Annotated in this window: 218 protein-coding genes, 1 pseudogene and 2 riboswitches (2 of these 221 running past the window's edge); of the genes and pseudogenes, 40 read left to right on the top strand and 179 right to left on the bottom strand. The window is 29.6% G+C overall.

Annotation, left to right across the window (positions count from 1 at the left end; translation table 11 throughout):
* The 12 genes from FVE74_RS04695 to FVE74_RS04630 all read right to left on the bottom strand — a co-directional run.
* Window positions 1-487, bottom strand: the 5' portion of a protein-coding gene (locus tag FVE74_RS04695; RefSeq protein WP_147003450.1) for a chromate transporter. The gene continues 53 nt to the left of window position 1, outside the view; only the first 487 of its 540 coding nucleotides appear in the window; it begins with the start codon at window positions 485-487; the stop codon falls past the left edge of the window.
* Window positions 488-625: 138 nt separating this feature from the next.
* The gene (locus tag FVE74_RS04690; RefSeq protein ID WP_147003449.1) at window positions 626-1978 is read right to left on the bottom strand and encodes a M18 family aminopeptidase; all 1353 of its coding nucleotides are present in this window, start codon (window positions 1976-1978) and stop codon (window positions 626-628) included.
* Between the two features lie 212 nt (window positions 1979-2190).
* Window positions 2191-3075, bottom strand: a complete 885-nt coding sequence (gene dapA / locus FVE74_RS04685; RefSeq protein WP_147003448.1) for a 4-hydroxy-tetrahydrodipicolinate synthase — start codon at window positions 3073-3075, stop codon at window positions 2191-2193.
* Between the two features lie 102 nt (window positions 3076-3177).
* Window positions 3178-4029: a diaminopimelate epimerase gene (gene dapF / locus FVE74_RS04680; protein ID WP_147003447.1), complete on the bottom strand. Its 852-nt coding sequence runs from the start codon at window positions 4027-4029 to the stop codon at window positions 3178-3180.
* Between the two features lie 12 nt (window positions 4030-4041).
* Complete coding sequence (locus FVE74_RS04675; protein ID WP_147003446.1) at window positions 4042-4854, bottom strand: SDR family NAD(P)-dependent oxidoreductase; 813 nt, start codon at window positions 4852-4854, stop codon at window positions 4042-4044.
* Window positions 4855-5017: 163 nt separating this feature from the next.
* Window positions 5018-6235 (bottom strand): aspartate kinase, encoded by a 1218-nt coding sequence (locus tag FVE74_RS04670; RefSeq protein ID WP_147003445.1) that lies wholly within the window; start codon window positions 6233-6235, stop codon window positions 5018-5020.
* A 76-nt stretch (window positions 6236-6311) separates the two neighbouring features.
* Window positions 6312-7622 (bottom strand): diaminopimelate decarboxylase, encoded by a 1311-nt coding sequence (lysA, locus tag FVE74_RS04665; protein ID WP_147003444.1) that lies wholly within the window; start codon window positions 7620-7622, stop codon window positions 6312-6314.
* A gap of 120 nt (window positions 7623-7742) precedes the next feature.
* A riboswitch (Lysine riboswitch) is annotated at window positions 7743-7916 on the bottom strand.
* A gap of 156 nt (window positions 7917-8072) precedes the next feature.
* Window positions 8073-9224 (bottom strand): N-6 DNA methylase, encoded by a 1152-nt coding sequence (locus tag FVE74_RS04660; protein ID WP_147003443.1) that lies wholly within the window; start codon window positions 9222-9224, stop codon window positions 8073-8075.
* Window positions 9214-9654, bottom strand: coding sequence for a restriction endonuclease subunit S (locus FVE74_RS04655; protein WP_269473162.1), 441 nt, complete (start codon window positions 9652-9654; stop codon window positions 9214-9216). Before FVE74_RS04655 ends, FVE74_RS04660 begins: the two co-directional genes overlap by 11 nt.
* A 41-nt stretch (window positions 9655-9695) precedes the next feature.
* Window positions 9696-10940 carry an RNA-guided endonuclease InsQ/TnpB family protein gene (locus FVE74_RS04650; RefSeq protein ID WP_147003441.1) on the bottom strand — a complete coding sequence of 415 codons (1245 nt, stop codon included), beginning with the start codon at window positions 10938-10940 and terminating at the stop codon, window positions 9696-9698.
* A 577-nt stretch (window positions 10941-11517) separates the two neighbouring features.
* On the bottom strand, window positions 11518-11709 hold the full coding sequence (locus FVE74_RS04635; protein WP_232054077.1) for a hypothetical protein: 192 nt from the start codon (window positions 11707-11709) through the stop codon (window positions 11518-11520).
* Window positions 11710-12132: 423 nt separating this feature from the next.
* Entirely contained in the window at window positions 12133-13773 is a 1641-nt protein-coding gene (locus tag FVE74_RS04630) for a S16 family serine protease (protein WP_147003440.1), read from the bottom strand.
* 332 nt (window positions 13774-14105) lie between these two features.
* Between FVE74_RS04630 and FVE74_RS04625 the strand changes: the two genes are divergently transcribed.
* The gene (locus FVE74_RS04625; RefSeq protein ID WP_147003439.1) at window positions 14106-15515 is read left to right on the top strand and encodes an MATE family efflux transporter; all 1410 of its coding nucleotides are present in this window, start codon (window positions 14106-14108) and stop codon (window positions 15513-15515) included.
* A gap of 47 nt (window positions 15516-15562) precedes the next feature.
* Here FVE74_RS04625 and FVE74_RS04620 read toward each other — a convergent pair whose 3' ends face one another.
* The 4 genes from FVE74_RS04620 to FVE74_RS04605 form a co-directional block, all read right to left on the bottom strand.
* A complete protein-coding gene (locus FVE74_RS04620; protein ID WP_147003438.1) occupies window positions 15563-16081 on the bottom strand; it encodes a PTS sugar transporter subunit IIA in 519 nt (172 codons plus the stop codon).
* A 191-nt stretch (window positions 16082-16272) separates the two neighbouring features.
* Window positions 16273-17487, bottom strand: a complete 1215-nt coding sequence (locus FVE74_RS04615; RefSeq protein ID WP_147003437.1) for a saccharopine dehydrogenase family protein — start codon at window positions 17485-17487, stop codon at window positions 16273-16275.
* Window positions 17488-17876: 389 nt separating this feature from the next.
* Window positions 17877-18545, bottom strand: coding sequence for a DUF421 domain-containing protein (locus FVE74_RS04610; RefSeq protein WP_232054076.1), 669 nt, complete (start codon window positions 18543-18545; stop codon window positions 17877-17879).
* 11 nt (window positions 18546-18556) lie between these two features.
* The gene (locus tag FVE74_RS04605; protein WP_018449839.1) at window positions 18557-19000 is read right to left on the bottom strand and encodes a DUF3290 family protein; all 444 of its coding nucleotides are present in this window, start codon (window positions 18998-19000) and stop codon (window positions 18557-18559) included.
* 423 nt (window positions 19001-19423) lie between these two features.
* On the opposite strand from FVE74_RS04605, the gene FVE74_RS04600 reads away from it, so the two are divergent.
* Together FVE74_RS04600 and FVE74_RS04595 are read left to right on the top strand one after the other, a co-directional pair.
* Window positions 19424-20764 carry a TrkH family potassium uptake protein gene (locus FVE74_RS04600; RefSeq protein WP_172617436.1) on the top strand — a complete coding sequence of 447 codons (1341 nt, stop codon included), beginning with the start codon at window positions 19424-19426 and terminating at the stop codon, window positions 20762-20764.
* Window positions 20765-20779: 15 nt separating this feature from the next.
* The gene (locus tag FVE74_RS04595; protein WP_147003435.1) at window positions 20780-21451 is read left to right on the top strand and encodes a potassium channel family protein; all 672 of its coding nucleotides are present in this window, start codon (window positions 20780-20782) and stop codon (window positions 21449-21451) included.
* Between the two features lie 343 nt (window positions 21452-21794).
* Here FVE74_RS04595 and FVE74_RS04590 read toward each other — a convergent pair whose 3' ends face one another.
* From FVE74_RS04590 to asnS, 5 genes are all read right to left on the bottom strand, one after another.
* A complete protein-coding gene (locus FVE74_RS04590; protein ID WP_147003434.1) occupies window positions 21795-22388 on the bottom strand; it encodes a tetratricopeptide repeat protein in 594 nt (197 codons plus the stop codon).
* 21 nt (window positions 22389-22409) lie between these two features.
* Window positions 22410-24788, bottom strand: coding sequence for a type I DNA topoisomerase (gene topA, locus FVE74_RS04585; protein WP_147003433.1), 2379 nt, complete (start codon window positions 24786-24788; stop codon window positions 22410-22412).
* Between the two features lie 232 nt (window positions 24789-25020).
* On the bottom strand, window positions 25021-26112 hold the full coding sequence (dprA, locus tag FVE74_RS04580) for a DNA-processing protein DprA (protein WP_147003432.1): 1092 nt from the start codon (window positions 26110-26112) through the stop codon (window positions 25021-25023).
* A gap of 18 nt (window positions 26113-26130) precedes the next feature.
* The gene (locus FVE74_RS04575; RefSeq protein ID WP_147003431.1) at window positions 26131-26811 is read right to left on the bottom strand and encodes a tetratricopeptide repeat protein; all 681 of its coding nucleotides are present in this window, start codon (window positions 26809-26811) and stop codon (window positions 26131-26133) included.
* An 18-nt stretch (window positions 26812-26829) separates the two neighbouring features.
* Window positions 26830-28218 (bottom strand): asparagine--tRNA ligase, encoded by a 1389-nt coding sequence (gene asnS / locus FVE74_RS04570; RefSeq protein ID WP_147003430.1) that lies wholly within the window; start codon window positions 28216-28218, stop codon window positions 26830-26832.
* 378 nt (window positions 28219-28596) lie between these two features.
* Between asnS and FVE74_RS04565 the strand changes: the two genes are divergently transcribed.
* The 7 genes from FVE74_RS04565 (at window position 28597) to FVE74_RS04540 (ending at window position 34813) form a co-directional block, all read left to right on the top strand.
* Complete coding sequence (locus FVE74_RS04565) at window positions 28597-30249, top strand: OPT/YSL family transporter (RefSeq protein ID WP_147003429.1); 1653 nt, start codon at window positions 28597-28599, stop codon at window positions 30247-30249.
* 75 nt (window positions 30250-30324) lie between these two features.
* Entirely contained in the window at window positions 30325-31125 is an 801-nt protein-coding gene (locus FVE74_RS04560) for a type III pantothenate kinase (protein WP_147003428.1), read from the top strand.
* A gap of 34 nt (window positions 31126-31159) precedes the next feature.
* Window positions 31160-32029 (top strand): esterase/lipase family protein, encoded by an 870-nt coding sequence (locus FVE74_RS04555; RefSeq protein WP_420028884.1) that lies wholly within the window; start codon window positions 31160-31162, stop codon window positions 32027-32029.
* Entirely contained in the window at window positions 32029-32862 is an 834-nt protein-coding gene (locus FVE74_RS04550) for a phospholipase D-like domain-containing protein (protein WP_147003426.1), read from the top strand. Before FVE74_RS04555 ends, FVE74_RS04550 begins: the two co-directional genes overlap by 1 nt.
* 37 nt (window positions 32863-32899) lie before the next feature.
* Window positions 32900-33028, top strand: coding sequence for a hypothetical protein (locus FVE74_RS12120; protein WP_269473158.1), 129 nt, complete (start codon window positions 32900-32902; stop codon window positions 33026-33028).
* Between the two features lie 20 nt (window positions 33029-33048).
* On the top strand, window positions 33049-33393 hold the full coding sequence (locus FVE74_RS04545) for a hypothetical protein (RefSeq protein ID WP_147003425.1): 345 nt from the start codon (window positions 33049-33051) through the stop codon (window positions 33391-33393).
* Window positions 33394-33616: 223 nt separating this feature from the next.
* Window positions 33617-34813 carry a tetratricopeptide repeat protein gene (locus tag FVE74_RS04540; RefSeq protein ID WP_147003424.1) on the top strand — a complete coding sequence of 399 codons (1197 nt, stop codon included), beginning with the start codon at window positions 33617-33619 and terminating at the stop codon, window positions 34811-34813.
* A gap of 152 nt (window positions 34814-34965) precedes the next feature.
* Here the strand turns inward: FVE74_RS04540 and FVE74_RS04535 are convergent, their stop codons facing one another.
* From FVE74_RS04535 to FVE74_RS04510, 6 genes are all read right to left on the bottom strand, one after another.
* Window positions 34966-35697, bottom strand: coding sequence for an OmpA family protein (locus FVE74_RS04535; RefSeq protein WP_147003423.1), 732 nt, complete (start codon window positions 35695-35697; stop codon window positions 34966-34968).
* 24 nt (window positions 35698-35721) lie between these two features.
* Window positions 35722-36423, bottom strand: coding sequence for a hypothetical protein (locus FVE74_RS04530; protein ID WP_147003422.1), 702 nt, complete (start codon window positions 36421-36423; stop codon window positions 35722-35724).
* A 42-nt stretch (window positions 36424-36465) separates the two neighbouring features.
* Entirely contained in the window at window positions 36466-36738 is a 273-nt protein-coding gene (locus FVE74_RS04525) for a type II toxin-antitoxin system YafQ family toxin (protein ID WP_197735163.1), read from the bottom strand.
* Window positions 36731-37006, bottom strand: coding sequence for a type II toxin-antitoxin system RelB/DinJ family antitoxin (locus FVE74_RS04520; protein ID WP_147003420.1), 276 nt, complete (start codon window positions 37004-37006; stop codon window positions 36731-36733). Before FVE74_RS04520 ends, FVE74_RS04525 begins: the two co-directional genes overlap by 8 nt.
* A gap of 106 nt (window positions 37007-37112) precedes the next feature.
* Complete coding sequence (gene pepF / locus FVE74_RS04515) at window positions 37113-38942, bottom strand: oligoendopeptidase F (protein ID WP_147003419.1); 1830 nt, start codon at window positions 38940-38942, stop codon at window positions 37113-37115.
* 209 nt (window positions 38943-39151) lie between these two features.
* The gene (locus FVE74_RS04510; RefSeq protein ID WP_147003418.1) at window positions 39152-40852 is read right to left on the bottom strand and encodes an AAA family ATPase; all 1701 of its coding nucleotides are present in this window, start codon (window positions 40850-40852) and stop codon (window positions 39152-39154) included.
* A 167-nt stretch (window positions 40853-41019) separates the two neighbouring features.
* Here FVE74_RS04510 and argH point away from each other — a divergent pair, with 167 nt between their 5' ends.
* Both argH and FVE74_RS04500 read left to right on the top strand, forming a co-directional pair.
* On the top strand, window positions 41020-42399 hold the full coding sequence (argH, locus tag FVE74_RS04505) for an argininosuccinate lyase (RefSeq protein WP_147003417.1): 1380 nt from the start codon (window positions 41020-41022) through the stop codon (window positions 42397-42399).
* 34 nt (window positions 42400-42433) lie between these two features.
* Window positions 42434-42907, top strand: coding sequence for a GNAT family N-acetyltransferase (locus FVE74_RS04500; protein WP_147003416.1), 474 nt, complete (start codon window positions 42434-42436; stop codon window positions 42905-42907).
* Window positions 42908-43045: 138 nt separating this feature from the next.
* Here FVE74_RS04500 and carB read toward each other — a convergent pair whose 3' ends face one another.
* Window positions 43046-46231, bottom strand: coding sequence for a carbamoyl-phosphate synthase large subunit (gene carB / locus FVE74_RS04495; RefSeq protein ID WP_147003415.1), 3186 nt, complete (start codon window positions 46229-46231; stop codon window positions 43046-43048).
* 76 nt (window positions 46232-46307) lie between these two features.
* Window positions 46308-47390: a glutamine-hydrolyzing carbamoyl-phosphate synthase small subunit gene (carA, locus tag FVE74_RS04490; protein WP_147003414.1), complete on the bottom strand. Its 1083-nt coding sequence runs from the start codon at window positions 47388-47390 to the stop codon at window positions 46308-46310.
* A gap of 335 nt (window positions 47391-47725) precedes the next feature.
* Between carA and FVE74_RS04485 the strand changes: the two genes are divergently transcribed.
* Window positions 47726-48115, top strand: a complete 390-nt coding sequence (locus FVE74_RS04485) for a carbonic anhydrase (protein ID WP_232054075.1) — start codon at window positions 47726-47728, stop codon at window positions 48113-48115.
* A 64-nt stretch (window positions 48116-48179) separates the two neighbouring features.
* Here FVE74_RS04485 and FVE74_RS04480 read toward each other — a convergent pair whose 3' ends face one another.
* The 24 genes from FVE74_RS04480 to FVE74_RS04370 all read right to left on the bottom strand — a co-directional run bounded on the left by FVE74_RS04480 (window position 48180) and on the right by FVE74_RS04370 (window position 78343).
* Window positions 48180-48884, bottom strand: a complete 705-nt coding sequence (locus FVE74_RS04480; protein WP_147003413.1) for a M48 family metallopeptidase — start codon at window positions 48882-48884, stop codon at window positions 48180-48182.
* A gap of 33 nt (window positions 48885-48917) precedes the next feature.
* Window positions 48918-50687, bottom strand: a complete 1770-nt coding sequence (locus FVE74_RS04475) for an NUDIX domain-containing protein (RefSeq protein ID WP_147003412.1) — start codon at window positions 50685-50687, stop codon at window positions 48918-48920.
* A gap of 60 nt (window positions 50688-50747) precedes the next feature.
* Complete coding sequence (rsmB, locus tag FVE74_RS04470; protein ID WP_147003411.1) at window positions 50748-52079, bottom strand: 16S rRNA (cytosine(967)-C(5))-methyltransferase RsmB; 1332 nt, start codon at window positions 52077-52079, stop codon at window positions 50748-50750.
* Window positions 52080-52112: 33 nt separating this feature from the next.
* A complete protein-coding gene (locus FVE74_RS04465) occupies window positions 52113-53573 on the bottom strand; it encodes a glycoside hydrolase family 32 protein (protein WP_147003410.1) in 1461 nt (486 codons plus the stop codon).
* A gap of 373 nt (window positions 53574-53946) precedes the next feature.
* Window positions 53947-54927, bottom strand: coding sequence for a Gfo/Idh/MocA family protein (locus tag FVE74_RS04460; RefSeq protein ID WP_147003409.1), 981 nt, complete (start codon window positions 54925-54927; stop codon window positions 53947-53949).
* Between the two features lie 338 nt (window positions 54928-55265).
* Window positions 55266-57836 (bottom strand): ATP-dependent chaperone ClpB, encoded by a 2571-nt coding sequence (clpB, locus tag FVE74_RS04455; protein ID WP_147003408.1) that lies wholly within the window; start codon window positions 57834-57836, stop codon window positions 55266-55268.
* A gap of 311 nt (window positions 57837-58147) precedes the next feature.
* A complete protein-coding gene (locus FVE74_RS04450) occupies window positions 58148-64468 on the bottom strand; it encodes an autotransporter-associated N-terminal domain-containing protein (RefSeq protein WP_232054105.1) in 6321 nt (2106 codons plus the stop codon).
* A 564-nt stretch (window positions 64469-65032) separates the two neighbouring features.
* Window positions 65033-65551: a saccharopine dehydrogenase family protein gene (locus FVE74_RS11885; protein ID WP_232054074.1), complete on the bottom strand. Its 519-nt coding sequence runs from the start codon at window positions 65549-65551 to the stop codon at window positions 65033-65035.
* A complete protein-coding gene (locus tag FVE74_RS11880; RefSeq protein WP_232054073.1) occupies window positions 65533-66153 on the bottom strand; it encodes a saccharopine dehydrogenase family protein in 621 nt (206 codons plus the stop codon). The genes FVE74_RS11885 and FVE74_RS11880 overlap by 19 nt, the downstream gene beginning before the upstream one ends.
* Before the next feature lie 494 nt (window positions 66154-66647).
* Window positions 66648-67229 (bottom strand): GNAT family N-acetyltransferase, encoded by a 582-nt coding sequence (locus FVE74_RS04440; RefSeq protein ID WP_147003406.1) that lies wholly within the window; start codon window positions 67227-67229, stop codon window positions 66648-66650.
* Window positions 67230-67406 carry a hypothetical protein gene (locus tag FVE74_RS11490; protein ID WP_172617435.1) on the bottom strand — a complete coding sequence of 59 codons (177 nt, stop codon included), beginning with the start codon at window positions 67404-67406 and terminating at the stop codon, window positions 67230-67232.
* 269 nt (window positions 67407-67675) lie between these two features.
* Window positions 67676-68314 carry a DUF421 domain-containing protein gene (locus FVE74_RS04435; protein ID WP_232054071.1) on the bottom strand — a complete coding sequence of 213 codons (639 nt, stop codon included), beginning with the start codon at window positions 68312-68314 and terminating at the stop codon, window positions 67676-67678.
* Between the two features lie 36 nt (window positions 68315-68350).
* The gene (locus tag FVE74_RS04430) at window positions 68351-68794 is read right to left on the bottom strand and encodes a DUF3290 family protein (protein WP_147003405.1); all 444 of its coding nucleotides are present in this window, start codon (window positions 68792-68794) and stop codon (window positions 68351-68353) included.
* Between the two features lie 227 nt (window positions 68795-69021).
* On the bottom strand, window positions 69022-69780 hold the full coding sequence (gene trpA / locus FVE74_RS04425; RefSeq protein ID WP_147003404.1) for a tryptophan synthase subunit alpha: 759 nt from the start codon (window positions 69778-69780) through the stop codon (window positions 69022-69024).
* Window positions 69773-71020, bottom strand: a complete 1248-nt coding sequence (trpB, locus tag FVE74_RS04420) for a tryptophan synthase subunit beta (protein WP_147003403.1) — start codon at window positions 71018-71020, stop codon at window positions 69773-69775. The genes trpA and trpB overlap by 8 nt, the downstream gene beginning before the upstream one ends.
* A gap of 34 nt (window positions 71021-71054) precedes the next feature.
* The gene (locus FVE74_RS04415) at window positions 71055-71768 is read right to left on the bottom strand and encodes a phosphoribosylanthranilate isomerase (RefSeq protein ID WP_232054070.1); all 714 of its coding nucleotides are present in this window, start codon (window positions 71766-71768) and stop codon (window positions 71055-71057) included.
* Window positions 71769-72043: 275 nt separating this feature from the next.
* Window positions 72044-72769, bottom strand: a complete 726-nt coding sequence (locus FVE74_RS04410) for an indole-3-glycerol phosphate synthase TrpC (RefSeq protein WP_147003401.1) — start codon at window positions 72767-72769, stop codon at window positions 72044-72046.
* 396 nt (window positions 72770-73165) lie between these two features.
* Window positions 73166-73369, bottom strand: coding sequence for a DUF3791 domain-containing protein (locus tag FVE74_RS04400; protein WP_015769083.1), 204 nt, complete (start codon window positions 73367-73369; stop codon window positions 73166-73168).
* Window positions 73362-73622, bottom strand: a complete 261-nt coding sequence (locus tag FVE74_RS04395) for a hypothetical protein (protein ID WP_015769084.1) — start codon at window positions 73620-73622, stop codon at window positions 73362-73364. Before FVE74_RS04395 ends, FVE74_RS04400 begins: the two co-directional genes overlap by 8 nt.
* The gene (locus FVE74_RS04390) at window positions 73619-74098 is read right to left on the bottom strand and encodes a DUF3990 domain-containing protein (RefSeq protein ID WP_094080638.1); all 480 of its coding nucleotides are present in this window, start codon (window positions 74096-74098) and stop codon (window positions 73619-73621) included. Before FVE74_RS04390 ends, FVE74_RS04395 begins: the two co-directional genes overlap by 4 nt.
* A gap of 133 nt (window positions 74099-74231) precedes the next feature.
* Entirely contained in the window at window positions 74232-74630 is a 399-nt protein-coding gene (locus tag FVE74_RS04385; protein WP_147003400.1) for a DUF5301 domain-containing protein, read from the bottom strand.
* Window positions 74602-76239 carry an anthranilate phosphoribosyltransferase gene (gene trpD, locus FVE74_RS04380; protein WP_147003399.1) on the bottom strand — a complete coding sequence of 546 codons (1638 nt, stop codon included), beginning with the start codon at window positions 76237-76239 and terminating at the stop codon, window positions 74602-74604. Before trpD ends, FVE74_RS04385 begins: the two co-directional genes overlap by 29 nt.
* Window positions 76240-77592, bottom strand: a complete 1353-nt coding sequence (locus tag FVE74_RS04375; RefSeq protein WP_147003398.1) for an anthranilate synthase component I family protein — start codon at window positions 77590-77592, stop codon at window positions 76240-76242.
* Window positions 77593-78040: 448 nt separating this feature from the next.
* A complete protein-coding gene (locus FVE74_RS04370; protein ID WP_147004560.1) occupies window positions 78041-78343 on the bottom strand; it encodes a PTS sugar transporter subunit IIB in 303 nt (100 codons plus the stop codon).
* Window positions 78344-78635: 292 nt separating this feature from the next.
* Here FVE74_RS04370 and FVE74_RS04365 point away from each other — a divergent pair, with 292 nt between their 5' ends.
* The 3 genes from FVE74_RS04365 (at window position 78636) to FVE74_RS04355 (ending at window position 81960) form a co-directional block, all read left to right on the top strand.
* Window positions 78636-78974 (top strand): PTS lactose/cellobiose transporter subunit IIA, encoded by a 339-nt coding sequence (locus FVE74_RS04365; RefSeq protein ID WP_147003397.1) that lies wholly within the window; start codon window positions 78636-78638, stop codon window positions 78972-78974.
* A gap of 151 nt (window positions 78975-79125) precedes the next feature.
* A complete protein-coding gene (locus FVE74_RS04360; RefSeq protein WP_147003396.1) occupies window positions 79126-80478 on the top strand; it encodes a hemolysin family protein in 1353 nt (450 codons plus the stop codon).
* A gap of 99 nt (window positions 80479-80577) precedes the next feature.
* Window positions 80578-81960 (top strand): NCS2 family permease, encoded by a 1383-nt coding sequence (locus tag FVE74_RS04355; RefSeq protein WP_147003395.1) that lies wholly within the window; start codon window positions 80578-80580, stop codon window positions 81958-81960.
* Window positions 81961-82068: 108 nt separating this feature from the next.
* Here FVE74_RS04355 and FVE74_RS04350 read toward each other — a convergent pair whose 3' ends face one another.
* From FVE74_RS04350 to FVE74_RS04335, 4 genes are all read right to left on the bottom strand, one after another.
* Window positions 82069-84114 (bottom strand): transglycosylase domain-containing protein, encoded by a 2046-nt coding sequence (locus tag FVE74_RS04350; protein WP_147003394.1) that lies wholly within the window; start codon window positions 84112-84114, stop codon window positions 82069-82071.
* A gap of 99 nt (window positions 84115-84213) precedes the next feature.
* On the bottom strand, window positions 84214-85326 hold the full coding sequence (rlmN, locus tag FVE74_RS04345; RefSeq protein ID WP_147003393.1) for a 23S rRNA (adenine(2503)-C(2))-methyltransferase RlmN: 1113 nt from the start codon (window positions 85324-85326) through the stop codon (window positions 84214-84216).
* A 176-nt stretch (window positions 85327-85502) separates the two neighbouring features.
* Window positions 85503-85895, bottom strand: a complete 393-nt coding sequence (locus tag FVE74_RS04340; protein WP_147003392.1) for a type II toxin-antitoxin system HicB family antitoxin — start codon at window positions 85893-85895, stop codon at window positions 85503-85505.
* A 29-nt stretch (window positions 85896-85924) separates the two neighbouring features.
* Entirely contained in the window at window positions 85925-86116 is a 192-nt protein-coding gene (locus tag FVE74_RS04335; protein WP_147003391.1) for a type II toxin-antitoxin system HicA family toxin, read from the bottom strand.
* Between the two features lie 256 nt (window positions 86117-86372).
* Between FVE74_RS04335 and ligA the strand changes: the two genes are divergently transcribed.
* Complete coding sequence (ligA, locus tag FVE74_RS04330; protein WP_147003390.1) at window positions 86373-88481, top strand: NAD-dependent DNA ligase LigA; 2109 nt, start codon at window positions 86373-86375, stop codon at window positions 88479-88481.
* A 610-nt stretch (window positions 88482-89091) separates the two neighbouring features.
* On the opposite strand, the gene cas2 is transcribed toward ligA, so the two are convergent.
* From cas2 to FVE74_RS04115, 44 genes and pseudogenes are all read right to left on the bottom strand, one after another.
* Window positions 89092-89415, bottom strand: coding sequence for a CRISPR-associated endonuclease Cas2 (gene cas2 / locus FVE74_RS04325; protein WP_147003389.1), 324 nt, complete (start codon window positions 89413-89415; stop codon window positions 89092-89094).
* A gap of 7 nt (window positions 89416-89422) precedes the next feature.
* Window positions 89423-89968: a CRISPR-associated endonuclease Cas1 gene (gene cas1 / locus FVE74_RS04320; RefSeq protein WP_232054069.1), complete on the bottom strand. Its 546-nt coding sequence runs from the start codon at window positions 89966-89968 to the stop codon at window positions 89423-89425.
* Window positions 89969-89994: 26 nt separating this feature from the next.
* Complete coding sequence (locus FVE74_RS11875; protein WP_232054067.1) at window positions 89995-90168, bottom strand: CRISPR-associated endonuclease Cas1; 174 nt, start codon at window positions 90166-90168, stop codon at window positions 89995-89997.
* Window positions 90169-90256: 88 nt separating this feature from the next.
* Entirely contained in the window at window positions 90257-91690 is a 1434-nt protein-coding gene (gene csm6 / locus FVE74_RS04315; protein WP_232054066.1) for a type III-A CRISPR-associated CARF protein Csm6, read from the bottom strand.
* The gene (gene cas6, locus FVE74_RS04310; protein WP_232054065.1) at window positions 91683-92447 is read right to left on the bottom strand and encodes a CRISPR system precrRNA processing endoribonuclease RAMP protein Cas6; all 765 of its coding nucleotides are present in this window, start codon (window positions 92445-92447) and stop codon (window positions 91683-91685) included. The genes csm6 and cas6 overlap by 8 nt, the downstream gene beginning before the upstream one ends.
* Complete coding sequence (locus FVE74_RS04305) at window positions 92407-93669, bottom strand: RAMP superfamily CRISPR-associated protein (RefSeq protein ID WP_147003388.1); 1263 nt, start codon at window positions 93667-93669, stop codon at window positions 92407-92409. The genes cas6 and FVE74_RS04305 overlap by 41 nt, the downstream gene beginning before the upstream one ends.
* A complete protein-coding gene (csm4, locus tag FVE74_RS04300; protein WP_147003387.1) occupies window positions 93653-94666 on the bottom strand; it encodes a type III-A CRISPR-associated RAMP protein Csm4 in 1014 nt (337 codons plus the stop codon). The genes FVE74_RS04305 and csm4 overlap by 17 nt, the downstream gene beginning before the upstream one ends.
* A gap of 9 nt (window positions 94667-94675) precedes the next feature.
* Entirely contained in the window at window positions 94676-95413 is a 738-nt protein-coding gene (csm3, locus tag FVE74_RS04295) for a type III-A CRISPR-associated RAMP protein Csm3 (RefSeq protein ID WP_147003386.1), read from the bottom strand.
* A gap of 33 nt (window positions 95414-95446) precedes the next feature.
* The gene (gene csm2 / locus FVE74_RS04290) at window positions 95447-95791 is read right to left on the bottom strand and encodes a type III-A CRISPR-associated protein Csm2 (RefSeq protein WP_147003385.1); all 345 of its coding nucleotides are present in this window, start codon (window positions 95789-95791) and stop codon (window positions 95447-95449) included.
* Window positions 95792-95862: 71 nt separating this feature from the next.
* On the bottom strand, window positions 95863-98514 hold the full coding sequence (cas10, locus tag FVE74_RS04285) for a type III-A CRISPR-associated protein Cas10/Csm1 (protein ID WP_147003384.1): 2652 nt from the start codon (window positions 98512-98514) through the stop codon (window positions 95863-95865).
* 170 nt (window positions 98515-98684) lie between these two features.
* Window positions 98685-99155: a hypothetical protein gene (locus tag FVE74_RS04280; RefSeq protein ID WP_147003383.1), complete on the bottom strand. Its 471-nt coding sequence runs from the start codon at window positions 99153-99155 to the stop codon at window positions 98685-98687.
* Between the two features lie 401 nt (window positions 99156-99556).
* Window positions 99557-101077: a glutamate--tRNA ligase gene (gene gltX, locus FVE74_RS04275; RefSeq protein WP_147003382.1), complete on the bottom strand. Its 1521-nt coding sequence runs from the start codon at window positions 101075-101077 to the stop codon at window positions 99557-99559.
* A gap of 1052 nt (window positions 101078-102129) precedes the next feature.
* A complete protein-coding gene (locus FVE74_RS04270; RefSeq protein ID WP_147003381.1) occupies window positions 102130-102510 on the bottom strand; it encodes a hypothetical protein in 381 nt (126 codons plus the stop codon).
* A 98-nt stretch (window positions 102511-102608) separates the two neighbouring features.
* Window positions 102609-103103, bottom strand: coding sequence for a hypothetical protein (locus FVE74_RS04265; protein ID WP_147003380.1), 495 nt, complete (start codon window positions 103101-103103; stop codon window positions 102609-102611).
* A gap of 157 nt (window positions 103104-103260) precedes the next feature.
* Window positions 103261-103698, bottom strand: coding sequence for a hypothetical protein (locus FVE74_RS04260; protein ID WP_232054059.1), 438 nt, complete (start codon window positions 103696-103698; stop codon window positions 103261-103263).
* 107 nt (window positions 103699-103805) lie between these two features.
* On the bottom strand, window positions 103806-104198 hold the full coding sequence (locus tag FVE74_RS04255) for a hypothetical protein (protein WP_147003379.1): 393 nt from the start codon (window positions 104196-104198) through the stop codon (window positions 103806-103808).
* A gap of 321 nt (window positions 104199-104519) precedes the next feature.
* Entirely contained in the window at window positions 104520-104843 is a 324-nt protein-coding gene (locus FVE74_RS04250) for a type II toxin-antitoxin system RelE family toxin (RefSeq protein WP_147003378.1), read from the bottom strand.
* Complete coding sequence (locus FVE74_RS04245) at window positions 104843-105070, bottom strand: DUF6290 family protein (RefSeq protein ID WP_147003377.1); 228 nt, start codon at window positions 105068-105070, stop codon at window positions 104843-104845. The genes FVE74_RS04250 and FVE74_RS04245 overlap by 1 nt, the downstream gene beginning before the upstream one ends.
* A gap of 372 nt (window positions 105071-105442) precedes the next feature.
* Window positions 105443-106162: a helicase gene (locus FVE74_RS04240; protein ID WP_147003376.1), complete on the bottom strand. Its 720-nt coding sequence runs from the start codon at window positions 106160-106162 to the stop codon at window positions 105443-105445.
* A 105-nt stretch (window positions 106163-106267) separates the two neighbouring features.
* Entirely contained in the window at window positions 106268-107245 is a 978-nt protein-coding gene (locus tag FVE74_RS04235; protein ID WP_147003375.1) for a hypothetical protein, read from the bottom strand.
* A gap of 26 nt (window positions 107246-107271) precedes the next feature.
* Entirely contained in the window at window positions 107272-108924 is a 1653-nt protein-coding gene (locus tag FVE74_RS04230) for an AAA family ATPase (protein ID WP_147003374.1), read from the bottom strand.
* Window positions 108925-109011: 87 nt separating this feature from the next.
* Window positions 109012-109215 carry a hypothetical protein gene (locus FVE74_RS04225; RefSeq protein ID WP_147003373.1) on the bottom strand — a complete coding sequence of 68 codons (204 nt, stop codon included), beginning with the start codon at window positions 109213-109215 and terminating at the stop codon, window positions 109012-109014.
* A gap of 68 nt (window positions 109216-109283) precedes the next feature.
* Window positions 109284-109499, bottom strand: coding sequence for a hypothetical protein (locus tag FVE74_RS04220; protein ID WP_147003372.1), 216 nt, complete (start codon window positions 109497-109499; stop codon window positions 109284-109286).
* Window positions 109500-109939: 440 nt separating this feature from the next.
* Complete coding sequence (locus FVE74_RS04210; RefSeq protein ID WP_147003370.1) at window positions 109940-110419, bottom strand: hypothetical protein; 480 nt, start codon at window positions 110417-110419, stop codon at window positions 109940-109942.
* A gap of 243 nt (window positions 110420-110662) precedes the next feature.
* On the bottom strand, window positions 110663-110818 hold the full coding sequence (locus FVE74_RS04205) for an IS3 family transposase (RefSeq protein ID WP_147003369.1): 156 nt from the start codon (window positions 110816-110818) through the stop codon (window positions 110663-110665).
* 102 nt (window positions 110819-110920) lie between these two features.
* Entirely contained in the window at window positions 110921-111805 is an 885-nt protein-coding gene (locus tag FVE74_RS04200) for an Imm49 family immunity protein (RefSeq protein ID WP_147003368.1), read from the bottom strand.
* A 223-nt stretch (window positions 111806-112028) separates the two neighbouring features.
* Window positions 112029-112658: a hypothetical protein gene (locus tag FVE74_RS04195; RefSeq protein WP_147003367.1), complete on the bottom strand. Its 630-nt coding sequence runs from the start codon at window positions 112656-112658 to the stop codon at window positions 112029-112031.
* A gap of 203 nt (window positions 112659-112861) precedes the next feature.
* Window positions 112862-114526: an AAA family ATPase gene (locus FVE74_RS04190; protein ID WP_147003366.1), complete on the bottom strand. Its 1665-nt coding sequence runs from the start codon at window positions 114524-114526 to the stop codon at window positions 112862-112864.
* Window positions 114527-114939: 413 nt separating this feature from the next.
* Window positions 114940-115191, bottom strand: a complete 252-nt coding sequence (locus tag FVE74_RS04185) for a hypothetical protein (protein ID WP_147003365.1) — start codon at window positions 115189-115191, stop codon at window positions 114940-114942.
* Between the two features lie 206 nt (window positions 115192-115397).
* A complete protein-coding gene (locus FVE74_RS04180; RefSeq protein ID WP_147003364.1) occupies window positions 115398-116018 on the bottom strand; it encodes a hypothetical protein in 621 nt (206 codons plus the stop codon).
* A 1-nt stretch (window position 116019) separates the two neighbouring features.
* On the bottom strand, window positions 116020-116160 hold the full coding sequence (locus FVE74_RS11485) for a hypothetical protein (protein ID WP_172617434.1): 141 nt from the start codon (window positions 116158-116160) through the stop codon (window positions 116020-116022).
* A 120-nt stretch (window positions 116161-116280) separates the two neighbouring features.
* The gene (locus FVE74_RS04175; RefSeq protein ID WP_147003363.1) at window positions 116281-116871 is read right to left on the bottom strand and encodes a hypothetical protein; all 591 of its coding nucleotides are present in this window, start codon (window positions 116869-116871) and stop codon (window positions 116281-116283) included.
* Between the two features lie 77 nt (window positions 116872-116948).
* A pseudogene (locus FVE74_RS12280) lies at window positions 116949-117182 on the bottom strand (IS3 family transposase); the annotation flags it as partial.
* A gap of 185 nt (window positions 117183-117367) precedes the next feature.
* Window positions 117368-118027, bottom strand: coding sequence for an NAD(P)H-dependent oxidoreductase (locus tag FVE74_RS04165; RefSeq protein ID WP_147003362.1), 660 nt, complete (start codon window positions 118025-118027; stop codon window positions 117368-117370).
* Window positions 118028-118087: 60 nt separating this feature from the next.
* Window positions 118088-119011 (bottom strand): deoxyribonuclease IV, encoded by a 924-nt coding sequence (locus FVE74_RS04160; RefSeq protein ID WP_147003361.1) that lies wholly within the window; start codon window positions 119009-119011, stop codon window positions 118088-118090.
* A 23-nt stretch (window positions 119012-119034) separates the two neighbouring features.
* The gene (locus FVE74_RS04155) at window positions 119035-119355 is read right to left on the bottom strand and encodes a TfoX/Sxy family protein (protein WP_147003360.1); all 321 of its coding nucleotides are present in this window, start codon (window positions 119353-119355) and stop codon (window positions 119035-119037) included.
* Between the two features lie 133 nt (window positions 119356-119488).
* The gene (locus tag FVE74_RS04150; protein ID WP_232054057.1) at window positions 119489-120121 is read right to left on the bottom strand and encodes a hypothetical protein; all 633 of its coding nucleotides are present in this window, start codon (window positions 120119-120121) and stop codon (window positions 119489-119491) included.
* A 13-nt stretch (window positions 120122-120134) separates the two neighbouring features.
* Window positions 120135-120905 (bottom strand): TrmH family RNA methyltransferase, encoded by a 771-nt coding sequence (locus tag FVE74_RS04145; RefSeq protein ID WP_010124710.1) that lies wholly within the window; start codon window positions 120903-120905, stop codon window positions 120135-120137.
* 248 nt (window positions 120906-121153) lie between these two features.
* Window positions 121154-123094: a DKNYY domain-containing protein gene (locus FVE74_RS04140; protein WP_147003358.1), complete on the bottom strand. Its 1941-nt coding sequence runs from the start codon at window positions 123092-123094 to the stop codon at window positions 121154-121156.
* Between the two features lie 278 nt (window positions 123095-123372).
* On the bottom strand, window positions 123373-125568 hold the full coding sequence (locus tag FVE74_RS04135) for a DKNYY domain-containing protein (protein ID WP_147003357.1): 2196 nt from the start codon (window positions 125566-125568) through the stop codon (window positions 123373-123375).
* Between the two features lie 32 nt (window positions 125569-125600).
* Window positions 125601-125942 carry a histidine triad nucleotide-binding protein gene (locus tag FVE74_RS04130; RefSeq protein WP_010124403.1) on the bottom strand — a complete coding sequence of 114 codons (342 nt, stop codon included), beginning with the start codon at window positions 125940-125942 and terminating at the stop codon, window positions 125601-125603.
* Window positions 125943-126050: 108 nt separating this feature from the next.
* Window positions 126051-126479 (bottom strand): ribose 5-phosphate isomerase B, encoded by a 429-nt coding sequence (gene rpiB, locus FVE74_RS04125; RefSeq protein ID WP_147003356.1) that lies wholly within the window; start codon window positions 126477-126479, stop codon window positions 126051-126053.
* 149 nt (window positions 126480-126628) lie between these two features.
* Window positions 126629-127036, bottom strand: coding sequence for an acyl-CoA thioesterase (locus FVE74_RS04120; protein ID WP_147003355.1), 408 nt, complete (start codon window positions 127034-127036; stop codon window positions 126629-126631).
* Between the two features lie 60 nt (window positions 127037-127096).
* Window positions 127097-127339 (bottom strand): KH domain-containing protein, encoded by a 243-nt coding sequence (locus FVE74_RS04115; RefSeq protein ID WP_010124409.1) that lies wholly within the window; start codon window positions 127337-127339, stop codon window positions 127097-127099.
* A 244-nt stretch (window positions 127340-127583) separates the two neighbouring features.
* Here FVE74_RS04115 and FVE74_RS04110 point away from each other — a divergent pair, with 244 nt between their 5' ends.
* Together FVE74_RS04110 and FVE74_RS04105 are read left to right on the top strand one after the other, a co-directional pair.
* Entirely contained in the window at window positions 127584-128507 is a 924-nt protein-coding gene (locus FVE74_RS04110; protein ID WP_172617432.1) for a tRNA 2-thiocytidine biosynthesis TtcA family protein, read from the top strand.
* Between the two features lie 21 nt (window positions 128508-128528).
* Window positions 128529-128789: a DUF4911 domain-containing protein gene (locus tag FVE74_RS04105; RefSeq protein ID WP_010124411.1), complete on the top strand. Its 261-nt coding sequence runs from the start codon at window positions 128529-128531 to the stop codon at window positions 128787-128789.
* A gap of 61 nt (window positions 128790-128850) precedes the next feature.
* Here the strand turns inward: FVE74_RS04105 and FVE74_RS04100 are convergent, their stop codons facing one another.
* From FVE74_RS04100 to FVE74_RS04060, 9 genes are all read right to left on the bottom strand, one after another.
* Window positions 128851-129054, bottom strand: a complete 204-nt coding sequence (locus FVE74_RS04100) for a twin-arginine translocase TatA/TatE family subunit (RefSeq protein ID WP_010124412.1) — start codon at window positions 129052-129054, stop codon at window positions 128851-128853.
* A gap of 2 nt (window positions 129055-129056) precedes the next feature.
* Window positions 129057-129887, bottom strand: coding sequence for a twin-arginine translocase subunit TatC (locus FVE74_RS04095; protein WP_147003354.1), 831 nt, complete (start codon window positions 129885-129887; stop codon window positions 129057-129059).
* A 240-nt stretch (window positions 129888-130127) separates the two neighbouring features.
* Entirely contained in the window at window positions 130128-131000 is an 873-nt protein-coding gene (gene efeO / locus FVE74_RS04090) for an iron uptake system protein EfeO (RefSeq protein ID WP_232054056.1), read from the bottom strand.
* A 180-nt stretch (window positions 131001-131180) separates the two neighbouring features.
* Window positions 131181-132029: a 16S rRNA (adenine(1518)-N(6)/adenine(1519)-N(6))-dimethyltransferase RsmA gene (rsmA, locus tag FVE74_RS04085; RefSeq protein WP_147003352.1), complete on the bottom strand. Its 849-nt coding sequence runs from the start codon at window positions 132027-132029 to the stop codon at window positions 131181-131183.
* Between the two features lie 9 nt (window positions 132030-132038).
* Window positions 132039-132593, bottom strand: a complete 555-nt coding sequence (gene hpt, locus FVE74_RS04080) for a hypoxanthine phosphoribosyltransferase (protein WP_060918672.1) — start codon at window positions 132591-132593, stop codon at window positions 132039-132041.
* Window positions 132594-133354: 761 nt separating this feature from the next.
* Entirely contained in the window at window positions 133355-133699 is a 345-nt protein-coding gene (gene rplT, locus FVE74_RS04075) for a 50S ribosomal protein L20 (RefSeq protein ID WP_015769536.1), read from the bottom strand.
* A gap of 209 nt (window positions 133700-133908) precedes the next feature.
* Entirely contained in the window at window positions 133909-134115 is a 207-nt protein-coding gene (gene rpmI / locus FVE74_RS04070; RefSeq protein WP_018498699.1) for a 50S ribosomal protein L35, read from the bottom strand.
* A 44-nt stretch (window positions 134116-134159) separates the two neighbouring features.
* Window positions 134160-134693, bottom strand: a complete 534-nt coding sequence (infC, locus tag FVE74_RS04065; protein WP_082719429.1) for a translation initiation factor IF-3 — start codon at window positions 134691-134693, stop codon at window positions 134160-134162.
* Between the two features lie 299 nt (window positions 134694-134992).
* Window positions 134993-135847 carry a Fic family protein gene (locus FVE74_RS04060; RefSeq protein WP_147003351.1) on the bottom strand — a complete coding sequence of 285 codons (855 nt, stop codon included), beginning with the start codon at window positions 135845-135847 and terminating at the stop codon, window positions 134993-134995.
* Window positions 135848-136148: 301 nt separating this feature from the next.
* Between FVE74_RS04060 and FVE74_RS04055 the strand changes: the two genes are divergently transcribed.
* The 13 genes from FVE74_RS04055 to FVE74_RS03995 all read left to right on the top strand — a co-directional run bounded on the left by FVE74_RS04055 (window position 136149) and on the right by FVE74_RS03995 (window position 152846).
* Window positions 136149-138851 (top strand): PEP/pyruvate-binding domain-containing protein, encoded by a 2703-nt coding sequence (locus tag FVE74_RS04055; RefSeq protein WP_147003350.1) that lies wholly within the window; start codon window positions 136149-136151, stop codon window positions 138849-138851.
* A gap of 46 nt (window positions 138852-138897) precedes the next feature.
* Window positions 138898-140064: a DUF3419 family protein gene (locus tag FVE74_RS04050; protein ID WP_147003349.1), complete on the top strand. Its 1167-nt coding sequence runs from the start codon at window positions 138898-138900 to the stop codon at window positions 140062-140064.
* The gene (locus FVE74_RS04045) at window positions 140051-141382 is read left to right on the top strand and encodes a diacylglycerol/polyprenol kinase family protein (protein WP_147003348.1); all 1332 of its coding nucleotides are present in this window, start codon (window positions 140051-140053) and stop codon (window positions 141380-141382) included. Before FVE74_RS04050 ends, FVE74_RS04045 begins: the two co-directional genes overlap by 14 nt.
* A 25-nt stretch (window positions 141383-141407) precedes the next feature.
* Window positions 141408-142442: a GNAT family N-acetyltransferase gene (locus FVE74_RS04040; protein ID WP_147003347.1), complete on the top strand. Its 1035-nt coding sequence runs from the start codon at window positions 141408-141410 to the stop codon at window positions 142440-142442.
* An 18-nt stretch (window positions 142443-142460) separates the two neighbouring features.
* Window positions 142461-143996, top strand: a complete 1536-nt coding sequence (locus FVE74_RS04035) for an AMP-binding protein (protein WP_147003346.1) — start codon at window positions 142461-142463, stop codon at window positions 143994-143996.
* A 26-nt stretch (window positions 143997-144022) separates the two neighbouring features.
* Window positions 144023-144406 (top strand): hypothetical protein, encoded by a 384-nt coding sequence (locus FVE74_RS04030; RefSeq protein ID WP_147003345.1) that lies wholly within the window; start codon window positions 144023-144025, stop codon window positions 144404-144406.
* 37 nt (window positions 144407-144443) lie between these two features.
* Window positions 144444-145508: a UbiA family prenyltransferase gene (locus tag FVE74_RS04025; RefSeq protein WP_147003344.1), complete on the top strand. Its 1065-nt coding sequence runs from the start codon at window positions 144444-144446 to the stop codon at window positions 145506-145508.
* Window positions 145509-145731: 223 nt separating this feature from the next.
* On the top strand, window positions 145732-146640 hold the full coding sequence (gene murQ, locus FVE74_RS04020; RefSeq protein WP_147003343.1) for an N-acetylmuramic acid 6-phosphate etherase: 909 nt from the start codon (window positions 145732-145734) through the stop codon (window positions 146638-146640).
* Window positions 146641-146706: 66 nt separating this feature from the next.
* The gene (locus FVE74_RS04015; RefSeq protein ID WP_147003342.1) at window positions 146707-148404 is read left to right on the top strand and encodes a PTS lactose/cellobiose transporter subunit IIA; all 1698 of its coding nucleotides are present in this window, start codon (window positions 146707-146709) and stop codon (window positions 148402-148404) included.
* Window positions 148405-148422: 18 nt separating this feature from the next.
* A complete protein-coding gene (locus FVE74_RS04010) occupies window positions 148423-148731 on the top strand; it encodes a PTS sugar transporter subunit IIB (protein ID WP_147003341.1) in 309 nt (102 codons plus the stop codon).
* 98 nt (window positions 148732-148829) lie between these two features.
* Complete coding sequence (locus tag FVE74_RS04005; RefSeq protein WP_147003340.1) at window positions 148830-150173, top strand: PTS sugar transporter subunit IIC; 1344 nt, start codon at window positions 148830-148832, stop codon at window positions 150171-150173.
* Window positions 150174-150297: 124 nt separating this feature from the next.
* On the top strand, window positions 150298-151404 hold the full coding sequence (locus FVE74_RS04000; RefSeq protein WP_147003339.1) for a DUF871 domain-containing protein: 1107 nt from the start codon (window positions 150298-150300) through the stop codon (window positions 151402-151404).
* A 26-nt stretch (window positions 151405-151430) separates the two neighbouring features.
* The gene (locus FVE74_RS03995) at window positions 151431-152846 is read left to right on the top strand and encodes a PTS transporter subunit EIIC (protein WP_147003338.1); all 1416 of its coding nucleotides are present in this window, start codon (window positions 151431-151433) and stop codon (window positions 152844-152846) included.
* A 122-nt stretch (window positions 152847-152968) separates the two neighbouring features.
* Here the strand turns inward: FVE74_RS03995 and recR are convergent, their stop codons facing one another.
* From recR to FVE74_RS03950, 9 genes are all read right to left on the bottom strand, one after another.
* Window positions 152969-153565 (bottom strand): recombination mediator RecR, encoded by a 597-nt coding sequence (gene recR, locus FVE74_RS03990; RefSeq protein WP_147003337.1) that lies wholly within the window; start codon window positions 153563-153565, stop codon window positions 152969-152971.
* Window positions 153566-153677: 112 nt separating this feature from the next.
* Entirely contained in the window at window positions 153678-155096 is a 1419-nt protein-coding gene (gene pykF, locus FVE74_RS03985) for a pyruvate kinase PykF (RefSeq protein WP_420028886.1), read from the bottom strand.
* A 139-nt stretch (window positions 155097-155235) separates the two neighbouring features.
* Window positions 155236-156198 (bottom strand): 6-phosphofructokinase, encoded by a 963-nt coding sequence (pfkA, locus tag FVE74_RS03980; RefSeq protein ID WP_147003335.1) that lies wholly within the window; start codon window positions 156196-156198, stop codon window positions 155236-155238.
* Window positions 156199-156408: 210 nt separating this feature from the next.
* Window positions 156409-157638, bottom strand: coding sequence for a DUF4272 domain-containing protein (locus tag FVE74_RS03975; protein ID WP_147003334.1), 1230 nt, complete (start codon window positions 157636-157638; stop codon window positions 156409-156411).
* A gap of 23 nt (window positions 157639-157661) precedes the next feature.
* Window positions 157662-158087 (bottom strand): hypothetical protein, encoded by a 426-nt coding sequence (locus FVE74_RS03970; RefSeq protein ID WP_147003333.1) that lies wholly within the window; start codon window positions 158085-158087, stop codon window positions 157662-157664.
* 34 nt (window positions 158088-158121) lie between these two features.
* Window positions 158122-159636 (bottom strand): magnesium transporter, encoded by a 1515-nt coding sequence (gene mgtE / locus FVE74_RS03965; RefSeq protein ID WP_147003332.1) that lies wholly within the window; start codon window positions 159634-159636, stop codon window positions 158122-158124.
* 51 nt (window positions 159637-159687) lie between these two features.
* Window positions 159688-160188 (bottom strand): NUDIX hydrolase, encoded by a 501-nt coding sequence (locus FVE74_RS03960; protein WP_147003331.1) that lies wholly within the window; start codon window positions 160186-160188, stop codon window positions 159688-159690.
* A gap of 73 nt (window positions 160189-160261) precedes the next feature.
* Window positions 160262-160723, bottom strand: coding sequence for a hypothetical protein (locus FVE74_RS03955; protein WP_147003330.1), 462 nt, complete (start codon window positions 160721-160723; stop codon window positions 160262-160264).
* Window positions 160724-160752: 29 nt separating this feature from the next.
* Window positions 160753-161529, bottom strand: a complete 777-nt coding sequence (locus FVE74_RS03950; protein WP_147003329.1) for a histidinol-phosphatase — start codon at window positions 161527-161529, stop codon at window positions 160753-160755.
* 155 nt (window positions 161530-161684) lie between these two features.
* Here FVE74_RS03950 and FVE74_RS03945 point away from each other — a divergent pair, with 155 nt between their 5' ends.
* Window positions 161685-163304, top strand: a complete 1620-nt coding sequence (locus tag FVE74_RS03945; RefSeq protein ID WP_147003328.1) for an ABC-F family ATP-binding cassette domain-containing protein — start codon at window positions 161685-161687, stop codon at window positions 163302-163304.
* Between the two features lie 433 nt (window positions 163305-163737).
* Here the strand turns inward: FVE74_RS03945 and FVE74_RS03940 are convergent, their stop codons facing one another.
* The 37 genes from FVE74_RS03940 to FVE74_RS03760 all read right to left on the bottom strand — a co-directional run bounded on the left by FVE74_RS03940 (window position 163738) and on the right by FVE74_RS03760 (window position 196344).
* Window positions 163738-164214, bottom strand: coding sequence for an SH3 domain-containing protein (locus tag FVE74_RS03940; protein ID WP_147003327.1), 477 nt, complete (start codon window positions 164212-164214; stop codon window positions 163738-163740).
* A gap of 156 nt (window positions 164215-164370) precedes the next feature.
* A complete protein-coding gene (cdd, locus tag FVE74_RS03935; protein WP_147003326.1) occupies window positions 164371-164772 on the bottom strand; it encodes a cytidine deaminase in 402 nt (133 codons plus the stop codon).
* 18 nt (window positions 164773-164790) lie between these two features.
* Window positions 164791-165885, bottom strand: coding sequence for a DNA polymerase IV (gene dinB, locus FVE74_RS03930; protein WP_147003325.1), 1095 nt, complete (start codon window positions 165883-165885; stop codon window positions 164791-164793).
* Window positions 165886-166071: 186 nt separating this feature from the next.
* Window positions 166072-166353 (bottom strand): HU family DNA-binding protein, encoded by a 282-nt coding sequence (locus FVE74_RS03925; RefSeq protein WP_147003324.1) that lies wholly within the window; start codon window positions 166351-166353, stop codon window positions 166072-166074.
* 102 nt (window positions 166354-166455) lie between these two features.
* Entirely contained in the window at window positions 166456-169131 is a 2676-nt protein-coding gene (locus tag FVE74_RS03920; RefSeq protein WP_147003323.1) for a cation-translocating P-type ATPase, read from the bottom strand.
* 167 nt (window positions 169132-169298) lie between these two features.
* Window positions 169299-169835, bottom strand: a complete 537-nt coding sequence (locus FVE74_RS03915; protein ID WP_147003322.1) for an OmpA family protein — start codon at window positions 169833-169835, stop codon at window positions 169299-169301.
* The gene (locus FVE74_RS03910; RefSeq protein WP_147003321.1) at window positions 169799-170005 is read right to left on the bottom strand and encodes a hypothetical protein; all 207 of its coding nucleotides are present in this window, start codon (window positions 170003-170005) and stop codon (window positions 169799-169801) included. Before FVE74_RS03910 ends, FVE74_RS03915 begins: the two co-directional genes overlap by 37 nt.
* Before the next feature lie 79 nt (window positions 170006-170084).
* Window positions 170085-170579: a hypothetical protein gene (locus FVE74_RS03905; protein ID WP_147003320.1), complete on the bottom strand. Its 495-nt coding sequence runs from the start codon at window positions 170577-170579 to the stop codon at window positions 170085-170087.
* Between the two features lie 58 nt (window positions 170580-170637).
* Window positions 170638-171021: a hypothetical protein gene (locus FVE74_RS03900; RefSeq protein ID WP_147003319.1), complete on the bottom strand. Its 384-nt coding sequence runs from the start codon at window positions 171019-171021 to the stop codon at window positions 170638-170640.
* Between the two features lie 22 nt (window positions 171022-171043).
* Window positions 171044-171430 (bottom strand): adhesion protein FadA, encoded by a 387-nt coding sequence (locus FVE74_RS03895; protein WP_147003318.1) that lies wholly within the window; start codon window positions 171428-171430, stop codon window positions 171044-171046.
* Between the two features lie 358 nt (window positions 171431-171788).
* A complete protein-coding gene (locus tag FVE74_RS03890) occupies window positions 171789-172244 on the bottom strand; it encodes a PTS sugar transporter subunit IIA (RefSeq protein ID WP_147004554.1) in 456 nt (151 codons plus the stop codon).
* A gap of 63 nt (window positions 172245-172307) precedes the next feature.
* The gene (miaA, locus tag FVE74_RS03885; RefSeq protein ID WP_232054055.1) at window positions 172308-173201 is read right to left on the bottom strand and encodes a tRNA (adenosine(37)-N6)-dimethylallyltransferase MiaA; all 894 of its coding nucleotides are present in this window, start codon (window positions 173199-173201) and stop codon (window positions 172308-172310) included.
* A 96-nt stretch (window positions 173202-173297) separates the two neighbouring features.
* On the bottom strand, window positions 173298-174581 hold the full coding sequence (obgE, locus tag FVE74_RS03880) for a GTPase ObgE (RefSeq protein ID WP_147003316.1): 1284 nt from the start codon (window positions 174579-174581) through the stop codon (window positions 173298-173300).
* An 84-nt stretch (window positions 174582-174665) separates the two neighbouring features.
* On the bottom strand, window positions 174666-175340 hold the full coding sequence (locus FVE74_RS03875) for a thermonuclease family protein (protein ID WP_147003315.1): 675 nt from the start codon (window positions 175338-175340) through the stop codon (window positions 174666-174668).
* 18 nt (window positions 175341-175358) lie between these two features.
* The gene (locus FVE74_RS03870; protein ID WP_147003314.1) at window positions 175359-176492 is read right to left on the bottom strand and encodes a trans-sulfuration enzyme family protein; all 1134 of its coding nucleotides are present in this window, start codon (window positions 176490-176492) and stop codon (window positions 175359-175361) included.
* Window positions 176493-176541: 49 nt separating this feature from the next.
* Window positions 176542-177111, bottom strand: a complete 570-nt coding sequence (locus FVE74_RS03865) for a GNAT family N-acetyltransferase (protein ID WP_147003313.1) — start codon at window positions 177109-177111, stop codon at window positions 176542-176544.
* Window positions 177112-177139: 28 nt separating this feature from the next.
* Window positions 177140-177811 (bottom strand): uracil-DNA glycosylase, encoded by a 672-nt coding sequence (locus FVE74_RS03860; protein WP_147003312.1) that lies wholly within the window; start codon window positions 177809-177811, stop codon window positions 177140-177142.
* A 174-nt stretch (window positions 177812-177985) separates the two neighbouring features.
* A complete protein-coding gene (locus FVE74_RS03855) occupies window positions 177986-178819 on the bottom strand; it encodes an energy-coupling factor transporter transmembrane component T family protein (protein ID WP_147003311.1) in 834 nt (277 codons plus the stop codon).
* Entirely contained in the window at window positions 178820-180577 is a 1758-nt protein-coding gene (locus FVE74_RS03850) for an ABC transporter ATP-binding protein (RefSeq protein ID WP_147003310.1), read from the bottom strand.
* Window positions 180578-180650: 73 nt separating this feature from the next.
* Window positions 180651-181193 carry an ECF-type riboflavin transporter substrate-binding protein gene (locus FVE74_RS03845; RefSeq protein ID WP_147003309.1) on the bottom strand — a complete coding sequence of 181 codons (543 nt, stop codon included), beginning with the start codon at window positions 181191-181193 and terminating at the stop codon, window positions 180651-180653.
* 109 nt (window positions 181194-181302) lie between these two features.
* Window positions 181303-181788: a deoxycytidylate deaminase gene (locus tag FVE74_RS03840; RefSeq protein WP_147003308.1), complete on the bottom strand. Its 486-nt coding sequence runs from the start codon at window positions 181786-181788 to the stop codon at window positions 181303-181305.
* Between the two features lie 30 nt (window positions 181789-181818).
* Window positions 181819-183159, bottom strand: coding sequence for an exodeoxyribonuclease VII large subunit (gene xseA / locus FVE74_RS03835; RefSeq protein WP_147003307.1), 1341 nt, complete (start codon window positions 183157-183159; stop codon window positions 181819-181821).
* A gap of 497 nt (window positions 183160-183656) precedes the next feature.
* Window positions 183657-184442 carry an ABC transporter ATP-binding protein gene (locus tag FVE74_RS03830; RefSeq protein ID WP_018449678.1) on the bottom strand — a complete coding sequence of 262 codons (786 nt, stop codon included), beginning with the start codon at window positions 184440-184442 and terminating at the stop codon, window positions 183657-183659.
* On the bottom strand, window positions 184442-185584 hold the full coding sequence (locus FVE74_RS03825; RefSeq protein ID WP_147003306.1) for an ABC transporter permease: 1143 nt from the start codon (window positions 185582-185584) through the stop codon (window positions 184442-184444). Before FVE74_RS03825 ends, FVE74_RS03830 begins: the two co-directional genes overlap by 1 nt.
* Window positions 185585-185703: 119 nt before the next feature.
* Window positions 185704-186675: an ABC transporter substrate-binding protein gene (locus tag FVE74_RS03820; protein WP_147003305.1), complete on the bottom strand. Its 972-nt coding sequence runs from the start codon at window positions 186673-186675 to the stop codon at window positions 185704-185706.
* A gap of 66 nt (window positions 186676-186741) precedes the next feature.
* Window positions 186742-187710: an ABC transporter substrate-binding protein gene (locus tag FVE74_RS03815; RefSeq protein ID WP_147003304.1), complete on the bottom strand. Its 969-nt coding sequence runs from the start codon at window positions 187708-187710 to the stop codon at window positions 186742-186744.
* A gap of 357 nt (window positions 187711-188067) precedes the next feature.
* Window positions 188068-188766 (bottom strand): ABC transporter ATP-binding protein, encoded by a 699-nt coding sequence (locus FVE74_RS03810; protein WP_147003303.1) that lies wholly within the window; start codon window positions 188764-188766, stop codon window positions 188068-188070.
* Complete coding sequence (locus tag FVE74_RS03805; protein ID WP_147003302.1) at window positions 188759-189922, bottom strand: ABC transporter permease; 1164 nt, start codon at window positions 189920-189922, stop codon at window positions 188759-188761. Before FVE74_RS03805 ends, FVE74_RS03810 begins: the two co-directional genes overlap by 8 nt.
* A 50-nt stretch (window positions 189923-189972) precedes the next feature.
* Window positions 189973-191424 carry a S1C family serine protease gene (locus FVE74_RS03800; RefSeq protein ID WP_147003301.1) on the bottom strand — a complete coding sequence of 484 codons (1452 nt, stop codon included), beginning with the start codon at window positions 191422-191424 and terminating at the stop codon, window positions 189973-189975.
* Window positions 191425-191447: 23 nt separating this feature from the next.
* Window positions 191448-191924: a BCCT family transporter gene (locus FVE74_RS03795; protein ID WP_232054053.1), complete on the bottom strand. Its 477-nt coding sequence runs from the start codon at window positions 191922-191924 to the stop codon at window positions 191448-191450.
* 75 nt (window positions 191925-191999) lie between these two features.
* Entirely contained in the window at window positions 192000-192269 is a 270-nt protein-coding gene (locus FVE74_RS03790; protein ID WP_147003299.1) for a septum formation initiator family protein, read from the bottom strand.
* 17 nt (window positions 192270-192286) lie between these two features.
* Complete coding sequence (gene nrdR, locus FVE74_RS03785; protein WP_147003298.1) at window positions 192287-192760, bottom strand: transcriptional regulator NrdR; 474 nt, start codon at window positions 192758-192760, stop codon at window positions 192287-192289.
* 118 nt (window positions 192761-192878) lie between these two features.
* The gene (locus FVE74_RS03780; RefSeq protein ID WP_147003297.1) at window positions 192879-193349 is read right to left on the bottom strand and encodes a PTS sugar transporter subunit IIA; all 471 of its coding nucleotides are present in this window, start codon (window positions 193347-193349) and stop codon (window positions 192879-192881) included.
* Window positions 193339-194034, bottom strand: a complete 696-nt coding sequence (recO, locus tag FVE74_RS03775; protein WP_147003296.1) for a DNA repair protein RecO — start codon at window positions 194032-194034, stop codon at window positions 193339-193341. Before recO ends, FVE74_RS03780 begins: the two co-directional genes overlap by 11 nt.
* A 142-nt stretch (window positions 194035-194176) precedes the next feature.
* Window positions 194177-194716, bottom strand: a complete 540-nt coding sequence (locus FVE74_RS03770; protein WP_147003295.1) for a hypothetical protein — start codon at window positions 194714-194716, stop codon at window positions 194177-194179.
* A 76-nt stretch (window positions 194717-194792) separates the two neighbouring features.
* Window positions 194793-195698 (bottom strand): rod shape-determining protein MreC, encoded by a 906-nt coding sequence (gene mreC / locus FVE74_RS03765; protein ID WP_147003294.1) that lies wholly within the window; start codon window positions 195696-195698, stop codon window positions 194793-194795.
* 307 nt (window positions 195699-196005) lie between these two features.
* Window positions 196006-196344 (bottom strand): hypothetical protein, encoded by a 339-nt coding sequence (locus tag FVE74_RS03760; protein ID WP_147003293.1) that lies wholly within the window; start codon window positions 196342-196344, stop codon window positions 196006-196008.
* 249 nt (window positions 196345-196593) lie between these two features.
* Here FVE74_RS03760 and FVE74_RS03755 point away from each other — a divergent pair, with 249 nt between their 5' ends.
* From FVE74_RS03755 to FVE74_RS03735, 5 genes are all read left to right on the top strand, one after another.
* Window positions 196594-197145: a C40 family peptidase gene (locus FVE74_RS03755; RefSeq protein ID WP_232054045.1), complete on the top strand. Its 552-nt coding sequence runs from the start codon at window positions 196594-196596 to the stop codon at window positions 197143-197145.
* A gap of 225 nt (window positions 197146-197370) precedes the next feature.
* Window positions 197371-198267 carry a helix-turn-helix transcriptional regulator gene (locus tag FVE74_RS03750; RefSeq protein ID WP_147003292.1) on the top strand — a complete coding sequence of 299 codons (897 nt, stop codon included), beginning with the start codon at window positions 197371-197373 and terminating at the stop codon, window positions 198265-198267.
* A 45-nt stretch (window positions 198268-198312) separates the two neighbouring features.
* On the top strand, window positions 198313-198789 hold the full coding sequence (locus FVE74_RS03745; RefSeq protein ID WP_147003291.1) for a hypothetical protein: 477 nt from the start codon (window positions 198313-198315) through the stop codon (window positions 198787-198789).
* 408 nt (window positions 198790-199197) lie between these two features.
* The gene (locus FVE74_RS03740) at window positions 199198-199671 is read left to right on the top strand and encodes a GyrI-like domain-containing protein (protein WP_147003290.1); all 474 of its coding nucleotides are present in this window, start codon (window positions 199198-199200) and stop codon (window positions 199669-199671) included.
* Window positions 199672-199690: 19 nt separating this feature from the next.
* Window positions 199691-200323 carry a GyrI-like domain-containing protein gene (locus tag FVE74_RS03735; protein ID WP_147003289.1) on the top strand — a complete coding sequence of 211 codons (633 nt, stop codon included), beginning with the start codon at window positions 199691-199693 and terminating at the stop codon, window positions 200321-200323.
* A 336-nt stretch (window positions 200324-200659) separates the two neighbouring features.
* Here the strand turns inward: FVE74_RS03735 and metK are convergent, their stop codons facing one another.
* From metK to FVE74_RS03645, 17 genes are all read right to left on the bottom strand, one after another.
* Entirely contained in the window at window positions 200660-201814 is a 1155-nt protein-coding gene (metK, locus tag FVE74_RS03725) for a methionine adenosyltransferase (RefSeq protein WP_147003288.1), read from the bottom strand.
* 217 nt (window positions 201815-202031) lie between these two features.
* Window positions 202032-202130: riboswitch (SAM riboswitch) on the bottom strand.
* 180 nt (window positions 202131-202310) lie between these two features.
* The gene (locus tag FVE74_RS03720; RefSeq protein ID WP_147003287.1) at window positions 202311-203519 is read right to left on the bottom strand and encodes a tetratricopeptide repeat protein; all 1209 of its coding nucleotides are present in this window, start codon (window positions 203517-203519) and stop codon (window positions 202311-202313) included.
* Between the two features lie 62 nt (window positions 203520-203581).
* Complete coding sequence (locus FVE74_RS03715) at window positions 203582-205237, bottom strand: phospholipase D family protein (protein WP_147003286.1); 1656 nt, start codon at window positions 205235-205237, stop codon at window positions 203582-203584.
* 41 nt (window positions 205238-205278) lie between these two features.
* Complete coding sequence (locus FVE74_RS03710; RefSeq protein ID WP_147003285.1) at window positions 205279-206646, bottom strand: MATE family efflux transporter; 1368 nt, start codon at window positions 206644-206646, stop codon at window positions 205279-205281.
* A gap of 32 nt (window positions 206647-206678) precedes the next feature.
* Entirely contained in the window at window positions 206679-207560 is an 882-nt protein-coding gene (locus FVE74_RS03705) for an endonuclease/exonuclease/phosphatase family protein (RefSeq protein ID WP_147003284.1), read from the bottom strand.
* A gap of 220 nt (window positions 207561-207780) precedes the next feature.
* Entirely contained in the window at window positions 207781-208353 is a 573-nt protein-coding gene (gene efp / locus FVE74_RS03700; RefSeq protein WP_147003283.1) for an elongation factor P, read from the bottom strand.
* Between the two features lie 86 nt (window positions 208354-208439).
* Window positions 208440-209204, bottom strand: a complete 765-nt coding sequence (locus FVE74_RS03695; RefSeq protein ID WP_147003282.1) for an SIMPL domain-containing protein — start codon at window positions 209202-209204, stop codon at window positions 208440-208442.
* Window positions 209205-209552: 348 nt separating this feature from the next.
* Window positions 209553-210182 (bottom strand): orotate phosphoribosyltransferase, encoded by a 630-nt coding sequence (gene pyrE / locus FVE74_RS03690; protein ID WP_147003281.1) that lies wholly within the window; start codon window positions 210180-210182, stop codon window positions 209553-209555.
* A 43-nt stretch (window positions 210183-210225) separates the two neighbouring features.
* Window positions 210226-211500 carry a dihydroorotase gene (locus FVE74_RS03685; protein ID WP_147003280.1) on the bottom strand — a complete coding sequence of 425 codons (1275 nt, stop codon included), beginning with the start codon at window positions 211498-211500 and terminating at the stop codon, window positions 210226-210228.
* 99 nt (window positions 211501-211599) lie between these two features.
* On the bottom strand, window positions 211600-212034 hold the full coding sequence (locus FVE74_RS03680) for a hypothetical protein (protein WP_147003279.1): 435 nt from the start codon (window positions 212032-212034) through the stop codon (window positions 211600-211602).
* Between the two features lie 295 nt (window positions 212035-212329).
* Window positions 212330-213070: an orotidine-5'-phosphate decarboxylase gene (pyrF, locus tag FVE74_RS03675; protein WP_147003278.1), complete on the bottom strand. Its 741-nt coding sequence runs from the start codon at window positions 213068-213070 to the stop codon at window positions 212330-212332.
* Window positions 213071-213073: 3 nt separating this feature from the next.
* A complete protein-coding gene (locus tag FVE74_RS03670) occupies window positions 213074-213475 on the bottom strand; it encodes a hypothetical protein (RefSeq protein WP_147003277.1) in 402 nt (133 codons plus the stop codon).
* Between the two features lie 28 nt (window positions 213476-213503).
* Window positions 213504-213995, bottom strand: a complete 492-nt coding sequence (pyrI, locus tag FVE74_RS03665; RefSeq protein ID WP_147003276.1) for an aspartate carbamoyltransferase regulatory subunit — start codon at window positions 213993-213995, stop codon at window positions 213504-213506.
* 48 nt (window positions 213996-214043) lie between these two features.
* Window positions 214044-214973, bottom strand: coding sequence for an aspartate carbamoyltransferase (gene pyrB / locus FVE74_RS03660; RefSeq protein ID WP_147003275.1), 930 nt, complete (start codon window positions 214971-214973; stop codon window positions 214044-214046).
* 196 nt (window positions 214974-215169) lie between these two features.
* Entirely contained in the window at window positions 215170-217341 is a 2172-nt protein-coding gene (locus FVE74_RS03655; protein ID WP_147003274.1) for a heavy metal translocating P-type ATPase, read from the bottom strand.
* A 463-nt stretch (window positions 217342-217804) separates the two neighbouring features.
* Window positions 217805-219238, bottom strand: coding sequence for a 23S rRNA (uracil(1939)-C(5))-methyltransferase RlmD (gene rlmD / locus FVE74_RS03650; protein WP_147003273.1), 1434 nt, complete (start codon window positions 219236-219238; stop codon window positions 217805-217807).
* Window positions 219239-219356: 118 nt separating this feature from the next.
* Window positions 219357-220505: a pyridoxal phosphate-dependent aminotransferase gene (locus FVE74_RS03645; RefSeq protein WP_147003272.1), complete on the bottom strand. Its 1149-nt coding sequence runs from the start codon at window positions 220503-220505 to the stop codon at window positions 219357-219359.
* Window positions 220506-220778: 273 nt separating this feature from the next.
* Here FVE74_RS03645 and FVE74_RS03640 point away from each other — a divergent pair, with 273 nt between their 5' ends.
* A complete protein-coding gene (locus FVE74_RS03640; protein ID WP_147003271.1) occupies window positions 220779-221531 on the top strand; it encodes a lipopolysaccharide biosynthesis protein in 753 nt (250 codons plus the stop codon).
* Window positions 221532-221682: 151 nt separating this feature from the next.
* Here the strand turns inward: FVE74_RS03640 and FVE74_RS03635 are convergent, their stop codons facing one another.
* A complete protein-coding gene (locus FVE74_RS03635) occupies window positions 221683-222540 on the bottom strand; it encodes a histidinol-phosphatase (RefSeq protein WP_147003270.1) in 858 nt (285 codons plus the stop codon).
* Window positions 222541-222643: 103 nt separating this feature from the next.
* On the bottom strand, window positions 222644-222841 hold the full coding sequence (locus FVE74_RS03630; protein WP_018450345.1) for a cold-shock protein: 198 nt from the start codon (window positions 222839-222841) through the stop codon (window positions 222644-222646).
* A 361-nt stretch (window positions 222842-223202) separates the two neighbouring features.
* Between FVE74_RS03630 and FVE74_RS03625 the strand changes: the two genes are divergently transcribed.
* The gene (locus tag FVE74_RS03625) at window positions 223203-223760 is read left to right on the top strand and encodes a hypothetical protein (RefSeq protein WP_147003269.1); all 558 of its coding nucleotides are present in this window, start codon (window positions 223203-223205) and stop codon (window positions 223758-223760) included.
* A 238-nt stretch (window positions 223761-223998) separates the two neighbouring features.
* Here the strand turns inward: FVE74_RS03625 and FVE74_RS03620 are convergent, their stop codons facing one another.
* The 4 genes from FVE74_RS03620 to FVE74_RS03605 all read right to left on the bottom strand — a co-directional run.
* On the bottom strand, window positions 223999-224877 hold the full coding sequence (locus FVE74_RS03620) for a hypothetical protein (protein ID WP_147003268.1): 879 nt from the start codon (window positions 224875-224877) through the stop codon (window positions 223999-224001).
* Between the two features lie 251 nt (window positions 224878-225128).
* On the bottom strand, window positions 225129-227297 hold the full coding sequence (locus tag FVE74_RS03615) for a transcriptional regulator (protein WP_147003267.1): 2169 nt from the start codon (window positions 227295-227297) through the stop codon (window positions 225129-225131).
* Between the two features lie 161 nt (window positions 227298-227458).
* A complete protein-coding gene (locus FVE74_RS03610; RefSeq protein ID WP_147003266.1) occupies window positions 227459-228043 on the bottom strand; it encodes a hypothetical protein in 585 nt (194 codons plus the stop codon).
* 11 nt (window positions 228044-228054) lie between these two features.
* A protein-coding gene (locus FVE74_RS03605) for a PAAR-like protein (protein ID WP_147003265.1) crosses the window boundary here: on the bottom strand, window positions 228055-230686 show its 3' portion. The gene runs 1304 nt beyond the window's last position; only the last 2632 of its 3936 coding nucleotides appear in the window; its start codon lies beyond the right edge, outside the window — the gene reads right to left on this strand; it ends in the stop codon at window positions 228055-228057.

The raw sequence follows: 230686 nt of genomic DNA, 5'->3' as shown, positions 1-230686 counted from the left end.
CAATCATCGCAATAGGCGGAAATTTCAAGAATGCAACCATTGCCGCTACTAAAAGCACAATCCACAATGTCTTACGATTAATTTTAGCTGACTTTCCAATTGTATAAACACTTGCCGCAATTAATGCAACTACCATTGGTCTTATAGCTTTAAAAGCCTTTATCACATAAACATTATCCTGTATATTGCTAAACAATGAAGCTATAAGAAGAATTACTATAAATGACGGCAATGTCGAGGCTATAACTGTAACTGCCACGCCTAACATCTTTTTTATTTTATATCCCACAAAAACTGATATATTTACTGCCAACGCTCCTGGTGAAGATTGTGCAAGAGCCAAAAGCTTTATAAATTCCTCTTCTTCAATCCACTTCTTCTTAGCCACAATCTCAGCTTGAATAAGCGGCACCATAGCATATCCGCCACCAAGAGTGAAGGCGCCAATTTTAAAGAAAATCCAGAATAATTCCAAATAAACTTTCATTTTACCTACTACCTTTCTAAATCATTTATTTTTTATTTTATCACAAATATCATAATATTACAAATTTAGATATTTTTAAATAACCGAATACAAAAAAAGACAGCCAGATTCTGACTATCTCCTTAAAAATGACATATCCTACTCTTTTGAAAAAAATTCCTTTGCCAATTCCTTTAAATAAAACACATCAAAAATTCCACATAATTCCCGTACCGAATGCATTGCAAGCATCGGAACTCCCAGATCCACTCCATCTATATCCAGATGTGTCGATGAAATCGGACCAATCGTACTTCCACCAAGTTCATTTGATTCATTTACAAATGGCTGAATTTGTATTTCAGTGCCTTCAATAAGCTGTTTAATTACTGCAATCGAATATCCGTCAGAAGTATATTTTTGCTTTGCACTTATTTTTATAGAAATCCCTTCGTTTATTTTCCCACGATTTGTAGGATCTGTTTTGCCTAAATGTGCAGGATGTGCCGCATGTGCCGCATCAGCTGATAAAATATATGAACTTTCCAGCATTTGCAAAAAATCCCCTCGGCTAAGCCCAAGAGCTAGCGAAATTCTTTCCAGCGTATTTAACAAATAATTAGAATCTGCCCCTTGCTTTGTAGCACTTCCTATTTCTTCATTATCAAATGCCACAAAAATATTAATTCTATCCTGATTTTCTTCAGCTTCCAAAAGTCCAATCAGCCCTGTATAAACAGAAGCAAGATTATCAATTTTTGGTGATGACATAAATTCTTCATTTGCCCCCAAAAGACATCCTTTTTCAGTCGCATACAAATACAAGTCAAAATCAATTATATCTTCCTTTTTTATTCCAGTTTTCTCTAAAATAACTCTTTCAAGATAACCTTCCCTTTCAAAATTTTTGTTAATAAGTGAAATTACAGGCAAAACATCATTCTGCTTATCAATTTTTACACCATTATTTACTTCCCTGTTTTGATGAATTGCCAGATTTGGTATTGTCAAAAGTGGCTCATCTATCTTAATTTTCACAGTTCTTGGAAAAAATGAATTTTCCCCCTTCACAATAACACGTCCAGCAATAGAAAGCGGTCTATCAAACCAAGTGCTTAAAATAGGTCCTCCATAAACTTCCGTATTCAATCTCACTACATTTTCTGTGACTATTTCAGGACTAGGCTTTATTCTAAAACAAGGAGAATCTGTATGTGCCCCAAATATTTTAAATCCATTTTTCACATCAAAATCCTCTCCAACCGTAAAGGCAATTATAGTGGAACTAGATTTTTTTAAAAAATACTTTCCACCCTTTTTAATTTCCCATTTTTCACGTGGCATAATTCTTTCAAACCCATTTTCATCCAAAATATCCGAACAGTTTTTCACAACGTGATAAGTACTTGGACTTTCATCGATAAATTCGATAACTTCCCTTGCAAAACTTTTCACTTCCATCTCAATAAAATTTTTCTGTATCTCTTCCAGCTCTCTCGTTGTGTGTATCATCTCTATTCATTCCTCTCGATTTCTAATTTCAATTATTTAAAACATTTCCCTATTAACAATATTGTACCCCATAATTTTTAATATTCAAAAAAATTTTTAATATTTTTTCAAATTTTTTGCAAAATTCATTGATTTTAAAATTTATCAAATAAAAAAACTGGATTTTACTCCAGCTCTCTTTACAATTCAAAAATTTTTTTAATAAAAAATAATTAGAAAATTCCTTTTTCTTTAAATACTTTAGTTAATTTTCCATAAGTATCCGCTTCAGCTGCAACCAATGGCAATCTCACCACATCATTATCCATTTTTCCAAGTATTTTCATAGCCGCCTTTACAGTCACAGGATTCCCTTCCACAAACATATTTCTGCTTACATCATATAATTTCGTATGCAATTCAAATGCCTTATTGAAATTTTTATTTAAGAATGAACTAATCAGATCGCTCATCTCTTGCGGCATTATATTGGCAACTACTGAAACTACTCCTTTTGCTCCAATCGAAAGCATTGGCAAGATTAAATGATCTTCTCCCGACAAGATTTCAATTTTATCTCCACATAAATCTTGAATTTTTATCATTTGTTCCAGACTTCCTGTTGCTTCCTTTACAGCCACAATTTCAGGCAGTTCAGCCAATCTTGCAATTGTTTCTGCTTCAATGTTTGTTCCAGTTCTTCCTGGCACATTATAAAGCATTACAGGAAATTTTGCCTCTTTTGCAATTGTTTTATAATGTTCGTAAAGCCCTCTTTGGCTAGGCTTGTTATAATATGGACAAGTGCTTAATGCCGCATCTGCTCCAAGTTCTTTTGCATACTTTGTCAATTCTACTGCTCTCGCTGTATTATTTGAACCTGCTCCAGCAACAACTTGTATTCTTCCCTTCACTTCTTCCACAACTATTTTTATCACTTTTTCATGTTCTGCAAATGTCAATGTTGGAGCTTCTCCAGTCGTTCCACAAGGCACAATTCCAGCTGTCCCATTTTCAATGTGATAATTTACCAATTCTCTTAATTTATCTTCATCTAATTCCGTCCCATTATTTTTAAACGGTGTTATTAAAGCCACATAAGATCCTTCAAATTTCATTTTTTTCCTTCTTTCTTTAATTTTACTTTAATTTATAATTTTTATTTGAAACTCATATTTTAGTAATAAATTTTATCATTTAAACTAGAAATAATAAAAAAATTATCTTTGAAACTTATATAATCCTTCAGCAATTTTTTCACTAGGTCCAGTCATAAAAGCATCATTTTCTCCGCCTTCGTATTCAATAACAAGCTGTCCGCCAGGCACTTTTACATTTACCTTGTCATCTACAAAGCCAAAAGTTTTGGCAAGCACTGCTGAAGCTGTTGCACCTGTTCCGCAAGCCAATGTTCTTCCTGCTCCACGTTCCCAAGTAATTACTTCCATTCGCTTTCTGTCATACACTTTCACAAAATTTACATTAACTTTTTTAGGAAATAAATCAGTATAGTTTTCAATTTTTTTCCCAATTTCATCAATATCATAATCACTAAAGTCATTTACAAATATTACAGAATGATCAGTTCCCATAAAGATATACGAAATTTCAATTTCTTTTCCATCAATGTTTATTTTTTCTCGCAAAAACTGCTCTTTTTCTGTATTTATCAATTCTTTTATGTTAAAAATAGGTTTTCCCATATTTACTCTTGCCGAAAAATCATCCTTTTCCTCATCATAATTCACCCTTATTGTCAAATCTCCAGGAACTGTCTTCACAACAAATTCATTTCCATCGACTAAATGATTATTTACAAGATAATGTGAAAAACATCTTATTCCATTTCCACACATAGGCGCCTGACTTCCATCTGCATTAAAGAAAAACATAAACGGCATACTTGCCACATATTTTAAAATAATCAGTCCATCTGCACCAATTCCAAAATGTCTATTGCAAACTTGGCTTGCAAACTCTCCATATTCAGGTATCCCCTTCTCAATCAGTTCTTTTTCGCTAACAATAACAAAATCATTCCCTGCACCCTGATATTTCTCAAATTTTAACATTTCAAACCTCCATTAATTTTTATTTTTCCTTTCCTGCAACTTTCCAGCCGTTTTTACAACAAATTTTCTCGATAGGAATCTAGTTCCAAAAACCGCAATCCTATTGAAGATTCCAGGAATTATAACCGCTTTTCCCTTCTGAAAATCTTTATATCCAATTTCAGCCACTTTCTTCGCAGTCATAACTTTCAATCTCTCAAACAACGAACTTTCCTCCAAATTGCTGCTCTTCTCAAAGCCAGTATCTGTCGGCCCAGGACAAAGTGCCGATATTCTAATATTTTTCCCACGAACATCATTTTTCACTTCTTCCCTAACTGCTTCCGTAAACGACTGCACAAAGGCTTTACTCGCATAATACGTACTCATTAAAGGCCCTGGCATAAAAGCTGCAATTGAAGACACATTTAATATCCCGCCATTTCCATCCTTTAGCATATCATTTAAAAACAATCTTGTCAATTCTACAACTGCCTTTATATTCAAGTTTATCATTGCATCATTTCTTTTCATCGTTTCTTCATCAAATTCAGAAAATTTCCCATAGATCCCAACTCCAGCATTATTCACGAGTACATTTATTTTCAATTTTTTAGATTTCACTTGATTATAAAGCCTTTCAGCCGCATTTTCCAACGACAGATCATTTTCAATTACAGTTATCTTGATATTTTTAGAAATTTCCTCAAAAATCTCTTTTTTTAAAATTTCCAACTTATCTTTATTTCGTGCCACAACAACCAGATCATGCCCGTTTTTTGCATAAATTTTAGCAAGTTCATAGCCAATTCCGCTGCTTGCTCCTGTTATTAAAACCGTTTCCATAAAAATTCCCTTTTTTATATTAAACCCAATCCTGTAAAAAGATATTTCAGTAGACCTGCTCGGTATCTAAATTTTTTTCACAAGAGTTCAAGAATCCTAGCTTCAGAATATTTATCTTACCAAATTCTAAATACACTTAGTTTCTGAACAAGTCCAATAATTTTTATATATCAAATTCTCTAGCAAATAATTCTGCAACTTTTTTACCCATAACTTCATCCACAACCAATGAAATACTAATTTCTGAAGTCGAAATTTGGTGAAAACTTATATCATTTTCAGATAAAATTTTAAACATTTTTGCAGCTACACCAACGTTACTAATTAATCCAATTCCTACAATTGAAACTTTTGTAACATATTGGTTTATTATAAATGATGTTTTCGGAAATTCAGCTTCTATTTCTTTTCCAATTTTTTCAAGTGCTGCTATATCAGTTTTTGGACAAGTAAAGGCAAAACTTCCGTGATGGCTAGTTACATCATTTTGACTTATCATATCAATATTTATTCCATTTGCTTCAGCTTTTTCAAAAATCTCATATACATTTTGTGCATTTGTAGGAATTTCTTCCACGTTTACCATTAATACATTTTCATTTATCGACACTCCAGTTATTACTCTTTCTTCCATTTCTTTAATCTCCTTTATTTTTTGAATTGAAGTTATAATCGTTCCATTTTTTTCACCAAGTGATTTCCCAACATAGATTTCTACTCCATATTTTCCACCAAGTTCAACGGCTCTAGGCTCCATTACTCCAGCCCCTAAATAAGCCAATTCCATCATTTCATCATAAGAAATATATGGCAATTTTTTCGCATCGCTATACACTCTCGGATCAATTGAATAAATTCCGTCAACATCCGTATAAATCTCACATTTTCCTCCCAAAGCTGCCGCAAGCGCAACTGCAGAAGTATCAGAACCTCCACGCCCCAAAGTAGTTACATCTCCATCTTTATTAACTCCTTGGAACCCAGCTACAACAACGATTTTCCCTTCATTCAAGTGGCCTTTTATAACATCACCATTTATATCATCTATTTTATTTTTCATATAATGCCCACTCGTTTTTATCCCCGCTTGAGCCCCTGTTAATGAAATCGCTTCATATCCCAATGTTTTCAACGCAATACTTAAAAGCGAAATTGTTTGTTGCTCTCCAGTCGACATTAATCTATCCATTTCCCTAGAATCTGGATTTTCAGTAATTTCATGAGCCAATTTAATCAACGCATCAGTTGTTTTCCCCATAGCCGAAACTACTACAACTACATCATTTCCTGAATCCTTTACGCTACCTAAATATTTAGCAATATTCATAATTTTTTCAGTTGTGGCAACCGAAGTTCCACCATATTTATGTACAATAATCACAATAAATGCACCTCTATCCTTTCAATCTGTATTTTCTTTTTATCATTACAAATTTTCATTGCAAAAAGAAACAAAATTATAATTCAAAAATTTCATCATTTCTCAATAAATCTTCATAAGATTCTCTTCTAACAGCAACTTTTGCTTTACCATCTTTTACAAATACAACTCCTGGCGTAACCATTCTATTGTAGTGGCTTGACATTGTATAACAATAAGCTCCTGTCGTACCAACTGCAACTATATCCCCAACTTTAGTCGATTTTGGCAATTTACCATTTTGAATAATAATATCTCCTGATTCACACAATTTCCCAGCTAATGTAACATCTCTTGTGTCAGTATCTTCCATTTTATTAACAACTCCAGCCTCATATTCAGCTTGATAAAGTGCTGTTCTTATATTATCTGACATTCCTCCATCAATAAATACATAAGTTTTTCCACCAACAGTTTCTTTAATCCCACCAACTTCATACAAAGTAGTTCCCGCATTTCCGACAATACTTCTTCCTGGCTCAATACAAAGTTCTTTAAATCCAATTTGATATTTAATTTCCATTGCTTCAGTATAAGTTATAATTTCGCTAAGCACTTCTTCTATTGGTTTAGGATCATCTCCATTTTTGTAATAAACTCCAAATCCTCCACCCATATTTACTGTGTGAACTACAATTCCTAATTCTTTTTTCAATCTATCCAAATATTTGAAAATTTCATCTAACGCAAAAATAAAGAATGCAGATTGGAATATTTGCGAACCAATATGTGTATGGAACCCTTTAAATTCAATATATGGACTATCATTCAATCTTTTTACAATATCAATCAAATTTTCTTGGAAAAGTGAAATCCCAAATTTTGATGTAAGTCCTGAAGTTTTTATATAGTGATGCGTATGTGCCTCAATTCCTGGATCAATTCTCACTAAAACCGCTTGTTTCTTACCTTTTTCCTTACAAACTTTTTCAATCTTAGCAATTTCATCTTCATTATCTACAACAATCGTATCAATCCCATATTCAACAGCCATTTCAATCTCATTCACCAATTTATTATTCCCATGCAAATGCACTCTTTTCATCGGAAATCCTGCTTTATGTGCTGTATACAATTCTCCACCAGACACAACATCTAAATCCAATCCTTTAGATTCAACCAATTTAATCATCCCAGTTGTTAAAAATGCTTTCCCTGCATAAGCTATTCTCGTTTTAAATCTTGTAGACTGAAAAGCCTCTTTCATTTTATCAATAGTCGTTTCAATCAATTCCTGATCCATTACATAAAGTGGCGTTTTAAACTCTTTTGCCAACTCTATCGTATCAACTCCTCCTATTGATAAATTCCCTTTTTCATTAATTTTTGCCGTTCCAAATAATTTCATATTTTCACAAATTTTCCTTTCCTAAAAATTTCTTCTGTAAATTTTTTCTACAAATAAAAAATGCTGACAACGAACATCAGCATATAAAATTATATAATCTAAAATCAAAATCACATTTATATATCTGACAGCTCACCATTACACATTATAATGACAGTCCTATAGATATTCTCCATAGACCCAGTAGCAAAGTTCGTCACTCTTTGTACTTCGGCGATTTCCCCTTTCAAGTTATTTCATCGAATTGACCTTCTCCATAAATCTACTCTTAAAAACCGCACCTCTATCTTGTTTTACATTATACTAAATTTTTCTTGATTTGTAAACACCTTTAAAAAATTTTTTATATTATTTTAGATCTTTTTGTTGAACTCCACTTGATAATACATCTATTTTAAGTTTATCCGTAAAACACCTCCCAGAATTTTAATATACAATTTTATGTTTTTATTATTTTTTTAACAAATATTCTTCTATTAAACTGTCACACTCTTTCCTTTTTCTCTCCATTTTATTGCAAAGTTCCTTTTTATTATATTCCAATTCTTTTAAATCTACCTTTTCTTTTGTTTTATAAACATAACTTAAAATAGATAACCTACATTTTTCAAGTAATATCTTTTCATTCGGTACAACTTTTGAGATTCCATTAATTTCTTTCCTTTCTTTAAATATTTCTAGTAATCTCTCATAATTTTCTGGTTTTATTTTATTATTTCTTTCAAAAAAAGTTTCCGTTCTAATAAACAAAATATTATCTTCTTTTGATTCTCTTTTTTTATTTAATATAACCGTTTCCAAAGAAGGTATCCAGTCGCCACAAGGTATAGCTATTATCGTTTCTATCCAATTATTTCTAACCGCTTCTTCTCTTACTTCTAAAGGTAAATAACTAAAAGAGTTTCTATTCACTATTATCTTATCATTTTCATTAAATAATTTTAAAATCATCTCCCTTGTTTGAAGTCCTACAGATCTTAAACTCATTACTATTTTATTATTATTATTAGAATTAGTCATTGAAAAAAGTATTTTTGAAATTTCTATTTTTTCATTTTCGTGAATTACCACATCCCCAAAGTAATTAAATAAAAAAAACTCAACATTATATAAAATTTTATTATTTTTTTCATTAAATATTTCTAATAAAAAATCACCTGTTTCTTCCCGTATAATAGGTAAATTTATCACTTTACTTATAAAATTTTGTGTAATTTTTACATATTTCCCTCTTAAAATATCAAGCTTTAAATCTAATTCCATATTCCTCAAACTATTTAAAATCTCTTCAGATTCTTTAGTTTGAAATATAAAATTATAAGATCCGTTAAATAATTCTATCTTATCGGATAATATTTTCATATTTTCTGAATAACTTTTTTCCAAATCATACTCAAATCCATTTTGTTTTAAATATTCTAAAAATAAATAATTATCATCTCTTAAATTTTCTATCTCTTCAAAAACCACTTTACTTATACAAACTACATATGAAAAAAGACAAGCTTTAAGAATTTCTATTACATTATCACTCTCTCTAAAACGTCCTCTTCGAAAACGTCCTATTTTTTCAAAAAAAATATCAAACAAATCACTCTTCATTTATTTTCACCCCATTTTTAGAAATTATACTTTCTTCAATATATTGTTTTTTAGTTTTTAAATATTGCAACATCATATCTTCTTCTTCTTCAAAACTTTTTATTATTTCAACCATCCTATCTTGTTCTTCCCTTTCTGGCAATTCAATATCTAATTCAACAAGATAGCTTTTATTTATGGCTCTAACAATACTTATTCTTCTAAACTTTTTTTCAAAATATAATAAAAGCAATTCTGTTTTTAATAACCAGCAAAGGTATTCTGGATTTATTTTTTCATTTGTTCTCAAAATAAAATAAAGAGTTGATGGCAACACATTTTCATAATCTTTTTCTACATACACAACTTCTATCTTACTTCCTTTTGCTTGAAATAATACATCCCCTTTTTTACTGAACCTCCCACGACTAAAGTCGCAGGGTTCTAAAATCTTTAAAAATATTCAAAAATTTTCTAAGAAGTTTGATAGCTTTACACTACCCTTATTCTTTTAGGTGTGTTCAGCTCACCCCTATTGTATAGGATACTTAAATCCACAACTTTACTTTTCCTTAATATATTTAATGCTCCATTACAATCTGCATTTATGAGTTTACCTGCACCTGTTTGATATAATCCTCTTTTTATCCTTTTTCCACGGAATATATATTCTTTTTGATTTTCTTTATCATATATTGGGATTTCATCTCCATCAAAGAAACTTGCTTTTGATGTATAACTTTCTTCTTGCAGTTTAAATTCTATTCCATATAGTTTACATAGATATATTAATTTATCTCTTAATTTTCCATATGGTATATTTACAAAGTTTTGATTATTTATACTTCCAATATTTGAATTCCTTTGAAAATCTTCATTATATCCTAGAACTAGTTTTCCTATATCATTATTAAGGCAATAATTTACAATTATTCTTGCTGCTTTTGAAAGATAATCATTTATACGATTATTTCTCTTTCTAGCTATTCGCTTTTGTCTTAATGTTGTCCGCTTAATCTTTTGCTTATCTTTTATACTTTGTAATTTTGCATTTATCTTGTTATAGTATTGATTTATTGATTTTAATTTTCTACCATCTATTATGAATGATGCTCCAGTATTTATAACGCAAGTACAAAGATTATTTATACCTAAATCAATTCCTAGTGCATTTTCTTTATTTAATTCCCTTTGAACTTCTTCTGCCTCATAAGTATATTGAATTTCAAAGTACCTAGAATGTTGTTTTGGTATTATTCTAATCTCTTTTATCTTCTTGTCTTTTAATACTGGTGGTAGTTTTATTGCGATTTCCTTATGTGTCTTTCTAAATGAATTTGAATAAGGAACCATCAGCATATCGTCTTTTAATCTAACAAAACCTATAACAAGAGTTGTAAATCCATCTTTAGCAAGATATTTAGGTAATTTTATTTTACCCTTATATTGATCATTTTTAGCAAGTTTTAAAAGTCCAAAAAATGATTTGAAACTTCCATCTACTTCTTTTAGAATTTGTTGAGCCATATTAGAATTTAACTTCTTATAGTTCTCACTATTTTTAAGCATTTTATAGTTTTCGTTATAACTTAAATACTTTTTATTTTGAAAATAGTGTTGTCTAACATTATATATAGCTTCATTAGTTAAGTTCTTGGCTATATGAGATAAATATTTTAAATTCCTAAACTCTTTTTTACTAAGATGTTTTACTTGTTGTTTTAATGTTAAATACATATATAATCACCTCCTTTTCATCAGAGATATTATACCATGTATTCTACATTTTATCTGTCAAAAAAGTAATATTTTTTATTTATTTTTAAATATTTTTAAAGTTTTTAAAACCCCACAACAGTGGGAAGTGTTGTTCACATAAATACGCTACCATTTATGCAGTTCTCTTATGAACTTCTTGTTATTTCTAACAAGCACAGACTATATCTTATCCATATCCTGTTTCAAAGACTTAGGCGAAACCACTTCCAATACCTATCGCTTGTATTGTACTCCCCTCACGAGGGATAGTCGTTGAACTTTCCTTTTCAGGATTAGCTGCTGATTGTCTATTATCATAATGTTTAGGATTTAACCTTGCACCATCTAGTATATTTTTTCTGCTTTCGCCACCTTCACACTTATACCATATTTGAACGAAGGTATTATGTTGTGGTTATACTAGCTTTAAGAGTTCCCAGCAGTTCAGTTTCTTTGTTGCACGGTTTTGCTCCGTGTCTACATACAAGTTTCCCTATATGCTTACTAAAATTTTCGTACAATTCATCTCACGACTAAAGTCGCGAGTGTTCTTGCTTTATTTAATAAAATATTTATCATCAATCTTATTTTCTCCACTTTTATACCTGTCTGGCACTTCTGCATTTTCAAAGCCTGTTATCTTGCCGTTAGTTATAAGAGTAGGATTTAACAGTAAATAACCTGTTTCTTTCTCCGCTGTTTTCACATTTAACGGTGCAACCACATCTACATTCTCTCCTAATTTCATTATTTCACATCCTTTTTTTCTATAATTTAATTCATATTTAAACAACCATTCAAATTGTTTTTAACTACAATAATTTGCAATTTATGTATATTTTACTGCCAAAAGTATAGAATATTTTTTATTCTTTATTAAGTTATTACATGTTTTTCCTAAAATTTATCTATATTCAATTACCGTTTTAAATTACAGAATTATTATACTATTAATTTTAACAGAAGTCAATTTTTATTATTTTTAATTGAATTTTTTACTGTTATTTGCATTAATTTTCCTAAATTTAATACACACAAAAAATTTAAAAATATTAATTTTATACTAAACCCCATTTAAATAATAATTTTAGCAATATTTATTTTAAATTAATTAAAATATAACTTTTCCTTTTTAAACAGGGAATAGTATTATTTATCAGTCTTTTTTATACTATGCAAAAATTTTTGAATAAATTTGTTCATAATTTTCCACAAGTTCTATTTCTATATCATTTAATATTGTTTTATTTATTAAATTTATACTACTTTCATTTTCTTTCGGGATAAAAAATCTTTTTATTCCAGATTTATAGGCTCCTTCTATCTTTCTAGCCACTCCTCCTACAGGGAGCACTTTTCCCAAAATTGTGATTTCTCCAGTAAAAGCCATATTATGCTTCATTTCTTTTTCATTCAATGCTGAAAGTATTGATGTTACAATAGCGATTCCAGCAGAAGGTCCATCTTTTGGAATAGAATTTTCGCTAAAATGTATATGTATGTCATTTTTTTCAAAAAAATCAGGATTTTTCAAATTAAATTCTTTACTTTTACTTCTTATGTATGTTATAGCTACATCTATTCCTTCTTTCATAATATCTGAAAGATTTCCTGTAATTTTTATCTTACCGTTTCCTGGTACAATAACTGTCTGAATTGGCATAGCTCTTCCTCCAAAAGAAGTTACTGCCATTCCCATCACTTCTCCTACACTTTCTTCATCAGCATTTATCTTTAATGATACATCAGGGATTTTATCTGCACAAATAAATGAATCGATGTTTTCTAGAGAAATTTGAGGAATTTCTTTCTTTTCCAATGCATCTTTAGCAATTTTTCCATAAATTTTCATCAAAATTGTCTTTAATTTTCTGACTCCATCTTCATTTGTATAATTTTCAATTATGTATCTCAAAATATCATCTTCAAAAACTAACTTGGAAGCAATTTTTTTATTTATACTTGGAATTATATATTTTTTTGCAATTTCAACCTTTTGCTCCAAACTATAACTTTCTAGATGAATAATTTCCATTCTGCTTTTTAATGGTTCTGAAATCTTGCTTAGATCATTAGCAGTGGCTAAAAATATAATATTTGATAAATCATACTCTATTTCTAAATATTCATCTCTAAATCGTTTATTTTGATCTGGATCTAGTATTTCAAGCAAAACTCCTTCAATATCTCCATCATAATTTTTTTTATTGATCTTATCAATTTCATCTAGTAAAATTACAGGATTATCACTTTCAAACTTTGCTAAAGTTTTTATAATTCTTCCTGGAGCAGCTGATGTATAACCTTTTGTAAGCCCTGTTAATTCAAATACTGTCGTCACACTACTCATAGAGATCTTTTCGAATTCTCTACCCAGACCTTCTGATACTGCTTCTGCTATTGAAGTTTTTCCTATCCCTGCCGAACCTGCCAAGCATATTATCATAGGTATTTTTTCCCCTGACTTTCGCATATAATATCTTAATGCTAAACTTTCTAAAATTGTTTCCTTTACTTTTTCCATTCCATAATGTTTTTTATTTAAAAACTCTCTCATTTTAGAAATATTAATTTTTTCTTCTTTTAGAGTTCTCTTCCAGTCAAGTTTACTAATAATTTCAAGACATTTTTTTGTTTTTATAAAATCTGAATCTGTAGAACCCATATTTTCATCATAGTAATCTTTATACTCTTTTATTTTTATTCTATTTACTTTACTTATGTTTAATTCTTCCATATTTTCAGTTACTAACTCAATTTTTTTTTCAAAATCTGATTCACTTTCAGATATTTTTAAAAAATCTTTTTCCATAATTCTACTCCTTCAATTTTTTATTTTATAATTTTTTACTTATTTTTATTTACCGTAAATATCTTACGTAATTATTATATCACTTTTTTAAAAAATGTCAAGTTTTATTTATTTTTATTTACCGTTATAAAAAACAGTATTTTTATATATAAAAAATCCAAGTTATAGAAACAGAAAATTCCCAAAGAAATAAATTTTTTTTATATTTGAATTCAAATTTTACTAACCAAACTAAACAAAGAAAATCATAAGAAAAAAAATATTTTAAAATTTCTCAAAAAAGTGCTATAATAATAAGATACGATAAATTTTTAAAGAAAGGAGAAAAGAAAATGAAAACAATATTCAAAACCCAATCTAATGAAGAACGCCGTGAAATGATCTTAAACGGAAAAGTTATAAATACTCTGCTTTTCCTATCCATCCCAACATTGCTGGTTGGAATTATTCAGGCACTTATTCCGCTTTCTGACAGCTTATTCCTAAATAGGCTTACAAGCGTTGAAGTGGCTAGTTCTGTGACATTTAGCCAGCCTGTACTGAATATTATGATTGCATTGTCGCAAGGGCTTGGAGTGGCTACTCTTGTTATGCTTGGAAGGCTTTATGGAAAAGGAAGAATGCTGGCTGTAAAGGAAACGATGCTGCAGATTTTTGTTTTCAGCTTTGTTATTGGACTTTTTATAATTCCAGTCTGTATATTTTCAGCCTTTATAATTTCCAAATATACAACCGCTGAAATTCGTGACAATGTCTATATTTACATTGCCCTGTATTCACTTGTAATGCCCTTCGTATTTTTGGCTGCAATTTATAATTCATCGAAAAATGCGATTGGTCGACCTGAAGTTACATTTATTAGAATTTTTTTATTGTTAATTTTAAAAATAATTTTTAATTCAATTTTTCTATATGTCTTAAAAATGGGAATTGTGGGTGCAGTAATGGCTTCGCTTTTTTCCTATATTGCAATCACAATCTGGATGTTTTACGATTTATTTTTAAAAAATGGAGATGTCAAGCTGGATTTAAGAAATTATTCAATGAAACTGCCTATAATAAAAAGACTTCTAAATATCGGCTTTCCATCAATGTTAAACTATGCCTTCCTGTATCTTGGATTTTTCCTTATAAACAAAGAAATGGAAAAATTCGGTGCAATCGCCTTAAATGCACAAGGAATTGCCTCTAACATCAATGCAATCTGCTTTATTTTGCCATCTTCAATCGGAACTACAGTTTCTTCCATGATTAGCATAAATATGGGAACTGGAAATGTGAAGAAGTCTAAAGATGTGTTTAAAATTGGCTGGAGAACAGGAGCTATACTTTCTATTTTAACAATTATCCTGATTTTACCAATTTCAATGCCTCTTGTGCTAACTTTTACAAAAGTTCCAAAAGTTATTGAAATCGCTGATAAGGCTTTGCACATTTATACATATTCGGTAATTGGATTTAGCATTTTTATGATTTCACAAGGAGTTTTTATTGCACTTGGAAGAACAAAAGTTCCTTTAGTTATGTCTATTTTAAGAATATGGTTATTAAGATATATTTTTATCCTGGTAACTCAAAAATATCTTGGACTTTACTCAATTTTCTGGGGAAATTTATTTTCAAATACACTGGCAGGATTAATCTTCTTTATTTCTGTAAAAAGTATCAACTGGACAAAAGATTTTAAAAATAAAGGAAGCAATAATTATATAAATTTACAAAAAAAATCTCTAGATAAGTAAGAATTTTCTTGCTTAAATAGAGATTTTTTATTAATCTGAGATTAAAACTATTTTACAACATTCAATACAAGTGTTTCTCCAGCTACTGCTTTTCCAGATTCAACTGGGTTTAATGAACTGTAGTCATCACTATTTGAAATTATTACTGGTGTAATAATTGATTTTGCATTTGCTTTTAAGAAGTCGTAATCATATTTAACAATTGGATCTCCTGCTTTTACTACTGCTCCTTCTTCTGCAATTCTTTCAAATCCTTTTCCTTCAAGTTTAACTGTATCCATTCCAAGGTGCACGAAAATTTCAATTCCAGCAGGTGTTACAATACTAAAAGCATGGTTAGTATCAAATATTTTTTCTATTCTTCCAGAAGCTGGTGCAACCATCACACCTGATGCAGTTGGTTCAATTGCAATTCCATCTCCTATCATTTTTTGTGCAAAAACTTCATCAGGCACTTCTGACAAAGGCATTAAATTTCCTGAAATAGGAGCTATTACTTTCCCATCAAATTCTTTTTTAACTTCTTCACCTTTGTTACCTTTTTTGAATAAATCAAATAATCCCATTTTAATTCCTCCAATTTATTTATTTATATTTTAATTATCTCATTTTAATGTTACCACATATAATCAAATTAGTCAAATTTTTCTTTTAATAATAAAGAAAAAATTTAGAAATAATTATTAAATATTACAATAATGTTTCTTCAACTATTATTTTTACAGTAATTTACCTATAACTTACTCTTTCAAAATAATTAATCAACTAATACTGGATTAAAATCTTCAACCCAAGGCAATCCAAATTTATTTAATGCATCCATAAATGGATCTGGATTCATTTCTTCTACATTAAACACTCCTGGTTTTTTCCATTCTCCAGTAAGCACCATTGCAGCCCCAATCATTGCTGGAACGCCTGTTGTATAGGAAATTGCTTGTGAACTGACTTCCTTATAACATTCTTGATGGTCGCACACATTATAAACATAGTAAGTTTTTTCAACTCCATCTTTTTTACCTCTAAAAATATTTCCAATATTTGTTTTACCTTTTGTTCTAGGCCCAAGCGAAGCTGGATCAGGTAATACTGCCGTCAAAAATTGTAATGGCACAATTTGTTTTCCTTCAAATTCTATCGGTTCAATCGAAGTCATTCCAACATTTTCAAGTACTTTCAAATGAGTTAGGTAACTTTGTCCAAAAGTCATAAAAAATCTGATTCTTTTAATTCCTTTAATATTTACAGCAAGTGATTCTAGTTCTTCATGGTGCAATAAATACATATCTTTTTCACCAATTTGCGGAAAATTATATACTCTTTTAATTTCCATAGGTTCTGTTTCCACCCATTTTCCATCTTCCCAGTAACTTCCGTTAGCAGTAACTTCCCTAATATTAATTTCAGGATTAAAATTTGTCGCAAATGGATAACCGTGATCTCCAGCATTTGCATCAAGAATATCAATATAATTTATTTCATCAAAATAATGCTTTTGTGCATATGCTGAAAACACTCCTGTAACACCTGGATCAAATCCGCTTCCCAAAATAGCCGTAATCCCAGCCTTTTCAAATTTTTCCTTATAAGCCCATTGCCATTTATACTCAAATTTAGCAGTATCCAATGGCTCATAATTCGCTGTATCCAAATAGTCAGTTTTAGTTTCAAGACAAGCATCCATAATTGTCAAATCTTGATACGGCAAAGCCACATTTATCACAATGTCAGGCTTGTATTCTTTAATCAACGCTACCAACTCAGGTACATTATTAGCATCCACCTGTGCAGTCTGGATCTCAATTCTTCCTGCATATTTGCTTTTTTCAATTCTTTCCTTAATTTCATCACATTTCGCCTTCGTACGGCTAGCTATCATAATTGAACTAAACACTTCTGAATTTTGTGCACACTTATGGCAAACTACATTCGATACTCCTCCAGCTCCAATTACTAATGCTTTTTTTCCCATTATTTCCGCCTCCTCAAATTTATTTTATTTTTTACTTTAAATATTGCCTTCAATCCTTTTTTTACTAACATACTCAAACTCATTCAAAATTAAACCGTTAAAAATCATATAAATTTAAGATTTGAGTAAAATAGTCACAACTTTTGTTTCTGATTTTAGATTAGTTTCACTATGTTTATTATAGTATAAAATATTTATTCTGTAAATTCTTTTTTTCAATTAATTTTTACTTTTACAATAATATTATATCACATCTGATAATTTTTTCAATCTGAATTTTTAAAATTAGATTAATATTTATATGTGTCTAAAATTTTAGCAATAAAATAAAAAATACTCAACTAGCAAACTATATCGCCATTTAAGTATTTTTCTCTCTTAAAATTTTTCTATTTTTTCACAATAAAAAGTTTTCCATCACCGCTATATTCAACAATGAAAAGTTCACCAAGATCAGTAACGTTATATTTCGCCAACTCTTCCTTCAACCAATTATCATCTTTTCCAATATGTTTCAAGTTATCCTCTTGTATATTCCCTTCAGAAACTAATAAATTTGAATAACCGTCTTCACCTTTTTTTATAACGATAAGTTGTCCATTTGATTCCATAAAAGCTTCTTCTATATCTGATATTTGCATAACACCTTTTGTTCTCAACTTTGTGTAAAAATCAGGAATTGAAAGTGTCGCTTGTGCAAAATTTTCTGTTAGCATTTTTCCATCTCTTATTAAGTATACAACTTGTCCATCTATCATTTTTTTTACGCTTTTATTTGTATTTTTTAGAAAATCAGTTATTGTCATTAGAAGTCCCCATATCAAAAGAACTATTAAAAATTGAATTATTGATATATTTGGACTATAAATTACACCACCGATAATTCCCCCAAGGACATAATTACCTATTTGATCTTCTGTTGATGTTGGTGCCAGTTGGCTGCGTCCATTTAAATTCATAAACAAAACTAATGCAATAAATCCAATTGTAAGTTTTATTGCAACAAGAATTATAAAATCCAAAATTACATCATCTTCCTTTCTTTTATATTTTTTCAACTTAAATGCTATTATTCTTTAATTGTTTTAACTTCATCCACATAAGGCACTGTCATTTGTTCAACCAAGATATTATTTCCTACCCAGTGAATTTGGTAAAATTTGTCTTTTATTTTATAAACAGTATCCTCTGTTATTTCAGGTGTATTTATAAAAATATCATTTTCATTAACTTTAAATTTTTCAGATAATTTTTTTATAACGCTTGCCGAATTTTTATAAACTTTTTCTTCATTATTTTTCGCTCTATAATTATCATAATGATATAATGCAAATAAGAAAATAAACATCAATCCAAGCAAACTAAGCTGTTTATCTCTAAGTGAAATGCTTCCTTTAAACCATTTCCAAAATGCAAATACAATAAATGCAATTACGAAAATAATTACAACAAGAAAAAATTTATCCGTTACAAATTTTTGGTTTTCTAAATAATTAAAATTATAAAATTCCATATTTTTAGTATTTCTCTCCTTTCTAATAATTTTTATTTAGTCATTTGTAAAAGTCTGAAAAGTACGATAAATACAGTATTTTTACATTTAATTTTCTTCTTTTCTCCACTTTTGGACAAGGGGCTTAACCATAAATACTACTGTTATTCAATTTTACTTTTACAACTGCCTAGATAATTTTTATTATTTATCTTAAATAAATCAAATGACTTTTTTAAATTTATCACAATTAATCAAACTTGTCAAACCTTTTTTAATCCTTGAGAGAGAGCAAAAATTAGAGGTAATTAAATTTACATAACCAAATATCTATGTTTATAAAATTTTTCTTAATTTCCATAATTGACAAAAAAAATTGAATGTGGTATATTTATTTTAAAGAATTAAATAATTTAAAAAGGAAAAATGAATAGAGGAAATGAAATGTTTTTTAAAAATAAATCTTTTTCACCATATATGACAATATTATTATCATTTGTAATAGTGACAGTTTTAGGCGGAATTTTATTATCTTTGCCGATTTCTGTGAATTATGGAAAAAGTGTAAAGTTGATTGATGGATTTTTTATAGCAACTTCAGCTATTTGTGTGACAGGGCTTTCTAGTATTGATATTGGCAGTGTTTACAATACTTTCGGGCAAATTATAATTTTGATTTTGATACAGCTTGGAGGACTTGGGGTTATAACGTTCACATCAGTTATAATTATTATGATTTCAAAGAAAATTGGATATTATACCAAAAAAATAGTTCAAGAAGATATAAACATTGACACAACTTTTAGAATTGAAGAATATGTGAAAAAAGTTATTTTTTCTGTAATCTTGATTGAATTTATTGGAGCTATTGTTTTATTTTTTGAATTTATAAAAAGGTTTAGTTTTTTTAAAGCAGTTTATTATTCACTTTTCCATTCTGTGTCAGCATTTTGCAATGCTGGATTTTCATTATTTTCAGACAATTTATATGGATTTAAAAACAGTTTTTTGATAAATATTACAATTCCACTTCTAATATTTCTAGGCGGAATCGGATTTTCAACAATTTTAAATTGCTACAATGTTTTTACGAAAAAGGAGAAAAGACTGACTTTGACAACTAAATTGAGCATTAAAATATCCATTTTTTTAATAATTGCTGGAACATTTGCAATGTTTATCTTGGAATATTCCAATAAAAGCACGATTGGAAACTTATCTTTTGTGCAAAAATTAGAAGCATCATTTTTTCAAAGTGTATCAACGAGAACCGCTGGATTTAACACAATTTCAATTTTAGGTCTAAAAAGGTCAACTTCACTTTTATTTATTATTTTAATGTTTATCGGCGCTTCTCCAGGCTCAACTGGTGGCGGAATAAAGACTACGACGCTTGGGCTTATAGTCTTAGGAACTTTGGCAACACTTAAAAATAAGGATGCAGTCGAATATGACAAGAGAAGTATTAGCTGGAGAATTTATAGCAAAGCAATCGCTATATTATTTATTTCACTTATTTATACGGTAATTTGTGTATTTTTATTAATTTTATTTGAAAGAAATAAAAATTTTCTGGATTTGGCATTTGAAGTATATTCAGCATTTGGAACAGTTGGACTTTCTAGAGATTTGACACCAAGTCTTTCGGATATTTCAAAATTTATACTTATTGTTACAATGTTCGTTGGAAGAGTTGGACCGCTCACAATCACTTTGGCATTGTCAAAGTCAAATTTAAAAAAAGGACATTATACTTATCCACAAGAAAATATTTTGATAGGATAATTTTGAGGAGGAAAAATGGCAGGATATTTAGTTATAGGAGCAGGAAAATTCGGGAGAAGTATTGCAAAAACACTTTATAGACACAATGAAACTGTACTTGTAATCGACAAAAATGAGGAACTTATACAGCAAATAATAGACGATGGTACCGTCGGAGAAGCAGTTTCTTTTGATGTAACAGAAGAAAATTCACTAAAGAAAATGGTAAATAGCGATGATTTTGAGGTAGCATTTATTTGTATTGAGGGCAGTTTGCAAACAAGTGCATTAGTCACGGTTATGTTAAAAGAATTAGGAATAAAAACTATTATTTGTAAAGCTATTACAAAAATTGAAGGAAAGGTTTTGGAAAAAATTGGAGCAACTAAAGTTGTATTTCCTGATGAAACAGTTGGAATAGATTTAGCTTTTGAATTTTTAAAGCCAGATGTCACAGAACATTTAAAATTTTCTGAAAAATACAGGATTTTTGAATTTAAAGTTCCGAAAAGAATTATAGGCAAAAATCTAATTGAACTGAATTTGAGAAAAAAATACGAAATGAATGTAATTGGGATAAAAAGGGAAAGCGAAGAACTTAGAATATCGCTTTTACCAGATGAAAAAATTTTAGAAAATGATATGCTTTTAGTTATTGCAAATGTCGAAAAAATGATACAATTTAATAAAGAATACTTGGAAAATTAATACTATTATTTTGAAATAGCAAATTTATAATTTAAATATATTTTATTTACTTTCTGGTAAGGAGAATCAGAATCTCTTGTTAAAAAAATTTAAAACAAACACATTATTATATTTGACCCTATTCAAAATCATATAAACTTAGGATTTGAGCAAAGCAATCATAACTTTTAAGTTAAATTTTAAATCAGTTTTGCTATATAACGGAAAATAGTCTTAAATACAAAAATTTTAAGTAAAAAAAGGATTGACAACTGTGTAACAAACAGAAGTTAATCCTCTTATTTTTTTATTATTACTAAAATATGAAATTCCTAATTTTAAATCTTTCAATGTAAAAACTATTTTACTTTTTCAAATTTTCTTCCAATACTTTCAAATTATTTTTAGCATGCTCATCTCCCAATGCCGCAGCCTTTAAGAACCATTTTTTTGATTCCTCAAAATTTCCTTCGTTTCCAAAAATTATTCCTAGCCGATTCATTGCATCAGTATCATTTTTCCAGGCTAAATGCATATACAAATCCTTAGCTTTTTCAATCTGACCCGTACTATTATAAAACATAAGCAGATTCTTTTCTGCACCTTCACAATTTTTCTCAACCGACTCCAAATAATATTTTTCTGCCTCTTCAATTTTCCCATATTGCTCATACAAAATTGCCAAATTATTCAAAGCATCATAATCATTATTTTCAATTGCAATCAAATAATACTTTTCTGCATTTTCAAAATCGTGCCGATTGGCATATAAATATCCTAAATTATTGGCATATTCATAATCTCCTGCCTCAATTGCCTTTAAAAACCACTTTTCTGCATTTTCATCTTCATAGTTATTTTGAAAAATAAGGGCAATCTCATTCATAGCCTTTGTATCTCCAGACTGAATCCTCTTTACATATTTATCAAATAACTTATCCATTCCAGTTTTTTTCATATTTTCTTCACCTTCTTGCCTTTATGACTTTTTAGTTGTTTTCTTCTTTTTTGCTGTCGCTGTCTTTTTAGTTTTTGCTTTGGAAGTTGATTTTTTAGCTGTTTTTTTAGAAACCGCCTTTTTAGTTTTTGTTTTTTCTTCCTTTTCAGTCACTCTTGTTACTTTCCCAGTTTTTATATTCTTTATTGTCTTACATTCTGGGTAACCTGTACAGGCAAGGAATTTTCCAAATCTTCCAGTTTTTATTTCATAAGGTCTTCCACAAAACTCGCAAACTCCAGCTTCTTCTATTATTTTTCTGTCAATTTCAGAAAGGCGTTTCATTTCCTCATTTATTTGCAAAACGCCATCCAGTTCAATTACAGAACCTTTTCTATATTTTTGCTTCAATTCCAGCGGCAGCGACATTCTTTTTTCATCATTTTCATAATTTTCACTTTCAAGATATTCTCCATATCTTCCAACTTTTAATACATATTTGACTCCATTTTCATCAGAATAATCAGTCGGGATTCCCTTTTTATTATTTTGAAGTTTTTCAACCGCTTCCTTTACGAAGATTTCTCCCTTTCTAATCTCTTCAGGCGATACAGGAATTCCCTTTAATGAAATTTTTTCCTTTTCATTTGTTTCACTTATCAAATATTTTCCATACAATCCAGTTTTTAAAATCATTGGATTCCCTTCAGAATCCATCACATCCGCCACAACTCTACGATTTTTTATTTCATCAATTTCCTTTTCAAACTTGACAATATCCTTTTCCAGCGAACTATAAAAATCCCTTAAAAGCTGAACCCATTCAACAGTCCCTTCTTCAACTTTGTCCAAATCCTTTTCCATATTCGCAGTAAATTTCACATTCATAATGTCTTTAAAATTCTTCACAAGTTCATCTTTAACTTCATATCCCAGATATGTCGGGAAAAAACGTTTTTCAATAATTTCCACATATTCCCTTGTTTTCAAAGTTTCGACAATCGAAGCATAGGTTGATGGACGTCCGATTCCTTCAGATTCTAATTTTTTAACAAGAGTCGCTTCTGAAAATCTTGTTGGCGGCTTTGTAATTCCTTCTTCAATGTTCAATTTTTCAATTGGATGAACGCTTCCCTCTTTTAATTCTGGAAAATCTCCAGTCTTAATTTCATCTTCATCTTTAAAAATCTTGTAATATCCATCAAAAATAACTTTGTTAATTGTTCCTCTAAAACGGTAATCTTTATTTACAGCATTAATTTGCATTTGCTCATACTGCATCGCTGCAAACTGCGAAACTAAAAATCTGTCCCAAATCAATTTATACAATTTATACTGCTCATTTGTCAAATATCCCTTTATTTCATCAGGAACTAAATTTATATCTGATGGACGAATTCCTTCATGGGCATCCTGAACATTTGACTTTGAATTTTTCACTACATATTTTCCTACATATTTTTCCCCATAATTTTGGGTAATGTAATCCTTTGCCATATTTATTGCATCAACGGAAATTCTTGTAGAATCAGTTCTCATATAAGTTATAAGCCCTTTGTTTTCACCGTCAATCTCAAGCCCTTCATAAAGCTGCTGCGCAATTCTCATAGTTTTACTTGCGCCATATCCAAGATATGAAGAAGCAAGCTGCTGCAGTGTACTTGTTTTAAACACAAGTGGCGGTCTTTGCGACTTTTTCTTAACTTCTATTTTTTCAAGTGTCAACGATTCATTTTTCAAGTCTTTCTTTAATTTTTTTATAACTTTTTCATCAAATATTTTATCCACTTTTTCATCTGCAATTTTTACCAAATTAAGATTAATATCTTTTTCAATTAATGCACTGACTTCCCAATATTTTTGCGGCACAAACGCATTTATTTCATCTTCCAGGTCACAAATCAATTTTAGTGCAACCGACTGAACCCGTCCAGCACTTGCATTACGGTTAATTATTTTCCATAGAAGCGGACTTATTTTATATCCCACTATTCTATCCAGCAATCTTCTGGCCTGCTGCGCATTAACAAGATTATTATTAATATCTCTTGGGCTATTAATTGCATTATTTACAGCCGTCTTAGTTATCTCATTAAATTCAATTCTCCTAGTTTTATCAGGCTGCTTAATGTAATTTGAAATGTGCCAGGCAATGGCTTCCCCTTCCCTGTCCTGATCCGAAGCCAGATAAACATTGCTTGCCTTTTTTGCCTTTTCCTTTAATTTTTTTAAAATCTCACCTTTCCCCTTTATAACCTTATACTGCGGCTCAAAATTATTTTCCACATCTATCCCAATTTTAGTTTTTGGCAAATCAATCACATGCCCATAAGATGCGACAACTTCATAATTTCTACCAAGTATTTTTTCAATGGTTTTCGCCTTTGACGGTGACTCAACAATAACTAACTTTCTAGCCAACTCTAATTTCTCCTTATTTCTTTATCTATTTAAATATTTATTTTAAGTCATTTTAATTAATAAATTTTTTTGTTTTCATTTATAACAGTTTTCAAGCAAGAGATCAAACAACATCTCCCTATACCCACGTTCTATACAAAATTTTACTTATTATTTTTTAATATTACTAATTAAAAAATGTTTAGACAAGCGGAAATACAAAGGTGTGGCAATTAATACTCCCCTGCTTTAATTATACTATTCTTATATACTTCGCCCCATTTGTTTCTGTAATCAATCCTCTAATTTTTAAACTCATAATTACGGAAAATAATTTATTTTTCTCAATTTTTTCCTTCACATTTTGCAATATCTGCTCAAAACTTACTTCTTCTGTAATTACTTCAAAAACAATCTGCTCTTCCTCTGTCAATTTCTGTAATTTGCTTTTTTCCTTTTTTATATCCCACAAAAACTCAATCGCAATATCATTTCCACAAGTTGTTAATTTTGCCTTATTATTTTTAATCAAGTCATTACAGCCTTCAAAAGACGGATAATTTATAAATCCTGGAATGGCAAAAATTTCACGGTTCATACTAAATCCCAATTCTGCAGTAATTAATGCGCCGCCTTTTTTAAAACTTTCAGCCACCAAAATTCCATCTGACATTCCCGCAATAATCCGATTTCTCCTTGGAAAAGTCCATCTAGTAGGCTGTGTTCCCAACGGATATTCACTTACAATAGTTCCATTTTCCGCAATCCTTTCCCACAAGCCTCGATTGTCATAGGGATATACAATATCCAGCCCAGTCCCCACTACTGATACAACTTCTATTCCCTTATCAAGCGCAGTTTTCAAGGCAACTGTGTCAATTCCCTCTGCAAGTCCGCTAATTAAGGTCACATCATAATTTACAAGTTCATTTACAATTTTTTCACAAGCTGTTTTTCCAAATTTTGTAGCTCTTCTTGTACCTACAACTGCTATATTCCGTTTATTTTCCACTGAAATCTTATCTTTATCAATTTTTATTTTATCATAATCCTTCAGTTTTTTCCCCTTTAAGTACAAAAATACTGGATAATCTTTTATTTCCTTTAGTTTCTTTGGATATTCCTTATCATTTGCACTAATTATTCTAACTCTGTTTCGCTCGTAAAGATTGAGCCTTTCTTTCATATCAATTTTCATTGATTCTTCAAGCTGATGTTTTAATTCATCGTTAAACAATTTAAAATTTTCCTCATAAAATAATTCTTCAAAATCTTGAAAAATCAACATCAATTTTTTTATATGGTTATTTTTCATCCCATATTCCTTTAATCTAAGCCATTCCACAATAATCCCCCCTATTTTTTATCTTGAACCAGCTAATATTTCATTTAATATTGTAATTTCTTTTTTTACTTCATCATCGGCATGTGTAGAATTATAATCTCTTAAATATCCCAACGCCTTTGAAAAATCCCCTTTTGATTTATAGGCAATGCCTATCCCTAATTTTGCTTCAGCCTGATTTTCATCCTGCGATAAAATTCTGGCATAATAGTCAATCGATCTGTCATTATTCCCCATAAGCCGAGATCCAATCGCAATTACGTACATCACAGGAATATCAGGATTTTCATCCTTCAATGCCAGATTTACCGCCTTTTCATAAAGTCCATCACGAAAATACAGCTGAGCCATTCTAAATGTTGCTGATGAACTTTTTTTAGCAAGTGTAGCATTTTCATAATTTGTATAGGAATTATACTTTGCCTCTGTAGATATGTCTTCTGTCTGTGTCGCCGGCATTGTCCCAGTATCTCTTTCCTTTGGCTTTACTGTTTCTTCCTTTGGCGGTTTAAATGCCTTTTTCGTAGTTTCATCAGCCTTAGTTGTTGGTGGCAGAACGCTTTCTTCATCACTGTTTACAGTTGTTGCATCTCCGCCTTCGGTTTCTGTATTTTCAGCAACATAATAATTTCCTCTTACAACTGTTGCAAAAGTGAGAAGAATTGCCACCATCATTACTATCCTTCTTGTTTTCCCCATTTTGTTCCTCCTAAACAATTAGAACTCTAAATTTTTAGTTGTTCTTGGGAACGGAATTACATCTCTAATATTTGTCATCCCTGTAATATACATAAGCATTCTGTCAAATCCAAGTCCGAATCCTGAATGTGGCACACTTCCATATTTTCTTAAGTCTAAGTACCACCAGTAGTCTTCCTCTTTCAATCCCATTTCACGAATTTTTCCTAAAAGAACATCGTAGTCATCTTCCCTTTGGCTTCCTCCAACAATTTCCCCAATTCCAGGCGCCAATAAATCAACCGCTCTTACAGTTTTACCATCTTTATTTAATTTCATATAAAACGCTTTAATATCTTTAGGATAATCAGTTACAAACACTGGTTTTTTGAAATGTTCTTCAGCTAAATATCTTTCATGCTCAGTTTGTAAATCAATTCCCCATTCAACTTCATATTCAAAATCTTTTTTCGCATTTTTCAAAATTTCAATAGCTTCAGTATAAGTAATTCTATCAAATTTATTATTTACTAATGTATCAAGTCTATTAAATAAATCCTTATCTACAAATTTATTGAAAAATTCCATTTCTTCCTTAGCATTTTCTCTCACATAATTTACAATATATTTTATCATTTCTTCAATAATATCCATATTTACATCCAAATCAGCAAATGCAATTTCAGGCTCCATCATCCAAAATTCTGCCGCATGTTTTGGAGTATTAGACTTTTCAGCCCTGAATGTAGGCCCAAAAGTATAAGTATTTTTAAATGCTGTTGCAAATGTTTCAACATTTAACTGGCCACTTACTGTAAGATTTGCTTCTTTCCCAAAGAAATCCTGCTTAAAGTCAATGCTTCCATTTTCAGTTCTTGGAACATTATTTATATCAAGCGTCGTAAGTCTAAACATTTCTCCAGCACCTTCCGCATCACTTCCAGTAATTATCGGAGTTTGCACATACACAAAGTTCTTTTCCTGAAAGAATTTATGAATTGCATAAGACAAGATTGAACGTACTCTGAATGTTGCAAAAAATGCATTAGTTCTAGGACGTAAATGTGCAATCGTTCTCAAAAACTCAAATGTATGTCTTTTATTTTGCAATGGATAATCTGAATCAGCCTTTTGGTAAACAGAAATTTTTGTTGCCTTAATTTCATAATCTTGCCCTTTCCCCAACGATTCTACCACAATTCCTGTAACTTTAACAGAAGTTGAAATTGTAAGTTTAGAAATTTCTTCAAAATTTTCCAATGCTTCATCAAACACAACTTGAATCCCAGTAAAAAAAGTTCCATCATTTAACTCAATAAATCCAAAATTCTTTTGACTTCTAATTTTTTTTACCCATCCGTTAATTTCAATTTCTTTTCCCAAATACTCTTTTGTATTTTTCTGAAGTTCTCTTAATTCTAATAACATATATTCTATTCTCCTCTTCCAAAAATTATTTTATTTTTATTCAATTTTTTGTTTATACTCATATTTTCACATTATACCACAATTTTTTATATATTTTAATAATAAATTCAAAAATTTATTGTAATTTCCAATAAATCTAATACTAAATAATATTATAAATTAATTATATTTCTAAAATTTCATTGACAAATACCCTCTAAATGAAGTAAAATTTTAATAATAAAGCTAAACCCCTTTTGAAAGAATAGAAATTGCAACTTATTTTTTTGACAGATAAGCCTTACCCCTTGTATAGCAGAATTTATAGCAAATCTATTATTTTAATTGGAAATAGTATAAATATAGCTTCATACAAAAATAAAATTAGGAGGAAACTTAATGGCAAAAACAAGAAAAATAGTATCAAAGACTGGCAAAAGTGAAACAAATGTGACTTTTCCAGCGATTTTAACAGGAATTATCGGAGCAGTTCTAGTATCTTCAAGCTCTTTTTACATCGCACTAAAATTTGGAGCATTACCGTGGCCGACTATAATGGTTACGCTCTTATCTATGATGACGTTAAATTTATTTAAAAAAGCGAATAACAAGGAAATTACAATTTCACATACTATTATGAGCGCTGGATCAATGGTAGCTGGAGGAGTTGCCTTTACAATGCCTGCCTATATTATTCTAGGTGGAAAATTAACGGATATTAATCAGTATCAGCTGCTTTTAACTATTTTGGGCGGAAGTGTTGCAGGAGCATTCTTATCGTACATTTTTCGTGCAAAATTGATTGAAGAGGAAAAATTGGAATTTCCAATTGGAGAAGCTGCCTATAATCTTGTAGATTCAGGAAAAAGTGTGAAAAACATCAGATATGTTGCTTTCGGAACATTATTTAGCTCAATTATTGCTTTTTTTCGTGACTTCAGCTTTACAAAGGGAAAAGCGCCTGTAATTCCAACAGTAATTACACTAAAAAATGGGCTTTTCAGTATTTATCTATCGCCACTTCTGGTTGGAATGGGATATGTGCTTGGATTTGTAAATACATTTGTCTGGTTTTTAGGCGGAGCAATTGTTCTTTTCATTGGAGAGCCGCTTGCAAAAATGTTTAAAATTGCTGATTTTCCTATTATGAAAAACAGTTTTGGAATGGGATTTATGATTGGGATTGGAATTGCTATAGTTTTAAAAATTATTTTTGCAAATAAAATGAAAAAGGATACAGAAAATAAAAGCATTGTAGCAAAATTACTTGTTTTATCGGTTATTTCCATAATTGTTATAACTTTTATTTATAAATTACCAATTTTTCTTTCATTAGTTTTAGTACTGATTTCAATTTTATGTACAATAATCGCTGGATATTCAACTGGAAAAACTGGAGTCAACCCAATGGAAATTTACGCTATAATCACAATTTTACTAATTTCATTTTTAAATAAAATGCTAAATGGCTTAAACATTGGCGGAATAAAATTTTATACAAATTTAAATACTTTAATATTATTTATGCTAGCCTGCATTATAACAGTTGCTTGCGGACTTGCAGGCGATATTCTGAACGACTTTAAATCAGGATACAAAATGAAAGTAAAACCGTCAGAACAGCTTTTTGGAGAACTAATCGGTGCAATCGTAAGTTCATTTGTAATAACATTTTTATTTTTCGTATTTTTCAAAGTCTACAAAGTAATCGGACCTGTTGAAAATACCGAATTAATTGCATTACAGGCTTCCATCGTAGCGACAGTAATAAATGGAATCCCGTTTTTAGGAATTTTCTTTATGGGCCTTGCAGCTGGACTAATTTTAAGCCTTTTAAATTTACCAGTCTTAACTTTTGGAATTGGAATTTATGTTCCATTTTACTTGACTTCAACAGTATTTTTAGGAGGGCTTGTAAGTTTTATAGGAAATAAGGTTTCAAAGAATTCCCATTCAAAACTGCTTTTAATATCAAATGGACTAATGAGCGGAGAAGCAATTGTGGGAGTTATTTTATCTATTATGGCCTACATTGGATTATTTATGAAGTAAAATTACTATAAATTAAATGAAATTGTTAAAAAATAAAGAAATTAAAAATAGTTTTTTATAGAAAGGAAAAAAATTATGATTTTAGGATTTGATATTGGAAATACACATATTGTACCAATTTTTTATAATGAAGTTGGAAATATTTTAGCAACATTCAGAATACCGACACATTTGGAGTTTACCGAAGATACTCTTTTTGTAATGTTAAACGAATTTGCAAAAAGCAAAAATCTGGAAATTTCAAATATAAAAAATATTATAGTTTCATCGGTTGTTCCAAACATTAATGAAAACTTTATAAGGCTTGGAAAAAAATATTTTGAAATTGATCCAACTTTTGTAACGCTTGACAATGTAGAAAATAAGATAAAAGAAATAAAAATCTTGCCAAATATGGAACGTGGGCTTGGAGCAGACAGAATTGTCGATATTTTGGCGGCAAAAAAACTTTATCCAGAAAAGGAGCTTTTAATAATTGACTTTGGAACAGCCACAACCTTTGACATGATAAAGGATTCAACTTATATGGGCGGCTGCATTATTCCAGGAATTGCACTTTCGATAAATGCCCTGTTTAGTAATACTGCCGCTTTGCCTAAAATCGAATTTACAGAGCCTGAAACTGTTCTGGGAATAAATACAGTTTCTCAAATTAATGCTGGCATCTTTTATGGAAATGTTGGCTCAATAAAAGAACTAATTCTGCAATATAAAAAGTTTTTCCCAAATGCTTATGTTATCGCAACTGGCGGGCAAGGAGAAAAAATTTCAGAATATATTAAACAAATTGATGAATATGTTCCAAAACTTGGAGAAATGGGGATTTTTGAATTTTATCGACTTAATTTTTTAAAGGAAAATAGTGACGGAATATGATGAAAAGGAATAACCGTAAAAAATGAAAGAAATAATGAAAGATATATTAATTGGTTCAACATTTAAGACAGCCGAAATTATTATAGCAAAAAATATCATAGCAAAACTTCTCTATCACGAATATAAAGTTAAAATCTATTATAAAAAGAATGATGATTCTCGGAAAAATCAGGATTTTTTGGTGCTTCTTCATGGTATTTATGGAAAAAGTTCAGATATGGAAAGCATCGCTCAAAATTTTAAGGACAATTACAGGATTATTAATATTCAGTATCCCACAACAAAAGAAACTGCTGAGGAAATTTCTGATCTTTATATAGAGCCAAATATTGAAAATATTAAAGAGCAGATTTTCTCAGAAAATTTTCATAAAAAAATAGGAAATCAATATTATGAAATAGCTGAAAACAGTAATAAAATAAACAAAAATTTTAATCAAAATATAAAAATTAATTTTGTGGCACATTCGATGGGAACTGGAATCCTTCGGTATTATTTAAAGGAAAATCCACTTGAAAATCTAGGAAAAGTCGTATTTATTTCTCCACCATCACACGGAAGTCATCTGGCAGACGTTCCTTTTGTCGATAAACTCCCGTCTATGCTTGGAAAAGTCGTTCCACAATTTAGCACAAAAAAAGACAGTTTTGTAAATCAGCTTGGCGAGCCTGATTACGACTATATGATTTTAATTGGAAATAAAACAAATAATCCGCTGTATTCGATGATAATTCGTGGAAAAGACGACGGGATGGTGCCTCTAAAAACTGCAAAAATGAAATCTGATAATTTCAAAATTATTGAAAATACGACTCACACCAGTATTCTAAAGGATAAACGAACGATGAAGGAAATTTCTGAATTTTTCAAAAGTTCAGATCTAAATAAAGAGAAGGAAAAATAATGAAAAAAACTACAACAAAACGAACAAATAATTCAACAAAAAAAACTGTAAAAACAAAAACTGAAAGAAAAAAAAGCATCCCAAAATTTGAACAATCTTTCTTAGAAGGAATTTCCTGTGATATTTATGTTGGGAAAAAGGCTGGAATTAGTGTTAGAAATGCAATACGGAAAGCTAAAAAATCAATTACGGTAATTTCTCCCTTTTTAAGCGGGGATATGATAACTGAAGATATTTTTGAGGCATTAAACAAAGATGTTCAAGTAAACATTATTTCAAAAGATAATGAAAGAATTTATCCCTTCTTAAAAAAGAATTTATATAGCCAAAATCCTATTTTAGGTTCTGAAAAATGGTTGTTTCTTTTGGGAAAATCCCTATTAATATTTTTTTATATTATTTTATCCATCGCAGCGTTAGAAATCTTTACATCCTTTATTTTCGATGTTTCCTTTACAAAAAATATACTCCCAATTTCCAAAAATAATTTTTTAGCACTTACCATCATTTTTGGAATATTAACCCTTTTTTTAAGAAAACTAACAATAAACCACGAATTTTACTACTCAAAACGAGATAATTTCAATGTACATATTCTTGAAAAAAGTTACAATCTTCATAGTAAAATCTACATAATCGACAGCAAAATTGCCTTTTTAGGCTCTTTAAACTTTACTACTACAGGCTTTCTCTTTAATCACGAAACTTGTATAAAAATAACCGATAAATCTGTAATCAGACATTTAAATAATGTTTATAAGGATTTGATAAAAACTTCCAAGCCTATTCTATTAGGAGAATTGAAAAAAAGAATAAATCAAAAATACAAATAATATTTTATTTTTTAAATGACAAGGGGATTTTACCCCCTTGTTAAGTAAATTTCCAACAAATCTAATATCTAGGGTGTATAATAGACAAAATCCAGAAATAGAAAGTGCCTTTTCAGGAAGTCTGTTTTCGCCTTCAGATAGAGATTTCATAAGAAGTGTGGTATAGGAGGAGTATTATACACTGAATTGCAAACAGGGGTAGGAGCAAAAACATTTGCTCTTGCTGAGTCTACAAAATCTTTATTTGAAAATTCTGATGAAGGCATAATGCTAATTAAAAAAGCAAAAAGTATAGCAGGGGAACCAGGAATACAGATGTATGGTTTTGCTAAAGAAATGGTAGAAAGTATAGAAACTGCTGGCTTTATAAGTAAAGGAATCTTTGAAGCGGATATGTTTTTGAAAAATAAAAGACTTGATAAAAAAATTATTCAAAATAATATAAAATTAAAAAATTTAGAAAGAATTGAAAATAAGACATTTAAAGATGCTATAGTTCAAATTGAAAAATATAAAACAAATAAAAAATAATGATGAATTAAGTAATAAAAAATTTAAAAATTTTACATTTATTTCAGATAGAGTTTAAGATATTGAAAAAAAATAAATAACGATCCTAAAAATAGTGTAAAAAAAATAGTTATAAAAGAAATAAAAACTAGTATTCCTTCAGACTGGCTAAGCTACCGTTCACAGATAGAATATTCAAAACAACCATTTTTAACAGATATAGAAATAAGAGGAGTTAAATAAAATGTTTAAAAAAATAATAATACTGATAATATTATCATTAGCAACAATAAGTTGTGAAAAACCTGAACCCCAAGAAAAAACTTATACAATAGTATTAAATAAAGAAGAATACGAAAAAAGAGTTGCTGAAATAGAAAATGAAATTAATAATAAAAACTATAAAAAAGCTGAAGAAATGCTACTGGAAATAGCCAAATATAATAAAGCGGCATATGTAAAAATAGCGACTATGTACTATGAGGCAGGAAAAACAGATGAAAGTGAAAAATGGTTTAAAATAGCATACGATGAAGGTAATAAAGAAGTAGCAGGAAATCTAGGAGAATTTTATTATGAAAAAAAAGAATATGAAGAAGCTGAACAATATTACAGAGAATACATTAAATTAGGAAATTTAGAAGGATATAGGAATTTAGGATATATGCTTGAAGAATTAGGGAAAACAGAGGAAGCAATAAAACTTTATACAGAAGGAGCTAAGGTAAAGAATACAGATTCGATATATTCTTTAGTAAGAATATATTATTTAAAAAATGATATGCAAAATATGAATTATTGGAAGAATAGATTATTAAATGATACTGAAGTTACTAATCTTAACTCTAATATGGAGAAATATTTGAATTATTTGAATGGAAATGAAAATGAAAGAAAAATAGCAGATTTGTATATAAAATCAGCACAAAATATGATAATGAAAAATTTTTCTGAAGCTGAAAAGGAACAAAAGAAAATGGTAGAATATTCTCAAGATGAATTAGTAACTTTGGCACGATTTTATGATGTATTTGGCGATAAAGCTGTTGGGAAAAAATTATTTAAAGAAGCGTATGATAAAGGATTGAAAGACGCTATTTATTACATGGGAGTTATCGAATTTGAGGAAGGGAATATTGAAAAAGCGAGGGAATATTTTAAAGAATCAGCAATAAAGGAAAATAGGGCTGAGGCACAGATAGAATATGCGGATAAATTAAAGGAGGAAGGAAATATTGAAGAAGCTGTTAAATGGTATAAAAAGGCTGCTGAACAAAAGGAAGCGGGAGCATTAATAGAGTTATGTTCTTATTATCTGGATAAACGTGATGTTGAAAAAGCTAATGAAATGGTAAGAAGACTAAAAACAACGAAGGGATTAAAAAATTATACTTTAGAGTACAAAAAATTTGCACATGAATACAAGGAAATGAAAGAATAAATAAATTTTTTAAAATCATAAATTATAAAAATAAGGATGGGAATAATGAAAATAAATAATTATATCTACACTGATTCAGAAATAATAAAAAATAATGAAGATATATTGAATACAAATGAAAATACAGGATATTAGAGAGTGTCCAGATAACACTATTCATCTTTTAACTGATTCAATAATTTTTCAATATCAATTTTCTTAACTTTCCCAGTTTTTAACAAAATTTCAACACGACAGTTATTGTATCTTCCAATTTCTGTATCATTCGTATCAATTGGATTTTCAGATCCTTTTCCGATCATTTTAGTAATTTTTATATCTTTTCTCAATCCATTTTGTTTCAGAAATTCTGCCATTTTTTCAGCTCTCAATAAAGATAATTTATTTTTATTATTCTCAGTTTTATCAGCATATCCAACAATTTCAAATTCTTCATTTTCAAAAAAGATATTTAAAATATATTCTATTTCTTTTCTAATTTCCTGTTTTTCTGTTTCAGTTACTTCTTCTTTATCAACAGGAAATCCGCTTATTACCATTTTTTCTATTTTTTCATCTTCCTCTACAAATCTAATCGTTGTCCAATTTTCACATATCGCTCCATCAGGACACAATTTTGGAAGTTTATTTGCTATCTCCAAATTTTTCTTAGCAATTTCAGAACCATTTTTTATCGCCAATCTATAATATTCTTTCGCCTTAGGAATATTACGAGAATTTTTATCTTTTGCATATAAATTCCCCAAATTATTAATCGCCTTTTTATCTCCATTTTTTATTTTTTCTTCCAATTGCTCTACTTTTTGAAAAAACTCGTTATACGGTGTATTTGAAAATAAATTAAATTCTAAAATTATTGTGAAAAGTAAAATTATTTTTTTCATTTAAATTTATCCTTTCTTAATAGATTAAAAATTCAACGGCTCTATTTTCATTATCTTTCCCCATTCATTCAATTCGAGAGGCTTTTCTTTGGAGTTTTTAAAAAAGTTGTAGATATATTTATGTTGGTCTTCTGTTAAAAATACTAATTTCCCGTCATTTCCACCTGATATTAAATAAATTTTTTCATTTATTCCTTTTTTTTCAAGTTCTTTATTTACAGCATGGGCTATTCTCATAGGAGCTTCTCCCCATCCACTTTTTTTAAAATTTTTAAAAATTTCATACTCTGTGCCATTAATTTTAATTTTAGTGCTTAAACCTTTTTCGTCATCCCATTCTTCTGAAAAACTGCCAATTTTTATTTTAACTCCAAATTTTTCAAATGAAGGTTGTAGATCATTTATCAAATCTGGTATTCCATCCCCTTCAAAAACTGTTTCCCCATCACAAAAATAAAATCTATAATCTTTTGCTACATTTGTATTTTCATCCCATAACGTAGTTAATGTTCCTTCACTTCCATATTTTCTTATAATCTCTAACATTTCTTTCTTTAAAGAAGGAGCATCTTCTTTTTTAGCATACTTAAAATATCCTAATTCATCGAGTTTATTAACAAACTCTTCAGCTGTATGTTCTGAATTTGATTTTGCCTTTATTTTGTATAATTTAACAACTATTATAATTAAAATTATAATAATTAAAACAAAAAATATTTTTTTCATAAAAAATCTACTCCTTCATAATATCAAAAACTCAGAACCATACTAAAACAGTTCTGAGTGTGAACCTAAACGAGATAATGATAAGACTAAAATATCATCATAATATTTATATATTAATAACCAATCAGGTTCAATATGGCATTCTCTAAATCCTTTGTAATTACTGATTAATGCATGATCTTTATATTTAATGTCTAATACTTTCTTTTCAGCTAAAATATCAACGATTTTAAATAATTTATTAATATTTTTTCCTTGCTTTTTGGCTAATTTCAATTCTTTCTTGAATTGTCTTGTAAATTTAATTTTATACACCAAGTGCCTCTCTCAACTCCTCTATGCTGTCATATCCCTTTACACTGTCATCTCTTGCAATTCTATCAGCTTCTCTCATTGCTTCTAAAGTCACTTCATTTGGCTCTTCTTCCAATTTCAATTCAAAAGGAATTCTATTTTCTCTAATTGCAGTTTTTAAGAACATATTTACTGCAGTTGTCATTGTCAAGCCAAATTTGTTAAATAATTCGTTCGCTTTTTCTTTTGTTTCTTTATCAACTCTAATACTTAAATTTGTATTTGCCATAACAAATACCTCCTTTTTTATTCATTATACCATTTTTAATTACATTGTCAATACAACGTTATACAAAAAAATAAATATTTTCTTTTCTATAAATTTCATTATTTTTCTACAACTTTCCAATCTCTGCTTCCAATTTATCCAACAGCAAGTCAAACTGCCTTGCCACAGCCTCGATCGTTTCAATCTTCGACAAGTCAACTCCTGCCTTTTTAAGCTGTTCCATTGGAAAGTCATTTCCTCCTGAACTCAATAACTGAATATACTTGTCAAGCGTTTCTTTTCTTTTGCTTTCATCACTTGAATTTATCATTTTTTCATATAAAATCGCTGATGAGGCAAAGCAAGTTGCGTATTGATACACGTAAAATGGCGAGTTGAAAAAGTGTGGAACTCTTGCCCAGAAAATATAGATTAAATCATCTTTTTCAATTATGTCGCCGTAATATTTGTCAAACAAGTCTTCCATAATTTTGCTCAAAACTTCCGCTGTAATCGGCTCTCCAGCTTCTGCCAGCTTGTGTGCCTGATATTCATAATCTGCTAGCAATGCCTGAAAATAGAATGTTCCAACAATATTTCCAATTTCCTGCTCCAATAGTGCAATTCTTTCTTTTGGATCATTGGTATTTTCCAGCATATAGTCAAGCAGTAGTCTTTCATTAAATGTAGAAGCCACTTCCGCTACGAAAATTGTGTAGTCTGCCATCGAGAAAGGCTGATTTTCATCTGAATAAAGAGTGTGCAAGGTATGTCCCAGTTCGTGTGCCAATGTAAATACGCTGTCTAAAGTCTTGTTATAATTCAGAAGCATATATGGGTGAACTCCGTAAACTCCTGCAGAATAAGCTCCTGTTCTTTTCCCTTTTGCCTCAAATACATCCAGCCAGCCTTCTGAAATCGCTTTTTTCATTTTTTCTACATAATCTTTTCCAAGCGGAGCAACTGAATTTAACACTATTTCCTTCGCATCATCATACTCGTATTCCTTGTCAAATTCTATTAGGTTAATTGAGCCGTCAAAATTATAATATTTTTTAAGTCCTAAAATTTTCTTTCTCAATTTTAAATATCTTTGCAACGGTTTTGTATTATTTTTCGCCGTATTGACAAGATTTAAGTAAATTTCTTCTGGAATATTGTCACTCTCCAGATGGCTTAACAAAAATGAATCATAATTGTAGGCCTTCTTTGAAGCAATTCCTTTTTGCAAAATTGAATTATAAATTGCAGCAATTGTATTTTTTTTCTTTTCATAAATTGTATAAAATGTCTGAAACATTGTTTTTCTATCTTCCTGATTTCTATTTGTAGACAAAATTTTAGAATAATTGGCAGGCGTTACATCCACTTTTTCTCCAGAACTAAGCGTAACTTGAGGCCATTCCACATCAGTAACCGTAACTTCCGAATAAATGCTTCTTGGTGCTGAAAAAAATGAGCTGTAGTACGATAGCAATTTGCTTTCCTTTTCCTCCAGAATATGCTTTTGCAATCTAAATAAATTTTTTAGCCCAAATCTATAATCATCAAATTCTTTTTTTTCAATCCATTTTTCAATATTCTCACGATTATCAACCAGTTCCGAATTTACCCAAGACAATTCAGTAGAAATCTCCGCAAACAAAAACTGAACTTTTTGCAAATGCTCTACAGCTTCCTTGTCTGATGAATTTAAATCTCTTGCAAGCTGTGGATATCTATACAATTTATATGAAATTTTATCCATCTCCTCCTGTTTTTGAAAAAATTCCAGCAATTTGCCTTCATTCCCAAATTGCCCTTTAAATTTAGCCAATTCTCCTTTCAATTCTCCAACTTTCTCAAAATCCTTTTCCCAAGCCGAATAATTTTCATAAATATCCGATAAATTCCATTTATATTCTTGCCCTATATTGTCTCTTTTAAATTCTTTCTTTTCCATCTTATTTTTTTCCATTTCATTCTTCCTTTCAAAAAATTAATACAAACATAGTATACCTTTTTTCCAAAAATTTTAAAAGATATTTCCCCAAATTTATTCTATTTTATTTTTTTATTTCTATTAGACCTGTCCGATAACCTAACTTTTACTATTTAATTAGAAATCAAGATTCCTTACTTCAGAATATTTGTTTTATCAAATTCTAACGAATAATTCTAATAAATTCATTCTCTTCTAAATTTTATCTCAAATTCTTTTCCTAAAAATGCAATCCCAATTTTCAACATTCTCTCGATCCCAGCATTTTTCAAAATAGAGCCATATTCTTTCTCATCAATTTGATTCAATGCAATTTCACATTCATTTTCAAGTTTTGCTTTAATTTTATCTTTGTCTAATTTTTTTGCCATATTTAAAGCTTTTAATTCGATAATAATTCCTTCTTTTCCTTTCAAAATATTTTTAGGCTTCAAAAGCAAATCATATCGTCCTTTTCCAGCAAAACCATTCGATACGATTTCATACTCATTTTTCAACATTAAAACTAATCCAAGCATAAGTCCGTGATAAAATTGCTCTTTATAATTTCCATTAACATCAAAAACTCCAGCATTTTCTATCAAAACTTTATTCAACTCTAATTTAAATTTATCAATATCTCCTTTTTTTAATGCATTAGTCAAAGACCAAAAATTTTCATAATTTTCAAAATATATTTCAATAAACATTTCAGAGAACATTTTTAAGATTTCTTCATTTGGAATTTTCAAATATGTTTCTTCTTTATTTTCCTCGTATTCTTCTGCCAAAGTTAAATATCCACTATGAAAAAACAAATTCCAAATATTCTTTTCAAAATTAGCTTCCAAATTTCCAAAAGTCATATTATCATTAATTCGTTTGAAAATACTTTCCTTATTTAAAAGTTTTGAAAAATCTTCAAAAATTTCATTTTTTAATTTTTGTAAATACAACTTTATAAGTCCATTTCCACTTGTATTCACCCAATAGGGCTTCAATTTTCCTCTTTTTAAAAAATTAATAATCGACCAAGGATTATAAACTTTTCTGTTGCCAAATAAATAACCATTATACCACTTTTGAACATCATCCAATTCATATTCCAGCTCAAAATCTTTAAGAGAATTCTCCACTTCATTTTCCATAACTCCAAAATATTCTGTAAATTCACTATCCAAAATTGTGTGAACTTCTAAATTATTCAATCCTGAAAAAATATTCTCTTTTGCAACTCTTAATATCCCCGTCATAACTCCCATCTCTAAGTATTCATTATCTTTTAAAACTAATCCATAAAAACTTTTAAAAAAACTGATAGCTTTGTCATAATAACCTTTTACATAAGAATCTATTATTGGCTGATCATATTCATCTATTAGCACTACAACTTTTTTCCCATAATATTCATATAAATATTTTGACAAATTGATAAGCGATGCCTCCCATTCTACTGAATCTAATCCCCTTCGCACAGAATTAAATTCTTCTATTTCAATATCATCCATTTTTTCAGTCAAAAATTTATATTCAGCATATACTCTTTTTAATATTCCCTTAATAGTTTTAAGCCCATCATCCCAATTTTCTTCACCATAATTTCTAAATGAAATAGAAATTACTGGATAATTCCCTTGTTTTTCAAAATATTCACTTTTAGAAATTTCTAAATTTTCAAATAGCTTTTTATTTTCATCTTTATTTTTAACATTAAAAAAATATTTTAACATCGAAATATTCAATGTCTTCCCAAATCTTCTTGGACGAGTAAATAATTTAACTTTAGAACCATCTTCCAAAATATTTTCTATAAATTTTGTCTTATCAAAATAATAGTAATTATTTTCAATGACATCCTTGAAATCAGATATTCCAACTGGTAATTTTACTTTCTTATTACTTCTCATATTTGATTTCCTCCCTTTTTTCTTTATACAATTATATCATATCTGTATAATAAAACAAAAATTTATATTTTTTAATTATTTAAATTTATTTTTTTATACTTTTAAATATTCTTCTTTTTTGTTATAATATTAGTAAAAATAACACTTTGGAAAGGAAAAAATAAAATATGAAAAAAATGTGGGAAGGACGGTTTCATAAGGAAACTAATAAATTATTAGAAAAATTTAATGCATCTATTACTTTTGACAAAAGAATGTATGAAGAAGATATTACTGGGAGCATTGCACATAGCAGAATGCTTGCTAAGCAAGGGATTATTGCAGAAGGTGAGCAAAAAGAAATTGAAAATGGGCTGCTTCAGATAAAAGAAGAAATTAAAAATGGAAAATTTGAATTTAAGATTGAAGATGAAGATATTCACATGTCAATTGAAAAGAGATTGACTCAAATTATTGGGGCTGTGGCTGGAAAACTGCATACTGCCAGAAGCCGTAATGACCAAGTGGCTCTTGATGTACGTATGTATGTGCGAAAAGAAGCACGAGAAATTTCAAAATTGCTTGTGAAAATGGAAAATGTACTATTAGAACTTGCTGAAAAATATAAAAATGTTATTATTCCAGGATATACGCATTTACAAAGGGCTCAGCCTATTTTGTTCTCTCATCACTTGATGGCTTATTTTCAAATGTTTAAAAGGGATATTTCACGAATTGAAGACTTTTTAGAAAGAAGTGATGAAATGCCACTTGGAGCAGGAGCTCTGGCTGGAACTACTTTTGACTTAGACAGACATTTTGTTGCAAAGGAGCTTGGATTTTCAAAGCCAACTGAAAATAGCTTAGATTCTGTAAGCGACAGAGATTTTATAATTGAACTTGCGATGATTATTTCTGTGATTTCAATGCATTTATCAAGATTTTCAGAAGAAATTATTATTTGGTGCACTTCTGAATTTTCATTTATAAATCTTGATGATGCCTTTGCAACTGGATCTTCGATTATGCCACAAAAAAAGAATCCTGACATTGCTGAACTTGTAAGAGGAAAAACAGGCAGAATTTATGGAAATCTTATGGGAATTTTAACTACAATGAAGGCACTTCCGCTAGCCTACAATAAAGATATGCAAGAAGACAAGGAAGGAATTTTTGATTCTATTGACAATATTAAATTATCAATTGAAATTTTTTACTTAATGCTTAACACTGTTACTGTAAATGACGAGAAGATTTACACTTCTATAAAATCTGGTTTTCTAAATGCAACAGATGTAGCCGATTATTTGGCAAAACACGATGTTCCATTTAGACAGGCTCATAAAATTGTTGGAGAAATTGTATCCTACTGTGAAGATAAGAAAATTGCAATTGATGATATGAAACTTGAAGAATTTTATAAATTTTCAGATGTCTTCAAAGATGACATCCTTTCTGAAATCACAATCGAAAATTGTGTAAACAAAAGAAATTCTTTCGGTGGAACTTCAATAAAAAATGTTGAAATGCAAATTGAAAATGGGAAAAAATTTCTACAAGCTCTTTAAATTTAAAAACACATAGAAGGGAAATTTTATTACAATGAAAGAAATTAGATCAGCACAAGAAAAAGATATTCCTAAAATTGAAAACCTGCTAGAACAAATTTTATTAGTTCATCACAAAGACCGTCCAGATATTTTCAAGGCAACTGGCAAAAAATATAATGCTCAGGAACTTACACAAATGTTAAATGATCCTAGCAGACCGATATTTGTAGCAACAGATGAAAATGATAATGTAATCGGCTATGTTTTCTGTATTTTTAAACAGAAAATAAATCATAGTGTATTAACTAATGTAAAAACATTATTTATAGATGACCTTTGTGTTGATAAAAGTGCACGTGGTCAAAATATCGGGAAAAAACTTTATGATTTTGCATTGAACTTTGCAAAAAAGGAAGGATGTTATAATTTAACATTGGATGCTTGGGCTGATAATACTGGGGCTGTTCGATTTTATGAAAGATTGGGAATGAAAATTCAGAAATATGTTTTTGAAGAGATTTTATAATTTTATTTATTCAATATCAAAATATCTTGAATTTATGATAAATTCATAAACAAAAAATAACAAGGGGCTAAAACCCCTTGCTAAGTAATAATTTAAAAACAAATCTAAGAAAATTAATAATTTTTATTAAAACTAAATCTATATTGAACTTACGTTAAATGAAATAGATTCCAAAACTTTTAATAAGGCATCTGTTGTATCAAGTGAAGTAAGACAGGCAATTTCCTGCTCACTTGCAGCACGTCTAATTTTAAATCCGTCATTTCTGGCGGTTTTCTTTTTAGCCGCTGTATTTATTACCATATCAACAAGTCCTTTATAAATCAGTCCTAGCACATCATGCTCATATTTTCCTTCTTCATCAATTTTTCCAACAGTTTCCACATGCAGACCTTTATCTTCAAAATATTTAGCAGTTCCTTTAGTAGCCATTATATGATATCCTAAATCAGAAAATCTCTTGGCCAATCCATAAGCCTCCTCTTTGGCAGTTCCACTAATTGTAAATAAGACGCTTCCTTGATCCTTAACTTTTATTCCAGCTGAAACAAGTCCTTTGTAAAGTGATTTTTCAAGATTTTCATCACTTCCCATAACTTCTCCAGTCGATTTCATTTCAGGCCCTAATGTTGTATCAACATCTTTTAATTTTTGGAAACTGAATACAGGAACTTTTGTATATACATTTTTACTTTCTTCAATTAATCCAGTTTCATATCCTTTGCTCTTCAATGATTCTCCAAGAATTCCCTTCATTGCAAGATTTGCCATTGGAACTCCTGTGATTTTACTCAAGAATGGAACTGTTCTCGAACTTCTAGGATTTACTTCCAGTACATAAACTTCTCCATCGCTAATTACATATTGAATATTTAAAAGACCAATAATATTAAGCCCTTTTGCAAGTCTAACTGTGTAGTCAATTAATGTACGCTTATGTGCTTCAGAAACATTTTGCGGAGGATAAACGGCAATTGAATCTCCAGAATGGACTCCTGCTCTTTCAATATGCTCCATAATCCCTGGAATTACAACTGTTTCCCCATCGCAAATCGCATCTACTTCGATTTCCTTTCCGACTAAATATCTGTCAGTCAATACTGGATGATCAGGTGATACTTTTACTGCATTTTCCATATATTGTCTAAGTTCTTCTTCACGATATACGATTTCCATTGCTCTTCCACCTAATACATAAGATGGACGGACTAAAACTGGATAACCAATTTCTGCCGCATTTTTTACAGCTGTTTCTGTATCAAACGCAGTTTTTCCTAATGGCTGAGGAATATTTAACTTATGTAATAATGCTTCAAATTTATCACGGTTTTCAGCATTATCAATTTCCTCAAGTGATGTTCCCAATATTTTTACGCCGTGTTTTGTCAATTTTTCAGCCAAATTAATTGCAGTTTGTCCACCAAATTGAACGACAACTCCTTCTGGATGTTCAAGTTCAATTATCGCCATAACATCTTCTTCTGTAAGCGGCTCAAAGTAAAGTTTATCTGAAATTGAAAAATCTGTAGAAACAGTTTCTGGATTGTTATTTATAATAATTGCCTCGTAACCAGACTCTTTTATAGCCTTTACCGCATGAACTGTCGCATAGTCAAATTCAACCCCTTGCCCAATTCTAATAGGCCCTGAACCAAGCACAACAATTTTTTTCTTATCTCCTATAACACTTTCATTTTCCTGCTCATAAGTCGAGTAGAAATAAGGCGTTTCCGACTTAAATTCAGCTGCACAGGTATCAACCATCTTAAACACAGGCTTAATATTGTATTTTTCACGAAGTTTATAAACTTCATCTTCTGTCGTATTCCAACGATGTGCAATAACTTTATCTGAAAATCCATATCTCTTAGCAAAAAGAAGTACATCTGGATTATTTACATTTGCCTTTAATTCCACTTCAATATCAATAATATTTTTCATTTTATCAAGGAAAAACATATCAATTTTTGTCATTTCATGTATCTGCTGCGGAGTAACTCCACGTCTTAACGCTTCTCCAATAAAGAACAGTCTTTCATCTCCAGCCTTATGGATTCTCTTTAAAATATATTCCAAATTAAATTCATCCCCATTTGGAAGCCCTAAATGATGAACTCCGTATTCAAGTGAACGAATAGCCTTTAACAAACTTTCCTCATAGGTTCTACCAATAGCCATTACTTCCCCAGTAGCCTTCATCTGTGTTCCCAAATGTCTATCCGCCTTTTCAAATTTATCAAATGGGAATCTTGGTATTTTACTTACAACATAATCAAGTGCAGGCTCAAAGCAGGCATAAGAATTTTTCGTAACAGGATTTATAATTTCGTCAAGCGTAAGTCCAACCGCAATTTTTGCAGCGATTTTTGCAATTGGATAACCTGTCGCCTTTGAAGCAAGTGCCGATGAACGTGATACTCTCGGATTTACTTCAATAATATAATAATTAAATGAATGCGGATCTAATGCCAATTGAACGTTACATCCACCTTCAATTTTCAATGCTCTTATTATTTTTAGTGAAACATCCCTTAACATGTGATATTCCCTATCTGTCAATGTTTGCGATGGCGCAACTACAATCGAATCTCCAGTATGGATTCCAACTGGGTCAATATTTTCCATGTTGCAGACAACAATTGCCGTATCATTGCTGTCACGCATTACTTCATATTCAATTTCCTTATACCCTGCAATTGATTTTTCCAATAAACATTGAGTTACTGGCGAATATCTAAGTCCATTTGTAACAATATCTTCTAATTCTTCATCATTATGGCAAATTCCACCACCAGTTCCACCCATCGTAAATGCAGGTCTTACAATCACTGGATACCCAATTTTTTCCACAAATCTACGTGCTTCTTCCAAATTATGAATAATATCCGATTCAGGCACAGGTTCTCCCAGCTCATTCATCAAATCTCTAAATAATTCCCTGTCTTCAGCTTGCTTTATAGATTCAAGCTTAGTTCCCAGAAGTTCCACTCCACATTCTCTTAAAACACCAGATTCATGCAATTCCACAGCCAAATTCAGCCCAACTTGCCCTCCAAGAGTCGGAAGCAACGCATCTGGACGCTCTTTTCTTATAATTTTTGATACAAATTCAACAGTCAATGGCTCAATATAAACTTTATCTGCAATTTCCTTATCTGTCATAATAGTTGCAGGATTGGAATTTACAAGGATAACCTTATATCCTTCTTCACGCAATGAAAGACAAGCCTGTGTCCCCGCATAGTCAAATTCAGCAGCCTGTCCTATAATTATTGGACCTGATCCTATTACTAAAATCGTCTCTATATCTTTTCGTTTAGGCATTTTTCTACATCTCCTTCAGTTATTTTTATTCTTTTTGTTTGTTTTTAATTAATGTTAAAAATGTTTTTCAAAACTGCTAACTTCGATTTTTTTTCATATTTTCAATAAATATGTCGAATAAATAGTTTGGATCGTGTGGCCCTGGCGAAGCTTCTGGGTGATATTGCACTGAAAATACTGGATATTTCTTATGTCTTACACCTTCACAAGTTCTGTCATTTACCGCAATATGTGTCAATTCAAGATCTGTACCCTCCAATGAATCAATATCCACTGCAAATCCGTGATTTTGTGCCGTAATGTCAACTTTTCCAGTTTGCAAGTTTAATACTGGCTGATTTGCTCCACGATGTCCGAATAATAATTTATATGTTTTTGCTCCACATGCAAGTGAAATTAGCTGATGTCCCATACAAATTCCAAAAATTGGAACTTTACCTATCAATTCCTTAAGTGCAGCAATTGTTTCTGGAACATCTGTCGGATCTCCAGGCCCGTTACTCAACATTATTCCATCAGGTTTTTGTCTTAAAATTTCTTTAGCAGTTGCATTATGAGGCATTACAACAATATCACAATCCCTTGAATTAAGTTCCCTCATAATTCCTGATTTCATTCCCAAATCAATCAATACAACTCTCATACCTCTTCCAGATGAAAGAAATGCCTTTTTTGTCGATACTTGTTCAATTTGATTAGTCGGAAGCGAATTGTTTCTCAAATTTTCCACAACTTCTTGCGGATCTTTATCTGCACTTACAATAATTCCCTTGATTGTCCCATGCTCTCTAATTTTCTTTGTCAAGCTACGTGTATCAATCCCTGAAATTCCTGGAATATCTAAGTCTTTCAAAACTTCATCCAATGTAAATTCATTTCTAAAATTAGAAGGCTTTCTACATATTTCACGAGTTATGATCCCTTTAATACTAGGATTAATAGTTTCATAATCATCCCTATTTATCCCATAATTTCCAATTAACGGATAAGTAAATGTAATAATTTGCCCATTATATGATGGATCTGAAATAGTTTCCTGATATCCGGTCATCGCAGTATTAAAAACAACTTCTCCTGCCATCTCCACATCTGCTCCAAATCCATATCCCTTATACACGCTGCCGTCTTCCAAGACAAGCTGTTTATCCAATGCGTACATAAATACTACCTCCCTAAATTTTAAATGATTTAATATTATTTGTCTTTTAATTTGTTTAATTGTCATTAATATGTCTGATTTGCGATACAGTAAAATCTTTTCAAAATAAAGTTCAAAAGTTATACTAATATCTCTAATCTCATAATTATACTATATTTTTGAAGTTTTATCAATAATGTAACAGAATTATTTTTCAATTTAAAGTAAAAATTTTGATTTTTATTCAAAAATATGCTATAATTTCAACATCTTTAGAATATTTTCAAATAATTTCAAAATTATAATAATTAAAATATATATTATTTGAAGGAATTATTTGAATCAAGGAGGAAGTTATGTTTTGTACTTTAGTTTGCTGTATGGATGGAAGATTTATCCATATCTTAAATGAATATATTAGAAGTAATTATAGATATACTTTTGTGGATACTATTACCGATGCCGGAGCTGTAAATAAAATTGTTAGTGATGAAAATTTTTTAAGAAGCATTGAAGATAAGGTTGTCTTAATTTCAGTAAATAAGCATAAATCTGATCATATTTTTGTAGCAGGGCATAGTGACTGTGCAGGATGTCAAACTAGCGATGAAACTCAAAAGAAGTATATTTGCCAAGCCGCTGAAAAGATGCACACTGATTTGCCTCACGAAGCTGTTACAGGACTCTTTGTTTATGAAAATGGAGAAATTGAAGTTCTAGTTGATTATGACATGGATTTTAAATAAGAAATAGTATAATAAAAAAAGAGGAACTTTTTCAATTAATGGACAGTTCCTTTTTATTTTTAAATTAATAATAATGTTTAGCATTTAACATTTTTTCAGCCACTTTATAATTTGGCATATACCGCTCTATATAATTATAAAAACCTTTTCCATGATTTGGATATTTCAAATGTGTCAATTCATGCAAAATGACATATTCTATTTCAAAAGGTGTCCTTTTTATAAGTTCTGTATTGAGATTTATATATTTTTTTACATAATTGCATGAACCCCATCTTGTTTTCATCGGCTTTATTGCCACCTTTTCCACATGTTCATCCAATATTTCCAGCCATTTTTCCACAAATTTCAGAAACAATTTTTTGGCATTCTCAAAATACCATTTTTCCATAACTTTTTTCTTTTCATCAATATTTTCAAAAATATTTTCATTTACAGTTAAAATCATTACATTTGATTTGGCATCATTTTTTAAACTTACACCATTAAAATTCCCTGTTCTTACAATCAAGTTATATTCTTTTCCCAAAAACTTATGAATTTCTCCATTTTTATATTCAAACCCCTTTTGCTTTTCCTTTACATCCTCAACCTTTTTCAAAACACTTTTTATCCACTCTTCTTTAGAACGAATAAAATTTTCAATATAATCACGATGCAAATTCATTGGCACAGAAATATAAACCTCCATATTAGGTTTTATCCGCAAATTTATGTTTTTTACTTTTTTCCGATGAACTTCATATCCTAAAATTTTTTCTTTATTCATTTTCTACCTAATTTATTTCCTAATTTTTTTATTCTAAATTTTTTCTTTTATCATTTTTGAACTGACAAATACCTTCCTCGCATTTTCAAGCACATCCTTTTGCAACTTATAAGTTGTCAATTTTAAAGCCTCTTCATAGGTGCACCATTGAAAAGCCTCAATTTCAGAAGTATCAATTTTAACATCCTCATCTTGAGTAATTCCCACAAAGATCGTAACTTTTTTTATAGTTTTTTCATTTGGAATATATTTTATCAAACGTTCAAAACCTGGAATAATTTTTATATTTACATTTGTTTCTTCAAAAACTTCACGAATTGCCGTTTCTTCCTTAGTTTCATTATTTTCAATATGCCCTTTTGGAAATCCCCAGTTCCCATTGTGCATTTTCACAAGCAGAATTTTCCCTGTATTTTCATTAAAAACAATCGCCCCGCAAGAATTTTCATATTCAAAATCACCCTTCAAATTGTAATGTTTCACAATATATTTTACCAGCTCTTCCTTCTCATTCTCAATTTCATCCCCAAGAACGAGTTCATACAGCCTGTTTTTCACTTCCCCGATCTCACGATTGCTAAATTTAAGATTTATCAAATCAATCCCCGTTATATCCAAATCATTAAACTGCGGAACTTCTCCCTGTTCTTTTATATTTTCAATTTTATTTCTAAAATTTTGTAAAATTTCATTATTTTCCGCACGAGTTCTTATACCCTTTGAATTTAAGTCAGCAGAAAATAAATTGAACAGCCTTTTTAAATTCCTTTCATCCATCTCAATAATCAGCTTTTTTAATGTCTTATCTGAAACATCCTGATAAATCAGCATATGATTTTTAACAATTTTTTTTACAGAATTCGTAAATTCATTTGAAGTCCTAAGTTGCCTCAATTCTTCTTCAGCAATCAATGCGCTTTCCTTTTCATGCCCATAAAAGTGGAAAACTCCCTTTGCATCAATAATTTTTACATTAATTTTCCCCAGATCATGAAAAAGTGCAGCGAATCTGGTAATAAGATCATAATCACAAAGATGAATAACTTTTATTATATGATGAAATAAATCATCTGGATTATTTGGATTATTCTGATCAAAATTATATGCATAACGAAATTCTGGAATTAGCATTTCCAGAACTTTTAGTTTTTTCATTTCGATAAACGCCTTTTTTACAAAATTCCCCATCAAAATTTTACTTAACTCATCAAAAACTCTTTCCTTTGATATTTTCAGCAAAAATTTTCTTTTTTTATAAATAGCCTCCGCAGTTTGCTTATCCAAACTAAATCCCAATTTAGAAACAAATCTAAAAGCCCGTAAAATTCTAAGCGCATCCTCTTCTATCCTCAATTTAGGCTTTCCAACAAATCTTATCACTTTCCGCCTAATATCCTGTCTCCCCCCATACAAATCAATTATCCCGGTCTTCTTGCTGTAAGCTAGTGAATTTATCGTAAAATCCCGTCTTGCCAGATCTTCTTCAATTGTTTTTACAAATTTAATTTCCTTTGGATATCTGCTATTATAAATTCCTGTTTCTTTACGAAATTTTGCTATCTCATAATTTTTCCCGTTGACTTTTATCATAAGAATCCCAAAATGCGCTCCCATTTCCTTTGGATTGTAATCTGCAAAAATTCTTTTTAATTCTGAATACTCTATATCAGTCGCAAAATCATAATCTCCTGGATCCCTATTTAGAATTTTATCTCTAATTGCTCCTCCAACAATAAATCCTTTTCCATTTTTATTTAATTGTTCCAATATGAATTTCACATCATCATCCAGATCAAATCGCATTCCAAATACGTCCTTTCAGTTATTTTTTTGACTAACCCCTGATAATTACTTGATATAACTTTAATTTTTTCTCAATTTTGCAATATAAAACCCATCCATATATTTATTTTTATACGAAATATAAGCTCCGCCAAGTTCATCTTTTATAATTTCCACATTTTCTGGAATTTCCAAATCCAAAATTTCCAAATCTTCATATTTTTCCAAAAAATATCGAATATTATTTGTATTTTCATTTTTAGAAAAAGTACAAGTGCTATAAACTATTTCTCCTCCATTTTTCAAGCATTTATATGCGCTTTCAAATATTTTTTTCTGAAGTTTTTTCAAAGTTTTTATATCATTTGAAGTTAATTCATATATTTTCTCTGGCTTTTTCCTAAGCACTCCAAGTCCGCTGCACGGCATATCCAGCAATATTTTATCAAATTTGACTTCTAAATTTTCAATTTGCATAGCATCATTTAACCTTACTTGAAAATTACCGTAACCATACTTATTTTTAAGTTCATTTAACAATTTCACCTTATGTTTATGAATATCTGTAGAAATCAATTTTTCTGGATTAAATAATTGCAAAATCGCAAGAGATTTTCCACCTGGAGCGGCACAAGCATCAAGCACAGCATCCCCATCCTTCACAGCCAAATTTTTCACAGCCAAATAAGATGAAGCATCTTGAATTACAGCTTCTCCATTTCTATAAATTTCTGTATCAAAAATATTCGCATTTGACAAATAATAGACTTCATCAACTGAAAATAAAACTTCTGTATTAATTTCCTTTAACAATTTTTCAAATTTTTCTTTAGTCATTTTATTCTTATCAAATCTAACCGACAGATAGCTTCTCTTTTTATATGATTCCATTATTTCCAAATAATTATCTGGATAATCAATTTTAAGTTTATTTACAAACCATTGAGGATACGATAAAACAATACCTTCCCTTTTATCCGTCGGAATCTCATTATCAAACTTTTCTTTACTTTTCAAAATTGTCTTTAAAGCCGCATTTACAAATCCAGCTTGATGTTCATTTATAATTTTTGCAACTTCTCCAGCCTCAAATATCACTCCTGCATTATCCGAGTCCATAAAAAATAGCTGTGCAGCAGAAACTCTCAAAAGTTGCTTTATTTTCCGTTTTTTTACATTTCGTGTCCCTTTTTCAATTAAATAATCAATATAAATCAGGTTTTTTATTACAGTATTCACAACACTTGTAATAAAAGTTTTTTCCTTTTGAGTATAATTTTTTTTAGAAAAATAATAATTTAACTGAATATTGCTATATTTTTTCTCATACAAAATATCGTCAATAATATTTATAATATCCAGTTTTATATTTCCTACTATTTTATTTCCTGTTAATTTTTTATTCTTTACCAATTTTTTCCCTTCTAGATTTTCCAATTAATTTTTTTATTTCCATTCCCATTTTTCAATTTTCGCACTTGTATCTCCATCTGCAAATACACTTATCCCATCCGCACCTTTTTCAGGGAATATTCTCGATGAAAACACTTCCTGTCCACCGTTAATAAACACTTCCACAGAAGAATTATCTACAAATACTGTAAGTTCCAGTTCTGAAATATCTCCCAAATAAACTTTTCTTAATCTCTTATCAGGCTGTTCACCCTTTGTTCTATCCAATACAAATTTTTTGTCATTGTAATCAAATTTCAAAACAGTTTCACTATTTTTGCCAGTTCTCAATTTCAATCCAAAATCAGAATTAAAATCAGCAAATTTAGCTTTTAATTCATAAGTTGTCCCAGTTCCAACCTTTACTTCTCCAGCCACTTTTTCATTAAATTCAATTTTTTCTCCACGTATACTTTCCATTTCTTTTATCGGCAATTGATAAAGTCTTCCATCAATTACTTTTAATTCTCTTGGCAATGTCAAGCAATGAATCCATTCATTTTTTACAGTTGGAAAGTCTTCTTCTTCAGGAACTCCCATCCATCCTACAATAATTCTTCTTCCTTTGTCATCCTCCATTGACTGTGGCGCATAAAAGTCATGCCCTCTGTCAATTTCCACAAAATCTGATGAAATTTCAAATTCAGGTTTTTCATAATCCAGCTTTCCAAATAAATATCCTGTCTGATATTTATTATTGTACAAATCTCCTTCAGGCTCCAGTCCTTGCGGCGAGAATACTAACAAATCCTTAATTTCTCCAGTTTTTTCATCCTTTAACTGAAAATAATCTGGACATTCCCACATAAATCCAAAATCTTTAAGTTTTCCGTGATTCGCTCCTGCAATTTCTCCTTCAAACTTCCAATCCTTTATATTTTCTGAACTGTACAAAATTACTTTTCCCTCTAAATTTTCACTTTGTACTCCAACTACTGCATAAAATTTCCCATCTTTTTTCCAAATTTTAGGATCTCTTATATGCCGAGTATATCCATCCGGCTGATTTACAATACTAGGTTCCCATCTTTCAAAATGCTCTCCATCGCTAGAAACTGCTAAACATTGGTAAGATTCTCTATTCCCTTCAGCATCCTTCACATTTCCAGTATAAAATAAATAAAGTTTTCCATCATCCGCAATTGCGCTTCCAGAATAAACTCCATCCTTAGAATACCAAGTATCAGGCCGTAAAGCTGTTTCCAGTCTTTCCCAATGCAGTAAATCTTCACTTATACTATGAGCCCAAGTTTTATTTTTATGAACTGTCCCTAGTGGATTCCATTGATAAAACATATGATATTTCCCTTTAAACTGTGAAAATCCATTTGGATCATTAATAAGTCCTACAATTCCTTGAATATGATATTTTTGTCGCCAAAAATCCTTTTCCACAATCTCTTTTTTTTCCAAAACCGATTTTTCTTCATTTTTTTTAACATCTTTGAAATCCATGTTTTCTCCACCTTTCATATTTACAATATTTATTTAATATAGATTAATCATTTTTTAATAAAACTTAAAATTTATCAGATTTGTCATAAATACCATTATTATTTAGTTTTTATAACTTTCATTTTTATAATTTTTTATAGCAAATTCATTATATTTTACCACATTTTATTGCTTTTTCCAAATTTTTTGCCCCATTTAATTCTGTAATTCTATCAAATTATTAACTTTTATGATACAAAAATTATAAAATAACCTGCTTTTAATGTACTCAAAAAAATACTTTAATTTGAAAATAAATTTAATACTATTTTATAAAAACTTTTTTAAGAAAGTAAAAAAATTGAGCACCATCACAGCACTCAATAAAATTTTTCTACATTTCCTCTTCAGGATAAGTCATTCCCCAATCTTTACGCAATTTCGTCATAATATCCATAACATCCACGGTATAATCAAGTTTCATTTTATTAATTCCAGTTCTTACAGATTCTTCCATATTTTGAAGTTCATATTGAAGTGCATTTTCTGTTATTCCTGATAGAATTTCTTGAACTTCACCTGTTTCGGTATAAACAATTTTAGCTTTGTCAGCTCTTGGATATTCTGTGATTTCAATATATGCTTTTTCACAGGCGATTACGACTCTTTTTGGCTGTTTTGAATGAAGTGTAAGAGCTATTGTTGACATTTGTTGTTCTTTATTCATCATAATTATACCTACTTGTTCGTCCACTCCTGTTGGTGCATATTTCACTTGAGAAAGCACATTATTAGGTTTTGAAGTCATGAATAGTCTTGTAATTGAAATTGCATAAACACCTATATCAAGCAACGCTCCCCCTGCAAGATTTCTATTGAAAAATCTATTTGTCATATCATATTCCTTGTAACTTCCAAAATTAACTTGTATCATTTTCACATCGCCAAGTTTTCCAGAATTTACAATTTCCAAAAGTTCACCATAAAGTGGCATATTGAAAATTGTCATTGCTTCACCTAAGATAAGATTTTTTTCTTTTGCCAATTTTACAGCTTCTTCCAATTCTTCGCTATTTAATGTAATTGATTTTTCGCATAACACATGTTTCCCATTTTTCAATGCTTCAATCATAAATTTTATGTGCGTATTATGAGGCGTAGTAATGTAGATAATATCAGTTTCATCGTCATAAAACATATCTTCTATTTTATCATAAACTTTTTCAACCCCATATTTTTTCGCAAAATCTAAAGCTTTTTCATGAGTTCTGTTAGCAACTGCATAAAGATTTTTACCCATTTTTTCAAGAGCTTGTGCCATTTCATTGGCAATTATTCCTGTTCCTAAAACTGCCCATTTTAAATCTTTTTTCATAGTTAATTCTCCTTCTTGAAAATATACTTCAAATAATTTTTATTTGTATTTTATCTTATTATTTTACAAAATTCAACTGCAATATTTTAAATTTTTTGATAAAATTTAGTAAAATGTTATATTTCATTCATATTATAGTAAAACTACTTTAAAACTAAACTCAAAAGTTATGTCTCCTTACTCAAAATCTAAATTTATATAATTTTAGTAATTTGATTTTAAATATATTCAAGTATAAATACAAAAAAGAAGTACCACTTCTGATACTTCCTTTTCTGTTTTTAGAAAATTAATTTTTAAGAATTAATTTCAAAAGACTAATCTAAAATTATTTTCTTTTATTTTTCTACTTTATAAATCAAATCTTTACCATCACTATCAACTTTAACAACACTATTTTCAGGAACTTCTCCACCTAAAATCATTTTAGACAAATTAGTTTCAATATCCTTTTGCACAAATCGTTTCAATGGTCTTGCACCGTAAGCTGGGTCGTATGCTTCGTCTACGATGAAATCCAATGCTTTGTCAGTAAATTCAACTTTGATGTATTGTTCTTTCAATCTTTCGTTAATACCTTCAAGGATAAGATTAACAATATTTTTAACACTTTCTTTTCCTAATGCTTTAAACACTATAATATCGTCAATTCTGTTTAAAAATTCAGGTTTAAATCTGTGTTTCATTTCATCTAAAACGGCTTCTTTTGTAGGTTCGCTTACCATTGGGTCATTTAAGATGATTTCACTACCGATATTTGATGTCATAATTACAATTGTGTTTTTGAAGTCAACGATTTTACCTTTACCGTCAGTAAGTCTACCGTCGTCTAATAATTGTAACAATACATTGAATACATCAGGATGTGCTTTTTCAATTTCATCAAATAGGATTACAGAATAAGGTTTTCTTCTAACAGCTTCTGTCAATTGTCCACCTTCTTCGTATCCAACATATCCTGGAGGCGCTCCTATTAATCTAGTGACGCTGAATTTATCCATATATTCCGACATATCAATTCTTACAATATTGTCTTCATCATCAAACAAGTTAAATGCTAATGTCTTAGTCAAATAAGTTTTACCAACACCAGTAGGTCCTAAGAATATGAACGAACCGATTGGTCTGTTTGGATCTTTTAATCCAGCACGAGAACGAATGATTGTATCGCTAATAGTTTTAATTGCATCATCTTGTCCAATTACTCTTTTCATCATATGTTCAGCCAAGTGTAAGATTTTTTCTCTTTCCCCTTGTAACAATTTCGCAACTGGAATTCCTGTCCATTTTCCAACAACTTCAGCAATTTCTTCACTGTCAATTTCTTGTTTCAATAATTTATTTGCAACAGAAGAATTATCTATTGCCTTTTCTTCTTCAGATTCTTTTTGTTTTTCTAATTCTGGCAATTTACCATATTGAAGTTCAGCCAATTTATTATAGTCATTTTTTCTTTGAGCCTCTTCAATTTGTAATTTAATTTTTTCAATTTCTTCATTAATTTTAGCAACTTTTCCAGCTTCTTGTTTTTCTCTTTCCCATTGTGATTTCAATTCTTTTTCTTCATCCTTTAAATCAGCAATTTCTTTTTCAAGAGTAGTCAATCTTTCTTTAGAAGCCTTGTCAGTTTCTTTACTCAACGCAACTTTTTCAATTTCCAATTGCATCAATCTTCTTGTAATTTCATCCAATTCAACTGGCATCGAATTAATTTCAGTTTTTACCTTCGCAGCAGCTTCATCAATTAAGTCAATCGCTTTATCTGGCAAAAATCTGTCATTAATATATCTGTCACTCATTGTTGCAGCAGTAACTATCGCATTGTCAGTTATTCTAATTCCATGAAAAATTTCAAATTTTTCCTTCAATCCACGAAGAATTGAAATTGTATCTTCAATTGTTGGCTCATTAACCATTACTGGTTGGAATCTTCTTTCAAGAGCCGCATCTTTTTCAATATATTTTCTATATTCATCAATTGTTGTTGCACCAATTACTTTTACTTCACCACGAGCAAGCATTGGCTTTAAAAGGTTTCCAGCATCCATTGAACCTTCAGTTTTTCCAGCTCCAACGATGTTATGAACTTCATCAATGAATAAAATTATTCTACCTTCACTATTTTCAATTTCTTCAAGAACCGCTTTTAATCTTTCTTCAAATTCCCCACGATATTTAGCACCAGCTACCAACGCTCCTAAATCTAATGAAAAGATTGTTTTATCCTTCAAGTTTTCAGGTACATCTCCTTTCAAGATTCTCTGAGCAATTCCTTCGGCGATAGCAGTTTTACCAACACCAGGTTCCCCAATTAAAATCGGATTATTTTTATTTCTTCTTGATAAAATTTGGATTGCACGACGAATTTCCTGGTCACGACCAATTATTGGGTCCAATTTACCTTTTCTCGCCAACTCAACCAAATCCTTACCAAACTTATCTAATGCTTCGTAAGTACTTTCAGGGTTGTCTGTCATAATTTTTCTTCCTCCTCTAACCTCATTTAAAACATTTTCAAATTGTTTTTTATTAACGCCATTTTCCTTCAAGAAAGAGTTGTTATCAAATGCCGCAAGAAACAAGTGTTCTGTACTAATGTAGCTGTCACCCATCTTTTTAGCATAATCTTCAGCACCAACAATTATTCGATTAACTTCAGCGTTCGGTCTTGCTTCACCAACTCCACCTTCAATTTTTGGCATACTATTCAATTTTGCTTCAAGCTTTTTAGTCAATTCGGCAGGATTAATTCCCATCTTTTGTAGAATGTTAGGAATAAGTCCATCCATTTGATTAATTAAAGCAAGAAGTAAATGCTCCGTTTTTATCTCGGAATGTTTATATCTAATCGCAAAGTTATGAGCTTCCGAGATGGCACTCATACTTTTTTGCGTAAAGTTTTGTTCCATATATATCACCTTTTTATTACTAAATTTATCTTACTCTTTATTAGCACTCTATCTCTTTGGTTGCTAACAAATATAATATACCACTATTTGATTTTTTTGTCAACACTTTTTTTTAAATTTTTTTACATTTTTTAAAAAACTTAAAAATATTATAAAAATTTGTTCCTTTTTTTAAAAGGGGGTTAATATAAAAAAAATTCGATAGCCTTGAAAATAAATTTCACAAAGCTACCGAACTTCTTTGGAACTCCTATATTTAAAGGAGTCTTTATATAATTGTGACTAACAATTTAAAACTGTTACTATTTAAATTAGTAGATTGCTCTAAATCCAATTCCACCTCGAACATTATTTCCTTTAGTGTCATATCCAGCATTTACCGTAACACCAAATCTAGTATTGTCTACTCCGATGTTAAGGTCAAACTTACCACTTCCACGTCTGTCGTCTTTTTCGCCTCTTATTCCAAACCAGTCAGCATTTGTATATCTTACTTTTGCCTCATTGTTTACATTTCCAACTTTTCCAAGTTCGTTTTCATAAGCGGCTGTAACTCCAACAGTCAAGTTTGTTCTGACTGCAAGTGGCTGAACATATTTAAATTCTAATCCTGCTTCAGGCTTAACTGAGAAGTAATCATTACCTTTAACTTGAAGTCTCATTTCTCCCGAATCTTCCTTTATGCTGTCAAATCTTCCGTATTCCATCTTCAATGCCCCGTAAGGTCTTAGATGTGTTCTTTCGCTCATTCTTATATCATAGCCTAGTTCATTTTTTAATGCAGCTCCATAAGAATTGTAATTTGATTTTGCCTGGAATATGTCATCAACGACTAAGTATCTACGTTTCATATTGTTAATTCCTGCAAACACATCTCCGCCAATTGTCCACTGCAATGCTCCGTTATAGTCCTTCTTAGGTGACATTGTCTTGAATATTCCAGCTTTTATCATTGTCTGATCTTCTTTTGAACGTCCAATGTCCTTAAACTTGAATCTGTTTGTTACAGCTCCTGCGTACCATCCGCTAGAATTACCCATCTTGATCTTTTCATCTTCATGAACATAAGCTACTCCGTAAGCATTGCTTATATAGTCAATAATTCCTGCTGTATCAGTATTGTACTCATCTCTTATTCCAAATGCCTTGATCTTGTTGTTTTGTTTAGATGGATTTCTCCAGTCATGTTTCAAGTATCTGAATTCCTTATCAAGCAAGTTTCCAGTTGCATTTATTCTCATTTGAGTATTTCCATATTGATGTCCCATCATTTCATCGAAAGCTTGTTGAAGTAATACTTCTTCATTATTTCCAATTCCGTTTAATTTTGTAAATATTGCACGTTCCCTAGTTCCTAAATTTTCAACTCCATATCTTTGTTCCAGACCATCTGCAAAATTATATGTATCCATATTGTTTACAGGTGTACTTTCTCTTCCAGCCCATTCTGTATACGGAATCTTAGCCATATACAAACTTGTAATTACTCCATTTGAATCCAATGTCGGAGTAGCCATCCATCCTATTGAACCTGAATATACATTCCACTTAATACTTGGATTGTTTAACATTGCTGTTCTGTATGGATTTATTATATTAGGATCATTTACGAGTATATATTTACTATTTGTCGATTCTGCTGCTTCAGCTCCAATAATAAGATCTGCTTCACTTGTCAAGTTTTGCAATCCATCTATTGATTTTGTATAATCAACTCCTGATGTATTTACATAAAGACCGATGCTTGATGCTGATACAGATATTGGATTTTTCTTAACTGTATTTATAATTACTGGTGTTTGTGGAACTCCATTTAATGTAATTGTAGCACTTGTTGCTCCTGAAGGCGCATCTATATTTACTCCTCCTATACCTTTTCCTGTAGAAGGTAATTTAAATTCATAGATTGTATCTTCATCCCTTGTGCTTCCATTTACCCTAATTGTTCCATAATTGGCAATTGTTCCACCTTTCAAATAAACTCCAACACCGCTTTTTCCATTTATATCTATAACAGCACCTTTATTATTTATCAATTTTGTATCTTTTCCAAGATATACTCCAACTGTTCTCATATAGTTTCCTGAACCTGTTGTAATTGATTTGTTATTAATCGCAGTTGCACCATTGTCAACATAAATACCAGTAGTATTATTTGCATTCAACACAATATTTCCATCATTTGTCGCAGTACTTCCGTTTCCACTTGCATACATTCCAATACTGTTTTTTCCATTTACATTAATTGTACCTTTATTTACAACATTTCCTGTATCGCTATTTTCATATCCTGCACCCATACCTATTGAATAAAGCTTGTTAACAACATCTGATTCTCCAACTGTAATTGTTGCATTATTTGTTGCAGTTCCGCCTTTAATACTGTAAATTGCCACACTTCCTACACCACTTGATAAATCAATATTTGCATTATTCGTTACAGTTCCAGCTGAATAAATACCATAATTTGTCTTAGCTCCGGCTCCTGAAGTTATACTTGTATTATTTATTACAGTTCCTTTCGTATCATTTGAATAAATGTAGACATTATTATCATTAAGTCCAATATTTGAAATACTTGAAATTATTTTGTTTCCACTTCCTACATTTACAAATCCAAATGAATCTTTTCCAATATTAAATGAAGTCCCATTATTTGCAATTGTCTGTCCACTTCCAACTGTATAAACTCCGACTGCTTCATCAGTTCCAGTAGTAATAGTTCCGCCTGTCAAGTTTACATCCTTGCCTTGAGAATAGATTCCAATTGCTGCATTTCCTATCTTTAGATTTCCAGAATTATTTGCACCATATCCATAAATTCCAATTGTATTATTTCCTGAATTTATTGTTCCTGTATTTTCAAGAGTGACAGCATCGTGATCTGTATAAAGTCCTACATTAGGATTCTTAATTGTTGCCGAATCTCCCAATGTTATTATTCCGCTGTTTTTAGCTGTGTAACCTGGTGTTCCTGTAGCATAAATACCTGTATTTCTATCACCTGTCATAGTGATTTTTCCTGTATTTTCCAATACTGTTCCTGGACTAAGCGTAGCATCTGGCTTATAAGATATTGCAACTGAATCGTTTCCTGATGATTCTATTGTTCCTGAATTTTTTATGGCATGTGACTTAGACCCTTCAGAATATAACCCTGTAGTATTGGAACCTATTGTAATCTTTCCTTTATTTTCAATTATTGAATCTCCAGTTCCATATATTGCCGTTGTTTTATCTCCCATTGTCATAACACCAGTTGCCTGATTATATAGTTCTCCATATTTCCCATAAATCCCTGTAGAACCTGCACCACTTAAATTAATCGTTCCTTCATTTGACAATGTAACTTTACTTGTTGAATACAATTTGCTGTCATTTTCCTGTGCCATTGCAACTTGATTAGCTTTTGTTCCAGTTATAGTCTTCGTATTTGCATTTGTTATTGACGAATTTGAAATTTCAAGCTTATTATATGCATCCGTGCTATTATCCAAGTTTACATCCTGGTTAATTGTAAGTTTACTTAAATACAGCATGAATGTCTTATAGTCGTTCCCATTTATATGAGCTCCTGTTGCACTTGAAATAGTATTTCCTGTTGTATCAGATAAATTCATCCCAACATTTTGAGCTATAAATAATCTTGAATCTTTATTCATATTTAATGTCAAATTTCCCAAAGTTGTATTTGTTCCATCTCCAAAATTAACCTTTGCCCATCCTTCAATTTCACTTTTTCCAAAATTTCCACCATTTCCTACATAGTAAAAAGCCGTTCCTCTTTCACTAGCCTTAGTTGCACCTTCAATAGTCGCTGTCATTTTTCCATCTATCGAAACTTTACCTGTACCATCTTCACCAAGATAGAATAACAATGATTTTTTACCAGTTGTCGCAGTCCCTGTTCCTTTTAATGTAATCTTACCTTTATCTGCATCATAGTTTACTGCACCTTCATCAGCTTTTACTGTATGATTTCCAACTTCCAATGTAGCATTCTCACCTGCATACAGCCCTATTGATTCAGCTTCCTTAACATTTACATCAACATCGACATTCTTCCCATTATTACTTAAAAGATTTGAATTTTTACCAACAACAATTCCGTAAGATCCTTTTTTGATTGTGTTTCCTGATGCGTCTGTATAGCTGTAAACTCCAGCTGGAGTTGTTGAAGCACCACCATTTACTGTTACTGTTCCAGTATCTTTAGCAGTTACAGTAGCCATATTTGTTCCATTATCTCCAACAATAAGTCCTGCTACTCCTTTTCCCTGTGCAGTTGTAGTTCCAGCATAATCTAATGTACCATTTCTAACTAATACTCCTATTGAGTTATCTCCTGTAATTTTAATATTACTATTTGTTCCAAATGTTCCACTAGGGGTTGTAGTTTTATTTTCTTTTACTAAAAGCACTCCCGTATTAGTTGATGCTCCTGAACCTAGCAATTCAATTTTACTATTATTATCAATAGTTCCTCCATCAGTTGCCATTCCAATTGCATTTTTTACATTTGCACTATTAGATGTTATTTCTGAACTTGAAGCACTATTTGTAATTTTAGCTTCTCCATTTGCGACCATTCCTATCGAAGAATCTCCACTTAAATAAATTTTTCCTTCATTTTTAGCTACTGGAGTTCCACTATTATCAGTACCAGTAGAACCTTTATCTACTCTCATACCTATATTCTGTTTTCCAGTTGTACTATCTACTGTTATAGTTCCTAAAGATGTATTGGTAATATCATCTGCCGCATTCAGGACAAGAACCATTCCAGTATTTGCTTTACCACCTGATACAGCTATAGTTCCATTATTTGTTACTTTTCCAGTATATGCTCTTATTGCATCTGCTCCTGAATAATCAAAATTTTCTACAACTGCAATTCCTGAAGATAGTGAATTAACTGGTTTTCCACTTGCATCAGTTCCTGCATCTCCACTTACAGTAATTTTTCCAGTATTATTCATTGTACTTGCATCAGAAACTCTTGATGACCATTTCATTCCATAGCTTTCAATTCCACCCATATATATTCCATTAGTTCCTGTACCACTATTTGATACTTCAACATTAGAAGGAGAACCTGGTGCATATATTTGTATTCCTATTGATTTTTCACCACCAAAATCAATTTTTCCACTATTTTTTAATATATATTTGCTCGTAGTATAATTATCATTATTTTCAAAAGTTAAGATTAGTCCTATTTTATAGCCGGTATATCCATTTTTTCTTTTTACAACTATACTTCCTCCACCTAATTTAGGTGCCAAATTTAATGTTACTCCATTTGGATTTGTAGCAAAAATTGTATTTAAGTCATTATTTGAGGGTTCTGAACTATCTGTTATTATATTCGCATTTTCAACTTCTCTTGTTCCTTGTACAATACTATAATTTTTAAAATTATTTGTATCTGACTGCATTTCAAATCCGATTACAAGTGGCCCAACTAAATCGATCTTATTATTATTAAGAATTTTTGCATTTGTTCCATTATCTAAAGTCGCCACTCTAGAACCTCCAACTAAAAACACTTGATTATTCCATGTTCGTACAGAAGCATTTGGATCTGTTATAGAACCTCTTATTGAATCAATTGTTAATGGTGCATTTAAAGTTAATGTTCCGCCTCCTGTTGCTGCTGCTGCATGTGAAATTCCTGTTTGGAATACAAGACCATAATCAAAATATACTTTTAATAATGGTGAATCAACATTTTGCCATGCATATCTGACTGCTGGTCCCCCAGATAAATCAGAAGATGTTACAGTTTGATTTGTTAAATGACTAAAAGAATAAGGAGTTCCTGCTCCTGTTCCTGTATACGGACCACCGTTATCACCTCTTGCATTACAGTTAGGTGTCATATAATTACAAAATGATCCTAACTTTATATTAAAAGTAGGTGGAGCTGGTAAATTAGGTACTTCTGGTATACTTATAACAGGTTTCGGAGGTGTAAATTTGATTGCTTCTGGTAATTCTGGTGTAATTGCTGTCTTTGCTGCTATTGTAATTGCTGATTTGTTGATATTTCTCGGACGTATTCCTGCATTCACTTCAAATGGAATAATCGGCTCTTTAACCGTTTTAAAACTTGCTACTCCAAATCCTTTTGATGATCCTGATGCAAAGTTTGGTTTTCTGTTTCTGTGTAATAGATTGTATTGACCACTATCTGGAGAGATTGATCTTTCGTAAAGATCGTTACTTCTTTCAAAGATTCCTTGATAAGGGTATTTTTCTTCCTTATCTCCACGTCCTTTGTATCTTCCATTCCAGTTACTATAAAATCCGTTAATTCCATATTGCCAACTGCTCCATGGAGATTTTACTACGTGATCTCCCTGTTCCATAAGCTGAATTAGTTCCAGATTTGTTTTTTTCAAAAGTTTGTCATTTTCTCTTCTAGTTTGCTGAACTTTAGTATGCATATCCTTTATTGATGTTGAAATTACCTGTTTCTGACTCTCGATGCTTTTGCTCATTTCTGCAGAAAATAAGTTGTCTCTAATACTTACGACACCTGTAATCAAAAATGTAATCAATGCCGCATTTGTATATCTAAAATCTTTACATCTTTTTGCAAATGATTTTAGATCTTTTTTAAATTTAATAAATTGCCAGTCATTTTTAATCTCCTTCTCTTTTTTGTTTTATAACTGTTTGTAAAAGTATAAAAATTTGAACTAATACAGCATTTTTAAATTTTTATCTTCATTATTTCCCTTCACTTTTACAAGGAACTTGACTTCTTACAGTTATAAATCTACTGTTATTTAATCTTTATTTCCTTTTACAATTGACTATTTGTTCGACAATCTAAAATCATCAATCTGGAAATTTTTTTCAGAAACAATAATAATCCAAAATACAAAAAAAAATGATTTCTAGGCTAAGTGATGATTATTTTATCTGTATTTAAACTGATCTATATATTTTCTCAAAAAAATAACTTCCTAATTTAATATTATAATACATTCAAAAAAAATTCAAGCATTTTTTTGAGTTTTGTTTGAAAAATAATTATTTATTAATCATTTATTAATATATATGTTTAAAATAACAAAAAAAAATACTCTCTATCTTAATCATAATAATTATAATTTAGAACGAGAGTAAAAATAGTTTATATTTATTAATTTTAATTTAATAAATTGAATATTTTATCATTTAAACAACTAATCAACTAATGCAGGATCAAAGTTTTCAATCCATGGAAGTCCAAACTTGTTTAACGCATCCATAAATGGATCTGGATTCATTTCTTCCACATTAAATACTCCTGGCTTTTTCCATTCACCTGTAAGTACCATTGCAGCTCCAATCATTGCAGGAACTCCTGTTGTATAGGAAATAGCTTGTGAGCTGACTTCTTTATAACATTCTTGATGGTCACAAACATTATAAACATAATAAGTTTTTTCAACTCCATCTTTTTTACCTCTAAAAATATTTCCGATATTAGTTTTACCTTTTGTTCTAGGCCCAAGCGAAGCTGGATCAGGCAATACTGCTGTCAAAAATTGTAGCGGTACAATTTGCTTTCCTTCAAATTCTATTGGCTCAATTGATGTCATTCCAACATTTTCAAGCACTTTTAGATGAGTCAAATAACTTTGCCCAAAAGTCATAAAAAATCTAATTCTTTTAATCCCTTTTATATTTAATGCAAGCGATTCTAATTCTTCATGGTGCAATAGTACATATCTTTTTCACCAATTTGTGGAAAATCATATACCCGTTTAATTTCCATAGGCTTTGTTTCCACCCATTTTCCATCTTCCCAGTAACTTCCATTAGCTGTAACTTCCCTAATATTAATTTCAGGATTAAAGTTTGTTGCAAACGGATAACCGTGATCTCCAGCATTTGCATCAAGAATATCAATATAATTTATTTCATCGAAGTAATGCTTTTGTGCATAAGCTGAAAATACTCCAGTAACACCTGGATCAAATCCACTTCCCAAAATAGCCGTAATTCCAGCTTTTTCAAATTTTTCCTTATAAGCCCATTGCCATTTATACTCAAATTTGGCAGTATCTAACGGCTCATAGTTCGCTGTATCCAAATAATCAGTCTTAGTTTCTAGACAAGCATCCATAATTGTCAAATCTTGATACGGCAAAGCCACATTTATCACAATGTCAGGCTTATATTCATTAATAAGCGTTACCAATTCAGGCACATTATTAGCATCTACCTGTGCAGTCTGAATTTCAATTCTTCCAGCATATTTGCTTTTTTCAATCCTTTCTTTAATTTCATCACATTTTGCCTTTGTACGACTAGCTATCATAATCGAACTAAACACTTATGACAAACTACATTTGACACTCCTCCAGCTCCGATTACTAATGCCTTTTTTCCCATTAATTTTCCTCCTCAAATTTACTTTATTTTTTATTTTAAGTATCACCTTTAGTTCTCTTCTTGCTAATATACTCAAACTCATTCAAAATTAAACTGTTAAAAACTATACAAACTTAAAGTTTAAGTAAAATAGTCATAGCTTTTGTATTCGATTTTAAATCAGTTTTACTATGTTTATTAGATATGTTCGATAACCTAAGTTTTTTTATCTATACAAGGGGTCAAGACCCCTTGCTTCAAGATGTTTATTTTATTAAATTCTAAGTTTGTATAGTTATCGAACAGGTCTATTATAGTCTGAACCTCCCACGCCTAAAGTCGCAGGGCTCTAAAATCTTTAAAAATATTTAAAAATTTTCCAAAACCTATAATATTTATTCTGTAAATTATTTTTTTCAATTTTTTTATTTTATTTAAAATTTATTTCAATTCCATTATCATAACTTTTAATCCTTCTTCAGAAGTCATACTTTCCAACATCTTAAATCCAAAATTCTGATAAAATGAAATAATTTTCACTTCATTTTGACATTCAAGCCATATATATTTTACATTTATAAGTTCTTTTATTTTTAAAAAAAGATTATATGCAAACGTAAGAAGTTCTCTACCTGATATCAAGTTTTTTACACCATCTGAATAATTTTTACCCAATTGACCTAATAGAAAACTGCTTGTCATCAGGTCACCATTTCTCAATATTGCAGCACTATTTCCTAATTTTTTCTGCTGAGTTTTAGATAAAACCTCAAAATTTTCTTTTGGAATAACCAAACTTCTATTTGCTATTGTAAAATATCCTAAAATTTCATTATTTTTAGAAAATACAATATATGTTGAAGAAATAGAAGATTTTTCAAATTTTATTGCTTTTTCTTGTAAAAAAACTTCTATATCATTTTTTATACCAGAAGTTCTTATACTCTTAAAATTTTTAAGCATTTCAATTATATCAATTTCTTCATACTCATCTAGTAATTTACGTAAATTCTTACTCTCCAATTATTTTTTCTCCCTTTTTCTAAGTTTAAATTTTTTCCCTATTTCTTCAATATTTGCTTCTTTATATTCCAAATCAGGTACTTTATTTACAGTAAAACCTTCTTCTGTCATCTTTATCAATTCTTCAGCCGCTTCCTTGCTTAATTCTAAATTTTTGAAAAAACTTGAAGTTGCCATTTTTATCACCTCAATTTAATTTTTATTGTATACATTTATATTATATCACATCTGATAATTTTTTCAATCTGAATTTTTTAAAATTAGATTAATATTTATATATACCTAGAATTTTAAGATAATCAAATAAAAAAGTTACTATATCTAAAATTATTATATAAATAAAAAAAGAAGAGATAGAATGTTATAAAATTAATAACAATTAATAAAAAATACTCATCTAGCAAATTCACTCGCCATTTGAGTATTTTTCTTTTTCAAAATTTTTTCTATTTTTTCACAATAAAAAGTTTTCCATCACTGCTATATTCAACAAGAAAAATTTCGCTAAGATCAGTAACATTATATTTTTCCAATTCCTTTATTAGCCAATTGTTATCTTTTCCAATATGCTCTAAATTATCTTCCTGTATATTTCCTTCTGAAACCAATAAATTTGAATAACCATCTTCACCTTTTTGTATGACTATCAATTGTCCATTTGATTCCATGAAAGCATCTTTTATATCTGATATTTGTGAAATTCCCTTTGTTCTCAACTTAGTATAAAAATCAGGAATAGAAAGCGTTGCCTGTGCAAAATTTTCAGTTAACATTTTTCCATCTTTTATTAAATACACAACTTGTCCATCTATAAATTTTTTTACATTTTTATTTGAATTTTTTAGAAAATCTATTGCCGTCATTAAAAGAACCCATATTAAAAGAACTATTAAAAACTGAACTATTGTTATGCTTGGATTATAAATTACTCCACCTATAATTCCTCCAAGAACATAGTTACCTATCTGGTCTTCTGTAGAAGTTGGAGCCAGCTGGCTTCGCCCATTCAAGTTCATAAATACGACCAATGCAATAAATCCAATTGTAAGTTTTATTGCTACAAGAATTATTGAATCCAAAATCACATCATCTCACTTTCCTTAATATTTTCAAAAACCTCTCTATTTTTTAATCAGTTTAATTTCATCCACGTAAGGCACTGTTATCTGTTCAACCAAAATATTATTATCCACCCAATGAATCTGATAAAACTTGTCTTTTATTTTATAAACAGTATGCTCTGTTATTTCTGGAGTATTTATAAATATTTCATTTTCTCTTACTTTAAATTTTTCAGATAATTTTTTAATAACGCTTGCTGAATTTCTATAAACTTTTTCCTGATCATTTTTAGTTCTATAATTTTCATAGTGATACAGCCCAAACAAAAATATAAACATCAGTCCAAGCATACTAAGCTGCTTATCTCTCAAAGAAATACTTCCTTTAAACCATTTCCAAAATGCAAATACCATAAATGCAATTACAAAAATAATTAAAACAAGCAAAAATTTATCAGTTATAAGTTTTTTATTTTCTAAGTAAATAAAATTATAAAATTCCATAATTTAAATGTATTCTCCTTTCTTATAAGTTATCTTTTATTTTTTTGAATTATTTACAAATTTTGATTTATTATATCATCAAACAAAATATATTTCAATTTTTTTACAAAAAAAGCAATTCATCTCCCACTTATATAAAGCTACGACTTATTGCTATCTTTTTGTTAAAATTCTTTCATTTATTTGACTAGTAAAATGAATAATTTTAATTTAATATGATAATCTTATTATTTAAACAATTCATTAATTTTCTGAATCGTATAATTTACATCATTTTTAAAAGTAAAATCAACAATACTTGTCCCTACAATTACTCCATCCGCATATTTTCTCATTGTATTGACATTGTCGTTATTTTTTATTCCAAATCCCAAAGAAACTGGTAAATCTGAAACTTTTCTTATTTCCTTGATAAATGATTCCAAACGTGGTAAATCAACCTGTTTTGAACCTGTTACTCCTAACGAACCGATTGCATAAATGAAGCCATCTCCTTGGGAAACGATTTTTTTTATTCTATTTCCAGAAGTAACGCTTACAAGCGGAATAAGAGCAATTTCATTTTCCCGTAATTTTTCTGACATTTCAAAGGCTTCCTCATAAGGCAGATCTGGGATGATTAACCCTTTAATATTGGCTTTTTTACACTTTTTAATAAATTCATCAATTCCATAGGCAAATATTAGATTGTAATAAATCAGAAAGATCAAAGGTTTTGAAATATCGTCTTTTATTTCAGTTAGCAAATCAAATACGGTATCAGTAGTAACTCCAGCTTCTGAAGCTAGAAATGATGCATGCGAAATTAATTTTCCATCAGCTAACGGATCTGAATATGGAATACCAACTTCTAGCATATCAAGGGCCGTGTTATCTAAATTTTGTAAAAATTGCTTTGTAAAATCAACACTTGGAAAACCTGCAACAATATAGCCAATATTTACTTTTTCTTTTTCCTTAAAAACATCAATAATTTTTTTACTCATTTTCAAAACCTCCATTTAACTCATAAATTCCATTTTCTCCGCCACTTTCCTTATCTTTTAATACAGAAAAAACAGTATGCATATCCTTATCTCCACGTCCAGACACGTTTACAACGATAGTTTCCCTCTTGTCTTTAGAAAGTGCAGGACATAATTTTTCAAGATATGCTAAAGCATGTGAACTTTCAATCGCTGGAATAATTCCTTCTTTTCTTGTAACGAGCATTAGTGCCTTCATCGCCTCATCATCGGTAACTGGTGCATAAGTTACCCTTTTCGTGTCAAACAGATGCGAATGTTCAGGACCTACTCCTGGATAGTCAAGTCCAGCGGAAATTGAATGAACTGGACTTATTTGCCCATATTTATTTTGCAGCACATAAGTTTTCATTCCGTGAATAATTCCAGGTTTTCCAAGCGTCAATGTGGCAGCATGCATATCTGTGTCAATTCCATAACCTCCAGCTTCCACTCCATAAAGTTTAGTTGAATTGTCATTTATAAATGCACTAAAAATCCCAATTGCATTACTTCCGCCACCAACACAGGCAATCACATGATCAGCATGTTTTCCAAGCTCATCAAGTTGTGCTTTTGTTTCATATCCGATAATTGACTGAAAATCACGTACAATTGTTGGATATGGATGAGGCCCTACAACTGAACCGATTACATAAAATACAGTTTCTATTTCAGCAACCCAAGACTGAATAGCCGCTGTTGTCGCTTCTTTTAATGTTTTCAGCCCATCTTCAATTGAAATAACTCTTGCACCTAAAAGTTCCATTCTGAACACATTCAGTTTTTGCCGTTCAATATCAACAGCTCCCATATAAACATCACATTCCAAACCTAATAGAGCGGCAGCAGTAGCAGTCGCAACTCCATGTTGTCCAGCCCCAGTTTCAGCAATCACTTTTTTCTTCCCCATTTTCTTAGCAAGCAAAACCTGCCCAAGCGCATTATTAATTTTATGAGCACCTGTATGATTCAAATCCTCTCTTTTCAAGTAAATATCGTGATTATAATATTCGCTTAAATTTTTTGCATAATAAAGCGGAGTTTCACGCCCAACATAATTTTTTAACAAATCATCAAATTCCTCAAAAAATTTCTTATCATTCTTCAATTTTTCATACTCTGCTTCCAGTTCCGCCAAAGCAAACATAGCAGTTTCTGGCACAAATTGCCCACCAAATTGCCCAAAATATGCCTTTTCATTAAAATGTTTATTTCCCATATTTCTTTCCTTTCACATTTATTTTTTTAAATTATTATTTTCCCTTTTTTACTAAATTTACAACTTCCTCAACTAATTTTTTATTTTTTTTATTATTAACCTCAACTTTACTGTTTACATCCAAAATCGCAGGCTTACATTCAAGCGCCTCACAAATATTTTCAGCCGAAAGCCCTCCAGCCAGCACAAATGAATATTCCTCCAAATCTTTCAAAATATCCCAGTCAAAAACAATCCCATTTCCCCCACGATTTTCTCCCTTCGCATCAAACAACGGATATTCAATATACTGCTTATAATCTGCAATATCTGGAAGTTCATCAGTTACTCCAAAAACCTTCCAAAGTTTAGTTTTAGGCGGAAAATTTTTACGCTTTCTAAAGCAGCTTTTCTCATAAAGTTTTTCCAATTTTTTCGTAAGCTCCACACAGTATTCCACCGATTCATCCCCATGCAGCTGCACAACATCAATTCCAGTTTCCTCCACAATTTTCACAACATTCTCAATCATCGCATTCACAAATACTCCAACAGTTTTCTTCCCGTGCCTATGCGCAATCCTAGCAATCTTAGCCGCAAGCTCCGTATCTACCTGCCTTGCACTCTTCGCAAAAATACATCCAAAATAATCAATATCCAAAGTTTTTAATTCATTAATTTCAGTAATGCTCCTAATCCCGCAAACCTTCAATTTAGTAGCATTTTCTGTAAAATCATCAGTTGCCACATTATTTTCTTTTTTCTCCAATTTTTTTCCTTCCATAAATCTATTTTTATAACTATTTTACTAATACTATTCCATTTAATACTAAACTCCATTTGAAGAAAAGAAATAATCTCCTATTTACTTTCTGACAAGGGGTCTTGACCCCTTGCTAAATGGAATTATAAAAACTCCATTGCTTTAGTGGGGAATAGTATAAGTATCAAACATTTAATAAATTTTGATTAATTTAAATTAGTTCTATTTTCAAGAAAATTAAATTCCAAAATCATAATTATTTATTTAAATTTTTGAGTTTATTAAATAAGCCCCTTCATAAGTGCCTCTCCAATCAGCAGCCCATCCACATTCAATTTTTCTGCATATTCCACATCCTCTTTTGACAAAAATCCACTTTCACTTACAATAGTCAAATTTTTCAAAACATCGCTTGGAATTTCATTTATCAGTTTTTCCGTAGTTCTAATATCAACTTCAAAAGTATTCAAATTTCGGTTATTTATCCCCAAAATTTCCAAATTTGGAATCTTTAAAGCCCTTTTTATTTCCTCTTCATCATGAGTTTCTACCAAAACATCCATTTCCAAATCCTGTGCCAGCTTATGAAGTTCCAAAAGCATCTTATCATCCAGCATTCTCACAATCAGCAAAATTGCCGAAGCCCCCAAAAACTTAGCATGAGCCACCTGAAACGGAGTATAAATAAAATCCTTCCTCAAAATCGGCATTTCTGGAAATTTTTCCCTTACAATTTTTATAAAATCATTCTCCCCTTTAAAATATTCCTTTTCTGTCAATATCGAAAAAGCTGAAACTCCTTTATCCACATAACTTTGTGCCTGTTTTAACAAATCAAAATCATCTTTTGCAATTTTTCCCTTCGATGGAGAAGCTCTCTTAATTTCCCCAATAATCTGAATTCCTTTTTGATTAAGTGCCTTTTTTAAAGATGGTTGCTTAAAAGACTTTAATTCTTCTTCAAGCTGTATATCTCTTTTAATTTTTATTTTTTCTAAAATATCCATATTTCTCCTTTCGTAGTTTAAAAACTTAATATTGTATTAACAATTTGATTTATTAAATTAGTAGAGAGTATTGTGAAAATAACGAAAATTACTATATTTACTAAAAAAATTATTATTTTTAACCTAATTTTGTATTTTTTCTTTTTTTCTTCATCTTCAATTTTATTTATTTTTTTAAACTTTATAGAGCAAAAATACATAGTTGTTATTTTAAATAATAACCAAATTAATGGAATATTGAAAAAAATATTATCAAATATACTCTCAATAACATAAAGAGGTAGTATTATATATACTAGTATTGAAAATTTGAAGAAAAATATAAATAATAGTATTATTTCTGGGATTATAAAATACCTCAAACATTTTTCTTTATATAAAGTTTTTATCATATTTTCAATTTCTTTTACTTTCTAAAATTTTATCAATATCTTCAAATGCGTTTTCTAAAGTTTCCGTATGATATTTTTCATACATATCGTATATTAATTGCGTTATATTAAGTTTATCCCATTCTTTTAAAATATCACTCGCATTTTTATTTTTTTTATCTGCATACTTTTCCAATAAATATATAAAAAAATTCATTTCTTTAGACATAGTAATCATCTCTCATATATAGTGAATTTCTAGGATTTCCAGTTACCTGCTCATTTTCCCACATATCAAAAATTACAAGAGGGCTAAAATCCCACATTTCTAATTCAAAATTTGAAAGCATTTTATATGTTTCTGAATAAAAAAACTTTCTTAACGCTTCCATTTCATTAAAACCGTATTTTTCAACAATTAATCTTATGATTTGAGTATCATATTTTTCCAATATATCTGAAAAAATTGTTTTCATATTCATAATTCCACCTCCAAAAATTTTAAATATTTAAGAGCCTTTTCTGTTTTAAAAGTATACTGGTCTTTAAGATTTTGAGGTAAAAGTCTTTTTAAAGCCTCGTTTTCATCGTAGATTCCATTTAAATAGAGATTGATAACAGGCATTGTATTATCGTTTGCAACAGGTCCTATTATAATATCCCAATTTTCATTATTTATTATATTATTGCTTCTATTTTGAGTAACAAATTTAAGCCATTCTCTATTGGCTGATTCAAAATATAAAACTTTCAAATTCTTTAATTGCTCCTTGCTTATTTCATACACGGAAACGGTTGCAATTCCTTGTTGTCTCCGTTTTTGAGTCAGCTTTGCCCATTTTTTAGCCTGTTTAAAATCCGAAGTTAGATAAAAACCATATCCAAAATCTAAGAGCCTAGTATTTGTGATAATTCTAGGATTTTTTACTTTGACATTACTTCCATGATACAATTTCATTTAATCACCCTTTTTTCTTATTTTTTATAATTTTAGGAAAACTAAATAATTTTTATTAGAAAAATTTTAAATTTAAATCCTTTTTATAACATAAATTTCAAAATTATATTTTTTTCAGTTATATTTTACAATATTATTTCACTATTTCCAACAATTTATTATATTGACTTTTGTTTATTAGATAAATAGCATTATACGGAACTTCTACATAATATTTTTTATCATTCTCATAAATATAAACCTTTAGTTCTTCTATTTTTAACCAATAATATTTTTCTAGATTTGGAAAATCATTTACAGATTCTGTTCTACTTCTCAATTGTTGCAATATTTTTACAATGTCATCTATTTTATTAGGAGAATTTATATCTTTAATTTTTCTCTCTTTGCTAAAAACTTCTATTCTAGCAATTTTTTCGGGATTAAAATTGATTTTTCTTGTACTGGTATTATAAAGAAAAAATCCTAAAATAGCCAATATTAAAGTTATTAAAATCAAAAACTTACTTTGTATAATTTTTATAAAACTCATAAACCTTCCCACTTTCAATTGCTTCTAAAACCATATCCTTTGCTTTTGCAGGGTGATCTACCACATCCGCAGTATAAAGTCCAAACATCGCATTTAACACAACTATATCAAATTTTGCAGATTTTTCTTCACCTTTTAATATTCTCTTTAAAATTTCAGCATTTTCTTCTGCTGTTCCACCTTCGATTTCAGAATGAAAAGCTCTTTTAAATCCGAAACTTTCAGGAGAAATTGTATATTCAAGAATTTGATCTCCTTTTACTTCGATAATTTTTGTATCATCGCAAATCGTAATTTCATCAAGTCCATCATTTCCACGAACAACCAACGCATGTTCTCTTCCTAATAATTGTAATGTTTCAGCATATAATCTGTGAACAGGTTCATGGTAAAGTCCGACTAACTGATATTTCAACTTTGTATTTGGATGAAGAAGCGGTCCTAAAATGTTAAAGACAGTTCTTATTCCAAGACGGCTTCTAACTTCTCGTACTTCTCCAACTAATTTATGAAAAAATGGAGCATGGAAAAAGGCAAGATTTTTTTTGTGCAGCTTTTCAATTTGGGTTGCCAGTGATTTTTCAAGTGGTACTCCTAATTTATCAAGTACATCGCTACTTCCACTTTTGCTGGAAATTGCACGGTTTCCATGTTTTGCGACAGTTACTCCCATTGCTCCCAGAATAAATGCGACAGCTGTTGAAATATTTATTGTTTTGAATCCATCGCCACCAGTTCCGCAGACATCAATCATTGGAGTTTTATCTTCAAAAGTTGTGCTGTATTCTAAAATATTATTTACAAAAGCAGTTAATGATTCTGGATAAAGGCTTTTTTCTGAAATTAGCACAAGCAATGCTCCAAGCTGTACAATATCATAACTTTTATCATCAATAATTTTACAGATTTCTCTAAAATCAGTATCTGTCAATGCAATATTTTCCTGTAATTTTTTCAAATATTTATCCATGTTTTCAAAGTTTCCTTTCTTTTTACTATTTTCAAAATTTTTATTGTTTTGCAAATTTTCTGAAACTTCAATATTTAAAAAGTTTCGTATCATATTTTTTCCATATTCTGTAAAAAATGATTCTGGATGAAACTGTATTCCAAAAATATTTTTACTTTTGTGTTCCACAGCCATCGCAATCCCATCTTCAGACCTTGCCGTAACTTCAAGCTCTTCTGGAATATTGTCAACATAAAGCGAATGATACCTCATGACTTTAAATTTTTTTGGCAAGTTTTTAAATAACACAGAATTTTCCGATAAAACTGTAATTTTTGAAGTCTTACCATGCAACGGATTTTCAAGCCTTCTTATTTCTCCACCAAAATTCATCCCAATTGCCTGATGCCCAAGGCAAATCCCCAAAATTGGAATATTCCCCAGTTCATCAATATTATTTAAAATTTCAAGGCAAATTCTGCTATCTTTCGGATGTTTTGGACCTGGAGAAAAGATTATTTTATCAGGATTCATTTTTTTTATATCATCAATTGTAATTGCATCATTTCTCACAGTAATTACTTCATCGTCAGTCATTTCCTTCAAATATTGCTCAACATTAAAAACAAACGAGTCGTAATTGTCAATCATTAAAATCATTTATTTCACATCCTTCCCTTTTTCATTTTTCTTTTCCTTATTTTTAACCTTTTCAATTTCTTTTTCTTCTTTACAAAATTTCTTAAAAATATTCAGTACAGATGCTCTTTTATGGCAAATTTCATCATATTCCTTTTCCTTTACCGAATCAAACACAATTCCAGCCCCAGCCTGAATAAATACATTCCTAACCTTGTCAACCTCATTCAAGTCATAATTCTTATTTTCAAAAAATGCAGTTCTAATAATAATCGCAAGCTGAACATCCCCATTAAATCTCAAAAATCCGATTCCTCCCGCATAAACATTTCTCTTAAATACTTCTAATTCTGAAATAATCTGCATAGCACGAATCTTGGGCGATCCAGAAAGTGTTCCCGCTGGAAGAGCTTGAGCAATAACTTCAAATATCGACACATCTTTTCGCTTTTTCCCATAAACATCAGTCACAATGTGCATTACATGCTCATAATTCTTAATATGCATAAGATTTTTCACAACAACTGAGCCACTTTCAGCAAATTTTCCAATATCATTTCGAGCCAAATCAACAAGCATCCTATGTTCAGCACATTCCTTTTCATCATTTAACAAATCATTTGCTAAAAATACATCTTCATTGGCATCTTTCCCCCTTGGGCGAGTTCCAGCAATAGGAGCAATATAAATATTATCTGATGAAATATCAACTAATATTTCGGGGCTTGAACCAACAATATCTCCATATTTTGTAGGAAAATGATACATATACGGACTAGGATTAGCCTTTGACAATTTTTCATAAAAATCAAGAGAATCCATATTTGTCGCAAGTTTCAACTGTTCACTTAGCACAACCTGAAAAATATCCCCAGCCTTGATATATTCCTTCGCTTTTTCAAGAATGCCGTAAAAATGTGATCTTTCCTCATCAAAATCTGTTTTTATATCATAAAGCAATTCACTATTTTCAGCTCTTTTCTCAATTTCATCATTCAAAAAATCAAAATATGTTTTTTCATCCCCATAAAATGAATATTCCTTGCTTGTCTTTGAATAATGCAAATAAGCCTTCGCATTGGCAAAAATAAACTGCGGAAACTTAAACTGCTCCTTTTCTATCTTCTCAATATTCTCAAAAAAATGTATCGACTCATAGGCAAATGTCCCAAATAGCCCTGCAAACGGAGCAACCTTTTTTTGCTTCACAAAAGAATTATAAATTTTCTTCAAGGAATTATAGCTATATTCATTAGAATCAAAATATTCACAGTCAATCCCAATAATAACTTGCCGTTCATCTTCAGCAAAGTAAGAATTATTAAACTTTTGTCTGATAATTGAATAATAATAAGTAGGTTTGTTTATCAACATAAAATATCTCACTTTCTTTATTTTTTCTTTTTTTCGCTTTTCCCAAAATTTGTTGAAATTTATAAAAAAATTCTCTCAAATCGTTTTACCGACTAAGAGAACTGAATAAAATAAAAGCATTGATCTATACTTCACCAATGCTTTTCTCATAATATTTATAATCGTAATTACAATAAATCTCAACACAGCTGGCAAAAAAATATTAAATTGTATTTAATCTTTTCCACCATATCCAACTTTGTCTAATCATTGTAATCACTCCTTAAAATTTGTTTAGTATCTTAATTTATAGTTATTATACTATAAAAAATTTATTTTGTAAAATATATTTTATTAATTTAATCATAAATTTGATTAATCATTAATCAGTATTTATTAAATCAATAAAAACATAAATATGACATGATTTGTTGCAAACTTTAAATTAATCTAAAAGAAAAAAATTATACTAAAGTAATTTTAATGCTTGATCTAATACTTTTGCCCCATTCATCATTCCATAGTCAACCATATTAATTACATCAATATTAATATTATTTTCTTCAGCAATTTTTTTAGCTTCTGTCAAAGCATATTTAACTTGTGGCCCTAATAAGACTACATCAGCTTTTGCAAATTCTTCTTTTGCTCTATCAAGCGGCTCTGCCCAAATTTTAACTTCAATTCCTCTTTTTTCAGCTTCCGACTTCATTTTGTTTATTAATAGACTCGTAGACATCCCTGCTGCACAACATAATAAGATTTTTTTCATTTTAATCATCCCTTCTTCTCTCCCAAATTTTTTATTATTTATAATTTATTACCTTGCTAATCAGTAAACTTAACTTTTACATTTATAGTATACCATTAAAACTTAAGAAGTCAACTTTTATCAAGAAAATTATTACTATTATTTTTATTTTTTTTGCAAAGATAATATCTTTGATAATTTTTTCATTATTAAAAATTGACATAGTGAAAAACGTGTGTTATAACAATATTAAAAGAGATTTCTAATATAGAATTTTGATAAATACAAAAAATAAAAAATGGGAGGAATTACTATGGCTGAAGAAGTTTTGGATACTGAGATGATTGCTATGACACTGATTGGACATGCTGGGGAAACTAAAAGTCTAGCTTATCATGCTATGAATGCCGCAAAAGAAGGAAAATTTGATGAAGCACAGGAACTTATGAGACAGTCAACTGAGGAAATGCTAAAGGCTCATGAATTGCAGACAGATCTTATTGTTAGGGAAGCCGGGGGAGAAAAACTTAATGTTGGCTTAATTATGGTTCATTCTCAAGATCATTTGATGACAGCGATTTTATTTAAGGAATTGGCAAAGGAATTTATTGAGGTTTATAAAAGACTGGAACAAAAGGCAGACAAAAAATAATTTATAGAAATTAATAAATTGATCGACCTATTTTGAGTTTTTTAAATTTAAAATAGGTTTTTTATTTATTTTAATTCTAAAATCAATTTTTAAATTTTTTAAAAATATGTTATAATATTCATAAGTTTAAAAAAATTAGGAGGAAAAATAAATGTCTGAGGGCAGTTTATTATTACAAATTGTAATAATAATAATTTTAACGGGAATTAACGCTTTCTTTTCCAGTGCGGAAATGGCGATTGTTTCGTTAAATAAAAATAAATTAAAAATATTAATTGAAGATGGAAATAAAAAGGCAATTTTGCTTGATAATCTACTAAAAGAGCCAAGTAAATTTTTATCTACTATTCAAGTTGGAATTACTCTGGCTAGTTTCTTTGCATCAGCATCAGCGGCAACTGGACTTTCACAATTTCTTTCAGAGGCTCTAAAACCTTTGAAAATTCCATATAGCAGCCAGATTTCAATGATTTTGATAACTTTTATATTATCTTATGTTACACTTGTCTTTGGAGAATTGATTCCAAAAAGAATTGCACTTAGAAATTCAGAAAATATAGCTTTATCATCAGTTGGAGTTATTGTCTTTATTTCAACAATATTCTCTCCTTTTGTAAAATTTTTAACATTTTCTACAAATTTGGTACTTACAATTTTGAGAATGAGAGAAGATAATATTGAAGAGAAAGTTTCAAAGGAGGAACTGCGTTCACTTGTGGAAGTTGGGAAGGAACATGGAGTTATTAATGAAACTGAACAGGAAATGATTGAAAATATCATTGAATTTGATGAAAAGATTGCACGGGAAATAATGATTCCAAGAACAAAAGTATTTTTAATTGACAAAAATATTTCAATTCATGAACTTTTTGAAAATAAGGAAATTGAAAAATATTCACGTATTCCAGTTTATGAAAATGAAGCAGATAATATTATTGGAATTCTGATGGCTAAAGATTTGATGATAGAAGCCTATAAAAAAGGATTCGACAATATAAAAATATCTGACTTGGTTCAAGAGGCATACTTTGTTCCTGAAACAAAAAATGTAAATGAACTTTTTAATGAAATGCAGCTTGAAAAAAAACATATTACAATATTAATTGATGAATATGGCGGATTCTCAGGAATTGTAACACTTGAAGACTTAATTGAGGAAGTTATGGGAAATATTGATGATGAATTTGATGACGAAGACTTGTCAATTCATCAAATTTCAAAAAATAAATATCTAGTCAATGGTGATGTTTCATTATATAACTTAAATGACAACTTTCACTTTGAACTTGAATCTAAATATTATGATACCTTAAGCGGTATTTTGATTGAAAATCTGGGATATATTCCAGAAGATAATGAAAATATCGAACCAATTACAATTAATGGCGTTATATTCAAGCCTCAAAGAGTAAGAAATAAAAAAATCGAGAAAGTTGTTATGACATTTGACAAGGAAAAATTGGAAGAAGAAAAAATGAAAAACAAAGAAAACGAAGAAGATTAAACGATTAAACTAAAACAAAATAAACATTGTAAAAAGGGGGCAAAACCCCTTATTAAAATAAAAAATAAATAAAAATAGAAATGGAGTTGATTAATCAAGATGAGTACATCTAATATTCATGAAACAAGCGGACTTAAACGACTTTTCCCGCTTTTAACAAATGAAAATGTCAATATGAAAAAGGAAATTATGGCAGGAATTACAACATTTCTTACAATGGCATACATAATCGCCGTAAATCCAAATATTTTATCAAAAACTGGAATGAATGCAGGTGCATTAGTTACAGCAACTTGCTTTTCAGCCGCACTAGGATGTTTTCTTATGGGACTTATTGCAAACTTGCCTTTTGCTCTTGCTTCTGGTATGGGATTAAATGCATTCTTTGCATTTACAGTTGTATTAAAGGGCGGAATTAGCTGGCAAACTGCCTTAACTGCCGTATTTTGTGAAGGTATTATATTTATTGTTTTGACACTTTTTAAAATACGTGAAGCTGTGGTAAATTCTATTCCAGAAAATATGAAGCATGCTGTTACTGGTGGAATTGGAGTATTTATCGCATTTGTAGGATTTTCAGGAAGCGGACTTGTTGTTTTGAATGAATCTACAAAAGTAAGCATGGGACATTTTTCTCCAGCCGTTATAATTTCATTCATCGGACTAATTTTAATATCTATTTTAGATAAAAAAAATGTACGTGGTTCAATTCTTTATGGAATTGTTTTAAGTTCTTTGCTAGCTTGGGGATATGCTCTTTTAAATCCTGCACATGCAAAGGAATTGGGCATTTATTTACCATCCGGTATTTTTAAATATGAGTCAATGATGCCTGTTATGGGAAAATTGGACTTTTCATTATTTACAGATTTTAAAATGTTTGGAAATTTATTTGTCATAATTTGTACATTCCTATTTGTAGACTTTTTTGATACTGTTGGAACATTAGTAGGAGTATGCTCAAAAGCAGATATGCTAGATGAAAACGGAAATGTACCAAATGTAGGACGTGCCCTAATGGCAGATGCAATAGCAACTACAGCTGGCGCAGCACTTGGAGTTTCAACAGTTACAACTTATGTGGAAAGTTCAACAGGAGTTATCGCAGGCGGAAGAACTGGATGGACAGCCATCACAACAGGAGTTTTATTCCTAATATCAATGTTTTTCTCACCAATATTTATTTCAATACCAGGATGTGCCACAGCTCCAGCCTTAATTTACGTTGGTTATTTAATGCTAAGTTCAGTTAAAAACATAGATTTGCATGATGTCTTGGAAGGTGTTCCATCATTTATCACAATCACTACAATGGCTTTAACTTATAGCATCGGAGACGGATTAACATTAGGAATTTTATCCTACGTATTAATAAATTTATTTTACAATTTATTTTCAAAAAAAGAAGACAGAAGACCTGTTTCTTGGGTAATGATCATTTTAGGAGCACTATTTATAGTTAAATTACTATTTATGTCGTAAGCTAAATTTATTTAAAAAAATATGATTTCTCGTACATTAATTTGTATTTGAAATCATATTTTTTATTATATTTAAATTCCTTAATAACTTTAAAGAAAATTTATTTTTTTAAAAAGTAACTCCTCTTCTAAATTTTCCTTCATATTCAATTGGCTCTGTTCCCGCCTTAAACAATGCTGTTCGTTTATTTACACCATCTCTGTCAAGAAGTCCAATTTGTAAGTCAATATCTCTTGTTGTCAAATCTTTTCTCATAATATAATCATCTATAAACTCAAAAACTCCAACATTGTAATTTGGTAAATCAACTACCGCCTGCATATAATTCTTCCAGATTGGCGCAGCTGCAGCTCCTCCTGTCATTCCAGGCCCCATTGACTTATTGTCATCATTTCCAACATAAACTACTGTCGCAAGAGTTGGCGTATATCCTGTAAACCAAGCTGAAACATAATCTGAAGTTGTTCCTGTTTTTCCAGCCATTGGAATCAATTTACCATCTTTAAATACTTTAGCTGGCTGACCAGTTCCATAATTTACGGCATTTTCAAGCATATAAGTTAATATTGCCACATCTTTTGAATCATATACTTTCTTCATTTTAGGTTTAGCTTCATAAATAACTTCACCATATTTATTTTCAATTTTATAAATATATTGAGGCTGTACCTGATATCCTCCATTTGCAAGCGCCGCATAAAACATTGCCATATCCACTGGTCTTGTGGAAATCGAACCAAGTGCCAATGTGTAGTTTTTAGGAAAATCTCCACCGACAATTCCAGCATTGCGCCAAACCTTTTCAGCAGCATCAATTCCCACATATTGCAATAATTTTACTGGTATTACATTATTTGAAATTTCCAGAGCTTTAGCAAGTGTCATGCTGTCCCTGTAGACTCCATCATAGTTTTTCGGGCTCCAGTTTCCAATTTTTACTGGAGAATCTTCCATAACACTATTCATCGCCATTTTCTTTTGCAATGCAGCAAGATAAACTACTGGCTTAAATGACGATCCAGGCTGTCTTAACGAACTCATTGCACGGTTAAAGTTCCCTTTTTTATAATTTTTCCCCCCAACCATCGCTTTTACAAATCCATTGCTTGGATCAATTGAAAATAAAGCGCCATTTAAATCTGCACGGCTTTTTAAGTTATAGTTATTATTAAATGCCGTATAAGCTGCTCTTTGTAAATCCAAATCAACTGTTGCATAAATTTTGTAACCATCAAATAAGAATTTTTGATCTTCTTCAGGTATTTTCAATATTTTTCTTACTTCACTTAAAACAACTGTCGTAAATTCAGGCGCAACATTTGAAGTTGAAATTTGTTCTTCTTCATTACGGCTTTTTATATTTCCGTTTACAAATTTAATTTTTTCATTAATCGCTTCATTATACTCTTCATCTGTTATAAATCCATAATTTTTCATTTGACTAAGAACAAGTCTTTCTCTTCCCAACGCATTTTCTATCTTTGAATATTTTGTCGGCGACTTTGGAAGACTGGCTAAAATAGCCGCTTGTGCAATAGTCAACTGTTTTGGCTGCTTATTAAAATATTTTATTGCAGCATTTTTTATCCCATAAGCTCCCTGCCCAAAATAAATCGTATTCAAATAATTTTCCAGAATTTCATCTTTCGTATATTTTCTTTCAATTTCCACCGCCAAAATTGCTTCCTTAATTTTTCTTGTTATCGTTTGTTCAGGCGATAAAAAGGCATTTTTCGCAAGCTGCTGCGTAATTGTACTTCCACCTTCAATCCGTCTTCCTGTAAGTGTTAAAAAAGCCGCTTTTGCTGTTCTGATAAAATCAAATCCATGATGTGTTCTAAACTTTCTATCTTCTATCGCCAAAAATGCATTTTGAACATGGGGAGGAATCTCTCCTATCCCTATCGGCGCACGATTTTGAACCATTATTGTATCAATTTGATTTCCATTTATATCATAAATTACCGAAGGCGACACAGGAGCATAACCATCTATCAAATCAACAGGCGTTTCCTTGCTCACTGTATACACCAAATATGCTCCAGCTCCAATTCCAATCACAAACAGAAATAAAAAAACTTTGAAAAAAAACGAGAGTAAACTGAATTTTTTCCTAGGTTTTTCCACTTTTACTTTTTTATTATTCTTTTTCATTACTACCTCTTTTCGTAACTGCTACAATATTTATTTAAATTTTTTTATTTTTTCAAAAATCTTCAACTAAATTGCTCTAACATCCTTTTCTCAATTTACCTAAACATTTTGAGAAGAATCCATCTGTTTTTTTGCCTTCAGCTGTCCACAAGCCGCCGCAATATCTTGCCCTTTAGTTTCACGCAATGTTACATTAACATTTTTATCTTTTAATAATTTATAAAATTCCCTTTGTTTTTGTTTTGAAGGAGTTTTATACGGCTTTCCTCCAACAGGATTATACGGAATCAAATTAACAAGGCACGAGAACGAATTTAAAAATCCAGCCAATTCTCTCGCATCCTCAGGCTCACAGTTCAAGTTATCAATCAAGATATACTCAAACGTAATCCGATTCTTAGTTTTCTTTTGATAATCTAAAAGCGCCTCCTTTAACTGCTTCACTCCCCATCTTTTATTAATCGGCATAATTTCACTTCTCACATCATCCCTTACCGAATGTAACGAAATCGCCAGATTTATCTGATTTTCACTTTCCGTAAATCTTTTTATCCCGTTTACAATTCCACTTGTAGAAATTGTAAAATTCCTCTTTGAAAAATTTTGCCCTTTTGGAGAATTTAACATATTAATAGATCCAAGAACCGCATCATAATTTAAAAATGGCTCTCCCATTCCCATATAAACCACATTTCCCAATTTTTCTCCACGTTTCATAAGATGCTTCTGAACATAATAATACTGCAGCAAAATCTCTGAAATTGACAAATTTCTTTCATAAGTCATTGTCGCTGTCGCACAAAAGTCGCACCCAATAAGACACCCAATCTGCGATGAAACACAAAGCGTATGCCGATTTTTATGGGAAATAAGCACACTTTCAATCAGCCTTTTATCCTTCAGTTCAAACAAAAATTTCTCAGTATCCCCATCTTCTGAAACCTGATGTGTCTTAAACTCAAGTTTTGCCACATAAAATTTCTCTTTAAGAATCTCCCTGTCTTTCTTTGAAATATTAGAAAATTCATCAAAATCAAACACCAATTTATTATGCAGCCAATCAAATACCTGACTGGCATTAAACTTCTTCAGCCCAATCCCAATAAATTTTTCCTGCAAACTTTCCAAATCCATCCCTAAAATATCAATTTTTTCAATTGTATCTATATTTTTCACATTTTCATCTATCATTTCACTATTACTTCTCTCCATATTTTATATTCTTTTCAATTTCCTCCTTTTATTTTTTCAGTTTTAATTGTTTATATCATACCACATTTTGAGAAAATATAACAGTATAAAAAAGATAATTTTAAAATAAAAAAAATGCCCAAAAATTCAATATAATTCTGAATAATTTATTTTTGAACATTTTTATCTTTTGGATTTTATAACCCTAATGTTTCTTTTAATGCTGTTTGCAATATATTAGAAAAATTCAATGAATGTTTTTCAGCTTCATCATTTAACCATTTAGGAATTGTCAATGTTTTTTTAATAGATTGATTTTTTGCCTTTTCTAAAATTGGAGAAATCCAAACATCAATATATATTAAAAATTCACCATCCTTTAAATCAATTTTTTTATTTTCAGAACTTGGAAACGGAATATTATGTTTTGCCATCGTAAATAATGTTCCCGATAAAACATCTTTTGCATTTATTACAACTTCTTCAAGAGTTTCACCATCAGTAAAACATCCCTCAAAATCTAAAAAATTGGCATAAAAAATCCCATCTTCCTTTTTTACAATACACGGATATAATAATCTACTTTTCATAAAGATACCCTCCTAAAAATATTACAAGGCTAAAATTTAAGCCCTGTAATACGCTCTATATTTGTTAAAGTTCCAGAAGGAATATCCTTTTTTGTACATTTTAAAGGACATATCTTTCCATTTTTTATATAAATTTCATGCGAACCAGTCGTATGATCCAACTCCCATCCATTCTTTTTTAGAACTTTAACAACACTTCTGTAAGGTTTAGTTCTTGACATTATTCCTCCTTACATTATTATTATACGTGTTTTTTATACGTATGTCAATAGCTTTTAAAAATTTTTTTAGTTATCAATAATTTTCTTTCTCACTTCAGCAACTTCTTCTATAATATTTAAAATTTTTATATCTATTCATTTTAAAATTTATCAATATTTTTAAATTCATACTCCAATTTATTTACTCCCAAAAACTTTTATTATCATAAAAAAAATGATATAATTTACAAAACAATTTTAAACAAAAGGAGCAGTCGTGAATTTATTTAATCAAGAAGAAAACAATGAAAATCAAAATATAGAAAATAAAAAAAATAATAATTTTTCTGAAATTCAAGAAAAATATACAAAATTAAGAAATGAAATCGAATACCACAACAATCTTTATTACAATGAAGACAATCCCATTATTTCCGATATGGAATATGATTTTTTAATACGTGAATTAAAGGAACTTGAGCAAAAATATCCAGAATTGCTGGAATATAATAAAAATGGGGAAAATTCGCCTACTGAAAAGATTGGAGGAACTGCGAGCGAGAAATTTTCAAAAGTGCGGCATAGAGTGCCTATGCTTAGTTTATCGAACACTTATAATATTTCTGAAATTGAGGATTTTAATAAAAGGGTTAAAAAGATTATTTTGGCTGAAAATATTGAAAATAATTCTAAAGAATTAGAATATATTTTAGAATTAAAATTAGATGGGCTTAGCATAAGCTTGATTTATGAAAATGGGATGCTTGTTCAAGCTGTGACTCGGGGAGATGGACAAGTCGGGGAAGATGTTACTGAAAATATCAGGGAAATTCCAACTATTCCGAAAAAATTGAAAGAAAATATCTCACTTGAAGTACGTGGAGAAATTATTTTGCCAATTTCCAGTTTTAATCGAATAAATCAGGAACGTGAAGATGAAGGGGAAGATGTTTTTGCAAATCCAAGAAATGCAGCTTCAGGAACGATAAGACAGCTGGATAAGACTATAGTTGCAGAACGTGGTCTTGACTGCTACCTTTATTATTTGGTAAATGCTGAAAATTACGGGATTAAAACACATCTGGAAAGTATTGAATACATTGAAAAACTTGGATTTAAGACAACAAAAATATTTGAAAAATATACTGATTTTAAAAAATTGGAAAAGGCTATTGATAAATGGCATGATGAACGAAAAAAACTTGATTATGAAACAGATGGGCTTGTTATAAAAGTAAATAATTTTTCACTATATGAAATACTTGGCTATACAACTAAAAGCCCACGATGGGCAATTGCCTACAAATTTCCTGCTGAACAAGTAAAAACAAAATTAATGGATGTAACTTTTCAAGTTGGGCGGACTGGAGTAATTACACCTGTTGCTGAACTGGAAGCTGTGAACTTGTCAGGTTCTGTTGTAAAAAGGGCTAGTTTGCATAATTTTGATGAAATTCGCAGAAAAGATATAAAAATTGGTGATAATGTTATTGTAGAAAAAGCGGCTGAAATTATTCCGCAAGTGGTAAATGTTGTATTCAATGACAGAACTGGAGAAGAAATTGAAATCCAGGAACCGGCAAACTGTCCTGTCTGCAACAGCGAACTTGCACATGAGGAGGGACTTGTCGCCTTAAAATGTCACAATCCACTTTGTCCAGAAAAAGTTAAACGCCAAATTGCCTACTTTGTTTCTCGTGATGCAATGAATATTTCTGGACTTGGCGATAAAATTGTCGAGAAATTTATTGAATTAGGAAAAATAAAAACAATAGTTGATATTTATTCGTTAAAGGAATACCGTGAAGAATTAGAAAATCTTGAAAAAATGGGTCAAAAAAGTGTAGATAACTTAATAAATAATATTGAAACTAGCAAAAATCGTGATTTTTCAAAAGTCCTTTATGCACTCGGAATTCCTTTTGTTGGAAAATTTAATGCAAACCTTTTGACAAAAAATTTCAAAAATATTGAAAATCTAAAAAACCAGTCAATTGAAAATTTACTAGCTGTAAAAGGAATCGGCGATAAAGTAGCAATCGCTGTAAATACCTTTTTAAACAATGAAAACAACTGGAAAATCATCACAGATTTACAAAACATCGGCTTACAATTCGCCATTAACGAATCCGATTTAAAAGAAATAGCCGACAACCCAATAAAAGGCAAAAATTTCCTTGTAACTGGAAAACTCCAAAAATACAAACGAAACGACATAAAAGACATCATCCTTTCTAAAGGCGGAAATTATCTGTCAGCAGTTTCAAAAAATCTAGATTTTCTAATTGCTGGGGAAAAGGCTGGAAGTAAGCTGGAAAAGGCTGAAAAACTGGGGGTTCGGGTGCTTACGGAGGAGGAGTTTGAGAGGGAATTTTTGGAGATTTAGTCTTTGATGCTTCTAAAATTATAAAAGAACTATATTGTTATATTTATAGTTCTTTTTTTATTTGATTAATTTTATAGTCTTAAAATAATTTTATCCTGAATATAACCCATCTCTTTTCTTTACAATTAATCAAAAAAACATTTTATATTCCATCCCCTTTCAAAATTTTCTTTTTAATAAATTTATGACAATATAAAATAAGCCTTAAAAAAATTTTAGTCTCCTCTCAGAGTATCTTTTCTTAATTATAATGTGTATATTACGTGTATATTACACAAACACTCTCTAATTTTTGTCTCCTTTCGGAGTTCAATTCTCTTTTATCAGCAGTAATTGGGCATACTAATATTGAAATGACTAGAAAATGTTTCCGTCTCCTTTCGGAGTTCAATTCTCTTTTATATCTATTCAATAATGATAATTACACTCGTTATGAGTGTTTCCGTCTCCTTTCGGAGTTCAATTCTCTTTTATCCTCCCCAAATTAAACCCTTATTTTATCATATATTATTTTATTATTTTCGTGAGAATTTTAGAAATCTTTATATTTCTCTTCCTTAACAATAAAAAATATACTCTAACCCCCATTTTTAAAGTATCGTGGCGATTGCTAAAAAAAATAATAATCTTCGTTTTCAATTTCATTTAATTCGCCATAAATTACTTTTTTTACATTCTGATTAAGCCTGTAAATTCTTATTAAATCTCCTTCTTCTGCAAATTTTTCTATTTCTTTTAAAAGTGTTTTACATTTTTCTCTAGTCAATAGACACTCAAAAGCAGACCTTTGTATTCTATTTCCATAAGAATTTAGAAGATTTTTAAGAAAAGCTCTTCTCTTGTTGTCTATAATATCATAAATTACGACAACTGTAAAGGTATCTTCAAAAAATTCATGACAAAAATCTTCATCTAAAAAATCCCATTCATCCATTTTACCATCACCTTATTAATATCGAACTATATAAATTTGGATTATCTTCTTCTATTGCTTTTATTAATTGCATTATTTGATATTCTATTATTCGCCTAAAACTCATTTTATATGACACTTCTTTGACATATCCGACTTCCTGTCTTAATCTTTTTTCAAATTCAGCAATAAATTTTTTACATCCTTCTTTGTCTAAATATACTCCACCATTTTCTTCATTGTATTCAAAATTTTCTTTTTTTATTTTATTATTATTTAAAAGAGCAATTGCCAAAGAATCTACCAGCATTGGTCTCCATTCTTCCATCAAATCAGAACACAATGCAGGATGTTTATGTCTATCAGAATGTAAAAATCCTGCATAAGGATTTAATCCTTTAGATTCAGCAATTGTAAATATTTCATAATGAAGAAGTGTATATCCAAAACTCAAAACAGAGTTAAATGGATCTTTTGGCGGTCTTTTAGTTCTTTGGGAAAATGAATATTCCTTGTCAATTACATTGCTAACACCTTTATAATACATTTTTGCCAAATGTCCTTCTATTCCCATTAATTCTTCAATAGACTTAGCATTATCTATATTTTTTGAATAAACAGACATTTACTGACTTGAATCGCACCAAAAATCACAATATTATCTATATTCTCAATTGGTATCGACTTAAAATCATTTTCTGAATAATTAATAATCAACCGATTTTCTTTATATTTTAACATTGCTCCTTGTTCATAAACATACACATTACTCATTTTAATTTACCTCATGTTCTTTGATAATAAAGGGGCTTAATCCCTTAAAAAATTCATAATTAAATACATTTTCAAACAGAAAATAGAATTACTTTTCTGTTCCTAAAATTTCATTTATAGCTTCGTTTATTTCATCATAAACATATATCATATTTTCTTTATATCCAAGATTTGTATAACATTTGTTAAAAAAATCAGTTATTTTACTATTTATAGTATCTATTCCAACTTTTGCTTCACTGTTAAAATCATCTCTATTAATAGTTTTTAATGAATGAGCAATCATATTTCTAACTTCTTTTATTTTATGCAAAGTTTTACTAAAATTTGAGAAATATTCTAAGTCCATTTTTTCCAGTGTTTCAGACTCACTTTTTTCAATAAAGTATTTAATCGTAGCAATTAACACACTATCTGATACAAATGTTGAATTTTTCAATTCTAAAATTCCTAATTCATGTTCAATTTTTTCTTTTAATCCAACATAATTTTTAATTTTTAAAATATCTGTTTTATAACTAAATTCCCCTTCTTTTCTTTTTTCTAAAAATAAATCTGATAATCTTTTCCCAAAAATATCTCTTAAAATTGACAAATAAATATTTACAATCAAAGGTTCAAGCATTATTGTATATCCTGCTATATCACCAGATTTTTGCTTAATGTTAGCAAGTGAAAAATAATCCACAATTTTGTACCATTCTTTTACTTTATTTTCAACTGTTTCATTTTTATTATAATAATAAAATTTATCAAGTTTTTTATCATTCAAACTTTTTAATTTTCCATTTGATTTCAATCCTTTTAAATGTCGTCTATCATTTGCAAAATTAAGAAGTCCATTTAATTTGCTATTTTCTTGAAAAATATCCCTTTTTAACAGTTCTAAACATGTTGAATATTCATATTTTTTTAACAATTCTTTTATTTGATTTTTCACCAAAAGTCTTGAATATTGTCTCAAATCAGGAAATAATATTCGATTAGTTCTAAATTCTTCTATATTATCAAAATTATTTTCTTTCTCATCGTTTACTTCATAGCTATTGTTTACAACTTTTGAAGTATTTCCTCTTCCTTCAGGAGTTGCTACTTGTATAGGAACAATGTTTATATTTACAGCATCAACAATATACATTACCAAATTACTTATCATTTGAGCAGTTCCTGATGTTATATTTACCAAAACTTCCGCATTTGGATGTTCTAGTTTTATTTTATTAAATGTTTCATTTATTTTGTTAAAATATATATCAAACAAATGTGCATTATCAATATCTGTATTAATATATTCAAATATTGGATTATAATCTTCCAAACTTTCTTTTATAGCTTTTTCATAAATTCTATTCTCATTTCTTTTTTGCATTTCAGAAGTTAAAACTAAATATATTTTTTCAGGTCTGAAATAACGGCAAATATGTAACATAGGCCCATCATAATTACCTCTTGTCGGATCAGTATTTCCTGCAAATGTTAAAAGCACTCTTTCTTTATTTTCATCAATGTTATTATTATCCAATTTTTATTCCTCCCATTCCCAATGCTGTTTTTACTCCAAGTCCTGTATATTCAGAAACTTTTAGCAAAAAATTCAAAAGTTGATAAAGCATCTCATCTTTACCTTTTATTTTTATCTTTAAATTTCCAATAAATCCTCTAACTCTTATATTTTCCAAAAAGAAATACCTCGTTCTTAAATAATATTCATCAATATATACTTTTTCCAAAAGTTCATTTATCACATTTTCATCTTCCAACTTAATTGTATCCGAATGTTGATTTATTTTATTTATTACTCCTAGAAGTAATGTCGAGATATTCGGAAATATTTGTAATACTCCATTTGATTTATGAGTTGTCGGAGTTAAAAAATATATTTTACTTTTTTTCTCATTACTAAAAAACAGTTCATCAAAAGATGTTTTTGTCATAGAAATTGATTTTACAACTATCTCGATTCCTTTTTTTTCCAAATAAATATTTTTTACATCATTCTCTAAAAAGTATTTTATTAACATCTCATAAGCATTTTTATTAAAGGTCGTTATTCTCCAAAATATTTTTCCGCTTTCCATATCTTTATAAATACACGAAGTATAAGGATGTGTTTCATTATAGTGCAAATAATCTGCATAAGCAGAATCAATACTATTCATCAAATATCCATGAAAAAGCGAACTCATATTCACATCTAACCCATTCCCCTCAATTTCCATTTCTATTTTTGCAAGCATCTTATTTTCCCACTTCCTTTTCAGATATTTTCCTAATTTCAACTAATCCTGCTAATTCAAGTTTCCCATTTTTTCTAATTCTATTTATTACTCTTGGAGAATCTTTATCATTCAAATGTAATCTTATCGCATTTGTTCCACCCTTGTGCAATAATATTTTAACAACTTGAGTTCTTTCACTTTTATCTTTAAACAATGCATGAACGATCGTTTTTTGATGAAATCCTGTATTTGCTCCCAATATTAAGTTTTGACAGCACAATTCATCTGGTAATTTCAAAGTATTTTCTATCAGATAATCCGTAGATTCTTCAAGAGCATTTATTAAATCATCAAAATCATTTATTTTAAGTCTTGTTCTTAAAAGTAGTTCAAAATCTAAAGTAATGTCAAATTCAAATATATTTTTAGGTTCTATATATTCCCTGACTACTGGCAAGTAACTTTCCTTTTTATCTTTTATTTTTTCATCAATATCTTGATAAAAATTAACATCTATATCCTTTTTATTTTCATAACTATCTGATACTGATATTCCAAATTTTTTAATTTTTTTATTTGAGCAATTTTCGTATAATATTTTCTCTTGTATTTTATTTATTACATTTTTTACTTTTCCTTGGAAAAATTTAGAATTTTTTTTATCGAAAATTTCGATTTCTTTTTCTGTAATATTTTCTTTACTAACAAATTCATTTCTCTTTTTATCAAAATTCTCAACTTCATTTTCTATCTGTTTTATTTCATTAACAAATTCATCTCGATTATTTATAATATAACTAACCAACAAAAGATTTACCAAAGCTCCTTTTATTGAACTTCCAGGAATATAAACTTCATCTTTTACATTTTTATTTAATAAAGTTATATTATTCAAATTTTCTTTTTTCTCATTTTCTTTAATTTTTAATTCTATATCCAAATTTTTGTAACTTTTTTTAGTAAAATTTTTTAAATCTTTTTTCAGAGCTTCGTTTTTATTTTTATTATCATAATTATTATTGTCATAAAGACCACTTTTATTTGTTAAAAAAGAATATAAATTTAATCTATTATTTTTTCTAATTTCATCCAAATACTTGTCTATAATTTTTTTCTCTACCAAAAAATTAACAAATTTGTTATTATCTATTATTGTTAAATCATTTGTATTAGGATTAAAAATATATTCAGTCTTATTCAATTTTGACTTATAATTCGCTCCCGCAATATGCACAGGCGTCAAAACTTCCATCTCCATTTTATATTTAACTATCTTTCCCATAAGTCACTCCTATAGCTATCGGCTTTCCCATTCTGTAAATGCTATGATTTCCATGCAATTTCAAATCTGCTAATCTTCCTGCTGGTTTAAAATTCAATACTGCTCCTGAAGAAATCATATAAACTTGCTTTCTTTTTTGTGGATTTTCACTATATTTAGGACTATTTACAAATCCACTTCTTTTTATTAATTGATAACCATTTTCTTTATTTTTTATTTTTTCAATTTCATCTTTTTGTGGCAAATACGACGACAACAGTAAATATTTCTCACTTTCCTTGTATAAAGATTCATTTATAAATCTATCGTCCTCCGACTCAATTATATCAAAATATTCTCCATCAAATATCATAGCATCGTCTGTGATACTAAATTGTCCATATCCAGCACTTTTTTTCCCACCTATTCCTGCTAGCGACAAACTTTCCAATACATTTTCAAATTTTTCCTGCCATTTCTCTGGTAATTGCACAATAAAATAAAGTCCTGAATCTTTATTAAATCTAAAAACTTCAACATTATAAAGTTCTGTATCTTCTCCAATTCTTGAAACCTTATTTTTAGTATGTAATTCCTTTTCTCCAAAATCATCATCTATTTCAGGAAAATTTTTTCCTGTTTCCAAAAATTCAAAATATTCCTTTAATCTATTTGCAGGAATATAACTTAATTTTTTCACCTTTTTTCTATCTACAACTTGCTCATTTTCATCATTACTTTGTTTTCTTTCAATATCATTCACAAATGGCTTTGGAACATAAAAAACTGTTTCTGTTTTCATTTCTTTAAAAGGCAATAAATCTGATATTTTAAATTCATCATTTTCTGTTAATTGAAATAATTCTCTATCATTTTCGCCAAATATTCTAATATATTCAGCATAAAAAGCAGAATAAAAAACATCTGAACTTACAGTTGTGCTTGTCAATTCTAAAGAACTGTTTGCACCAACATGAATTCCATTTGGAAATTTTAATTTATACAGTAAATAAGTCATTATTCTCTCCTACTTTCCAAATATTTCAGTATAATTTTCAATATTTTCAATTTCTGATCTCAAATATTCTATATCATCTTCATTTTCTTTTATGTAAACTTTTTCTATCAATTTTAAATCCTCAAATTTAACACGACCATATCCCCTAGTTCCATGTCCTCCTAAATAATCATCTTCAAGTAATCCAAACATCAAAAGTATATTTTCAAAATCGCATTTTACTTCTTTTTTCATATTTTCTGTGTTTTCAATATTATAAATCAATCTAAAATCAAATTCCGAACCTGCTGGTACTCTTTCCTGCTGTCTTGGATTTGCAACACAAGTTCCCCTGTCTATTGTATTTTCATATTTTATTTCTGTATATGGCAAATCAAACTCAACATCTCTACCATAATCTTTTTCTCTAAGCAGCATATCACAAAATTGCAATCTTGACAAAACTATCATTTCGTTTTTTTCTTTATTTCCTGAACTTCCAAATAATCTTCTAATTTCATTATGCTCTTCTTTTATATTTGGCATTGTTAATGTAGAATTATCATTATATTTAGTTCTAGAAAGCAAATATCTCATTTTCCCTTTTAACGAAGACCCTGGTATTATCGGTTTATTCGTAACAGTATCTCTAATTACAATGTTATCTACTGCTCCTATCGCCGAAAAATCTCCAGATGTTCCTATATGAAGTCCTGTTAAAACTTTTATTTTCCCTGTTATAATAAATTTTCCTTTTAATGTATTCATAACTATTTTTCACTCCTATTTTTTATTTTTAGTTTATCCAATATAATATTTCACGTATGCTACTATTTCTTCTAAATAACGATAAAATATATCAAAATCTTCTTTGGTTTTTATTTTTTTCAATTTTTCCGAAATTTCAAATTTTTTATCAAATTCTTTTACTTTAAATTCTCTACCACATTGATATGTATGCTTTATTAAAAGATATTTTACATCGTTTAATAATTTATCTGATAATTTGTCTTCTTTCTTTAGTACATTTGAAGATATTTTATTTTTTACTATTACTGAATTTGACAAAAGTTGTCTTAACTGCGTTGTTGTAACCATATTATTTTTATTTTCTTCTACTAATTTTTCCACTGTTTTGTTTTCCATAACAAATTCCTTTCTAAATTTGTAATAAATTTCCATTTTATAATATTTAATTTTAATTCTTATTTCTAAAATTATTTACTTTCTCTATATTCATAAATCAATATATTTATTGCCGTCAATAATTGTTTTGCATCTTCTTCATTTTTTATCCATTCAAACAGCTGTTTTTTCAAATCTAAATAATTTTTTTGCTGTCTTTCATTTTGTTTATCGTATTTTATTCTTGCAATTATGTAAGCAAATCGAGCAATATCAATTCTATGTTTTTCATTTTCTTTTTCTTCAAACTGGCTTCTTATAAGATTCATAAGACTATACCATTTTGACTTTCCTACAAATACTTTTTCTGTTTCTTCATTTTCCTTCAAGCTAATCCTAGATTTTAAATAACTATATTTTTCATTTAAAACTTTTCCTATAAAATCATCCCATTTATAAACATGATTTAATTTGTCATTTTTTTCCACTCCAAATAATGCAATAGCATCTTTTGCAGTTTTGCCAATTTCATTTTCATTATATGATTTCGCAAGTTTTTCTAATTCTCCTGTTTTTTGTGCCATTTGAAATATTGGATAATTTTCATCAAAAAATCCTATTCCTGCCGACAATGTAACTCTATCACTTGAAAATTCTTTAAATGCCGTTCTTAAGTCAACAGAAAATTCAATAATATCATTCCAAGTCCCAATTGCAAAAACATCATCTCCACCAGAATATACTAACACAATATTTCTTCCGTCTGTTTTTTCTTTTGTTCTTTCCGTTATTATATTACAGTATTCTTTAAACAATTCATTCTTTTCATCAGTTAAATTTTTTCTTTCTAATATCAAATTTATCACTCTTTTAAAGAAATCAGACAAATATCTTGACAAAACTACTGTTTTTGAGAATCTTACAAATTTATACGGTTCTTTTTCTCCATCTATATTAACAAATCCCGTATCTTCAAAACCTGTTTGAAATAAAGTTCCCAAATTATCAATATCCGCTCTTAGCACAGCAAGTCTTTCAATTCCTTTACCCTTTTTAACTAATTCCGTAAATTCAACAAGACTATTTTCTTTTTCTTCATTTGTTGGTTTTATATTATAGTTTCCAATTTTAATATTTCTTGAATTTCCTTTTCCAAAGTAATCATCATTTATCGAATAAAATCTATAAAATTTGTCACTTTCTTTTTCTACTTCCTCAACTGTCTCAAAATTTCTAAAAACTATTTCTACAGATCCTTTCGGATATTTTGGAAATTTTAATTTACTACTCTTTTCTTCACAATTTTTTTCCATAAAAAATGTTCTTTTTTGATGAAATGATTTTGAAATATCTCTTCCTAATTTAATATAATTTTTACAAGAATCACATATTTCAATATTTCCATTACTTTCATTTTGAGAGTTTTTTATCAAAATTTCTTCCTTTTCAGATTTTTTACAAATCACACATTCCTTTGTATCATTATAAATTTTATTCAAATCACTATCTTCATCAAATATTTCTTCCAATTGTTTTTCAGAATATCTATTCAGTTTTTTTCTGGAAGTTTCAATAGAATTTCTTTTAAAAATTTCTTTAATTTGGTTTTCTTTTTTTATATTCTCACTTAACTTATTTCCCAATTCTTCTGCTGAAGTTTCAGTATGCGATATTTCATAATAAACCGGTGTTCCCAATTCCTTCAAAAGAAAATCATTTACTATTTTTTTGTAATTCTCTAAGATTTCTATCGTTTTTGGAACATTTGGCAATAACATGTAAAATTGGCTTCCTGCCGAATAAATTAAATTTACTCTTGATAAATTTAATGCTTCCAAGATTTCATCTATTATATGTTCAATAAAAAGTTCCAGGTAAAATGATCGTCCTCTTAGTGATTTCATAGCCATTTTAGATGTTATTGTATAAATAAAATTTTGTATTCCAGTGAACTCCCCTGATACAAATAAAAATTTTGTTTTTTCTCTTTCCTTCTTTTGGCTCTTTTTAAAATATTTATTTTTATAATCTCTATTATTTTCCTTTTCCATATCATAAATATACATGCAAACAGCTACTGCAGCTGTCAATTTAACATGATCATAATAAGGGACATAATCTACATATGAACTTGAAGGAAAATATATACAACTTTCTTCCAATACTGAATTTAATTTTTCAGGTGTCAAAATATTCTTTTTCTTCATTTCTTCCAAATCATCTCTTAACTGCTCTAACACATTCAAATATTCAGTATTCTCTATTTTATTTTTCTCTTTTATTTCTTTGGGAATATTAAAATTACGCCTGTCATTTCTTAAGAAACCAAAATTTTTTTCTATCTTATTCTTTTGAAGATTAAGTTTATTAAATATTGAATTTAATGGTAACCCTTCTATTTCAGTAATTTTTACTTTTTCTCCCTTTTCATTTATTTCATCTTCATATTTAACTCTATCTACTCCAGAAGCAATATTATCAGCCTCGTAAACAAGATATGCCAAAGAACTGTCATCCAATTTATCATTTTGTTTCAATTTTTCATTTATTTCTTCATTATGATGATATTTTATCATATCATAAACTTCTCTATATTTTTCTTTATCTAATAATTCTCTATTTTCTAAATAGTCCGATCCTGCTTTAGAATGTCTGTTTTTTCCACCTTTACCAGCTCTTCTAACAATTTTTCCAATATCGTGCAATAAAGCACCTATTTGTAGATTAATTAATTTTTCATCCATATTTCCTCCCACACCCATTAATCTATTTTTATATTTCAAATTTTACCATCTTACATTTATTATACCATACAAAATTTGAAAAACCATTTTAATTCTAAAATAAAAAAAAACTGCAAATGAAAATTAATTCAAATACAGCTTTTTTCTTTTATAAAACTCAAAAACAAAACTTATTCATAATCACTCAAAATTTCAGCCAATTTTTCAGAATCATAAAGAGAAGATGTAATAAAAGTATGATCCATAATTCTATATATTTCTATCAATTTTTTTGAATTATACAACAATAATTCTCCTTTTCGCTCTTTCACATTCAATTTTTCCTTCAAAACTTTACTCGCATTTTTCTTGTAATCCTCAATTATTTTTGCATGTTCTTCATCCGTCGTAGCCGAATCAAAAACTGCCGAGAACAACTGATTATCAGAAAAAGCAAAACTATTTAACTCTCTTTTTACACCCAATGGATCTTCCACATTTACAAAATAATAAACAGCATAATTTCCATTATCATGCGAATTTGATAGTGGCTCACTTTTTATAATATTTTTCAATTCTTTTGGAGAAATCCCAAAATTGATTTTATTCGCAACTTTTGCATTGACAGTTCCTGCAAAAACAGTCACTGAAAATAACATCATCCTGAACCTCCCACAACTAAAGTCGCAGGGTTTTAAAATCTTTAAAAGTATTTAAAAATTTTCTAAGAAGTTTGATAGTATGACAACTATCCTTATTCTTTTAGGCATGTTCAGCTCACCCCTATGGTATAGGACAACATTTAAGTCCACAACTTTACTTTTCTTTAGAATATTTAATACTCCATTATAATCTTCAATCAAAGATATTATATCATATATTCTACATTTTATCTACTAAAATTTTCCCATATGCTTACTAAATTTTCGTGTAATTCATATCATAACTAAAGTTGCGAGTGTTCTTGCACTATTTCATAAAAAAAGAAATTCAAGTCCAATCCCTCAAATTTCTTTTTTCTTTTCACAATAACCTAAATTTTTCTAACTATAATTTAAAAAAACTATTTAATTTTTTTCAAAGTATTTTGAACTCTCTTCAAAGTTCTCTCTTTCCCAATAATCGCAATTACAGTATACAAGTCAGCTCCTCTAGCTTTTCCAGTAACAACTGCTCTAAGTGGCATTAATACTGCTGCTGGTCCTTCACCTAGTTCATCTTGCAATCCGTGTAAAATTTCTTTTGCTTCTTCTTCAGAGATTTCTTCATTTAAAGCATTAATTTTTTCTACAAATAATTCGATAGATTTTTTACCAACTTCTGTTTCCAATGAATTTCTCAATCTTTCAACAGATTTTCTTGCTTTTTTGTTCATTCCTTCTTCAACAATTGGCAATTCAAACTCATCTTCAAAATAAATTGATGAAATTTCAGGCAATTCTTTCAAAGTATGAGCTCCTTCTCTTGAAATTTCTACAATTCTTCTTAATTTAGAAAATTCTTCATCAGATAAGTTTTCGTCAGCGTAATATCCAGCTTTCACAAAATATGGAATCGCTAATTTAGTCAATTCATCTAAATCTTTCAATCTCATATGATGATTATTTACCCAACCTAATTTAACCAAATCAAATACAGGTCCTCCAAGCGAGATTTTATCAAACGAAAAGTTTTCAATCATTTCTTCAATTGTAAAAATTTCTTTATTTTCTCCAAAGCTCCATCCCATTAAAGCCAAGAAATTTAAAAGTCCTTCCTTCAAATATCCTTCTTCTTGGTAATAGTTCAATGAAACTGGATTTTTTCTCTTAGAAATTTTAGTTTTATCCGCATTTCTCAAAAGTGGCATGTGATACCATTTTGGCTCATCCCAACCAAACGCTTTGTATAATTGAATATGTTTAGGCGTAGATGAAATCCATTCTTCAGCTCTAATAACATGTGTAATTCCCATTAAATGGTCATCCACGATATTTGCCAAATGATAAGTAGGGAATCCATCAGATTTTAACAATACTTGATCATCAATTTTACTATTCTCAAATCTAATTTCTCCTCTTAAACCATCATTTACAATCGTTTCCCCTTCATAAGGCATTTTCAATCTAATTGTATAAGGTTCTCCTGCAGCCAATTTAGCTTCAACTTCTTCTTTAGAAAGATTTCTACAATGACCATCATATCCAGGTGCTTGTTTCATCGCAGTTTGTCTTTCTCTCAATTTTTGCAATCTTTCAGGTGTACAAAAACAGTAATATGCCTCACCTTTTTCTACCAATTTTTCAGCATATTCTTTATATATTTCAAATCTTTCAGACTGTCTATAAGGGCCTCTATCCCCACCAACATCTGGACCTTCATCATAATTAAGTCCAAGCCATTTCATCGCATCAAAAATTTGTTGTTCCGAATCCTCAGAAAATCTAGTTCTATCCGTATCTTCAATTCTCAATAAAAAGTCTCCACCATTATGTTTTGCAAATACATAATTAAAAAGTCCAATGTAGGCAGTTCCCACATGTGGATCTCCAGTCGGAGACGGTGCTATTCTAACTCTTACTCTTTTGTTATCACTATTTGACATTTTTTCTCTTTTTCTCCTATCTATTTGTTATTCTTTTTATATTATATAATAAAATAAGTTATTGTGCAACAACTATTGTGCAAATTCCAAATTTATTGGGTTTTTATGTATAAAGTAATCTAAAATCTAAAAAATTTAATCATTAATCTTATCTTTAATATGATATATAAAAATAAGTTCTATCCAACAATTAATTTTTAAGAAGAACTGACTTTAAAAAAACAATATTTTGAATTTGAAAAGCAATTTAAATCAGAAGAAAAAATACACTCTATGAATACATTCTCATTTACTATCACTTATTTCTTTAATAATTTTTTGACATATATTATGATCTCTTACTTTAATATTTACATGATCTTGATAACTACGAAACTTAAAAATTGTATCCCAGCTTTCACAATTATTATTATAGAATACAATTTTTTCATTTTTATCATTGTAAAAATAATATTTTTCATCAAAAGAAATATCATAAGGATAGGTTTTTTTAAAAATATTTGAAAAATTTAACTCCTTTAGGAAAATATTTTTTAAATCTTTAGAATATACAATTTTCTTGCCATTTTCTGAGTAATAAATTTTTGAATTTTTTATTTTATTCCTAAAAATAGAAACTTCTTTATAGTATGATAACACTACTGAAGTATAATAAAGAAAATATATCCCAATAAATAAATAAAATATAAGAATTATTATTTTTTCTAAATTTTTTAAAAGAAATATTTCTTTTAAATTAATTATTTTGAAATCTAAATTTTTCAAATAAAAACCATCATTCATTATATATATTATAAAAATAGCGATAAAAAAAGGAAAAAATTTAAATTTTATAAAGAATACTATATAGATTATTATTAAAATACAAAGTAATATTTTTTTCTTACACATTTCAATTTCTCCTTCTATTTGAATTTTAAACTTTTTCTGACAGTCCTTCCATAACTTTCTCATGTCTTTCTTCCATTAATTCATTTACATCTACTTTTCTAGTATAAACGCATTGTTTTTTCTACTTCCTTCATTTCTTTTTATTATAAACATTCTCTCACCTAAAAATTTTCTTTAAAGTCTTCAAACATTTTTTGAACTTCGTTATCATTATAAATATCTTCATAAGCATTCACAATAATTTCAAGTTCTTTCAAAAAGTCTTTTTTAGAAATTATTTCTATATTTTCCTTTTCTCTTTCATTTTTATATTTTTTTGAAATTAATATTTCTGCTTCTTCCTTTGTTATGAAATCATTTATATTTTTTTCTAATAATCCATTTAAGAAACTAATACCTGCTCTATTTTTTAATGCTATCATTAAATCCCAATTATAGTATTTTATTTTTATTTTTTCTTTATTTTTTGAAATTTCGAACTCCATATCATAAGCAACTGATTCTCCAAAAAAATCTTTTTTCTTTTTTTCTTTTAAATTCAAATACTCTTTTAGATAAAAAATTTTTTAATATTTTTTTTCCGAGTAAATATGAAAAAATTTCTTTTTAATATTTATATCCCAATAGGTAATTTCTTTTTTCAAAAGTTTATAGTTCCTAAGTTATATCTATTTTCTTCAAAATTATAATTCAACAAAAAATTTCTTAAATTATCTCTAGTAAATATATTTTTAATATCTAAATTTATTTTATAATTTTTAGCCTCATCAATAAATTTAGTATAATTTACAAATTCTTGCTCAATAAAACTTATTAAATTACTATAGCAATGGATATTTTCTAAATAATATGTTAAAAAATAATGAAACATTTCCTCATATGTATAATAAACCCTTTCCTCGTAATCTCCATAAAAAATTCCTATATAAACGGAAGTTTCCCTATCTATTTCGTTAAAACCGCTATTTATTAAAACAGAATCATAGTCACCATATCCTTGTCCCGAACCATTAATATAAAATCCATCTAAAATATTAGGAAAATTCCCTATATAATCTATAACTTTAACAAAAAGTTCATATTTATTCATTTTTAAATTTTCAAAAAAATTTTCTTTTATTTTTTTTAAGCCCACTTTATTTCCCACCTTTACTTAAACCTCTATTTATAAGCAACTTTTATTTTTTCATATTGAGAGTATAAAAATTTTTGTGTAAATAGAATAGTGAAGTGCTGAATTTACTAGATTTTCTATTAGTTTGCACAAAATTCTGAACAATCTCTTATTTTACTTATATTTTTTCAAACTTATTTTCATCCTCGTAATATCTGCTTGTACTTTTTCTCTTATCATTTTTGACATTAAGAAGATAATAAATCCTTTTATCTTTATTATGCCAACAAATTTTACTTACTTTTGCCTCAAGCACTGGATATTTAAACAATCTAACTTTATCTCCGATATTGAATTTTGGCTTATTTTTTATTTCATAAATTTCTCTCTTTAGTCGAAACTTTGCCTTTCCTCCTAATGATTGTACTACTATATATTCTTCTTTTTCTTCTATACATTTCAATATTGTTATTCCGAGATTTTCATTTGATTTTTCCAAATCTTCGAGATAGATATATTTTAATTTATTTGGTACATCTTTTAATACTCCATAACTTCCTACATATTTTTTTTCATTTATTTCACTTCTCCTTTTTGTATGGGGTAAATTTCTCAAATATTATATAGTTGCTTTGCCATATATTATTTAGAGGTTTACACAAAAATTTTTACACACCCGATAAACTATTATATTTTGAACTTACACAAAATTATGGACACTTTTTACAAATCATTTATTTTTATTTCTAAATAACTTTCTAATTCTTTTGGCAACATTAAAAATGCTTTTTTCCCCAACAGAACTCTTTTATATTCTTCTAAAGTACAGCTCCAGTCTGGCCAATCATAAAAGTCCGATTCAAACTCTACCCTGTCTTTATATACGGAAGTGAAAAATATCTCTGTTCCTGTTTCAAAGCACTCTATTTCCCCACTCTCCACTCTTTCTATTTCATCCAGTTCATAATCTACATCTGAAACATATCTCATCTCCCATACAGCTCCAGCTAAATAACGTGAGTAATTAACATCATATTTTTCATCATCTATAACATCACAGTCTGGAGCCCATAATTCTCCATTTTTAGCTATCTTATAAAAAAATTTTACTTTCATTATTTACCTCCTTCTTTATATATAGGATAAACCCTTGTTCCGTGATTATTTAAAAAAACTTCTATTTCTACTCCACTTGGAGAAGTCCCTTTCCATTCAATACCTTTTCTTGTTTGTTCTATTTTAAATTATTTCCACACCTTATTTTAAACCTCTATTTATAAACAGATTCCACTTTTTCTATTCATATTATTAAATATTTCTATAACTATATTTTAACAAACAGATTTCTTTTTAGCCATAACAAAAACCTCCAAATATTATATAGTTATTTTATCATATATTATTTAGAGGTTCAAACAAAATTCTGGACACTCTCATTTATTTTATTTTTCCATTTTTGTATGTTTTTCTATTTTTATCTTTATAAGTTTCTTTTCTATCTGAAATTTCTATAATTAATACTAATAAAATATCATTTTTTATTTCAGCTACGATTCTATAAGAGCCTACTCGATATCTCCATAATCCTTTTAAATTTCCTGTAAGTGCTTTTCCTCTTTGCTTTGGATTTTGTGTACCGATTAAATTTTCTGAAATCCATTTTTTAAGAAGTTTAGCAATTGCTTTATTTGATTTAATTAATTTTTTTAGATCTTTTTCTGCAGATTCAGTAAATTTTACTTCATAAAATTTTTTTTCCATTATAATCCTAGCCTTTTAAAAACTTCTTCAGCAGAAGCATTTTTTTCAGATTTTGAATTTTCCCATCTTCTTAATATTCTTTTTTCATCTTCTTCAGTTATTTCATCATATATTTTGTCTAAAATTAAATTACGGACAAAAGATGACATATTAAGATTATTTATATTTGAATATTCTTTTAAAAGTTCTAAATCTTCTTTTTCCATTCTCAATGATAATGTAGGCATTTTTTATCCCTCCAATTGTAATATTTATATTACAATTGTACCAAGTATTATTCTGTTTGTCAAGATATGAAAAATTTTAAGATAGTAAATCGATATGGATTTTACTCAAGATGTATTTCCGATAAACTCAAAAAAAACAATTGAACCTTTTAAGAGAAATGTTGCAGAAATATTCCTTTTTATACAAAACTTTTTGAATGCCCCCTTTTTACTATCCTAACTGTAAAGTTAAAATGATTGTACGGGAATTTTATCATTATATTTCTACACCTTACTTTAAACCTCTATTTATAAGCAACTTTCACTTCTTCTGTTCAGATTATTAAATATTTCTATAACTATCACAAAAGTTTTGGACATTTTCAATTTCTTTTAGATTAATCCTAATAACGGTTTAAATATATTATTCATTTCCACAAATTCTTCATAAGTAATATCTGCCTTGTCATTAAAGATAATGTATATACCCTTTTCAAGTAACTGAACTTCATTCGCTTTCCCTTTGAGTCTTTCTAAAAGTTCTTCCTTAGGTATTTTTATTAGTTTAGTGTAACTCTCTTCATTGAAATACATCACTGGGGATAGTGTAAATAATACATCTCCCAGCATTCCTATGTTACAATTTTTCTCCTTCAGTTTTAAAAATTCAGGATTTATACTTTTTCCATAAGTTCTTGTTTCCGGAGTTCTTCCTTCCTCATAAGCACCATTATAAGCTACATATAAATCAGCAACATAAGGATCAAAAATATTTATCACCTTTGGAAGATCTTCATATATTATTTTCTTATAGTCTATCAGATTGTATGTTATCTTAAATTCATATAGTAACTCATCCCAAGTTACATATTTAAGTCCTCTCCATCTATATACACCTTCTATTGAAACTCCTTTAGTTTTAGAATTTTTTGTACGGTAATAGGCTCTTATTTCTATACCAAAATCTGGTACTTCCGGGATCTTACTGTCTTTTAAGCCTAAAGGAGCTTCCAGTTTTGACAGTCCTTCCATAACTTTTTTATGCCTTTCTTCCATCGTTTCATTTACATTTACTTTTCTGTATAAACGAATTGTTCTTTCTACTTTTTTCATTTCTTTATTTCCTTTCGTAGAATTTATAAAATCAAGATAATGGGATGCCATCTTAATTTATATTTTAAATTTTGAATTTGCACAAAATTCTGAACACACTCTCTTCTAAAAATTTTCTTTAAAGTTTTCAAACATTTTTTGAACTTCGTTATCATTATAAATATCTTCATAAGCATTAACAATAATTTCAAGTTCTTTTAAAAAATCTTTTTTAGAAATTATTTCTATATTTTCTTTTTCTCTTTTATATTTTTTTTGAATTAACCTTTCTGCTTCTTTTTTTGTTATAAAATCACTGATATACTTATCAGAACTTTTTCTATCTCCATAAAATATTCCACGTTCTCCAACTAACAATTTTCCATTAGACCCCATACCTCTACAGTAATATTCAATATTTATACTCAATTTATCTATAGTTAACTTATAAATTTCATTATATCCATCATCAATAAAATAATTTTTTAGATTTATTCCAAATTTTTTTTGTGGATTAGATAAAAACTCTTTTAATACATCTTTCCCTAATAAATATGATAGAAATCTCTTTAGTATATTTATATCTGAATATCCTATCTTTTTTTTATGAAAATTTATAGCTCCGATATTGTATTGATTTTCTTTTTTGACATAATTAATTAAAAAATTTCTTAATCTGTCTCTTTCAAATATACTATTTAAATCCATATTTATTTTATATTTTTTTGATTCATCTATATGATTGACATAATTTAAAAATTCCTGCTCTACAAAAGCTATCATATCAGAATATTCATTCATATGTTGCAAGTGATACATTAAAAGATAACATAACATCTCTTCATAAGTATAATATACCCTTTCTATATCTTCTATTTCATTTTCATATTCAAAAATATACAATGCTGTCTCATCTTCATCATTCCACCCGATATTTATACCTAATCCTTGATATTCTCCACTTCTTACTTTTTCATTATTAAAATATATATCTGACATTATATATGGAAAATTACCTATTTCATTAATTACTGTTACTAATAAATCAAATTTATTCATTTTTAAATTTTCAAAAAAATTTTCTTTTATTTTTTTTAAACTCACTTTATTTCCCACCTTTACTTAAACCTCTATTTAAAAACCACCTTCACTTCTTTCCCATAAAACGCAACCCCAATCTTCAAAATATTCTTTATCCCTCTTGCCTTCAATCTCGTATCATATTTCTTCTCATCAATCTGTTTCAACGCCTTCTGTGCCCTCTCTTCCATCCCCTTTTTCGTCTTCGATATTTTAAATTCCATAAGATATGCTTTCTCATTACTTTTTATCGGTATCATTGCAAGGTCATATCTTCCATATCCGCTTTCATCATTTGAAATAATCTCATATTTCCCCATCAAAAATCCTACAAGTCCTATCATAAATACTTGATATATTTTTTCCATTTCCTTATCCAAGTCAAAATGACTCAGCATATTTATCATTATTTCTCCCAATGTCTTCTCAAATTTCTTAATATCTCCATTTTCAAGTGCTTTTATCAAAGTATTTGTTTTCACTTCTGTTCCAAAAAATCTGTTTAAGAACATATTCCCAAAATATTTTCGTATTTCTTTATTTGGTATCTTTAAATTATAAATATTTGAATCGGATTCTTTTTCCTGATTTTTAGCTTTTGTCAAATATCCGCTATACAAAAGTAACTGCCATATCTCATCGTCGTTACTTAAAAGACTTTTTATTGTTGTTCCATCTGAAATATATTTTTCAATACTTTCCCCATCAGTAAACCGTTTTAAATCATCATAAACACTTTCCCCAGCATGATCAAGCATATTCTCTAAAAGCGTATTCCCCGAAACATTTGCCCAATATGCCTTGATTTCTCCATTGTCAATATAATTTACAATAGACCATGGATTGTACACTTCACTTTCTCCAAATAAATATCCATTATACCATTCTTTAACTTCTTCAATTTTGTATTTCATTCCAAAGTAATCAAGCATTTCAATTACCTCACTTTCAAGAAGTCCAAAATATTCTGAATATTTTTTATTCAATATCGTATCTACTTTTAAATTATTTAAACCTGAAAATATCCCTTCTTTTATGATTCTTGTTATCCCTGTCAAGATGCCGTACTTCAATGAATTATTAGTCTTTAATGCTGAACTGTAAAATGTTTGAAAAAAGTTTATCGCTTCATTGTAGTATCCTTTATCAAAAGCATTTATTATTGGAGCATCGTATTCATCAATTAAAATTATGACTTTTTCTCCATAATACTTATAAAGGCTATCTGACAAAAATTTTAAAGACATTATGTAGTCTGCATCTTCTTTTTCATAAAGCACTTTTTCAAATTTTCTTTTATCCCATTCATTCATTTTTTCTCTAATATACTCAAATTCAGCATATAAATCAAAAATAAATAACTTCAATCTTTTTAAACATTCTTCCCAAGTGTTTCCTTTTAAATCCTTCAGTGAAATAAAAATTACAGGATATTTACCCTGTTCACTCATATATTCACTATTATATATTTTCAAATTTTCAAAAAGTTTTTTATTTTCCTCTTTATTTTTTACATCAAAAAAATATTTCAACATCGACATATTCAACGTTTTTCCAAATCTCCGTGGTCTTGTAAAAAGTGTCACAGGAGCCCTGTTTATTAATAATTCCTCTATTAGTAATGTTTTATCTACATAATAGTAATCTTCATTTATTATTCTTTCAAAATCTTCAATTCCCACAGGAACAGCTTTTTTTCTCATAAAATCACACCCTCTTTTATTTTCCTTGAATTTCAATACATTAATTATACCACAATCTGATATTTAAAATAAAGTCATTTAAATGTTCTATAAATCATTTATTTTGTCTATAATTTTGAGTGATTCATTTATACCTTTATCTGAAATTATAAACAATAATCTTCCTAAATATATCGAATATCCTATATTATATTTTTTTGCATCTACTATAGCACCTGAATTTATGTATATTTTACCAACAGGATCTAATTCATAACAAAATTTTATTTTCAGTTTGATTTCCTCATTCATAAATAGGCTATCCTAATGTAAGATTATAATTAATACATCCTTGCATTTGTATTCTTAATTCTAATTTTTTAAATATATATCATAATTTTTTCTTTATATTCCTTTAATTCTTCTTCCGTCATTTTATTAGGTATTTTTAACTTAGAAAATTCATTAACAAAATATTTAAATAAAAATCTATCTTTCATATTTAACATTTCTATCAAATGATTTTTGTCTTGTTCTTCGCAATATTTTTCTATAAATTTTCTTATTATTGCATATTCTTCTATCCAACCTTTCATAATGTTCCCTCTTTTCTCTTAATATTAAATCTGTTCTTGGATTTAGTAAAATATCCAATTTATCATATTTTATATCTATTTTATCAACAGGAAACAATTGAAACGCACCAGCTTTACCATGTTCAGAATACGATATAGTAAATGGTTCCAACTCCTTTTTAGTATCTCCATAATCATAAAGAATTCTTACTTTTGGATCTCCTTTACTATTAAAATCAAAAGTTTCTCTTACAGAAACATTGCTCTAAGTACAATTTTGATTATTAAGATTGTAATAATCATATGCTATCTGGTATCTGTCTCTTACCTGATATGCAGTATCAATTTTTTTAAATCCAAAATAAGATAATGGAGCAGACATTTCTTTTTTAGTAGCTTCATACCATTACATATATGCCGTTGCTGGCAATGTTCTACTTGCTCCATTTGGACCTACATACTTATTTATTCTTTTTAGAATTTAAAATTTCATTTAACACAGAAATTGCTGTTTCATTATTTGAATCTAATTCTAAAATCTCTTTTGCTATCTTCTCTGCCTCTTCATCATCCATTAAATGTTCTGGAAGTCCGTAAAAACTTAATAATAATATCAAATTATCAATATTTTTTTCTAACGATACTAATTCTCTAGCATGAAAAATACCAACAGCATATGCACCTTCCATCCAACATAACACATAAGCCATTATACTTACAGATAAACTTAACCAAACGGTATTACCTGTTTTTCTAAACATATATTGTGTAAAACCATAAACACTCAAACTTTCTGTCCTATCGGCAATATTAAAATAAACTATATCATGTATCTCTTTATCACTCATATTTTTAAATTTTTTAGCTACTTTCTCATACTGAGCATTTAATATTCCTTCTTCAATTTCTTTTAGCACACTCTCATCGTATATTTTTATCATCTCTCTATTTATCTCCTTATTCTACTATCTAATTATCGCTAACTTTTATTGTTCCATCTGGAAATTTTTTATATCTTACTTGCACCTTATGTCCATCAATATTTAAAGTTTTTTCAAAAACTTGTTTTTTTGAATTAAACACTTTTTTTGTCCATCTTTTAATATCTTTCTAATAATCTTTTTCATTTTTTCCCAATTTTTATCTGGAACAAGTCTAGAGTATCCCCAAAATTTAGACTATTTTTAAGCAATTTCTTCATTTCCTTTCCTTATGCCTTCTTCGTATTCATTCGGACTTGTAAATCCTATTTTACTGTGTATCTTGCTGTTATTATACCATATTTCTATATACTCGTACATTCCGGTTCTTAAACTTTCTAGATTTTCAAATTTTTTTATTTTTAAGAATCTGTCGGTTAAAAAATTGTTTTAAATATTCAAATTGTATACAATACAAAAAAAATAACCACTGTCTTTTACAACAACGATTATTTGAAAATTTTATAAATTTAAATTCCAACTATTTTTCCATTCTTTCCATTCTTTTGGTGTTACTGTTGCCAAATCAAAATCTTTCATAAAATCATACGGATCTTCGTAACTTTCTAGCGGTGTGTTGTCTATTAATTCTTTTGGTGCTACTTCATTGTCAATTTCCAAGTCTATTCCGTGATATAATGCTATTTTGGCATATATTATGACATATACATGCAAGTAAAATTCATAGTTTGGATTATTATCATTTGAAAATTTTCTTGCCACTTTCTGTTCCATCATCCCATCCATCGCTTTTTTCATTTCATCAATATTTTTATCTGCCAAAGCACTTAAAAATTCATAATGCAATTCCCCATATTTATAATAACTGTCTTTCAATGGCTTTTCCAAATATGCAGTACATCTTTTTTTGACTTCTTCAAAATCTCCTCTTATTGCATGAAGAATTACACGAATTAAGAAAAATGTTCCATAATCATTTTTTAAATAACCATATTTATTTTTTTTACTATCATAATCATCAGGCATTATCGTATCAATATTATTTTTAAAAAATATTATAAAATCTGGATTGTTAGACATCAACATTTCAAACATTTGAGAAGCCTGAGTAAACAGCCTATTACTTCTACTACAACCCAATATTAATAATTTTCCACCTATATGGCAATTTAATCTGTGTTTTTTTATATTTTTTTCAATTACTAAATCTATTGAAGAAAATTTATTATAATCATTAGATAGAGTCCACATACAGGCAAATTGATCCCCTTTCTTATTTTCTATATATTTCAATTCATCTTTATCAAAATCTTCTTCCTTTCTTAAAAAACTTGAAATTAAATTAATTCCTTTTTCATATTTATTTTTACTTGCTACTACACTCATTTTAAATCCTTGCTCATTAATTATTTATTTTGTAATCCTTACAGGTACAAAAATTAATTCCCCTGTTTTTTATCACTCCAACTAATCCTGTATTCAATTTTCCGCTATTCTTAGCATTTTCAATTGTATGTTTTTGTTTTCTAATTTGTTTAATACATTTCTTACCCAGTCAGGAGACATCTGTCTAGCTCCACCTACCCCTTTATTTGAAACTCTCATAATTCTAATTTTCTTCTGCCGAATACTCTTTAGATGTCAAAATATTATATTTTTTTATTATATTACTAACTTCTTTACTTTTCAATAAAACTGGATTTATTTCTTTTATTTCTTTAATAAATTTTTTAGTAGTTATTTGTATTTCTGATATAAATTCTTCAAAATTAATTTTTTCCTCTTTGAAAAAAATATTCTTATTCTTATCTTCATCATAAAATTTATTATATACTTTTACAATATGTGAATTTTTTATTTTTGATTTTACTTTTTCTTCTTCAATTTGACTTATATATAATTCGTTATATATTTTCTTAAATTCAAGCCAATTTTCCGATTCAATATCCATTACAGCAACATAATCCTTTTTTTTCAATTCGATACAAATTTCTAAAAAAATTATTATCCATAAACTTATAATATCTTGAAGTTCAAATAAATCATCAAATTCTTCTTTTTCTTTTTCATTACAAAATTTTTGATCTTCATACCTTACAATATAATTATACATTTTACCATTAATTAAAAGTTCAAAAGCTCCATAAATCATACTATATTCTTCTTCAAATTCTTTTATCGAAATATTTTTTAATTTTTTTTTCATACTATCGTATATTAAATAATTAAATTTAAACATAATTTTATTTTCCTGCTTTCTTCACTAATTTTAGAAATTCTTCATAAGATATTTTATGAACCATACGAAGTACGCAAATTAGCATTACTTTCCATATAAATCGTAACCTCTTTACCTTGATAAACTGTTGTTGTATACTCACCTTTAGTTGCAACTCCTGATGAATATACTCTTATTCCATTTTTATACTTTTACTTAAACCTCTATTTAAAAACAACCTTCACTTCTTTCCCATAAAACGCAACCCCAATCTTCAAAATATTCTTTATCCCTCTCGCCTTCAATTTCGTATCATATTTCTTCTCATCAATCTGTTTCAAAGCTTTCTGTGCTCTCTTTTCCATTTCATTTTTTGTCTTTGATATTTTAAATTCCATGAGATACGCCTTCTCATTACTTTTTATTGGAATCATCGCAAGATCGTATCTTCCATATCCACTTTCATCATTTGAAATAATCTCATATTTCCCCATTAAAAATCCTACAAGCCCTATCATAAACACCTGATAAATTTTCTCCATTTCCTTATCCAAGTCAAAATGACTCAGCATATTTATCATTATTTCTCCCAATGTCTTTTCAAATTTTTTAATATCTCCATTTTCAAGTGCTTTTATCAAAGTATTAGTTTTCACTTTTGTACCAAAAAATCTATTTAAGAACATATTCCCAAAATATTTTCGTATTTCCTTATTTGGAATTCTCAAGTTATAAACATCTGTATATTCTGAAGTTACATCTATTTCCTTCTGCTTTTCATCCTTTGTCAAATATCCACTATATAAAAGTAATTGCCATATTTCATCATCATTATTTAAAAGACTTTTTATTGTCGTTCCATCTGAAATATATTTTTCAATACTTTCTCCATCAGTAAACCGTTTTAAATCATCATAAACACTTTCCCCAGCATGATCAAGCATATTTTCTAGAAGTGTATTTCCTGAAACATTTGCCCAATATGCCTTGATTTCTTTTTCTCTCACATAATTTACAATAGACCAAGGATTGTACACTTTACTTTCTCCAAAAATATATCCGTTATACCATTCTCTAACTTCTTCATTTTTGTATTTCATGTCAAAATACTCAAGCATTTCAATTACTTCATTTTCAAGAAGTCCAAAATATTCCGAATAATCCTTGCTTAAAATCGTATTCACATAAAGATTGTTTAAACCAGAGAATATCCCTTCCTTTATAATCCTTGTTATACCTGTTAAAACACCATATTTCAAGGAATTGTTTGTCTTTAGTGCTGAACTGTAAAATGTTTGAAAAAAATTTATCGCTTCATTGTAATATCCTTTATCAAAAGCATTTATTATTGGAGCATCGTATTCGTCAATTAAAATTATTACACTTTTTCTATAATATTCGTACAAATAATTTGATAAGTTTTTAAGAGAATAAATCCAGTCAGCATCTTCTTTTTCCATAACTATCTTTTCAAAATCATTTTTAAAAATAGGATTCAATTTATCTTTTAAATCATAAAATTCCATGTATAAGTTTTTTATATGTTTTTTTATCAACATAAAATTTTCTTCCCAAGTATTTCCTTTTAAATCCTTCAGTGAAATGAAAATTACAGGATATTTCCCTTGTTCACTCATATATTCACTATCAGATACTTTCAAATTTTCAAAAAGCTTTTTATTTTCTTCTTTATCTTTTACATCAAAAAAATATTTCAACATTGACATATTCAACGTTTTTCCAAATCGTCGAGGTCTTGTAAATAATGTAACTTTCGACCTGTTCATTAACATTTCATCTATTAGTAAAGTTTTATCTATATAATAATATCCTTCTTGTATCAACTCTTTAAAATCTTCAATTCCCACAGGAACAGTTTTTTTTCTCATAAAATCACTCCCTCTTTTATTTTTTATAAATTTCAATATATGTTAATTATACCACAACTTGATATTTAAAATAAAGTCATTTGAACGCTCTGTGATGTTTTCTTTTTAAATTTGAGAATTTGAAATATTTTGAGAATTGGTTTGGGAACATGGACTGGAGAGCATTGATGGAAATCTAAAAGAGACTGTCTCAACTTCGATTCTGAATTTGTACAAAATTTTTACGCACTCTGGAATATATTATGTTTTGAGTTTACACAAAATTTTGGACACTCTTATCAATATTGTTTTATCTTTTTTTACTTTTATAGAATCTGTTGGATAAAAAGTTGTTTTAAATATTCAAATTACATACAATATACAAAAAAAATAACCGATGTCTTTTACAACAACGGTCATTTTGAAGTTTTAGTTTATTTCAAAGGAACTAAAATATTTTTAGAAGTTTCATTATCTTCGTTTGTTGAAGATTTTTTTAATTCCTTTAATGCTTCTGAACCAATTATATTAGATTGACTAAAATCTAATGTTTTTTCTAAATTTTCATCAATTTTATCAGCAACAACTTGTCTTGATGAACTTTTTAACTTAATTACTTCATTATTTTTAGCAACTGCATTTAAGCAGCAGATTGTAACTATAGTTCCTAATAATAATTTTTTCATTATACTTTCTCTTTCCTTTAAGAATTATTAATTATTCAAATTTACCATCAATACAATGATGAGTAAATTCATTTTTTTCCTTGATTTTTTTACCAACTTATCTATGTCTGGATTATTAACATTATATGTAGCCTTTCATTTAAAGCTCTTGTAAGCAATTGATTGTACAAAATTTTAGGTACACTTAATTTTTTAAGATATTGATTTTATAAATTTTCAATAAGATAATCATATATCTCATGTGCTTCTTCTTGTAATTCTTGTTCATAATACGCATAGTAATGTTCTGAAATTTTTTTCATTCTATAAGTGTATTTTCCGTCAATTATAAATGTAAAAACTCCTTTATAGGTATTTAAAAATTTATATTCATAAGTATTTAGAAGTTTATAATTTTCTTGTTTTTTTGCACTATTGTACAATTCTTCAAACGCTATTCTTTCATCTTTTGAATCAGTTATTGAAAAAAAACCTATATTTTTTTCTTTATCATATAAATAATAACCATCACTTATTTTCTTCAATATAAAATTTTTAGGTAAAGTAACAGTAAAAACTTCATTATTACCTTTGACTTTAATTTTTATTAATTCTCTTTTCTTTATGGATTCAAAATAATTTTTAACTTTTAAAGGGTTATTTTTTGTAAAAATATTTAATCCATCTACATCTTTTTCTGTTCTATCACGAGTACAACCATATTCAGCACAATAATAAGTCCCCATTGTCCCCAATAAATATGTTCCTGCCGCTGCTGTTGTTAATAAACAGGAATTTAAACAAAAAATGCTTATCAATATTAATAATATAAACTTTAACTTTTTCATATTAATTACCCACTCTTTCTCTCAATTTCTTTAACTGTTCATTTATATCTTGAGATTTTTCTCTATTTATTTCAGGTTTTAGCATATTTACACCTTCATCAGGATTTATATTCTTATATGGATTATTTCTTGGAACATTCATAAGTATTTGTTCTTTCTTTGTTTAATCAAATCTTCCTGTTTTTTAAAGGTATTATCATAGTTTTCTTTGTTACCATCATTATTAAAATACAGTCTTGATTTTTCAAATTCAATCATTTTCTTACCATTCTTTAACTAACTCTTTTAAAAAATTCGTAATCTTTTTCTCATTTTCAGTGCTTGAGAGTATACCAAAAGTAAAATAAATATCCTTACCTATTCTATTTACATAATCTTTCTCGGAAGGATAAGATTTTGAAAAATAAATATGCTCTCCTATTTTATTTATATACTCATTTGTTCCATCTATTACTCCAGTCATTAAATTTTCATTTTCATCTAATCTAAATCCCAAAGGAAAACCTATTTGTTTTTCTTTATCATATAAATAGTAACTAACCAAAGATCCATATCCTCCAAATATATCGTCACTATCATGGTTATATTTCTTTAATGTTATATTTTCTGGCAATAATATTTTTCTTCCTTCAATCTCTACATATTCTTTCTTTCTTTCCAATATTTCTTTTAAATAATTTTCATACTCCTTTTTATCAAGAACTATATAAATTCCTTGTGGATCTTTTTTAGTTGCCTTAGGCATTCCTGTCATCATACATCCATGATCTGCACAGAAACTTGCAAGGGTAAAACAAGAATTTAAACAAATTATTGATACTATTATCAATAATACAAACTTCAAACTTTTCATATTATTCACCTATCTTTTTTCTTAAATTTTCTAAATAATCATTGATATTTAACTGTTTATGGAGTGTCCCCAAAAATTCAGACTATTTTTAAACAATTTCTTTGTTTCCTTTCTTTATGGCTTTCTTCGTATTCATTTAGACTTATAAATCCTATTTTACTGTGTATTCTGCTATTATTATACCATATTTCTATATACTCGTACATTCCAGTTCTTAAACTTTCTAAATTTTCAAATTTTTCATTATGTACATATTTTTTTTTCAATGTTGCATGGAATGATTCTATACAGGCATTATCGTAAGGATTCCCTTTTCTGCTGTATACCTTTTACTTCTCTTGTTCATAATCAAATTCCTTTCCTTAACTATATTTTAATAAATAGAAAACTAGTTTTCAATTTATTTGTCCAAGGTTTTGGGTACACTCCAAATTTTTTTCCATAATTTCAGCCTCCTTAAAATTTTTTTATAAAGAATGGACAACCTATATATTTTTTATTCAATTATTTCCAAAACATCTTTTAACTCTCGTCTTATCTTTTTAGGTTGTTCTTCATCCCTATACCCAAAACTTACCATCACAGAAACTCCATACACATTCAAGTCAAGAAGGCCCATATCCGATAAATATTTTTCCAATTGCTCTTTATTAAATCCTTCAATCGCACAACTGTCAATTCCTAAATAAGCCGCAACTGTCATCATATTTCCAAGTGCAATATAAGTTTGTTTTGAAGCCCAGTCAAAAAGTGTTCTTTCATTTTCCAATAATTTTAAATGTTCTTTCTGAAATTTCGTAAATTTATCTTTCACCGCTTCAAATGCTTCATCAGAAACTTTCTTCAAGTTTTTCCAATTATCTCTAAAATATTCACTATCCCCAGTAATATCTTTTCTTGCCAAAATTATCACAATTTCAGTTGCTCCATTCAAGCTATTCAAAGCTCCCCAAGCAAATTGTCTAAAATCATTTCTCATTTCTTCATTTCTTAAAAGTAAAAATTTCCAAGGCTCCATACCAAATGAACTCGGTGACAATCTCGCACTTTCCAAAATTGTCTTCAAATCTTCATCAGACACTCTTTTTTCTGTACTAAATTTTTTGCAAGCATATCTTTTATTAAATACTTCCAATATTTCTTCATTTTTTGTCATTTCAATCACTTCTTTCTATTATTTTTTTATTTTTAATTCTATATTTATCTCAAAAAAATTTTATTGATTTTTTATCTTCTCCATCACATCTTCATCAAATTTCCCAGCTCTAAGCATTTCAATCTCAAATTTATACGGCGGAACTTTTTTAGCCTTCTTATCATCACTCAAAGCCACATAAGGTGTTTCCAAAATCTTAGGCAAATGAGAAAATTTCTCAAAATGTGCAATTTTATTCAACACTTCAAATCCAATATATCCAAAACCAATATTTTCATGTCTGTCTTTATGTGCCCCAACAGGATTTTTACTATCATTCAAGTGAATTACTGAAATTCTGTCAATTCCAACAATCTTGTCAAACTGCTCAATAACTCCTTCAAAATCATTCACAATATCATACCCAGCATCATGAACATGGCAAGTATCAAAACAAACACTGAGCTTATCTTTCAATTTCACACCATCAATAATTTTCGCAATTTCCTCAAAACTTCTCCCAATTTCCGTACCTTTCCCAGCCATCGTCTCAAGTGCCACAGTTGTTTTCTGATCTTTTGTCAAAACTTCATTCAATCCTTCAATAATTTTATTAATTCCAACTTCTGCACCTTCTCCAACGTGAGCACCTGGATGAAGAACAATCCTTTTTGCCCCAATAGCATCTGTTCTTTCAATCTCTGTTCTCAAAAACTGCACCGCAATCTCAAAAGTTTCAGGCTTTACAGCATTCCCAAGATTAATTATATAAGGAGCATGCACAACAATATCATCAATATCAATATTATTCTCCTTCATAAGTTTAAGCCCAGCTTCAATATTCAGTTCTTCAATCGGCTTTCTCCGTGTATTCTGAGGTGCTCCAGTATAAATCATAAAAGTATTCGATCCATAAGAAACTGCTTCCTTAACCGATCCCAAAAGCATATCTTTCCCACTCATTCCCACATGTGATCCGATTTTAAAAATTTCTTTTTTTGACATTTCTTTTTTACCTTTCTTTATTTCTATTGTTTCTTTTTTCTCTTTAAAACAGGAAGTTCATCATACATCGCTTCAAATAAATTCTTCAAAAACTCTTTATTTTCAACGTCATCAACAAGCAACATTTCCTTTGCCCCTTCATAAGGAATTTCATGTAAAGCATTCGGCATAAGTTCTTTCGCCGATTTTACAGCCTTTACAAGAAACCTGTCATCATAAATCCCACCAATAACTTTTTCCCTATAATAAAGAATATATTCCCCCATCATCGCTCTATATCTAACATTTTCCACTTCCGACAACTGTTCCAATACAAAATTTAAATATTCTTTACTTGAAGCCATATTTAATTCACTCCTTTCTTTTTTCTTCATCTTTAGAATTTTTAACTATGTTTTGAATATCCTTTTTTCAAATATGTTTCCAATGCCCTGTCAATAGTTAGTTCTGAATCTGTATCTATTTAATTCTTATAGATTATCTTCCTAATTCCTTTATTAAGTCTTTTGCAATTTCATCATCTGGAACATACTTTGTTATAAATTTAGGCTCTCTTTCCGCCGTTTTAAAAAATCTTTGTAAAACATCTTTTGCAATATTGTCGTATATTTTTATATCCAGTTTCTCCGACAGTTCCTTTTGCAATTCAAGATAAGACGGCATATCGTCCCCATAAGCATCTTCAAAATCTTCTCGCCCTTCTGGTTCTGCTTTTTCCACTTCCTTTTCCAGCATTTCAAAATTTTCCAAATATTTCCTATTCGCATAATTCCACCAAAAATTAGCACAATTTAAAAGCAGTTCAAACCATTCTACCAAATTCTCAGCGATTCTCCCGCACTCAAGCGGAGAATCAAAACAGACAAATCCAATACTGCCATCTTCCAGCAAAACATAAACCCCAGCTCCACCATCTTCGGCAAAAACCTTTCCATCAATATTAAATTCATAATCTGGATATTCATCTTTCACCGATAACAATTCTTTAAAATCCAATGCAAATAATGCTTCTGTTTTTTCTCTCAAATCTTCATTTTCTAAAACCATTTTAAACAATTCAACTTGAGTATATTTTTTATTTTTTGTTAATTTTTTTGTATTATCAAACATAAAATTCTCCATTCTACAGATTTTCCAGTTTCTCTCTCATTTTATACAAAAATATCCCTGTTGCCACACTTACATTCAACGACTCAATATTCCCATAAATTGGAATAATTGCCTTTATATCTGAATTTTCTATCAAATATTCAGACACTCCGCCACCTTCATGTCCAAAAATAAACGCATTATTTTCCCGTAATTCAATTTTTTCATAAGAAATCGAATCTTCATGTAAAGCTGTCGCTATTTTCAAGTAATTTTTATCATTCAAAAATTTTACGATATTTTCAGGTGTTTCGTAAATTATATTTAATTTAAAAATTCCACTCATTGTGGCACGTACTGTTTTAGGATTGTAAACATCTACAGATCCTTTTGTCAAAATTAAATTTTGAAAATTCGCAGCAATCATCGTTCTAATAATTGTTCCAGCATTTCCTGGATCTTGAACATCATCTAAAATTACCACATCGCCTTTTACATCCTCAATCGTATTCAAATTTTTAGAATACAAAAACATTATCCCTTGACTATTTTCCTGTGTTGAAACCTCATCAAACAGATTATCCTTTAAAATTGTCAAATTATCGTGCTCAGAAATCCCATATCTTTCATCAAAATATTCAAACTTCGATTCCTTTACAATAATTTTATTAAAATTAATATTCTCATTTAAAAACTTTTCCCCTTCAGCCTTAAAAATGCTGTTTTCATCACGATACTTCTTTTTATCCAGCTTTTTTAGCAATTTATAAAATTTGTTATCTGAACTCGCTATTACATCTCTCATTTTCTATTTTTTCACTTTCTATTTTCTAAACTTAAAAATAATATTTTTTATTAATATACTCAAACATATTCAAAATTAAACTATTAAAAATCATATAAATTTTAGGATTTGGGTAAAATAGTCATAACTTTTAAGTTTTGTTTTAAGCCACTTTTATTACAACAAGGGGTCAAAGCCCCTTGCTAAAATAACTATTTAGTTTACTTATATCCTAGTTTGATTTTAAATAATTCAAATATAATCAAAAATTATTTTTTAAATTCTTTATAAATTTTATTTTTATCTCTTATTGTAACTCCATCACTTGTCTCAATTATCTTAAAACTTTCTGGGTCTGCACCTTTAATTTCCCGATCTTCAATATACACTTTATTCTTATCTTTTGCATAACCAAACATTAACTGTACAAATGATGAAGTATCAGCCCCTTCTACTTTGGCAAAAACTTTATTTGGATTTAATTCATCTAATCTAAATGCGTCAAAATAATAAACTCCATTTTTATCTTGAAAATAACCCGCAGACTCAGATTCATACGAATTATCAGCATTAGAATATTTAAAAGAATTTGTATCAAAATTTAAAGGAACTATTTCATATACTTCTTTACCAGCTTTATTTTTTAACACATAAACTTTATCTTTAGTTTTTAAGAAATAAATAATATCTTCATTATTTTTAAAGTCACGGCCCACAAATTCAAATCCATCTGGATTTATACCTTTCATTTTATTTCCATAATAATAAACATTGTTTTTATCTCTTGAAAATTCATCATTCAAAACCTCAAAACTATTTCTATCTGCACCTGCTATTTTTTTCAAGTCCATTTTATACAATTCATTTTCATAATACACGTTATTTTTATCACGAAAATAATTTCCCGAATAACTAAACGTTTCAAAAGTTTTAGAATCTACTTTAGGATTTTTTACAACAGCTGTTTTTACACTTTTTAGCTCACCAGTTTCTTCATCAAATACTGCAATAAGTTTATATATATTCTTATTATCATTTAAAAAATTGACTGGTAAATTTGGTCTGTTAACAAGTCTTGTAACTTTAAATCCAGCTGAACTTATATCATTTAATTTTCTTCCTGCGTAATAAACATTTTTCTTGTCATACGAAAAACCATTTTCTTCTCCAATAGTAAAACTGTTTTTATCCACATCCTGCAACTGCACAACATTGTATCCTGCGTAATAAACATTATTTCTGTCTTTAGAATAATCACTATTTTCCATTACTTCAAAAGTATCTTTATCAGCATTTTTTATTATTTTAAGATAACCAGCTTCCTTATACGGTGTCATCACATATACATTTTTATCATCTTTTCCATAAACAACCATACTTGGACTGCTTAAATAATTTTCTATTATTTCAAATTTATCAGGATTTTTTATATTCACTTTTTCTCCCAAATAGTAGACTTCATTTCCATTTTTAATCAAATTACTATCCAAAACTTTAAAATCTTTTTCATTTATTTTCCCAAGATTTTTAACATCTCCAAAGTAATAGTACAAATTATTTTTATCTCTGGCGTAATTTGTTTCAGGAATTCTTCTAAAAGTTTGAGGATCTGCATCTTTTATAATGTCTACTGCAGCATACACATTTTTATCATCCTTTGAATACATTCCATCCTCAATTATTTTAAATGTTTTTGGATTCGTACCTTTAATTTTTTCTCCTGAATAATAGACCGCATTTTTGTCTTTTGCATAACTATGGTCTCCTTCCAGAACTACAAATGAATTTACATCTGCATTTGAAATTTTGTCTGAATCATAATACACATTTTTATCATCTTTTGAATAATATTCATTCAAAACTTTTATTGTTTTTGGATTTGCTCCATTTATTTTGTGAATCCATTCATTAATTGGTCTGTAAACATTATTCTTATCTCTTGAATAATACTGTGGCAGCACTTCAAAAGTTTTACTGTCCACATCTTCAAACGATTTATTTCCTGAAAAATAAACATTTTTCCTATCCTTTGCATATTTATCATTCAGTATTTTAAACGTTCCTAAATCCACATTTTCAACTTTAAATTCTGAATCATCTTCTTCACTGTATTTGTAATAAACTGCATTATCCTTTTTCACATATTCTGCCATTCCTAAATTAGCTAAAATAAATACTCCAACAATAATTTTAAAAAATTTACTTTTCATAAAAAATCCCTCCAAATCCTTTTTTAAATAATTTATTCAACAGACCTATTTGATAACTTAATTTTTTTATTTCACGAAAGGGCAAAAACCCTTGCTTCAGAATATTTGTTTTATTAAATTCTAAGTTTACAAACAAGTCTAATAAACGCTTAAAAACATTTAAAACCCTTCAAAATTGAATTAGATAATTAAAAAGAATTTTAGCAGGATAATTATGATTTTCTAAATTCTTTTTTAAAGCAGTTTTACTAAAATATAAATAAAATAATTTTTACTTGTCACTCACAATCATTTTTATAAACTCTATTTTTATCCTTAACTACAACTCCCTCATCTTCCAGTACGACAGTAAAACTTGACACATCCACCCCTTTAAATTCCTTATATTTACAATAAGCTCTATTCTTATCTTTGGAATATCCATATCCAAATGCTTTAAATGTTGGAATATCAGCCCCTTCTAGTTTAATAAAGGCATTCTGCACATCCTTTGCTTCCGAATTTAATAATTTTCCATAATCAAGATAATAAATCCCATTTTTATCTTTAAAATAATTGCTTGTATCTTTATTTGCTATATCAAATGAAGCACTGTCAAAATTTAAAGGTACTATCTCATAATCTCCTGTCCCAGTTTCATCTTTCCAAAAATATACACCATTTTTATTTTTTACAATATCTGAACCGACAAATTTAAATCCTTCTGAACTAATATTCTCAATTTGTTTTCCAAGATAATAGACTCTTTTATTATCCTTTGCAAAAAAATTATCCATTTCGACAAAGCTGCTCCTATCACTACCTTCGACCTTTTTCAGTTCCTTCTTATTCATATCATAATAAAAAACGTTGTTCTTATCTCTGTAATAACTCCCCGTATATTCCTTAACAAGTTCAAAGCTCGGAGCATCCACTTTCACATTTGTTACATTAGACAATTTTATATTTTTCAAATTATATCTTTCATCATCAAATCCATAAGTAAATTTATACAAATTCCTGCTGTCTGTCAAAAAAGCAATTTTTTCAGAATCTCCAGAGTTAACAGTAAAATCAATAATTTTAAATCCTTGTGGACTTATTCTGTCTAACTTTTTTCCATAAAAATAAACACTGTTCTTATCATGCGAAAAGCCATTTTCTCCAATAGTAAAACTGTCTTTATCTACATTTTTCATTTGTACAACATCAGAATGTGTAAAATAAATATTGTTTTTATCTTTTGTATACATACTGTTTTTCATTACTTCAAAAGAATTTACATCTGCATTTTTTATTATTTTGCTTGAATAAGTTTCATCAAATTTTGAAATTGCATATACATTTTTATCATCTTTTCCATAAATAAAATTTGGAAAGTTATAATATTTACTCAAAATTATTTCAAAAGTTTCTGGACTTTTTATATTCAATTTTTTCCCTTCTGCAAAAATTCTATTTCTATTTTTTACCACGTCAATTCCATCAGAATATAAAATTTTAAGAGTTTTATTGTCAATTTTATCAATTTTTACTTCCCGATAATAAAGATTATTTTTATCCTTTGAATAATACGTTGTTTCAGGAAGTCTTTCAAAAGTTTTTGAATCTGCCTCTTTTATTTTGCGTCCTCCAATAAAGACACTATTTTTATCTTTTGAATACATCTGAACAAGATCACTAGGCTCTAAAATAACTTCAAAAGATTTTGCATCAGCTCCTTTTATTTTTTCACCAAGAAAGTAAACATTATTTTTATCTTTTCCATAAGCTACGTTTCCCTCTATGGCTTCAAAAGTAGCTACATCAACATTTTCCATCTTTTGTCCAAAATTCAAAAATACATTTTTATCATCCTTTAAATAAACCTGATTTAATATTTTTATCGTATCAGGATTCGCATCCTTTATTTTATCAGAGCCACTGTACACATTATTCTTGTCTTTTGCGTAATAATCAGGCATTATTATCTGAAATGTACTTTTATCAACATCGTATATCGGTGTTCCAGCATAATAAATATTATACCTGTCCTTTGAATAACTTTCATCAATTGCTTCAAAACTGTCCAAATCCTGAACATATTCAACTTCAAAAAAACTTCCTCCAATATACAGTTTACCATTATTTCTAAAATACAAAAGTTTATCCTTATTTTTGTAAAGTTTGAAATCCTTTGGATTTATCTCCATTTTTTCATCATAATTATAAATATATTTTTTATCTTTCCCATTGACTTCCCCAATTACCTGAAAAGTCTTAACATCAGCATCTTCTAGCTTCTTGTCAATACAAAAAACATTTTTACTATCTTTCCCATAAATATCATTTAATTTCACAAATGTCTTAAAATCTGCGTCTTCCACTTTTCTTTCATCAGTCTGCGATATTTTATCCATATAGTAAACAGCATCATCTTTTTTTATATACTCAGCCATTCCCAAATTTGCCAAAAGAAAGACAAGCACAACAATTTTAGAAAACTTATTTACCATAAATTTCCTCCAGAATAAAAATTTTACTTCTTCTATTTTAATTTAACTGGCAATTTTTCCCCACCTAAAATATGATAATGAATATGTAAAACTTCCTGTCCGCCATTTTCTCCAATATTAGTTATAACTCTATAACCATCTTTATCTATCCCTAAAATTCTTGCCACTTTTGCCACAGTCAACTGCAGTTTTCCAAGTAACAAAGCATCTTCTTCAGTTGCCGCATCCAAACTTTTGATTTCCTTTTTTGGAATTACAAGCACGTGAACTTTCGCCGCAGGATTTATATCATGAAAAGCCAAAAACTCATCATCTTCATACACAATATTTGCAGGTATTTCCTTATCTATTATTTTTTTAAAAACTGTTGACATAAAAATCACTTCCCTTTTTTATTTTTCTTATTATTTTTTAATTTTAGCAAGGGATCTTAACCCCTTGCCATTTTTTAAAAAGTTACTGCTATTTTTAACATTTACTAATTACTGTTCAATTTTCCCAACTCTTCTAGCATGTCTGCCACCTTCAAATTCGGTATTTATAAAAGTTTCAACACAGGCCAATCCCAAGTCTTCTCCCAAAACTCTAGCTCCCAAAGCGATTATATTCGCATCATTATGAAGTCTTGAAAGTCTTGCCGTATATTCATTGTGACAAAGAGCAGCACGAATTCCATTTATTTTATTTGCAGCAATAGAAATTCCAATTCCAGTTCCACAAATTAAAATCCCAAAATTCGCCTCTTTATTTATAATTTTTTTACTAACTTCCTTCGCAATATCAGGATAATCAACTGAATCTAATGTATCAGTTCCCACATTTATAATTTCATGCCCTTTACTTCTAAGTGCCTTCATAATTTTATTTTTAAATTCTACACCCGCATGGTCATTTCCAATTACTATTTTCATTTGTAAAGCCTCTCTTCTTTATTTTTTATAATAATTTTAAATTTTATTTTCTTAATCTTTTAAAATATTTGTCCTACCAAATTTTAAATATATATTTAAATTTCCCTTTTAAACAATGAATTTTGTAATTATACAAATATTTTATTCAATTATTTAGTAATTTTCTCCAGCAATTCATTTGAAATTCTCTTTAATTTCCCATTTTCATCCACAAAAACATTCACAGTTTCAGCCTTTGCCTTTAAAACTCCATCTAAATTATACATTTCATAAGAAAATCTAATCTTAATATTATTTATTTCCTCAATCTTTACAAAAATCTCAATTTCCTCATCATACTTTGCCGAATTAACATATTCAATATTCAGTGTCTTTACTGGCAAAATAAATCCCATATCCTCCATATTTTTATATGGAAAAACATCCCTAAAATACTCAGTTCGTGCCATTTCCATCCATTTCAGATAATTTGAATGGTACACAACTCCCATTTTATCAGTATCATAATAGTAAACTCTAAGTTTAAAGCTCTTTTTCCTTAAGTTGCAAGTTTTCATAAATTCACTCCTTGATTATTATAAAATCTAGTGTTATTTTATTTGAATATTTTTTCAAACTTACATTTCCTTAACTTCAATTTTTATACTTTTTTTATCTTTTTTCCCAATTGATGACATAAGAACTCTAAGTGCTGTAATGATTCTTCCATTTTTACCAATAACTTTTCCCATATCCTCCTTTGTCACATTAATTGTAATATCTACAAACTTCCCTTTTTCATTACTTTCAATCGTATAACTTTCAGTCGAATCCAATAAATTCTCAATCCAAAAATCTACAGTTTCAAAATACTTGCTCATTTATTTTTTCCCTCCATTTTTTATCCAAAATTTATATTTTCTTACGGTTATTATACCATATTTTCAATATTCTTATCAAATTTTGTTTTTAAATTTAATATTTATTAATTTAATATTTTCAAAATAATAAAGCAAAAAAATATAATTTTATTACAGTTGATTGGAGTATTTTTTTATGTTATAATACTTTTTGATTACTTAAATAAATCAAGGCTAATATGAACTTTAAAAGGAGTTACAGATAATGAATTTAGAAAATGATCTCGATGACAAAAATACGATAAATAATGAAGCAAATGCTGATAAAATCGCCTCTACTTCCCTTGGAAGCGCAGTTTGTGAAACAGTTTTACCATCGGTTCCACTTCAGCCATTAGAAACCATTGAAAAAAGCATACAAAAAAAATATCGTTCAGCACTTTGGACACCATTTGTGCGAGCCTTAAAGGAATTTGAGATGGTAAAGGATGGAGATAGAATTGCAGTGGCTATTTCTGGCGGAAAAGACAGCCTCTTGCTTTCAAAGCTGTTTCAAGAATTGAAAAGAGCCAGCAGAACTAACTTTGAAGTGGTTTTTATTTCAATGAATCCAGGATTTAATCCTGCTAATTTAAATAATTTGAAAAAAAATCTAAAACATCTAAATATCCCGTGTGAAATTTATGATGACAATATCTTTGAAATTGCCGAAAAAATCGCAAAAGACTATCCTTGCTATATGTGTGCCAAAATGCGTCGTGGCAGCCTTTATACAAAAGCAACTTCACTTGGCTGCAATAAACTTGCACTTGGACACCATTTTGATGACGTTATTGAAACAACTCTTATGAGTATGTTTTATATGGGAAAATTTGAAACAATGCTGCCAAAATTAAAGTCCGATAATTTTAACATAGAATTGATACGTCCCCTATTTTATGTTGAAGAAAAGGCAATTATAAAATGGGTACGAAATAACGGAATCCTTCCGATGAACTGCGGCTGTACAGTCGCTGCCGAAAGGACTTCAAGCAAGCGCCGTGAAACAAAGGAATTAATTGCACAACTTGTAAAAAACAATCCAGACATAAAAAAACGTATCATTCAGTCAACTCAAAATGTAAATTTAGAAAAAATACTAGGCTGGAAGAATTCAAATGGAAGATACTCGTATTTAGATAATTTTTAAAAAGAAAGGTAAAAGTAAATTATGGAAAATAAAGAAAAAAATATAACAAGCTGGGAATATATTATTCAAACAAAAAAAGAATACATTGATTTTATCAACAAAGTCATTGAAGCTTACGACGGTTTAGGAAATGTTAGAACACTTGATAACCAGAGCGGTCTGATAAAAATTCTTACAAATTCATATCTTTTAGATGATATGGATAAAGCGATTGAAACGTTAAAACAAAAAAATATCGAAATGGAAGTACTAGAAAAAAGAGAATGGCTTGGAGTGTTATAATTCCAAGCCTTTTATAATTCAAATATAATAATCGAAAAATAGCTTATAAACTAAGATTAGTTTATTTACACTCTTTTTCTTTTTTATCTTCTACATTTTTATTATCAGCCTCTGATTCAATTCCAGAAACTGACTTTTTAAATTCCCGAATCATTTTTCCTATAGCTTCTCCCAGTTCAGGCAGTCTTTTAGGTCCAAAAATAAGTAATGCACCAAGTATAAGAACTATTAATCCTGGTGCTCCTATATCTCGAAAAATTCCCATTTTTAATCATCCCTCCTTTTTTTGTAGACATATTTACAAACAGAAATACTCACTTCATAAAGTAAGATTAATGGTGCTGCCATTGTTAAATCGCTTATAAAATCAGCTGGTGTCAGAACGACTGCAACTACGAGCAAAATAAAGTAGCCATATCGCCTGTTTTTTATTAAATATTGCGGCGTCAAGATATGCAGCGAGGTTAGAAATGCCACAATAACGGGCAATTCAAATATTACACCAAGCGGTAACGATGTATGCAATACATGTGCATCATCCGCACAAGCCTGAATGCAAATATCTCCACCTTTATACTTGTCCTTTATCTGATCTCTCGGAAAATGTGGCAAATCTTTAAATTCTTCCATTTTCTTATTATCCAGCTTCAATTTATCTAGAAAAGACGGACTTATTCCAAAAGTTATTGTCAAACGGTACGGATTTAATCCCACTGTTTCTCCTGTATCTATCGGAGGAACTAGATGATTTGCAAGTTCTGGTGCTACAAGTTCACCCTTCATAAGTTTTTCAGAATAATCTGTCCAGTCCTTGAACATCTGCTTTATTTCTTCCCTATCCGTAGAATGTAAATCTAATACCGCAAAATAAACATTTTTCTGAACAGGAGTAGCAATTCCTGACTGATGTTCTCCATAAAATGAAATTTCTTCATTTCCAACAACTTGATTTGCCTTGCCGCTAAACATATTTGCAAAAATTGCACCCGCTCCGCTCGCTCCAATTGCAGCACCTGCTCCAACCATTCCTGCTTTTTTCAAAAAATCACGACGTGATATTTTTTTATCAAACCATTTTTTTTCATTTTCATCACTCATTATTTTACCTCTTTTTATACTGTAAGTTTTATTTAGATGTGTTCAATAATCTAAATGTTAATTTTAACAAAGGGAATTAATTCCCTATTTAATAATAGTTAAACATATTAGATATGTTTGATAACCTAAGTTTTTTTATCTATACAAGGGGTCAAGACTCCTTGCTTCAAGATATTTATTTTATTAAATTCTAAGTTTGTATAGTTATCGAACAGGTCTATTAGTTACCGAATAAGTGTATTATTTCTTAGGAGTTGCGTCTATTACAATTCCCATTTGCGATAAAGGTTCTCCAAGTTTAGTAACTGCTTCAGCTAGAGCTTTTGTATCTTCTGGCTTCAACTCTGTGTATAATTTATAATTTTTATCATCTGTCATATATTTGTCAAGAAGTGCATTTACAGCTTTAAATTCAGTATCTAAAGTTGTTACGAGCTTAGCATCTTTTTGTTCTAATTTAGTTCTGAACAGTTCAAAAATTTTCTGAGCCCCTTCGATATTCGCTCTAAAGTCGTATAAATCAGTATGCGAGAACACTTCTTCTTCTCCAGTAATTTTTTGAGTCGAAACTTCATTTAACAGGTCAATTGCTCCTGTAACCATTAAATCAGGCGTTACTTCAATTGTGGCAATTTTTGCCTTTAGCTCCTTAATGTCGTTTACAAGATCGTCTGCGTATTTTTCAGTTCCTTTTGTAGTGTTTTGCTCCCACAGTATTTTTTCAATTCTATGAAATCCTTTCCAGCCTTCCTCATTTTTAAATTCTTCCTTGAAGTCTACAAGACGGTAATCTATCTTAATATCCGATTCTCCAAAACTTTCAGCGATAGGCTCAGATCTTTCATAATCCATACGGATTAGCGGATAAACTTTTTTAGCTTCATCTAATTTCCCAGTCTTTAATAATTGTGCAAAATTTTCTGTATCCTTTAAAAGTATATCAATCTGACCTTCAACATATTTTTTATATTCAGAAGTTTCCTTGCTTAAATCAGTTTTCCCTTGTTCAACTGTCTTTCCAGCTGTTGTACCAGCCTTTCCACCTTCCTTTGCTCCAGTATCTTTGCCACAGCTTATCGCCATTAATGCTCCAATAAGCAATAAAATTCCCATTTTTTTTATAAAAAATTCCTCCCAATTTATATTTGCTATATTATACTCATTATTTTATTATTTATAAAGTAAAAATATTTGATTTACAAAATTTTTTGCTAAAAAAATTATTATATAACTAAAAAAGTCCTCAACAATCTAGAGAACTTTTTATTTTTTATTCAATAAAATATAGGCAATTTAACCTTCCAAAATCCCAATAAAATCAATAAATCCTTGCACAGAAAATTCTTCTGCTCTAGCCAATTCTGTTTTGCCAACTTTTTTCAAGCATTCTTTTACAAAATCTTTTGAAAATCCTAAATTCGATAAATTATTAGAAATACTTTTTCTCTTATTTGAAAACGCTTCTCTCAAATATTTAAAATATTTTTCTTCTGAAATTTGACTTTCATATTTTTTATTTTTTAAAATTTTTATTCCTAAAAATGCTGAATCAACTTTTGGAACAGGATCAAATTTTTCTTTTGGAACAGTAAACAAATATTCTGCTTCAGCGTAAAATTGAACAGCATGAGTAAGCAGGCTCATATTTTTGCTATGAGGCTGTGAAGCAATCCGTTCTGCCACTTCCTTTTGTACCATCAAATAAATTTCATCAATATTTTCACGATATTCAAGCAATTTGTTAATAATTGGCGAAGTTATGTAATACGGAATATTTGCTACAACTTTCACATCTTTTTTATTTTCAAAAAAATCTTTCAAATCTGCTTCCATAAAATCCTGATGAATCAACTTAAAATTTTCCTTTTTTTCAAATTTTTTACTCAAAAACGGAATTAAATCATCATCTATTTCAAAAGCAGTCAAAAATTTAGAATTTTCAATTAATTTTTCTGTTAAAAATCCTAATCCTGGCCCAATTTCCAGAACTTCCGTTTCTTTGTCAATATTCGCCACATTTAAAATTTCATCCGACAAATTGCTGTCATTTAAAAAATTCTGCCCATACTTCTTTTTAGCCTTATGACTTTCATTTTCAAAATTTTTATCTCTTTTCTTATATTTTTTATTTTTCCCCTTCAATTTTACTCCTTACTCAAATACTGATGGTTCAGCAACTCCTATATATTCCAAATTTCTATAATTTTCATTAAAATCAAGCCCATATCCAACAACAAATTCATTTGGAATTTCAAATCCAACATATTGCACATCAACTTCAACTTCTCTTCTTTCAGGCTTATCTAAAAGTGTGCAAAGCGATATTTTCTTAGGGTTTCTGCTTCCCAAAATTTGCAATACTTTTTTTAACGTAAATCCTGAATCAATAATATCTTCAACTACCAGAACATTTTTCCCGCTAATCGTACTTCTCAAATCCTTTAAAATCTTAACTTCTCTAGAACTTTGAGTCCCTTCCCCATAACTGGAAGCCTCAATAAAGTCAATTTCAAGCGGCAATTTTATTTCCCTAATCAAATCAGCCATAAACACAATAGATCCCTTCAATAGCCCTATCACTATTAACGGCTCATTTTCATTTTTAAAATCTTCAGTAATCTTTACTCCCAGTTCCTTTACCTTTTTCTGAAGTTCTTCCTTCGTAATCAACTGTCTTTTTATTCCAAATTCAAAATCTCTGTTCATATTTTCCTCCCTGTTATTTTTATTTCATTCATTTGTAAAAATCTAAAAATCTAACAAACACAGTTTTATGCTTGATTTTCTTATCTCTCTTCGCTCCTTGACAAAGAATCTTGGTTCTTTGTGATTAATAAATATTATTGCTGTTTGATATTACCACTTTTATTTTTACAATTGCCTAATTTACATTTTATAATTACTTATAAAATTCCATAACCTTTAGTCAATACAGTGGACTACTCCCGCTTTTAGAAGCGTAAGACTTCTTGCTATCTTTATGGTTAAATAAATATTATTACTGCTCAAATTTAATAATACCCTAAAAATTTAAAATTTTTTAATTCGTACTATTGACTTTTTTAATTTTTGTGCTATAATACTAATGTCAAGGGAAAGTTAAACGATGTTTAACAATCTCATGGCTGTATAGGGAAATTTGTTTTTTTGAATAAAAGACCATTTTATGAGATAGCCCAAAAAAACATTATTTATTTAATTTCCCTATATAAAAAGGGCTATCTCATAACTCAGAGTTAATCTATTTAGTAAGATTTACAAGTATAGTCCTTTTAATTAAATCTAATTCATTTAGATTTTTTTTTATTTCAATTTTTTATTAGATGTTACTCGATCTCCTATTTAGATAAAAAATTAAAATTCTTTTTTTATTATAATTCTTTTTAATTTAAAAAAAGTAATACTCAAACAGCTGCTTTTAATTTAAAAATCACCATTTGAGTATTGATTTATTTCTATTTGAATCACTATTTAACTTTTTCTACTAATTTTGCAAATTCAGCAGGATTGTTTAATGCTAAGTCTGCTAAAACTTTTCTATCAAGTTCAATTCCAGCTTTTTTAAGTCCGTTCATTAATCTTGAATAAGAAATTCCGTTTAATCTTGCAGCAGCGTTAATTCTGATAATCCACAATTCACGCATTTTTCTTTTTTTCAATTTTCTATGTTCAGTTGCATAAGCCATAGCTTTTTTAACTGCTTCATTAGCTTTTTTATAATTTGTTTTTATAGCTCCTCTATAACCTTTTGCTTCTTTTAAAACTTTTTTATGTCTTTTTCTTCTAACTATTCCTGTTTTTACTCTTGGCATATTTTTTCCTCCTTAATATTTTAGCCGTTTTCTGTTCTTTATTTATTTTTAGAACTAACTTCTGTCAATCTTTAATTTTAATTTTTCAAATAAAAAGCCGTTAATTACTATTTTAAACTGCTTTTTTTAATTTTATCTTTGAATAAAAAGTTGCAAATTTTGCTAAATCACTTTTTTCAAAAATATTTTTTTTAAAACAATTATTGGAATTATCTTCCTTCTTGTCCAGCCAATACTTTTTTGATTTTTCTTTCAGCACCTTTTGGAGCGATTACGTCTTGTCCTAGACGTTTCTTTCTTTTATGAGTCTTTTTAGTTAAGATATGGCTCTTTCCAGAGTGTCTTAAAGAAATTTTTCCACTTCCTGTAACTTTAACTCTTTTTTTTGTTCCTTTATGTGTTTTCATTTTTGGCATTTTCTTTCCTCCTAAATCACTTTTCACTTTTTTAAATTTTGCCTTTATTTTTTAGGCGATAATAAAATAAATTTTTGAATTTGCTCTTTTCCGTATTTTTTCTCAACTGTCGCAATTTCTTCAAAATGACTTGCAAACTCATCCAATACTTTAATAGCAGATTCTGCATGTAATCTTTCTCTACCTGTAAGTCTTAGACTTACTTTTACCTTATGTTCTTTGGCTATAAATTTTTCAATTTGAGAAATCTTTGTATCCTTGTCATGTTCATCAATATGAGGTTTAATTCTAATCTCTTTAACGACAATATTTTTTTGCTTTTTCTTATTTTCCTTGTCTTTCTTCGTTTTCTCATACTTGAATTTTCCATAGTCCATAATCTTACACACAGGCGGTGTTGCATTTGGTGAAATTTCAACTAAATCCAGTTCTTTTTCTGCCGCAAGCGCCAATGCATCTCGTGTAGACATTACTCCAAACTGCTCCCCATCATCACCAACAACTCTAATTTCTCTCACTCTAATTCGCTCATTCATTCGTGGCTCATCAGATCGGTTATTCCCTCTTATAAAAAACACCTCCTAATTTTTTTACAATAAAAAAACAAGATATAAGAAACCTTGCTCAATAGTTATCATATAAATAAATCTCGCAATAAAATCAGCACAATAAAAATACTCATTTCATTACAAAATATCAAATAACTAATACCCAACTCATCCTAAAATAGAACCGACCATTCTATTTCTATTTGGAAAATCAATCCAAAACCTGAATATATTGATGGAAAGGTGAGAAACAATGTTTCTACTTCTAATTTAATTACTAAAATAGTTTATCATATTTTATTATATTTTGCAAGGAAATTTTGAATTTTTTACTCCATATTAATTTTATTATGCCATTTTCTAGGTAAATCTATTAATATTTCTGGTTTTTTACCAATCCATTCCTTATAAAAATCTTCTATATTAATACCATTTTGTTCCAAATAATTTTCAAATTTTTCTTTGGTTTCTTCATTAAAATGTTTATAGTACAGCCAAAATGTATTTTCGATACTACTTTTAATAAATTTTATAATCAATTCATAATCAAACTCTACTTGTGCTTTTTCTAAAGCATTATAATAGTCATTTCTATTTTCATTTTTTATTATTGTTATCGGATAACCATTTTTCATCAGCTCCAAATTCATCAAAAGCCTTCCTGTCCGCCCATTTCCATCATTAAACGGATGTATTTTTTCAAATTCTGCATGAAATTTAGCCACTTTTTCAACTATATTCTCTTTACTTTTTAAAAAATTATCTATAAGTTCTTGCAGTTTTTCTTCCACCTGATAAAATGGAGTTGTCTGAAATTTCGCTCCCAATATTATATTATTTTCCTGCTTAAATTTTCCCCTATTTTTAAAGTCATCATTCAGCACTAAAGCATGAAATTCACGTATAATCCTAACCGATAATGACTCTTTTGTCTTTAAAACATCATTTAAAAAATCCAGTGCATATTCCTGCCCTTTTACTTCATTATGTTCTTTTAACGATTTTCCCTTTATTGTTACCCCATATTGAAGAATTATATCCGTTTCACGCAAAGTTAAAGTATTACCTTCTATGGCATTTGAATTATATATAAATTCTGTCTTCAAATAATTTTGAAGTTTTTTCAAAATACCTTCATTTAACGGACGTTCCTTATCTAAAAATTCTTTAAAAATTTCAATCATTTTATTACCCCTTTCCTGCAAAATATTCTACAATATTAAGTATATCAAAGATTTTTTTAGAATACAATTAAAAGATTTTTATGGACAGAGCAAAAAAATTTAACTCCAAAACCTCCTCAATTCCCCTACCTATAAATTATACCCAATCTTAAAGTGCTATTCAAGAAAATATTCAAATCTTATTTTTAAAAAAATTCTTATATTTTAATTCAAATGAAAAAATATACACATATAACTTTAAAAAATAAATTTTTTAGAGTATAATAATATAAAAAATAAATTTTTAGAAAAGGAATAAACTATGAAATATATTTATAATATTGACGGGTTAAAAAATCACGATGAAAATAGTGCATTTGAAGAAAAAATTGGGAAAAAGGCTCAAAATTTATTTGAACTGGCGATTCATGGGTTTAATGTGCCTGATTTTTCGGTGATTACTAATAGATACTTTAAGGAAGTTATATTGGATGAAATAAGGGAATATTGTAAAAGTGAAATAACAGATTGGGATAGTGTTTTTGAGGGAGATAGTGAAGAAAAAATTGGAAATATGATTGAAGTTATAAAAAATCATAAGATTAGGGAAGAATTTAAAAGGGAGATTGAAAAAATTGTAAAAGATGGGAGCTATTATGCTGTCAGGTCATCTTCGGTTGAGGAAGACAGCAGTAATTTTTCGTTTGCTGGACAGTTTGAAACATATCTTTATGTGAGAAAAGAAAATATGCTGAAAAAAGTAAAGGAAGTTTGGATTTCTTCGTTTTCTTCTCATGTGATGAGATATAGGAAAGAGGGAAAAATAAATAACGAGGTAAATGTTCCGGCTGTAATAATTCAGGAGATGATTAATTCTGAAAAGGCTGGAGTTGGATTTAGCGTAAATCCTGTTAATGGGGATCATGATGAAATTGTTATTTCTGGGACTTTTGGATTAGGGACAAGTATTGTGGATGGAGATGAGAATGGGGATCTGTTCATTTATAATAAGGAAACTAAGGAAATAAAAAAAGAAATAGGGATTAAGAAGGTGAAGCAAAGCCTTGATTTTGAAAATCATGGGATAAAAGTTGAAGAAATAAATGTTGAAGATGAGGTTTTAAATGATGCTGAAATTACGGAACTGGGAGAAAATATTATAAATATTGAAAAATATTATGGAAAGCCTCAGGATATGGAATGGGCATTTGAAAAGGGAAAACTATATATATTGCAGTCAAGACCTATAACTACACTGAAAAAAACAGGTAAAAAAACATATAACACAATAATATGGGATAACAGCAATATTGTAGAAAGTTATCCTGAGATTACGTTGCCACTTACATTCAGCTTTATAAGAAAGGCATATTCTGATGTTTATAAAAGATTTTCAGAAATAACGGGAGTTCCTGCTAAAGTTGTGGAAAGTTATCAGGATGTTTATGATAATATGCTTGGATTGCTGAAAGGGCGAGTTTATTACAACTTGATAAACTGGTATAAACTTTTGATGCTGTTTCCAAATTCTAAAGGCAATAGTAAATTTATGGAACAGATGATGGGGGTAAAAAAAGAATTGTCTGAAGAAAATCTGAATGAGAATTTGCTGGAAGCTGAAGGGAAAATGACTGGATGGGAAAAATTTAGAAATAAACTGGAAAAATCTAAGGCTGGATTTACCTTGTTTATGAATATGTTCCTTATTGAAAAAAAGGCTGAAAAATTTTATAAAATTATAGCTGAAAATCTTAATGGGGAAAAAAGTAATTTGAACAAAAAAAATATAAAAGAGCTGAAAAAATATTACAAATTTCTTGAAAATAAATTTTTAAAAAACTGGGAAATACCAATTATAAATGACTTTCTTGTAATGGTCTGGTTTGGACTTTCAAAGAAAATGGCTGAAAAATATATAAAGGAAGATTTTGAAAAGGCACATAATACACTTATTGCTCAAGAAGGAAACAGCATGATTAGTGTTGAACCATCGAAATATATAAAAAAAATGAGCCTTATGATAAAAAATGACAAATCTTTAAAAGATGAAATAGGAAATATAATAAACAAAAACGAAAAATCACTTGTTGAAATATTTAAATTAACTCAAAATGCAGAATTTAATTCTACTTTGAATGAATATATGGAAAAATTTGGTGACAGGACAGTCCACGAACTAAAACTGGAAGCACCAACATTAAGGGAAGAGCCTTTATTTTTAATAAAAATGATATATTCGCTTTCAATAACAGAAAATGTTCAGGAACATACTAAGAGAAACATATTGGAAGAACAGAAAAAAATATATGACAACCTGAAAATAAATCCTATAAAAAAATATTTATTGAAAAAAACTTTATTTTATGCAAAAAAATTTATACGATTAAGGGAAAATTTGAGATATGAACGGACAAAGGTTTTTGGAACAGTCAGAAAGATTATGAAAAAAATGGGAGTACATCTAAAAAATAATAACCTTATAAATAATGAAAAAGATGTATTCTATCTTACTGTCGATGAAATTTTTGGACTTATTGACGGCTCAATAATTGATGTTGACTTAAAAAAACTTATAGAACTGCGAAAAGAAGAATATAAAAAATACGAAACAGAGGCAATTCTTCCTGATAGATTTTTAACAAGAGGATTCCTAGGAGAAAACTTTTATTATGAAGATTTGGCAGGAAATTCTCAACTCGACGAAAATACTTTGCAAGGGACTGGATGTAGCAAAGGAATTGTAAAAGGAAAAGTAAAAATTGTCTTAAATCCTATGGATACTCAAGTTGAAGACGGAGATATCGTCATTACAAAATCTACAGATCCAAGCTGGGTTATGGTTTTTCCTTTATTGAAGGGACTTATAGTAGAAAAGGGAAGCCTTTTATCCCACAGTGCAATTATTTCACGGGAAATGAACATCCCTGCCATAGTAGGAGTACAAGGGGCAACAAGTATTCTGAAAACAGGAGATATGGTTCAATTTGACGGAAGTACGGGAATTATTAAAAAATTGAATGGTTGATTTTTATTAAAAATTTAAAATTACAAACAAATTAGGAGGAACATAATTGAAAAGTGAAGTAAAAGAAAATAAAGTTGATTTTTCATTGATAAGATATTCCCAATGCTGGGAAGATACGGAAGTATTATTGGAAAGTCTTGATATAAAAGAAAAGGATGTATGCTTTGGGATCTTGTCGGCAGGAGATAATGTATTTTCAATGCTTGCTGAAAATCCTGAAAAAGTGGTGGCTCTCGATATAAGTTTTCCCCAAATTGCTCTTGCTAAACTTAAAAGGGAAATTTTTAAAAATTTTGATTATGAAAAAATGCTGGAATTTATGGGAGTAAAAAATTCTGCTGAAAGAATTAGGATGTATGATAAAATACGTGAAAAACTTGATAAAGATGTGAGAGATTATTGGGATCTTAATAGAAAAGCGATTGAAACTGGGGTGATTCATATTGGAAAATTTGAAAAATTCTTTAAAATTTTTAGGGAAAAAATACTTCCTTTGATACATAATAAAAAAAGAGTGGAAGGGCTTTTTGAGAAAAAGTCGAAACAGGAAAGAGAGGAATATTATAATAAGCATTGGAATAATTTTAGATGGAAACTGATGTTTAAATTATTTCTTTCTAAATCTGTAGTTGGAAAATTTGGAAGAGATAAGGAATTTTTTAGGTATGCAGAAAAAGATATTTCCAAAGAAATGAAGGAAAGAAGCAGGTATGCTCTTTGCGAGCTGGACAGCTATGAAAATCCTTATATTCATTATATTATGATGGGAAATTACCGTTTAGACTGCTTGCCTTACTTTTTAAGAAGGGAAAATTTTGAAAATATTAAGAAAAATCTTCACAAATTGGAAATTGTTCAAAATTCTGTGGAAGAATATCTTGATGAAATAGATTTTAAAATAAATAAATTTAATTTAAGTGATATATTTGAATATATGTCTTTGGAAAATTATAGAAATTTGATGAAAAAAATTTATGATAATGCTGATAATAGTGCAATATTGGCATACTGGAACTTGATAGTGGAAAGAAATTCATCAAAATTAGATTATAAAGAAAATGAAATGAAGGAAAATATAGAAAACGGGAAAAATAACATTTGGAAAAATTTTCAAAGAATGGAAGAATTTGATAAAAAACTTCATGAGAAGGATAAAACGTTTTTTTATAATGATTTTGTAGTTGAAAAGGTGATAAAATATGGAAATAACTAAGATGATACTTGTTTTTATTGGTTTTATAATGTTTTTTCTTTTGCTAAATAAACTTGAAAAAAGTGAAACGTTAAATTCAGAACTTATACGGAAAATTTTACATATAGGTTCGGGATTTGGGGGACTGGCTCTTCCGTTTATATTTGAGAAAAAAAGTTCGGTTATGATACTTGGAGTGATTTTTCTTGCAGTGCTTATTTCCATTAGGCTGATAAAAAATAGAATATCTGGATTTAGAAAAGTTCTGGAAACAAAAAACAGGAAAACATTTGGAGATATATATTTTATTATAAGTATTTTAGGATTATGGATTGTGTCAAGTGAAGATAAAATAATGTATTCACTTCCGCTTATAATACTTATGTTTTCCGATGCCTTTGCGGCTCTTATCGGAGAATTTTATAGTAAATATAAGTTTGATACGGGATTTGGAACAAAGTCGGTAGAAGGATCTGTGACATTTTTTCTTACAACATATTTTATTTGCATAAATTTCTTTTTATTTTTCAGTAACATTAAAAGTATAAATATCGTGCTTGTTTCACTGCTTTTAAGCATTCTTGCAATGATTCTTGAAATGATTTCGTGGAATGGGCTGGATAATATTTTTGTCCCGCTTTTCGTATATTTGTTCCTAAAATTAAACTTATATTTAACAGCGAGAGAACTTATGTATAAACTTTGGGTAATAGTTATGCTTCTTATAATTATAATATTAAATAGAAAAAAAACTACTCTTACAAAAGTTGCCCAAACTGCAAGTTTATTTTTCCTTTACATCGTTATGATTATAGGCGGAATAAAATGGGTCGTTCCACCATTAATAATGTATCTTGGATATTATCATTTTACGCCAAAAGTTAAAGGGCAGGTTAAGGACTCGCTAAAAGGGCTATTAGCAATAGCATTTACCACATCAATGTGGCTTGCATTAAGCATAGTAATGGATAAAAATAAAATGTTTCTTATTTATATTTTTTCATTTTCACTATTTTTTGGAATTATAAATTTAATAAGGGATAATGCCGGAAATATCTACAGGAAAACATTTAGAATGAACTTTTTGATGGAAAGCATATGTAAAGCGGCCGTTTTCTTTCTAGTAAATTATTTTATTTTGTCAAGAATTCTGGATTTTAAAATGCTAACTGGAATAGCAATTCTTATGTTTGGCGGAATATTTATTTACGAAACATGCATGAAGATTTTTTATATTTTTGAAAAGGAAAATGAACTTAGCGGAGAAAGCAAAGTATTTTTAACTTCAGGAATTGTTTTTGCTTGCTCAATGTTATTACTGGGAATAGGAATGTTATAAGATTAAAACAGGAGAAATTATAAATATGAAAATAAAAAGATATACAATAACAGAAAATAAAAAAATAAATAACGATTATCTAAAAAAATACGTTACAGAAAATGATATTTCTCAAAATGAAATAGCAAAAATTCAAATAGAACGACCATCAGAAATTATAGTTTTTCAAGATGAAGCAGGAAAAATGGCAGGAAGCCTAAATTTGTGGCACAATCGGCCAGATTATAATGAGAAAAAAACATCTTATATTGGAAACGTAATGATTTTTGAAAAATATAGAAAAGAAGAATTTGAAAAGAAAATATTTGATGAACTTTTTGAAGAATTGAAAAAAGATGGGATTGAATTAATAATTGGGCCTTTGAATGGAACTACTTGGAATACATATCGGTATGTGACAAAAACTGGAAATAGAAAGCCTTTCTTGATGGAACCTTGGAATGAAGGCTATTATGTGGAATTATTTCAAAAAACTGGATTTAATCCTCTTGCCAATTATATTTCTACAATAATGGAAAATATGAATCCTGTTAAAAGGGAAAATCTATCTAAGAAAATTGAAAAAATAAAAAAATTTGATTATTATAAGGATATAAAGGTAAAATCTGCTGAAAACGAAAATATACTAGAAATACTAAATAAAGTCTACGACTTGACAATTCAGGCATTTAAAAATAATTTTTTATATTCTGAACTGGAAAGGGAAATTTTTATAAAAATGTATATGAGATATGAAGATAAAATTGTAAAAAAATTCTTTAAAACGCTTTATCTCAAGGATGAATTAATTGGCTATGTGTTTGGAATACCTGATTATGCAGAGCTTCAGTATAAAGGAAAAATAGAAACAATGATACTTAAGACGATTGCAGTTTCTCCCAAATATAACGGAAAAGGAATGGGATATATCTTAATTGATGAACTTGTGAAGGAAACGGAAAAATCAGGTTATAAAAATGTGATTTATGCTTTGATGTATGAAAAGAATATATCTAAAAATATAGGATTGCTATTGGGAGATGAATTGAGAAGATATACTTTGTTTATAAAGGAACTTTAAATAAAAGGCGGTATAAAAATGACAATAGTTGACAAAATAAAAGAATTAAGAAGTCTTTATCCAGATAAGACAGCTTTATTTGACTTGAATACAGGCAAAAAAGTTACTTTTACCCAAATAGATGAAAAATCAAATTATGTATGTGATTATTTAAGGAAAAAAAATTTTAAAAAAGGAGATAAAATTGTAGTTTTTATTCCAATTGGAGTGGAATTTTACTTGATTTTGACAGCAATATTTAAAATGGGAATACAGGCTGTATTTATTGACCCTTATGCTGGGATTGAGCATATTAATAAATGCTGTGAGATGATTTCGCCTGATGGGATAATTGGAAGCAGAAAAACACTTTTGAAGGGATTTTTTCTAAAAGGAATCAGAAAAATTGGGAAAAAAATTAATTATATTAAAGTGATGGAATACTCTGAAAAATTTTCAATAAATGAAAATTGTCAAGTAAAAGAAAATAAAAAAATTGAGAATTATGAAAAAATTGAAGAAGATACACCAGCTCTTATCAGTTTTACAAGTGGAAGTACTGGATTTCCTAAAATTATTATGAGAACTCATAAATTTTTGCTGGGACAGCATAATGTACTTGAAAAAAATATAAAATTTGAAAAGGAAACATCGGTTTATTCTTCATTCCCAATATTTCTTTTTTCCCACATTGCCACAGGAACAACTACTTTTATTCCTGATTTAAACTGGAAAAAACCTGCAGAATCAAATTTTAAAAATATTGTTCAGCAAATAATGGAAAATAATATTCAAAATGTCATTCTCCCTCCTGCAATATTTGAAAATATCGTAAAATTTTGCAAAGATGAAAAAATAACGCTTGAAAATGTTCAAAAGGTATATACAGGTGGTGCTCCTGTTTTTTACAGCCTTATGGAAAAAATTAAAAAGGTCTTTACAAATGCAAAAATTACAGCCTTATATGGAGCTTCGGAAGCTGAGCCAATATCATCATTAAATTTTGAAGATATAACAAAAGAAGATATTGAAAATATGAAAAATGGAGAAGGGCTGCTGGCTGGGAAAATAGTTAATGAAATAGAGCTTAAAATAGAAAAACTAGAAAAATCAGACAATGTTAAAGATTCTTCAGAATTAAAAGGTGAAATACTTGTAAGAGGAGAAAATGTAGTCAATGGTTACCTAAATGTTGAAAAAAATCCTGATGAAAACTGGCATAGGACAGGAGATATGGGATATATTAACAGAAAAGGGCAACTTATACTGCTTGGAAGGGTTAAAGGAAGAATACAGATTGAAGAAAACATTTATTATCCCTTTACTGTAGAAACTGCCTTTTCATTTTGCAAAAACTTGAAAAAATCTGTTCTTACTTCAAAAGATGATAAATTATACCTCTTTGCTGAAAGAAACCCTGAATTTAAAGGAGATTTGTCTGAGGATAGTGAAATTAAAGAATTAAAAGAAAAATTTGGAATATTTAAAATAATCGAAACTGAAATTCCAATGGATAAGAGGCATAACAGCAAGACGGATTATAAAAGGCTGGAAGAGATAGTTGAAAAACTTTAAAAATTTAAATTCAGAAAGGAAATTTTATGAAAACAGAAGCAAAAGAATTAATTCAGGAGGGATTAAAATTATTTTCATTATATGATAGAAGAGCTTTGAAAAGATTCTATCTTTCAGCAGAAAAGAGTGAGGCAGACTTGTCATATCTCGATGAAAAGTATCAGACTCATATGCGTTCTAAAACAAGAGGACTGTTTTTTGATTTTTTAGGGGGAATTATAGAAGGCATTGCAAGTTCAGGAAGTCCGTTTAGTCATTCTCTGGATAGAGCAATGACTATTGAAAAGCGTGAACAGTATAATGAAAAAAAATTAATATTAAGGTATAAAATTAAAGATTTTATTGAAAGTACACCAGTAGACAGTAATACAGGATATTTACTTTCCATGATTGACTTCTATTGTCAGTAAAATCTATTTATATATAATATTGTAAGAGGAGAAATAAATGAACCAAAGTAATATAAATTCAAAAAAATCAATAATCCAAAATATAAAAAACTTCAAAATATATCTGAATGAACGGTTTCCATTAGGAAAAAATTCATTTTTTGTACTGATTTTTACTTTGTCAGGATATATTTTTACAGGATTACTATATAATTCAAAAATTATAAAGCCAACTTTGTCAAAAGAAGTCAATAGAGTGCTACTATTCTGGGATAAAGAAATTGATAAAGTACCAATAATCTGGTATAAATTTCTTCCTTTGTTTATCATAATATTCATGTTTTTCTTTCAGTTGAGAATTACAGATGAATTTAAGGATTATGAAGAAGATTTAAAATATAGGCCTTACAGACCTGTTCAAAGAGGTGTAATTTCGTTAAAAGCGTTGAGAAAAATAGGAATTGCAACTGTTATAATACAAATAATGCTTGCACACGTTATAGATCCTGAAATTATCTATTTTATGATATTTGTATGGATTTATATGTTCTTAATGGCAAAGGAATTTTTTATAAAAAAATGGCTTACAAAAAGAATTTTGATTTATGCTCTCTCCCACGTTGTAATAATGGTATTCATTACTCTTGTTATTGTAGAAGCTACACAATACATTGTACCAAAAAATATTTTTGACGTTTTTATATTACAATGGTATAAACATAATATTGATTTTGCATTAATTCCTCTTTTCGCATTAAATTATTTAAATGGAATCGTACTGGAAATAGGAAGAAAAACGAGAAGAGCTGATGAAGAGGAACATGGAGTGCAGACTTATAGTAAACTTTGGGGAAAGAAAAAGGCTGTAGTAATTTTAAGTTTACTTTTTGCTGTTGAATATTTTCTTGTCATTCTTGGACTTTCTTATACTTATGAAAAATATTTTTTATTCAGCGGATTGGTACTGCTTATAATTCTGATAATTTCAATATATTTTATGATAAAATTTTTGAAAAAGGATTTATCGGGGAAAATTGTAGAAAGCGTATCGGGGCTTTGGATTGTTTTTTCTAGTATGGGGCTGGGGCTTCTTCCGTATTTTGTATTTAGCTTGATAAAATAAATTAAAGAAACAAGAGTTTAGAAAATAATTATTCTCTTGTTTTTTTTGCACTTAGATTTTTAAAAAATAAAATACTATTTTTCATTTAAATATCTGATTTATTATGAATTTCTTTTGCTTTTTCACTTTTAAAGAAATTTTTTAGATAAATTTAAAAATAGACTTCCATTTGAGAAAAATCGAGATATAATTATAACATAGACTGACCTAAAGGAAGTGGTAAATGATGATCGAGCTGGAAAAATTGTCTACTGAAGAAAATAATCCAAACAGCAAGGATATTGAATTGCAGGATAGCCTTGAAATTGTAAGAAGAATAAATGAGGAAGACAAGAAAGTGGCATTTTGCGTGGAAAAGGAACTGGGCAGTATTTCACGGCTGATAGATGCTATTTTGTCAAGATATGAAAAAGAAACAAGAATTATATATATTGGCGCAGGAACATCAGGAAGACTTGGAATTCTTGATGCTTCGGAATGTCCTCCTACTTACGGAGTTTCCTTTGAGAAGGTTCAAGGAATAATTGCCGGTGGAAATGAGGCGATATTTAAGGCTAAGGAAAATGCTGAAGATAAGCCAGAACTGGGAAAACAGGATTTGTTAAATATTAATCTTACAGAAAATGATGTGGTTATAGGACTTGCCGCTTCTGGCAGAACTCCCTATGTTTTAGGGGCAATTGAATATGCAAACAGCATTGGCGCAATTACAGGAAGCATTACTTGCTCTAAAAGCTCTGATTTGTCGAAAGTTAGCCAATATCCAATAGAAGTTCCTGTTGGAGCAGAAATTATTACAGGTTCTACTAGAATGAAGGCTGGAACAGCACAAAAAATGATACTTAATATGATTTCTACAACGATTATGATAAAGCTGGGAAAAGTATTTTCTGGATATATGGTGGATGTTAAAACTTCCAATCAGAAATTAATTGAGCGGGCAAAAAGAATAATAATGAAAACCGCAAACTGTGATTATGAAAAGGCAAGCGATGCTTTGAAAAAAGCTGGGAATGATGTGAAAACTGCTATTGTTATGATACTTTTGGATATTGATAAAAATATGGCAATGGAAAAATTGAATCAATGTGATGAAAATGTAGCAAAAATAATACATGAAAACTTGAAATAAAAAAGATTAAGTTGTTAAGCAGATCTATCGGAAACTTATATAAAGTTACATAGAAAGGATGGAGAAATGAAAAAAAAGGATGGAATCAAAATTGTTACAATTGGGGGCGGATCCAGCTATACTCCTGAATTGATAGAAGGTTTTATTAAGAGAATAAAAGAACTTCCTGTTAAAGAAATTTGGCTGGTTGATATTGAGGAAGGGAAGGAAAAACTGGAAATTGTTGGAAATTTAGCTAAAAGAATGGTGGAAAAGGCTGGTATTGACTGCAAGGTTTATTTGACGCTGGATAGAAGGGAAGCTATAAAAGATGCGGACTTCGTAACTACTCAATTTCGTGTGGGACTTCTTGATGCGAGAATCAAGGATGAAAGAATACCATTTGAAAATGGACTTCTAGGACAGGAAACGAATGGAGCTGGAGGAATGTTTAAGGCATTTAGGACAATTCCTGTGATACTTGATATTGTGAAGGACATAAAGGAACTTGCTCCAGAGGCTTGGCTTATAAACTTTACAAATCCTGCTGGAATCGTGACAGAAGCTGTCCTAAATTATGGAAACTTTGAAAAAGTTGTTGGACTTTGCAATATTCCAGTACATACTCAGATGGATTGTGCAAGCCTTTATGAAAAAGACATTAGCGAGTTTAAGTTTCAATTTGCAGGGTTAAATCACTTTGTCTGGTATAGAGTTTGGGATAAGAAAGGAAATGAACTTACGGCAGATTTATGGGATAAAAGACAGGATAAGGAAAATCTTGGTGTAAAAAATATTGTAAGCATAAATTATGATTATGATCAGATAAAAAATCTAGGAATGCTGCCTTGCGATTACCATCGTTATTATTATTTGCAGGATGAAATGTTAAAGGAAGGATTGAAATCCTATAGGGAAAATGGAACTAGAGGAGAAATTGTAAAAAAAGTTGAAGCTGAATTGTTTGAACTTTATAAAGATGTTAATTTGAAGGAAAAGCCTAAACAGCTGGAAAAAAGAGGAGGAGCTTATTATTCTGATGCAGCTTGTGAACTTATCAGCGCAATTTATAACGATAAAGGCATAATAATGGCTGTAAATACTAGAAATAAAGGAGCTATTGCAGATTTACCGTATAATTCGGCAGTTGAAATTTCATCATACATTACAGCAAGCGGGCCTAAGCCAATAACCTTTGGTAAATTTCCAAATGCTGGACAAAGAGGGTATATTCAATTGATGAAGGCAATGGAGGAATTGACTGTGGAAGCGGCTGTTACTGGAAATTATTATACTGCATTACAGGCATTTACTACAAATCCGTTAATTCCTGGAACTACAATTGGAAGAAAGGTTTTGAATGAACTTCTGGATGCACACAAAAAATATTTACCACAGTTTAAGGATTATTATGAAAATAGAGAAAAATATCAAAAGGGAGGAAAATACAAAATTATGGATAAGGAACAAATGGAATTAGTTGTATTTGAAATTGTAAACAGTGCTGGAATGGCAAAAGGACTGGCTTATGAGGCATTGGGTGAAGCGGAAAAGGGAAACTTTAAAAAGGCGGAAAATTTATTAAAAGAAGCGGATGAGGCGCTGCTGTCGGCTCATAATATTCAAACCGACATAATTCAGGCAGAAGTAAATGGAGAAGGAATTACACCTTCAGTTTTGTTTGTTCACTCGCAGGATCATTTAATGACAGCGATTGAAGCTAAAACATTAATTGAAGGAATGATAAAAATGTATAAAAGAATTGATAAACTTGAAAAAAAATAAAAATTAGGAGGATTTAAAATGAAAGTATTATTTGTATGTTCGCTAGGAATGTCAAGCGCAGTGGCGGTAAAGGCACTGGAAAAGGAGGCAAAATCAAAAGGTGTAGAAATTGAAGTGAAGGCTGTAAGTACACAGCAATTTGAAGATGAAGTGAAAAATGGATATGACGTAGCAATGGTTGCGCCTCAAATAAGACACAGATTTGATACATTAAGTGCACAAGCAAAGGAAGCCCAAGTACCTTGCGCAATGATTACGCCACAAGGATATAGCCCACTTGGAGGCCCTAAATTATTAAAGCAGATTCAGGAATTGTTATCTAATTAATAAATTTTAAGATATTAAATTTTACTAAAAATCTCAATTTCTTGAAACTAATTATTATTTAAATCAAAAAAATATTGTAATAGGAAAGGAAGTAAATTATGGCAGTTTTAGAACAACTTTCAATAAAAATGGCAAAAATATCTGAACAAAGACATTTAAGGGCAATACGTGACGGTATAGTTTCCACATTGCCGCTAATTATTATTGGATCAATATTTTTAATTTTAGCGTTCCCGCCATTTCCAAAAGAATGGGGAATTTCAATTTTAGCAAAAAAATATGCAGTGCAAATGCTGCTTCCCTACAGAATGACAATGTTCATAATGGGACTTTATGCAGTTATGGGAATCGGTTACAGCCTTGCAAAATCTTATAAATTAGATGGTATTACAGGTGCGATTTTATCAGTTTGCGCATTTTTACTTACTATTATGCCTAAAATGATAAATCCGATTGAGGTAATAAATCAGACTGTCGGGGGAAAAGCCATACAAATTATTGTTGAGGAAGGAACAAAAGGTTCTCAGATTATTCAGGAGGATATTGGGTATGCCCTGCAAATGTCAAGATTAGGATCTGCAGGTTTATTTGTAGGAATAATTGCGGCAATATTTGCAGTTGAAGTGTATCGACTGACAACCACAACTGGATTTAGGATAAAAATGCCTGAAGCTGTGCCAGAATCAGTTGCACGTTCATTTGAAGCATTGACTCCAGCGGCAATAATTATTTTTACATTGACAATTTTAACTTATTGGCTAAAAATTGATCTGCACGAAATAATCGGTTCAATCATAAAACCAATTTTAAAATTCAGTGATTCATGGTTTTCTGTAATAATCATAGTATTTATGATTACATTTTTCTGGAGCTTTGGAATTCACGGTGATTCAATAGTCGGCTCAATTGTACGTCCACTCTGGCTTATGCTTCTTGAACAAAATGCAACAGCTTTGGCAAACGGACAGCATATTCCGCACATTGCAGCAGAACCTTTATACCAATGGTTTATCTGGATTGGCGGTTCAGGAACAACGATAGGATTTGCAATATTATTATTGCTAAAATCAAAATCAGCTTACGGAAAAACTTTAGGAAAAGCGGCAATTCTTCCTTCAATATTTAATATAAACGAACCAATTATTTTTGGAGCTCCAATCGTATTAAATCCTACGTTATTGCCACCTTTCATAATTGTTCCAATAGTCAATGCCTCAATCACTTATTTTGCAATGGCAACAGGCTTAGTAAACCGTGTAACTTCAACGCCGCCTTGGACTTTACCTGGACCAATAGGAGCATTTTTAGCAACAAATGGAGATTACAGAGCAGTAATTTTAAGTATACTTTTAATTATAATTTCTATTGTAATCTACTATCCATTCTTTACAGCCTATGAAAAAAAATTATTAGCGGAAGAACAGGCTGAAACACAAGAATAAACTTGTTCAAAAACTATATTTGCTTAAAATTTAATAAAACAAATATTATGAAGCAAGGGATATTGATCTCCTGTTAAATAAAAAATTATTAAAATAGAGATAAAAAGAAGGGAAACAGCATAAAATGAGAAAATTAGGAATTTCAATTTATCCTGAAAAGACAACTGAAGAAAAATTAATAAATTATATTGACAGGGCTTATAATGCCGGTTTTAGCCGCATATTCAGCTGTCTGCTCTCTTCTGCCCAAAATAAAGGAATTGAAGATAAGGAAATAATTTTGAAAAAATTTAAAAAAATAAATCATTATGCTAAGGAAAAGGGATTTGAAATTATTCTAGATGTAAATCCGAAAGTTTTTAAAGATTTGGGAATTAGTTATGATGACTTGGCATTTTTTAAGGAAATGGGAGCTGATGGAATTAGGCTTGATGTTGGATTTACTGGACTGCAGGAAAGTATTATGACATTTAACAGGGAAAATTTAAAAATTGAGATAAATATGAGTAACGATACTCATTATATTGACACAATTATGGATTACTGCCCTAATAAAAATAATTTAATCGGATGTCATAATTTTTATCCTCATATTTATACAGGATTAGGTTTAGAATTTTTTAGAAAATGTACAGAAAATTTTACAAAATATGGATTACGAACTGCAGCATTTATAACTTCTCAAGCTAAAAACAGTTTTGGGCCTTGGCCAGTGACTCAAGGCTTACCAACTTTAGAAATGCATCGTAATTTGCCGCTAATAGTTCAGTTTAAACATTTTGTCGCATTGGAAACAATTGATGATATTATTATTTCAAACTGCTATCCGACAGATGAAGAATTAAATGAATTTAAAAAAGTTCGTAAAGATATGGTAAGTTTTTCAATTGAATTGGAAAAAGATATTCCAGAAACAGAAAAGCAAATAATTTTTGATGAATTTCACTTTAATAGAGGCGATATTTCTGAAAATTTGATTCGTTCTACAAATAGCCGTGTAAAATATAAAGAACATAATTTTAAAGTTTTTAATACTCCTGAAATAATAAAAAAGGGAGATGTAATTATTGAAAGCAGTGAATACGGACATTATGCAGGCGAACTTTTAATTGCTAAAACAGATATGAAAAATACTGGAAAATCAAATGTTGTTGGAAAAATAAGTGAAAATGAAATATTTCTAATTGATTATATCAAGCCTTGGCAAAAATTTTCTTTTGTAAAAAAATAAAATTTATTCAAAAGGAGATAGACATTATGAACGAGAAAAAAATAGCAAAAGAAATTTATAATATTTTAAAAGGTAAAGAAAATATTGTTTCAAATGCAGTTTGTATGACAAGATTGAGAGTTAAAATTCGTGAAGATGTGGATTTGGAAAAACTAAAAAAAATTGACGGAGTTTTAAATGTGGTAAATTCTGACACTTTACAGATTATTTTAGGGCCAGGGAAAGTAAATGCAATAGGAAATGAATTTTCAAAACTTACAGGAATTCCATTGGGATTTTCAAATAGAAATGCCAAAGATATAGCAAGTGAGAATAAAAAGTCTAATAATCAAAAACATAATGGACCTGTCCAGAGATTTCTCCAAAAAGTTGCAAACATATTTGTCCCCCTACTGCCTGGAATAATTGCAGCAGGCCTAATAATAGGACTTACAAATGTTATAAATACTACGGCAAAAAATACCTATAATGGAATATGGTGGTTTGCAGCCATAAGAACTGCCGGATTTGTAATGTTCAGCTATCTTGCGATTTATGTAGGAATGAATTCTGCAAAGGAATTTGGCGGAACAGCAGTTCTTGGTGGAATTATAGGATCAATATTTATCGTAAATCCAGCATTGCCATTAATTTTAAAAACTGAAGGAAAAAGTGCAGTTATACTCCCTTTTACTAGAGAACCTTTTTCACCAGGAATGGGAGGACTGCTTACAGCACTATTTATGGGAATGATTGTTGCATATCTAGAAAAGCAGATAAGAAAGATAATTCCAGCAATGCTTGATACTTTTCTTACTCCGCTTTTAACATTAATAATTGGAGTTTTTATCGCTCTATTAATAATTCAGCCTTTGGGAACTTGCCTAACAAACTTTATATACGCCATTCTTGATTTTTCCTACAATAAATTGGGAATATTCGGCGGCTATCTCCTGGCAGCAGGATTTTTACCTCTCGTTTCTGTCGGGCTGCATCAAGCTCTAACTCCAATCCACGTAATGTTAAACAATCCAGAAGGCCCTACAAAAGGAATTAATTATTTATTACCAATTCTTATGATGGCAGGCGGAGGTCAAGTTGGAGCTGGAATTGCAATTTATGTAAAAACTAAAAGCCAAAGACTTAAAAATATGGTCAGGGATTCTATTCCTGTTGGGATACTTGGAATTGGTGAGCCGTTGATGTATGCCGTAACTTTGCCACTGGGAAAACCTTTTGTCACAGCTTGCCTAGGTTCTGGATTTGGTGGAATTTTAGCCGTTTTATTTCATTTAGGGACAATTTCACAAGGTGTTTCAGGGCTATTTGGACTTTTCATAGTAGTTCCAGGAACTTGGATTTACTTTATAATTTCAATGCTTGGAGCATACTTAGGAGGTTTTATTTTAACTTATTTTTTCGGAATTGATGAAAATAAAATAAAAGAAATGTACAGTGAATAAAATTATAAAAAAATATACTCAAGCAATAGCTTATTTGACTAAATCCATTATTCTAATGGTAAATAGCATTAATATTATCGCTTGAGTATTTACATCATCTTTTAAAATTTCCTAAAACGAGTTTAATTTTCATCATCCACATTAATTCTACCTTCCAAAGATCTTCCGAGAGTTGCCATATCAGTATATTCAATATTTCCACCCATTGGAATACCACTAGCAATTTTAGAAATTTTAACATCTTTCGCCTTTAAAAATTTTGTTAAGTAAAGACTTGTAGTTTCTCCCTCCAAATCAGGATTTAAAGCTAATATAACTTCCTTAACACTTCCATCTATTCTATCCAACAGATTTCTCAAATTCAAATCTTCAATAGTAACTCCATTTAACGGATCAATTTTCCCGCCTAAAACGTGATAAAGCCCATTATATGTTTCAGACTTTTCAAATGCAATCACATCTCTTACACCTTCCACAACGCAAATTACTTCCCTGTCTCTTTTTTCATTCTCACAAATTTCACAAATTTCATTTTCTGATAAATTTCCACAAATTTTACAATGTTTAATATTTATATGTGAATCCTTTATTATTTCCAACATTCTATCAACTTCCGCTTCACTTCTATCAAGCACGTCAAATGCAATTCTCGCCGCACTTTTTCTCCCAATTCCAGGCAGTTTTGCAAAAACATCAATTAAATCATCTAATTTCTTCATATTTGTTATCTCATCTCCTTTTTAATTTTAAATAATTTTAAAAAAGGGAAAGGTATAAAACCATTCCCTTATAAAAATATTTATGATTAAAATGTCAAACAATTAAATTTAACTATTCTCCAACTCTTTCTACTCTGAATGTATTAGTTGTTCCTTCTTTAGAAATTCCAGTTACTAATACTACTAAATCACCTTTTTTAGCTTCTTCGTGATTAGCTGCAATTTCTCTTGCTTTTGCGAAAAAGTCATCAGTTTTATCTAATCCTTTTTCTACATAAGCTCTAACTCCTCTTACTAATGCCAATTGTCTAGCAGTTTGTTCGTTGTCAGTTAATGCGATTATAGGTACAGTTGGTCCATATTTTCTAATCATCTTAGGAGATCTTCCTGTTTTTGTCCAACATACGATTAATTTAGCATCCAATGATTGTGTAGTACTTACTGCACCACTTGAAATTGCTTCTGTAACAGAAATATCTGTTCCTGGAGTTTCAACTGGTTTGAATTTTTTAAATTCATCTGTTCTTTTTGAAATAGTAGCCATCATTTTAACAGCTTCTACTGGATATTTACCTTTTGCAGATTCTCCTGATAACATAACTGCATCTGTACCATCCAAGATAGCGTTAGCAACGTCTCCTGCTTCTGCTCTTGTAGGTCTTGGGTTTCTAATCATTGAATCTAACATTTGAGTTGCTGTAATAACTGGTTTTCCAGCTTTGTTACATTTTCTGATCATCATTTTTTGCATGAAAGGAACTTCTTCTGCAGGAACTTCTACTCCTAAGTCTCCTCTTGCTACCATGATTCCATCACTTAATTCCAAGATTTCATCGAAGTTGTCAACACCTTCTTGGCTTTCAATTTTAGGAATAATTTGAATATTTTTTCCACCGTTGTCATCTAACACTTTTCTTACTTCAGCAACGTCAGAAGCTTTTCTTATAAATGAAGCTGCTACAAAGTCAACACCTTGTTCACAACCAAATTTCAAGTCAGCAATATCTTTTGCAGCTAATGCTGGTAAACCAACTGAAACATCTGGCAAGTTTACACCTTTAGTTTCTCCTAATTCTCCAGTATTTGTAACAACACATTCAACTTCTCCAGCTTCTTTGTTGATAGCTTCAACTTTTAATCCAACTAAACCGTCATCTAATAAAACAGTACTTCCAATTTTTAAGTCATCTACGATTCCAGGATATGAAACTGCGAATTTACTAGCATTTCCGACAAAATCATAATCAGTTGTCATAATTACTTTTTTACCAGTTTCTAGTAATACATCGTTTCCACCTTCTAATTTTCCTGTTCTGATTTCAGGACCTTTAGTATCTAATAAAATCCCTATTTCTTTACCTGTTTTTTTCATTACTTCTCTAATATTTTTAATTCTTTGTCCGTGTTCAGCAAAATCACCATGAGAGAAGTTTAATCTCATTACGTTCATTCCGCTTTCTACTAATTTTGTCAACATTTCAACACTTTCAGTTTTTGGACCAATGGTACAAACAACTTTAGTCATTTTAATTTTCATTTTTCCTCCTAAAATTTAATTTAAAATTTTCATTGTCTTGAATTATCAATGAATTCTTGCTAAATGCAAGAGAGTTCATTTACATCTCGTTAAATCAAAAAAATTATTAAACTAACATAACTTTTTCATTAAATTATAATGATAACATATTTGCAATTACATAATCAGCTGCTGATGCTTTTGAATAATTTTCCCAAGCATAAGATAATTTGTGAGTTGTTACTTCTTCACTTTGGATTCCAACCATTAATCCACCTTTTCCTTCTTCAATTAATTCAACAGCTTTAACAGCTAATCTTGTAGCTAAAATTCTATCAGCTGCTGTTGGAGCTCCACCTCTTTGAATATGACCCAAAATTGTAACTCTTATACTTGTGTCAACTCTTTTTGATAATTCCTCTTTAAGATGAACAACATTTCCAACACCTTCAGCAACAACAATTATGTCATACAACTTACCTTCAGCACGTCTTTTTTTGATTACTTCAGCTAAATCATCAATTGAACTTTCATTTTCTGGAATCATAACTCCACTTGCACCTCCTGCGATTGCAGAATAAAGCGCTAAATCTCCACAGTTTCTTCCCATTACTTCAACTAAATATGTTCTTTCATGAGAAGTTGCCGTATCTTTCAATTTTGAAATTGCATCCAATATAATGTTTAATGCTGTATCATAACCAATTGTGTAATCAGTTCCGGCTACATCATTATCAATAGTTCCTGGAATTCCGATTGTTTTGATTCCATGTTCTTCATATAAGTAATGTGCACCATGGAACGATCCATCTCCACCAATTACAACTAATCCGTCAATTCCATATTTTTTCAAATTAGCCGCCGCTTTTGCCCTAACTTCAGGATCTTTAAATTCAGGCAATCTTGCTGATAATAAAATTGTTCCTCCTTTATCAGCAATTCCACTTACATCCAATAATGTTAATGGAGTAATTTGATCTTCAAGCATACCTTTGTATCCTCTTTTTATGCCATAAACTTCCATTCCTTTGTTAATGGCAGCCTTTGTCACAGCTCTTATCGCTGTATTCATACCTTGTGAGTCTCCCCCACTTGTTAAAATTGCGATTTTTTTCATCGTATTTTTTCTCCTTCTATGACATTTATAATTACTTAAAAAATTAATTTCAATCTTTACATTTTTATATTATCATTTTTAAAATCCATTGTCAATTAATTTTTAAAATTATTTTGACTAAAGCCGTATTTTTCATTATTTTTTAGATTTTTTAAAAACAAAGTCATTTTTAAAATAAATTTAATTTGTTTAATTTTTTAAATATATACTTTATGTATGAATAATAATTTCCTCTATGCTTTTTCCATCTTGAACAACCCATTCCAATGCAAGCCTGCTAAAATACAAAATACTTTCATTTACAATTCCATCATAGCCCTCTAATTTTATTTCAACATTTGCCCAATTTAGTCTATATATATAATCCAGCATGTCTAAAATCTTGTTTTGCGAACGAATTTCACATTTTCTGGCAAAGGACTTTAAATTATCATATTTCAATCCATCGGTAAGAATGGAAATATCACAAAATATGTTAAAGTCATCAAATTCAATATCAATAACTGACAATACCCAAAGCAGCATTTTAGCAGCTTCCAGCATAAAATAAAATTCAACATTCAATTCTTTATCATCTGACGGATTTTCCAGATAATTTTTTTCACGCTCAGTCAATACCTGCTTAAACTGGTATCTTTTTTCAAAAATATCAATAATCGTTTCCAGTTCCTTTTGTCCATTTTCTTTTTTTTCAAGATAGGTTTCCGCAGCAAGCCGTGTCATTGTTATTGCTGCGATTCTTCTTATAATATCCCATTTTTTACGTATTTTTACATTTTTTTCAGATATGTTTACTTCCATTTTTTCGTTATATGGAAGTTTATCCTTCTTCATTCTTTCAATATTTTTTTTCATTCTTTCAAGATCGTTATCAGTCATTTCAAGGTCATATTCCAAAAACATTTTTTCTGAAAGTGGCGGAATAAAGTCTGAAATTTCCCATTTTTCATCATTTTGAATCATTCTTCTATCTCCAAAGTGATAGTGGTTTAATTTTTTCTGTATAGTGAATTTATGAAATTCCCTTAAAAATTTTGCGGTTTCCATCATAAATTTTTCTTCATTTTTTTCCTCTTCCTTATCTAAGGCTTCAAAATTTATAAGCAAGCTATTGTATTTAACCAGCTCCTCTTCATTTATATTTTTAAAGCTCTCTGGATTTAACTTTTCTAAAAAAATCTCTATTGCAATTTGCTTTTTTAAAAGAAAATTACGTTCTGGATTTATTAATACTTCTATTTTTCTCCCATTTTTCAATTCAAGATAAAACTTTTTAGTTTTTTCAGTCAACTTTTCTCCATTTTCCAAAGTAACTGTATTAATTTTATCCGCATAAGTTTCCAAAAAATTCTTTAAAAGTTCTTCAACTGATTTTTCATTTGAAAAGCAGATACCTGTTTTTATTTTTTTCTTTCTTTTAAATAAATTCCATAGATCCATTTTATTGTTCCCTTCTGTATTTTTTAACGCTCAAAATTATCCAGCTCCTTTTCTAAAATCAAAATAACTGTCGTATCTGCAGGTATCATACTCAAAATCTTTTGATACAGTTCCTCCCTTTTTTCCCGACATACTTTTAAAAATAACAGACAATCCCTTTTTTTCTTTAATCTCAAACTATATCCATCATTTAAGAGAATATTAAAATTTATTGTCTTAAAAGTTCCCTGCCGAATAAAAATTCTTGTCAAAATACAAAGTTTTACTTCATTAATATTAAAATATATTTGCTGTTTTTTTATTTTTGGTATAAAAGTAAATATAAACTCCCCATCCAATTCTTCTAAATTTTCTGCATTAAATCTTATTTTTTTCATAATCATAGAAAAAATCACGTAAACTATGTATAAAATCAATATTATTGTAGGCAATGGCAAATTAATCCGCATAATTTCCTCCTTCCAAATTCATTTTTATAAAATATTAAGTTAATTTATTTAGAAATACTGTTGCTAAACTTAAAAATATTAAAAATCCAAAACAATCTGTCGCTGTTGTTAATACCACAGCCGAAGCCATCGCAGGATCAATTTTCAATGCCTTTAACGTTACTGGAATTAAAAATCCAATCATACAGGCAATTACAAGATTTCCAATCATTGCCAGAAATACAATTAATCCCATATAAAAATTTCCGTAAAGCACCCATAAAATCCCGCCACAAAGCAATCCTAAAATTGCCCCGTTTACCGTTCCAACTAAAAGCGTCTTTCCAATTATCTCAATCGTATCCTTTAAATCAACTTCTCCCAGCGCTAATGCCCGAATTGTTACAGATAGAGCCTGAGTTCCTGCATTTCCGCCCATTCCGCTAATTATTGTCATTATTGAAGATAAGATAACTACCTTTTCAACTGTATTGGAAAACAGTCCGATTACAAATGAAGCCAGAAAGGCTGTTGCAAGATTTATAACTAGCCAAGGTAATCTCTGCTTAACAGAAAATAAAAATGGCGAATCAATTTCTTCTTCCTCAGAAACTCCCCCTAATTTCAAAATATCCTCAGTATTTTCCTCTTGGATTACATCAATAATATCGTCTACAGTTATAATTCCCAATATATTCTTTTTATGATTAATAACTGGTATTACACGTAAATCATATTTTGACACTATCCTCGCCACTTCCTCCTGATCTTCCTCAACATAGACATATTTTACATTTTCATCCATTATATTCTCAAGTTTTGTTTCTTCAGAAGAAATCAATATATCCCGTAAATCCGCTTCCCCCACTAATTCTTTCTTTTCATTTGTAACAAAAATAGTTTCAATTACTTCTGTCTTTGGAGCAATTATTTTCAGTTTAGCCATTACATCTTTTATTTCCAAATTCTGTTTAAATGCAATGTACTGGGTTGTCATAATCCCTCCAGCAGTATCTTCCTCATAACCTAGCAATTCCCGAAATTTATTTGCCTGCGAACGTTTCATCTTGTCAAGGATCGACTTGCTTTTTTGAATGTCAATATATCCTAAAATATCAACCACGTCATCTGGCGACATATATCCCAAAATATCAATATCTTCCTCATCTGAAAGCAAATCTATAATTCTCGTCTGCAATTCTTCATCCGCCTGCTCCAAAACACTAGCCTTATTTTCATCACTCAAAAGTTCAAACACTCTTAAAAGCTCATCATCATCCAATTCTTCAAAACTTTCCGCAATATCAATCGAATGATTATCCTCAAAATATTCTTCCAGCTCTTTCTCTGTCTCAATTTTCTGAATTTCCTCAGCCATTTCTTCAGGCGATACTTCTTCTTCCTCTTCAAAATTCTGGACATCCTCTTCAGACATACGGTTTCTGATTTCATCTTTTAATTTTTCCACATTCTGTTGTGTTTTCTCCTCTTGAGTTATTTCTTTAGTATCAATGTCAGCATTAATGTCAATATTTTCTTCAGCTAAATTTATTTTATTATTTTGAGCCATTAATTCCCCCTTTCTATCATCTTACATTTTTATTTTTTATTTTTAAATATCCTACTTTTTTCTTGAAAAATAAGTTACTGCAAGTATCGTTTTCATATCATTTGAAAGTCTTAAAATATCCTTCACATCAACCCAGACAACCTTCACATCTTCTCCATTATCCAGCGACTGCTCAAGCGGCTCAATATCATCTGATTTCAATCTGCCGCTAAAAAAATACAGATTTTCCGTAGTATACCCAGGTGACACATATAGCCCCTGCGGCAATTCTTCCACATCCGCAATATCCTTTTCCAAATATCCAGTTTCTTCTCGCAATTCCCTAAAAGCCGCTGTCCTAGGATCTTCATCCCCATCAATCAGCCCAGCGCAAACCTCTAAAGTATAATCTTTCGGACCTGGACGAAACTGTTTTACCAAAATCGCCTTTTCTTTAGTTTCATTAAACAATACAAAACAAACTGCATTAGACTTATCCAGATATTCCAAAGTTATCCCAGTTGTCGGATGTATCATTTTTGCCCCTTTTAAAAATTTAAAACTATTATCCATTTTTATTTATTACATGATAATAATACCATGCTCTCCTTTCTTTTGATTCTTCAATCTTAATTTTATAAAAATTTTATATTAATCCGTTCTTACATTCAATAAAGCCATTTTCTTTTGCTATTTTCTCAGCTAATCTCATATTACTCTTTGTAGATTGAAAATTATTGGAATACATAAGATATAGCTCATTATTTCTTTTTTTATACCATTCTTTAAACGAAGTTGGTACATCAAAACAAATATCATCGTTATTTTTATTAGGAATATATTTAAATTCTATTTCTAATGCTTGTCCATCGTATTCTAATCTTCCGTTTACTTCATTTATTTTTGAATTTTTAGGTATTATTAATTCCATCCTGTTCCACAATATTTTTTCAGTACTTTTTTCTAAAAGTTCCAAGCCAATTTTATTTTGATTCTTTCTAATTTTTTTGTCTTCAAAATAGTTTTTTGATTCTTGAATATCTTCAGCAATCATATCACATGAACTCACCCCTATCAAAATACAAATAAGTAAAATTATTTTCTTCAATTTAATTCCTCCTATTAAATTTTATAATTTCAAAAAATACTCTCAATCACATTCAGCCCAATTTTCTTTGCAAACTCCCTTGCAATTTCCATCTCCCTATCTTCCATCCTGTTAAAATCATGTGCATCTGAACCAATTATTGTCCTAACATTATACTGTTTCACGATTTCCCAAAATTCCTTATATGGATACATATATCTATCCCAATCTGGATGTCTTTCAAAAGATTTTCTTATTCCATTTGCATTTACTTCAAGCGGTACATCCATTTTTTCTGCTGCTTCAGAAATAATATGCGCTGCTTTTTCACAGCTTTCATCCCAGTTCCGATAATTTATTACATATAAATCTGGATGTGCGATGTAGTCGAATTTCCCGCTTTCTATCGCTTCAGCCATATATTTTGCATAATTTAACACATCTTCGCCTGTTTTTATTTTCCATGCATTATAATTTGTGCTATCACCAGGTTTTCTAAATGCGTGTAAGCCTAAAACGAGATAATCTAACTTTTTTCGATATTTATCATATTTTTCAATAAATTCTGGAAAATATTCGATTTCTAGTGATTTGTAAATTTTAATTTTATTTCCATATTTTTCCTGTGCCTCTTCAATTTCCTTTAAATATCCATCAAAATCCTCTTCCTTCATTCGGTTATTTTCATAATATTCAGGCATTGGAGCATGATCTGAGATTCCAAGTTCAGTATAGCCTTCCTTGATTGCTACTTTTACGTAATCTTCTACATTTCCAGCAGCATGTTCACATCGATAATTGTGAGTATGAAAATTTGTCTTATTCATAGTTTACCCCATTCTATCCTTTTCAAATTTTTTTCTTTTGTATATTTTACCAATTATTTTGGAAAAAATAAAGGTTTTAAATAAATTTATTTTGTTTTTAGTGAAAATTTTTGATATAATGTAAATAAAATATAAATATTTAAGGAGGAAATTTTTTGATTTCAACAAGTAATTTATCTGTCCAGTTTGGTGGACGAAAACTTTTTGATGAAGTAAATATAAAATTTACAGAAGGGAACTGTTACGGTATTATTGGACCGAACGGGGCTGGAAAATCGACATTTTTAAAGGTTTTAACTGGAGAGCTTGATTCTACTTCTGGAGAAGTTATTGTAGAAAAAAATAAAAGACTGTCATTTTTAAAACAGGATCACTTTGCATATGAAGATGAGGAAGTGCTAAATGTAGTAATGATGGGACACGCAAAATTATATGATATTATGCTTCAAAAAAATGCACTATATGCAAAAACTGAATTTACAGAAGAAGATGGAAATTTAGCAGCCGAACTTGAAGGAGAATTTGCAGAATTAGACGGATGGGAAGCTGAAACAAATGCTGAGAAATTTCTAGTTGGGCTTGGAATCCCCGCTGAAATGCATCACAAATTAATGAAGGAATTAACAGAGCCTGAAAAGGTAAAAGTGCTGCTTGCACAGGCTATTTTCGGAAATCCTGATATTCTATTACTAGATGAGCCTACAAATGGACTTGACTTGCATGCTGTAAAATGGCTTGAAGATTTTCTGGTGGATTTGGAAAACACAACTGTACTTGTTGTTTCCCACGATAGACACTTTTTAAATAAAGTTTGTACTCACATTGCCGATATTGATTACGGGAAAATTAAAATGTTCGTTGGGAACTATGATTTCTGGTACGAATCAAATCAACTAATGCAGGAATTAATTAGAAACCAAAATAAAAAAATGGAGCAGAAAAAAAAGGAACTGCAAGACTTTATTGCCCGTTTCTCTGCCAACGCTTCAAAATCAAAGCAGGCTACTAGCCGTAAAAAGCAATTGGAAAAATTACAATTTGAAGATATGCAAGTTTCCAACAGAAAATATCCATATATTGAATTTAAGCCTGAAAGAGAAGCTGGAAATAATATGCTAAGAGTTGAAAATCTGACAAAAACTGTCGATGGGGAAAAAATTCTTGATAATATTTCATTTACGGTAAATACTGGAGATAAAGTTGTCATTTTGTCAAAAAATGATATAGCTAAAACTACTCTTTTCCGAATTTTAGCTGGAGAATTAGAACCTGATTCTGGAAAAGTTGAATGGGGAGTTACAACTTCACAAAGCTATTTCCCAAAAGATAATTCAGAATATTTTGAAAACGTTGATTTATCACTAATTGACTGGTTAAGACAATTTTCAGAAGATCAGCATGAGGAATATGTGCGTGGTTTCCTAGGAAGAATGTTATTTTCAGGAGAAGAGGCCAGAAAAAAAGCCAAAGTTCTTTCTGGAGGAGAAAAAGTACGTTGCATGCTTTCAAAAATGATGTTATCTAATGCAAATGTCCTGCTGCTAGACAACCCAACAGATCACTTGGATCTTGAATCAATTACATCGTTAAATAAGGCACTGGAAAGATTTGACGGAACAATTTTATTTACAACACATGACCACGAATTTATTCAGACAATCGCAAATAAAATAATCGAAATTACTCCAAAAGGAATTTTGGAAAAGGAAATGGAATACGATGATTATTTAAACGATGAAAATGTCGAAGCAAGACTTAAAGAATTATATAGTTAATAAATTTTTATTATACTATTTCTCATTTAAGCATCGAACTGATTATAAAATTTTTTTAAAGAATCAGTATCTCTTGTTAGAATATAACTTCTATTTTTAAATTAATTAAAAAAATAGCAGGATTTTTAATATTTCCTGCCATTTTTATTTTCCTATTTCTTTCTTAATTTTTTACTTGCCATGATAAATTACGCTGTGAACTACTCCCACTTATAGAAGAGGGAGCTTCTTGGGAAGTATCTGCCTTTGCAGATATATTTACCGAGCTCTACGGGCAGTCCCTGCCTTGATATGCTTAGTATAACATATTTTATTGCGTTTTTCAAGAAAAAAATGCAATTCATCTCCCACTTATAGAAGAGGGAGACTTCTTGCTATCTTTTTGTTAAAACTTTTTTCAATTTATCAATTTAAACAGTTAATCAAAAATATTTTATTTTTTATTCACTTGATTGCTATAAATATAGCCATATTCATTTCCATTATATCTTATGTAATACCAGTCATCTGCTGTTTTGCTTATTGCATAAACTGTTTTCCCAGTTTTTAATCTAGATTTTATTGTAGATTTTGTTGTCGGTTTTTCTCTTATGTTGCTATAACCTTCACTTGAAGTTATAACAAGTTTTCCTATGATTTTCTTTAATTGGCTGTCATGAATATATCCTGTAAACGTTCTGTCTATGCCTCCATCATAGTAGGTCACCTTATGCCAATCTCCAGATTTTTCATCACTTTCCAATATTTCTCCATTTTTAATGGTATCTACTACCTTAGAATCTTTAGTGGCAGATTGTCTTATATTAATTGCATTATCCTTTGATGAAGTTATGAAAGCAGTTCCCATTGAAATGGTACTAAAAATTACAGACAAAGCTAAAATCAAAAATCCATTTTTAAACTTTTTCATAAGAATCACTCCTTTTAAGTTACAAAATTCTTAAAAATTAAATCTGAAATATCGTTTCACTAGTATTATAACTCATTTTTACAGATTTGCAAGTAAAGTTCAAAAAAATATGAAAAATTATTAAAAAATTTTTTAAATCAGATTATTTATTTTCATTTACAAATCCTCAGCTCCAAAAGAATAAGGCAGAAGTTCTTCGATTGAAGCAATTTTATATTTTCCATCTCTATTTGCCAAAATTATAACCGTATCTTTATCAGAAAACTCTCTTATTACTTGCCTGCATGCCCCACATGGACTAATCGGCTCTAATGTATTACCAGTTACAATAAGCAGCCTTATTTTCTTCATGCCTTGTGTAACTGCCGTTGTAATTGCATTTCTTTCAGCACAAAGAGTAAGTCCAAAAGAAGCATTTTCCACATTAACTCCCTTATGCTTTTTTCCATTATTGTCGATTAATAATGCAGCGACAGGGAATTTTGAATATGGAACATAAGCTCTTTTCAATAGAAAATTCACTTCATCAATATAACTTAGTATTTCTTTTTCATCCATTTATTCTACCTCCTTTTTTTATCTCAAATCATCAAAAAGAGAAAGCTGAACTACATCGCTTTTTAAAATTGTACTTAACTGAACTCCGATAAGCCGCACCTCATCCTTTTTTTCAAAAAATTCCAGATTTTCAAGAGCAGCTTCATAAATTGTATCCCCATTATTTGTTGCACTTTTTAAAGTTTTAGATCGGGTATGAGTCACAAAATTAGAATATCTTATTTTTACCGTAACTGTCTTTGCAAACTCATTTTTCTCAATAAGCCTGTCACTCAATCTTTTAGACTGCCTTTTCAATTCAGAATACAATGTCAAAATATCATTTTCCGCCTGATGAAAAGTAATCTCATGTCCATAAGACTGTCTCTTTCTATCCGTATTTATCTCAGAAATATGCAATCCCCGAATTGAATTATACAAATATTCCCCCTTACTTTCCCCAAATCTTCTAACAAGTTCATTTTTTCCAATTTCATACAGCTGAAAAACCTTTGTTATATTAAACAATTCCAGCACTTCCCTAGTCTTTTTCCCAATTCCTGGAATTATGCCCAGTTCCTTATCATAAATATAATCCAAAAAATGATCACGATCTTTAAAAATAAAATATCCATTCGGCTTATCAATATCACTTGCAATTTTTGCGCTAATCTTGCTAAAGCCAATCCCAACTGAACAAGTTAAACGGGAATTATCAAAAATATACTTTTTAAATCTTTTTATAAATTTCTCAATTTTTAAAATTTCTTCTCTTTTACTAAGCTTTACATTTTTATTTCTTATAAACTCTGTAATATCAATGTACCCCTCATCAACAGAAGTAAATTCACATTTCTTCAGAACTTTTTTTATTAACTCCTGTATTCTTCTTCCTTCTTCAAAATAAACACCCTTTCTAAGATTTACAACAATAAGATTCGGACATAGACGTTTAGCCTGAACCGTAGGCATAGCCGATTTTATACCATATTTCCTGGCTTCATAGCTGGCAGTCGTAACAACTCCATATCCTATCGCAATGGGCTTTCCACAAAGCTCGCTGTTATCCCGCTGTTCTATTGAAGCAAAAAAGGCATCCATATCATAATGCAAGTAAATTTTTCCTTTTTCCATAATTAAAATTCCTCTTTTTACAAATTTATTTATATTATTTGCTAGATTCCTTGCAAAGAAATTCGTAACTATTTCGATGTTTAAACGATAAATAGTGTCAGAAGCAAATTTCATTACAAAAATATAAATAATAAAAAACTACCCTGAAAATGAAAAATCTTCAGGATAGCCTTTGTAAAAGTTCTATTATTTAGCTTCTGCAACTTTGTCAGCTAATTTTTTTCCAACTTTAAATTTAACTACTTTTTTAGCTTCAATTTTAATTGGAGCACCAGTTGATGGGTTTCTTCCTTCTCTAGCCGCTCTTTCTTTTACTTCAAAAGTTCCCCAACCTACGAATTGGATACTTTCACCCTTCACTAAAGATTCTTCTGTTGTTTCTAAAAAAGCATTTACTAATTCTTCAGCTCTTTTTTTAGTTTCTCCTGTTGCTTTTGCATAAGCATCTACAAATTCTTTTTTTGACATTTTATCTCCTCCAAACTTTTTTCATTGTTTATTATATGTTACCACATTTTCAGTATTTGTCAAGGATTTCTTAAAACAAAAAAAATATCTTATTATGTTTTTTTAATCATTTTTTCTTCTTGAAATCACTTTTATAATTTCATTCACAACAAACGGAACAAGTGACAATCCAATTACCATTCCCCAATGACTCGGATCTATCGCAGTCACTTTAAACATTTGTGCAATACTTGGAATTGAAGTCAAGCCAATTTGCAAAACTATTCCAATAATAATCGAACCAATTAAGAATTTATTTCCAAAAAATCCAATTTCAAAAATAGTCTTTTTACTATTTCTCATTGACAATGAATAAAACAATTGCGAGAATGTAAGAACGATAAACGCCATTGTTCTTCCATAAGTTAAAATTTCACGTGTTGCAGGATTACTGTCTTTTACGGCTGAAATAGGCACAGTCCCGCCATGAATAATTCCTAGGTAAAATGCCACAAGTGTAAGCACTCCAATCAGCACTCCACCAACAATTGATCTCATTCCCGCACCTTCAGAAAAGAAACTCTCCTTCGGATTTCTAGGTTTTCTAGTCATAACTTCCTTATCTCCAGGATCCATTCCAAGCGAAATTGCTGGTAATGTATCAGTTATTAGGTTTACCCATAAAAGCTGAGTTGCGACTAACGGTATTGACCATCCAAATAATGTTGCGATAAATACACACAAAACTTCTCCTAAGTTACAAGAAAGCAAGAATATAATTGTCTTCTTGATGTTATTAAAAATATTTCTTCCTTCTTCAATCGCATGAATTATCGTAGTAAAATTGTCATCAGTCAAAATCATATCACTAGCACCTTTAGAAACATCTGTACCAGTAATTCCCATAGCAACTCCTATATCGGCAAATTTAAGCGACGGCGCATCGTTTACTCCATCTCCAGTCATTGACACAATATTTCCCTGCTCTTTAAACGCTTTTACAATCTTAACTTTATGCTCAGGCGAAACTCTTGCAAACACTCTATATTTATTCACTTCCTTAGCAAATTTATCATCTGAAATCTCATCAATTTCAGCACCTGTCAAACTTTGGCTAATATCTGTCGCAATTCCAAGCTCTTTTGCAATCGCAACTGCCGTATTCTTATGATCTCCAGTTATCATAATCGGAGTAATTCCAGCATTTTTAGCTTCCACAATCGAATCTTTCACTTCAGTTCTAGGCGGATCAATCATTCCAACAATTCCAACTACAACCAGATCCTTTTCCATCTCTTCAGGCGAAATTTGACTGTCAACATCTTTAAATGCCACTCCAAGCACTCTTAATGCATCATCAGACATTTCTTCAGCAACTTTCAATATTTTATTTTTCGCTTCTTCAGTCAATGGTAAAATTTCTCCATTTACAAGAATTTTATTTGCTCTTATAAGAATGTTGTCAATCGCACCTTTTGTGTGAACTCTATATTTCCCACCTTCTTCATTAAGTGTCGACATAAGTTTTCTGTCCGAATCAAATGGATTTTCAGAAACTCTTTTATATTTAGCATTCAATGCATTTTTTTCCAAATCAAATTTATTTCCCAAGACAATTAAAGCAACTTCTGTCGGATCTCCAATATCCTGTCCGTTTTCAACAGATGCATCCGAGCAAAGCACAAACGAACGAATTAACTCAGTTTCATCAACATTTGCCTTTTGTCCATCTTGACTGGAAATATCTCTCAAATTATCCAAAGTATAAGTTTTTACAACAGTCATCTTATTTTGAGTAAGCGTCCCAGTTTTATCAGAACAAACAATATTTACCGCTCCCAATGTTTCAACCGCTGGTAATTTTCTCACAATCGCATTTTTTCTTGACATAGTCTTTACCCCAAGTGAAAGTACAATCGCAACAATCGCAACAAGTCCCTCAGGAATTGCCGCCACAGCCAAACTTATTGCAGTCATAAACATATCAACCGCTTCTCTTCCTTGAATCAACCCTATGACAAAAATAATTCCACAAATTGCTAAAGCTCCATATCCCAAAATTTTTCCAAGTTCTTCCAGTTTCACTTGAAGCGGAGTAAGTGTATTGTTATCTTCATCCAAAATCTGTGCAATTTTTCCAATTTCAGTATTCATTCCAGTTTCAACTACAACTCCTTCTCCTCTTCCGTAAGTTGCCATAGTTGACATAAATGCCATATTTTCCTTATCTCCAATTGGTATTTTTGCATCAGTTGTAATAAAATTGGCATCCTTTTCACTTGGAACAGATTCTCCAGTAAGTGCCGACTCTTCAATCTGCAAATTAGCACTTTCAATAAGTCTGACATCCGCTGGAATATATCTTCCCGCATCAATTACTAAAATATCTCCTGGCACCAGTTCTTCCGAATTAACTTCAATAACTTCGCCATTTCTTCTAACCAAGCTCTTAGGTGTCGTCATCTGCTGCAACGCTTCCAATGCCTTTTCCGCCTTAGATTCCTGTACAACTCCAACTACTGCATTTATAAGAACAACCGCTAAAATTATCAAGGCATCTGCTATTCCATCTTTTCCGTGTGCAATAATATTAATGACAGCTGCACCAATTAGCACATAAATAAGCATATCCTGAAGCTGTGCCAAAAATAACTGCAGCAAACTTTTTTTCGGCTTTCCTTTCAATTTATTAGGTCCATATTTTTCCAGCCGCTTTTTTACTTCTTCAGTTGAAAGTCCCGTCTTTTCCGAAACATTCAGCTCTTTTAAAACATCCTTTGATGATTTAGTAAACCACATATTCACCTTACCTCTTCTTTCCTAAAATCTTTGTAGATATTATACACTAAAATTCAATTTATTTCATTATAATTTTAAATTTTTTTAAAAAAAATTGTCTAATTTTTTCAATTGATGAAATAACTAGACAATTTACAAAAATATTTTTATTTAATTTGTGATTATTGCTATTTTGTAGGTTTGAACTCAATTCTTCTGTTTTCAAATCTTCCTTCTTCAGTATCATTTGTAGCAATTGGTTCAGATTCCCCTCTTGATTCTACACCTAAGATTCTTGAAGGATCTAATCCAAATTCTAACAATTTATCTCTAACTGCTATTGCCCTTCTCATACCTAAAGCCATATTATAAGCATCAGTACCTTTAGAATCTGTATGCCCTATAATTGTCAATTTGAAGTCATTTTGTTCAACATAGTCTTTAACGTTTCTCAATAATTCAAAGTATTGAGGTTTAACTACTGATTTATCGAAATCGAAGTTCAATCTTCCAGAATCGAATACCCAACTTGGTTCTACTGTTTTTGGTTCTGGTTGCGGTTCTGGAATTGGTTCTGGAGCTGGCTCTTCTATCTCAAGAGCGTTAATTCTTATTGTATTTTCTCTCATTTGAGTAGTTGTCAGCCTTCTTGCCATTAGTGGTGAAGCAACTAACAACCCTAGTGCAATTATTGTTGTTGTTGTGGTTGTTGTTCGTCTACCCATTTTTCAGCCTCTCTTTCTAATGATCTATATTTTTGGCTACCTGGATTTGGTTTATTTTCATCTAAATAATCTTCAATATGATTTAATCTAGTTGTGTTATAATCTACTAATTTTGCATTTGTACAAGACAAAGCTCCTAATCCTACTAATATTAATGCTAACTTTTTCATATTTCTAATTTCCTTTCTACTTCATCCAAATTTATTTTTGAAATTTTTTAATCAGTTACTGTAATTACAGTATAACTCTCTAGTTTATTCTATCTTGGATAGCATCCAATCTTTGTTCCATTTGATCTAACATTTCATTTGTTTTATGGAATTTTTCAATGTTGCTGTTAATTTGATCTACTCTTTTTCTAATTCTTTGAATTTCCACGTCCATCATTTTACTTTCAGACATATTTCTTCTTTGAGCTCTTATTTCAGGTGTTTTTGTTTTTCTGTGTTGAGCTGCTTCTCTTGCTTTTGCCGCTCTTTCTTGTGCTTGCGCTCTAGCCGCTTCAGCTCTATCACGTGCTTCTTGAACTGTATCTGATGTTGTTGTTACAGTTTCTTCAACTGGAACTACTATAACTTCTTCTGTTACTACACCTTTGGCTGCATCTTTAGCTTGTTGAGCTTGTCTTTGTTTAGCCACTTTAACTAATCTTTGCACTGCGGCATCAGTATCACTTTTAGCTGAGAATGATAATTGACTCATTGCCAAAACCATTACCGCTGCTAATCCTAATATTTTTTTCATTGATTTTCCTTTCTAAATATCATTTAAATATTATTTTTGTTGAAATAACTGAATTGGCTTATTTAACTCTTCTTGTTTTTTTAGGAGCGTTTTTAACGCCATCTCTTCCAAGAACGCTATCAAATTCTCCTAACTCTTTTTCTTCTCTTTGTACACTTCTTACTACTCTTTCGTAAAAATCTACTCTAGCCGCTGCTTTAGCCGCATTGTATTCAAGTTTTTCAATTGATGATTTTGGTTTAACTCTTTCTTTTTCTTCTACTACGCCATCTTCATCTATCGTTACTAATTTTTCTGTTGTCATTTCACGTTCTTTTGGCGCTTTTAAACTTTTATAGTAATCTTCTCTAGCTTGTTTTAAGACACTTTGAGCAGAATCTGCCATCATTGGAACCGATAATGCAGCTACTATTCCGCACAATAATAATTTTTTTGCTTTCATCTCTTAATTACCATTCCTTTCATTAATTCATTACTGATAATAATGCATCCAATTCAGCAATTTTTTTCTCTTTTTCTGCTATGCTCTTATTTATGTTTTTGTAGACAGTTTCAGAGTTGTTCAATATTTTTTTATATTTATCTCTATGCCATCTTACTTCTGAATCTACTCTTAATTTTTCTACCAATTTTTCTCTGCTTGTTTGTTTTGCTTTCAAGTCTTCCACTTCAGCTTCCAATTGAGCCTTTTGTTGAATATAGCTTTGTTTTTGCGCATCTTCTTTTCTCATTAATTCATTGAATTGGCTTTCAATTGTACTTAAGTTGCTTTCTAAGCTCTTTTTTTCAGCAGAGAAACCTATTGATGAAACCATCATTATTCCAACTAAAAAGAATATTGTCTTTTTCATTCGATTTTCCTCCTAATTTTTTATTTGCCTAAAACTTCTGTAACATCAAAGTCACAGAATCACTGGATAACAACTGTCTTTGTTCAGTTAATCGAACTTGCCAGCCTATCCCCGTAGTTCCTTAGGTTTGCATATTTCAAAAATTATTATATATCCTATAATTTATGATAATAATTTTCAATTCACAAACCAAATATGGAACTACTATCAAATCACTTGCTTAATCATCACTTGTTTTTATTATACCAAATTATATAAAAAAATACAATTAATTTTTCAAATAAAACACAAAAATTATGATTTTTCTCTAAAGAAGCCTTTAAAATCAGTATAAAAAATATTTTTTACCCTGCTAAATTTAAATATTTTTTAATTTTTCAAAAATTCCTTCTACTGTCTTAACTTCTTCAAGCTGTTCCACTAATTCTTCTTCAAACGACAATTTTGAAATTTCTGCCAATAAATCTAAATGCTCCTTTTTAGTTCCTTCTGGAGCGGCAATCATAAAAATTAGCTTTGAAGGTTCTCCATCCATGCTTTCAAAATCGACACCTTCATGAGAAATTCCCATTGCAAGAGAAAGAGATTTTACTAATGGCGTTCTTGCATGAGGAATTGCGATTCCATCTTGCATTCCTGTCGGTGTTAATTTTTCCCTTTCATTTATTTCTCTCACAAATTCTTCAAGATCTTCTGAATCAATAATTCCGCTTTTTACAAACAGCTGTGCCATTTCATTAATAGTTTCCGCTTTCGTTGTTCCCTTCAAATCTAAATTTACTCTTTCAGGCACTAAATATTCTAGTATTTTCATATTTTTATGCAGGATAATCCCACATTCTCCTTTCAAAATTTTTTTCTTTAATTTATTTTTTTTCTAAAACTTTTCCCACCTTTTCAAAATCTCATCCAAAGCTTCGTTTTCAGACATTTCTGACAAATTGCAAATAATATAGTCTTTTTCCTTTCTGAACCAGGTCATCTGCCTTTTTGCATATCTTCTACTTTCTTTTTTTATTTCCTCAACTGCTTCATCCAATGTAATTTTACCATCAAAGTGCATAAACAGTTCCTTGTACCCAATCGAAGATATTTTATGAAGCTCTTCTGTATATTTATTATATACTTTTTTTGCCTCTCCGACAAGTCCTTTTGCAATCATAATTTCAACTCGCCTATTAATCCTATCGTAAAGCTCATCTCGATTCCGTGTCAAAAATATCTTCAAAAAGTCGTAATCATTATTTTTTATATTTTGAGTCCTTAACTCGCTAAATTTCCCACCAGTTAAAAGGCACACTTCAATGGCACGAACCAGCCGCAACTTATTAGATAAGTCAATTTCTTCATAGGATTTTTCATCTAATTTTTTCAAAGTTTCCTGTAATTCATCAAGACTTTTACTTTCCAGCTTTTTTCTAATTTTTTCATCCTTTGAAGGCAATTTTGCAAATCCATCTGTAATTGACCTTATATAAAGCCCTGTTCCACCTGCAATAATAATATTTTTCCCATTTTTGCAAGAATTTTCATTCAAAATATTATTTACATCTCTTTCAAAATCTCCCACAGAATAATCTTCGCCAGGACTTGCAACATCAATCATATAGTGCTTCACGCCTTGCATTTCTTCATCGGTTATTTTTGCAGTTCCAATATCCAGTTCTTTATAAATTTGAGATGCATCCGCCGATATTATTTCTGCATCAATCTTTTTTGCAAGCCTTATTGATAAATCAGTTTTCCCAACTCCAGTAGCGCCTGCGATCACAATTCCTTTTGCTATTTTATTTACCTCCTGCTATAAGTAGACCACATTTTTTTAACTTTTTCAATATCAAATTTATAAATTATATAAAAATTTAAGCTAAATTACATATTCAAATTCATAACCTGCAATAATTATCACATCCCCTTGCTCAACACCAGCATTTTCAAGCTCTGTTTCCATTCCAAGGCTTCTCATCTTTTGCAGGAAATCTATGATTCCCTCTTCTCCAATAAATACATATTTTCTCAATACGTCATCCACAATTCTTCCATCAACTTCAAATACATTGTCTGAAACTTTTTTTACAATCCAGTCTTCCTTTTTATTATTTTCTCGAATCAATTCCTCAACCGAATGAACTTCTTCCAATTCTTCCCTAGGTATTTCCTGAATTAATTCCCAAGCCTTTGATAAAACTGGCTTTAATCCATCATTTGCAATTACAGAAACTGGATAAACAAATTCTGCTCCATTTTCCTTCACAAATTTTTCAAATTCATCGTATTTTTCATCTTCATAGAGCATATCAATTTTATTTGCCACTACAATTTGCCGTTTTTTAGATAATTTTTCACTATAATTCTTCAATTCGTGATTTATTTTCAAAAAGTCTTCCTTAGGATCACGTCCATCAATCCCTGAAATATCCACAATATGAATAATCAGCTTACATCTTTCAATATGCTTTAAAAATCTATCTCCAAGTCCCACTCCTTCGTGAGCCCCTTCAATAAGCCCAGGCACATCCGCTACTACAAAACTTTCTTCATCTCCCATTCTGACAACTCCCAATTTGGGCTTTAATGTTGTAAAATGGTAACTTGCAACTTTTGATCTGGCGGCTGACACTTTGTTAATAAAGCTGGATTTTCCAACGCTTGGATAGCCAACAAGTGCCACATCAGCAAGCAGCTTTAATTCTAATTTTATTTTTAATTCTGCACCTTCACGTCCACTTTCTGCTATTCTTGGAGCTTTTTTTACAGATGACTTAAAATGGATGTTTCCACGTCCGCCATCTCCTCCCTTTAAAAATATAACTTTTTCATTTGGAATATCCAAATCAAGCAAAAGTTTATTCGTTTCAAAATCCCTAACCATTGTTCCAACTGGAACCTTTATAATCAAATCTTCTCCAGATTTTCCAGTAGAACGTGCCGCAGCGCCTTTTGTCCCGTCCTGTGCCTTGAACTTTTTACTGCTCTTAAAGTCAACAAGCGTATTAATATTGGGATCAGCAATAAAGACAATATCTCCACCTTTTCCGCCATCTCCACCGTCAGGCCCTCCAAACTGAACAAATTTCTCACGCCTAAACGTAGCAGCTCCATCCCCTCCTTTTCCAGAAATTACTGTAATTACACTTTCATCTATAAACATTTCATCATCCTTTTCTTTTTTATACTTCTTTTCCGTTTGCTTGATAAAATTAAATTTTATAACAAATCGTTAACTTAAAGCAAGCTATTTACTTTTAGTTCTGCTTGATGCAGCCGCCTTTTTTTCTTTTCTATAATTCCAAGGCTCTGTATACCTTTTTCTAGAAAACAGCCCCAATTTTTTCTGCTTCGCATTTTCTTGATATTTTTCAAATTGCGTGTCTTTTTTAGCATATTCCTGATACCACCAGGCATTTCCCGTTTTTACCATTTCTTCATTAACATTTTTACCATTCGCATAAATAATCGCAACTGTTCTGCCGTATCTATCCTTATTTTTCACTTCCACGCTCAAATTTTTCCCAGTCACCAATTTTTCAAGCGCCTGTCTGCTTTCAGACCCATAATCCTGTGTTTTTTCAGGTGCATCCATCCCGTACATCCTAATTCTAAGCATCTCTCCAACAAATTTTCCATTTTCAACCTTTTGAATATTAATCGTATCTCCATCGCTAACCTTCAGCACTTGATAGCCATCTAAAATTTCAGGTTCAACTTCTTTTTTTTCTTTAGATTTCTTAGTTTTAGAACTTTTTTTGCCATTATTTTGGGAAATTTTGACATTTTTGGCTTTTCCAACACTTTTTTCAGAACTCTTTCCGCCTTTACTAAACATCCCAAAAATCATAACTGCCGCAATTATAATTATTGCAGCAATTAATACTATCTGAGATTTTCCGTCATCAATTTTTTTTGCCATTTTTCTCCTACTTTTTTACTATTTTTCAAGCGCCTGTTTAAAATCTTCAATCAAGTCATCAATATTTTCAAATCCAGCTGCAACTCTAATCAATGAATGTGTAAATCCTCTAGCTTCCTTTTCTTCTTCAGGCATTTCTGCATGAGTTATTGTACTTGGATGAGTTACCAGCGTTTCAGCTCCGCCAAGGCTTGCCGCAAATAATGCCACATTTAAACTTTCAAAAAATGTTTTTACTTTTGAGTCATCTTTTAAAGTGAACGAGAATACTGAACCTCCGCCTGTCGCTTGACTTTCATGAATCTTTTTACCTTTATTCGTATCTAAAGTCGGATAGTAAATTTTATCAACTGCATCGTGACTTTGGAAAAATTCTATAAGTTTTTTTGCATTTTCCTGTGCCGCTTCCACTCTTAATTTCAACGTTTTCAAACTTCTCATCAAAAGCCAGCTGTCAAACGGAGATATTAAAGCACCAGCCGCAACTTGTGAAAATTTAATCTTTTCTGCAAGCTCCTCATTATTCGTAATAGCAACTCCAGCCAGTAAGTCATGATGTCCAGATAAAAACTTAGTCGCACTATGAACTACAATATCAATCCCAAAATCAAGCGGTTTTTGTAAATATGGCGTCATAAACGTATTATCTGCAATAGTTATAAGATTATGCTCCTTCGCAAGTTTTACAACTCCTCTTATGTCAGTTACATCAAGTAGCGGATTTGACGGTGTTTCAATAAAAATTGCTTTTGTATTAGGTTTTAAAGCTTTTCTTATATTTTCCAAATCAGTTGTATCAACAAATGTAGATTCTATTCCAAATCTTGAGTAAATATCGTGTAAAACTCTATAAGTCCCTCCATAAATATCTTGTCCCAAAATGATGTGATCTCCAGCCGAAAACATTGTAAATACAGATGTCGTAGTTGCCATTCCAGATGAAAAGGCATAGGCATATTTTCCATTTTCAAGAGCCGCAATAATTTCCTCCAGTTCATTTCTCGTAGGCGCTGAAACTCTAGAATATTCAAATTCCTGCGTCACTCCAAATTCTGCGACAGGAAATGTAGAAGCAAAATTAACATTTGTTCCCCATAATTCCTTCTTTTTCCCTTCTCTTACTCCGTGTATTGTTTTTGTTTCAAATTTCATAACTTATCAGCTCACTTTCTATATTTTTATCAATTTTTTTATTTAAAATTTACAATAATTTGTGCGGAATTTTTATTATTTTCTCATAAGCAATACGCTTTGCCCCTAAATCAGGCTCCCTATCCAAATAAATTAAGCCGCAAAAACTAAAACCATTTTTCGCAAGAAGCCTTTTCATCGGCTCATTATTTTCATGCGTATCCGCCTTTAAACTAAGTATCTTATTCTCAATGCAGACTCCTTCAGAAAATTCCAGTATTTTTGTAGCAAGACCTTTATTTTTCACATCAGAATCGACTGCCAGCCTATGAACTACCATATAATCATCATCTGTTATCCATTTTCCCTCAATCTTAGAATATGGCTCTTCTCTTTCAGGCGATAATACAATCGTTCCAACAATTTTTCCTGAAACTTTTTCTCCAGAGTTTTCATTATTTTCAGCAGTTTCTTCCAAAACATAACTAATCCCTTTTTTTACATCACTTTCAATAACTTCCCTATTTGGATACCCCTTTTGCCATTGATCCAATCCCATTTTCTTCAATTCAGCTTTCGCCTTATCAATGATTTCCAAAATTCTGTCAATATCATCAAAAGTTGATTTTCTAAAATTCATCAAATTTTCTACCTCCTTCAATTAAATTTTATATTTGCCAATTTATTTCATCTTTCCCCAATTCTTTCAAAATTTCATTAGCCTTCTTAAAATGTCCACAGCCAAAAAATCCACGGCTTGCCGACAACGGACTAGGATGCACACTTTTTAAAATATAATGTCTATCTGTATCAATAAAGGCTTTCTTGCTTTTTGCATTATTTCCCCAAAGTATGAAAATTAACGGATCTTCACGTCTATTTAAATATTTTATCACATTATCTGTAAAAATTTCCCATCCTATCTTTGAATGTGAGTTAGCATTTCCAGCAACTACAGTAAGCGCCGTATTTAAAAGCAGCACTCCTTGCTTTGCCCAGCTTTCAAGAAATCCATTTCTGCTCATTTTATAACCAAATTCATTTTCTATTTCCTTGTAAATATTTTTTAAGGAAGGCGGCAATGCAACTCCCTGCTTTACTGAAAATGCCAATCCGTGTGCCTGATTTTCCCCATGATACGGATCTTGCCCCAAAATTACAACTTTGCAGTCCTTGTAGCTTGTCAGCTTAAATGCAGAAAAAATTTCATATTTATCAGGATAAATTGTCTTTGTCTTATATTCACTTATCAAAAATTTTCTCAAGTTCAAATAATAATCCTTTTCAAATTCCTTTTCATTTTTAAAAATTTCATCCCAGTCATTTCCAATATTAACCATTTTTCCCTCTTCCTTTCCCTAAAATATTTTTTTAAAATAGAAATTATATTTCTAATTATTTAACAATAAATATCTTAATCCTTTGCTAAAATAAATTCACTAGATATGTTCGATAACCTAAGTTTCTTATCTCTATATTTATTTATTAAATTCTGAGTTTATATAAAAATGAACTTATACAAACGGATTATAAAATCTTCCTCCATTTACCTTCAACATGACTATTGAAATAACTGCAAATATTGCAGTCACAATAATTGCCACAACATCCGCCATTTTCATTTTCCTAGCCTGATACCAAGTCCTTTTTTTTCTTTTCCCAAATCCTCTCAAAATCATAGCATTGCTTATAATATCTATTTTTTCAATGCTTGAAAATATTAATGGCATTAAAGTATAAGATACATTTTTTATTCTTGTCATTAATTTTACATTTTTGGAAATATCAATCCCCTTTGCCTGCTGTGCCTTGCTAATTATGATAAAATCCTCCTGAACTGTCGGAATGTACCTTAGTGCAATTGAAACTGCATAGGAAAATTTATAGGGCACTCCTATTCTATTTAGCGAAGAGGCAAACTCGCTTGGATTTGTTGTAATTATGAAAAGTAATGCAACAGGAATAACCGAAAAATATTTTACAAATATATTAAATTCATAAAATAACTGTTCCCAAGTTATAACATAATTTCCAAAAATCTTAAAAATATCATGCCTTGTTCCATATATCTTTGTTCCCTCAAGTGGAGAAAATAAAAAAATCATAATTAAATTTAGTACAAGAAAAATAGAAATTAGATAAAATACGATTTTTATTTCATTAAATTTTATTTTTGAAATTTTAAAAAGCACAAATCCCAAAAGTGTCAAAGCTGCAAGAAATCTTGTATCATAGGTAAGCATAATAGCCACAGTCCACAATATAAAGCAAATCAGTTTTGCAGCTCCATTTAATCTATGAATTACTGAATCTTTCTCAATATACTCCAGTAAAAATGTATTTTCCATCTAACCACCCGCCTTTTTCTGTTCTTTTTCACAATTTTTTTCATAATGAACAAATGTACTTATGAGTTCTTCAGGGTTTATTTCTATTTTTTCTGCCACGTAATGAAGTGAAGTTTCCCTTAAATTTGCCTGTTCCAGTACTTTTTTATCTGCCAAAATCTGTGCTGGATTTCCAGATTTTATAATCTGTCCATCATTAAAAACATAAGCCTTGTCGGTATATTCCAGCATTAGATGCATATCATGGGTTATAAATAAAATTGTAATTCCATATTCATTCAGCCGCTTCAAAAATTCCATTATTTCCCTATAATGAAAAAGATCCTGCCCAGCAGTCGGCTCATCAACTATTATTATTTCAGGCTCTAAAACAAGCACAGATGCTATCGTAACTCTTTTCTTCTGCCCATAGCTAAGTGCCTTTATTGGCCATTTCCTAAACGGCTTTAATTTACATATTTCCAAAATTTCAAGAACTCTTTTCTCTATTTCATCTTCAGAAACACCTCTAGTTTTCAGCCCTAATGCAACTTCCTCAAAAACTGTAACTTTTGAAATCATCGCATTTGGATTTTGCAGTACAAATCCTATTTTTTCAGCTCTTTTTGCTATACTTTCATTACTTATATCCAAACTTTTATAATAAATTTCCCCTTCATCCTGCCTTTCAAATCCTGCAATAACCTTTGACAACGTTGACTTTCCAGCTCCATTTGAGCCAACAATGCTTATCATTTCACCTTTTTCCACACTTAAATTTATATTTTTTAAGATTTTTCTTTTTTCATTATATGAAAACGAAATATTTTCCAGCTTTAATAATGTATTTTCAGATTTTTTACTTTCTTTTGGAGAATTAAATTTTATCCAATTTAAAATGCTGTCTTTTGCTGCAGAAAAATCAATTTTTTCAAGACTAGAAATATCATTATATTTTTCAAGATTATTGTTGCTATATTTAAGCAAAGAAATATACAAAGGTTCTCTTATATTCATTTTGCCTAGCAAATTTCCCTTCAAAATATTATCAGGCGTATCATCAGCAATAATTCTTCCCTTATCAACGACAATAATCCTGTCAATTTCCCTATGCAGCACATCTTCAAGCCTATGCTCTATAATTACCGTTGTAAGTTTTTTATCTTTATGAAGTTCACTTATCAATTCAATGGCATGTTTTCCGCTAAGCGGATCAAGATTTGCAAGCGGCTCATCATAAAGCACTATTTTAGCATTATCAACCATAATTCCAGCAAGCGATACTTTCTGTTTCTGCCCTCCCGATAAATCCTGCGGCTTCAAGTCAAGCAATGTTTCAATCCTTACAAACTGTGCTATTTCCTTTACCTTTTCTTTCATTACAGTCGTTTCAACCTCATCATTTTCCAATGCAAAAGCTATATCTTCAGCAACTGTAAGTCCTACAAACTGTGCATCTGAATCTTGAAGAACAGTTCCCACATATTTAGAATGTTCAAAAATCTCTTTACACCTTTTACCATAAATTTCCAGTTTCCCTTCAATTTCTCCCTTATAAAAATATGGAGCAAGCCCATTTATACAATGTCCCAAAGTGCTTTTCCCCGAGCCTGATGCCCCTATTATCACAATTTTCTCTCCTTCATAAATTTTCAAATTTATATTATGCAATGTAGGTTCCGACTGACTTTCATATTTAAATGTAAAATCTTCAAAATTTATTGCAATTTTTCTTCCTTCTTTTTTTTCTTCCAATAATTCTCCTCCATTATTTTCCATTCAAAAATACCCGCCTAATCTTCCCACAGTTGCTAATACTTAAAAACTGTCTGAAAAGTGCGGGTTATTTAAATTATTCCTCTTTTAAGCTTCCTTTGCTTATTATTGTTTTTGAAAATGCAAATATTAAAATTGTTCCTAAAATAGCCACAACCAGGATATTTCCAAGCGCCGCTACAACTCCTTGCGCAAATGCCTTTGCTTGTGGTTCTTTATATATTGCAATATCAATAATTGGAGCCAGAACTACCCAGCTTATTAAACTTATGATTACTTCTCCCACTATAAATTTTACAATTTTTGCTCCATTAAAATTTTCAATTTTTATGATTTTTCCTAAAAATCCAATTCCCATTCCAAAAAATGCCGCCGCAATTACCCAGCTGAACCAAACATTTCCATATCCTGAAATATCATTAAGCGTATGCCCAATAAATCCAATCCCTAACCCAACTGCAGGCCCATATATAAATGCCATCAATGCCACAAAGGCAAAAGTTACCTGTAATGTTGTATTTGGAATAGGCGTAGGAATAGCCACAAATCTTGACAATACAATGTAAACTGCCGCTCCAATTCCCATTGCCACTACTTTTTTTATCGCTGATGCTTCCATTATTCTCACCTCTTATACATTTTTACTTATTATTTTAATATTATATACTAATATTACTTTTTTCTCAACTAAAAATAGCAACTTTTATACAGATTTCATCTGATCCTTCCTAATCTTTAAATCGTATACTTATCTCTTCCTTTTCAACTTCCAGATGAACTGTCTCCACCTTTGCATTTTCCAAAATTTTTCTTGAAGCCTTTGTAGAATCAAGCGATTTATGCTTATCAGAAAAGTACACTACTTTTTTTATTCCGGCCTGAACAATTGCTTTAGCACATTCATTACAAGGAAAATGAGTCACGTAAATGGTACAGTTTTTAAGAGACTTTATACTATTCAAAATCGCATTCAATTCAGCATGAACAACATAGGGATACTTCGTTTCCAAAAAATCCCCTTCCCGATCCCAAGGCATCTCATCATCCGAACTCCCTTGCGGAAACCCATTATAACCAATTCCAATAATCTTTTTATCCTCATCAATAATACAAGCTCCAACCTGTGTAGATGGATCCTTGCTTCTCATTCCAGACAAAAAGGCTATTCCCATAAAATATTCATCCCACGATAAATAATCCTGTCTTTTAGACATTTTTAATACCTCACCTTCTAAAATATCCAATTATTTCACAACTGCTTTTTTCTTAACATCAGAAAACTGTATTTCCAATTTATCCTCTTTACTAAGCTCAATTCCTCGCTTAACAATTTCTCCATTTTTCCGAGTTATTGTATACCCTTGCTTCAAAATATCGTTTACCGAATATTTAGAAAGCTGTGCCTTTTTATACTTCAGCTCATTTTTCCGATTCTCAAAAAATTCCAGCATTATTTCATTAAGTTTAGCCGATTTCTCCCTCAAATTTTCCTTTTCACTCAAAATCACTTTTTCCAAATTAATTCTATCAAATCTCTGTTTACGATAATCCAGCTGCTCCTTTGACTTTTGCAAAATTCTTTTTAATTCCCTTGATAATTTTTGCTCCTTTTCCATCAAGTCAAATTTTTTATTGTCCAGAATATTTACAAAATTTTTTATATAATAGTTATTTTTTCTATATTCCAGCTCTTTTTTCATCATTGCAACCCTATTTAAAAGTGATTTGCTCAAAAGATTTTTTTTATTTTCCAACTCATCTGCCAGTTTATCTTTTTCAGGAATCAAGATTTCCGCCGCCTGAGTCGGTGTCGCTGCCCGCTTATCAGCAACTAGATCAGAAAGCAAATTATCAATTTCATGCCCCACTGCTGAAATCACAGGAATTTCTGATTTATAAATAGCCTCTATCACTTCTTCCTCATTAAATGCCCACAAATCCTCAATGCTTCCACCACCACGCCCAACAATAAGCGTATTTATTTCAAGCTGCTTTTCTTCATTCATCCTGTTAAAAAACTCAATTCCTTCCGAAACTTCACGTGCAGCCCCTTCTCCTTGAACTTTTGCAGGATAAAGGTAAATATTCACATTTGGAAATCTTTTATGTGTCGTATTTATAATATCTCTAATCGCAGCCCCTGTATCAGCTGTCACAACTCCAACATTTATTGGTAATTGTGGCAATTTTTTCTTTATTTCATCAGAAAAATATCCCTTTTCAAAATACAACTTTTTAAGCATTTCCATCTTTTCATAAAGCAATCCCAAAGAATTGCTTTTTTCAAGAAAATCCGCCACAATCTGATAACTCCCGTTAGCTTCATAAAGTGTCACATTCCCACGAATTTTTACCGAATCCCCTTCCTTCAGATCCTCAGGCACATTTCTATATTTATACCGAAAAATAGCGCATTTCACACTCGCACTCGAATCCTTCAACGTAAAATACAAATGCCCAGACCGATAATAAGTAATATTGGAAAGCTCCCCTTCAATAAAAATATTCTTAAATGTCCTTGTCCCCTCCAAAAACATCTTCACTTCCCTATTTATCTCACTTACAGAAAACACTGTCTGTTCCATAATTTTCCCCATTTCTTTCAGTTTTTGCTATTTAATAATAACATATTTCATCTCTTTTCTCAACTAGTGAAAATTTCCCAAATCTTCCTAATCTTGTAAAAAATATTCTCAAAGCCTTATTTTTTTAATATTTCTTCGGTTAAATCAGTCTTATTAAAAATAATATTAATCTTTTTTTTATTATCGTTTCAAAATTATCAATTCCAACTGGTAAATTTTTATTTTTCCCCTTCTTTTTTCATTTTTCCTCAATTTTTCTCTTTCTTTATTGCCAAACCCTATTTAAAATTAAATTGCTAAAAATTATATAAATTTAGGGTTTGAGTAAAATAGTCATAACTTTGAGTTCAGTTTTAAAGTAGTTTTACTATATATTAATAATGTAGTTCAAACGGGAAAAATTAAATCTATAATTTTTCATAACAATAAAAAAAAACATAATCTTGAACTCTTTAATCATTCAGTTTACTAGATTATGTTTTAAACATTATCTGATTCTAAAATATATCCTTGTCAGATAATTTTGCATCTTTTGTTCTAAACATTTCAAGCAATTTTTCCACCGTCAATTTTTTCTTTTCTTCACCTTTTATATCAAAAATTACTTCTCCTGCATGAAGCATAATTAGTCTATTTCCATAAGTTATGGCATCTTGCATATTATGTGTTATCATCAGGCTTGTTATGTTATTCTTTTCAATAATTTCCTTCGTTTTTTCAAGGATTATTTTAGAAGTCTGAGGATCAAGCGCCGCTGTATGCTCATCCAAAAGCAATATATCTGGACGGTTTAAAGTTGCCATTATTAATGACAGACATTGTCTTTGACCACCTGATAGAAGTCCTACTTGTGTAAATAGCTGATTTTCTAGTCCTAATCCTAAACTTGCCAACTGCTTTTTGTAAAATTCTATATTCTTTACATCCAGTCCAAATGTAAAGTTGAACCGTTTACCTTTATTTTTAGCCATTGACAAATTTTCCAGCACTGTCATAGAAGGAGCTGTTCCCATTGTTGGATTTTGGTAAACTTGTGAAATCCATTTTGCTCTTTTGTGCTGAACAACATTTGTTATGTCATTTCCATTTAAAATCACGTTTCCGCCATCTGGGATAATTTGACCGTTTAATACATTTAAAAGAGTAGATTTTCCTGCACCATTACTCCCAATAATTGTTATAAAGTCCCCATCATTTATCGTAAAGTTTAATCCTTTAAATACCTGCTTTTCTGTTCCTAATTCAGAGAAGAAAGTTTTATATAAATTTTTTAATTCTATCATTATGCTTCTCCCTTCTCAATTAATTTTACCTTTTTCTTACCTTTTTTAGATTTATTAATAAGTTCATTCCATAAAATTGCAGCTAAAATTACCGCTGTTATCAATTTAACATCTGTCGGCTTAACTTCAAGTATTTTTATAACATCATCACTAAAGTGAAGACTTTCATAAATACTTCTTGTCCAGCTGTTTGACATTAGTGCCAAGTTTATTATAAAGTAATACATAAGCGATCCTATCGTAACAATTGAAACTTCATTTATTACACGGGATTTTTTCAATACACCGAGTCCAAGAATTATAGCTGCAAGACCAATAACAATCGTTCCAACTCCCGACTGCAAATCTGCAACTTTAATATTTTGTGCAAATAATGCCCCAGACAATGCCACAACTCCATTCGCAAGCATCAGCCCAAATATTTTCAATCTTTTTTCATTTACCCCAAGACTTACCACAAGCTGCTCATTATTTCCCAATGCCCGTAATGCAAAACCAAATTTAGAAGTTAGAATATAATCAATTATCATTTTTATAATAAATGCAATCAATACTGTAAGCATAAGTTTTACATCCTGTGTTTTTACCACATAAATTATTAATGCAATTGTAAAAATTATATAAACAGAAAGTGTTCTAATCATATATTTATTTTCTTTAATTTTATAGTCGTAAAATCCCTTTAATACAAGTAGAATTACAAATGCAATTACAAAAGGCACAAAATCCTTGTTATATGATATTATTTCATAAATACTTCTATCTGGCGTAATAAATACGTTTGGCATCCCAACAATTCTGGAGTTTATACTATAAAGCCCCGTCATTACCAAAATCCCCGAAAGCAATCCATTAATTTTCAAATAAACATGCAATGCCCCAGTTACATATCCTGCAATCATTCCACAAACAACTGCAAGAATCAATCCCATAATAGGATTTGTTATCCCAAAAAATCCATTTTTAGAAAGTGCAAATGCCGCAAATACAAATCCTCCCAGCGGAAATGTCCCATCCACCGACATATCAGGAAAATCCAGTATTTTATAAGTCAGATACACTCCCATTACCATTATTGAATATATAAATCCTGTTTTAAAAGCCTCAGGAAGACTCTGTAAAAATACTAATAACTCATTCATCTACCTTTTTCTCTCTTTCTCTAAAAATTTATTAAATCTATTCAGCATCTTTTTTTATTATTCCTATAAATAGCGATTGTTATAAATTCTTCAAGAACTTTTGCCAAATAGCATTTATTTTATTTTCCTACAAACTCAGCTCCATTAAATGCAGGATTTTTCAAATCTAATCCCAGTGCTTGCGCTGTTTTACTATTTACATAAAGTTTCATTTGTTTTGAAGTTTCAAAAGGAATTTGAGAAACAGGTTTTCCTTTAAGAATTTCAATTGCCATTTCTCCAGTACGTTTTCCAAGTGCATAATAATCTAATCCCATTGTAAACAATGCTCCTTCTTTTACTGAAGAATTTTCACTTACAACTACAGGCTTTTTAGCATTAACAGCTTCTGAAGCAATCAGGTTCATTCCAGACACTACAAGGTTATCTGTCGGCAAATACAATGCATCAGTTGATCCCAATAGATTTTTAGTAGCTTGCGCCAGTTCACCAAAGTTATTTATACCTTGCAATACAACTTCTATATTTTTTTGTTTAGCAATTTTTTGAATTTCTTGAACTTGAACTGCTGAATTTTGTTCTGATGGATTATATAAAACTCCGATTTTCTTAGTTCCAGGCTTTAATTTTAACAGTAAATCAAGCTGAGCCTCAACATTTTCCAATTTATCACTTGTTCCTGTAACATTTGGATTTAAAAGTTTTGCACTTGCAGGATCAGTTACAGCTGAAAACAGTACAGGAATATCTGGAATATTATTCACCAATGCTTGTGCCGATGGTGTAGCAATACCAAATACAAGATCTTTCTTATCCGCCTTATAATTTGTAGCAATCAAATTTGCATTTGTAACTTCCCCATTTGCATTTTTTTCATCAAAATCTGCCTTTATTCCAGCTTCCTTAAATGCAGCCTTAAATCCTTCTTTTGCTAAGTTAAGCGAAGGATGTTCCATAAATTGAGTTATCCCAATTTTATAAACCTGTTTATTTCCAGAATCCTTTGAATCTTTTTTTCCATTGACAGTGTCGTTACTATTTCCACATGCCAACATTAACATACCTATCATTATTAACAGTATCTTTTTCATTCTCTTTCCTTTCTCTCCAAATTACGTTTCTTTATTTATATTAAACTTATATTATGATTTTTTATTTTATTGAACCATTTTAGCCTTGGACTTCACATCTTCTGGCAATGAAATTCCAAGTGCCGCAAGTGTTTTTTCATTAACTACAATTTCACTAAGAGGCATTGTCTTAAATTTAATTTCGCTTGGCTTTTTACCATTCTTCAAGATGTCAATTGCCATTTTACCAGCTTCTTTTCCAATTTCATAATAACTTACACCTTGTGTAATCAATGCTCCACCTTTAACGTGAGCCGCTTCCGCACCAAATACTATCTTTTTAGCCGCAGTCGCCTTATCTGTAATCAAGCTCACAACCGAAGCCACAAGATTATCTGTCGGCAAATAGATCGCATCTGCTTCTCTTACTAAATTATCTACTGTTTGCGGTATTTCATTTGCCTGTACAACACTTTTTTCAACAATATTCAATCCTAATTCTTTTGCCGCTTTTTTCAAATCTTCCACTTGGATTTTTGAATTTTGTTCTGAAGAATTATAAATTACCCCAATATTTTTTACATTTGGGCCTATTTTTTTTAATAATTCAAGCTGCTGTTTTACATCCATTCTATCACTTACACCAGTTACATTATTCTTCATAATTCCTGCAGACTGTGGATCTGTAATTGCCGCAAACACCACAGGTATGTCATTTGTAGCTTGCGAAGCTGATTGAGCCGCATTTGTCGCAATCGCAAATATCAAATCTTCCTTTGAGCTGACAAAGTTGTTAGCAATCAGATTTGAATTAGTTGTTTCTCCATTTGCATTCTTTTCATCAAATTCAGCATTAACTCCCGCTTCCTTAAACGCAGCCTTAAACCCTTCTCTCGCACTATCAAGTGCCGCATGTGATACAATCTGCGTAATCCCAATTCTATACTTCTTAGAGCCTGTCCCAGCATTTCCGCTACTCTTACTCTCACTTCCAGAATTCCCGCAACTCAAAACCATAAGCATCAAAGCGCTTACCAAAATTAGCAATTTTTTCATAAACTTTTCCTCTCTTTCCTACTATCCTACAATTTTTTTCACTATATTTGAACATTTAACAAAGAATTTTACCCTCATTTTAATATTATTTATTAATTCTGCTCCACTCGTAAAAATCAGATATTTCTTACTAAATATTCATTAAAATAATATAGCAAATATTATTTCCTTCTGCAATAAAAATAATACCATTTTTTTTGCTTTAAATCAAATTATTATTTTCTTTTTTATTACTTTTTTGATTATTTTTTATTCCCTAAATCTTTTTTCCGCTCAACTAGCCCCTTAAAAATCATTCTTATTATTTGGAAACAAGGGGTTAAAACCCCTTGCATAATAAATTTATTATTGAATATATCAAAACTGTATTGTTGGCAAAATCATATTAAACTCACCATTTTCAATTTTATATTTATAAGTAGCCAAATTAGCCAGTTCCAAACTGTGGGTAACTATTATTATTGACTGATTTCTTTCTCTATTTATTTTCATAAACAGCTCATTTATAAGATTACTTGTTTCTGTATCCAAATTCCCAGTTGGCTCATCAGCCAGTATTATATCAGGGTCATTAATCATTGCCCTTGCTATTGCAACCCGCTGCTTTTCCCCTCCTGAAAGTTCCATTGGCTTATGTTTTACCCGCTTTGCAAGCCCTACAAGCGCCAGCAGTTCCTTCGCTTTTTTCTTTATTTCATTTTTATTCATACTTTTATTGATAAGTGCAGGCATCATAACATTTTCAAGCGCCGTAAACTCATTTAGCAAATAGTGGAATTGAAACACAAATCCTATTTTTTTATTTCTTATAACCGTTTTAGCCTTCTCATCCCTATAATGAATTTTTTCTCCACCAATGTAAATTTCCCCGTCAGTCGGCTCATCCAAAAGTCCTAATATATTTAAAAGTGAAGTTTTACCACTTCCTGATTTACCTTGAATCGAAATAAAATCCCCTTTATTAAAAGCCAAATTTATATTTTTCAAAATATGGATATTTTCAACTTTTGTCTTATAAATTTTATTGACATTCTTCAATTCTATTATCTTATTCATATTTCAATGCCTCCACAGGTTTCAATCTTGCCGCCCTTGCCGCAGGGAAAATTGTCGATAAAAATACAACGGCAAATGTTACTCCATAAATAATCAAAAGTTCCTTTTGTGAAATATACAACGGCAATTCTTCCAAATAATAAGTTCCACCTTTCATATATTCCTTAAATAAGGCTTTTAAAGCCACAAGTACAAGCGGAGAAAGCAAACTTGCTAAAATCATTCCAAAAACTCCGATTATTAACCCTTCTATTGTAAAAATTTTTCTAATACTGCTGTTTGTATAACCAATTGATTTTAAAATTCCAATATCCTTTATTTTTTCCCGCACAATCATATTCAAAATTACAGATACAGCAAAGCTTGCAATAATCAGAAGCAAACTTAAAATAGCAATCAATACAAATCTTTCAAATTGTACTGCCCTTAATAAATTCTGATTAATTGTTTTCCAGCTTATTGCCCCATATTCTTTGGAATTTATGACATTTCTTACTTGACTTAATATTCCTTCAACCTTTTCAGGATGTTCAACTTTGATTCCAATTTCTGTTGCCACTCTTCCCTGATCTGATAAAATTTGCATAGCCTCTAAAGGCACAATTGCAAGATTTGAATCATAATCTAAAAATCCGGTCTTAAAGATTCCTCTTACAATAAGTTTTATCTCCTTATTTTCAGCCGATACAAGACTTATTTCATTTCCAACTTTAAGATTCATTTCGGTAGCCAGCTGTTCACCAACTAAAACTGAATTAAGTTCTGAAATATTGTTATTTCCATCTACTATTTTCAAGTTAAGCCCATTTTTTACATTTTCTGGACTTATTCCATCAGCTAACACTCCTTTTGCCAGGCCATTGCCTTTTAATATCGACTGGCTGTTCATTTGCGGGATAACAGCTTTTATTCCTTTAATTTTTTTTACATTTTCTACAGTTCCTTCATAATTATCAAAAAATTTTGATTTTTTATTTTTTACAAGAATATGCGGACTCATTGTCAATAATGAATTTATCATATTTTTTTCCAGACCATTTGAAACAGTCAATGAAACGATAAAAACTGTTACTGCAATAGCTACTCCAAGCACTGAAAATATACTTTGAAATTTTCTTTCAATAATATGCCTAAATGCAATAAAAAATTCTACCATAGTTACTTTTTTTTACTCTCCTCCACTTTAGATTTTTCAATTTAAGATTTTTATTTTATGTCATTTGACATTTCACGTGAAATATTATAATTTTCCATAAGCGCCTCTTTCTGAGCCTTAACTTCAGCTATATCCAGTACAATTTCATTACCTTCTTCATCTTCAAAAATAATAAATTCACCATTTGCACTTTTAACTTTTTTTACAAAATCATCAAAATCCTTATATTTTTCCCCATTAACTTTTGTAATAATTTTATTTTCCAAATCTGAATATCCTAAATTTACATCAAATGGAAGCACTCTTACCAATATGACTAGCCCATTATAATCCTTGAACAGTTCCTCCCTGTCATAAATTGCAGGTAAAGTATTAGTAGGATTAGCCTGAGAAACAGCTGTGATGTAATTCGTTGTAAGTGGCTCAAAAACCAATCCTCCATAAATATAATATGAAGGCGCTTCCTGCAGCTTTGTACTTTTTACGACACTATATTTTATATCTGTTTTCTTTAACGTTACTTGACCCTTTTCAATTTTTTTATCTCTTATAATTTCATAGCTTAAATTTTCTCCGTATTTTTTTTCCTGATTTACAAAGTTAAAATCTGTCTTTTCATTTTTACGGAATTCTACTGTCCCATCTGATTCAATATCCTTGCCATCTAATTGTAACAGCACGTCATTTCTTTTTAAAACACCATTAAATGGTGAATTTTGAAAAACTTTCTTTATAATAATTCCTTTTGAATCGTTTTTTAATCCCAGCATTTTACGTTGCGACGTACTTTCCAGCTTTGCCCATTGTATTCCCAATTTTGGAGGTCCATCGTAATTCCCATCCTTTATATCATCCAAAAAATTATTAAGTATATTAACAGGAATAAAATATCCAATATTATCAGCCTGCGTAAGTCCAGCAAAAGCAACTCCCACAACTCTTCCATTACTTAAAACAGGTCCTCCGCTATTTCCGCTATTAATCGCAGCATCAGTCTGCCCAATCAAAAATTTCTGATTTGTCAAAGTATATGTATTATGCTCCATTCTTGAAACGATTCCTCTAGTCGTACTAAGTTTATCCCCACCAAGCGGATACCCATAAACTGTAAGACTATCTTCAATTTTCGGAAGCGCTCCCAATTTCAATGTAGTCGTTCCATTAAAAAATGCCTTATCTTCCACATCAATCATTGCCAAGTCATATTCTTCCGAAATAAATTTAACATTTGCCTTATATTTTCTAGAATCCCCTTCTTTTCTAACTTGCAGAAACTTTTCATTCAATACGGCATGAGCATTTGTAATAATTCTATTTCCATCTATAATAAATCCTGTCGCTGTCGAATTAAAATCCTGCCCATTTTGCCAAGGCGAAGCATAATTAAACATCTGATGCGCAGCATAAACTTTAACAAGTGCCTTCTTTACCGAACTGTCATCAGCAAAAATAAATCCACATAAAAATATGTTTATTATAAAAATTATTTTTTTTATGTTCATATTCCAAACCTTTCTCGAATATTCTAAATATCCATTTTTTCCCCAATTTGATTTTGTATTAGCTTCAAAAATAACAATTCATTATTTATATTCAACCTAATTTGTATCTTTTTTTTATCCTTTGTTATCACTTCCAGAAATTTATCCATCTTGCTCGAATTTACTCTCATTATTTTTACACTTGCACCTTCGATGTCTTTCATTTTAACTCGTATTTTTTTCAAAAAAATCTCATTATTTTCAACTACAATCTTGTAACTAAACAAAAGAAATCCAGCTATCACAACATAACCCAAAAGAATTACAATAAAAGCAATTTTTATTGGCGTAAGTTTTTCAATCCCGCTAATTCCTTTATAAAGTGAATGAATCGCTATACCAGCAATTATTATAAAAAAAATAGATGACGAAATCATATATTTAAAGTCTGCCCTAAAAACATATTTATTTTTCTCATCTTTTATTTCATACTTATCAAGTTTATTTTTTAAATTTTCCATATTAATAAAATTATTCATCATCCTGTAATTTATAAAATTAAAGCTTAATAATTTAAAAAAATTACTTAAAATAAATTATTCTGTAGTTTTATAAACTTCTTCTCCTTCTTTTTTTAAATTCAAATTATTTCTTGCATATTTTTCATTTTTCTCATTTTCATCTGAATTTTTTTCCTGATCCAGCAATTTACTCTTTCTATTTTCAAGTTCCTTTATTTCATTGCTTGTATTAACTAAACTAGCCTGCATAGCCTTTTTCCCCAAAAATACATTTACACTTTGTCCAATAAAATAAACAACTAGACTAAAAAATATAATATTTCCAATAATCCGTAATTTTTTCATTATCCCTCCTGCTTTTATTATTCCTTTTTATTTATTTTTTTATCTTTTCTTATTTTTTCAATTTCCTTCACAAAACTATCCAGACTGTCAAATTTTTTGTAAACAGAAGCAAATCTCACATAGGCAATTTCATCCAGATTTACCAAATATGAAAGTATCTTTTCACCCAGCTCACTAGATTTTATCTCACCTGAATATTCTGTCAGTATTTCACGTTCAATTTTATCAATTGTTTCTTCAATTTTTTCAATGTCAATACTGCGATTTTCAAATGCCCTGACAATCCCGTTATAAACCTTCTCACGTGAATAAGGCTGCTTTGCTCCGCTCTTCTTTATTACAATTAATGACAATTCAGCAACTTTTTCATGAGTTGTAAATCTTTTTCCGCATTTTTCACACTCACGTCGTCGCTTAATTGAGTTTCCTTCAAAATAGGAACGACTATCAATAACTTTCGTATTTTCATAGCCACAAAATGGACATCTCATAATTCTTACCCCTATCTTTCTGAACCTCTTTACTTCCTTACCCTAATTACAATATTTAATATCTTTTAATAACCAGAATATTTTTTAATTTAAACAAAAAACATTAACTTCATTTCCATTATCCATTTATTTCTGCATCTCGAATAATTTCAATAATTTCTCCATTTGATTCAGGCTTTAACAATTTATCTATAAATTTGTCATCTCTTATCAATCTTGATATTCTTGCCAGCACCTTTAAATATTCCTGTGTTTTTTCCTCTGGGCACAAAAACATGAAAAAAATATTTACATTTTCATTATCCAGCGATTCGTAATCTATTCCATTTCTAGAAATTCCAAAAGTCGCTATCAATTCATCCACAGCCTTTGTCTTAGCATGTGGCAATGCAATCTTCTTCCCAATTCCAGTTGATCCCATTTCTTCCCTTGCAAAAATATCATTTAATCCTAATTCTTCATCTTTTATTAAATTTGTCTTTTTCAAATTATTATACAATTCCCTAATTACTGTATTTTTAGTTTTTGATTCTAAATTTAAATTTATCGTATCAACTTTGATATAATCAGCAACATTTTTAGTTTCCATAAAATTCCTCCATAATAAATTTCCGTATTTTTAATTCAGTTTGTAAATTTCTATTTATAAAATTTTCAAAAATCATAACCATTTTTTTTAAAAAATCTAAATAATTCTCCATTTTTTCCTGAGTTTCATCCATACTCGAACTATTTTTTACAATTTTCAAAATCTCCTTATACTTTCGCATGCTTTCTTTTTTACTTTTTTCAAGTATCAAGCTAATTTCATTTATATCATAAATCCCATGTTCTATCATTACTCTTCTCAAAAACGACAATACAACATAATATTTATAACCCTTTTTTAAATATGGAAGAGCATCAATAAAACTTAATATTTCTACCAGCTTATCAAAAAAATCTCCATTTTCCTCAGTCATATAATAAATTTTATCTATACTATCAAGTATATACAATGATATTTCCAATTTCTCAATATTTTTTAAAATATTTTTGAAATTTTTTATAATTTCTACATCTTTCACAACATAGTAATTATTTTTTTGAAGAAGTGTAATTTCAATTTCATTTAACGGATTTAAAGAAACAATATCCCTTTTCTTAGATTTTCGGATACCATAAGCTGTCGCCATAATCTTCCCAAAATCTTTGCTAAAAAGCATTACCAATAAATCCGCCTCTTTCATTTCCTTTTTTTTTAAAACAATACAGTTTGTTTTTATTATTTTCATATCCTACATTTCACATTTTTTATTTTAGTTTTTTAATACATTTATTTTTTAATTATACAAAGGGTTATCCCCTTTGTATAGATTATTATTTCTAAATTGTATAATTATAAACAAGTCTATTTTTTATTTTATGAATACTGAATTATCTAAAGTTTGATAATCTGTAAATTATTTGTGAACTTCCATCTTTTACAGAAATCTTTGTTGGAAAGGAATATCCATTTGAAGATTTATAATCACTAAAGTTTACAGTATTTCCATTACTTTTTATTGCAGTTAGCCAATTATTTGAGAATGTAAATGTATCTCCATTTCTAGTTTGAGTCTTTTTAGAAGTTATACCTCTTAACTTATTAAACACAGACAATATATTTGCTTCACTTTTCTCAACTCTTTGAGTGACAGTCTGTTTTAATTTTGGATAATAAATTGTTTTCTTACTTCCACTGAAAGTATAAACTTCTCCTTTATTTATACTCGGCGCTGTAATTGTCAGCTTCATTGTTCCCGAATTATAAGCCATCACATAGCTTTTGCTTCTTTTTGTCCCATTAATTGTCGCATCTTCAGTAACATTTACCGTAAAACTTCTTTTTTCCCAGAAATCCTTGGAAAAAGAAAATACCGATACCAATAAAAATAATAAAATAACTTTCTTTGCTACTGTTAATTGTCTTAACATAACTAAACTCACCTCTTTTTTAATTTTAAAACAGCTTATATCTTACGCTATTTTATATATCTTAATACAACTTTCTTTAATTTGTTTGTGAATTTTCTTTATTTTGCTGTTCCTCTTCAGCTTTTACCTGATTTTGTATCTGATTATTAATCGTGTCATTAACACTCCATTTATAAACTAATACACTTTGAATATCAAATACATTAAAACTTGGCTTAAATCTTATTTCTTTCATCTTATTAAAATCATTTAAATTCGTTACCTTCAAAGTTCCTATTTTTATTCCTCTTGGTAAAATATCACTTACTCCTGAAGTTTCTACATTAAATACTGTATTTTTATCAACTTTTCCTTCATTATAGTTCAGGATGGAAAAAGTTCCATTTCCATTTCCACGTAAAATTTGCTGATCAGTTCCATTTAATACAACACTTAATTTTGATGTTTTACTTGTCAATAACGTTACTTCTGAATATTCATCACTTACTTTAGAAATTTTTCCAATAAGATATCCATTAAACATTACTGGCAAATTTATTTTTATACCTTGCGCTGATCCCTTATTTATATACATTTTTTCCGATGAACTTCCATTTTCCACAAGCGCCACATCTGCCGCTATAAATTCAGATGGATTTTTTTGACGCATTTCCAGCATTTGCCGTAATTTCTCATTTTCTTCCTTCAAATATGCAAACTCCATATTCTGAACCTTATTTTTCTGTAATTCAAAATCTCTATTTTTATTATTTTCTACGTACTCTTCTATGTAACTTATGTCATTAATTCTTGATTTCAATTTCAAAACTTGAGTATACAGCATACTTTTAACTTTTACCAGCCTGAAATTTACTGCCTGAGTTACTCCATCTAAAAACGTAAATGAACTTGTAATTCTATTTTTAAAAGCAAATAATATTATTACTATAATTATTACAATTAAAATTGTTCTACCTGTACCTTTTTTTTCAGAAAAATCCATTATTATCTAATCCTCTCATTTTTTTGTTTCAATGCCATTATTTAATGTCAATCTTGTAATAAAAAGCCTTAAAATCAAGATCTGAAAAACATATTTTAAAAAAAATTGCTAAATTTCAAAATAATAAAAACTATGTAATTTCGACTTTAAAGCGATATTATTATAATATCATATAACATACATTATATCAAGTATTTTTATAATTTATTTTTTAATTCAAAACTTGGTTGGTTATCAAATAATTTCAATATTAATTTATTTTCTAAAAATAATAAAAAGGCACTATAAGTAAGTACCTTTTCTTAATCTATTCTTGACCAACAACAGCTCTATAACGTTTTTCAAGTTTTTGACGTCTTTCAGGATTATTTCTCAAATAGAAATTTACCTTTTCAATTATATCTGGAGTTGCCTGTGTTCCATCTTCCACAACTTCAACTGTGGCATTTTCATCTTCAGCAGCTGTTTCAGAAGTTCCAGTAACTGAATCTAAATTAATTCTTTTCTTTATAACTTTTTCAGGCTTTGGCGCTGCCTCCTTTTTAAGAGCTTCCTTTCTATATTCTTCAAGAATTTTTTTTGTATTCACATCAGCAGAAGCCATTATTGAAACTGCCGCAATCCCAATCAAAATAAACTTTTTCATCTTAACTATCCTTTCTTTTTACTCATTTTTCTATATTCGTTTAGTATCATTTGCAACTTTAATTATATTATATCAATATCTATCAAAAACTTCAAGAAAAAATTTTTAAGTTTCATCTACAATTAAATAATACTTAAAATCAATAATTTCACCTATTTCATCTTTTTAAATTAATAAAAAATTAAGTTAAAAAAAATCCAAATTAAAGTAATTATTGCTATAATAAATTTACCAAAGTTCAAAGGTAGATTGGAGGTTATAATGAAAAAAATATTGATGCTAGCTGGAGCTTTAATTATATCTGCTGTATCATTTGCAGATTTAGAAAGCACAATCAAAAATCACTATAGCAACAAAATTATAGATTTGACTGTTGTATCAAAACCAAGACAAGAGGTGACAAGTAGTGGAGCTGCTTCTACAGCTGTAAGAGATCAAATTATCTCATTTGCGCAAACAAAATTAGGTTCGCCATATGTTTGGGGAGCAACTGGTCCGAATACATTTGATTGTTCAGGCTTCGTTGGTTACGTATTCAAAAAAGCTGCTAATGTAAGCTTGCCTAGAGTTTCAAGTTCACAAGCAACATTTAAACCAAGAATTTCATCAATGAATATGACGAAAGGCGATTTGGTATTTTTTGAAACAACTGGAAAAGGTCGTATTTCTCACGTAGGTATCTATATGGGTAATAGACAGTTTATTCATGCTTCTTCTGGAAGTAGAAGAGTAACAGTTTCTAGTTTAGACAGTAATTTTTACAACAAGACATTTAGATGGGCAATTAATCCATTTAGTTAATTTATGAATTAATTTCTTATAAATAAATATATTCTTTACATAAATTCTTGTGTATACAAGAAAAAATAAAAATCATTAATTGATTTAAAAATAAAAAAACTTTGGAATAAGGAGTTTTATCTCAATTCAGGAGATAATACTCCTTTTTTTATAAAAAATCAAAAGAAATAAAATATAATCCTTATTTTTTAAATAAAATTTATTTAAGGAGCGAATAAAAGCATTATGAAAATTAACAGATTATTTGAAATTATATATTTATTACTTGAAAAAAGGACAATTACTGCAAAAGAGCTTGCTGCACATTTTGAAGTGTCCGTAAGAACAATTTATAGGGATATTGATATTCTCGCTTCCGCTAGTATTCCTATCTATTTTCAAAGAGGAAAACATGGCGGAATAAAATTAATGGATAACTACATAATGAATAAATCCCTACTTTCCCAAAAGGAACAAAACGAAATACTTTACGCCCTCCAAAGCCTAAATGCCACAAACTACTTCAACAACGATAAAACTCTCTCAAAATTAAGTGCCATTTTCAATCAAAAAGCAGACAACTGGATAAAAATAGATTTCTCAAGGTACAACAATGATGACGACAATACCCTATTTGAAAAATTAAAAGAAGCAATATTGACTAAACAAACTGTAAAATTTGACTACTTCAATACAAAAGGTAAGCATTCTGAAAGAACTGCAGATCCCCTGACTTTATGGTTTAAGGAAAAAGCCTGGTACTTATTTGCCTATTGCCACAAAAAAAATGATATTCGTCAATTTAAAATAACAAGAATTAAAAATCTAACTTTAACAAACGAATATTTTGAAAAAACAATCAAAGACTTTGAAATAAATAACAACAAAAGTACAGTAAAAAATGTAAAAATCATAATTGAAATAGACAAATCACAAGCATACCGTGTCTATGATGAATTTTCTGAAGAGAATATAAACAAAATGGAAAATGGAAATTTTGAAATTATAATGGAATATCCTGAAAATGGATGGGTTTATGGCTATCTTTTATCCTTTGGAGAACATTTGAAGGTAAAAGAGCCAGAGAGAATAAAGAAAATTTTGTTTGAAAAAATTTCAAAAATGAAGAAAAATTATATTTAAAAATAATAGTTATCCTTATCTTAATTTTTTAATAGGAGTAAAAAAATGATAAAATTTGGTGAAAAATATAAAAATGATGATATTTTACCGTATATCTTAAAGATATGTGATGGTACAAATAATATATTAAAAATAATAGTTACTCTTCCTCTTTTAGGAGAAAAGGGTTCTGAAGTAAGTAATACAGGAGATAAAGAACTTGATGAAATATTAAAGGAGTCTTATCCTGTTTTAATTAACTATAATGAAATTTATGAGATAGTATTTGAGAACTATATAATGTATCAAATTAGAAATGAATCCTTTGCAAATCCTGATGAAAATAGCAAAATTTCGGGAAAGTATTTCGTAATAATTAAAAATTCTTCGTATCTTAAAATGGTAAAAAATATTACTTTTTATAATGATATTTTTGATAATAAATACATGCACTATGGGATTTTTTCATGGAATCATGTAATTGACATTATTTCAGCAGAAGAACCTAAAATTGCAAAATTAGAGAACCATACTGAAGAATAAGTATTGTTTAAAATAAATAAATAATATTATTATAAATATGACATACTGATGTCATATTTTTTGTATTATAATATCTATAGAAAATTTTAAAGAGGAGGAATTTTTATATTAATACCAAGCCCCACTTAAATAACGAATTTATTAAAAACTTTTTTAATAAAGAATATAAACCTAATATTTTCAAATAGTCAAAATATAATTTTCATTTTTCAAACAGAGTCTAGTATAAACTGATACGTCGAAGCATTTTTCTGTGCTGGCAAAACTGTTTGAGCATAGCGAGTTTTTTGTCAGTACTGAAAAATGTCGTAGACTAGCCATAGGTTGTAGCATTTGCGGCAATGAGCAATCCTACGAAAATAAAAAAGAAAAAATAGGGAATAATAAATTAATAAAGGTGGTATAATTATGAAATATGAAATAGTAGAAATTAAAGAAAAAACTCTCATTGGATTTAAAACACGAGTGAAAGATGATAAAACAATGTCTGAAAAAATTTCAAATTTATGGAAAAAACTATATTCTAAAAAAGGTTCCAAAAATATAAAGGAAAGAATAAATGATAATTCTATTGGAGTCTATTATAATTACAGTAATGAAAATGGCTTTGAATATGATTGTCTTACAGGTTGTGAAGTGAAAAATAAAATTGATGAAATTCCTGAAGATATGATAAAAATAAAAATTCCCAAAGGAAGATATGCAAAATTTGTGATTTTTGGTGATCCTGTAAAGGCTGTTGGAGAATTTTGGTATAAATTTTGGGAAGAATTTGGGAAGGAAAAATCTGATATAAGAAACTATACTTATGATTTTGAAGAATATATAGCAGGTAATGATTATGAAAATATGGAAATTCACGTTTATATTAGCATAAAATAATAACTAGGAGATGATAATTATGGCATTTAATTTTAAGAAGGAATTTAAAAAATTTTATAGACCGTCGGAAAATCCTGAAATTATAGAAATTCCTAAAATGAATTTTATAGCAGTGCGAGGGAAAGGAAATCCCAACGAAAAAGATGGCGAGTATCAGAAAGCAGTTGAAATGCTATATGGAGTCGCCTACACTCTTAAGATGAGCTATAAAACAGAATACAAAATTGAAGGATTTTTTGAATATGTTGTTCCACCACTAGAAGGACTTTGGTGGCAGGAAAATGTAGAGAATGAAAATTATTTGTTAAACAAGGAATTATTTAACTGGATTTCTTTAATTAGAGTGCCTGATTTTATTAAAAAGGAAGATGTGGAATGGGCTATAAAGTATGCTACTGAAAAAAAGAAAAAGGATTTTTCAAAAGTTGAATTTTTCAGCTATAATGAAGGACTTTGCGTACAATGCATGCATATAGGAAGCTACAATGAAGAACCTGAAACTATCCAAAGAATGAATGAATTTGCACAAGAATCTGGATATAGTATTGATTTAACAGTTGAAAGATATCACCATGAAATTTATTTAAGTGACCCAAGAAAAATAGATATAAATAAAATGAAGACAGTAATAAGACAACCTGTAAAAAATTAAAAATTTGACTTTCTTTATATTATAATTTATAATATTTTCAATTCTTTTAAAACTTTTTAAAATTAAACTATTAAAAACGAAATAATTTTATTTGGTTTTAAAATAGAAAATTAATTGCAACTAAGAAAGGACAAAATGATAATGAAAAATATAGTTTTTTTAATTTTAGATGAATTTGCAGACTGGGAAACTGCATTTCTAGCTTCGATGTTAAATGAAAAAATATAAATTTCTTTTTTGATATGTATATAATTGGATTTGAAAAAAAGGTTTTTGAAAAATATTCTAATAAATAAAAAGTTAAAGGGAGCGACTTATTCACTCCCTATTTTTACACTATTTCCCCAACTCTTGCTTCAATCCTTCAACTTTATCCAATTTTTCCCAAGGTAAATCAATATCAGTTCTTCCAATATGTCCAAATGCTGCTAAATCTTGGTATCTGAATGATGGCTTTCTCAAGTTTAATGATTTTTGGATTCCATTTGGTGTCAAGTCAAATAATTTTGCAACAGCTTCTTCAATTTTCGTTTCTTCAACTGTTCCAGTTCCAAATGTTTCTACACGAATTGACACAGGTTCAACTACACCAATTGCATAAGATAACTGAACTTCACATTTTGTAGCAAATCCTGCCGCAACAATATTTTTGGCAATCCATCTTGCCGCATAAGCTGCCGATCTGTCAACTTTTGATGGATCTTTTCCAGAAAATGCTCCTCCACCATGTCTAAAGTATCCACCATAAGTATCAATTATGATTTTTCTTCCTGTAAGTCCAGAATCTCCGTGAGGCCCTCCAATTACAAATCTTCCAGTTGGATTAATATGGAATTTTCTCACGTTTTCAATATTCAAGTCATATTTTTCCAATACAGGTTTTATTACAAGTTCTTTCAAGTCTTTTTCAATTTGCTCATTTGTAACATTTTCATCGTGCTGTACAGATAAAACTACTGTATCAACATTCAATAATTTTCCGTTTTCATCGTAAGCCAATGTAACTTGAGCTTTTGCATCTGGTCTTGCCCAGGCAAGTGTTCCATCTCTTGTAATTTTAGTCAATTTTTGAATGATTCCACGTGATAATACAAGAGCCAGCGGCATTAACTCTTCAGTTTCATTAACTGCTCCACCAAACATAATTCCCTGGTCTCCAGCACCACCTGTATCAACTCCCATTGAAATATCAGGCGATTGAGAATGGATAACATTCATAACGCCACAATCTGAATCGAATCCCATTCCTGGTCTATATCCGATTTCATAAATTTTATCCCTCACAATTTTTTGTACATCTACATAAGTTTTAGTTGTAATTTCTCCCCCAACAACCACAAGTCCAGTAGTTGCAAATGTTTCACATGCTACTCTTGAAGTTTCATCATCTGCAAGACAAGCATCTAATATTGAATCTGAAATTTGATCACAAATTTTGTCTGGATGTCCAGGTGATACAAATTCTGATGTAAAATAAATTTTTTTAGCCATTTTATTTCCTCCTAATTTTCCTTTTTTATTCTTATTAATTTTATAAAACTTTCAATTTATTATTATAGTAAAATTACCTTAAAACTGAACTCAAAAGCTATGACTATTTTACTCAAACCCTAGATTTTTATAATTTTTAGCAGTCCTATTTTAAACAAGTTCGAGTATATTATCTAAAAAAAAACTCTTCCACTAAGGAAGAGAATTAAAATTCTTATCCTTATCTTTGCATTTTTATGCCGGATTTAGCACCTTGTTTTTACAGGTTGCTGGATACTCAAAACGGGCCGTTCCCTAGTATCTCTCTTGATAAGTTTAGATTAAATTGTTCTATGAAATTTTAAGTTTGATTTTCAAATAATTTTGCTATGAAGTTAGTATATAATATTTTTACTAAAATGTCAATATTTAAAAAAATATTTTTTATTAAATTTCATCTAAGTGAACTATTCTCACTTATAGAAAGCCTACGACTTCCTGCTATCTTCTATTAAATTTATTTATTATATTCAGCAGCTTTTTTCTTCATAATTTCATCTATATTTACATCTTCAGATTTTTCAGAAGGTTTTGCTACTTGTGATTTTGGTTGCTTGTCTTCTGGCTTAGCTTCAGTTTTTATAGATTCTTCAGCTTTATTTTTGCTCTTTACATCATTAAGCGTACTTTCAGTCAGGCTTTGAGAAGAATTATTGTCTCCTAGGAATGTTTTTACTCTTTTGTCATTTGATTTTTTCTCGTTAATAACTCCACCTTTTTCAATTCTTTCTACTGTAGCTGCGGCATTCTTATCACCGTTCTTAGCTGCAATTTTATACCATTTTAAAGCTTCTGACATATTATTTTGCTGATGGTATGACATTGCAATCGGCATTGCCAAAGCCTTATTTCCAGAATTGTAAGCCTTCAAAAGATACGGACGTGATTCTGACTGTTTTCCACCATCATATAAAATAGCCCCAATCTCATAATTAGCTTCCTTTACACCACGATTTGCGGCTTTTTTAAACCATTTTACAGCTTCAGAATCATTTTTTAATTCTTTATTTAAAAGTGCCACACGGACATCAGCCTCTTTTATTCCTGCATTATATGCCTTTTCAAATTCAGCCTTAGCTTCCTTGTATCTTTTAGCCTTTATTAAATCCACTCCTCTGTTGTATGCTTCAGCACCTGGACGCATTCTTATTTGACGCACTCTTTGACCTCCAGCCACTCCGGCTCCTCCAGTTCTTGTTACTGCACCTCTTGGAAGTTTTGCAATTAATTTATTAGCTTCAGCTGTATTACCTTCCTGTTTCAAAATTACTGCTAAATTATATATTGCTTCTGGATAATTTCTATCAACACCATATTGTAAAATTTGTTTCACTTTATCCATATTTTTCATATTGTAATAAAGCTGAGCAAGTGACATGATTGATTCCTTGTCTCCATTTTGCGCCTTTGTCAACGCTTCAGACACCTTTGCAGGATCAATTTGATTGTCAATCAATTTTTGCTGTTCTTCAGGAGTCAAGTTCTTTATATCAGGATTTCCTTGTGCCTGTCCTCCAAGATTGAAAATATCTGTATTAATATCTTTTGTTTGCTGTTGCTGCTGTGTCTGGGTATTTTTCTTATTGTCCTTTTTCTTTTTAAAACAAGATACCGACATCATCCCGATTGCTAAAATTACAACTACAAGCATTATTTTTCTTTTCATTATTACTCTCCCTCTCTCTCATTCTTTTATTTTTAATTAATTTATAAATTAAACTTCCCAATTTAAAATGAACCTAATTGTGTTGCATCTAATATTTTATACATAAAATCCGTACTCGCCTTTGTAGTCGGCTCATCATCAAAATTAACGGTAAACAGCCCATCCTTATTTTCCCATAATCTATCAAAATATGTGTAAATATCCCTTGTCAATTTAGAATTTTTATTTGTTAAAATTCTAAAATTAGCATCCATTATATATCCACGTATATTTTTTTTGATTAAATTAGCTGAACCAGTTTGTATTATAACATTTCCATCTGTTTTTTTTATTAGTGTTATCTTTGTATGATATTGCTCATTATTAGTAAAGTACCATTTTATCTCTATTTTATTTTTAGTCTTCTTCTTTAACTTTTTAGAAACTGGCTTATTTGGAAGTCCATTAGTGCTCATCCCAAAAGCATCCCTGCTCCTGTCAAAAATAATTCTAATTTTTACTCCACGATTTGCAGCCTTTATTAATCTGTCAACAATCCCCTTATCAGCCAGAAAGTACATTCCCATAAGTATCTCATCTCCAGCTTTGGTGCTGTCAATATCCTTATCCAAATGTTCCCCGATCTTAGCTTCCGTTACAAATTGCAATTGATATTTATTATTTTCATCATCAAATCTTGTAAGTACATCTCCATCTTTCACATTGCCTTGGTGATCATATTCCTGACTTTTTTCAGGAAGTTCCCCAGTTTGTGCAAATCTTCTTGTTTCCTCTTCCACAAAATCTTCCCTTTTTTTCTCAATTTCCCTAACTTTTCTTTCATTTTCATCTTCTAAAAAATTATTTGCTCCACTATTTTCATTCCCAATCAAATTCCCAATTTGACTATTATTTACTTTATTTTCCTGCTTCTCATTAACATCAATCTTCCCGCCTGAAAATTCAGCTACATGCTGTAATCCATCCAGAACATCCTTCGTAATTTCCCCATTAGCCAATATTGCCACATTCTCGTGAAAATAACTAGGATCATGAATGTTTGCACTCGAAATTACAACATTTTCCTCATTCAAAAATATTTTTCTGTGATCCGCCTTTACATTCAATGCCCTCAACAAATTTCTCACAGTCAACTTAGGCCACATTGGTCCATAAAAATTCCCAATCCATCCTTTTCCTTGCGGATTCCCGTGAGGCTCTATCAACGTTCTCCAAACTGGCGAATACCAAGGAAATGTATCCTTTAACTTAAAAATATCCACTGTTATAACATCAATTCCAGCATTTTTCATCTCTGTAATAAACGGATGTTCAAATGCGCCATACAGATCATTATTTTCATCTGAAAGCACATATACCTTTAAATTAGGATTTTCCATTTTCTTCTTAATAAGCCGTCTTGTATATTCTTTAGCAAATTCTGGATAATGCTCCTTGTCCTTATTGTAAATATCATTAAACAAAAACATCTCCACAATCAGGTAATCCTTCGCCTCATCCACAACCTTATAAGTCGCATCCCAGATTTTCCTGTCATATCGAATATTCCCATCCTTATCCAGATAAGTCAAGTCATAATGAAACTCAACATTATCACTATCCCGCAACGGACTTTCATAATCCACTCCAAGCGGAGGAGTTTTTATTGTGGAACATGACATTGTGAAAACTGCCAAAATACCAATTAATAAATACTTTTTTCTTCCTGCTAGATCCATTGTACTATTTCTCCTTTATTATCTTAAATTTCCCCTATTTTTTAACTTACCAGATTATTTATCCACTTCCTGCTTCTTAACCTCATCACGCAAGGAAATATCTTTATAACTTCATCACTGCATGAAATCAGATACACAACCGCAACTGGCAATCCTGAATAAAGTCCAGAAAAATATGTTATTGGAATCGCAATAAACCAGAGCGGTATCAAATCAGTAAACATTGTCCAGACTGTATCTCCTCCTGAACGTAAAATTCCAACTAGCAGCTGCAAGCTGATTGCCTTTATAAAAATTACAAAAACTTCCGCCTTTACAATTTCCTTTGCTAATGGATAACTTTTGGCATTTACGTGAATCAGTACAAATGGACTGAAAATAAGTACAACCGCTCCAATGACAACACCTGCAAGAACTGCCACCTTTAATAATATTATTGAATATTCATAAGCATTATCTTCTCTTCCTGCTCCAATTTCATTTCCAATTATAGCCGAAGTTGCACTTGAAAGTCCAAATAACAACGTTAATACAAGACTGCTAATTGATTTTACAACTTGAACCGCAGCCGCAAAATCTGTTCCCATTCTTCCAAAGATCATGACATATACACTTGAACCTAATATCCAAAGTATTTCGTGAATAAATACAGGAAGCGAGATTTTCATAACTTTTACAAAAAATTCCAATGACAAATCAAATAATTCATTTATTTTCCCTGCAATTGGCAATTTTAATTTGTAAATTATATAAATAATGTAAAAAGTGCTTATAATTCTTGCAATAACTGTTGCAATCGCAGCTCCACGTACTCCCATTGCTGGAAAGCCAAAATGCCCAAAAATTAATATATAATTTATGGCTACATTAATTACAAGCCCAATAACGCTTGAATAAAATGAATATTTTGTTTTTCCAATTGCACGAAGCTGCATATTAAATGCAAATCCCACTCCTACAAGCGGATAGGCCCAAGCCACGATTCTTAAATAATCTGCTCCAATTCTTATAACTTTGCTGTCATTTGTAAATACAGAAATTACAGTTTCTGGAATAAACAGCCCAGCAAACAAGAATAGCAATGAAAATAAAAAACCGACACTAATCGTTATTCCAAGACATCTTTTTAAATTTTTGTAATCCTTATTTCCAAAATATTGTGCCGCCAAAATTCCACCGCCACTATTCATCCCAAAAAGCGATGTCATAAAAATCATAAACATCTGATTGGCAAACCCCAGCCCAGCAACTGCCACAGTTCCCAGCCCAAGTATTACATTTTCGTTCCCCACCATAAACATATCTACAAAGTTCATAAGCGCATAAATCATATTTTCAATTGCCACAGGCAGTCCAATATTAATTACTTTTCTATAAACTGATTTTTTATTTATTTCTCTTTCTTTCATTCATTTCCTTTCTTCAATTTCCCTATCTTTTATTAATCCAAATCTTCCAATGTTGAATATTCTGAAAAAATTAGAAGATGATCTGACACATATTTCTTTATTATAGCATAGTTATTATTTTTTATAAAGTTATATACACCAAAATTTCCAGTAAATTCCCTTGTTTTTTTCAAATTTATAAAAAAGTTGTCATAAGAACTTACCAATTTACTGTCTGAAAGCGTTGTTAAATTCTCTTCAGGATTCAAAATATAGGAAACACCGTATTTATCGTTCATATTTTTAAAAGCCATATTATCTGCCGATGTATTAAAATCCCCGGCAATAATTATATCATCCTCACCTGTTAATTTGGAAAAATATTCATAAACATTAACATAACTTGCCGCTTCCAGAAGCCTCTGCTTCTCCTTATCCCCAAAAACCGAATGCGCTATAATATATACAAAATCAAAGTTCCCAGCTTTAAAATAAGCCCCGTAAGGCTCCCTCATAAACTCATTTTCATCCTTTTCCTTATAAAATCCAAGCCCTCGTGCCTCCGAAAATTTGCTTTTTCTATAAATAAATGCAAAATATTCCCGATAATTCTCACTTCCTACAGAATTTTCCGAAATAATATAATCCCATTTTTCCTTAGTCAATTTTTCCAAATACGCCTGAGTTTTCTTAACCCCCTTTTCATTCATAACCTCTTCCAGCCCAATCAAGTCAAACTTTGCCAAAATCTGTGCAAATGCCCTGTAATCCTTTTGCTTTTCCCCCAGCCTAAGCGCATTAAACGACGCAACTAAAATTGTACTTTCATCTCGATTTATCCCAGTTTCCTCATCTATCTTACCTTTTTCAAAACAAGAAAATACTCCAAAAAACAAAAATACAAAAAATAATCCTCTAATTATTTTATTTTTCATCTCAATCAACCCCTTGATTTTTTTATTTTTATTCAATTAACAGATCTGTCTGACAACTTAAATCTTTTTATTTAACAAAAAATCAAAACCCCCTTGCTTCAGAATATTCATTTTATTAAATTTTATTTAATCTATATTTAATTTTATATCATTTCTTCAAAAAAAGCTACCGTTCTTTCGATAGCTATAATTTATTATTTACAATTTTAAATTTTTATTATTAATTTGCTCTTTCGATGTATTCACCAGTTCTTGTGTCAATTTTGATTTTGTCTCCGATTACTACAAATAAAGGCACTTGCAAACTATACCCATTTGTAATTGTTGCAGGTTTTGTTGCTCTTCCGATTGTATCTCCTTTTAATCCTGGTTCAGTATAAGTTACTTCTCTGATTACTGTGTTTGGAAGTTCTACTCCAACTGGAGTTCCTTCATACATCAATACTTGAATAATCATTTCTTCTTCCAAGAAATTTACTGCATCTCCTAAATCTTCCGCTCTTAAAGCAATTTGCTCAAAAGTTTCCTGATCCATAAAGTTATATTCTCCATCAATTTCATATAAAAATTGCATTTGATTTCTGTCAAGAATAATATCATCCATAAGTTCAGTAGCTAAAACTGTAATTTCTTGAATTTTTCCTGAAATTAATTCTTTTGTTTTAAATTTTACTTCTGCCGCTCTTTGTCTTTTTCCTGACGTTGATTGGTGTCTTTCAGCTTTTAGTATTAAATATGGGATGTTATCCTTTCTATATGTGCTTCCTTGTCTTAATTCTGCTGCTGGTTTCATTAATTTTTTCCTCCTAAATTTTACTTTTTATTTATAATTTTTTTTTAATTTGTTCGCTTTCTTAAATTAAGAAATTATTTTAAAATTTAATATTTTATCAAATATGTTGCTGTCACTACTACTCGCATTTTTTTATAAATCTGATTAGATTCATTTTCATTTATTTTTTTCACATCTTCCGTATCTTCCAATACTTCAAACTGCCCTTGGCTTATATTTTTCAATCCGCCAATTTCATTGTTGTTTACTTTTAACATTTCAACTGCTCTTACTTCAGCATTTCTTGAAGCATCCACAACCATATCTTTTTTATATTTTTCAATATTTGTTATAAAATATTCTGGCTTATCTATTTGGATATTATTGCTTTGAAGCTTTAATTCTGACAATTTTTCAAAAAATTCTTCAGCCTTGTCAATATTTTTTGTAACAATTGAAATAGTTTCAACTCCGTCGTAATCTGAAATTTTAGCATTAGGTACACCTTCTGTAGAATTTACAGATGACTGCTGTTTTACATTTGATGAATTTTCAATATAATTTGGCTGAATCCGTAAATTTCCGACACTGTATTCCTCTTCATTAATTTTCAGACTTTTAATCAAATCCGTAGCCAACTTTTCGTTTTCTGATATATTGTTCTTCAACTCATCAATATTTTCACTTTTATCAGAAATTACAATAGTTATAAGTGCCTTATCCGCCTTTATTCTACGTTCAGCCACTCCCTTTACCGTGATTCTGTTTTCATCCTTATTTGCCCTATTCATCGCATTTGAAATCAATGCAGAAGATATTATTAACCCAAAGGATAATATTGTAGGAATTATTATAAACTGTATCTTTTTCAATTTTTACTCCTTTACTGAACTTTATAAATTATTATAATATTCAAGTATTTCAAAATTATGGTTCACTCACAAAAGTTCTATCAAATTATAGATTATTTTACAAAAAAAGTCAATTATTATCCAAAATTTTTTTGTTTTTCCATAACTTTTTATCTTTTTTCTAAAATTTTAGAAAATAAAACAAGGGATATTTAATCCCTCGTTAATACTATTTCCCATTCAGAATAATAGATTTTCTATAAATCCTGTTTAACAATGTGTCTTAACTCTTGTCAGAAAATAAATCAAATATGTTTCCTATTTCTTAAAATAGAGTTTAGCATAAAACTGTAATTTATAATTCAAACGTTATCTTCCCCATTTTTCAGGAGCTTTACTCCATTCCAGAGCAATTTTAGCTTCATCCTGTGTCAAATAATCAGTTTGTGCCAATAATTTTATTAAAACATCAAAATTTGAAAGTGAACTGAATTTGCAGTTATATTTTGCATAATTTTCCTTTGCACTGTCAAATCCATAAGAAAAGATTGATTTTACTTCCAATTCCTTCACTTCTTCCTTTTGAAGCACATCAACTGCAATAAGGCTGCTTTTACCAGTTGTAATCAAATCTTCAATCACAACGACTTTTTTCCCTTTAACTTCCGCTCCTTCAATCTGTTTCCCTGCACCGTGGTCTTTTGGTTTATTTCTCACATAAGCAAGCGGCTTTTTCATTCTGTCAGCAATAAATGAAGCCCAAGGAATTCCCGCTGTTGCCACTCCCACAATTACATCAACATCTTTGTCAATTCTTTCAACAAACGATTCTACAATCGTATCCCTTTCATCTGAAAAACCTAAAACATAACGGTTATCACAATAAATAGGGCTTTTAATTCCAGATGCAAATGTAAATGGTTCTCCCACGTTAATTTTTACCGCCTTCACATCAAATAATGCCTTTGCCACTTTTTCTTCCAATGTTAAATTAGCCATTTCTTTATTCCTTTCAAGTTTTGATTTTTTTATTTATTAAATATTAGTCATAAAATTTAACTTCTTTTCCGCTTTTCACATTTTCATTAATTTTGCCATTTTCATAAACAATTTCGCCATTTACAATTGTCATTATGTTTTTTCCTTTTAATCTCCAATTTTCATAAGGTGTCCATCCACATTTTGACTCAATTGTATCGTCTATTCCAACAATCCATTCCTTTTTTGTATCAACAACAATCACATCTGCAAAATATCCTTCCTGCAGTTTTCCTCTTTTTTCAATTTTCATTATTTTTGCAGGATTTTCACACATCAGTTTCTGAATCATTTCCAGCGATATTTTACCTTCATTATAGGCATTTATCATAAGTGCAAGCGAAGTTTCCACCCCTGGCATTCCAAATGTAATTTTTTCCAGCTTTTCACTTATCAAATGTGGCGCATGATCTGTTCCAATTGTATCGACTTCCCCACGATTTATCGCTTCCCACAAAAACTCATTGTCAGATTTTTCCCTCAATTCAGGCTTCATTCTCAAAAGCATTTTATTTCTTTCTGTACTTTCACGAATTTCAGTATTTAAAAATAAATGATGCGGTGTAACTTCAGCATAAACTGGATGCTCTTTTGTATTCACATCGCTATTTTTCTTCGCATTTATAACTTTTTTCATTTCTTCTGCTGATGGAATGTGACATACATAAAGCCCGCTTCCATAATTTTTATTTAATTCTATTGCTTTATCAATCATTTCGTTTTCAGCATGAACTAGCACCAATTTAGAATTTTCAAACACTTTTGCCAAAATTTCATCATCTTCAATAAGCATTTCTCCAGTTGACACATTCATAAAAATTTTTACTGTATTAACTTCCCCATTTTTCAAAACTTTTTTTATTTCCTCAACATTATCATTTTTACTTCCACCAAAATGAATCCCAAAATTTACAATTGATTTTTCACTTGCCAATTTTTTCTTTTCCAGTAAATTTTCTTCCGTTGTAGTCGTAGGAACCGTATTCGGCATATCATAAAAAGTCGTAACCCCAGCTTTAACACATGCACGTGAACCTGTCGTAAAATCCTCCTTATACGTAACTCCAGGCTCCCTCATATGTGTATGCACATCAATAACTCCTGGCATTACCAGTTTCCCTTCAACATCAATAATTCTCACATTTTCATTATTTTCAAATTTACTTTCATCAATATTTTCAGAAACCTTTTCAATAATTTCTCCATTTACCAAAATTTCAATTTTATTTCCAAAAACATCAATTCCATTTTTTAGAATAATAATTTTATTCTTTTCCATTTTCACTCCTTAATTTATTAGACACATTCAAAAAGTTAATAATTGTTATTCTATTTAGCAATATTTTTTATCTGCATCGTTGTCAAACAAATCCATTAATTAATACTTTTCTAAATTTTTTAATACTCTTTCCATTTTCAAAATTTGAAAGTCCAGTTTTTCATCCAATGTCATTTTTTTCTCTTTATTTTTTCTTGTTCTGGCATCCAGCCTTCTTTCCTGTGCTGGTGTCAAATTTTTTACTTTCGGCTCTTTTGGGGCTTTCTTTGGTTCTTTCTCTTTTTTTCCCTTTTTCTTAGGCTGTACTTCCTGAGCAGATCCTGCTTTATTATTTTCTTCTGCTTCCTCATCTAACTCTTTTACTTCTTTCGCCTTATCTGGATTTACTTCAGTTTGAACATGAGTCTGAGTTTGAACTTGATTTTGCTTAACTTCCACATTTTGAATCTTTTCAACTTTTGTTTCCATATTCTCACTGTATCCTAACTGATATGCTCCCAAAATTCCCAATACTAATAATAAACCTTTTTTCATTACTACAATCTCCTTTTTTTATTTATAATATTTCTTGCCTAAAATTTTGTTTTTTTTTATTTTTTAAACAAGATTAACTAATAACGTAACAAGTAAATTTACAAAACTATTGTTACAGTTTTTATTTTAATACATTTATCTTTGATTTGCATTAATTCTATTCAATAATTTATATTTCTTTTTTGTCTGCATACTATCAAGATTATTTTTCAATAAATTTCTATAATAAAATTCTTTATTTATCGGGCAAACCTGCTGTCTTTTACTTTTTATTTTCAAAATTCAGTATCCAATCCTATAGCGCTTCTGAAATTTCCTCCAAAATCAGCCTAGCACTTTTAACAGGATCTTCAGCCTTAGTTATTGGACGCCCAACTACAAGAAAATCAACTCCCTGCTTTATTGCATCTGATGGTGTCATAATTCTTGTCTGATCATCATTGCTTTTTCCATTAGCATTTAGTGTAAATTTAGGACGTACTCCAGGACAAACTGTCACAAAATCCTTTCCTAATTTTTTCTTCACATCCTTTGCCTCCTGCGGCGAACATACAATTCCGTGCATCCCGCTATTTCTGGCAAGCGTAGCAAGATTTAAAACAATTTCTTCTAATTTAAGTTCACTTCTGAACATTTCAAAAATGTCATTTTCTCCCAAGTTTGTCAGAACTGTTACTCCAATTAAAAGACTTTCTGAATTACTTTCCTTCACTAATTCAGAAACCTCCTTCATAGTTTTGCTTCCATTTGAACAGTGAATATTAAACATAAATACATTCTTTTTAATAGCATTTGCACAAGCCATTTTCACAGTATTTGTAATGTCGTGAAACTTCAAGTCCAGAAATACTTTCTTCCCTTTTTCATGCAAATAATCAACTAATTTTCCATCTGTATTAAGATAGCTTTCCAGCCCAACTTTATACATCGAAATATTGTCTCCTAACTCTTCCACCAGTTTTTCTGCATCTTCCATATTGTCATAATCCAATGCGACAAATATCCTTTCCTTTGCTCTTTTATCAATTCCAGCCATTATCTAATCTTCCTTTCTTTTAACTTCTTTTATTTCAATCATTCCCATAAAGATCAAAATTAAAATTTCTAAAATAAATATCAGTATTGCAATAAAAATTGCCACTTGATGCCGACTTATAATTAATATTGCCATTATAATCTGTAAAACAAGCACAATTCCCCATGCTTTAAAATTAAGCGTTATTTTATACTCCTGATTTTCCGATTCTACATTTATAAATTTTTTAGGAGATTTCATTAAAAAATTATTGGATATTTGGAGTGTTTGTTCTCCATAATCTACATCAATTTCTGTTTTCCCTTCAGATTTTATTTCTTCAATTTTTTCATTGTTTATTTTTAATTTAAAATTATCTTTTCCACCATTGTAAGATATTTTTGATTCTATAATAACTTTAGGCATCAAATTTTCCTTTCTTCAAGCAAACCTATTACTGAATTTGTATTTCATCTTCCAAAATTACTTTTTCGCAATAAAAGCATTTGTATCTTGTCTTTTTATCCTGAATACTTTCATCTGAACTTTCAGGATTTTCTTTTATACGAACAAATTTTGTTTCAATATTTTCGTGATTTGAAATACATTTTGGATTGTCACATTTCATAAGTCCGATAACTTTATCTAGCCTGTCTAATTTTGTTTTTTCAATAACTTTATAATCTTCTATAATGTTTATTGTCACATTTGGAGCTAGCAATGCAATATTATTTAATTCCTTTTCTTCCAATATTTTTTCCTCGATTTTAATAATCCCTTTTCTCCCAAGCGAACTGCTTGGCATATTAGCTGCAACTGTTATCCTTTCGCTGTATTCCTTTAATTTTAAGATTTCCACAATTGCAAAAACTTTTTCTGATGGGATGTGATCTATTACAATTCCATTTCTTATTGCCCGTATCAGTAATTCTCTTCCTTCAGACATAATCTCTTCCTTTCTTAAAATAAATTTTTTATTCTAAAAATAATAAATTTACAGAAAAAACTCCTTATCCTTTCCTAAAACAGCCATCATCATCGCCTGTCTTACAGGAATCCCATTTTTAGCCTGCTTAAAGTACAAAGCATATTTTGTATTGTCTAAATCTTTATCGATTTCATCAACTCTTGGCAAAGGATGCAAAATTATCATATCATCTTTGCATTTTCCTACAATATTTTTTCGATTTATAACATAAATTCCCTTAACTTTCTCATAGTCTTCCACATCTGGAAATCTCTCCTTCTGAATCCGAGTCATATAAAATACATCAATTTTATCAAGGCAATCTCTAAAATCCTCCAGAATTTCAAATTTTATATTTTTTTCCTTCAAGTCTTCCAGTAAATAATCCGGCATTTGCAAGATTTGCGGCGCTACAAAATAAATTGTCGGATTAAAATGCATAAGTGCCCTTGTCAGTGAATGAACCGTCCTTCCATATTTCAAATCCCCAACAAATGCAATTTTCAAATTCTCAAGCGTACCTTTCTCCTCCAAAATTGTATATAAATCAAGCAAAGTTTGGCTAGGATGCTGATTAGAGCCATCCCCTGCATTAATTACAGGCTTTTCTGAAGTTTCTACTGCAAGCCGTGCAGCTCCGTCAAACGGGTGTCTTACAACAATCACATCTGAGTATGCCTCAACCATTTTAATTGTATCTGTAAAAGACTCCCCTTTTTTCACAGATGACTGTTCCACAGGCGGTAATGATAAAACTTTAGCACCCAGCCGCATTGCAGCCGATTCAAAAGACATTTTAGTACGTGTACTTGGCTCAAAAAACAGAGTTGAAATAATTTTGCCATGCAAAAATTTCAATTTCTCCTCTTCCGAACAATTTTCAATTTTTCGTGCCAATTCTAAAATATCAAGAATTTCTTTTTTTTTCATATCATTCATAGAAATAATATTTTCCACCACTATCTCTCCCTTGAATTTCAATATTTAACTTTCTTAAATTTATGATAACAAATTTTATAAGTATTTGCAAATTTTTTCTCTTATAAATTTTTCTTTTGTAAAATAAAATAAAAATTTTAAAAACTTTGATGTTAATAAAAAAATTAGAAGTCAATTCATAAAAGAATATATTCTTCTAACTTTTTTGTTTATATTATTTATTTGAAGATTCTGGATTGTATCTTAAAACTCTCGTAGCATTTAAAACAGCAAGCAATGCAACTCCAACATCAGCAAATACAGCTTCCCACATTGTTGCATCACCAAAAAGCCCTAAAGCCATAACAACTATTTTTATAGCAAATGCAATAGTAATATTTTGCCATACAATTTCCTTTGTCTTCTTGGCAATCTTAATGGCTGTCACTATTTTAGACGGCTCATCATTCATTATTACAACATCAGCAGCCTCAATAGCCGCATCACTTCCAGCTCCTCCCATTGCAATCCCAAGATCAGCTCTGGCAAGCACAGGAGCATCATTTATTCCATCACCTACAAAAGCAACTTTCCCTTTTTCGCTTTTAGTTTTATAAATTTCCTCAAGTTTTTCAACTTTCTCATTCGGAAGCAATTCAGTAAATACCTTATCAATTCCAAGTTTCTCAGCTATATTCTTACTAATGGCTTCATTATCGCCAGTAAGCATCACGATTTCCTTTACTCCATTTTCCTTCATGCCTTTAATCGCTCTTGCCGAATCTTCCTTCACTTCGTCTGAAATCAATATATTTCCAATATATTTTCCATCAGCCGCTAAATAAATTGCAGTTCCTAAATTTTCTTTTTTATCAAAAGTAATATTTTCCAAATTCATTAATTTAGAATTTCCAGCCAAAAACTGATGATTATTTATATTAACTTTTATTCCAAATCCTGAAATTTCCTCAAAATCCTTTACAACATTTTCATCAACTTTAGATACAGAATTTTCATATTCTGCTACGATTGACTGTGCAATAGGATGATTGGAAAATTTTTCAATATGTGCAGCATACTTTAATAATAAAGGTTTTGTCAATTCAGTTTTATTATTTTCAAAATCATTAATTTTTATATTATTTTCAGCATTTACCTCTGTAACTTTAAAAATTCCCTTTGTCAAAGTTCCAGTCTTATCCATAACAACACTTTCCAAATCGTTCAAAACTTCCAGATAATTTGTCCCTTTTATCAAAATCCCATGTCTTGAAGCTCCGCCAATTCCGCCAAAAAATCCTAAAGGAATAGAAATAACCAAAGCACAAGGACAAGATACTACAAGAAATATCAAAGCACGGTAAATCCAGTCTAAAAAAGTTGCACCTTGAATTAATAACGGAGGAAATATTGCCACAATTAATGCTGTAATAACAACTGCTGGAGTATAATATCTTGCAAATTTTGTTATAAAATTTTCTGTCTTTGATTTTTTGCTTCCAGCATTTTCCATTAAATAAAGTATTTTTGAAACAGTTGATTCAGAAAACACTTTTGCAACTTGAATTTCTATAAGCCCATTTTTATTTATAAATCCACTTAAAACATCATCTCCAGCCTTTGCTTCCCTTGGCAATGATTCCCCAGTTAAAGCCGAAGTATCAAAAGTCGAAGCGCCTTTCACTATTTTCCCATCCAAAGGAACTTTTTCCCCCGGTTTTACCACAATAATTTCTCCAACTTTTATTTCTTCAGGCGAAACTTTTTTTATTCCTTCTCCAACTTTAATATTGGCATAATCAGGTCGTATGTCCATAAGCGAAACAATGGACTTTCTGGAATTATTAACCGCAATCCCTTGAAGCAGCTCGCCAAGCTGGTAAAATAACATAACAGCCACACCTTCAGGATACTCTCCAATAGTAAATGCCCCAATAGTCGCAATCGCCATCAAAAAGTTCTCATCAAAAACTTGCCCATTCAATATATTTTTAAATGCAGAAAGCAGAACATCGCCACCAATTACAAGATAACTTACTAAAAATACCGCAAGTTTTGGAATAAATAAAGTTTTTGGAACAAAAATTCCCAATACAAATAAAACTCCGCCAATTAGCAATTTTTTCTTAATTTTACCTGTATCTTCCTCTTCAGAAGAACTCTCCCCTGCCTGAACTTTTGGAATAAAAACTTTCACCCCATCCTCAATTTTATCCACTTCCGTCTGAATAAGCTCAACAAGCTCATTTTCAGAAATTTCATCAGCAAGAACAACTATTTTCTTCCCAAGAAAATCAACGGTAGCCTCTTTAATCCCCTCCAAAGTATTTATCTTCCGCTCAATTTTAGCTGCACAATTAGGACAATCCAGCCCTTCGATAGACAACATACATTCATTACTTTTCATGGCAACCTCCAACTTTTTATTTATTACAATAAATTTTAATTTTAATCTAATATATGAACAAATATTCATATATAATATACTACATTTATCAAAAGTTGTCAATGAATATTTTTATTTTTTTATAAATAATTTTGAAAAAAATTGCCGAATCTCATAATTCGGCATTCTTAATTAATATTTATCAAATTCATTAATATTTCCAATATTATAGTGAACCCTATTTAAAATTGAACTGCTAAAAATCATATAAATTTAGGTTTTAAGTAAAACAGCCATAACTTTGAGTTCAGTTTTAAAGCAGCTTTACTATAAATTCTTTATTGTCATCTTTTTATTCTCTAAAACTCAATAAATTCAAAATTATTCAAAATTTCTTTAATAAACCCAGTTTTTGCATTTTCACTCACTATTGTCCTAAAATCAGATGTCAATATCAATAATTCCTTTTCCAGTCAATTTCTTACTAAATTAACTTTTTCAATCTCGACACAACCTCCATATGTGGCGTAACTGGAAACATATCAACCGTAACCATCTTCACCAGCTCATACCCATTTTCCTGTAAAACCTTCAAATCTATATTAAATGTCTTCGGATTGCAAGACACATAAATTATATCCTTCACATCGTATTTCAGTAATTTATTAAGCGTCTTTTCACCAACACCTGCACGAGGTGGATCCAAAATTATAATATCTGGCTTGATTCCATTTTTATCAAACTCATCTAATTTTTCAAAAACATCTCCTGCGATAAAATGTGCGTTTTCGATACCATTCAATTTTGCATTTTCATTTGCTTTTTCAACAGCCTCTTCTACAAGCTCAATCCCATAAACTTGTTTCGCCTTCTTTGAAACTATCTGTCCAATCGTACCTGTTCCACTGAATAAATCGAAAACAACTGAATTATGAATATTTTCCCCATCAATTTCATCTAAATAATCCAATACTTTTCCATATAATTTTTCCACTGTTTTTGAATTTGTTTGAAAAAAACTGTACGGACTAATTTTAAATTTTAATCCTAAAATTTCTTCTTCCAAATCTCTTTTTCCAAAAAGAATTTCCTCACTTTCAGAAACAACCGAATCAGAAAAATTATCATTAAATGTATGTAAAATCCCTGTTATTTTAAACCTATTTTCAAGCTCCAAAGCCAACAATCCTTCAACTAAACCTTTTTGAAATTCCAATTTTTTCTCATCTTCAATTTGAGTTGTCGTAACCATATTTACTAAAATTTGTTTCGTAAAATCCGCTTTTCTAATAACCAAATTCCTAAAAAAGCCAATATGATCCAATCTATGATAAAAATCCAGCCCTGTCGCTTTTGAAAATTCATTACAAAAAACATAAATTTTATTAAAGTTATCATCCATCAATTTCAATCCATCTACTTCAACAATATCATGAAAACTGTTTTGTTTATGAAGTCCCAAAATCATAGGTCCGTCTTTCACAGCATTTCCATAACTAAATTCCATTTTATTTCGATATTTTTCTACTTCGACACTTCTAACCGGCTCTTCAAAAGTAAAATCATATTTTGCAATTTTCTTCACCTCTTTTTCAATGTTAGAATTTTTCATCGCAAGTTGTTCATCATATGAATAATACTGATAATTACAACCACCATTTTGTCTAGCAATTTCGTCATAAATCACATTTTTTCTTCCTGCAAAATCAATAATTTCACATCGAATCAATTCATACTTTCTTCTTCTCTTCACAAAAATTCCTTCAACAATTTGCCCTTCAGCCGCATTTATATTTGGAAAAATACGATTTTCGTCATCTCCATAAAAACCGTACGCACGACCTTTCGTATTAAGTCCTGCTATTTTCAGCTGTATTTTATCACCTTTTCTTAAAATTTTTTTCTCTTTATTTTCCATTCCATCTCCATTTTCCATAAAATTTTTTCACTTTAATTAAAAATAAATTTGGTAATCCCATCATTTATACAAGATTACCAAACAAATTTTCCAAAATTTAAAAAATTAATTTCTATTTTTATTTAGATTCAATATATTTTTTCAATCTCGCAATCGCTTCTTCCAACACAGGCAAGTTATGCACAATCGAAAATCTCAAATATCCTTCCACTTGGAATGTAACCCCAGGAACTATCGCCAATTCTGTTTTTTCCAATAAATCCAAGACAAAATCAAAAGAATCCACATCTTTAAACTTATCAATCGTTTTATATGTCGCAAACACATAAAATGCCCCTTTAGGCTTCAAGCACTTAAATCCTAATTTTTCCAATTCTTCCACAAAATAGTAAACTCTTTTTTTGTAAATTTCTGACAATTCAGTCGTGTCTGAACAGTAATCTAATGCTGCAATTGCTCCATATTGTGACAATGTCGAAGCACTTGTAACTGTATATTGGCTAATTTTTTTCACTTGTGACTGTAAATTTTCACTAGCAATCGTATAACCTAATCTGTATCCTGTCATCGAATGTGATTTTGAAAAACCATTAACAACTATCAATTGCTCCTTCAAAATATCGCTATATTTTGCAAACGAAGTGAATTTTTCAAATGCAATTTGAGCATAAATTTCATCACTTAAAAGATAAATTTCTTTATCCTTCAAAAATTCAACAATTTTTATCATTTCTTCCTCTGGAAGTGTTATTCCTGAAGGATTATTTGGATAAGTCAAAATTATTAATTTAGTTTTTTCTGTAACATATTTTTCCAAGATTTTTTCAGTCAAAACAAAATTATTTTCTTCTAAATCCATAAAAATTGTTTTAGCTTGTGAAACTGTAATTAATGGCTCATACCCAACATATGCTGGTGTTGGAATAAGAACTTCATCCCCTTTTGCCAAAATTGTTTTAAGCGTAGAAGACAATCCTTCAGTTGAACCAACTGTAACTAAAACATTATCTTTTTTATAATTTCCACCAAAAGTTTCATTATAGAATTTTGCAATTTTTTCTCTTAATTCTGGAATCCCACCTACTGGCGAATATTTTATAGGACTATTTAACGCATGATACGCAACTGCTTCTTTCACCTTTTGCGGTGCATCTGTATCTGGCTCTCCAATTGTCATATTTATAACATTTTTATAAGCCGACAATCTTTCGTGAATTTTTCTTATATCTGATATTTCTATTCCTTTTATTATTGGATCTATGTACATTTTCAAAACCTTCTTTCTTTGCATTCCATATTTATTTTTTATCAATAACCCATTATATCATATTTTTCGTTTATTTTATAATTTTTATTAAATTTTCCATTGTCATTTTTCACTTTTTTTGATAAAATTAATATATAAAAATTTTAATTTATACTATTTTTCATTTGAATAGTAAATTTATTACAGATTCTTTTTGCAATACGAAATCAAATAAATTATAATTTCTGTTTTTAATGGAATTTAGTATTAAAACTTAAATGGAAAGGAAAGAAAATGGACAACAAAAACCCACAGGCAATTGATGCCAATATGATAATTAAAATTCTTTATAAAGATAAAGCCCTAATTGCTTTAACAACAATAATAGTTGTGATATTGTCAACGATTTTCGTATTTGTAAATAAATCTTTCAAATCGGAAATTACACTTTATGGAAATGATAAAGTTCTTACAGAAATTGGAGAAAATTCACAATTTTCACTAACTTCATTTGATTTTTTCAATTACTTGAAAAAAAATTCAAAGACTTTAAAAAATGTAAATTTACCTGATGACAAATTTCTAAAGGAAATGACAACAAAATTGACTGCTCAATCTGAAACAAATGATCCTATGGTAAAAGTAAAATTTTCTACAAATAGCAAATCCGAAGGGGAAAATTTTGCAAAGGAATATCCAATACTTGCACAAAATTATCTTCTTGAAAGAAAAAACAACTTTTTGGATTCACAAATAAAACTTTTAGAGCAACAATACAGTTTCTTGACAAAAAATGTTGATATTAGAACTACGAAAGATTCATTAACAGACACTCTTGTATCAAGACTGGCATATTACCGTTTATTAAAAAATGATCCAACTCCAGTTGTAAAATTTATAAATTCTACAACAAAACCTTCTTTAAATAAAAAGCTGGTTATCGCTGGTTCATTATTTTTAGGAATTTTCTTAGGAATATTAATTGCATTTATGAAGGAATTTTCAACAACATTAGATTGGGAAGACATTAAAAAAAGAAAAAATTAAAAATAATAAAGTTAAAGGGATTATCTTGTATTTTAAGACAATCCCCATTTTTTTATTATTGAACTTAAATAAAGTTATATTTTTATTATTTGCTAACAAGGAACTTAACCTATTGTATAGATAAAAAACTTAGGTCATCTAATACTATTAATTACCCAATTTCAACCATTTTCCTCTTTCTTTTATCAAAAGTTACCATTTCAGTAATTCCAAATTCCTTCACGTATTCTCCCGCTTCCTTTATTTTCATTCCAACATGTTCAGAATAATGTGAATCACTTGATAAAATTACAGGAATATCATATTTTTTCACATATTCCATAAAATCCCTATACGGTGTAATTTCCTTAATTGGATACCGATAAAACGTACCAGTATTTACATCTACAATCATATTATTTTTTTTAAGGCATTTAGCCGTACTTTCAAGCAACTTATCGACATCTTTTTTTTCTGGAATATTTTTAAATAATCTCAGATTAAATGGATGCCCCAAAATATCATACATTCCTGTATTTGCCACATCTTCAATCTCTTTTGCATAATCCTTCCAAATTTGCACCAAATCTCCATCTGTAAATTTATGCTTCAAGGCGCTAAAATCAAATCCCCAGCCTTTAATAAAATGGATTGAAACGATTAAATAGTCAAAGTCATATTTAGACAATATTTCCTTAACTTTTTCCTGATTTCTGAAATTACAAACTTCTATTCCAAATTTTACTGGATATCCCTTTGATTTTAATTTATCTATAAAATCCCTATATTCATCCAATGTATGTACAAATTTAGTTTTCTGCTCAAGCCATTTTTTCTGAAAGTTCCCAGTTTCACTGTCATCCAAAATCAGCTCATCATAATACAAGTCCTTAAATTCCTTAAATCCATGGGTATGCTCTGTAATCCCTATTTCTGTCAGCCCCATTTCCTTTGCCTTTTCAAAAAAAGGATTTACATAATCCTCATCATAACTTCCATATTCAAAGTGCATATGATAATCTACCAACATAATATTTCCTCGCTTTCATATATTGTATCCAAAATAAAGAAAAAAGCTATCCCAAAATTTACCATTTTGAAACAGCCTTTTTTACACAAAATTAATTAATCGATTATTGAGAAATTACATTTGTTGCTTGAGGTCCTTTTGGTCCTTCTTCTACATCAAAACTTACTTCTTCACCTTCGTTAACTGTTTTGAATCCTTCTTTATTAATTTTTGAGAAATGTAAGAAATAATCATTTCCATCTTCTCCTGAAATAAATCCAAATCCTTTTTTTTCGTTAAACCATTTTACTTTACCTAACAAAGTATTACCTCCTAAAATTTTAATACCTCAAACAACTTGTTACTGTTACAAATATCTATTTTTGTTACACTTACTTCTTGCTTTTGGTTATCTATAAGTATTATATCATATTTTTCAAAAAAATAATAGTCTTTTTTCTCAATTTTTTAATTGCTTTTAAGAATTTATTTGAGAAATATACTAAAATCTGTCTAAAAATAAATCAGCTGCTCTCTTTTAAGAAATTTTTTAAATTTTAAATTTATAATTTTTATTATAATAAAACTCTTGTAATTTTGCTAAAAACAATATAAAATATAATCATAATAATTACTTTAAATCAATTACAAAATAAAATTTAATTAAAAGGAAGTGATAATTTATGAATCTAAAAAAATACATGTTATTAGGATGTTTAGCAATTTTTGCTATAATCAGCTGTGGAAAAAAAGAAGCAAAACAAGATGAAGATCAAGATGAAATCCAAATTGAACAACAAAGTGCAGACAGCACCGCCACAAATAGCAGCAATAATTCTCAAGAAAATACTGCCGCCACTCCAGCAGCAGCCCAATCAGCCGCAGAAACTGCAGAAGCCGCAAACAAAACTACAGAAAATATCAACGAAAGCGCCAATATTCAACCACCTTCACAAGTAAAAGATGAAAAAGTAAAAACTAGTAAAACTTTACAGCACGTAGATAAACTTATTGGTAAAGAAATTCCAATGGAAGATAGAGTTTTAGTATTTTCTAAACAAAACAACCAGTATAAAATAACTTACAAGGGCGAATCAGAAAATGGAATGCAAGTTGATACTAAAAACCTAACTTTCAATGAAAAGAATGACAGCCTAACAGATGGTAACTACACATTTAAACTAAACAAAAATAAATTAGGACTATATGCAGGAAGCCAATTTCTATTTACAGTAGATTAATTCTCAAATTTAATTTGATCTATTAACAAAAAATTCTTACAGCTTTAATTTCAAAATTTTTGGGCTTGATTTATAAGATTTTCCTCATTTAAAGTTTATATAATAATTAAAACAAGGGGTCTTAACCCCTTGCCATAAATAAAATCAATTACTCTTGCTTATACAAATTTTGTAACTTTTTACTGAATTTTTCCATTATTTCTTTTCTGTATTTCTATATTCAAAAATATAAATTCTTCTATTCAATCGTTATTTTTCTAGGAATAACCCTCTTTTTCTCGGTAATTTTCCTATCTTTTCCCAAATTATCCAAAATTTTGACCAAATACTGATAAAGTTCCTCATTCGTATAATTTTCATTTTCCATTTGTAATTTTAAATTAATATAAGCCGTTATGACATCTCTTTCCACACTTCCATTTAAACAATTTACATAAAAATTTACATCATAAATATCTAAATTCTCCTTTTTAGAAGCCTCTTTCCCAAATAATTTCAAAATTTTAGGATGAAGTGTTCCCAATTTATGTTTTGAAGAATATTTTGTATTTATAAGTTCCAGCAAGTTAAAATCCCGTCTTAAATCTCTAAAATTATTATAGTCGTTTCTAAGTTCTGCCCCAATTCTAGTAATAAACCGTGTTATTTCAACTTCACCAATTTTATTTTCCCAAATTTCTCTTCGTTCATTATTAACTTCTTCCTGAACTTCCAAATCATTTATAATTTTATTTTCATCTCCAGCATTTTTACTATTATTCGCTTCAATATCTAAAACTTCCAAAGAAAAATCAGCACTTCTAATATAAAATTTCCTTTCTTTAATATCTGAAAATAAATTTAATTTCAAAATATATCTATTCTCAATTTCAGGCATATCAAATTTATAATCTTCGTTCATCCAAAAAATTTTTTCCCCACATTTAACAATTCCCCTTGTTACAGTCACTTTCTTCTCTTCTAAATTCGTAACAAGATCAAATCCCGAAATTATCCCATCTTTTTTATCTAAGTATAATAAATCCGTCAATTCTGCAGGATTATCCCTCAACAAATCAAGCGCTTCCTTATTTATCACCTGCCCATGCCCAAATATTGGATATTTATTCTCAATCATTTTTCCCCCAATTTTATTTTTTCATTTTTTTATACCAAACTTTATCCCAAAATAAAAACAATATTTTGTAAACAAAGAATATTTATTCCCCTTGCTAAATAATATTTAATTCAAAAACGAGAGTGTCCAGAATTTTGTGTAAACTAACAGATGAATCCAGTAAATTCAGTATTTTTGCTATTCTATTTACATAAAAATTTTACACTCTCTCAAAAACTTCAATAAATTTACTGTTTAAAGAAAAAATAGTACTAATAATTTTTATTAATTTCAACTTGCAAATTCTTTAAATTTCCCGCAAAAGTTATATTTAATTGACAAATTCCATTATCCACATCAATTACATGAGATAAGTCATCTCCCTTTTGCATAATTCCATTTACAAATTTTGTGTCTTTTAGCCAAATTGATTTTTGACTTTCAGGATTTGTACTGAAAAACATATTTAACTTATCTTCTTTAAAGTCTGTCGTTGTGAATCTCAATGTTCTTTCAATATATGTTGTTGTAAGCGTCTTATAAAGCGGCTCATATCCTCCGTCTAGATTTTTTAATAAAGTTCTCGCCTTATAAACAACAATATTCCTAATTTTTTCACGTGCCACATTTGCATTGTCAGATGAAAATACAAATCCATAATTAAACTGATTTATTCTATCTTTTATTGTATTTGTAAATCCTGATATTTCCTTAGACATCGTTGTTTTTGCATGATATGAATTATCCTTTTCTTCGATGTCAAAACGTACTCCTGGATAAAGTGGTGAAACATTTGAAAATCTTTCCTTTAGATAATTTGGACATTGTGTTGCACCGATTATTCCAGCTGCAACATAAGCCGCATCTATATACACACCTTCAATCCAAAATTTTAACAAATCTTCTTGTTCCTTTGAAAGCGATACTCCTGTTTCCTCTTCAAATTTCATTTTATAATCCAGCATAACTCCTGATTTATCCTTTGGAATTATTGTAAAATTAGGAATTACTGGAATCAAATATTCAGAATATTTTTGATTTTCTAAAACTTGGGTCTTTTCAATATACTTATCTACACCAGTTGTGGCAAGATTGTCAAACGATGTTTCAGGCTTACCTTCAAAGTTAAAAAATACTTGAACCTTGTATTCTGCTAATACAGTCATTAAGTTTGTCAATACTTCTATTGTATTTTTTTCAGTTTTTTCTTCATTTTTAGTTCCCATAAATCTTGCACGAACTTTTTTTTCTGATTTTTTTATATCCAAATCAACATTTGGATAAATCCCGAACCATACCGTATTATCAAAATCATTTTTCTCATTAGTCGTATTCAAAAATGCACGCAATTTATCTTTATTCCCAGCCTTTACAATCATCTCAGGCTTCACATTCGTAATCAAAAGTGTCGGTTTCATAAGCCCCATTCTAACATCATACTGCTCAAAAAACATTTTCACACCCAATATTTTTTCAATCAAAGGCTTCGCAATTTTTATAAAATCCTCTTGAGCCGATTTATAAAATGCCAAGTAATTATTATAATTTTGAACTTCCTGCTCAGGATCAACATCTACAAATGTTTTCGCAAGCGGTACAAATGTTCTGACAACCAGATCGCTAATATATTTATTCGGTTCATCTGTCACATTTTCATAATCATCCCTAAAAGCTTCAACCAGAGCTGTCGTATTTTTTTCTTCAATCATCGCAAGTGAATTTTGATTTTCCTGTTTATACTCAATTACCTCAAGCTCTCCTTTTTCTCCAACCTGTAACATTCCCAATTTTATTTTCTCTGATTTGAAATTATTTGAATCATGTCCAATTAGCAGCCGAGTTTTTATATCTTCAATCGCAAGTGGCAACATTCCCAGTACATTACTATAATTTTCCGAAGCCTCTTCAAATTTTGTATTAAGTTTATCTCCTAATTCCAATTTTTTTGGATTTTCATCATCCAATTCTTCATATTTCTGATAAATATAAGCAATTTCTTTTCTTGTCTGCTTAATATCCTCAATAACTTTCTTTGGAGAAATCAATTCCAAAATATTTTCAAATTTAAAATCTACATTTCTATTTCCTTGTGATTTTCTTGCTTCAATTAACGTGCTAAGCATTTTAAAAAACGTATTTCCATTATTAATCTTAATCTCTGTCACCAAATCCTCAGGCACTCCCTCAGGCTTTTTCAAAATATACCTAATACTCTGACTCTCTGCATCAAAATAACTATATACTTTTGGATCAAATTTTTCCAAAAACTCCTCAAAACTCCCAACCAAAAGATGCCTATTAATCTCAATAATATTCTCGTCATCCAACGAATCCATATTTCTGGCATCATTAACAAGTGTCAAAATATCCATCTTTTCTGGATTAATTTCTTCAAACAAAATAGTTCGATTAGTCTGATTTATAACATTTTTATTCCTCATATTCCTTTCAAAATTACTTCCAATACCATAAAAATCATTTTCAATCAACATATTTTAATTTTATATGATATTTTAAATAATTTTATTTCCCCCTTCTTCATTTTATTAAATTTTAATTAATATTATTTTAAACTAAAATTTAAAATTTGTCAATATATTTTTTATGAAATTAATAAATCTAATATATAATATTTCTCACCTACTTTTTTCAAATAAATTTCTTCAAATCTGCTCATCGAATCATATTCCGAAGAACAGCTAACCGTACCATATACATCTCCATCAACATATCCTAATTTTTCAGGTTTTTTTGTTATCTGAATTGAACAACTGTAATTAGCACCTTTAATTTTCACGGACTTTTTAATATTTTTGACATAATTTAAATTACTCAATTCACTCTTTAATTCTAAAAGTAAATTTGAAGTCTTTTCAAAAAACTCACCATTATTTGTTGTATCATCAAAATATTCTCTATATTTTTTAAAAATATCCTCATCATATTTTTCTAATGTATAATTTTTATTTTTACGCACTGCAATAACATTATCAATAATTCTCTTAAGTGATACAACCGTTTCTTTATTATTTAATTTTTTATTATCAAAACTTATTTTTTGCAATGTTTTTTGCGGTTTTTTTTCTGTATTTTCCTTATATTTAATATTATTAAACAAATTGTCATTATTTTTACCACAACATAAAATTGAAGTCAGTATTATTATTTTAATTAGTAATTTTATCATCTTTATCTCCTTTATCCTACTGTACCTGTATTTTTTGAATCTGTAATTATTGGTAGTTCTTGCTCTTCTGGTTTTACTGTATAACTTTTGGGCTTCATAAAATAATCAATTCTACTTGGCTCAAAAGCAGTTTTATTAATTTCATTATTTTGATTCCCGCCTAAAAATACATACATCCCATTTTTTCTTTTCCCGACTAATATTGCTACATGGCTATAACCTTTTCTAAATTTAAAAATTCCTATAGCTCCTACAAAAGGTTTAGTTTTTTCACCTTCAAACCATCCTCTTTTTGGTAATTTTGGTCTTGGTGCAACTCCCCAATCGTATCCTCCAACAGAAGGATAAGATGAATTTTTATATCCTGCTGTTTTCATGCAATATGTTACAAATGCTGCACACCATGCAATTTCAGTGGGTTTTTTATCTGTTCCAAAATTTGCATAAGGAAAATAAGTTTTTTGTATTCTATTATATAAACTTCGGCTAGATTCTTTTTGTCCTTTATATTTATTCATTTCTTCTTCTGCAACTTTTATCCATGGTGCCCTTCCTTTGACTTCTTTATGTGGGCAGTTATCTGTATCACATTTTTCAGATTTTTTTTCTAGTTTTTTATCTGTTTTAACTGTTGAAACCTGTTCTTTTGATACATTATTTTCTAAATTATCTGTATTCTTATTTTTTTCAAATTGTATATTTTTTTCTTCCTTATTCTCATTTTTAGGATTCTGATTACTTTTCTTCTTCACATCATCCTGAACACCATCACCACTATTCACTTCCTTTGCAAAATTATGAGTTTCATTCCATTTTCCTTGACTAAACGGACATGTAGCCACACTTTTCCCATTTTTCCTTATTGCATTTAGTACATCTGCTTCAGTTGGAGGATATTTTGTTGATGTGTATAATGTTTTACCTATTTCAATCCAGCTTGTAATATCTGAAGAATTTATTTTATGATCTGGAGCTTCTTTTGTTTGTTTTACATTATTTTGTATTTTGTAATCCTTTAATTCCATCTGTTCTGTATTTGAAGTTTTTATATCGCTATTTAATTCTGCTTCAATCTGTTTTTTTTCATTTTCCGTTATTGTCAAATTTCCAGCCCGCATTAAATATCCATAAGCTATCACAGGAAGCATTTTTGCAGAATAAAAATTTTTTTGCTCATAATCACACAAACTTAATCCATGTTTTTTTATTATCCCTTTTGTATCAAGTTCAGGCCCTGAGTTTTGCTTTATACTTTTATATGTTTCTTTAAATGTATTTAAAATTTTTCCTCTTAAATATTTCTCTTTTTCCAAAGAAGTTTCCTTTTTAGCAATTTGTAATTTTGCCTTATTTGTACTGTTCTTTGTGCTATTTTTAAATCTGTTCCATTTAGAAAATTTCTGTGCTTCCTTTTTTAATTGCGTCTGCATAAAATAATTATTTACATCGCTACAAATATTTATCAGCAGTTTATATTGACAATCAGCATCTCTAACAGCTTCACTAACTTCCTTTTCTTTAGTAACTGCCGTTCCAGCTTCCTTTTGCCCAGCATCATCGATACTTATAGTTCCACCGTGCTGACATTGAATAGTTGAAATATCCAGCAATGCAGGCTTGTTTCTGACTTTCACATCTGTATTTTTCTCCCACATCCCCATTAACGCAGGCTGGCAAATCCCAATTGCACTGCAAGATTTAAAAGGTTGAATATTCGTATCATTTATATTAGCCTGTTTCCCGCCTTCAAGCATTACACTGTCCTCTTTTATGATTAATCGGCTAATATCTCTTCCAAGCGTACATTTTAGCATACAATTAGTATTTACAAATAACTCTCCAGTAGGATTTATAATATTTTGCAGATCATAAAATAACTTATAAAAGGAATACAAATCCATTGAATCAATATTTGCCGCATAATCCCGCAATTCCTTGCTATTTTTAAATAATCCCAAAATAATGCCTTTATCTTTTTCAAAGTCCGAATTATCCCTGTAATTTTCATAAACTTCATCTATCAAATTACTTATTTTCCTAATATTCCGCACTTTTATTGCCGATTTTGAAGTTATCCAGTCATTCAAGACAGTCGTTACCCTTATATCCTTCCCAATTTTTTCAAGCCTGTTAAATAATCCTCTCTCACTTTTGGATGGAATATCAATCCCTTTTTGTCTTTTTATATACCATAAAAGATAATTTCTCACAATATTGCTATCTTTATATAGATGATTATCAAAATACTTGGTTTCATTTTCTTCCTTAAACCCAGTTTGCACCTTCAAAAATTCAATTATTATATTGTCAATCAATCTTCTCGACAAAGGAAACTGCCTAACTCCATTTTCATCCATAGAATAAGTTTTTTCATATTCCGAAACATTTTCCCCAAGTTCTCTTATCAAATTTTCACATCTTGTCTTTTGTAACTCCAAAGCTGGCTTTTTAGCAACTTTTATAATAATTTCATCAATATCCTTTATTCCCTGCATATACTTGTCATACTTTTCAGGCAGCTGATTCTTCTCAACTTTAGTTTTTCCATCTTTTACATATATCTGAATCACACCTTGTATTTTATCCACATAATTCTTATCTTCCTTAAATTTATTCACAGGCTTTTTATCAGGATATTTCACA

The organism is Leptotrichia wadei (genome assembly GCF_007990445.1).
In the GTDB taxonomy this organism is placed as follows: domain Bacteria; phylum Fusobacteriota; class Fusobacteriia; order Fusobacteriales; family Leptotrichiaceae; genus Leptotrichia; species Leptotrichia wadei_A.
Note: the sequence above shows the minus strand (reverse complement) of the source record. Positions and strands in the feature narration are given on the sequence as shown.

Bases quoted from the DNA above. Each gene is read 5' to 3' on its own strand.
- FVE74_RS03815 (WP_147003304.1), bottom strand. From the start codon at position 187,710: ATGAAAAAATTGCTAATTTTGGTAAGCGCTTTGATGCTTATGGTTTTG.
- pyrF (WP_147003278.1), bottom strand. From the start codon at position 213,070: ATGGCTGGAATTGATAAAAGAGCAAAGGAAAGGATATTTGTCGCATTG.
- FVE74_RS04360 (WP_147003396.1), top strand. From the start codon at position 79,126: ATGTCTGAGGGCAGTTTATTATTACAAATTGTAATAATAATAATTTTA.
- FVE74_RS03905 (WP_147003320.1), bottom strand. From the start codon at position 170,579: ATGAAAAAAATATTAGGATTAGCAGCGGTAATGGTTTTGGCAATGAGT.
- xseA (WP_147003307.1), bottom strand. From the start codon at position 183,159: ATGGAACAGACAGTGTTTTCTGTAAGTGAGATAAATAGGGAAGTGAAG.
- FVE74_RS03720 (WP_147003287.1), bottom strand. From the start codon at position 203,519: ATGAAAAGAAAAATAATGCTTGTAGTTGTAATTTTAGCAATCGGGATG.
- FVE74_RS04025 (WP_147003344.1), top strand. From the start codon at position 144,444: ATGAACCAAAGTAATATAAATTCAAAAAAATCAATAATCCAAAATATA.
- FVE74_RS11880 (WP_232054073.1), bottom strand. From the start codon at position 66,153: ATGATAGCTAGTCGTACAAAGGCAAAATGTGATGAAATTAAAGAAAGG.
- FVE74_RS04575 (WP_147003431.1), bottom strand. From the start codon at position 26,811: ATGGGGAAAACAAGAAGGATAGTAATGATGGTGGCAATTCTTCTCACT.
- FVE74_RS03800 (WP_147003301.1), bottom strand. From the start codon at position 191,424: ATGAACATAAAAAAAATAATTTTTATAATAAACATATTTTTATGTGGA.
- FVE74_RS03620 (WP_147003268.1), bottom strand. From the start codon at position 224,877: ATGATTGAGAATAAATATCCAATATTTGGGCATGGGCAGGTGATAAAT.
- FVE74_RS03830 (WP_018449678.1), bottom strand. From the start codon at position 184,442: ATGATAGAATTAAAAAATTTATATAAAACTTTCTTCTCTGAATTAGGA.
- FVE74_RS04460 (WP_147003409.1), bottom strand. From the start codon at position 54,927: ATGAAAAAAGATTTAAAATGGGCAGTTTTAGGAACAGGAATAATTGCC.
- FVE74_RS03750 (WP_147003292.1), top strand. From the start codon at position 197,371: ATGAAAATTAACAGATTATTTGAAATTATATATTTATTACTTGAAAAA.
- FVE74_RS11485 (WP_172617434.1), bottom strand. From the start codon at position 116,160: ATGAATGTTCCAAGAAATAATCCATATAAGAATATAAATCCTGATGAA.
- FVE74_RS03670 (WP_147003277.1), bottom strand. From the start codon at position 213,475: ATGCCTAAAGTTATTATAGAATCAAAAATATCTTACAATGGTGGAAAA.
- FVE74_RS03760 (WP_147003293.1), bottom strand. From the start codon at position 196,344: ATGAAAAAGTTTATTTTGATTGGGATTGCGGCAGTTTCAATAATGGCT.
- FVE74_RS04160 (WP_147003361.1), bottom strand. From the start codon at position 119,011: ATGTCAAAAAAAGAAATTTTTAAAATCGGATCACATGTGGGAATGAGT.
- efeO (WP_232054056.1), bottom strand. From the start codon at position 131,000: ATGGGAATTTTATTGCTTATTGGAGCATTAATGGCGATAAGCTGTGGC.
- FVE74_RS03735 (WP_147003289.1), top strand. From the start codon at position 199,691: ATGGCATTTAATTTTAAGAAGGAATTTAAAAAATTTTATAGACCGTCG.
- FVE74_RS04040 (WP_147003347.1), top strand. From the start codon at position 141,408: ATGAAAATAAAAAGATATACAATAACAGAAAATAAAAAAATAAATAAC.
- dapA (WP_147003448.1), bottom strand. From the start codon at position 3,075: ATGAAATTTGAAGGATCTTATGTGGCTTTAATAACACCGTTTAAAAAT.
- FVE74_RS04225 (WP_147003373.1), bottom strand. From the start codon at position 109,215: ATGAATGAGGAAATCAAACTGAAAATAAAATTTTGTTATGAATTAGAT.
- cas10 (WP_147003384.1), bottom strand. From the start codon at position 98,514: ATGGATGAAAAATTAATTAATCTACAAATAGGTGCTTTATTGCACGAT.
- nrdR (WP_147003298.1), bottom strand. From the start codon at position 192,760: ATGAGATGTCCATTTTGTGGCTATGAAAATACGAAAGTTATTGATAGT.
- recO (WP_147003296.1), bottom strand. From the start codon at position 194,034: ATGAAAATAATAAAAACAAACTGTATTGTTTTAAAAAAAAAGGAAATG.
- FVE74_RS04410 (WP_147003401.1), bottom strand. From the start codon at position 72,769: ATGGATATTTTAGAAAAAATAAAAATTAAAAGAGATATACAGCTTGAA.
- FVE74_RS03615 (WP_147003267.1), bottom strand. From the start codon at position 227,297: ATGAGGAATAAAAATGTTATAAATCAGACTAATCGAACTATTTTGTTT.
- FVE74_RS04115 (WP_010124409.1), bottom strand. From the start codon at position 127,339: ATGAGCAAGTATTTTGAAACTGTAGATTTTTGGATTGAGAATTTATTG.
- csm4 (WP_147003387.1), bottom strand. From the start codon at position 94,666: ATGACTTATTTACTGTATAAATTAAAATTTCCAAATGGAATTCATGTT.
- FVE74_RS03900 (WP_147003319.1), bottom strand. From the start codon at position 171,021: ATGAAAGCAAAAAAATTATTATTGTGCGGAATAGTAGCTGCATTATCG.
- FVE74_RS04395 (WP_015769084.1), bottom strand. From the start codon at position 73,622: ATGAATATGAAAACAATTTTTTCAGATATATTGGAAAAATATGATACT.
- FVE74_RS03870 (WP_147003314.1), bottom strand. From the start codon at position 176,492: ATGAAATTTGAAACAAAAACAATACACGGAGTAAGAGAAGGGAAAAAG.
- FVE74_RS03805 (WP_147003302.1), bottom strand. From the start codon at position 189,922: ATGGTAGAATTTTTTATTGCATTTAGGCATATTATTGAAAGAAAATTT.
- FVE74_RS04155 (WP_147003360.1), bottom strand. From the start codon at position 119,355: ATGGCTTCAAGTAAAGAATATTTAAATTTTGTATTGGAACAGTTGTCG.
- pyrI (WP_147003276.1), bottom strand. From the start codon at position 213,995: ATGTCTGAAGGAAGAGAATTACTGATACGGGCAATAAGAAATGGAATT.
- FVE74_RS04620 (WP_147003438.1), bottom strand. From the start codon at position 16,081: ATGGGATTATTTGATTTATTCAAAAAAGGTAACAAAGGTGAAGAAGTT.
- FVE74_RS03710 (WP_147003285.1), bottom strand. From the start codon at position 206,646: ATGAAAGAAAGAGAAATAAATAAAAAATCAGTTTATAGAAAAGTAATT.
- trpA (WP_147003404.1), bottom strand. From the start codon at position 69,780: ATGAGTAAAAAAATTATTGATGTTTTTAAGGAAAAAGAAAAAGTAAAT.
- FVE74_RS04060 (WP_147003351.1), bottom strand. From the start codon at position 135,847: ATGATTGAAATTTTTAAAGAATTTTTAGATAAGGAACGTCCGTTAAAT.
- FVE74_RS04590 (WP_147003434.1), bottom strand. From the start codon at position 22,388: ATGAAAAAAACTGGAATGGATAAGTTATTTGATAAATATGTAAAGAGG.
- FVE74_RS04540 (WP_147003424.1), top strand. From the start codon at position 33,617: ATGTTTAAAAAAATAATAATACTGATAATATTATCATTAGCAACAATA.
- FVE74_RS03625 (WP_147003269.1), top strand. From the start codon at position 223,203: ATGAATCTAAAAAAATACATGTTATTAGGATGTTTAGCAATTTTTGCT.
- obgE (WP_147003316.1), bottom strand. From the start codon at position 174,581: ATGTTTATAGATGAAAGTGTAATTACAGTAATTTCTGGAAAAGGAGGG.
- FVE74_RS04350 (WP_147003394.1), bottom strand. From the start codon at position 84,114: ATGAAAAAGAATAATAAAAAAGTAAAAGTGGAAAAACCTAGGAAAAAA.
- FVE74_RS04280 (WP_147003383.1), bottom strand. From the start codon at position 99,155: ATGATGTTATTTTCAGTGACTGTTTTTGCAGGAACTGTCAATGCAAAA.
- FVE74_RS04190 (WP_147003366.1), bottom strand. From the start codon at position 114,526: ATGAGAAAAAAAACTGTTCCTGTGGGAATTGAAGATTTTAAAGAGTTG.
- FVE74_RS04240 (WP_147003376.1), bottom strand. From the start codon at position 106,162: ATGAAAAAAGTAGAAAGAACAATTCGTTTATACAGAAAAGTAAATGTA.
- FVE74_RS04250 (WP_147003378.1), bottom strand. From the start codon at position 104,843: ATGGAAAAAAAATTTTATGAAGTAAAATTTACTGAATCTGCAGAAAAA.
- FVE74_RS04055 (WP_147003350.1), top strand. From the start codon at position 136,149: ATGAAATATATTTATAATATTGACGGGTTAAAAAATCACGATGAAAAT.
- FVE74_RS03970 (WP_147003333.1), bottom strand. From the start codon at position 158,087: ATGCGGATTAATTTGCCATTGCCTACAATAATATTGATTTTATACATA.
- FVE74_RS03895 (WP_147003318.1), bottom strand. From the start codon at position 171,430: ATGAAAAAGACAATATTCTTTTTAGTTGGAATAATGATGGTTTCATCA.
- csm2 (WP_147003385.1), bottom strand. From the start codon at position 95,791: ATGGAAAACAAAACAGTGGAAAAATTAGTAGAAGAAAATAAAAATAAT.
- FVE74_RS04340 (WP_147003392.1), bottom strand. From the start codon at position 85,895: ATGAAAAGTAGATTATTATATCCGTGTATTGTAAAAAAGGAAGATGGG.
- FVE74_RS04500 (WP_147003416.1), top strand. From the start codon at position 42,434: ATGAAAGAAATTAGATCAGCACAAGAAAAAGATATTCCTAAAATTGAA.
- FVE74_RS03610 (WP_147003266.1), bottom strand. From the start codon at position 228,043: ATGATAAAATTACTAATTAAAATAATAATACTGACTTCAATTTTATGT.
- FVE74_RS04675 (WP_147003446.1), bottom strand. From the start codon at position 4,854: ATGGAAACGGTTTTAATAACAGGAGCAAGCAGCGGAATTGGCTATGAA.
- efp (WP_147003283.1), bottom strand. From the start codon at position 208,353: ATGAAACCAGCAGCAGAATTAAGACAAGGAAGCACATATAGAAAGGAT.
- FVE74_RS04230 (WP_147003374.1), bottom strand. From the start codon at position 108,924: ATGAGAAAAAAAGCTGTTCCTGTGGGAATTGAAGATTTTGAAAGAATA.
- FVE74_RS03810 (WP_147003303.1), bottom strand. From the start codon at position 188,766: ATGAATAAGATAATAGAATTGAAGAATGTCAATAAAATTTATAAGACA.
- FVE74_RS04560 (WP_147003428.1), top strand. From the start codon at position 30,325: ATGATTTTAGGATTTGATATTGGAAATACACATATTGTACCAATTTTT.
- FVE74_RS04625 (WP_147003439.1), top strand. From the start codon at position 14,106: ATGAAAACAATATTCAAAACCCAATCTAATGAAGAACGCCGTGAAATG.
- FVE74_RS04210 (WP_147003370.1), bottom strand. From the start codon at position 110,419: ATGATAAAAATATACGATGAGAGTGTGCTAAAAGAAATTGAAGAAGGA.
- FVE74_RS03790 (WP_147003299.1), bottom strand. From the start codon at position 192,269: ATGAAAAAATTACGGATTATTGGAAATATTATATTTTTTAGTCTAGTT.
- FVE74_RS04475 (WP_147003412.1), bottom strand. From the start codon at position 50,687: ATGCGATTTGATCTGGATGATGATGTGAAATTCATATTGGAACAATTA.
- FVE74_RS04520 (WP_147003420.1), bottom strand. From the start codon at position 37,006: ATGGCAAATACAAATTTAAGTATTAGAGTTGATAAAGAAACAAAAGAA.
- FVE74_RS04180 (WP_147003364.1), bottom strand. From the start codon at position 116,018: ATGAAAAAGTTAAAGTTTATATTATTAATATTGATAAGCATTTTTTGT.
- mreC (WP_147003294.1), bottom strand. From the start codon at position 195,698: ATGGATTTTTCTGAAAAAAAAGGTACAGGTAGAACAATTTTAATTGTA.
- FVE74_RS04220 (WP_147003372.1), bottom strand. From the start codon at position 109,499: ATGAAAGGTTGGATAGAAGAATATGCAATAATAAGAAAATTTATAGAA.
- FVE74_RS04120 (WP_147003355.1), bottom strand. From the start codon at position 127,036: ATGAAAACTTGCAACTTAAGGAAAAAGAGCTTTAAACTTAGAGTTTAC.
- pyrE (WP_147003281.1), bottom strand. From the start codon at position 210,182: ATGGCTAATTTAACATTGGAAGAAAAAGTGGCAAAGGCATTATTTGAT.
- FVE74_RS04635 (WP_232054077.1), bottom strand. From the start codon at position 11,709: ATGAAATTAGGAGAGAATGTAGATGTGGTTGCACCGTTAAATGTGAAA.
- FVE74_RS03855 (WP_147003311.1), bottom strand. From the start codon at position 178,819: ATGGAAAATACATTTTTACTGGAGTATATTGAGAAAGATTCAGTAATT.
- FVE74_RS04550 (WP_147003426.1), top strand. From the start codon at position 32,029: ATGAAAAAAACTACAACAAAACGAACAAATAATTCAACAAAAAAAACT.
- FVE74_RS04510 (WP_147003418.1), bottom strand. From the start codon at position 40,852: ATGAGAAGTAATAAGAAAGTAAAATTACCAGTTGGAATATCTGATTTC.
- FVE74_RS04105 (WP_010124411.1), top strand. From the start codon at position 128,529: ATGGAAAATAAAGAAAAAAATATAACAAGCTGGGAATATATTATTCAA.
- FVE74_RS03995 (WP_147003338.1), top strand. From the start codon at position 151,431: ATGAACGAGAAAAAAATAGCAAAAGAAATTTATAATATTTTAAAAGGT.
- FVE74_RS03640 (WP_147003271.1), top strand. From the start codon at position 220,779: ATGGACAACAAAAACCCACAGGCAATTGATGCCAATATGATAATTAAA.
- FVE74_RS03940 (WP_147003327.1), bottom strand. From the start codon at position 164,214: ATGAAAAAGTTTAAAAATGGATTTTTGATTTTAGCTTTGTCTGTAATT.
- gltX (WP_147003382.1), bottom strand. From the start codon at position 101,077: ATGTCAAATAGTGATAACAAAAGAGTAAGAGTTAGAATAGCACCGTCT.
- FVE74_RS04465 (WP_147003410.1), bottom strand. From the start codon at position 53,573: ATGGATTTCAAAGATGTTAAAAAAAATGAAGAAAAATCGGTTTTGGAA.
- FVE74_RS04555 (WP_420028884.1), top strand. From the start codon at position 31,160: ATGAAAGATATATTAATTGGTTCAACATTTAAGACAGCCGAAATTATT.
- FVE74_RS03890 (WP_147004554.1), bottom strand. From the start codon at position 172,244: ATGAAAATACTAGAATATTTAGTGCCTGAAAGAGTAAATTTAGATTTG.
- FVE74_RS04355 (WP_147003395.1), top strand. From the start codon at position 80,578: ATGAGTACATCTAATATTCATGAAACAAGCGGACTTAAACGACTTTTC.
- FVE74_RS03715 (WP_147003286.1), bottom strand. From the start codon at position 205,237: ATGGATCTAGCAGGAAGAAAAAAGTATTTATTAATTGGTATTTTGGCA.
- FVE74_RS04370 (WP_147004560.1), bottom strand. From the start codon at position 78,343: ATGAAAAAAATCTTATTATGTTGTGCAGCAGGGATGTCTACGAGTCTA.
- FVE74_RS03705 (WP_147003284.1), bottom strand. From the start codon at position 207,560: ATGAAAAATAAAATAATTAGAGGATTATTTTTTGTATTTTTGTTTTTT.
- FVE74_RS03780 (WP_147003297.1), bottom strand. From the start codon at position 193,349: ATGGAAACTAAAAATGTTGCTGATTATATCAAAGTTGATACGATAAAT.
- trpB (WP_147003403.1), bottom strand. From the start codon at position 71,020: ATGGGAAATAAACATTTTAATGAAAAGGCATATTTTGGGCAATTTGGT.
- FVE74_RS03845 (WP_147003309.1), bottom strand. From the start codon at position 181,193: ATGGAAGCATCAGCGATAAAAAAAGTAGTGGCAATGGGAATTGGAGCG.
- FVE74_RS04095 (WP_147003354.1), bottom strand. From the start codon at position 129,887: ATGAGTGATGAAAATGAAAAAAAATGGTTTGATAAAAAAATATCACGT.
- FVE74_RS03910 (WP_147003321.1), bottom strand. From the start codon at position 170,005: ATGAAAAAGTTAGCATTAATATTAGTAGGATTAGGAGCTTTGTCTTGT.
- recR (WP_147003337.1), bottom strand. From the start codon at position 153,565: ATGAAGAAATTAGATGATTTAATTGATGTTTTTGCAAAACTGCCTGGA.
- FVE74_RS04150 (WP_232054057.1), bottom strand. From the start codon at position 120,121: ATGTTTGATAATACAAAAAAATTAACAAAAAATAAAAAATATACTCAA.
- murQ (WP_147003343.1), top strand. From the start codon at position 145,732: ATGATGATCGAGCTGGAAAAATTGTCTACTGAAGAAAATAATCCAAAC.
- carB (WP_147003415.1), bottom strand. From the start codon at position 46,231: ATGCCTAAACGAAAAGATATAGAGACGATTTTAGTAATAGGATCAGGT.
- asnS (WP_147003430.1), bottom strand. From the start codon at position 28,218: ATGTTATTAGAATTAAGAGAACTTCAGAAAAATACAAAAGAGTATTTG.
- FVE74_RS04385 (WP_147003400.1), bottom strand. From the start codon at position 74,630: ATGAGTTTTATAAAAATTATACAAAGTAAGTTTTTGATTTTAATAACT.
- FVE74_RS03745 (WP_147003291.1), top strand. From the start codon at position 198,313: ATGATAAAATTTGGTGAAAAATATAAAAATGATGATATTTTACCGTAT.
- FVE74_RS03920 (WP_147003323.1), bottom strand. From the start codon at position 169,131: ATGTGGTTTACTAAATCATCAAAGGATGTTTTAAAAGAGCTGAATGTT.
- FVE74_RS03875 (WP_147003315.1), bottom strand. From the start codon at position 175,340: ATGGCAAAAAAAATTGATGACGGAAAATCTCAGATAGTATTAATTGCT.
- FVE74_RS04650 (WP_147003441.1), bottom strand. From the start codon at position 10,940: ATGTATTTAACATTAAAACAACAAGTAAAACATCTTAGTAAAAAAGAG.
- FVE74_RS03840 (WP_147003308.1), bottom strand. From the start codon at position 181,788: ATGTCTAAAAGACAGGATTATTTATCGTGGGATGAATATTTTATGGGA.
- argH (WP_147003417.1), top strand. From the start codon at position 41,020: ATGAAAAAAATGTGGGAAGGACGGTTTCATAAGGAAACTAATAAATTA.
- FVE74_RS04335 (WP_147003391.1), bottom strand. From the start codon at position 86,116: ATGTCAAGAACTAAACCTTACAGAAGTGTTGTTAAAGTTCTAAAAAAG.
- FVE74_RS04245 (WP_147003377.1), bottom strand. From the start codon at position 105,070: ATGCCTACATTATCATTGAGAATGGAAAAAGAAGATTTAGAACTTTTA.
- FVE74_RS04200 (WP_147003368.1), bottom strand. From the start codon at position 111,805: ATGAGTGTAGTAGCAAGTAAAAATAAATATGAAAAAGGAATTAATTTA.
- FVE74_RS04000 (WP_147003339.1), top strand. From the start codon at position 150,298: ATGAGAAAATTAGGAATTTCAATTTATCCTGAAAAGACAACTGAAGAA.
- FVE74_RS11875 (WP_232054067.1), bottom strand. From the start codon at position 90,168: ATGAGTAATGTGTATGTTTATGAACAAGGAGCAATGTTAAAATATAAA.
- hpt (WP_060918672.1), bottom strand. From the start codon at position 132,593: ATGAACAGAGATTTTGAATTTGGAATAAAAAGACAGTTGATTACGAAG.
- FVE74_RS04165 (WP_147003362.1), bottom strand. From the start codon at position 118,027: ATGACAAAAAATGAAGAAATATTGGAAGTATTTAATAAAAGATATGCT.
- FVE74_RS03975 (WP_147003334.1), bottom strand. From the start codon at position 157,638: ATGGATCTATGGAATTTATTTAAAAGAAAGAAAAAAATAAAAACAGGT.
- FVE74_RS03825 (WP_147003306.1), bottom strand. From the start codon at position 185,584: ATGAATGAGTTATTAGTATTTTTACAGAGTCTTCCTGAGGCTTTTAAA.
- FVE74_RS04480 (WP_147003413.1), bottom strand. From the start codon at position 48,884: ATGAATAAAGAAAAAATTTTAGGATATGAAGTTCATCGGAAAAAAGTA.
- FVE74_RS04605 (WP_018449839.1), bottom strand. From the start codon at position 19,000: ATGGAATTTTATAATTTTAATTATTTAGAAAACCAAAAATTTGTAACG.
- pfkA (WP_147003335.1), bottom strand. From the start codon at position 156,198: ATGAAAAAAATCGCAATTTTAACAAGTGGGGGAGACTCACAAGGTATG.
- FVE74_RS04005 (WP_147003340.1), top strand. From the start codon at position 148,830: ATGGCAGTTTTAGAACAACTTTCAATAAAAATGGCAAAAATATCTGAA.
- dapF (WP_147003447.1), bottom strand. From the start codon at position 4,029: ATGTTAAAATTTGAGAAATATCAGGGTGCAGGGAATGATTTTGTTATT.
- FVE74_RS04140 (WP_147003358.1), bottom strand. From the start codon at position 123,094: ATGAAAAGTAAATTTTTTAAAATTATTGTTGGAGTATTTATTTTAGCT.
- FVE74_RS04015 (WP_147003342.1), top strand. From the start codon at position 146,707: ATGAAAAAAAAGGATGGAATCAAAATTGTTACAATTGGGGGCGGATCC.
- FVE74_RS04535 (WP_147003423.1), bottom strand. From the start codon at position 35,697: ATGAAAAAAATAATTTTACTTTTCACAATAATTTTAGAATTTAATTTA.
- rpmI (WP_018498699.1), bottom strand. From the start codon at position 134,115: ATGCCAAAAATGAAAACACATAAAGGAACAAAAAAAAGAGTTAAAGTT.
- carA (WP_147003414.1), bottom strand. From the start codon at position 47,390: ATGTACGCATTGGATAAACAGCTTGTCTTGGAAGACGGCAGCGTGTAT.
- FVE74_RS04400 (WP_015769083.1), bottom strand. From the start codon at position 73,369: ATGTCTAAAGAAATGAATTTTTTTATATATTTATTGGAAAAGTATGCA.
- FVE74_RS04030 (WP_147003345.1), top strand. From the start codon at position 144,023: ATGAAAACAGAAGCAAAAGAATTAATTCAGGAGGGATTAAAATTATTT.
- FVE74_RS04185 (WP_147003365.1), bottom strand. From the start codon at position 115,191: ATGAAAAAATTATTATTAGGAACTATAGTTACAATCTGCTGCTTAAAT.
- FVE74_RS03795 (WP_232054053.1), bottom strand. From the start codon at position 191,924: ATGGAAAATTTAAAAAATAAACTTGATAAGTATGAAATAAAAGATGAG.
- FVE74_RS04600 (WP_172617436.1), top strand. From the start codon at position 19,424: ATGTTTTTTAAAAATAAATCTTTTTCACCATATATGACAATATTATTA.
- FVE74_RS03950 (WP_147003329.1), bottom strand. From the start codon at position 161,529: ATGAATAAGACAAATTTTCATACTCACAATTATCGATGTGAACATGCT.
- FVE74_RS03850 (WP_147003310.1), bottom strand. From the start codon at position 180,577: ATGGAAAATAATGGAGGAGAATTATTGGAAGAAAAAAAAGAAGGAAGA.
- FVE74_RS04175 (WP_147003363.1), bottom strand. From the start codon at position 116,871: ATGAAAAGTTTGAAGTTTGTATTATTGATAATAGTATCAATAATTTGT.
- FVE74_RS04615 (WP_147003437.1), bottom strand. From the start codon at position 17,487: ATGGGAAAAAAAGCATTAGTAATTGGAGCTGGAGGAGTATCGAATGTA.
- FVE74_RS03960 (WP_147003331.1), bottom strand. From the start codon at position 160,188: ATGGATAATAGTTTTAAATTTTTAAAAGGGGCAAAAATGATACATCCG.
- FVE74_RS04375 (WP_147003398.1), bottom strand. From the start codon at position 77,592: ATGTTGATAAACAAACCTACTTATTATTATTCAATTATCAGACAAAAG.
- FVE74_RS03860 (WP_147003312.1), bottom strand. From the start codon at position 177,811: ATGGTTAATATTGGAAATGACTGGGATGAAATTTTTAAAAATGAAAAG.
- FVE74_RS04010 (WP_147003341.1), top strand. From the start codon at position 148,423: ATGAAAGTATTATTTGTATGTTCGCTAGGAATGTCAAGCGCAGTGGCG.
- clpB (WP_147003408.1), bottom strand. From the start codon at position 57,836: ATGGAACAAAACTTTACGCAAAAAAGTATGAGTGCCATCTCGGAAGCT.
- metK (WP_147003288.1), bottom strand. From the start codon at position 201,814: ATGGCTAAAAAAATTTATTTTACATCAGAATTTGTATCACCTGGACAT.
- FVE74_RS03925 (WP_147003324.1), bottom strand. From the start codon at position 166,353: ATGTCAAAAAAAGAATTTGTAGATGCTTATGCAAAAGCAACAGGAGAA.
- FVE74_RS03915 (WP_147003322.1), bottom strand. From the start codon at position 169,835: ATGGGTAGACGAACAACAACCACAACAACAACAATAATTGCACTAGGG.
- FVE74_RS04595 (WP_147003435.1), top strand. From the start codon at position 20,780: ATGGCAGGATATTTAGTTATAGGAGCAGGAAAATTCGGGAGAAGTATT.
- FVE74_RS04365 (WP_147003397.1), top strand. From the start codon at position 78,636: ATGGCTGAAGAAGTTTTGGATACTGAGATGATTGCTATGACACTGATT.
- FVE74_RS03645 (WP_147003272.1), bottom strand. From the start codon at position 220,505: ATGTACATAGATCCAATAATAAAAGGAATAGAAATATCAGATATAAGA.
- FVE74_RS04100 (WP_010124412.1), bottom strand. From the start codon at position 129,054: ATGGGAATTTTTCGAGATATAGGAGCACCAGGATTAATAGTTCTTATA.
- FVE74_RS04130 (WP_010124403.1), bottom strand. From the start codon at position 125,942: ATGTCAACAGTTTTTAAAAAAATAATAGATAAGGAAATACCTGCAAAT.
- FVE74_RS04630 (WP_147003440.1), bottom strand. From the start codon at position 13,773: ATGGAAAAAGATTTTTTAAAAATATCTGAAAGTGAATCAGATTTTGAA.
- FVE74_RS04045 (WP_147003348.1), top strand. From the start codon at position 140,051: ATGGAAATAACTAAGATGATACTTGTTTTTATTGGTTTTATAATGTTT.
- FVE74_RS03680 (WP_147003279.1), bottom strand. From the start codon at position 212,034: ATGAAAAAAGGTTTATTATTAGTATTGGGAATTTTGGGAGCATATCAG.
- rplT (WP_015769536.1), bottom strand. From the start codon at position 133,699: ATGCCAAGAGTAAAAACAGGAATAGTTAGAAGAAAAAGACATAAAAAA.
- cdd (WP_147003326.1), bottom strand. From the start codon at position 164,772: ATGGATGAAAAAGAAATACTAAGTTATATTGATGAAGTGAATTTTCTA.
- trpD (WP_147003399.1), bottom strand. From the start codon at position 76,239: ATGATTTTAATGATTGACAATTACGACTCGTTTGTTTTTAATGTTGAG.
- csm3 (WP_147003386.1), bottom strand. From the start codon at position 95,413: ATGAATACATTAAAAGGAAAATTTATTATAACAGGGAAAATAAAAGTT.
- cas1 (WP_232054069.1), bottom strand. From the start codon at position 89,968: ATGGGAATAGAAGGACATTTGGCAAAAATGTATTATAAAGGTGTTAGC.
- FVE74_RS04690 (WP_147003449.1), bottom strand. From the start codon at position 1,978: ATGATACACACAACGAGAGAGCTGGAAGAGATACAGAAAAATTTTATT.
- FVE74_RS04390 (WP_094080638.1), bottom strand. From the start codon at position 74,098: ATGAAATTGTATCATGGAAGTAATGTCAAAGTAAAAAATCCTAGAATT.
- FVE74_RS03865 (WP_147003313.1), bottom strand. From the start codon at position 177,111: ATGAATTTTAGAAAATCAACTTTTGATGATATTGACAGAATTTTGGAA.
- cas2 (WP_147003389.1), bottom strand. From the start codon at position 89,415: ATGGATGAATGGGATTTTTTAGATGAAGATTTTTGTCATGAATTTTTT.
- FVE74_RS11490 (WP_172617435.1), bottom strand. From the start codon at position 67,406: ATGGCAACTTCAAGTTTTTTCAAAAATTTAGAATTAAGCAAGGAAGCG.
- FVE74_RS04430 (WP_147003405.1), bottom strand. From the start codon at position 68,794: ATGGAATTTTATAATTTTATTTACTTAGAAAATAAAAAACTTATAACT.
- FVE74_RS04035 (WP_147003346.1), top strand. From the start codon at position 142,461: ATGACAATAGTTGACAAAATAAAAGAATTAAGAAGTCTTTATCCAGAT.
- rlmN (WP_147003393.1), bottom strand. From the start codon at position 85,326: ATGGAGAGAAGTAATAGTGAAATGATAGATGAAAATGTGAAAAATATA.
- FVE74_RS04195 (WP_147003367.1), bottom strand. From the start codon at position 112,658: ATGTTTAAATTTAATTATTTAATATACGATAGTATGAAAAAAAAATTA.
- lysA (WP_147003444.1), bottom strand. From the start codon at position 7,622: ATGAAATTATTTGGAACGGCAAAAATTAATGAAAAAGGGAATTTATCA.
- FVE74_RS04565 (WP_147003429.1), top strand. From the start codon at position 28,597: ATGGCAAAAACAAGAAAAATAGTATCAAAGACTGGCAAAAGTGAAACA.
- FVE74_RS03740 (WP_147003290.1), top strand. From the start codon at position 199,198: ATGAAATATGAAATAGTAGAAATTAAAGAAAAAACTCTCATTGGATTT.
- FVE74_RS03635 (WP_147003270.1), bottom strand. From the start codon at position 222,540: ATGTTGGTAGATTATCATATGCACTTTGAATATGGAAGTTATGATGAG.
- FVE74_RS03770 (WP_147003295.1), bottom strand. From the start codon at position 194,716: ATGTTAAGACAATTAACAGTAGCAAAGAAAGTTATTTTATTATTTTTA.
- FVE74_RS03655 (WP_147003274.1), bottom strand. From the start codon at position 217,341: ATGAAAAGTAATGAATGTATGTTGTCTATCGAAGGGCTGGATTGTCCT.
- FVE74_RS04530 (WP_147003422.1), bottom strand. From the start codon at position 36,423: ATGAAAAAAATATTTTTTGTTTTAATTATTATAATTTTAATTATAATA.
- FVE74_RS03685 (WP_147003280.1), bottom strand. From the start codon at position 211,500: ATGGAAAAGAATAAAATTATTATTCTAAAAAATGGAATTGATGTTTTT.
- FVE74_RS04305 (WP_147003388.1), bottom strand. From the start codon at position 93,669: ATGGGAAAGATAGTTAAATATAAAATGGAGATGGAAGTTTTGACGCCT.
- FVE74_RS04135 (WP_147003357.1), bottom strand. From the start codon at position 125,568: ATGGTAAATAAGTTTTCTAAAATTGTTGTGCTTGTCTTTCTTTTGGCA.
- rlmD (WP_147003273.1), bottom strand. From the start codon at position 219,238: ATGGAAAATAAAGAGAAAAAAATTTTAAGAAAAGGTGATAAAATACAG.
- FVE74_RS04660 (WP_147003443.1), bottom strand. From the start codon at position 9,224: ATGAAGAGTGATTTGTTTGATATTTTTTTTGAAAAAATAGGACGTTTT.
- FVE74_RS04110 (WP_172617432.1), top strand. From the start codon at position 127,584: ATGAATTTAGAAAATGATCTCGATGACAAAAATACGATAAATAATGAA.
- FVE74_RS04485 (WP_232054075.1), top strand. From the start codon at position 47,726: ATGTTTTGTACTTTAGTTTGCTGTATGGATGGAAGATTTATCCATATC.
- pepF (WP_147003419.1), bottom strand. From the start codon at position 38,942: ATGGAAAAAAATAAGATGGAAAAGAAAGAATTTAAAAGAGACAATATA.
- mgtE (WP_147003332.1), bottom strand. From the start codon at position 159,636: ATGGCTCAAAATAATAAAATAAATTTAGCTGAAGAAAATATTGACATT.
- dinB (WP_147003325.1), bottom strand. From the start codon at position 165,885: ATGGAAAAAGGAAAAATTTACTTGCATTATGATATGGATGCCTTTTTT.
- FVE74_RS03820 (WP_147003305.1), bottom strand. From the start codon at position 186,675: ATGAAAAAGATACTGTTAATAATGATAGGTATGTTAATGTTGGCATGT.
- FVE74_RS04255 (WP_147003379.1), bottom strand. From the start codon at position 104,198: ATGAAAGTAAAATTTTTTTATAAGATAGCTAAAAATGGAGAATTATGG.
- rpiB (WP_147003356.1), bottom strand. From the start codon at position 126,479: ATGAAAATAGTAATTGGAAATGACCATGCGGGTGTAGAATTTAAAAAT.
- FVE74_RS04145 (WP_010124710.1), bottom strand. From the start codon at position 120,905: ATGAGAGATGTAATAGCGAGTTCAGATAACAAATTTTATAAATTGCTA.